We start from the raw sequence: 225887 nt of genomic DNA on the forward strand, positions 1-225887 counted from the left end.
TGCGCTGGTGGTGCGCGAGGTGCCGTGGCTCGGCAGCCAGGTGACGAGCGTCCTCGACTTCGCCGACCAGGGATCCGTGCCGCTGCTGGCGTTGATCACGCTCGTCAACGGCATCGCCGAGGAGCTGTTCTTCCGCGGTGCGGTGTACGCCGCCACCACCCGGCACCCGGTGGTGGTCACCACCATCGCCTACACGCTCGCCACGCTCGCCACCGGCAACGTGATGCTGACCTTCGCCGCCGTCCTGCTCGGTGCCGTCGTGGGGCTGCAGCGACGGGCCTCGGGGGGCATCCTCGCCCCGATCCTGACCCACTGCACCTGGTCGCTGGCGATGCTGTTCGCGCTCCCCCTGCTGTTCGGGTAGGGCTACTGCTCCTCCAGGGCACGGCGCACGGCCTCGTCGTAGGGCAGCGGGTCGCCGGGCACGATGTCGCGGATGGTGTGGTCGGTGACGGTGACCTCGGTGCCCATGGAGTCGATCAGGTTGCGGCCGGTGGTGACGTCGACGTCGGTCACCAGCGCCAGCCAGTACGACGACAGCCGCGGCGTCAGCACCGGCACCGGGGCGATCGGGACCCGGCGGCCGTTGGTGACCTCGGCCGCGACCTGGAGCATCTGCAGATAGGTCATCTGCTCCGGGCCGCCGATCTCGAACACCCGGCCGCGGGCCTCGGGCCGCCCGGTGACCCCGACCAGGTAGCGGATGACGTCGTCGATCGCGATGGGCTGGGTCGGCGTGGAGACCCAGCGGGGGACCACCATCGCCGGGAGGTTCTTGACCAGCTGCCGGGTGAGCTCCCAGGAGATGCCGCCGGCGCCGACGATGATCGCCGCCCGGAGCGCCGTCACGGGGACGCCGGTCGAGCCCAGCAGCTCCTCGACCTCGCGGCGTGAGCGCAGGTGGGGTGACAGGTCCTCGCCGTCGGCCCCCAGGCCACCGAGGTAGACGATCTGGCCGACCCCCGCCTCGGCCGCGGCTGCGGCGAAGGTGCGGGCCGCCTCGGCGTCCTTGCGCTCGAAGTCGGGGTGGTCGAGGGAGTGGACGAGGTAGACCGCGACGTCGACGCCGTCGAGCGGGTCGACGAGCGAGCCCGGGTCGAAGACGTCGCCGGCGACCGCCTTGCCCGGCCCGTCGTAGGACTCCGGGCGCCGGGTCATCGCCCGTACGTCGTGCCCTTCGTCGACCAGGGCGGGCACCAGTCGCCGGCCGATGAAACCCGTCGCGCCGGTCACCAGGACGGTCCGACGCTCAGCCATGCCACCACCCTAGATGGGCCACTGGCCTAGACCAGCGCCCAGCCACCTCCCGACCCGTCCTACCGTGGCAGGACCGGGGGCGCCCTCGAGGCTCGAGGTCCGGGCATCGCGGCGCTGCAGCCCGAGCGGTCCGGCGTTCTAGTCGGGGGAGGATGAGCGCGCCGTGGTCCGGGCTCGCGCCGCGATGCCCTCTCGCTTGGCCTCGTCCATGGCGGACTCGTAGGCCTGCACCAGTGACGCGATCGACAGGGGCTTGAGCCGCTCGACCACCTCGCGCAGCTTCTCCGGCGGGGCCCCCGACTCCTTGTAGAGCGGCCACACCATGGTCCGGAACAGGTCGTTGAGCTCCTTGGCGATCTGGCGGCCGTGGTCGGCGTACACGTCGGCGGCCGCGACCGCCGCCTCGGTCGGGAAGCCGAGGTCGAGCAGCCCGAGACCGACCGACAGGTGGGAGACCGCCACCTGGTAGCGGCCCCGCTTGGTGCGCAGCGCGATCCCGAGCGCGGCGAGGGTCGCGAGCTCGTCGTCCGAGAGCGAGCGGTTGGCCCGGCGGTCGAGGTCCGCGCGGCTCATCTCGAGCGGTGTCTCGGCCTGCCACGGCGCCAGCATCGCCCGGTGCAGCGCGATGTCCTCCGGGGAGGCGTCGTCGGGGATCCGCTTCAGGTAGCGCTCGATCGCGGCGAGGGTGAAGCCGTGGGACTGGAGCTCCTGGACCAGCTCCAGCCGGGCGACGTGGTCGGGTGTGTAGTAGCCCGACCGGCCCCGGCGGATCGGCGGCGGCACGAGCCCCTTGGTCGTGTAGAACCGGATGTTGCGGACGCTCAGGCCGACCCGGTTGGTCAGCTCCTCCAGGGTCAGCAGCTCCCGCAGCGACTCGACGGTCTCGTCCATCACGCTCTGGTCACCCTCCTCGGAGACGTGCGGTGACATGTCCCACGTTGACGACGTTGACAGTATCGGTGTCACAATCTCATGTGAAACCGCCGACGACAGGAACGGGCATGGCTGAAGCATTCGTGTACGACCACCTCCGGACTCCGCGGGGCAAGGGCAAGGCCGCGGGCTCGCTCCACGAGGTCAAGCCCGTCGACCTGGTCGTGGGGCTGCTCGGCGAGGTTCGGCAGCGCAACCCCGGCCTCGACCCGCATCGGGTGGACGACGTCGTGCTCGGCGTCGTCACGCCGATCGGCGACCAGGGCGGCGACATCGCCAAGACCGCCGCACTGGCGGCCGGCTACCCCGAGACGGTGGCGGGCGTGCAGCTCAACCGGTTCTGCGCCTCCGGCCTCGAGGCGGTCAACCAGGCGGCGATGCGGGTCCGCTCCGGCTTCGAGGACCTGATCCTCGCCGGCGGGGTGGAGTCGATGAGCCGGGTGCCGATGGGCACCGACGGCGGCGCCTGGGCGATGGACCCCGCGACCGCCCTCTCGACCGGGTTCGTCCCGCAGGGCATCGGCGCCGACCTGATCGCGACGCTCGAGGGCTGGACCCGCAGCGACGTGGACGCCTACGCCGCCGAGTCCCACCACCGCGCGGCGAAGGCCTGGGCCAACGGCTACTTCACGCGCTCGGTGGTCCCGGTCACGGACTTCAACGGGCTCGCCGTCCTCGACCACGACGAGCTGATCCGCCCCGACACCAGCCCCGAGGGCCTCGCCGGCCTCACGCCCAGCTTCGCCCAGATCGGCGCCGACGCGGGGTTCGACGACGTGGCGCTGGAGAAGTACCACTGGGTGCCGGCCATCGACCACGTCCACCACGCCGGCAACTCCTCCGGGATCGTCGACGGTGCCGCGATCATGGCCATCGGCACCGAGCAGGTCGGCCACGACCTCGGGCTCACCCCACGGGCGCGCGTCGTCGCCACCGCGGTCTCGGGTGCCGACCCGACGATCATGCTGACCGGCCCGGCGCCGGCCACGCGCAAGGCGTTGGCCAAGGCGGGGCTCGAGGTCGACGACATCGACCTGTGGGAGATGAACGAGGCCTTCGCGGCCGTCGCGATGCGCTTCATGAAGGACATGGGCATCAGCCACGAGGTCACCAACGTCAACGGCGGTGCGATCTCGATGGGCCACCCGCTCGGCGCCACCGGCGCGATGATCCTCGGCACCCTGATCGACGAGCTCGAGCGGCGCGACCTGCGCCGCGGCCTCGCCACGCTCTGCGTCGGCGGAGGCATGGGCATCGCGACGATCGTGGAGCTGGTGACCTGACCCACCCGGTTGAGTTGGGTGTGAGTGGCCACGGACCGGTCGCGAGGCCCAGCTCGACCCCCACTCACGCCCAACTCAACGAGCTTCTACATCCAGGAAAAGAGCAGTGACCATGCAGACCGAGGTGACGAAGCAGTCCACGGCGGTGCACTACGAGCGGGACGCCGACGGGATCGTCACCCTGACCATGGACGACCCGGGCGCCAGCGCCAACACCATGAACGAGGCCTACGTGGAGGCGATGGCCGCCGCCGTCGACCGGCTGTACGCCGAGGTCGCCCGCGACGAGCAGAGCGTGACCGGCGTCGTCGTCGCCAGCGCCAAGAAGACCTTCTTCGCCGGCGGCAACCTCACCCTGATGGTGCAGGCCACGCCCGACGACGCGCCCCGGATCTTCGAGACGTGCGAGCAGGTCAAGGCGGGCCTCCGGCGGCTGGAGACCTTCCCGCGCCCCGTGGTCGCGGCCATCAACGGCGCCGCGCTGGGTGGCGGCCTCGAGATCGCGCTCGCCGCCAACCACCGGGTGGCCGTCGAGGGCCGCTACGAGATCGGGCTTCCCGAGGCCACGCTGGGCCTGCTGCCCGGCGGCGGCGGGGTGACCCGCACCGTCCGCATGCTGGGGCTCCAGTCCGCCCTGATGGACGTGCTGCTCCAGGGGCCGCGCTTCAAGCCCGCCCAGGCGCTGGACAAGGGCCTGGTCGACGAGCTGGTCGGCACGCACGACGAGCTGCTCCCCGCGGCGAAGGCGTGGCTGAGGGCCAACCCGGACGCGGCCCAGAACCCGTGGGACGCGCCGGGCTACAAGATGCCCGGCGGCTCCCCGAGGTCGCCGTCGCTCGCGCAGTTCCTGCCGGCGTTCCCGGCGCTGCTCCGCAAGCAGCTCAAGGGGGCGGACTACCCGGCGCAGGAAGCGATCCTGTCCGCTGCCGTCGAGGGGGCCCAGGTCGACTTCGACACCGCCACCCGGATCGAGTCGCGCTACCTGACGAAGCTCGTCGTCCACCAGAACAGCAAGAACATGATCCAGGCCTTCTTCTTCGACCTGCAGGCGATCAACGCCGGCAAGCTCCGGCCCGCGGGGGTCGAGCCGTGGAAGGCCACCAAGGTCGGCGTCCTCGGCGCCGGGATGATGGGCGCCGGCATCGCCTACGCGTGCGCCCGCGCCGGGATGCAGGTGGTGCTCAAGGACGTCGCCCCGGAGAACGCCGAGAAGGGCAAGGCCTACTCCGCCACCCTCAACGCCAAGGCCGTCGACCGCGGCCGGCTCACCGAGGAGAAGTCCCAGGAGCTCCTCGACCGGATCCACCCGACCGCGGACCCGGCCGACCTGGCCGGGTGCGACCTGGTGATCGAGGCGGTCTTCGAGGACCCCTCGCTCAAGCACCGGGTGTTCGCCGAGGTCGCGCCGTACGTCGACGCCGATGCGCTGCTGTGCTCCAACACCTCGACGCTGCCGATCAGCGAGCTGGCCACCGGTGTCGACCGCCCGCAGGACTTCATCGGGCTGCACTTCTTCAGCCCCGTCGACAAGATGCCGCTGGTCGAGATCATCCGCGGCGAGGAGACCTCCGACCGGGCGCTCGCCAGGGCCTACGACGTGGTGCAGCAGATCCGGAAGACCCCGATCGTGGTCAACGACAGCCGCGGCTTCTACACCTCCCGGGTGATCGGGTTCATGGTCAACGAGGGACTCGCCATGCTGGCCGAGGGCGTCCACCCGGTCTCGCTGGAGCGCGCCGCCACCCAGGCCGGCTACCCGGTCGGGACGCTGCAGCTCTCCGACGAGCTCAACATGGAGTTGATGGCCAAGATCGCGAAGGCCACCCGCGACGCCGCCGAGCGGGACGGCACGCCGCTCGAGGACCACCCCGGCTCGGCCGTGGTCACGCGGATGATCGAGCTCGAGCGGCCCTCGCGGCTGAAGGGCGCCGGGTTCTACGAGTACGACGACGCCGGCAAGCGGCAGGGACTCTGGCCCGGGCTCGCCGGGGAGTTCCCCGTGGCCGACGAGCAGATCCCCTTCCGCGACGTGCAGGAGCGGATGCTGTTCGCCGAGGCGCTCGAGACCGCCAAGTGCTTCGACGAGGGAGTCGTCGAGTCCGCGGCCGCGGCCAACATCGGCTCGATCATGGGCATCGGGTTCCCGCCCGCCACCGGCGGCGCCGCCCAGTACATGACCGGCTACCAGGACCCCGACGACCGGACGGCCGAGATCGGGCTGGCGGCGTTCGTGCGCCGCGCCGACGAGCTGGCCGACCGCTACGGCGAGCGGTTCCGGCCGACGGCGTACCTGCGCGGGCTGGCCGAGCGCGGGGAGTCGTTCCCCGCCTGACGGGTCTCCCCGTTCGCCGGACGGGAGGCGGGATCTGGGGGAGGATTCCCCCATGACCCAGCACCCCCCGGCTGCGGCTGTCGACGTCCGCAGCCTCCATGTCCGCTTCGGCGACGTCGAGGCCGTCGCGGGCGTCGACCTGACGGCGTACGCCGGGCGGGCCACCGGTCTGCTCGGGCGCAACGGGGCCGGCAAGTCGACCACCATGCGGGTGCTCGCGGGCGCCGTCCCCCCGACCGCCGGGACCGCGTTCGTGGCGGGCCACGACGTCCGTCGCGACCCGGTCGCGGTGAAGCGTGCGACCGGCTACTGCCCAGACGTGGGCGGTCTGGTGCCGAGGGCCACCGCGTGGGAGCACCTCCAGCTCTCCGCCCGGCTGCGCCGGCTGACCGGCTGGGAGGAGCGCGGCCGCGACCTGCTCGAGCGGTTCGGCCTGGGCGACGCCGCCCACCGGGTGACCGGAGGGTTCTCCCACGGCATGGGCCGGCGGCTGTCCGTGGTGCTGGCCACGCTCCACCAGCCCGACGTGCTGCTCCTCGACGAGCCCTTCGACGGCGTCGACCCGGTGGGCGCCGAGGCGACCCTCGAGGCGATCGCCGACGCCCGCGCCCGCGGCGCCTGCGTGCTGCTCTCGACCCACCTGCGCGAGCTGGCCGTCGAGGCCTGCGGCGAGGTGCTGGTGCTCCGCGGCGGCGCCCAGGTCGCCACCGTGTCGGCGGACGAGATGGTCGGGGAGGAGGGGGCGCGCGCCTACCGCGCGCTCCTCGACTGACGTGACCGCGCCCGCTCTCCCGACGGTGGCCGAGGCCCGCTGGCTGCGCCCGGTCCGCGACGTCGGCCACCTGCTCCGCTTCCGCTCCGCCTCCGTACGCCGCAGGTCGGCGTTCTGGTGGACGGCCTCGGTGATGGTCGGCCTGACCCTGGCGGCGGCGACCGTCCCCGCCCTGGTCCCTGCCACCGACGACGAGCGGCTCAACGTCGGCGTCCTGCTCCCGACCGCCATGGCCGGGCTGCTGCTCATCGCGGTCGTCTCGGCCGTCGCGTCGGGTGGTGGCCGCGAGCTGATCTCCCGCGAGCAGGGGGTCGCCTACCCCGTGAGCCCCGCGACGGACCACCTCGGCGCCCTGGTGCTGGCCCCGCTCAACATCGCCTGGCTGATCCAGGCCTGGCTCCTGCTCGGCGCGGCGGCCTACACGGTCGGGTGGCAGTGGAGCCTGGTCACGCTGCAGGTCGTGCTGCTGCTGTGGCTGGCCCTCGCGACCGCGATCGGCCAGCTGGTGGCGTGGAGCGTGGAGATGGTGCGCCGCCGGCCCCGGGGCGTGGTCGCCGTCCGCATCGTGCTGTGCGCGCTCGCCGCGTCGGCCCTGATCGTCCAGCTGAGCGGCCGCACCCTCGACCTGCTCGACCGGGTGCCGACCCTGTGGATCGTGGCGGGCGGCCTCGGTGGCGTCCGGTGGCAGTGGGTCCTGACCCTCGGCGCCGAGCTCGGCCTGCTGGTGGTCGTGGTGGTCGCCGGAGTGGTGCCCGTGACCCTGGCCTCGAAGCTGATGCCGCACGACGAGCTCCGGATGGAGTCCGACACCCACACCCCGCGACGGATGCCCTGGACCGACCTGTCGGCGCTGCTCCGGCTGGACCGGGCCTCGGTCTGGCGATCGGTCCCCATGCGGCGCGGTCTCGCGGTGCTCGCGATCGGCCCCGGCCTGGTCGCGCTGCTCGGCAACCTGCCGTGGGAGCAGGCCACGGTGCTCCCCGGCCTGGTCGCCTCCGGCGGCGCCCTGCTGTTCGGGGTCAACGCGTGGTGCCTCGACGCCCGCGGCGCGCTGTGGCGGGAGAACCTGCCCGCCCTGCCCGGGACGGTCTTCTGGGCCCGGGTCATCGTGCTCGCCGAGTTCCTCGCCCTGGCGTCGCTCGCCACGATCGCGATCGCCGCGCTGCGGGCCGGCGTCCCGTCGGTGAGCGAGGGCACCGCGCTGGTGTGCACCGTGCTGGTGGTGACCCTCCAGGTGGTGGGCGCGTCGATGCGCTGGTCGGAGCAGCGGCCCTACCCGGTCGACCTGCGCAGCGCCCGCGCGACGCCCGCGCCCCCGATCATGATGGTGGCGTACTCCTCCCGGCTGGCCGTCTGCACCACGCTCACCGGCCTGTTCTTCTCGTTCCTGGGTCGGGTGCCCAACCCGGCGCCGTCGCTGTTCTTCGCGATCCTGTTCCTGACCTGGTCCGGGGCCCGGCTGGCCCGGACCGCGCACCGCTGGAACGACCCGGTGACCCGGGCCCGGGTCGTGGTCACCGTCGCCGCGTGACCCGGCGCTGAGGACCGGTCAGTCCTGCTCGGCGGCGCAGTCGGCCTGCGCGTTGCCGAGCCGGGTCACCGCGGGGTCGTCGTAGCGGCCGGCCATCGTCGCGACCAGCGCGTCCCTCTGGGCCTTCGGCGGGACCGCCTCGAGGAGGCAGTCGGCGTAGGCCCGGGGGTCGAGGTCACCCTTGCGCACCGACGTCACGGCCTGGGTCGACGCCTCGACCACGTCGATGCACGCGAGCGTCGCGTCCGCCGCCAGCCCGGCCAGCTCCTCCGGCAGCGTCGGCAGCTCCTGCACCGCCCCGCCGTCGTCGGCCACCAGCCCGCCCTCCTGCAGCTGCTCGGGCGTCGCCGAGGCCAGCAGCTCCTCGGCGAAGCACTCTCCGGCGGCGGTCTCCCTGGGCGTCGGGTCGCTTCCCGCGAAGGCCGCCGCGAGGCCCGCGCGCACCTCGGCCTCGTCGTACGCCGCCGTCGTGCCCGACGAGCCCTCGGCGGGCTCGTCGGAGGACCCGCCGGAGCACGCGGTGAGCAGGGCGACGAACAGGCAGACGACCGCGAGGCGCATGGGCCCTAGGGTGGCATGCCATGGACTTCTCCCCCTCGCCCCGGGCTGCCGACCTGCGCGAGCGGGTGGCGCGCTTCCTCGCGGAGCACGTCGAGCCGATCGAGGCCGACTACCACCGCGACCTGGCCGCGGCCCGGGCGGCCGGCACCCAGTGGACGCCGCTGCCGGTCATCGAGGAGCTCAAGGCCGAGGCCCGGCGGCAGGGCCTGTGGAACCTGTTCCTGCCGCGCGAGCACGCCGGCGACTACGCCGCCCGCTTCGGCACCGACGGCGGCGAGGGACTCAGCAACGTCGACTACGCGCCGCTGGCCGAGCTGACGGGGCGCTCGGCGATCGCGCCGCTGGTCCTCAACTGCAACGCGCCCGACACCGGCAACATGGAGGTGCTGCTGCGCTACGGCACCGACGCGCAACGCGAGCAGTGGCTCGAGCCGCTGCTCGACGGCCGGATCCGCTCGGCGTTCACGATGACCGAGCCCGGCGTCGCGAGCTCCGACGCGACCAACATGGAGGCCACGGCCGTCGTCGACGGCGACCAGGTCGTGATCAACGGCCGCAAGTGGTGGTCCACCGGCGTCGGCCACCCCGACTGCCGGATCTTCGTCTTCATGGGGCTCACCGACCTCCCTGAGAACCAGCAGGGTGCCGACCGGCACCACCGCCACACCATGGTGCTGGTCCCGCGTGACACCCCCGGAGTCCGGATCGAGCGCCTGCTGACCACCATGGGGTACGCCGACGAGCCGATCGGACACGGCGAGGTGTCGTTCACCGACGTCCGGGTCCCGGCGGCCAACATCCTGTCCGGGCCCGGTGAGGCGTTCGCGATCGCGCAGGGGCGACTGGGTCCGGGGCGGATCCACCACTGCATGCGCCTGGTCGGCGCCGCCGAGGTGGCCCTCGAGCACGCGGTCCGGCGCGGCCTGTCCCGGACCGCCTTCGGCAAGCCGCTGGTCGACCTCGGCGGCAACCGGGAACGCATCGCCGACGCCCGGATCGCGATCGAGCAGGCGCGGCTGCTGGTGCTCCACGCGGCCTGGAAGCTCGACCAGGGTGGGCCGAGGAACGCGATCTCCGAGGTCTCCCAGATCAAGGTCGCGGTGCCGCGCACCGCGCTCGCCGTCATCGACATGGCGATCCAGATGCACGGCGGCGCCGGGATGTCCGACGACCTCCCGCTCGCGATGTCGTGGGTGAACGCGCGGACGCTGCGGCTGGCCGACGGTCCCGACGAGGTGCACCAGGGCCTGGTCGCCCGCCTCGAGCTCGGCAAGTTCCGGTGAGGGTGCTGGTCACCGGTGCCGCCCGTGGTCTGGGCGCGGCCCTGGCCTCCGCGTTCCGGGCCCGCGGTGACGACGTGCTCGCCACGGACGTGGACGCCCCCGACGGCGCGAGCGCCGACCTGCGGCTCGACGTCACCAGCGACGACGACTGGGCCGCCGCCCGGCGCCACGTCGAGGACACGTGGGGTGGCCTCGACGTGCTGGTCAACAACGCGGGGGTGGCCGGAGGAGGCCGGCTCGACGTGGCCACCCTCGAGGAGTGGCACCGACTCACCGACGTGAACCTGCTCGGCGCGGTCCGCGGCACCCGCGCCTTCGTGCCCCTCTTCAAGGCACAGCGCTCCGGTCACGTCGTCAACGTCGCCTCGCTCGCGGGGCTGGTCCACCCGGCGGGCATGGCGTCGTACAACGCGACCAAGGCCGCCGTCGTCGCCCTGACCGAGACGACCGGCCACGAGCTCGCGGCGTACGGCGTCCGGGCCAGCGTGGTCTGCCCGTCCTACTTCCGGACCGGACTCGTCGAGCGGATGCACGGCGCGGACAGCGCGGTGGGTGCCGTGGTCGCGCAGCTGGTCGCGACCGCGCCGCTCGGCCCCGACGACATCGCGGCCGCCGTGCTGGCGGGGATCGACCGTGGCGACGAGCTGATCCTCCCCGACCCCGCCGCCCGCGCGGCGTACGACCTCAAGACGAGCGACCGGGCGGCGTACGACCGCCAGCTGCGGCACCAGGCCGCGCGACTCGAGGAGCTGACGTGAACGACGGCGCCACCAGGGTCCGTGACGAGGACTCCTTCGACGTGCCGGCCGTCGCGGAGTGGCTGCGCGGACACGCCGCCGAGGCCTGGCGCGGCCGGCTCGACGGGACGCCCGGGGTGCGGCAGTTCCCGGGCGGCGCCTCCAACCTGACCTACCGGCTCCACTGGCCCGGCGCGACGCTGATCCTGCGCCGCCCGCCCGCCGGCGTGAAGGCCAGGGGCGCCCACGACATGGGCCGCGAGCACCGGATCCAGGCCGCCCTCGGCCCGGTCTTCCCGCTGGTGCCGGAGATGGTCGCCCACTGCGACGACGAGTCGGTGATCGGGTCGCCGTTCTACGTGATGACTCAGGTCGAGGGCACCATCCCGCGACGCGAGCTCGGCGTCGAGCTCGACCGGGCCGGCACCTCCACCCTCTGCGGCAACTTCTGGGACGTGCTGGTGCAGCTGCACTCCGTCGACCTCGACGCCGCCGGGCTGCGTGACCTCGGCAAGGGCGAGGGGTACGTCGCGCGGCAGGTGTCGGGCTGGACGACCCGGCTGGACAACGCCCGCACCGACGACATGGGCGACTGGTCCGACATCACCGGGTGGCTCGACGCCGAGCAGCCGGCGGACGTGGCGTCCTGCCTGATCCACAACGACTTCCGGCTCGACAACGCGGTGCTCTCGCCGGCGGACCCGCTGCGCGTCGCCGCCGTCCTCGACTGGGAGATGGCCACCGTGGGCGACCCGCTGATGGACCTCGGCGGCGCGCTGTCCTACTGGGTGCAGGCCGACGACGACGAGTTCTTCCTCCAGTTCCGGCGCCAGCCCTCGACCGCCCCGGGGATGTGGACCCGGGCCCAGGTCGTCGACTACTACGCCGAGCGCACCGGTCTCTCCGTCACCCCGGACCAGTGGCGCTTCTACGAGGCGTTCGGCCTGTTCCGGCTCGCGGTGATCGCCCAGCAGATCTGGTACCGCTACCACCACCGGCAGACCACGAACGAGGCGTACGCCGTGTTCGGCCCGGCCGTCGGCCACCTCGAGCAGCGCTGCCGAGAGGTGGTCGGTCGCTGATGGGGCAGCTGCTCGTCGTCCGCCACGGGCAGGCGTCCTTTGGTGCCGACGACTACGACGTGCTGTCCCCGACCGGGGAGGAGCAGGCGCGGGTGCTGGGCGCCGCGCTCGCCGACCTCGCACCCGACCTGGTCGTGCACGGCTCGCTGGTCCGGCAGCGGCGCACCGCCGAGCTGCTGGCGGCGGCCGCGGGCTGGGACGTCCGGCTCCGGGAGGACCCGCGCTGGAACGAGCTCGAGGACCTGGCCCAGTTCGCCGCGGTCTCCGGGTCGCCCGACGGGCTGGACCGCGACGGGTTCCAGCAGTGGTACGACGCGGCGATGGCGCGCTGGACCGGCGGCGAGCACGACCACGACTACTCCGAGCCGTTCGTCGGGTTCCGCGACCGCGCGAACGCCGCGCTCGCCGACGTCGCCGACGAGGGCACCGTCGTCGCGGTGTCGTCCGGCGGACCGATCGCCGCGATCGCCTCGGTGCTGCTCGCGGGCGACGCGACGACGTACGGGCGGCTGCTGCCGGGGATCGTCAACGCCGGCATCACGCGGGTGATCTCGGGCAGGCGAGGGCTGACCCTGCTGTCCTTCAACGAGCACCAGCACCTGCCGCCGGAGCTGCGCACCTACCGCTGAGCCACCGGTCACCCGGTGACCGGAAGGGGGGCCAGACTGGGGCGCATGACCACCGAGGACCTCAGCCAGGAGCGCCGCGACCTGCTCGAGACGCTGCGCACCCACCGCCACTTCCTGCGGCACACCGTGCAGGGGCTCACCGAGGAACAGGCCCGCACGCGCAGCACCGTCAGCGAGCTCACCCTCGGTGGCCTGGTCAAGCACGTGGCCGCGACCGAGTCCGGGTGGCTGGACTTCGTCGAGAACGGCCCGGCCACCATGGCTCCGCCGGAGGACGGCGACTACTCCGTGTGGGAGGACGGCTTCCGGCTGACCGACGACGAGACCCTGGCCGGGGTGCTCGAGACGTACGACGCCGTCGCCTCGCGCTGCGACGCGCTGGTCGCGAGCGTCGACCTCGACCACGCCTGGCCGCTCCCTGCGGCGCCGTGGTTCGAGCCCGGCGCGACCCGGACCGCTCGCCGGGTGTTCACCCACATCGTCGCCGAGACCGCCCAGCACTCCGGCCACGCCGACATCATCCGCGAGGCCATCGACGGCCAGAGGACGATGGGCTGACGTCGGTAGTCCAGTGAGAAGTGGCCCCCCGACGCGCCGTGCCGAGGGGCCATTCGTCACTGGAGTACACCCGACGGGCCGGGTCTCGAGTCAGATCATCCGGCGGTAGACCGGCAGCGGTGCGTGCTTCATGACCACCGACAGCGGAGTCCACGGCAGTGCGGGCACACACGCGGAGTCCTTCTTCTTCTCGATCGCCGCGACCATGGCCGCGACGCCCTTCTCGGTCGGGACCATCATCCGGTTCTCGGCCGCGGCGACGCCCGCGTTCATCTCCGAGGCGATGTAGCCCGGATAGAGGACGGTGAAGTCGTAGCCCGACGTCCCGTAGAACTCGGCCCGGAGCCCTTCCACGAGGTGGGCCACGCCGGCCTTGGTGGCGCCGTACGTCGTCATGCTCTTCGGCATCCCGCGCATCGCCGACATCGACGACACCATGACCAGGTGGCCGCCGCCCTGGCCGCGGAACACCTCCATCGCCGCCTCCACCTGGGCCAGTGCCGCCACGAAGTTGGTCATCGCCGTGTCGCGGTTGGCGTCGAAGCGTCCGGTGCCGAGCGGGGCACCCTTCCCGAGGCCGGCGTTGACCACGACCCGGTCGATCCGGCCGAGGGTGTCCGCGAAGTCGCGGACGACGGCGAAGACCGCGTCGTGGTCGGTGACGTCGAGCGTCCGGACCTCGACGCGGCGGTCCGGGTGGGCGGCCAGCAGCTCGGCGCGCAGCTCCTCGAGCCGGTCGGCCCGCCGTGCGCACAGCGCGAGGTCCTCGCCGCGGGCGGCGAGCTGGCGGGCCATCTCGGCGCCGAGGCCGGAGGAGGCGCCGGTGATCAGGGTCGTCATGCCCGCCAGTCTGGCGGTGGGCGCGGTGCCGCCGGTCGGCGACCCCGGACGGCTAGCGTGCGGCGCACGGGGCCCGGGGCGGACCGTGCCCCCCGGAGGACGGAGCGTCCATGAGCGGTCAGCAGCCAGACCCCTACGCCCAGTCGTACGGCGGGCAACCCCCCTATGAGGCGGGCGGCGGGCAGCGTCCCTACGAGGCGGGCGGTGGTCAACCCCCCTATGAGGCGGGCGGTGGTCAACCCCCCTATGGGGCGGGCGGTGGTCAACCCCCCTATGGGGGCGGCGGGCAGCCTCCCTACGGGGCCGGCGGCGGGCAGCCGCCGGGCAAGGGCTTCTTCGGTGCGCTCTTCGACTTCTCCTTCGAGCACTTCGTGACGCCGATGCTGGTCAAGGCCGTCTACATCGTGGCGCTGGTCGCCCTCGGCCTCGGCTGGCTGTTCTGGCTGGTCGCGGGCTTCGCCCAGGACGCGGCGTTCGGGGTGGCGGTGCTGATCCTCGGACCGATCCTGCTGTTCCTCTACCTGTGCCTGATCCGGATGACGCTGGAGTTCTACCTCGCCATCGTCCGGATGAGCCAGGACATCCACCAGCGACTGCGCTGACCGGACGGCCCTCCCGGCCGGGATCCGACCTGCGAAGCGGCCCGGCCGGGTGATGGGCCAGAATCGGGCCATGGCGAGGGAGACGCGGCGCGCCTGGGTGCGGCCGCTCGTGGTGGTCCTGCTCTGGGTGCTGATCGGCTTTCCCATGATGCTGTTCCTCGGCAAGCTGGCCGAGGTCCAGGAGAACGACAACTCGGCCTTCCTGCCGCAGAGCGCCGAGTCCACTGAGGTGCTCGAGACCTTCATCGACTTCCAGGACGAGGAGACCTTCCCGGTCACCCTCGTCTTCGAGCGCGACGGCGGGCTGACCGCCGAGGACCAGCAGGCGATCGAGGACTACCGGCCCGAGCTGGCCGAGGTCGAGTTCGTGGCCGAGGACGGCGTGGGCCCGCCGATCCTCTCCGAGGACGGCGAGGCGGCCCAGGTCGTCGTCCAGGTGGCCGCCAGCGACGGCGACGACGTCACCGCCACCGTCGACGACCTGCGGGTCGTGGTCGACGACCCACCCGACGGGCTCACCGCGCTGGTCGGCGGCCAGGGCGGCGTGCTCGGCGACTTCGTCAAGGCGTTCGGGGCGATCGACGGCATCCTGCTCGCGGTCGCCCTCGCGGTGGTGTTCTTGATCCTGGTGGTCGTCTACCGGACTCCGATCCTGCCGGTGGTCGTGCTGGTCTCCGCGCTCCTGTCGCTGGGGGTGGCCGCGGCTGCGATCTACACCCTGGCCGACAACGACGTGCTGACCCTCAACGGCCAGTCGCAGGGCATCCTGTTCATCCTCGCGATCGGTGCGGCGACCGACTACTCGCTGCTGATCGTGGCGCGGTTCCGCGAGGAGCTGCGCGACCACGAGTCGAAGTACGACGCGATGCGGATCGCCTACCGCGGCGCCTTCGAGCCGATCGTGGCGTCCGGCGCGACGGTCATCCTCGGACTGCTGTGCCTGCTGCTGTCCGACCTGGCCTCGCTCAGCGGGCTCGGGCCGGTGGGCGCGATCGGCGTCGCCGGTGCGATGTTCAGCTCGCTGACCCTGTTGCCGGCGGCGCTGATGCTGCTCGGCCGCCGCGCGTACTGGCCGTTCCGGCCCGAGCACGGTTCGGAGCACCGCGACACCCGCGGTCTCTGGGGCCGGCTGGCCCGGCTGATCCAGGCGCGGGCACGGGTGGTGTGGGTCGTCACGTTCGTCGCCCTGGCGGCGTGCGCGACGGCGATCACCCAGCTCGACGAGGACCAGGTGCCGCAGACCGAGCTGTTCCTGACCGAGGTCGAGTCGGTCGAGGCGCAGGAGGTGCTCGACGCCCACTTCGCGGCCGACAACGCCTCGCCGGTGCAGATCGTCACGCCGGAGGAGGACGTCGCCGAGGTGGTGGAGCTGGTCACGAACCACCCCGGCATCGCGGCACCCGAGACGACGTCCGGGCAGGGTGGCCAGGAGACGCTCCCGCCGGTGTTCCCGCTCCCCTCGCCCGACGACCCGACCCAGCCGCAGGTGGTCGACGGTCAGGTGATCGTGCTCGCGACCCTCGACGGCCCCGCCGACTCCCAGGCCTCGAGCGACACGGTGCGCGACCTGCGCGAGGATCTCGACGAGGTCTCCACCGACGTGCTCGTCGGCGGGTCGACGGCGATCAACCTCGACACCCGCGACGTCACCGGCAGCGACCGGGCCAAGGTGATCCCGGCGATCCTGCTGGTGATCCTCGTCGTGCTGGCGCTGCTGCTGCGGGCCCTGGTCGCGCCGGTGATCCTGATCGTCGCCAACGTGCTGTCCTTCGGGGCGACGATGGGGATCTCGGCGCTGGTCTTCGAGCACGTCTTCGACTTCCCGGCCTCCGACCCGTCGACGTCGCTCATCGGCTTCGTGTTCCTCGTCGCGCTCGGCATCGACTACTCCATCTTCCTGATGACCCGCGTGCGGGAGGAGTCGATCCGGCAGGGCACGCACCCCGGCATCCTGAAGGGGCTCTCCGCGACCGGCGGCGTGATCACCTCGGCGGGCGTCGTGCTCGCCGCGACGTTCGCCGCGCTCGGCGTGATCCCGATCCTCTTCCTCGCCCAGATCGGCTTCATCGTGGCGTTCGGCGTGCTCCTCGACGCCATCGTGGTCCGGTCGCTGCTCGTGCCGGCCATCTCCTACGACGTCGGCCGCGCGATCTGGTGGCCCTCCCGGCTCTCCCGCGAGACCGACCACGCCGACGCCGAGACCGCCGAGATGCTCCGCGGCTGACCCGGTCGTCCGCGGCCCGTGGCTGCCGCCGCGACCGTGCGGCAGCCACGTCCCCGTGGACTGCCGGCGTCGACACAATGGGGGTACTCCAGTGGAGAGTGGCCCCCGACACGCCGCTGGGAGGGGCCACTCCTCACTGGAGTACCCCGGTGGGAACCAACAAACAGTCAGGTTTGACTGTTTGTTTGTACGGCGGCACGATGGCCTCGTGCCGACGACGACCCGGGTCCCGCAGGCGGACCGGACGCGGGCGATGCGACTGCGGCTGCTCGAGGCGACGGTCGAGCTGCTGGTCGAGCGCGGGTTCTCCGGGACGTCCACCACGCTGGTGTCCGAGCGGGCGGGGGTGTCGCGGGGTGCCCAGCTCCACCACTTCCCGACCAAGAACGACCTCGTCGTCGCGGCGGTCGAGCACCTCACCGAGCTGCGCGGCCTCGAGCTCGCGCAGGCCCTCGGCCGGGTGACGCGCGGCGCCGACCGGACCCGGGCGGTCGTCAGGGTGCTCGGTGACCACTTCAGCTCCCCGGTGTTCACGGCCGCCCTCGAGCTGTGGGTGGCCGCCCGCACCGACGAGCAGCTGCTGGCGGCCGTCGCCCCGCTCGAGCAACGGGTCGGCCGGGAGACCCACCGGCTGACCGTCGCCGCGCTCGGGGCCGACGAGACCCGCGCCGGCGTACGCGAGATGGTGCAGGCCACCCTCGACCTGGTCCGGGGGCTCGGCCTCGCCGACACGATCACCGACGACGCCCGCCGCCGCGGCCGGATCCTCGACCAGTGGGCCGCCGTGCTCGACCGGGAGCTGTGAGATGAGCGACCTCCTCGACCAGCTGCTCGCCGACCTCGCTGCCGAGGGCGAGCGGCTCGACGACCTCGTGGCCGGCCTCGACGACAGTGACGACGGGGGCTGGCGGACGCCGACACCCGCCGAAGGCTGGGACGTCGCCACCCAGGTCGCCCACCTCGCGTGGACCGACGAGGCCGCCGTGCTCGCGGCCACCGACCGAGAGGGCTGGGACGCGCTCGTGCTCGACGCGAGCGGTGACCCCGACAGGTACATCGACCGGAGGGCGCTCGAGGGCGGCCGGGTGGAGCCTGCCGAGCTCCTCGACCGCTGGCGGACGGCGCGCGGGTCGGTCGCCGACGCCCTGCGCAGCCACCCCGACGGCCGGCGGATGCCGTGGTTCGGTCCGCCGATGTCGGCCGCGTCCATGGCGACCGCGCGGTTCATGGAGACCTGGGCGCACTCGCTGGACGTCCACCACGCCCTCGACGCCGACCCGGAGGTCACCGACCGGATCCGCCACGTCGCCCACCTCGGCGTCCGCACCCGCGACTTCGCATTCTCCGTGCACGGCCTCGACGCGCCCGCCGAGGAGTTCCGGGTCGAGCTCACGGCGCCGAGCGGCGACCTGTGGTCGTGGGGACCCGAGAGCGCCTCCCAGTCGGTGCGCGGCTCCGGGCTCGACTTCTGCCGCCTGGTGACCCAGCGGGTCCACCGCGACGACACCGACCTGGTGGCCCGGGGCCGCGACGCCACCGCCTGGCTCGGCATCGCCCAGGCCTTCGCCGGCCCGCCGGGTGAGGGGAGGGCGCCCACCGATGGCTGAACCCCTCCTGGTCGGCAACTGCTCCGGCTTCTACGGCGACCGGCTGTCCGCGATGCGCGAGATGCTCGAGGGCGGACCGCTCGACGTCCTCACCGGCGACTACCTCGCCGAGCTGACGATGCTGATCCTCGGCAAGGACACGCTCAAGGACCCGAGCCTCGGCTACGCCCGGACCTTCGTCCGGCAGGCCGAGGACTGCCTCGGCCTCGCGCTGGAGCGCGGCGTACGCCTGGTCGCCAACGCCGGGGGCCTGAACCCGGCCGGGCTCGCCGACCGGCTCCGCGAGGTCGCGACCGGGCTCGGGCTCGATCCCGCGGTCGCCCACGTCGAGGGCGACGACCTCCGCGGCCTCGCCCGCGAGATCGGGCTGAGCGACGACGCACTGACCGCCAACGCCTACCTCGGCGGCTTCGGCGTCGCGGCTGCCCTGCAGGCCGGCGCCGACGTCGTGGTCACCGGCCGGGTCACCGACGCCTCGCTCGTCGTGGGCCCGGCCGCCGCCCACCACGACTGGAAGCCCGAGCAGTACGACGAGCTCGCGGGCGCCGTCGTCGCCGGACACGTGCTGGAGTGCGGGACCCAGGCCACCGGCGGCAACTTCTCCGGCTTCGCCTCGCTGCCCGAGGAGGCCCGGTCGCGGCCGCTCGGCTTCCCCCTCGCCGAGGTCGCCGCCGACGGGTCGAGCGTGGTCACCAAGCACGACGGCACGGGTGGCGCGGTCACCGTCGACACCGTCACCGCTCAGCTGATGTACGAGATCCAGTCGACCCGCTACCTCGGTCCCGACGTCACCGTCGACCTCGCGACGATCGAGCTGGCCCAGGCGGGGCCCGACCGGGTCGCGGTCCGCGGGGTCCGCGGCAGCCCGCCGCCCGACCGGCTCAAGGTCGGCGTCAACGAGCTCGGCGGTCACCGCAACGCCGTCGAGCTGGTGCTCACCGGGCTCGACGTCGAGGCGAAGGCCGACTGGGTCCGCCGGCAGCTCACCGCCGCCCTCGACCCGGTGCCGGCCACCGTCGCCTGGTCCACGGTCACCGCACCGGCCGCCGACGCCGACACCGAGGAGGCCGCGTCGACCCTGCTGCGCTGCTCCGTGCAGGACCCCTCCGCCGACGTGGTCGGCCGCAGGTTCACCGCAGCCGCCGTCGAGCTGGCGCTGGCGTCCTACCCCGGGTTCACGCTGACCGCGCCGCCGGGCCCGGCCACGCCGTTCGGCGTCCACCGCAGCGAGTACGTCGAGCGCGACGTCGTCACCCACACCGTCGTGCACGCCGACGGGCGGCACGAGGTGGTGCCCGACCCGCCGACCGCACTGCAGCCGGCGGACGACCGGACCGGCACCCGCCCCTCGCCGTACCCCCATCCCACCGACACCCTCACCCGGCGGGTGCCCCTCGGCACGTTCGTCCACGCCCGTTCGGGCGACAAGGGTGGCGACGCCAACCTCGGCCTCTGGGTGACCCACGACGACCCCGAGCGTCGGCCGGCGCGGGTGGCCTGGCTCTCCAAGCTGATCACGCCGAAGAAGGTGCGCGAGCTGGTCCCCGAGGCGGCCGACCTGGACGTCGATGTGTTCCTGCTCCCCAACCTCGGCGGCGTCAACGTCGTCCTCCACGGCCTGCTCGGTCGCGGCGTCGCTGCCTCCACCCGCTTCGACGCGCAGGCGAAGGGGCTCGGCGAGTGGGTCCGGTCGCGGCTGGTCTCGATCGAGGAGGGGTTGCTGTGAGCGAGCAGGAGACCGCGAGGGACGAGCGGGCTCCGTCGCGAGCGAAGATTGAGCAAGCCCCGCGACCGAGGGACGAGGTCGCGGAAGGCGCGTCGAAATCCGGTGACCACCGCGAGGCGCTGAAGCAGACGGCCGCGGAGTTCGTACGCCGCGAGGTGCTGCCCCACCTCGACGACTGGGAGGCGGCGGGCGAGGTGCCGCGCGACCTCCACCGGGCGGCGGCGAAGCAGGGGCTGCTCGGCGTGGCCTTCCCGGAGCACGTCGGCGGCCAGGGCGGTGACCTGCTGATGAGCATCGCGATGATGGAGGGCTGCTTCGAGGCCGGCGCCAGCAGCGGGCTGATGGCCGCGCTGTTCACGGGCGGGATCGCGCTGCCCCACATCGTCGCGTCCGGCGACGCCGGACTGGTCGACCGGTTCGTGCGGCCCACGCTGGCCGGCGAGCTGATCGGCAGCCTCGCGATCACCGAGCCGGGCGGCGGCTCCGACGTCGCGGCGCTCCGGACCACCGCGCGCCGTGAGGGGGACGTCTACGTCGTCGACGGCACCAAGACGTTCATCACCAGCGGGGTGCGCGCCGACCACGTGACCACCGCGGTCCGCACCGGGCCCCCCGACGCGCCCGGGCACGACGCCCTCTCGCTACTCGTCGTGGAGAAGGGAACGCCCGGGTTCACCGTCGACCGGGCGCTCGCGAAGACGGGGTGGCACTGCTCCGACACCGCGGAGCTCGGGTTCTCCGGCTGTCGGGTCCCCGCCGCCAACCTGGTCGGCGAGGAGGGCACCGGCTTCGCGCAGATAGCGGAGCAGTTCGTCGTCGAGCGGATCGCACTCGCGGTCCACGGGTACGGCATCGCCGCCCGCAGCCTGGCGCTGACCGCGGCGTACTGCCGCGAGCGGGGGACCTTCGGGCGGCCGCTGGTGGCCCGCCAGGTCGTCCGCCACACGCTCGTCGAGATGCGGCGGCAGGTGGAGGTCGCCCGCGCCTACACCCACGAGGTGGCACGTCGACACGTGGCGGGCGAGGACGTCGTCGCCGAGGCGTGCCTGGCCAAGCAGACCGCGGTCGAGGCGGCGGCCCTCGTCTGCGACCGGGCGGTGCAGCTGCACGGCGGCACCGGCTACCTGACCGGCACCGAGGTGGAGCGGCACTACCGCGACGCCCGGATCCTGCCGATCGGGGGAGGAGCGACCGAGGTCCTCACCGACCTGGCCGCACGACTGATGGGGTACACGACCGCGGAGCGGGCGTGAACGATGGTGGTTGAGCAGCGACCACGGCCGACGCAGGAGGCCGTGACGGTGTCGAACCCCGCACGACGAAGGAGAACCGCAACCATGATCACGAGCACCCTCGGCAAGCTCTTCCCGCCGCCCTCGGCCGAGGTGTCGGTGTGGATGGACGCGCCCCCGGCCGAGGTCTGGGACCTGGTCAGCGACGTGACCCGGATCGGGGAGTTCTCCCCGGAGACGTTCGAGGCCCGCTGGCGACGCGGGTACGACGGGCCCGAGGTGGGCGCGAAGTTCAAGGGTCACGTGAAGCGCAACGGCGTCGGGCCGACGTACTGGAGCGCCTGCACCGTCACCGCCTGCGAGCCGGAGCGGGTCTTCGAGTTCTCCGTCGGGACCGACGACGTGGCGGTGAACAACTGGGGCTACCGGATGGAGCCGAAGGACGGCGGCACCCTGGTGACGGAGTACTTCCGCCTCGAGACCAACCTCCCGCTCCGGGTGTACTGGACCGCCCTCGGCTTCCTGCGCCGCCGCACCAACGAGAAGGGCATGCGCACGACGCTGGAGCGGATGAAGGCGGTCGTGGAGGGCGGATCCCGTGAGTAACCGGGCCGCCATGCTCGAGAAGCTGGAGGCGCTCGACGCCGAGCACGCGAAGGCGGTCGCCGGCGGTGGTGAGAAGTACGTCGACCGCCACCACGCCCGCGGGAAGCTGCTCCCGCGGGAGCGGATCGAGCTGCTGGTCGACCCGGGCTCGGCGTTCCTCGAGCTCTCGCCACTGGCGGGCTGGGGCTCCGACTTCACCGTCGGCGCCAGCGTCGTCACCGGGATCGGGGTGATCGAGGGCGTGGAGTGCGTGATCACCGCCAACGACCCGACGGTGAAGGGCGGGGCGAGCAACCCGTGGACGGTGAGGAAGATCTTCCGGGCCAGCCAGATCGCCGAGGAGAACGGGCTGCCGACTGTGGCGCTCGTGGAGTCCGGCGGCGCCGACCTGCCGACCCAGAAGGAGATCTTCATCCCCGGCGGCAAGCTGTTCCGCGACATCACCCGCAGCTCGGCCGCCAAGCAGCCCACGATCGCGTTGGTCTTCGGCAACTCCACCGCCGGCGGCGCCTACGTGCCGGGCATGAGCGACTACACGGTGATGGTCCGGGAGCAGGCCAAGGTGTTCCTCGGCGGTCCGCCGCTGGTGAAGATGGCCACCGGCGAGGAGTCGGACGACGAGTCGCTGGGCGGCGCCGAGATGCACGCCCGGACCTCCGGCCTCGCCGACTACCTGGCCGAGGACGAGCACGACGCCCTCCGGATCGGGCGCCGGATCGTGGCCCGGCTCAACTGGAGGAAGGCTCGCCCGCAAGGCTCGCTCCAGGGTGACCCCAGGGGGGTTGACCCCGTGGCGCCCCCCGTTGCCGACGCCGAGGAGCTGCTCGACCTGGTGCCGAGCGACCTCAAGGAGCCCTTCGACCCGCGCGAGGTGATCGCCCGGATCTGCGACGGCGTCTCGGCCACGAACGGGCAGGTCTTCGACGAGTTCAAGCCGCTCTACGGGCCGTCCCTGGTCACGGGCTGGGCGCGCATCCACGGGCACCCCGTCGGCATCCTGGCCAACGCCCAGGGCGTGCTGTTCAGCGAGGAGGCGCAGAAGGCGACCCAGTTCATCCAGCTGGCCAACCAGGTCGACACCCCGCTGCTGTTCCTGCACAACACCACCGGCTACATGGTGGGCGCGGAGTACGAGCAGGGCGGGATCATCAAGCACGGCGCCCAGATGATCAACGCGGTCTCGAACTCGACCGTCCCCCACCTCAGCGTGGTCATGGGGGCGTCGTACGGCGCCGGGAACTACGGCATGAACGGTCGCGCCTACGACCCGCGCTTCCTGTTCACCTGGCCCTCGGCCAAGTCGGCCGTGATGGGTCCCGCGCAGCTCGCCGGGGTGCTGTCGATCGTCGCCCGGGCGGCCGCCGAGGCGAAGGGGCAGCCCTACGACGAGGAGGCCGACCGCGGGATGCGGGAGTACGTCGAGCAGTCGGTCGAGGAGCAGTCGCTGCCCTTCGCGCTGTCCGGGATGCTGTACGACGACGGGGTGATCGACCCGCGCGACACCCGCACCGTGCTCGGCATCTGCCTGTCGGTCATCGACAACGCGCCGTTCACCGGAGCCGGCGGCTACGGGGTGTTCCGGACATGAGTCGCGTGATCGGCAGGCTGCTCGTCGCCAACCGGGCCGAGATCGCGAGCCGGGTGTTCCGCACCTGCCGCCGGCTCGGCATCGAGACCGTCGCGGTCCACTCCGACGCGGACGCCGGGCTGCCCTACGTCCGCGAGGCCGACGCGGCCGTCCACCTGGCCGGCAACGCTCCCGCCGAGACCTACCTCGACCTCGACGCGCTGGTCCACGCCGCGAAGGCCACCGGTGCCGACGCCGTGCACCCGGGCTACGGCTTCCTCTCGGAGAACGCCGCCTTCGCGCGGGCCGTGGAGGCGGCCGGGCTCACCTGGGTCGGACCGGCCCCGGAGTCGATCGAGGCGATGGGTTCCAAGATCGAGGCCAAGCGGATCATGCGCGAGGCGGGGGTGCCGGTGTTGGAGGCGCCGGAGCAGCCGACCGAGGCCGACCTGCCCCTGATCGTGAAGGCGTCGGCGGGCGGCGGCGGTCGCGGCATGCGGGTCGTGCGTGACCTCGCCGACCTGTCGGGCGAGATCGCCGCGGCCGAGGCGGAGGCGGCGTCCGCGTTCGGCGACGGCACGGTCTTCGTCGAGCCGTACGTCGAGCGCGGCCGGCACGTCGAGGTGCAGGTCGTGGGCGACCGCCACGGCGACGTCCTCGTCCTCGGTGAGCGCGACTGCTCGATCCAGCGGCGGCACCAGAAGGTCGTCGAGGAGGCCCCGGCCCCCGACCTGGCCGACGAGGTCAGGACGGCGCTGCACGACGCCGCCCGCTCCGCCGCCGAGGCGATCGGCTACGTCGGTGCCGGCACGGTGGAGTTCCTCTACGACCCGGAGCGCGAGCGGTTCTGGTTCCTCGAGGTGAACACGCGACTGCAGGTCGAGCACCCGGTCACCGAGGAGGTGCACGGCGTCGACCTCGTCGCGCTGCAGCTGGCCGTCGCCGAGGGTGGCGCCGTGCCGGAGCCGACGCCGCCCGAGGGTCACGCGATCGAGGTCCGGCTGTACGCCGAGGACCCCGCGGCCGACTGGCAGCCGCAGAGCGGGGTGCTGACGACGTTCGAGATCCCGGAGACCGACGGGATCCGCGTCGACGCCGGCTTCGCGTCCGGCAGCGCGGTGTCGACCCACTACGACGCGATGCTCGCCAAGGTCGTCGCCCACGCACCGACCCGCAGACAGGCCGCCCGCGCGCTCGCGGGCGTCCTGTCCCGGGCCAGGATCCACGGGCTCGCGACCAACCGCGACCTGCTGGTCGGCATCCTCCGCGACACCGACTTCCTCGACGCCAGGATCGGGACCGACTTCCTGGGACGGACCTCCGTGGTGGCCGCCTCCCAGCAGGCCACACCCCACCGGCACCTGCTCGTCGCCGCCACGGTGGCGCTGGCCGAGGAGCGGCGGTCCCGGCGTACGGTCCAGCGCGGCATCCCCGTCGGCTGGCGCAACGTGCCCTCCCAGCCGCAGCGCACCACCTTCGCGCCGGACCTCGACGTCGACTGGCACGGCACCCGCGACGGCTACCGCGTCGACGGCGTGGAGGTCGTGGCTGCCGGTCCCGGCTCGGTGACCCTCGCCGAGGACGGAGTCTCGGCGACGTACGCCGTGCGCGTCGACGGCACTGCCGTCGAGGTCGACGGTCCCCTCGGCCATGCCCGGCTGGTGGAGCAGCCGCGGTTCACCGACCCGGCCGACGCGGTCGCCAGTGGCAGCCTGCTCGCGCCGATGCCGGGCACCGTGGTCAGCGTGGCCGTCTCGGTCGGCGCCGAGGTCCAGGCCGGCCAGCCGGTGCTCGTCCTCGAGGCGATGAAGATGCAGCACACCGTGTCCGCGCCGCACGCCGGCACGGTCACCGAGATCGACGTACGACCCGGCGCGCAGGTCGCCGCCGGTGAGGTTCTGGCCGTTGTCCGAGCAGTGGAGGAGAGCTGATGGCAGATCCCGTCAGGTTCAGCGAGACCGAGGAGCGACAGGAGCTGCGCAAGGCCGTGGCGAAGCTGGCGTCCAGGTACGGCCGCGAGTGGTTCACCGAGAAGGCTCGGTCGGGTGGCAAGACCACCGAGCTGTGGCTCGAGATCGGCAAGAACGGCTACCTCGGCATCAACATCCCGGAGGAGTACGGCGGCGGGGGTGGCGGGATCGGCGACATCGCGGCGGTCTGCGAGGAGCTCGCGGCGCAGGGCTGCCCGCTGCTGCTGATGGTCGTCAGCCCGGCGATCTGCGGCACCATCATCGCCCGCTACGGGACCGACGAGCAGAAGCAGCGCTGGCTCCCGGGCATCTGCGACGGCACGGGCACGATGGCGTTCGCGATCACCGAGCCGGACGCCGGCACCAACACCCACAACATCACCACCACCGCCCGCAGGGACGGCGACGGGTGGGTGCTCAACGGACGCAAGGTCTACATCTCCGGGGTCGACGAGGCCGACCACGTGCTGGTGGTCGCCCGGGCCGAGGACGCTCGCACCGGCAAGGTGAAGCCGGTCCTGTTCGTGGTGCCGACCGACGTCGAGGGCTTCGAGGCGCAGCCGATCCCGATGGAGATCGTCAGTCCCGAGCAGCAGTTCACGGTGTTCCTCGACGACGTCCGGCTGCCGTCCGACGCCGTCGTGGGAGACCCTGACAGTGCTGCCGGAGGGGGCCTTGCTCAATTGTTCGCGGGGCTCAACCCCGAGCGGATCATGGCGGCGTCGTTCTCCACCGGGCTCGCCCGCTACGCGCTCGGCCGCGCCGCGGCGTACGCGAAGGAGCGGGAGGTCTTCCAGGGGCCGATCGGCTCCCACCAGGCCGTCGCACACCCGCTCGCGCAGTCCCACATCGAGATCGAGATGGCCCGGCTGATGACCCAGAAGGCCGCTGCGCTCTACGACGCGGGGGACGACATGGGCGCCGGCGAGGCGGCCAACATGGCGAAGTACGCCGCAGCCGAGGCCGCCTGCGACGCCGTCGACCGCGCGGTGCAGACCCACGGCGGCAACGGCATCACCCAGGAGTACGGCATGGCCGGCCTGCTGGTCGCCACCCGCGCCGGCCGGATCGCCCCCGTCAGCCGCGAGATGATCCTCAACTTCATCGCCCTGCACTCCCTCGGCCTCCCCAAGTCGTACTGAGGACCTCGGGTACTCCAGTGACAAGTGGCCCCTCAGGGACCCCGAAAAAGGGGCCACTTGTCACTGAACTACCGCACCGGGCGTGTCACCATCAGCCGGTGACGCTGGACGACCTGACCCGCAAGAAGGAACGACGTGCCACCGACCGGGCGGGGCTCGACCGGCTGCTCGACGAGGAGCTGGTGGGGACGCTCGCCACGGTGACGACCGACGGCCGGCCGTGGGCGGTGCCGATGCTGTTCGCCCGCGACGGCGACCGGATCCTGCTGCACGGCTCGACCGGCGCGGGGGCGCTGCGGCACGTCGCCGACGGTGCCGAGGCGGTGCTGGAGGTGCACGCCGTCGACGGGCTGGTGCTGGCGTCGTCGATGTTCGACCACTCGGCAAACTACCGCTCCGCGGTGGTGCGCGGCCCGCTCGTGGCACTGCACGGCGACGCCGCCCGGTCGGCCCTCGACCTGGTCTCCGACGGGCTGCTGCCGGGCCGGCGTGCGGAGGTGCGCGACGTGCTGGCCAAGGAGCTGGCCGCGACCGTCGCGCTCGCCCTCGACATCACCGACGACAACTGGATCCTCAAGGTGCGCAGCGGCGGCACCGGTGAGGACGCCCCCGACCTCCCCGCCGGGACGTGGACCGGGGTGGTCCCGCTGCACACCGTCGCCGGCGAGCCCGAGCCCACGCCGGGCGTCGACACGGACGCGCCGGCGTCGGTGCGGGTGCTGCGGGAGCGCTTCAGCCCGCCTTCGCCACCACGCTGACCAGGTGCCCGCCCGGCTCCTTGACCCACGCGGCCCGGTTGCCCACGAAGTCGTGGGGCGCGGCGACGGGGGTGGCACCCGCCGCCAGCAACCGCTCGTACGCCGCGTCGACGTCGTCGCACCAGAGCGTGATGTCGCACTGCGGCAGCCCGGGGCTGGCACCTCCGAGCGCGTGCATCGACTCCGCTGCGGCGTGGTCGGCCACCCCCAGCGTGAAGTCGTCGAGCACCATCTCGACGTGGATCGGCGGACCGTCCTCGGGGGTGCGGAAGGTCTCCGCGAAGCCGCAGTGGTCGACGAAGAAGCGGGCCGACGCGCTGACGTCGTCGACGAACAGGTTGACCTGCGGCCGCGCGAAGTTCCCACCGGACATGGGTCCACCCTGACAGACGGGTCTGCCACGATCGACGGGTGACGCTGGACGACCTGACCCGGATGAAGGAGATGCGGCGGCGCGACCGCGCCGAGCTCGACCGACTGCTCGACGAGGAGCTCGCCGTGACCCTCGCCACGGTCACCGACGACGGTCGTCCCTGGGCGGTGCCGATGCTCCACGCCCGGGTCGGCGACCGGGTGCTGCTGCACGGCTCCACCGGTGCCGGCGCGCTCCGCAGGGTCGCCGACGGCGCCGAGGCCGTGCTCGCCGTCCACGCCATCGACGCGCTGGTGCTGGCGACCTCGCTGTTCGAGCACTCCGCCAACTACCGGTCGGCCGTCGTCCGCGGACCGCTGGTCCGGCTCACCGGTGACGACGCCGTCGCGGCCCTCGACGCGCTCTCCGACGTCCTGGTCCCGGGCCGTCGCGGCGAGCTGCGCGGACACCTCCCCAAGGAGCTCGCCGCGACCGTCGCGCTCGCGCTCGACATCACCGACGACAACTGGCTGCTCAAGGTGAGCGACGGCGACGTCGACGAGGAGCTCGACGTCGTCCCGGACGACGTGTGGACCGGCATCCTGCCGATCCACCGCAGCTACGGCGAGCCGGTGCGCTCCCCGTGGCTGCCCGCCGACCTCCCGGCGCCCCCGTCGGTCGACGCGCTGCGCGCGGCGGGACCCCAGCGAAGGGGTGGGCGGCGGGGTCAGCGCAGGGGCACGAACCGGTAGCCGCCGTGCGAGGTGACCCGGGCGCCGGGGTTGGTCACCCGCAGCATCGTGCCGGCCACGGGGATGACCATCACCCCGTCGCCGGCGAGCTGGTCGACCAGCTCCTGGGGCAGTGACGTCGGCTCCGCCGACACCAGCACCCGGTGGTACGGCGCCCCCGCCGGCCAGCCGAGGACACCCGGCTCGGCCTGGCGGATCGAGGCCCACACCTGGCCGGTCCGCGCCAGGTTCGCCGACCCGAACCGCACCAGCGACGGCTCCAGCTCGACGCCCACCACCTCGCCCTCGGGGCCGGTGAGGTGGGCCAGCAGGGCCGTGGTCCAGCCCGAGCCGGCGCCGACGTCGAGCACCCGTTGGCCGGGCCGCACGTCGAGCAGCCGCAGCATGTCGGCGACGGTCCGCGGCTGGGAGTTGGTCTGGCCCCTCCCGATCTGGATCGGCCCGTCGTGACCGGCGCGCGGCCGGGCCAGCCGGGGCAGGAACCCCTCCCGCGGCTGGGCCTCGAAGGCGGCTGCGACGGCGTCCATGACCCCGACTGTGCCACGTGGCCGAGGGGAGGTGACCGGTGTCGGCGGCCCGTGGCAGGCTCGCCCCGTGGCCCGCAAGATCGAGCGACCGCTCGTGCCCGAGGAGTGGGTGCTGCGCATCGGCGCCGTCCTGGGCGCCCTGCCGCGGGTCCACGAGGAGAACGCCTGGGTCGGCACCCGCTGGCGGGTCGGGCAGGCCACCATCGCCCACGTCTTCGGCGGCGAGGACCAGCTCTTCCGGATCACCTTCCGCGCCGAGGTCGACGAGGTGATCGCGTTCGAGCACCTCGGGACGCCGTACTTCAGGACCGAGTGGGGCACCAACGTGGTCGGGATGCTGCTCGACGACGACACCGACTGGGACGAGCTCACCGAGCTGCTCACCGACTCCTACTGCCTGCAGGCACCCGACCACCTCGCCGCGCAGGTCGACCGCCCGGCCTGACGGCGGGGCGGTCGACAGCGGGTGGTCGGGTCAGGAGCCGGCGTCCGCCTGCTCGGCGTAGGCGCGCTCGATCTCCTGGTCGGTGGCGCCGTTGAGCTGGCTGATCCGGATGTGGTTGCCGAACGGGTCGCGCAGCCCGAAGTCGGTGCCGTAGGGCTGCTCGACCGGCTCCTGGGTGATCTCGACGCCGGCGTCGCGGAGCGCGGCGTACGTCGCGTGGACGTCGTCGCTGGTGAGGAAGACGCCGCCGAGCGCGCCCTTGGTGAGCAGGTCGCGCAGCTGGGCGGCCGTCTCGGCGTCCTGCGTGGGGCCGCCCGGCAGCTCCAGCAGCAGCTGCGGGTGCTCCTGCCCGGGCAGTCCGATGGTGAGCCAGCGCATGAAGCCGAGGTCGGCGTCGTCGCGGACCTCGAAGCCGAGCTTGCCGCAGTAGAAGTCGATCGCCTCGTCCTGGTCGAGGACCTTGACGGCGGTGATCCGGAGTGAGGAGACGTGTGTGGTGGTCATGGGGAGGACGCTAGTGAGCGCCACCGCCCGGCTGCTTCTCCGAAACCGTCGTCCTGGGAGGCACCCCGGCGGGTGCCGCGTCGCGCGGCCGGGTCCAGGCCGCCACGAAGCACGTCGGCACGTGCACGACCTCCGCCTGCGCGCGGAACTCGCTGGGTGAGCAGCCGACGATCGCGCTGAAGGTCCGGCTGAAGGTGCCGAGGCTGGCGAAGCCGACGTCCCAGGCCACCTGTGTCACCGGCCGGTCGGTCTGGCGCAGCAGCGCCATCGCCCGCTCCACCCGACGCCGCTGCAGGTAGCGGTGCGGCGTCTCGCCGAACACCTCCCGGAAGACCCGCCCGAAGCGGGACGGCGAGAGGTGGGTGAGCGCGGCGAGGGCAGAGACGTCGAGCGGCTCGGCGTAGCGACGGTCCATCTCGTCGCGGGCGCGGAGCATCCGCCGGTTGGTGTCCTCCTGAGAGCTCAGCTCCACGCGGGCCTCAGCCCTCCTCTTCCTCCTCCTCGAGGAGACGCTCGTCGTCCTCGGGGGTGGCGGCCAGGCTGCCGTCGGGCCGGTAGCGGGACCCGGTCTCCTCGGAGGTGATCGTGTCGTCGGCCTCGTGCTCGCCGGCGGCTCCCTCGGGGCCCACGGGGTCGTCCACGGAGTGCTCGCTCATTTCGCCTCCCGGTGTCTCGACTCGGACTCTCCGAGCCTACGGGTCGCGGGTCGGGCCAGGGCACCGGGCAGACTGAGGGCATGGCCGTGACGGGGGTGGACCGCTTCCAGCGGAAGCACCGGGTCGTCGGCTTCCCCCTCGCCTCGTTCTACAAGTTCTTCGACGACCAGGGGAACATGCTCGCGGCGATGATGACGTTCTACGCGTTCGTCGCCATCTTCCCCCTACTGCTGCTCGCCACCACGATCTTCGGCTTCGTGCTGCAGGACCGTCCGGACCTCCAGGAGGCCGCCCTCGACTCCGCGCTGGCGCAGTTCCCGATCATCGGGGAGCAGCTCGGGCGGCCGGAGGGGCTCGAGGGGTCGCTCACGGCGGTCGTGGTCGGCGTCCTCGCGGCGGCGTACGGCGCGCTGGGCCTCGGCCAGGCGATCCAGAACGTCATGAACACCGCCTGGGCGGTGCCGCGGAACAGCCGGCCCAACCCGCTGCTGATGCGGCTGAAGAGCCTGCTGATCCTCGGTGTGGCGGGACTCTCGGTGCTCGGGATCTCGGTGCTGTCCGCGCTCGGCAGCAGCACCGAGGTGTTCGGGCCGGGTGTCAACGCGACGATCCGGCTGCTGATCGCCCTCGGCACCGTGGTGCTGGTGACCGTCGTGCTGACGGCGTTGTTCCGGCTGGCCGCTGCCCGCAGCCACGTCTGGTACCGCGCGGTGCCCGGGGCGCTGGTCACCGCGGTGGGGTGGCAGGTGCTGCAGATCGTCGGGGCGGTGTACGCGCAGCGGGTGCTGACCTCGACCAACACCGTCAACCAGACCTTCGGGCTGGTCCTGGGACTGATCGGGCTGATCTTCTTCGCGAGCCTCGTCGCCGTGTTCGGCATCGAGGTCAACGTGGTGCTCGCGCACGGGCTGTGGCCCCGGGCGCTGCTCACCCCGTTCACCGACGCGGTCGACCTCACCGACGCCGACCGCCGGGCCTACGCCCTGTACGCCCAGACGCAGCGGCACAAGGGCTTCGAGTCGGTCACGGTGCGCTTCGACGGCCGCGACGGCGACACCCACGAGATCGAGCAGGTGGGGCAGGAAGGGCGTGACTGACGGTGGGTCGCCCCTCCGCCGTCACCGAGCGCCCCGGCGCGGCGGGCGGGGGACGAACAGCGGCACCCGGGCGGCGTACTCGTTCCAGCCGGACCGCGCCGACATGGTCCGCTCGATCAGCTTCGCGCCCGTGACGTTGCGGAGGAAGTGGGTCATCATCGCCGGGGCGACCGCGGTGAGCAGTGCCGGCAACCAGCCGGCCGCGACCGCGCCGACCAGCCAGATCCCCCACCAGATGCAGGCGTCGCCGAAGTAGTTGGGGTGCCGGGTCCAGCCCCAGAGGCCGGTGTCGAGGACGGGCGGGCGCTCCTCGCGCGGGCGGGACCGGTACGTCGCCAGCTGGGCGTCGCCCACCACCTCGAAGAAAAGCCCGACACCCCACACCAGCACCCCGGCGCCCACGGCCCAGGCCCACGTCGGCGTCGTGACCGCGGCCGCCTGCAACGGCAGCGACACCAGCCACACCGCGGCTCCCTGGACGACGAACACCTTCCGGACGGCGACCCCGAACCCTCCGTCACCGAGCAGGGCGGCGTAGCGCGGGTCCTCGCCGGCACCACGTGACCGGACCTGCACGTGCCAGGACAGCCGGAGGCCCCAGACGGCGGTGAGGGCGACCAGCAGCCACGACTCCCACGTCGGCGACACCACGGCGCAGACCACGGCGACGGCGACCAGGGCCACGCCCCAGGTGACGTCGACGACGTTGAGCCGGCCGATCCGGTGAGCGACCACGGCGGTGATCGTCATGGCGAGCACGGCCGTCGCCAGCGAGGCCCCGGCGACGAGCAGGGCGTCGCCGGCCGCGACCTCGCTCACCAGTCGCGGACCGGGGGCAGCGCGTGGTCCGCCCCGGGCCTCACGCAGAGCATCTGGTCGACCCCCATCCGGCCGTCACGGAACGACAGCATCCCGCCGACGAGGTAGAGCCGCCACACCCGGGTGACCTCCTCGCCCACCAGGTCGACGAACGCCGGCAGGTCGGCCTCGAAGGTGTCGAGCCAGCCCTGGACGGTCCACACGTAGTGCTCCCGCATCGCGTGCACGTCGCGCACCTCGAGCCCACCGCGCTCGAGATGGGCGACGGTCTCGCCGACCGGCCGCATGTGCATGTCGGGTGCGATGAAGCTCTCGATGAACGGGCCACCGCCCGGCCACCGGCCGCTGCGCGACATCTGCTGGACCAGCACCCGGCCGCCGGGCCGCACCGAGCGACGCAGCACCTCGACGTACGTCGGGTAGTTGTCCTCGCCGACGTGCTCCCCCATCTCCAGCGAGCCGACCGCGTCGAAGTGGTCGCGCTCCGGGACGTCGCGGTAGTCCTGCAGCCGGATCTCGACCCGGTCCCCGAGGCCGCGCCCGGCGACGCGGGCGTCGATGAACCGCTTCTGCTCGGCAGCGATGGTGACACCGGTGACCTGCGCACCGAAGTGCTCCGCCGCGTGCAGCGAGAGCGACCCCCAGCCGCAGCCGACGTCGAGCATCCGCGTCCCCGGCTGCAGCCCGAGCTTGCGGCACACCAGGTCCAGCTTGTCGCGCTGCGCGTCGGCGACGGAGTAGGTGGGGGACGCAGGCCGGGTCCAGTAGCCGCACGAGTAGGCCATCGACGGGTCGAGGAGCCGCTCGTAGAACTCGTTGGAGAGGTCGTAGTGGTGGCTGATCGCCCGACGGTCGCGGAGTGCGGAGTGGAGCCGGCCGCGGATCCTCGCCTGCGACGCCGGCGGGGACGGCGGCCGCCCCAGCACCCCGAGCCCAGCCGCGGTCCGGACGGCGCCGACCAGCGCGGAGGGCGTCGGCCGGCTCGAGAGCCCGCGCTCACGCGCCACCGCGAAGGCGTGGGTGAGGGCGTCGCCGAGGTCGCCGTGCACCTCCAGCTCGCCGGTCACGTAGGCCTGGGCGGCGCCGAGCTCGCCCGGGTGCCAGAGCAGGCGCCGGAGCGCGTCGGGGGAGCGGAGCTCGACTTCGGGAAGGTCCTCGGGCCCGGCCACGGAACCGTCCCAGGCGCGCAGCCGCACCGGCAGGTCGCCCCCGACGAACGGGCGCAGCGCGTGCGCCAACCGGTGGGCGACACCCTCCGTGGTGGTGGGCCGGTTCCCGGTGAGGGTCATCGGCGCTCCTGCGGGCGGTCGAGGACGATCTGGTGGACGTCGAGGTAGCCGGAGGCGAAGCCCGCCCGCGAGTACTCGAGGTAGAGGTGCCACATCCTCTCGAAGACGTCGTCGAAGCCCAGTGCGGCCCGCTCCTCGCGCGCGGCGAGGAACCGGACGTCCCACTGCCGCAGCGTCTCGGCGTAGTGCTTCCCGAACGAGAGGATGTCGGCGACCCGGAGCCCGGTGTGGTCCCGGGCGACCTCCTCGATCGCCCGCACCGACGGCAGGAAGCCCCCGGGGAAGATGTACTTGTTGATCCAGGTGTAGCCGCCCCGGGTGGCCAGCATCCGGTCGTGGGGCATGGTGATCGCCTGGATGCCGACCAGGCCTCCGCGCGCCAGCACCTCGTCGAGGGTCGCGAAGTACGACGGCCAGTACTCCGCCCCCACGGCCTCGATCATCTCGACCGACAGCACCGCGTCGTAGTGTCGGCCCGGGTGGGCCGTCGGCACGTTCCGGTAGTCGCAGATCTCGATGTCGACCCGGTCGGACAGGCCGGCGGCGGCGACCCGCTCGCGGGCCAGCTCGAGCTGCTCGACCGAGAGCGTCACGGAGTGGACGTGGGCGCCCCGCCGGGCGGCCCGGATCGCCAGCTCGCCCCAGCCGGTGCCGATCTCGAGCACCCGCGACCCGGGGCCGACCCCGGTGGCGTCGAGCAGCCGCTCGACCTTGTGGACCTGGGCCTCCTCGAGGTCGCCGGCCGCGACCGGCCCGCTCGGCGGGGCGGCGGGGAAGAGCGCCGAGGAGTAGCTCATCGTCGGGTCGAGGAACAGCCGGAACAGCTCGTTGGACAGGTCGTAGTGGTGGGCGATCAGGTCGCGGGACCGGTGCTCGTCGGGGCGGTGCAGCCGGGGCCGCTTGGCGACCACGAACGCCCGGGCGCGCTGCAGGCGCGCGGGGACCAGGGTGGCGATCTCGGCGGCCAGCACGGTCAGGAAGTCGCCCAGGTCGCCCGGTCGGTCGGTGTCCCACGCGCCGGTCATGTAGGCCTCGCCGAAGCCGATCAGCCCGTCGCGCCCGATCCGCGCGTAGAACTCCTCGGGCCGGTGGACCCGCATCACGGGGCCGCCCCGGCCGAGCACCTCGCGGTGGCCGGGGCCGAGGGTGATCTCGACGGTGACGTCGAGCCGCCGTACCGCAGCCCGGAAGAGGGCGCGCGCGACCGGGGCGGCCACCGAGTTCCGGGCACCCGTGGGCACGTCGAGGAGACCGGGCCACAGCTCGGTGGTGGGGCGGGCAGGGCTCAGCGTCATGGGGGTGACACGCCTTCCTGGTGGTGGTCGGGCCGGGGCCGCACGGGCAGCCGGCGGGCCCACAGCCAGATGCCGTGGGCGCGGATGAGGAGCGAGGTCCGCAGCGCGGCGGGCGCGGTACGGAGCGGGGAGACCTCGGCGGGCTCGCCGTGGAGCCAGGCGGAGAACCGGGCGCCGTCGTCGGTGTGGAGCGTCACCGACACCTCGATCCGGGGGCGCGGGAACGGGACGACGAGCTCGTAGTGGCCGTCGGTGCCGTGGAAGGGCGAGACGTACAGCTGCTTGTCGGTGCGGGCCCGGCCCTGCTCGTCGGGGTGGACCAGGTAGGCGTGGCGGTCGCCGTAGGTGTTGTGCACCTCCACGACCACGGCGCGCTGCCCGCCGTCGGGGCCCAGGCACCAGAAGACGCTGATCGGGTTGAAGCAGTAGCCGAACGCGCGCGGCATCGCCGCCATCAGCACCCGGCCCCCGGCCAGGTCGACGTCGTGCCGGGCCAGGAAGGCGTCGAGGTTCTCCCGCAGGGTCAGGTCGGGGTCGCCGAGGTGGTCGCGCGCCTCGAACCGGGCCAGGACGCCGTGGTCGGGCAGGTCGTCGAGGTCGACCAGCCAGGTGTGGGAGCGGTGGGTGAACCGCCTCCGGAACGGCCGGTGCCGGGAGTGGCCGATGGTCGCGACGTACGGCCCCAGGCGTGGCGAGGCGCCAGAGGTGCCCCCGGCGGTCGAGGTACGCCGGCCCCCGGCGGTCGAGGTACGCCGGCCCCCGGAGGTCGAGGTACGCCGGCCCCCGGCGGTCGAGGTACGCCGGCCCTCGGAGGTTGAGGTGCGAAGGCCGGCAAGGCCTGAGCCTCGAAACCCCCGGACTGTGGGCAGGGCCTCCGCGCGCGGATCGCCGCCCTGCAGACCTCCCGGGGTTTCGAGGCTCGGCGTTGGGGCGCCTCGCACCTCAACCTCCGAGGGTGCGTACGGCCGTGACGCATCGCCGTCCGGCTCGTCCCACTCGAGGCCGAGGCGCTCGGCGGCGGCGAGGCCGGAGCGGGCGCCGTCCTCGTGGAAGCCCCAGCCGTGGTAGGCGCCGGCGAACGCGAGCCGGTCGGAGGAGATCTCCGGCAGCAGCGCCCGGGCGGCCACCGAGGTCGGCGTGTAGAGCGGGTGGGCGTACTCGCGCCGGGCGATGACGGTCGAGGGGTCCACCAGGTCGTCGCCGCCGAGGGTGACCAGGTAGTGGGTGTCGGTGGGCAGCCGCTGCAGCCGGGTCAGGTCGTAGGTGACGGTCACCTCGCCCTCCCGGTCGGCGACGCGGCGGAAGTTCCACGAGGCCCGGGCGCCCGGGGCCCGCGGCAGCAGCGAGGTGTCGGTGTGCAGCAGCGCGGAGTTCTCCGAGTAGGGCAGGTCGCCCAGCACCTCGCGCTGCATCGACGTGGGCTCGGCGAGCAGCGCCAGCGCCTGGTCGGGGTGGGTGGCGACCACGCACGCGTCGTACGCCGTCGTGGTGCCGTTGCCGTCGGTCACCTCGACGCCGTCGCCGGTCTCCAGCACGGAGGTGACCTTGGTGCCGGTGCGGACCTCGCCGAGCCCGGCGGCCAGTCGCTGCACGTAGTCGTGGGAGCCGCCGGTCACGGTGCGCCAGGTGGGCGAGCCGAAGACCCGCAGCATGCCGTGGTGGTCGAGGAAGGTGAACAGGTAGCGGGCGGGGTAGTCGAGCGCGACCGCCGGGTCGCACGACCACACGGCGGCGACGAGCGGCTCCATGAAGTGCCGCTCGAAGTACGCCGAGAAGCCGCCCTCGCGCAGGAACCGGCGCAGCGTGCGCGCGTCGTCGTCGGGCCCGGCGAGCAGCCGACGGGCGCGGCGGTGGAACCGGGGGATCTCACCGAGCATCCGGAGGTACGCCGGCCGCCGGAGGTGGGCGGAGGTGGGGAACAGCCCGCGGGGCCCGAGCGCGCCCGCCCACTCGACCCCGGTCTCGTCGTCGCTGACCGACAGCGACATCTCCGACTCCTGGGTCTGGACACCGAGCTCGGCGAAGAGCCGGAGCAGGGTCGGGTAGGTGCGCTCGTTGTGGACGATGAACCCGGTGTCGATCGCGTGCTCGCGCTCCCCCTCCACCACTCGATGGGTGTCGGCATGGCCACCGATCCGGTCGTCGGCCTCGTAGAGCGTGACGTGGGCGGAGCGGGCGGCCACGTGAGCGGCGACGAGCCCGGCGACGCCGGACCCGACCACGGCGACGCGGCGGGGCGAGGTCATCAGGCCTTCTCGAAGGTGAAGCTGACCATCGGCGCGGACGTGGGCTCCTCGGAGCCACCCTCGGGCTCGAGCGTGATCCCGGCCCCCAGCGCGGTGGCCGGGTCGCCCTCGAACATGACCTGGTGGTCCTCGCCCGACATCAGGCCGGCGGGCACCATGCCCTGCTCCTCGTGGTCGAGCCAGAGCTCGTAGACCTTGCCGTCCGGGGGAGCGGGCATCCCGTCCGCCGTCAGCACCGCTGCGTTGAGCGAGGGCGAGCGGACCACCGTCACCTCGGCGCCGTCGACGCGCTGGACGTACTCCTCGGCGTCCTCGGCGTCGAGCACGCGCTGCATGCGCTCGGCCTCGGTGACCGTGGGCGGCGCCTGCGAGGTGTCGTCGGTGACCTGCTGCCAGACGACGGGCGTGCCGACCCCCAGCACGACCACGGCAGCCGCGGCCGCGACCAGGGCGGCGGGCCGGAACCGGCGGCGCGTGGACGCCGTGGCCGGCGGCACCTCGGGCTCCACCTCGGGCGGCAGGGGCCGGATCGACCCGATGCCGGCGAGCACCTGCTCGCGCAACCGGTCGGGGGGCGTGAGCTGCTCACCCGCGGCGAGCGCGGCCGACGCCTCGCGGAGGCTGGCGAGCTCGAGCCGGCAGTCCTCGCACTCGGCGAGGTGGCGCTCGAAGGCGGCGCGTTCGAGGTCGTCGACGGCGTCGACGGCGTACGCGCCCACCAGGGCGTGGACGTCGCTCATGACGTGGTCACCCCCAAGGCGTCGCGCATCCGGATCAGTCCGTCACGGATACGGGTCTTGGCGGTGCCGACCGGCAGGTCCAGCATGCTCGCCACCTCCGTGTGTGTGTAGCCGCCGAAGTACGCCAGCTCGAGGGCCTCCCGCTGGACGGCGGTGAGCTCCTTGAGGGCCGTACGTACCCGACGGGCCTCCATCGAGGCCTCCGCGGCCTCGGCGGTCGCGTCGTGGGCGACCGACTGGTTGTCGTGCTCGTAGTGGGTGTCCCGGCGGCTGGCCGCCTCGGCCGACCGAACCCGGTCGACCGCCTTGCGGTGGACGATGGTCAGCAACCACCCGATGGCGCTGCCCCGGCCCGCGTCGAAGCGGGTCGAGGTCCGCCACACCTCGAGGAACGCCTCCTGGGCGACCTCCTCGGCCTGGGCCCGGTCGCGGACCACCCGGACGGCGAGCCCGAAGGCCCGGGCCGCGGTGGCGTCGTAGAACCTGGCGAACGCGTCGCCGTCCCCGCGCGAGGAGCGCTTCAGCAGCTCGGCCAGGGCGGACGCCCCTGGCGCCCCCTCCTCGGAGGGGGCGCCGGGAGGCACCGCGTGCAGGTGGTCCACGTGTGAATCCTTGCCTGTCCCTTCAAGCGACGGAAGTCAGGGCATCATCACCGTGTCGATGACGTAGACCGTCGCGTTGGCGGTCTGGATGCCGCCGCACAGGACCGTGGCCTTCTCGTCGCCGATCGTGGCCTGCTCGCCCTCGCCGTTGATGGTGAGCGTGTCCTTGTTGAGGGTCTCGAACTCGCCGGAGAGGTCCTCGGGCGCGATCTTCTGCGGCACCACGTGGTGGGTCAGCACCTGGGTGAGGGTCTCCTTGTCCTTCAGGAGGGCGTTGAGGTCCTTCTTCGGGATCGGCTCGAACGCCGGGTTGGCCGGCGCGAACACGGTCAACTCCGGAGCGGAGTTGAGGGGGTCGACCAGGTCGGCCGCTCCGACGGCCTTCACCAGCGTGGTCAGCAACGGGTTGGCGCTGGCGGCCGAGGCGACCGGCGCGGTGGCCATGCCCTCGACGGAGCCGTCACCGGACTGCGGCACGTCACTGCACGCCGGGCCGTAGAGGTTGGCCGCCGGGTCCATCTCGCCGGACGACTCCTCTTCCTCCATGGGCGTCTCCTCCTCGGTCTGCGACGAGTCGCTGCCGCTCGAGGCCTCGGCGGGCTCCTCCTCGGAACAGGCGGCGAGGCCGGTGGAGAGGGTCAGCGCGGCGAGGGCCAGCCCGCCGGCGCGGAGGGGGGTGGTGCGCATCATGTCTCGAACCTTCCGTCGTGTGTCGGTCACGGGGTGTTCGGAGCGGGGGCTCCGTCGGATGGGCGTGCGTCGGACTTTCGGCTCCCCGATCCGAGCCGACGCTCCTCAACCTCCTCGTCCTGAGTGACCTCGGGCTGCGCCCCGACGTCACTGGACTCGGACCACGATCTGCTGGTAGCCGCTGGAGCCGTCGGGGAAGGGCATCGCCCGCGCGGGGGACTGCACGTCGCCCTCCTGGGTCACGGCGCGGACGGTGAGCGTGTGCTCGCCAGGCTCCGCCTCCCACGGCAGGTACCACTGGCGCCAGTAGTCAACGCCCGCCGACGGGCCGAGCCGCGCCTCCTGCCACGCGCCTCCGTCGACCTGGACCTCGACCTTGCCGATGCCGCGGTCCTGGGCCCAGGAGACGCCGCCGACGAAGGTCCGGCCGGCGTCGACGTCCGCGAACGACTTCGGGGTGTCGATCCGGCTGGACACCTTGATGGGGGCGTCGGTGGCCCAGTCGCGCTCGGTCCAGTACGCCTGCTGCTCGTCGTACGTCGTGAGCGTCATGCGGGTGATCCACTTGCAGGCGCTCACGAAGCCGTAGAGACCGGGCACCACCATCCGCACCGGGAAGCCGTGCTCGCGGGGGAGCGCCTCGCCGTTCATGCCGATCGCCAGCATCGCGTCGCGGCCGTCGGTGGCGACCCCGAGCGGCGTGCTGATCGTCATGCCGTCGACGTCGGTCGACAGGATCTGGTCGGCCGTGCGGCCCACCTTCGCGCGGTCGAGCAGGTCGGTCAGCCGGACGCCGAGCCAGCGGGCCCCACCCACGTAGGGTCCGCCGACGTCGTTGGAGACGCAGGTCAGGGTGATGTCACGCTCGATGAGCTCCATCGACCGCAGGTCGTCGAAGGTGAGGGTGACCTCCTCCTCGACGTCGCCGTCGATGGTGAGCGTCCAGTCCTCGGTGTCGTCGACCGGCAGGCTGAGCCGGGTGTCGATCCGGTAGAAGTCGTCGTTCGGCGTCCGGAACGAGCTGATGCCCGGCACCTTCTCGTCGAGACCTGTCGGGAACGTCGGAGCGGGGTCGGCCGGGGACGGGAGGGTGACGTCGCTGGGGTCGGCCCGCAGCCCGGAGACGAAGCGGCCGATCCCTCCCATCGCCGCACCCGCCGCCGCGAGGGCCCCGGCGGCGACCAGGACACCGCGCCGGCTCGGACCCTGCCCGGACGACGCCTCGGTGCCGTCCGCGGCCGCCGCGGAGGCGGCACGGGTCAGCCACCACAGCGCGGCCACACCGGTCAGGGCGGTGGCGAGGGCGGGGAGCACGTCGAGGGGCCCCGCGCCGGGCCGCAGCACCGCGGCAGCGCCGGCGACGGCCACGAGCAGGACCAGGACGAGCGCGCCGGCGACGAACCGTCGGCGCGCGAGGATGCCCCCGATCGCGGCCAGCGCGACCGCGCCCATCATGACCGAGCCGACCAGGATCGGCTTGTCCGCGGTGCCGAAGGTCTGCACCGCCCACTCCTTGACGGGCGTGGGCGTGAGGTCGATGACCGTCGAGCCGACCGCCAGGACCGGGGAGGACGCCGGGTCGACGAGGGCCGCCACCAGGTGTCCGGCCGCCATCCCCACCAGCGTCGCGAGGATCCCGAACCCGGCGTACAGCAGACGTCGTCGCATGCGGGGTGTTCGGAGCGGGAGGGCCTCCGGGATGGGTGCGTCGAGACGGCTCACTCGGCCCGTCGCGAGCTCCGGTCCGAGTCGAGCCTCCTCAACCCCCTCACCGTGCCTGCCCCTTCGCGGGCTCAGGGCCAGGGTTCGGGCAGGATGCAGGCCATGAACGAGCTCGTGCACCTCGACGTGACCACGCTGGACGGCGGCAGCCTGGCGACGATCACGCTGGACTCCCCCCACAACCGCAACGCGCTCAGCCGGCAGCTGGTGTCGGAGCTGTTCGGCCACCTCCGCGCGGCCGCGGTCGACCCGGCGGTCAAGGTCCTCCTGGTGCGGTCCGCGGACCGGGTGTTCTGCTCCGGCGCCGACCTGTCCGAGGCCACCTCCGAGGGCATGGAGGAGGGTGCCCGGCGGATCGTCGAGCTGCAACGGCTGATCGCCACCATCCCCAAGCCGGTGGTCACGGAGGTGTCCGGCGCGGTCCGCGCCGGCGGCATCGGCATCGTGGCCGCGAGCGACGTCGCCCTCGTCGCCGAGGACGCGACGTTCGCGCTCACCGAGGTCAAGCTGGGCCTGGCCGCGGCGATCATCAGCCTGACCGTCCACCACCGGATGACCCCGCGGGCGGCGTCCCTCACGACCCTGGGCGGGGAGGTCTTCAGCGGCACCGAGGCGGCGGCGTACGGGCTGGTGACGCGGGCGGTGCCGGCCGCCGAGCTCGACGCCACCGTGGCAGCGGTCTGCGCGAGCCTCGCCACCGGTGCTGGCCAGGGGCTGCGCGAGTCGAAGGCGATCCTCAACCGGGACCTGGTCGCCGCCATCGACGCCCACGGCGCCGACATGGCGGCACTGTCGGCCCGGCTGTTCGCGAGCGAGGAGGCACGGGAGGCGATGACCGCCTTCCTCGAGCGCAGGAAGAAATAGCCGTACGCCGGGCAACCATCCCGTCCCGCCGACCGGTAGGGACGGGCATGACCACCATGACCATCTCGGGGAGGCCGCACGTGGGCAGTCCGGGCTTCGAGGAGTTCGTGGCCGCCCGCTCGGCGCGGCTGCTCCGGACGGCCTACCTGCTGACCCGCGACCACGGCCTCGCCGAGGACCTGCTGCAGACGGCGCTGACCAAGGCCTACCTGGCGTGGTCGCGCATCGACGGCGACCCCGAGCCCTACGTCCGCAAGGTCATCGTCAACACCTACGCCTCGTGGTGGCGCCGCAAGTGGAACGGCGAGCAGCCCACCGACGAGCTGCCCGACGCGGGCTCGGCCGTCCACTGGCACGACGACCGCGCCGGCGAGTCCGGCGACCTGTGGGACGCGCTGGGCCGGCTGCCCCGCCGGCAGCGCGCGGTCGTGGTGCTCCGCTACTTCGAGGACCTCACCGAGGCCCAGACCGCGGACCTGCTCGGGATCTCCGCCGGCACCGTCAAGAGCCAGACCAGCAAGGCTCTCGCCAAGCTCCGGATCGACCCGTCGCTGGTCGACGCCGAAGGGGGACAGACCCATGCCTGACCTGCACACCCTCCAGGACCTCCGCTCCACCCTCGCGCAGCACGCGCACGACGTCCCCGACGACACCTCTGTCGTCCGCGTCGCCGCCGTGCACGGCCGCGCCCGCCGGGCGCGCCAGCAGCGGGCGGGCGCGGTCGTCGTCGGCGCCGTGCTCGCCGTCGTCGGCGTCGTGCTGGTCCCCTCGCTCGGCGAGCGGGGACCGCAGCCGGCCGACGCGCCGGACACCATGACCTCGCTCGGCTGGAGCTACCGGCTGGCGTCCACCGAGTCGGGCGACGGTCGGGTCGTCGTCGAGCTCGGCGACTCCGACACCCCACGCCTGGTGAGCTGGGCGACGCCCGGCGGCGACCAGCGGGTCGCCGTCCGCGAGCAGGGTGTCCCCTCGCGCACCTCCGACGCCGCCGACTACGCCGACTTCACCTGGGTGGCGCCGGGCGGGGGCCGGGTCACCGTCGCCGCGGCGAGCGGCGGTGAGGTCGACGTCGCGGTCTACGAGCTCGACTCCTCGCAGGCGCCGCCCGGTGTGGGCGAGGGGGTGCTCACGTTCCGCGAGGACGTCGCCGGGAGGTCCCTGCTGGGCGCCGCCCTGGGGGAACCGGGCGAGGCGTCCCTCGAGGTGCCGGTCACGCCCACCGACGAGACGGTCTGGCTGGCCACCACCTGCGCCGACCTGCCCCGCGGCACCCGCGTCCACCTCGCGTGGGCCGACGAGCGCGGCAGCTTCAGCAGCGGCGCCTGCGACTCCGGCTCGTCCTTCGACCCCGGCGGCAGCGCCGGCACCGGCTTCCCGCCCGGTCGGCACGCCGGCCAGGAGTCGACGCTGCGGATGTGGCTCACCCGCGGCGGCCGGCCCGTCGTCGACGGCGAGCTGCCCGACGTCCGGATCGGGCTCGGCGCCTACACGCCGGTCTTCCCGCCGGTCGACCTCGCCGCCGTCGACGCCGAGAAGCGGATCGAGCACGACGGCCGTGAGTGGGTGCTCGAGAAAGCCACCGTCGCGCGCCGCGGCCAGGTGCCGTGGCTGGGTGTGCCGGAGGAGGGGCGGTTCGTGGTGGTCGACGGGGTCGAGGCCAGCGGCGTGCTGCGGTACGCCGTGACGGCGGACGGGCAGCGGGTCGGCTCCCAGACCACCTACCTCGGGAGCGGCGGAGGTGGCGGCGGACCGGTGGACGTGGCACCCGGGAGCAGGGTGTCGATCCGGGTCGCGACACCGACGTCGCGGCTCGACGCCGCCGGTCTGGCGCTCTACCGGCTCACCGGGTGAAACGGAGGGAAAGCACCGGTCCCGCGGGGGACGCCTTGTAGGCTTGAGGACTTGCCAGATCAGGCCAACGGGGACCGACGCCCCCTGGAAATCGGGGAACCACAGTGAGCGATGAACTCGCCGAGCGCGAAATCGCCGACGAGCAGGCGTTCGTCGACCGCGTCCACGTGCAGCTGCGCCACTCCACCGAGGCCGCCCAGGCGCTGGCCCGCGAAGGTCACGGCCGCGGCCGGCTGGAGCACGAGGGCGGGCTGGTCGAGCGTGACGCCATGGTCTTCCAGGCCGCGCGCCGGATCGCCCAGCTCGACGCCGCCCACGAGGGGCTGGTCTTCGGGCGGCTCGACCTCCGGCCGGAGCGGGACCCCGAGCCGCGCTACATCGGGCGGATCGGGCTCCGTGACGCCAACCGCGACTCGCTGCTGATCGACTGGCGGGCGCCGGCCGCCGCGGTGTTCTACCAGGCGACCGCCGCCACGCCCCACGGCGTCGTACGCCGCCGGGTGCTGCGCTGCAGCGGCGCCCGCGTGCTGGGGGTCGAGGACGAGCTGCTCGACGACTCCGTCGAGACCGACCTGCCGATCGTCGGCGAGGGTGCGCTGATGGCCCAGCTCTCGCGGGCCCGCGACCGCTCCATGCACTCCATCGTCGCCACCATCCAGGCCGAGCAGGACCGCGCCATCCGGGCGCCGAGCAAGGGAGTCGTCGCGATCTCCGGCGGCCCCGGCACCGGCAAGACCGTCGTCGCGCTGCACCGGGCCGCCTACCTGCTCTACACCGACCGGCGTCGCTACGAGGGCGGCGGCGTGCTCGTCGTCGGCCCCAGCGGGGTCTTCATGCGCTACATCGAGCGGGTGCTGCCGTCGCTCGGCGAGACCGCGGTCGCCCTGCGGTCGCTCGGCGAGGTCGTCGACGGCGTCCGCGCGACCCGCCACGACGAGCCCGCGGTCGCCGACCTCAAGGGGTCGGCCCGGATGGCGGAGGTGATGCGCCGCGCGTCCCGGCAGCAGGTGCCCGGCAGCGCGCAGGAGTTCAGGGTCTTCTGGCGCGACGACGTCGTCCAGCTCGACCGGGCGACGCTCGGCAAGCTGCGCCGCCAGCTGATGTCCCACGGCCAGCGCAACCGGCAGCTCCCCCGCGTCGCCAGCACCCTCCTCGACGCGATGTGGCGCCAGGTCCGCGGCGAGCGTGGTCGGGAGCGCGGCCGGGGGGCGTTCGAGGACGAGATGCTCGGCCGCCAGGACTTCGTCGACTTCGCCGTCGCCTGGTGGCCGCCGCTCGCCGCGACCGAGGTGTTCGGCTGGCTGCGCGACCCCGAGCTGCTCGCCCGGGTCTCCGACGGGGTGCTCAGCGAGGAGGAGCAGCGGCTGCTGAGCAAGTCCTGGGGCGACGCGCCCGGTCTCCCGCTGTCGGTCGAGGACGTGGCGCTGGTCGACGAGCTGCGCTACGCGCTCGGTGACGTCCCTGCGCGCCACGAGGACCACCACGAGCTCGACGACCACGTGGGTGGTGACCTCCAGGAGCTCACCACCGCCTCGGATCGCGAGTACGCACCGAGCGGGCGGGCCTGGGCGCCGCCCAGCCACCGGATCGAGGACGACGGGTACGCCCACGTCCTGGTCGACGAGGCGCAGGACCTCACCCCGATGCAGTGGCGGATGGTCGGCCGCCGCGGCCGCGCGGCGACCTGGACCATCGTCGGCGACCCGGCCCAGTCGTCGTGGCCGGTGCCCGAGGAGGCCGCGGACGCCCGGGCCGACGCCATCGACGGCAAGCAGGTCCACGAGTTCCACCTGTCGACCAACTACCGCAACAGCGCGGAGATCTACGCCCACGCCGCGGCGTACGCCGAGCGGGTCGGCCTCGACGCCGACCTGCCGACCGCGGTCCGCTCCACGGGCGTCGAGCCGCGGGTGATCACCGACGTCCCCGACCTCGAGCGGGCGACCCGGGAGGCGGTGGTCGGGGTCGCCGGCGAGGTGAGCGGGACGGTCGGCATCGTGGTGCCGGTCGCCCGGCGCTCCGAGGTGAACGCGTGGCTGGCCTCCTGGCCGGAGCTGGCCGACCAGGCGCCCGGCGCCCGCGCCGCGGTCGACTCGGCCGTGACGCCGTCCGCCGACGACCGGGTCGTGGTGCTGACCGGCCTCGACACGAAGGGCCTGGAGTTCGACGGCATCGTCGTCGTACGGCCGCAGGAGATCGAGGACGAGTCGGCCACCGGCCGGGCGACCCTCTACGTCGTGCTCACCCGCGCCACCCAGCTGCTGACGACGGTGGGCTGACGATCGGGCCCTCGGTGGTGGCCGGGCGCCCGAGGCCGGCGACACCAGCGAGCACCAGCACGACGCCCGCCGCGCCGACGACGCCGAGCGGCTCCTGCAGGACCAGGGTCGCCGCCACGGTCGCGGTCACCGGCTCGACGAGGGTGGCGGTGACCGCGGTGCTGGCGGGCGTCACCCGGAGCCCGGAGTAGAGCAGCACGTAGGCGACGGCCAGCGTGAGGCCGCCGAGGTAGAACAACCACGCCCAGGCCGCCGGGTCGTGGGTGACCACCGGGCCGTCGACGAAGGCCAGCGTCGGCGTCAGCACCAGGACGCCCACCAGGGCCATCCCGCCCGTGAGCGCGACCGGGGAGGCGCCGTGGCTGATCCGTCCCCCCGCTGCGGAGGTGGTCAGGGCGAAGGTCACCGCCGAGGCGGCCGCCAGGACCACGCCGGTGATCGGTCGCGGCCCGGTCTCCCCGCTGCCCGCCACCGTGCAGACCAGCACCAGCCCCACCAGGGCGGTGACCAGCACCCCGACGCGCCGCCGGGCGGGTGGCCGCCGCTCGCGGACGGCGTCCACGAGCGTGAGGAGCACGGGGGCCAGGCCCAGGCCGACGACGGTGGCCACCGCGACGCCCACCATCGTGACCGAGACGAAGAAGAACGCCTGCAGCGCCGCGGTGCCGGCACCGACGGCGAACAGCCGCCCCGGGTGCCGCCGTACGAGCGCCACGAGCTCGCCCGTCCGGCGCAGGACGACCAGGACCAGCAGCACGACGGCCGCACCGATCGCAGCGCGCCACACGATGACCGCCAGCGGCGAGATCGGGTCCTGCTCGCGGAGCAGCTGCATCGCCAGGCCGCCGGTGCCCCAGAGCACGCCGGCGCCGATGACCTCGGCGAGTCCCCGCAGGTGGGTCTGGTGGGAGTCGTGCACGTCGAGCTGCTCCGGGATCGGGGCCCTCTCCGGCCCGCTCACCGCGGATTGTGCCAGTCACCGCCCTCCTCCGCGGGACGCGTCCGCGCGACACCGGTGGACGACGAGGTGGCGCGGCTTCGGTGGTTGAGGAGGTTGCGCAGCAACCGTCTCGAAGCCACCTGTGCCGGATCGGGCACGGCGTACGCCGCCGGCGGCTGTCCTGGTGAGGGTGGTTTCGAGACGGGCCTTGGCGGCCCTCCTCAACCACCGAGGGTGGGGGCGGGGTCGGAGGTTGAGGTGCGAAGGCCCCCCGGGCCTGAGCCTCGAAACCCCGCACCGGCGCAGGGCAGCGCCCACCGTGTTCCAGCCCTGCCCACCTGTCACGGTTTCGAGGCTCGGCCGTGGACGGCCTCGCACCTCAACCTCCGAGGGGTCGGTGCTGGGACGCGTCGGGGGAGGCGTCGTACGGCGACTAGGGTGCACCGCATGCCCGAGACCGCCGTCTCCGCCCGGGACGCCATCGCGGCGCTGCGGGAGCACGAGGCGTGGGCGATCATCCGGCGCTCGACGCGCGCGGGCGACCGCGACACCGTCGGACTGGTCGGCGGCCGGCGCAGCGTCGTCGAGTCCCTGCTCGACGTACCGCTGGAGTCGGGCGTGCCCGAGGAGGGCCACATCGCCGACCGGCTGCTGGCGGTGCCGTTCCGGCAGGTCCGCGAGCGGGGCTTCCAGGCCCGCGACGACGGCACCCCGCTCGTCGTCGTCGAGGTCGAGTCCGAGCGTGAGTTCACCGTGGCCGAGGTGGTCGAGGCGATCGACGAGGTCGAGGTCGCGTTCGCCGACCCGGGCGGCTTCGAGACCGACGACGACGAGTACGGCGAGCTCGTCGAGGCGATCATCCGCGACGAGATCGGGCAGGGCGAGGGCGCCAACCTGGTCGTCGGGCGGCACTACCGCGCCACCGTCGCCGACTGGGACACCGACCGCGCCCTGACCGTGTTCCGGCGGCTGCTGGAGCGCGAGCGCGGGGCGTACTGGACCTACGTCTTCTTCACCGGCGACCGCTACCTGATCGGGGCCAGCCCCGAGCGGCACGTGTCGATGCACCCCGTCCGCGACCGAGACGAGCGAGGGACGAGCGAGCGACCGAGCGGACCGTCGGGTGTGGCCGACGTCCGGATGAACCCGATCAGCGGCACCTTCCGGATCCCGGGTCCTGAGGCTCGCTCCGCTCGCACCTCGACCTCCGGCCTCAAGGAGCAGCTGCTCGACTTCCTGCTCGACGAGAAGGAGATCTTCGAGCTCTTCATGGTGGTCGACGAGGAGCTGAAGATGATGTGCGACATCTGCACCGAGGGCGGCCAGGTGCTCGGGCCGTTCCTCAAGCCGATGAGCCGGCTGGTGCACACCGAGTACCTCCTCGCCGGACGCACCACCCGCGACCCGCGCGAGGTGCTCCGCGACACCATGTACGCCGCCACCGTGACCGGGTCGCCCGTGGAGAACGCGTGCCGCCTGATCAGCGAGTACGAGACCGAGGGACGCGGCTACTACGGCGCCGCGCTCGCCCTGCTCGGTCGCGACGCCGAGGGCGGGCACGTGGTCGACTCGCCGATCGTCATCCGCACCGCCGACGTCGGGCTCGACGGTCGGCTGACCGTCACCGCCGGCGCCACCCTGGTGCGCGACTCCGACGCGGCGTACGAGGTGGCCGAGACCCACGCCAAGGCCGGCGGGATCCTCAGCGCCTTCGGCCTGGTCCCGCCGGCGCCGGTGGCGTCGACCGACGTCGCCGAGCTGGTGAGCGACGAGGACGTGCTGCTGACCCTCAACGCCCGCAACCGGCGGCTCAGCCGGTTCTGGCTCACCGACCAGGCCGGTGCGCCGCCGGACCCGGCTCTCCGGGGCCGGCGGGTGGTGATCCTCGACGGCGAGGACGACTTCGTGAAGATGCTCCGCCACGTGCTGCGGGTGCAGGGCCTCGAGAGCGAGGTGGTGCGCCACGAGGACGTGCCCTCCGGGCGTGACGCCCTCGACGCGGTGCTGGACCGGGGGGACCTGGTGATCGTCGGCCCCGGGCCCGGCGACCCGCGCGACGGCGCGGACCCCAAGATGGCGACGCTGCGGTCGGCGGTGGCGCGGCTGCTCGAGCGACGCCAGCCGTTCCTCGCGGTCTGCCTCGGCCACCAGGCGCTCTGCCACGAGCTCGGGCTGCCCCTCGGGTTCAAGGACATCGTGTTCCAGGGCACTCAGTCGCCGGTCGCGATCGACGGCCGGACCGAGCGGGTCGGGTTCTACAACACCTTCGTGGCGCGGGCCGACGGCCCGCTGGCCGACGGCGTCGACGTGGCCGCACACCCCGACACCGGCGACGTCCACCTGGTGCGCGGCCCCCACTACCGCGGCATCCAGTTCCACGCGGAGTCGATCCTCACCGAGAACGGCTACGACCTGCTCCACGGCCTGGTCCGGGACCTGCTCGTCGAGTAGGGAGACGCCGGAAAGGCAACCAACCCGCCCCGCGAGGCGTCATCATGGTGACACTGACGCTCGTGACGAGGGGGAGCGATGCGGGCGGGATGGCGATCCGGGGTCGTCGCGGCGCTGCTGCCGGCGCTCGTGGCGGGGTGCGGCGTGCGCTCCGGGCCGCCGGCCGACGCGGAGGTGCCGGCCCCCCGGGAGGCGCCGCAGGAACGGCTCGCCGGCCACCCGATGGTCCCGGACCGGACGCCGAACATCGTGCTGGTCCTGATGGACGACCTCTCGACCGACCTCGTCCAGACCATGTCGCAGGCCCACGCGATGGCGCGCGAGGGCGCCTCGTGGGAGCACAGCTACGTCGTCGACTCGCTCTGCTGCGTCTCGCGGTCCAGCCTGCTCACCGGGCAGTACCCGCACCAGACCGGGGTGCTGACCAACACGGCGAACACGCCCAACGCGCTCGGCCCGCTCGGAGGGTGGGAGGCGTTCGCGGCGTACGGCAACGAGCAGCGCGCGGTCAACGTCCGGCTCCGGCAGGCCGGCTGGACCACCGGCTACGTCGGCAAGTTCCTCAACCAGTACGAGCCCCTGGACGGGGTCGCACCCCCGGTCCCGCCGGGGTGGTCGGAGTGGGTCCCGGTGTTCGGCAGCGCCTACGACGGCTGGGAGTTCGACCTCCTCGACGCCGGCCCCGACGGAGCGGTGCTCGAGCACGTCGAGGCCCCGCCCGCGTGGGCGTCCGAGGCGGAGAAGGACGCGGCGTACGCCGGGAACGTGATCGCCGACCGTGCGGTGGAGTTCGTGCGGCAGCACCGCGACGACGAGCGGCCCTACTTCCTGACGGTGGCGACCTACGGCACCCACTCCCGGATCGGTGACACCCCCCACTACCCGGGCGACCCCGGCTTCCCGCCCGCCCTGGCCGACCGGGCCGGACCCGGACGCGCCGGCAACTGCGGACCGGTGTCGTGCGGGGACCTGACGGCCGCGGACCTCCCCGGGTTCGGTGACGACCAGGCCGACAACGCGCCGCGGAGGCTCGACGGCTCGCTCGCGCCGCAGTGGCGGCCGCCGGGCGGGCCGGTCGACCCCGGTGCGGCCGCCTTCACGCTGCGCGCCCGCGCCCAGATGGCGCAGTCGATCGACCGGATGGTCGCCCGGCTGCGGGCGGAGGTGGGGCCTGACACCTACGTGGTGCTGACCTCCGACAACGGGTTCCACGTCGACCAGCACGGCCTCGGCCGGGGCAAGGGCACGCCGTTCGACTCCGACGTGCGGGTGCCGCTGCTGGTGACCGGACCGGGGGTCGCGCCCGGCCCGCGCCCCGCCGTGGTGTCCAACGTCGACCTGGCCCCGACCCTGGAGGAGCTGGCGGGCCTGCCCCCGGCCTCCTTCCGAGCGGGGACCTCGCTGGTGCCCTCGCTCCACGACCCGACCCTCGACCGCCGCGGCTACGCGTTCTTCGAGCACACGTGGGGGCCGTCCCTCGGCCTGGACCCCGATGCCGCGTACGCCGGCGGCACCATGGACCTGATCCCGTCGTACGTCGCGGTGCGCAGCCGCGACGCGCTGCTCGTCCGCTTCGACCTCGATCCGAGCTGGGACGGCGTCGACCACGCCTACGAGCTCTACGACTACCGCGACGACGGCTGGGAGCGGACCAACGTCGTCGCCGACCCCGCACGGCGTGGGCTGCGCGACGCGCTGCTGAGGCGGCTGGAGGCGTTCGTGGACTGCCGGACCGTCACGCGTGACGACACGGTGCCGGAGCGGTGCCGGCGGCTGACCTCACTCGGCCGGCTCGGTGGCCCGGCCGGGCATGGTGACGGTCAGGCGGGCCCCACCGCCTGGTGAGTGTCCGGCCGTCACCGTGCCGGCGTGACGCTCCACGACCCGGGCCACGATCGCCAACCCCAGGCCCGAGCCCGGCATCGCCCGGGACTCGCGGGAGCGCCAGAAGCGCTCGAACACGTGGGGCAGGTCCTCCTCGGAGATCCCCGGCCCCTGGTCGTCGACGGTCAGCACTCCCCGGGCGAGCGTCACGGTGATCGTGCCACCCTCGGGGCTCCACTTGGCGGCGTTGTCGAGCAGGTTGGTGACGGCACGCTCGAGGGCGGCCGCGTCGCCGGTCAGCCACCAGGGCTCCGTCGTCGCCTCGAACTCCACCCGCGGGGCACGGCGGCGTACCCGGGCCAGGGCGCGGTCGACGACGTCCTCGAGGTCGACGGTGCCGACCACGGCGGCCAGCGGCTCGTCGCGCGCCAGCTCGACCAGGTCGCCGATGAGCGTGGTCAGCTCGCCGATCTGGGCGCGGACGTCGTCGAGCAGCTCGGCACGCGCCTGGTCCGGGAGGTCGGCGCCGGCCTGGGCGAGCAGGTCCAGGTTGGTCCGCAGCGAGGTGAGCGGAGTCCGCAGCTCGTGGCCCGCGTCGGCGACCAGCCGCCGTTGCCGGTCCCGGGAGGCGGCGAGGGCCGCGAGCATGTGGTTGAACGCCGTCGCGAGGCGTGCGATCTCGTCGTCGCCCTCGACCGGCAACGGCCGCAGGTCCTCGGTGCGGGCGATCTCCTCGACGGAGCGGGTGAGCCGCCGGACGGGTCGGAGTCCGTTGCGGGCGACGGCCCAGCCGGCCGCGCCGGCGCCGATCACGCCGGCGAGGCCGAAGAGCAGCATCACGCCACCGAGCTTGGCGAGCGTCGTGCGCTGGGGCTCCAGGGACTGTGCGAGCACGAGCGCCTGGCCCTCGACGGGGGCCTGGACCGCTACGACGCGGTAGTGCTGGCCGTCCGCCGCGATGATCGTGCGGGCGCTCTCCTCGGAGTCCCCCCGCGCGACGGCCAGCTCGCTCTCCCCGAGCCGCAGCGTGGGCCCCTGGTCGGGGGACCGCCAGCTCCGCTCGGAGGTGATGTAGATGATCCGGACGTCGGCCGCGCCGAGCATCCACGACGGCACCCGCGTGTTGAGCTGGACGCCGGCGAGGGCCGCCTTGTGGGCGCGGTCGAGCAGCGACTCGTCGAGCGTGGACTGCATCTGCATCTTGGCCGTCCAGAACGCGCCGAACGCGACGAAGGCCACCGCGAGGCCGACCGCGATCGTCGTGAGCAGGATCAGCCGGCTCGCCAGGGACCGCCGGTAGTGCCACCGGGTGGGTGCGGGCGTCGGCGTGGCCGTCGCGGCGGGGGCCGGGTCGGGCCGCACGTCTCGCAGGGTCATGGGTTCTTCAGGACGTAGCCGACGCCGCGGACCGTGTGGATCAGCCGCGGCTCGCCCTCGGCCTCGGTCTTGCGGCGCAGGTAGCCCACGTAGACCTCCAGCGAGTTGGCGGTCGTCGGGAAGTCGTAGCCCCAGACCTCCTCGAGGATGAACGACCGCTCGAGGACCCGGCGCGGCCGGCGCAGGAACATCTCCAGCAGCGTGAACTCGGTGCGCGTCAGCTCGATCGACCGCTCACCGCGCCGGACCTCGCGGGTGGCGACGTCCATCGAGAGGTCGGCGAACGTGAGCACCTCCTCGGCGTCCTCGGACTGCACGGTGCGCCGCAGCAGGGCCCGCAGCCGGGCCAGCAGCTCGGCCAGCGCGAACGGCTTGGTGAGGTAGTCGTCGGCGCCGGCGTCGAGCCCCTCGACCCGGTCGCCGACCGCGTCCCGCGCGGTCAGCACGAGGATCGGGACGTCGTGCCCGGCGGTGCGCAGCGCCCGGGTGGCCTCGAGGCCGTCCAGGCGCGGCATCATCACGTCCATCACGACCGCGTCGGGCCGGATGCCGGAGATGCTGGCCAGGGCCTCCGCCCCGTCGCCGGCCAGCGACACGTCGTACCCGTTGAACTCCAGGGACCGCCGCAGCGACTCCCGCACCGCCCGGTCGTCGTCGACGACGAGCACACGGGGACGGGGACCGGGATTCACGCCCCTCACTGTGCCACCGGTCCCTGAGTCGTGTCTGAGAGCCGACGTCAGAGGTAGCGGCGTGCGGTGTCGGCCGCGCGGGAGGCGTAGCCGCCGCCGAACAGGCAGGCGTGGACCAGCAGCGGGAAGACCTGGTGCAGGCCCACCCGGTCGCGCCACCCGTCGGCGAGCGGGTGCTCGTCCTCGTAGGCGTCGGTGACGCGCTGCAGGTGGGGCAGCCCGAACAGCGCCAGCATTCCGAGGTCGACCTCGCGGTGCCCGCCGTACGCCGCGGGGTCGATCACGCGGCACGTCCCGTCGAGCCCCCACAGCACGTTGCCGTTCCAGAGGTCGCCGTGGAGCCGGGCCGGTGGCTCCTCGGGCAGGAGCTCGGCCAGCCGCCCGACCAGCGCCTCGACGGGCGCTGCGTCGTCGGCGCTCGCCGCGCCCCGGTCGCGGGCCAGCTTGAGGTAGGGGAGCACCCGGCGGGTGGCGTAGAACTCCGGCCAGGTCTGAGCAGCCCGGTTCGGCAGCGGCAGCCGCCCGATGAACCCGTCGTGCTCGGCGCCGAAGCCCTCGGCCCCCGCCCGATGGGTCCGCGCCAGCCGGCGCCCGAAGTCGACGGCGGCGTCGACGGTCGTCTTGCCGGCCTCGACCCACCGCAGGATCAGGCACTCGTGGTCGTGGGCCAGCACGTCGGGCACGCCGACCCCGTCGTCGACCTCGCCGAGCCAGCGCAGCCCCCGGACCTCGGCGTCGAAGAAGCCGTCGGGCGCGTGGTGGTGGGTCTTGATCAGGGCGGTGGTGCCGTCGTTGAGCCGCATCCGGGTCGCGGTGGAGATGTCACCTCCGGCCACCGGCGCGGTCGAGATCACCGACGCCCCGAGCAGCTCCTCGGCGCGCTTGGCGATCAGCGGCTGGCGGGTCACGTCCGGGCCAGCTCCTCGCCCAGCTCGTGGCGCAGGGTCGACACGATCGACGCGCTGGTGCGCTCGACCATGCGAAGCACCTCCTCGAAGCCGGAACGCCCACCGTAGTACGGGTCCGGGACGTCGTCCCCCGGATCGACCGGATCGAAGTCGCGGAACAGCCGGGTCCGCTCGTCGCGTCCGCCCACGTCGCGGAGGTTGGTGTGGTCCATGGCGAGCACCAGGTCGTGGTGGTCGTGCCAGGTGGCGTCGAAGGTCCGCGCCCGGTGGGCCCGGGGGTCGAGGCCGGCCGCGACCAGGGTGGCGGCGGCGCGCTCGTCCATCGGGTTGCCCTCGTGCCACCCGCCGGTTCCCGCGCTGGTCACCTCGACCGCGTCCCCCAGCCCTGCCTCCTCCAGCGCGTGCTCGAGCACCACGTGGGCCATGGGCGAGCGGCAGATGTTGCCGAGGCACACCAGGGCGATCCGGTAGCGGCCCGACGTCCGCGGCGACGGCAGCATCAGTCGACGATCGTGGCGACCGCCCAGTTGACGACGCTGATGACCAGGGCGCCGAGCAGCGCGCTCCAGAAGAAGTCGTCGACGCGGAAGCCGAGGTCGAACAGGCCGGCCAGCCACGCGGTGAGCTCGAGCATGGCCGCGTTGATGATCCACAGGAACAGGCCGAGGGTCACGATGATGAACGGGATCGACAGCAGCTGGACGACCGGCTTCACGAAGGCGGAGACCACGCCGAGGATCGCGCCGACGGCGATCAGCGCCGGCCAGTAGTCGGCCAGCCGGTCGCCGTCGGTGAACTCGATGCCGGGGACCAGCCAGGCGGCGACACCGACGGCGACGATGTTGATCGCCATCCAGATGAGCAGCTTCATGCGGGCCAGCCTAGAGCCGGCGCGGGAGGGGTACGGCGCCTCGCAGGTGGCCGGGCCGCGTCCTCAGTCGTCGTCGGGCAGGGTGGCCGGCTCGATCTCCGCCACCGTCGGGCGCCCCTGGTTGCAGAAGACCTCGACGTCGAAGGAGCGGTCGCGACTGCTGAACACCGCGTCGACGTCGTCGTCCGGGCCCTCCTCGAAGCTGACCACCCGCCAGCCGTCGGCCGGGGCGAAGTCCAGGCCGTAGGCCACGACGCCGCGGCACCCCACCCGGAACGACCCGAACTCGCCGTCCACCGTGTCGCGTCGCATCTGCACCCCGGGGTCCGGTCGGGGGACCTGCACCCCCTCGCGGGCGTCGGGCGGCGGCTCCTTGCCGAGGGGACCGCGGTCGCGGATGGACGCGCCGACCGTCGAGACCGCGGCGATGCCCACGACCACCGCGAGGGTGGCGGCGACCACCCACGCGACGACGTACCCCCATCTCCTGCTGCGCACGAGGCGATTGTGCCGAGCGGGACCACCGCGGAGCCCTAGCGGAACGCTAAGGCGGGGATAAGGTTCGGCGCTCGGCCCTCGCGCGGGTCCCTCCGACGTCGGACGCGACGGTAGTTTCGGCCCGTGGCGCACGTGCTGGTGATCGAGGACGACGAGCGGATCCGGACGCTGGTCGTGCGCTCGCTGCGCGAGCAGGAGCACGCGGTCGACTCCGCGCCCGACGGCATGACCGGTCTCTCGCTGGCGGTGGACACCCGTCCCGACGTGGTGGTGCTGGACCTCGGGCTGCCGGACGTCGACGGCACCCAGGTGCTGGCCATGCTGCGCGCCGTCAGCGAGGTGCCGGTGATCATCGCCAGTGCTCGCGACGACGACCCGAGCCTGGTCCGGGCGCTCGATGCCGGCGCGGACGACTACGTCGTCAAGCCGTTCACGACCGTCCAGCTCGAGGCCCGGATCCGCGCCGTGCTGCGCCGCAGCGCCTCCGGTCGACCTGCCGACCGGACGGTCGTGGTCGGCGAGCTCAGCATCGACCCGGCCTCCCGGCGGGCGGTCCTCGCCGGCGAGCCGCTGGACCTGACCCCGCGCGAGTTCGACCTGCTCGCCCACCTCGCCGGTCGGGCCGGCGAGGTCGTGACCAAGCGCGAGCTGCTGACGGAGGTCTGGCAGCAGGCGTGGGGCGGCTCCGACAAGACCGTGGACGTCCACCTCTCGTGGCTGCGCCGCAAGCTGGGGGAGACCGCCGCGGAACCCCGCTACCTCACCTCGGTCCGCGGCGTCGGCGTGCGGCTGGCCGCACCGGGGGAGTGACCCGGCCGTGCGGCGCAGCCTGATCGTCACCGTCGCGGCGACCGTCGCCATGGTGCTGGTCGCGATGCTGGTGCCGATGGGTGTCCTCGTGCAGAGCTACGCGCTCGAGGACCGGCTGGCGCAGGCCGCCCTGGAGGTCCAGGCGACCGAGAGCGTGGTGTCCCGCGCGGACCGGGGCGCGGTCTCGGTCTACCTCGACAGCGTCAACGGCGACGACAACGGCATCACCACCACCGTGCTCTACCCCGACGGACCCGCGGTGGGGCCGGGACCCCCGGGCGAGGCCCGACGGGTGGAGCAGGCCCGGTCCACCGGCCGGGCGCGGGTCGACGACGTCGACGGAGGAGCCCAGATCCTGGTCCCGGTCTCCCTCGGCGGCAGCAGCACGCTGCCGCAGCTCACTCCGGTCGTGCAGGTGGACGTGGCCGCGCCCGGGACCGGTTCGGGAGTGCTGCTCGCGTGGACGATCCTGCTGCTCCTCGGCCTGGTGCTCTGGGGCGGTGCGGTGCTGCTGGCGGACCGGCTCGGTCGCTCGTTCGTGGGTCCCATCGCGGCGCTGGCGTCCAGCGCCGAGGACCTCGGCACCGGTCGGCAGGCCGCGCCGGTGCCGATCGGCGGCCCGGTCGAGGTACAGGCGCTCGGCGTCGCGCTGCAGCGCCTGGTGGACCGGATCGAGGTGCTGCTCGAGCGCGAGCGCCGCGGGGTCTCCGACCTGTCCCACCGGTTGCGGACGCCCGTGACCGCGTTGCGGCTCCGGGCCGAGCGGCTGGCCGACCGCGACGAGGCCGAGCGGATCCAGAGCGACCTCGACGAGCTGGAGGCGATGGTCGACCACCTCGTCGTCCAGGCCCGACGGTCCGAGCGCGAGGGACTCGTGGCCATGGCCGACGCCGGCGCCGTCGTCCGGGACCGGGTGGACTTCTGGCTCGCCCTCGCCGAGGATCAGGGGCGGGACGTCGCCGTCGACCTGCCCCGGGACCCCCTGCCCGTGGGGGCGAGCGAGGACGACCTCGCGGCCCTCGTGGACGCGCTGCTGGACAACGTGTTCACGCACGCGCCGGAAGGGAGTCCCGTGGCCGTCACCCTCCAGGCCGCTCCCGCCGGTGGCGCGCTGCTCGTCGTCGAGGACGGCGGCCCCGGCTATCCGGAGGGGCTCGACGTCACCGACCGCGGCGTGAGCGGCGGCGGCTCCACGGGACTCGGCATGAGCATCGTCGCCACCACCGCCGAGGCGTCCGGAGGCAGCCTCGTGCTCGGCAGCTCCCGCTGGGGCGGGGCCCGCACCGAGGTGCGGCTCGGGCCGCCCGCCTGACCCTCCGCGAACCTTTGCCCACCGTTAGCGCAGCGCTGGTTCGGGCTTAGCGACCGCGTTGCGACTCTCCTCCCGTCACCACGGATCGACCGAGGAGGAGCACCATGAGGACCACCCGCACCGTCGTCACCCTGGCGGCCGCGGCCCTGATCGTCGTGGTCACCGCCGGCGTGGCCACCGCCGCCTGGCTGATGACCCGCGACGACGCGGCGACCGTCGACCGGGGCGACTGCGCCGGCGCCACCTACGAGCTCTCCGCCGAGCCCGACGACGGCGGGCACGAGGTCTCCTTCGAGCTCCGGTCGTCCGGTCCGGGCGAGACCTGGCAGGTGACCGTCGAGCAGGACGGCACCCCGTTGCTCGACGCCGAGCGGACCACCGACGACGAAGGCGAGATCGACGTCGACGTCATGGCCGCTCCGGAGGCCGACCCCGAGGTCACCGTCTCCGCCTCCCGAGGGGACCAGCTCTGCCGCGCCAGCACTCGCTGGTGACACCCACGAAACCCGACCGAGAAGAGGAACCCGACATGAACACCATCACCCGCACCGCTGCCGGCCTCGGCACCGCCCTGGCCCTCGCGGTCCCCACCGCCCTGGTCGCCGCTGCTCCCGCCCACGCCGACGTGGAGCGCCGCGGTGCCTGCGGCGCCGGCCAGTACGAGCTCTCCGTCGACCGCGAGGACGGCGGCTACGAGGTGTCGGCCGACATCGACCGGGTCGCCCCGGGCTCGCGGTGGCGCGTGGTGCTGCGCCACGACGGCCAGCGCATCGCCCGCGTCGTGCGGCGCGCCGACCACGAGGGTGACCTCGACGTCGACCGGCAGCGGCCGAACACCTCGGGTCGCGACGTCTTCAGGTTCCGGGCGAAGCGGCTCGGCCACTCCACCTCCTGCAGCGCCCGGGTCTCCGTCGGCTGACCCCCCTCGCCCACGGCCGCCGCTCCCCTCCGGGCGCGGCGGCCGTGGCGCGCCGTCGCGGGTCGATCCGTACGCTGCCCCAGCGGATAGCCTCGCCGCCGTGGACATCGGCGGCACGGAGAGCATGGTCGCGGGGGCGCTCCTGTCCGGGCTCGTCCTCGCGGCGATCGCGATGCTCGCCCAGCGCCGCGTCGGGTGGGTCGCCGCCTGGTCGTGGTGCGGGCTGCTGTGGTGGCTGGTGGTGATCGCGCTGGTGACCCTGGTGCCGCTCTACGGCATCGACCTGGCCGTCCCGGCCGAGACCCGCTCGGAGACCTGCTCGCTCGACTACGGCGGCCCGGCACCGGAGGGGTTCTGGATCCTGTCCGGCGGCCAGCGACTGCTCAACACCGCGTTGTTCGTGCCCGCGGGCGCCCTGCTCGTCGTCGCCGTGAGCCGGTGGCGGGTCGGCTGGATCGCGGCCCCGCTGGGGCTGATCGGGCTGGCGGCGTACTCCCTGATGATCGAGCTGGTGCAGCTCGAGCTGGCCCGCATCGACCGCGCGTGCGACGTCACCGACCTGGTGGACAACGTGACCGGCGCGGTGATCGGCTTCGGGCTCGGGCTGGTCGTCGCCCTCGTGCTGCGGCCCTGGAAACGGCGCTGACGCGGTGCCCGTCGGGTCCGGCTAGCCTCCGCAGCATGACCGCTCCGCAGCCCCGCCCCAACGTCGCCGCGATCCCGGCCTACGTCGCCGGCAAGCCGCCCCGGCCGCGCGAGGGGCTCACGGTCCACAAGCTGTCGTCGAACGAGAACCCGTACCCGCCGCTGCCCGGCGTGATCGAGGCCGCCATGGCGGCAGCGCAGCAGATGAACCGCTACCCCGACATGGGCAACGCCGAGCTCTACGACGCACTGTCGGCCCGGCTCGGGGTGCCTACGTCCGACCTGGCGCTCGCCACCGGCTCGGTCGCGCTGGTCTACCAGCTGATGCACGCGTTCTGCCATCCCGGCGACGAGGTGGTCTACGCGTGGCGCTCCTTCGAGGCCTACCCGATCGCGGTGGCCGCCGCGGCGGCGACGTCGGTCCGGGTGCCGGTGCTGCCCGACGGTCGCCACGACCTCGACGCGATGGCGGCGGCGGTCACCGACCGGACCCGCGTGGTGCTGGTCTGCACGCCGAACAACCCGACCGGCCCCGCGGTCACCCAGGCCGAGCTCGACCGGTTCCTCGCGCAGGTCCCGCCGCACGTCCTGGTGGTCGTCGACGAGGCGTACGTCGAGTTCGTGCGGTCCGAGGACCCGATCGACGGGGTGGCGACGTACCGCCGTCACCCCCACGTGCTGGTCACCCGCACCTTCTCCAAGGCCTACGGGCTGGCCGGCTTCCGGGTCGGGTACGCGGTCGGCCCGGAGCCGATCGCGGCCGCGCTGCGCGCGGTGTCGCTGCCCTTCGGCGTCTCGATCGTCGCCCAGGCGGCCGCCGTCGCCTCGCTCGCCGCCGAGGCCGAGCTGCTGGAACGGGTCGAGGCCCTGGTCGGCGAGCGCAGTCGCCTGGTCGCCGGCCTGCACGACGTGGGCTGGGACGTGCCCGAGCCGCAGGGCAACTTCGTCTGGTTCGAGCTGGGCGAGCGGACCCTCGACTTCGCCGCGGCCGCCGACGAGCTCGGGATCGTCGTGCGCCCGTTCGCGGGTGAGGGCGCGCGGGTCTCGATCGGCGAGCCGGAGGCCAACGACCGGGTGGTCGAGCTGGCGCGGCAGTTCCCCCGCTGACGCCCGGGGACCCGGGTCCCGACCCGGCTGCGGGTCAGGTTGAACGTGCAACGATGTGGTCATGCCCCCCTACGTCACCTCGGACGACTTCGAGCGGGACACCGACTACATCCCCGACCGGATCACCCGCGACTGCCAGGACGGCTGGCCGGTCGAGCCGGGCCGCTACCGGCTGGTCGCCGCCCGGGCCTGCCCGTGGGCGACCCGCGCGATCATCGTCCGGCAGCTGCTCGGCCTCGAGGACGTGATCTCGCTCGGCCTCGCCGCGCCCACCCACGACGAGGACAGCTGGACCTTCGACCTCGACCCCGACGGGCGTGACCCGGTGCTCGACATCCCGCGCCTCAAGGACGCCTTCGAGGCGCGTCAGCCCGGCTACGAGCGCGGGATCACCGTGCCCGCCATCGTCGACGTGCCGACCGGCAAGGTCGTCACGAACGACTTCCCGTGGATCACCCACGACCTCTACTTCGAGTGGGCCGCCCACCACCGCGACGACGCGCCCGACCTCTGGCCGGCCGACGTGCGCGAGGAGATGGGCGAGGTCATGGAGCGGGTGTACGCCGAGGTCAACAACGGCGTCTACCGGCTCGGCTTCGCCGGCACCCAGGCGGCCTACGACCGAGGCTACGAGCGGCTGTGGGCCGCGCTGGACTGGCTGGAGGGGCGGCTGGCCGACCGACGCTTCCTGATGGGGGACTCGATCACCGAGGCCGACGTCCGGCTGTTCACCACGCTGGCCCGCTTCGACGCGGTCTACCACGGCCACTTCAAGTGCAACCGCAACAAGCTCACCGAGATGCCGAACCTCTGGGGCTACGCCCGCGACCTGTTCCAGACCCCGGCCTTCGGCGACAACACCGACTTCGAGCAGATCAAGCAGCACTACTACGTGGTTCACGACGACATCAACCCGACCGGCATCGTCCCGCGCGGCCCGGATCCCGAGGTGTGGCTGACGCCCCACGGCCGGGGCTGACAGGACCGCGGCGTGCTCCGTGTGGGTGGACGAGGGGTGCAGCGGGTGCTGCTGGTCCCCACCACGGGTGGGGACGACGACCTGACCGCACCGCGGCACGCGCTCGTGCTCACCGCCCCCGACCCGGCGGCGCGTGCCCGGGCCGAGCAGCTCGGGCTGCCGGTGGTGGTCAGCCCGGAGCTGGGAACCGCCGAGCCCGACGAGGTGCCCGAGGACCGGGCGCACCGGCTGGACGCGGCGGTCCGGGGCCACGCCGCGGTCGATCGGTATCGCGACCTGGTCGTGGTGGCCGACGCCGACACCCTGCGCGGGGTCGCAGCCGGGCTGTGCGCGCTCCCCGAGGCGCCGACGAGGTGGAGCGAGCAGGGTGTGGTCACGATCGGCCTGCCGCGGGGCTCGCGCCCGGTCCGCCTGGTCCCGGTGCTGGTGGGGGGCGGGGTGGCCGCCCTGGTGACGCTGGTGAGCCTGGCCTGGTGGCACCCTCTGGTGGTCCCTGCAGCCGTCGCGGGTGTCGGCCTGGTGCTGCTGCCCTGGGCCGGCTCCCGCCACGCCGGCCGCACCCTCCTGGCCGTCGCGGGTCTCGCGGCGGTCCTGGTGTTCGTCCTCGTCGCGGGCGCCACCCGCTTCCCCGTGGAGTAGTCGGTCCACTGCAGGCCGGCCGCGGGCGGCGCGGCAGGATGAGTCCATGACGGTCGCCTGCTTCGACCTCGTCGACGCCCACGTGGTCGGCGGGCACGCCGACGAGGAGGCCCTCGTCGACGGGCCCACGCGCTGGTCCTACGCACGGCTGCTCGAGGAGGTTGCCGCCTTCGGCGGCGTGCTCGGGCACTGCGGGATCGTGCGCGGCGACCGGGTGGTCGTGGCGCTCCCGGAGTGCGTCGAGGCCGTGGTGGCCGTCCTCGCCGCGGCCCGGATCGGCGCCCAGCCTGCCCTGGGGGCGACGTCGGCGGGCGAGAAGGTGCTGGTCACGGCGAGCACCGAGCGGGACGTCCTGCGCGGGGCCTCGGCCGAGGTGGTGCTGGTCCGGCAGCGTCGCGGCGAGGAGTGGGACCTGCGTGAGGGTCGCGACTACGACTGGGACGTGGTGATGCGGGCGGGCCGGACCGACCCCGCCCCCTGCGCCGACGGCGCCACCCTGACGCCCACCGACCCCCGGGTCGAGGCGTGGGTCGACGCCCTGCTGAGCGGTGGCGCCGTACGGGTCCCGACGGAGGGATAGCTGGACGCCGAAATCATCGGTGCCGGGCTGCCGGTGATGATTTCGGCGGCCAGCTATCGGCGGGGGCGGGGCCGTCCGATTGGCGGGTGGGAGTTCCCCGCCGGTACGTTTGACGCACCACGTTGTGGTCCCCGTCACAAGCGGACGGCCACGGCGACCAGTGCGGCCAGCGCGGTGACCCCGCGAGCGCCGGTGAGCTGAGAAGGAGCGCAGGTGACCACTGCAGGATTCGGCCCCGACCTGGTGGAGGTCTTCGGACCCAGCCAGCAAGACGGTGGCCCCGAGCTGATCCAGTTGTTGACACCCGAGGGTGAACGCATCCACCACCCCGAGTTCGACCACGACTTCTCGGCCGAGGAGCTGCGCGGCTTCTACCGCGACATGGTCCTCACCCGGCGCATCGACACCGAGGCCACGGCGCTGCAGCGGCACGGCGAGCTCGGCATCTGGGCCCAGCTGCTCGGCCAGGAGGCCGCCCAGATCGGCGCCGGCCGCGCGCTCAGGCCCCAGGACTTCGTCTTCCCGACCTACCGCGAGCACGGCGTCGCCTACTGCAAGGGCATCGACCCGCTCAACCTGCTCGGCCTGTTCCGTGGCGTCGACCACGGAGGCTGGGACCCCGCCGACAACAACTTCGGCCTCTACACGATCGTGATCGGCGCCCAGGCGCTGCACGCCACCGGCTACGCGATGGGCATCCAGCGCGACGGTGCCGTCGGCACCGGCGACCCCGAGCGCGACGCCGCCGTGATCGCCCACTTCGGCGACGGCGCGTCCAGCCAGGGCGACGTCAACGAGGCGTTCATCTTCGCCGCCTCCTACAACGCGCCCGTCGTGTTCTTCTGCCAGAACAACCAGTGGGCGATCTCCGAGCCGATCGAGCGGCAGTCCCGGATCCCGCTCTACCAGCGCGCGCTCGGCTTCGGGTTCCCCGGCGTCCGGGTCGACGGCAACGACGTCCTCGCGACGTACGTCGTCACCCAGGCCGCGCTGCAGCGCGCCCGCGACGGTCAGGGCCCGACGCTCGTGGAGGCCTACACCTACCGGATGGGTGCCCACACCACCACCGACGACCCGACCCGCTACCGCCTCAACGACGACGTCGAGAACTGGAAGCTCAAGGACCCCATCGCCCGGCTCGAGGTCTACCTGCGCCGCAACGGCCTGGTCGACGACGACTTCATCGCCACCATCAAGCAGGAGGCCGACGACCTCGGTCACCACCTGCGCGAGGGCTGCAAGGCGCTGCCGGACCCGAAGCCGCTCGACATGTTCGCCCACGTCTACGCCGAGGAGACCGAGGAGCTGCGGGCGCAGCGTGAGGGCTTCGCCGCCTACCTCGAGACGTTCGAGGAGGGGCACGCATGAGCACCACGAGGATCACGCTCGCCAAGGGCCTCAACATGGGTCTGCGCAAGGCGATGGAGGACGACCCCAAGGTCCTGATGATGGGTGAGGACGTCGGCAAGCTCGGCGGCGTCTTCCGGATCACCGACGGTCTGCAGAAGGACTTCGGCGAGGACCGGGTCATCGACTCCCCGCTCGCCGAGTCCGGCATCGTCGGCACGGCCATCGGCATGGCGCTCCGCGGCTACCGCCCGGTCGTCGAGATCCAGTTCGACGGCTTCGTCTACCCGGCCTACGACCAGATCGTGTGCCAGGTCGCGAAGATGCACTACCGCTCCAAGGGCAACTACAAGATCCCGATGGTGATCCGGATCCCGTTCGGCGGCGGCATCGGCGCCGTCGAGCACCACTCCGAGAGCCCCGAGGCGCAGTTCGCGCACACGCCGGGCCTGAAGGTCGTCGCCTGCTCCAACCCGGTCGACGGCTACTGGATGATCCAGCAGGCCATCGCCTGCGACGACCCGGTGATCTTCCTCGAGCCCAAGCGGCAGTACCACGCGGACAAGGCCGAACTGGATGAGCGCGAGACCCTTCAGTCCGTCGAGGGGCTGTTCCGGAGCCGGGTCGTCCGGCAGGGCACCGACGTGACGGTCCTCGCCTACGGCCCGACCGTGAAGACCGCGATGTCGGCCGCCGAGGCCGCCGCGACCGAGGGGCGCAGCCTCGAGGTGATCGACCTGCGCACGCTGAGCCCGCTCGACATGGGGCCGGTCTACGAGTCGGTACGGCGTACCGGCCGCGCGGTCGTCACCCACGAGGCCCACGTCAACCTCGGTCTCGGGTCGGAGGTCGCGGCCCGGATCACCGAGGAGTGCTTCTACTCGCTGGAGGCGCCGGTGCTCCGCGTCGGCGGCTTCGACACCCCCTACCCGGCCTCGCGGATCGAGGAGGACTTCCTCCCCGACCTCGACCGGGTCCTCGACGCCGTGGACAGGAGTCTTGCGTTCTGATGGCCGAGTTCAAGCTGCCCGACGTCGGTGAGGGCCTCACCGAGGCCGAGATCGTCTCCTGGAAGGTCAAGGAGGGCGACACGGTCGAGATCAACGAGATCATCGTCGAGATCGAGACCGCCAAGTCGCTGGTCGAGCTCCCGTCGCCCTTCGCGGGCGTCGTCCAGAAGCTGATGGTCCCCGAGGGCGAGACCGTCCCGGTCGGCACGCCGATCATCGCGATCGGCGACGGCGCCGCCGCGGACGACGCGCCTGCTGAGAAGACGCCGGGCGAGGTGGCGGCGGAGATGGAGATCGACCTCTCCAACCCCGCCGCCAGCGGAGGCGGCGAGGGCGAGAGCCTGGTGGGCCGCAACAAGGCCGACCGGGGCCCGGTGCGCCGTGCCCGCAGGGGCGGCGCGGCGCCGTCCTCCGAGGCGGGCGCCGGAGCACAGGCGCAGCTGCAGGGGGCGTTCGCACCGGGTGGAGCCCGGTCCGAGGAGGTCGCCGACGTCGACGAGCCGGCGGTGCCGGCCACACCGGCCCGCCCCCACGACGAGCCCGCGCCCACCGCCCGTGCCCTCGCCAAGCCGCCGGTCCGCAAGCTGGCGCGGGACCTCGGCGTCGACCTCGCCACCCTCACCGGCTCCGGCGACGGTGGCGTGATCACGCGCGGCGACGTGGAGGCCGCGGCCTCGGAGGTCGAGGTGCGAGGCGCCCAGGCGTCGGGCCTCGAAACCCCCGGAGGTGCGCAGGGTCTCCGCCCCGGTGAGCGCGAGACGCGCGAGCCGATCAAGGGCGTGCGCAAGATGATGGCGCAGGCGATGAGCCAATCGGCCTTCACCGCACCCCACGTCACCGAGTGGGTCACCGTCGATGCGACCCGGACGATGGAGTTCGTCGAGCGGCTCAAGGGCCGTCGCGAGTTCCGGGACGTCAAGGTCAGCCCGCTGCTGGTGCTGGCCCGGGCGACGATGCTCGCGATGCGGCGTACGCCGGAGATCAACTCGACGTGGGACGAGGCGGCGCAGGAGGTCGTCTACAAGTCCTACGTCAACCTCGGCATCGCGGCCGCGACCCCGAGGGGGCTGGTCGTGCCCAACGTCAAGGAGGCGCAGGACCTCTCGCTGCTCGAGCTGGCGCAGGCGCTGGGCGAGCTGACCGCGACCGCGCGCGACGGGAAGACGCAGCCGGCCGAGATGAGCGGCGGCACCTTCACCATCACCAACGTCGGCGTCTTCGGCGTCGACGCCGGTACGCCGATCATCAACCCGGGCGAGTCCGCGATCCTGTGCTTCGGCGCGGTTCGGAACCAGCCGTGGGTCGTCTCGGAGGGGGGAGTCGACGAGATCGTCCCCCGCCAGATCACGACCCTCGCCCTGTCCTTCGACCACCGGCACATCGACGGCCAGAAGGGCTCCCGGTTCCTGGCCGACGTCGCCGGCATGCTCGAGGACCCCGCCGCCGCCCTGCTCTTCTGACGCGGCGTGTGCCTGAGCGTGCGCCCCGGCGCACCCCCAGGCACCACCGCAGGGTTTCAGGAGTAGCGGAGCGCCCGTTCCTCCGGCGACCCGGGGCCGGACGCCAGCAGCGCGGCCAGCTCGTGCTCGAGCACCGCACCCACCCGCTCGCAGAACGCCTCGGGCTCCTCGGCAGCGTCGGGCCGCTCGGCGACCACCCGGTCGACGACGCCGAGCCGGTGCAGGTCGATCGCCCGGACCTGCTGGGCGCGCGCCAGGTCCGGCGCGTGGTCGGTGTCGCGGTGGACGATCGCGCTCGCGCCCTCGGGCGGCAGGGGCGAGAGCCAGGCGTGCTGGGCGGCCACCACCCGGTCGGCCGGCAGCAGGGCGAGCGCACCGCCGCCGTTCCCCTCGCCCAGCATGAGGCACAGCGTGGGGGCGTCCAGGGTCACCAGGTCGGACAGGCAGTGGGCGATCTCGCCGGCGAGTCCGCCGTTCTCGGCGTCGGCCGACAACGCGGCGCCCTGGGTGTCGATGACCGTCACCAGCGGCAGGCCGAGCTCGCTCGCCAGCCGCATGCCACGGCGGGCCTGGCGCAGCGCCTCGGGTCCGAGCGGGTGGTCCGTGGTCTGGCCGCGCCGGTCCTGGCCGAGGAAGACGCAGGCCGCCTCGCCGAACCTGGCCAGCGCGATGAGCAGCCCGGGGTCGGCCTCGCCCTGGCCGGTGCCGTTGAGCGGGATGACGTCGGTGGCGGCGTACCGCAGCAGCCGGCGTACGCCGGGCCGGTCGGTGCGCCGCGACCGGGTGATGGCCTCCCAGGGGTCGACGTCGGCCAGCGAGTCGAGCGGGGGCTCCTCGCCCGGCTCCGGCACCGGGCCGATGCCGAGCCGCGGTGCGTGCAGCACCGCGAGCGCCCGGTCGAGGATGTCGGCGATCTCGTCGGGCGCCAGGACGGCGTCGATGATGCCGTGGGCGTAGAGGTTCTCGGCGGTCTGCACGCCGGCGGGGAAGGGCCGGCCGTAGAGCGCCTCGTAGACCCGGGGGCCGAGGAACCCGACCAGGGCCCCGGGCTCGGCGACGGTCACGTGGCCGAGCGATCCCCACGACGCCATCACGCCGCCGGTCGTCGGGTGCCGCAGGTAGACCAGGTAGGGCAGCCCGGCCGACTTGTGGGCCGCGACGGCCTGGCTGATCCGGACCATCTGGACGAATGCCGGCGTGCCCTCCTGCATCCGGGTGCCCCCGCTGACCGGTGCCGCGAGGAGGGGCAGGCCCTCGCGGGTGGACCGTTCGACGGCCGACACCAGCCGGTCGGCGGCGTCGCGCCCGATGGAACCGGCGAGGAAGGCGAACTCGCCGGCGACGACTGCGACCCGCCGGCCCCGCATCCGGCCCTCGCCGGTGATCACGGCCTCGTCGACGCCGCTCCGCTCGGTCGCCGCCGCCAGCTCGGCGGCGTACTCACCGGAGATCCCGGACCGCTCCGGAGGGACGTCCCACCCCGTCCAGGACCCCTCGTCGAGCACCAGGTCGATGAGCGCGTGGGCGCTGAGCCGGTCGGTCACGCCCCGCAGGCTACTGGCCGGTCCCTGGCGGGCCTCCCGCACGGCCGCGGGTGGTGCCACGCTGGGCGGGTGGAGCTCTGGTGCGTGCACGCGGGCGGTGTGGACCCGCACCCGGTGGAGGCCCTCGAGGGCCTGCTCGCCCGTCCGGACGGCTTCGTGTGGCTCGACGTGGCCACCTGGGACGACGCCGCGGAGGACGTGCTGACCCGGGTCTGCGGCGCGCACCCCCGCGTTGTGGCGGCCTGTCGGCAGCGCAACCACGTCCCCACCGGCCACGCCTATCCCTCGCACGTCTTCCTGGTGCTCCACACGCCGGTCGCCGGCGATGCCGGCCACGTCCACCTGCTCGAGCTCGACCAGCTGGTCGGGCGGCGCTGGCTGGTGAGCGTGCACGGGCCGGTGAACCCGGCCGTGGACCCGCAGCAGGCCCTGGTCGAGACGGAGTCGGTCCGCCGGCGCATCGAGGAGGGTCGGTTCGCGCCCGCGTCGCCCGCGGAGCTCTCGCACGCCCTGGGCTCCGCCGTCGTACGCCGCCAGCGCGAGCTGGTCGGCGAGGTCGCCGAGCGGCTGCCCGACCTGGAACAGGAGGCGATGGCCGGCGACTTCCGGCGGCCCGAGCTGCTGCTGGAGCGGCTGTTCCTGGTCCGCCACGAGCTGGTCACGGTCCGGACGATGGCTGCCCAGTCGCACGACGTGATGACCCGGATCGGATCGCTGGACCGGATGGTGCCGGAGACCGACCGCGCGCTGGCGCGGGACCTCGCGGACCAGTTCGAGGTGCTCCGCAGCTTCGCCGACGGCGAGCGCGAGTTCCTGCGGGGGGTGATCGAGCTCTACCAGACCCGGGTCACCACCACGATGACGCTGGCGATGGAGCGGCTGGCCGTGATCGCGGCGGTGACGTTGCCGGTCACGGCGCTCGCGAGCATCTACGGCATGAACGTCATCGTGAACGACAGCACCCGCATCCCCCAGCTGCTGCTGGTGCTGCTGGTGATGGCGTCGGTCAGCGGCCTGCTGCTGCGCTGGACCAAGAAGCAGGGGTGGTGGTGAGCCGCGGTCGGTCCGGCACGCGGCCCGGCGACCGGGCGGCCCGGGACGCGCCCTACCCTCGGTCGCCATGACGAGCTTCGTGCTGCGGCGTGCTCGGCTGGTGGACGTCGAGGGCACGGGCGCACCGGCCGATCCGGTCGACGTCCGGGTGACGGCCGGTGTGGTCACCGCGGTGGGTGCCGACGTCGCCGACCCCGGCCTGCCCGAGGTCGACGCCGACGGCCGCTGGCTGCTGCCGGGGCTGTGGGACCACCACGTCCACCTCGCCCAGTGGACGCTGACCAGCGCCCGGCTCGACCTGAGCCGCGCGCGGTCCGCCGACCAGGCGGTCGCGATGGTCCGCGAGCGGCTCGCCGAGTGGCCCGAGTGGCCCGTCATCGGCTGGGGGCACCGACCGACCGACTGGCCCGAGGACCCGGTCGTGTCGATGCTCGACGCGATCGACACCGATCAGCCCGTGATCCTGATCGCGGGCGACGGCCACCACGCCTGGCTCAACTCGATCGCGCTGATGATGCTGGCGATGCCGCTGCGCGAGGGCGTGGTGGCGGAGGCGGAGTGGTTCCGGGCCTACGGCCGGCTCGCGACCGTGCTGGGCGACGACGGCACCGGCCCCGACGCCTACCGGCGCACCATGGAGCAGGCCGCCGAGCTCGGCGTGGTGGGGCTGACCGACTTCGAGTTCAGCGGTGGCCACGAGGAGTGGGCCGACCGGTGGGTGCAGGGTGCGGGGCTGCTGCGGATCCGGATGGCGACGTACGCCGACGGCCTGGACGGCGTCGTCGCCGCGGGCCTCCGGACCGGTGACCTGCTGCCCGGCTGCGACGACCGGGCCCGGATGGGGCCGCTCAAGATCATCAGCGACGGCTCCCTCAACACCCGCACCGCCTGGTGCTGCGAGCCGTACGCCGGTCCGTCACCGCTCGGCTTCCCGCACGGCCAGCCCAACCAGACGCAGGCCGAGCTGCGCGACCTGCTGCGCCGGGCCACCGACCACGGCCTCACCGTCGCCGTCCACGCGATCGGCGACCGTGCGGTCGGCGACGCCCTCGACGCGTTCGCCGAGACCGGCGCCCGCGGGTCCATCGAGCACGCCCAGCTGGTGTGCCGTGACGACGTACGCCGGATGGCGGAGCTCGGCGTCACCGCCAGCGTGCAGCCCGCCCACCTGCTGGACGACCGCGACGTGAGCGAACGGCTCTGGCCGGGCCGCGGCGACCGCTCGTTCGCGCTGCGCTGGATGCTCGACGAGGGGGTCCGGCTGACGATGGGCTCCGACGCGCCGGTGGCCCGGCTCGACCCGTGGCTCGCCATGGCGGCCGCGGTCCACCGCACCGGCGACGCCCGCGACCCCTGGCACCCGGAGCAGGCGATCACGCCGCGGGAGGCGTTGGCCGCCTCGACCGACGGCTGGGGCACGGTGGCCGCCGGCCACCCGGCCGACCTGGCGCTGCTCGACACCGACCCGCTCGCGCACGCCACCGACGACCCCGCCAAGGCCGCCCACCACCTGCGCAGCACCACGGTCGCGGCCACGTGGGTGGCCGGCGAGCTGGTGCACGACGCGCTCTGAGCGGGCACGCTGGTCCTGTGGTCCGGGCGTACGTCGGCGTGAGCGGCTGGCGCTATCCGCGCTGGCGGGGTGACTTCTACCCCGAGGGCCTGGTGCAGCGACGCGAGCTCGAGTACGTCGCGGAGCAGATGACCTCGGTCGAGCTCAACGGCTCCTTCTACTCGCTGCAGCGGCCGACGACGTACCGCCGGATCGCGGAGCAGGTCCCGCGGGAGTTCCCGGTGGCGGTCAAGGGGGGCCGGTTCGTGACCCACATGAAGCGGCTGCGCGACGCCGACCAGGGCCTGGCCAACTTCTTCGCCTCGGGCGTGCTCACCCTGGGCGACCGGCTCGGTCCGTTCCTGTGGCAGCTGCCGGCCGACCTCGCCTTCGACGAGGAGGTCGTCGGCGGGTTCCTCCACCGGCTGCCCCGTGACCACGCCGCGGTGGCGGAGCTGGCGGCCCGCCACGACGACAAGCTGTCCGCCGATCGCACCGTGACCGAGCCAGTGGTGGACCGGCCCGTCCGCCACGCGCTCGAGCCCCGGCACCCGTCGTTCGGCGACCCGGCGGCGGTGCGGCTGCTGCGCGACCACGGCGTCGCGCTCGTCGCCTCCGACAGCCCGGGCCGCTGGCCCTGCTTCGACGAGGACACCGCCGACTTCCGCTACGTGCGGCTGCACGGCCACACCGAGCTCTACGCCAGCGGTTACGCCCCGAGGTCGCTGGACCGGTGGGCCGGGCGGCTCCGCTCCTGGCACGCCGCCGGCCAGGACGCCTACGTCTACTTCGACAACGACGCCCGCGGCCGGGCGCCGTACGACGCCGTCTCGCTGCTCGGGCGGCTGGCCCGCCGGTGAGGCAGCGGGATCAGGCGAGGGCGAGGGTCAGCGCCAGCACGGTCTGCGGGTCGTCGAGCCGGTCGCCGTACAGCTCGCGCAGCTGGCCCATCCGGTAGCGCACGGTCTGCGGGTGGATGAACAGCTCGGCGGCGACGTCCTCGCGCCGGCCCTGGTGCAGCAGCCACGAGCGCAGTGTCGCCTCGAGCTTCTCGGCGGTCGCGGGCCGGACATCGGCCAGCGGTGCCAGCGCGCGAGCCCGCAGGTCGGCCAGCGCCTCGGGGTCCGCACCGACCACCAGCGACGCGAGGTGGTGCTCGGTGTCGACCGGTTCCGCGGTACGCCGGAGCGCCAGGCCGCGGACCGCGCGGGCGTACGACGCCCGGGCCTCACGCCAGGGACGCGCCGGGCCGACCACCGCGTGCCGGTCGGCGAGCAGCCGCAGCAGCCGGGTGCGGGACCGTCCGCCCGCGTCGGGCACCAGCACCACGGCGAGTCCCTCGGGCAGCCCGTGGTCGCTCGGCGTGAGCGCGCCCGCGGGGACCAGCCCGAGCACCGGCCGCACCTGCGCCTCGGGCAGCAGCACCGCGGTCAGCGTGCGGGGCGGGGCCCAGTCGGCCCGCTCGGCCGCCTCGGCGAGCGCGTCGGCCGACTCGCCACGCAGCAGCGAGGCGCCGAGCCGGTCCAGGAGCCCCTGCCGGACCCGCCCGCTGGTCTCGAGCTCGTCGGTGTGGCCGGCCACCGACGCCGCCGAGAGCTCGTCGATGTAGGCGAACACGAGCTCGGCGAACCGGGCCACCGTGTCCGCCGAGACCCCGGCGGCCACCGCGGTCGCGGACAGCTCGCGCCACGAGACCCGGGCCCCCACCCGGTAGGCCGCCAGCAGGGCGTCGGCGGAGCGGCCGGCCCGCGCCTCACCGCGCCCCAGGGCGTAGGCCCCCTCGACGGTCGTGCTCAGCGGAGCGCCGGGGTCCTCGCTCCCGGCCACCCGGAGGAAGCCGGCGAGCGCCATCTGCACCGCCTGCTCGATGGTCGCCGCCAGCTGCTCGCCGAGGCCCTCGCTGTAGGCGGGCACCTCCTCGCGCACCGCGGTCACGGTGTGCACCGCCACGTCGGGCAGCGTGGTGCGCAGCAGCTCGATCAGGTCGGGTTCCAGCGAGTGGGGTGCGGTCACGGCGTCCTCTGTCCTCAGCGAACAATCTGCGGCCCGCGACGTCCGACAGACCGCGCAGATTTGAGCGTAGCGGTGGCGCCGGTTGGTCTGGAAGGGCGCGAGCTGCCGGTCCGGTGGGCGGCCGCGACCGACCGCCCTCCCCTTGCTCGACCGGTGTGCCCGCTGGCCACATCGGCCCCAGTCGCTCCATCCTTGGCATCTGCGAACAAAATGCATGGCCCGATTCACGTCTGGAGGCCATGAGTTGCGCCTGGGACTCAGACACACTGGAGGACATGTCGTTGCTGCGTTCCCACGGGCGCCGTCTCGCGGAGGCGGTGACCCACCCGCTGGTACCCGCAGACTTCCTCGACCTCTTCGCCCCGCTCCGAGCGGGCGCCGATCTGCGCGGCCGGATCGAGCAGGTGATCCCCGAGACGCGCGACGCCGCCACCCTGGTGATCCGCCCCGGCGCCGACTGGGCCGGGCACGTCCCGGGCCAGTACCTCCGGCTCGGCATCGACGTCGACGGCGTCCGCCAGTGGCGTGCGTACTCCCTCACCCACGGCCCCCGTCCCGACCGCCGGATCTCGATCACCGTGAAGGCCGTCCCCGACGGCCTGGTGAGCCACCACATCGTCCACCGCTCGCGACCGGGCACCCTGGTCCACCTCGAGCAGGCGGCCGGTGAGTTCGTGCTGCCGCCGGAGGGTGGCAAGTTCCTGTTCGTCACCGCCGGGTCCGGCATCACGCCGGTCATCGGGATGCTGCGCAACCTGTTCCCGTCGACCGACACCGGCGTGCTCCGGCCCGCGCGCAGCCGCCACCACGACATCACCGTGGTCCACGTCGCACCCAGCCGTCCCGACTCGATCTTCGCCGGCGACCTGCAGGCGCTGGCCGACGCGGGAGCGATCCGGCTGGTGTCCCGGTACGACGACGTCCACGGCGTCCTCGACGTCGAGGAGCTGCCGGCGCTGGTGCCCGACATCGCCGAGCGCCGGACCTTCGCCTGCGGCCCGGCCGGGCTGCTCGACGCCCTCCAGCGGTTCCACGACGACAAGGGGCTCGAGCTGTTCACCGAGCAGTTCCGCACCGCCCGGGTGGAGCCCGGCCAGGGCGGCAGCGTGACCTTCGCCGACGGACGCAGCGTGACGGCCGACGGCGCGACCCCGATCCTCGACGCGGCCGAGGACGCCGGCGTCCTGATGCCGAGCGGGTGCCGGATGGGCATCTGCTACGGCTGCGTGCTGCCGATGCGCGAGGGGAGCGTGCGCGACCTCCGCAACGGCGAGGTCACCAGCGCCGTCCCGGGCGAGAGCGGCACCGTGAAGATCCAGACCTGCATCAACGCACCCGCCGGCGAGTGCCACCTCGACCACGCCGGAGGTTGAGGTGCGAGCGGAGCGAATCTCGAAACCCGGTGACATGACAGACCACCGCAACCCCCAGGAGTGACACCCCCGTGACCGTCATCCAGAAGAAGGCCGACAACCCGATCGCCCACCTGACCCCGGAGGACATCGAGCAGATCGGCGTCGAGCTCGACGCGATCCGCCAGGAGGTCATCGACTCGCGCGGCGCGTCCGACGCGGCGTACATCCGGAAGATGATCAAGACCCAGCGCAGCCTCGAGCTCGGCAGCCGCGCGGTGCTGCTGTTCAGCGTGTTCCCGCCGGCCTGGCTGGTCGGCACCGCCGGCCTGAGCATCGCCAAGATCCTCGACAACATGGAGATCGGGCACAACATCCTGCACGGGCAGTGGGACTGGATGCGCGACCCCAAGATCCACTCCACGACGTGGGACTGGGACATGGCGAGCCCCGCCGAGCAGTGGAAGCACAGCCACAACGAGCTGCACCACACCTACACGAACGTGATCGGCAAGGACAACGACCTCGGCTACGGCATCATGCGCGTCGACGAGGACCAGCGCTGGTCGCCGATGCACCTCGGCCAGCCCGTCTGGTGCTTCATCAACGCCGTGTTCTTCGAGTACGGCATCGCCGCCTACGACCTCGACCTCGGGGCGGCGATCAAGAAGAAGCAGACCAAGGACCCCGAGTTCAAGCGCCGGGCCAGGGAGGTGCTGCACAAGATCCGCAAGCAGGCCACCAAGGACTACGTCGCCCATCCGCTGCTCTCGCTGCCGACAGGCTCGTTCCTGTCGACGCTCGCCGCCAACTTCACCGCCAACGTGGTGCGCAACCTGTGGTCGAACTCGGTGATCCTGTGCGGCCACTTCCCGGAGGGCGTCGAGACCTTCGAGAAGCGCTCGATCGAGGGCGAGACCAAGGGTGAGTGGTACGTCCGGCAGATGCTCGGCAGCGCCAACATCTCCGGGTCGAAGGCCCTGCACGTGATGACCGGCAACCTCTCCCACCAGGTCGAGCACCACCTGTTCCCCGACCTGCCGTCCAACCGGTACGCCGAGATCGCGCCGAAGGTCCGGGCCCTCTTCGAGAAGTACGACCTCAACTACTGCACCCGCCCGATGCCGCAGCAGGTCTACTCCGCGTGGCACAAGGTGGTGCGGCTCTCGCTGCCCAACGGCTGGCTCGCGACCACCAACGCGCGCAACCTGCCCGAGCAGCTGAAGACGCTGTGGGCGATGTCGACCAAGGGGCCGAGGGTACGCCGAGCCGCGCAGGCCCGGCTCACCCAGCTGGCCCGGCGCCAGGAGGAGCGGCGGCTCGAGCGCCGCGCCGCCTGACGCAGGGGCTTCGTCAGCAGGGCGTGCGTCAGCAGGGCGTGCGTCAGCAGGGCGTTCGACGAAGAGTTGCCGGGGCGAGCACGGATGCGCGAACGAGCGGCGGCGTTCCCGCCGGCGTCGTCACTCGCCGACGGGTTCCCACACGAGCTCGGCGACGTCCAGCACGAGGTCAGGGCTCTCCCGGTCGGGATCATCGGCGGCGCGGACCTCCCCTGCACACACGCAGACGACGTCGTTGAGCCTGCGGTAGCGAGCATCGTCGCTGAGGTGCATGACGGTGCCGACCACCTGCCTGCGGCCCGCAGGGTAGGAACGGCCGTAGCCGTGCGACGCGAACATGAGGGTGGCACCATCGTCGGTCTCGATCACCGCCCGCAGGTCCGGACAGAACGGCCCCTCGGTGGTTCGCCGGAGCGGGAAGTTCGCACCGCGGAATCGACCGCTGATCGTGCCCTCACACTGCCCATCCGCGATGTACAAGTGCTGCTCCCAGCCGCCCTCGAGCCCGACTGCCCATCCCTCGGGATAGGAGAAGCGAACCCGGTACAGGTGTTCGAGTCTCATGGTCCCCTCCCGGTCACCAGCCTGCGGGCAACGATCCCAGACCACCGCCCCGATCGCGGAGATGGACGTGGGTCGGCTGGTCGGTCGTCCTACGGGACGATCAGGAACTTCTCGCCGGTGGAGGTCCGGGCGGCACGCCGGAGGACGTCGAGGTCGAGGACCTGGTCGAGGGTGATCTCCTCGGTGAACGAGCTGGCGAAGGTGGTGGTCAGCTCGGAGGCGATGCGGGACCTGAGCCGCACCAGGTCGTCGACCGGGAGGGAGGCGAGGAAGGGCATGAGCAGCCAGCCGCCGACGCCCCAGCTGAAGCCGAAGCCGCGCCGCAGCTCGATCGGACGGCGGTCGAGGCTGCCGTACACGTAGACCTGCTTGGGGACGTCGGTGCCGTAGCGGCTGTACGGCGCGTCCGGGTCGGTGACCGCGACCTCCATCGCGTTGAGGATGTCGCTGGCGAGCCGGCCGCCGCCGACGGCGTCGAAGGCCATCGTGGCGCCGGTCGCGCGGATCGCCTCGACCAGGTCGGTCATGAAGGTGGCGGCGCTGGAGTCCACCACGTGGCGGGCGCCCAGGTCGCGCAGCAGGTCGGCCTGCTCGGGACGGCGTACGACGTTGACCAGGCCGATGTCGTCGGCGAGGCAGACCCGGGCGAGCATCTGGCCGAGGTTGGAGGCCGCGGCCGTGTGGACCAGGGCGGTGTGGCCCTCGCGGCGCATCGTCTCGACCATCCCGAGCGCCGTGAGCGGGTTGACGAACGACGCCGCGCCGTCGGCCGCAGTCGCCCCGTCGGGCAACGGCAGGCACGCCTGGGCGGTGGTCAGCGCGTGCTCGCCGTAGGCGCCGCCACCCGAGAACCCGACGCGCTTGCCGAGGAGGTCCTGCGCCTCGGGGGAGTCGCCCGCCGCGACGACGGTCCCCGCGCCCTCGTTGCCGACCGGCAGCGACTGGTCGAGCCGCGCCCGCATGCTCGGCATCGCCGCCTCGGGGACCGACGCGGTGACGACCGGGCCCTCAGGGGAGTCGTCGACCTCGGCGGCGCCCGGGTCGGCCAGGGCGAGCAGCAACCCGAGGTCGGACGGGTTGACCGGCGCGGCCTCGACCCGTACGACGACCTGGTGGGGCCGTGGCTGCGGGGTGTCCACGGTCGCCAGGGAGATCCGGACCTGCCCCTCGGGGGTGACGAGCGAGCGCAGCTGACGGGTGGTGGCGGGGACGGTCATACGCCGATCCTGTCAGCAGTGGGTTCACGCAGGCGGTGCGGTCGAGCCACGCACGACCAGGGTCAGCGGCAGCAGCACCGACCGCGCCGGGCGGTCCGGCTCGGCGATCGCGTCGAGGAGCAGCCGCGCCGCCTCGGCGCCGATCTGCTGGTGGGGGATCGAGACCGTGGTCAGGGGCGGCGCGAGCTTGTCGAGGAACGGCATGTCGTTGAAGCCGACCACGCTCAGGTCGTCGGGGCAGGTCATCCCCCGCTCGGCGAGGACGTCGTAGCAGCCCAGGGCGATCAGGTCGTTGCCGGCGACCACGGCCGTGAACTCCACCCCGGAGTCCAGCAGCGAGCGGAGTGCCGCCGCGCCTGCCTCCTCGTTCCAGTACTGGCAGTCCACCACGAGGGCGGGGTCGTCGGCGAGCCCGCGGTCGCGGACCGCGGCGCGGTAGGCGCGCGAGCGCGACACCCCCGTGGAGGTGGTGGCCGGACCCGCCAGGTGGGCGATCCGACGGTGGCCGAGCGAGGCGAGGTGTTCCACGGCCAGGTCGATGCCGGCCGCGTCGTCGGGGGTGATCGAGGGGACGTCGACCCCGTCGGGGCGGCGGTTGACCATCACCATCAGCACGCCCTCCCGGTGGAGCTGCTCGAGGAGGGGGTGGTCGACCATGGCGGTGGCGACGATCAGGCCCTCGACCTGGCGCGCCCGCAGGAGCTCGACCTGTGCCTGCTCGCGACGGGGGTCGTTGTCGGTGTTGACGATCAGGCCGCTGTAGCCGGCCGGCTCGAGGACGTCCTCGATGCCGCGGACGATCGGGGGGAAGAGGGGATTGGTGAGGTCGGGGATGACCAGGCCGACGGTGCCCGACTTGGCGGTCTTGAGGCCCCGCGCGATCGGGTTGGGGCGGTAGCCGAGGGACTCCGCGACGCGGATCACGCGCTTGGCGGTGTCGGCGTTGACCAGCCCCCGGGTGCCGGGGTTGAGGGCGCGCGAGGCGGTGGCGGCGTGCACACCGGCGGCTTCCGCCACGTCGCGCAGTGTCGGGGTCGACATGCGACTGAGCCTAGTCTTCCCCGGTCGGGGCGGGGGGCGCGCCGGGCGCGGGCCGGTGCCACCTCCAGCGGCCCCACGTGGCCGCGACCCCGAGGGGCATGGCCAGGGCGGCCCCGGCCAGGAAGATCAGGTCGTACTGACCGGCCTGCGCGGGCGCGGCGACGAGCGCCGCGGTCACGGCGCTCCCTGCGAAGAGGGCACCGGCGAACAGCGAGATCACGGTCGCCCGTGCCCCCGGCAGCACCTCGGTCGCCCAGGTCTGCAGCGTGGAGTGCATCGACACCCACGCCACGCCGATCAGCAGCACGGCGACGGCCGCGGCGACTGGTCCCTGCGAGAGCGCCAGCAGCAGCATCGCGACGAGCAGCACGAGGGACCCGCCCCCGAGCAGCCACGCCGGGTGCAGGCGTACCGACACGGTGCGGACCATGCGCGAGCTGAGGTAGACCGAGACGCCGTAGACACCGGTCAGCAGACCGGCGAGCGTGCTGGTCGCCCCCGCGGCCTCGCTGGCCGGGGGGAGGATCGTGAGCGCGCCGAGCAGCACCATGCCCTCGACGAAGGAGAGGGCCAGGACGAACAGCGTGACCCGGGAGCGGGCCACCGCTCCGAGCATCGCGAGCGGGGAGGCCCGGGTCGCCTCCGGCTGTGCCGGCTCGGGGAGCCGCCGCAGGACCACGACCAGCACGAGGGCCGCCCCGCCGGTCGCGACGAAGCCCAGCCGCCACGACGCCACGTCGGCCAGCACGCCGGCCGTCGCGGAGGCGACCGCGGCCCCGAGCGCCACCCCGACCATGAGCCGGGCGATGGCGGGCTGCCGCACCGGGAGCGCCACGGTGTCGCCGACGTAGATCAGGGTCGAGGGGTAGGCGGCGCCGAAGAACGCGCCCGCCGCGGCCCGGGTGACGCCGAGCAGCAGCGGGGTGGCGACGAAGGCGGACGCGATGCTGGCGAGACCGGCGAGCAGGAGCGTCGCCCGCAGCGTGCGCACCCTGCCGAGCCGGTCGGAGACCACGCCCCACACCGGCTGCATCAGGCCGTAGGCCAGGAAGTAGGCGCCCGCGGCCTGGACGGCCGCCGCCAGCGGGACGCCGAGGTCCAGGGCGATCGCCACCAGCATCGGGGGCATGACGAAGCGGTCGGTCGTGCTGACGAACGTCGTGACCTGCAGCAGCCCGATGTGGGACCCGTCGTCAGGCCGGCGCGCCACCCGTCACCCCTGCGAGGCGGTGGTGGCGACCAGTCCGCTCCCGGGCGCGAGGGCGCCCTCCCACGGGTCCGCGCCGTCCTCGGGGAGGTAGCGACGCCGCAGGTCGACCAGGGTGGCCAGGGCGTCGAGGTCGACGGCACCGGCGGTGAGTCCCTCGTCGGGGTCCTTCAGCTTCTGGGTGTAGCGGCGGCCGAGATCGCCGTCGAGCCCCAGGACGTGGCCGGCCTCCTCGCTCGTCACGTCGTCGAGCTCACCGGCCAGCACCCGGCGGGCGGTCGCGGCGAGGGCCTCGCCGAGCCGGGTCGCGCCGTCGAGGTGGGTGGGGCCGAGCACGGCGACGACGGTGCCGAGGTAGGGGGCGCAGTACGTCGACGCGGCGGCCAGCAGGCGGCATCCGGCCGCTTCGGCGCGGATCTCGTTGCCGGCGTTGAGCATCGTCGCGTCACAGCGACCGTCGAGCAACGCCTCCAGGCGGCGCGGCGTCGAGCCGAGGGTCTCGAGCCGGTAGTCCTCCCTGCCCACCCCGAGGGCGTCGGCGAGTGCGTAGAGAGCGAGCGCGAAGCCCGACACGGGGACGTCGACCCCCATCACCCCACCGCGCAGCTGGTCGAGGTGCTCGATCCCGGGCCGGGCATAGAGGCCGAGCCCGACGCCACGATCGACGCCGGACACGATCGACACGTCGAGCCGGGCTCCGAGCGGGTTGCCGGGGGAGAACCGGTAGGCCAGCACGTTGTCGGGGCTGGTGATCGCGACGTCGAGCTCCCCGTCCCTCAGTGCGGCGAACTGGCCGGGCGAGGAGGTCACCGGGCGCTCGTCGACCGCCAGGCCGGCAGCATCGAGCGCCCCGGTACGGCGCGCGACGGCGAGCAGCACCGAGGGCGTGAAGGTGCCCACGGTCAGGGTGGTCAGCGGCGCGTGCGTCGACTCCGCGGAGGTCATGGCGAGCCAGTGTAGTGCATTCGATTGCAGAGACGCGGCAGTCCCGTGCGCAGGCAGGATGGACCTACTTGACACGCCGGGGCGTTGTGGGCGAGGCTGCACTCGATTGCATCAAGAGTTGGTCACGCCTGCGCGAGGCAGGCGCGGGCGGTGGGAGGAGTGAGGATGCCGGCAGATGCCCGAGTCGCCTCGGCGGTCGCGCACTGGGGTCCGCGCTTCACGGTCAACGGGGTGACCGTCGCCGACTTCGAGCGGGTCACGTCCGGACTGGAGCGGTGGGAGGACTGGTGCGACGCCTGGAGCGCGGCCGGCGAGCGGCACGAGCAGCTCGGCCGGAACGCGCTCGCCGACGGCCGGTTCCGCTCCGCCGGTGGCCACCTCGCCCAGGCGGCCGTCTACCACCACTTCGCGAAGTTCGTCTTCGTCGTCGACCCCGACCGGATGCGTGAGGCGCACCGACGGGCGGTCGACTGCCTCGCCGAGGCGCTGCCGCACCTCGACCCGCCGGGCCGACGGGTGGAGATCCCCTTCGAGGGCGCCAGGCTGGTGGGCGTGCTCCGACTCCCCCGTGAGGAGGGTCCACGGCCCGTGGTCGTGCTGCTGCCCGGCCTCGACTCGACCAAGGAGGAGCTCGGCTCGACCGAGCAGACCTTCCTCGAGCGCGGCCTCGCGACGTTCTCCCTCGACGGGCCCGGCCAGGGCGAGGCGGAGTACGACCTGCCGATCCGCGGCGACTGGGCTCCGGTCGCCGAAGCGATCTGGGAGGTGCTCGGGACCATGCCCGAGCTCGACCGCAACCGGCTGGCCGTGTGGGGTGTCAGCCTGGGTGGCTACTACGCTCCGCGGGTGGCTGCAGCCTTGGGCGAGCGTGCCGCGGCGTGCGTGGCACTGGCGGGTCCGTTCAACTTCGGCGAGTGCTGGGACGGGCTGCCGCAGCTGACCCGCGACACGTTCCGGCACCGCTCGGGCGCCACCGACGACGACGAGGCCCGCCGGATCGCGTCCACCCTGGACCTGTCCGGCTGCGCCGAGGAGCTGGTCGCGCCGTTGCTCGTCGTGTTCGGCAGGCAGGACCGGCTGATCCCCTGGCCGCACGCGGAGCGGCTGCGCGACGCGACCGGCGGGCCGGCCGCGCTCCTGATGCTCGAGGACGGCAACCACGGGTGCGCCAACGTGGCCCCCCACCACCGGCCGCTGACCGCCGACTGGCTGGCGGCGCGCCTCCTCGACGCGCCCGAGCCGTCGTTCCCCGTCCCCTCCACCACGAAAGCAGGCTGACTCATGACCGCACACACCCCTGGCGCCGTGCGCATCGGCTGGATCGGTGCGGGGCGGATGGGCGCCGCAATGGCGTCGAGGCTCGCGAAGGCCGGCGAGGACGTGACCGTCTGGAACCGCACCCGCGCCAAGGCGGAGGCGCTGACCGACGTCGGCTGCGCGGTCGCCGACGAGATCGCCGACCTGCGCGCCCACGACGTGGTCTTCACGATGGTCTCGACGCCGGCCGATCTCGAGCAGGTGCTCACCGGCGAGGGCGGGCTGCTGGTCGACCCCGAGCAGGTTCCCGGCGCCGTGGTCGACTGCTCGACGGTGTCCTCGGAGTCCTCGGCGGCGATGCGGGCGGCGTGTTCCGAGCGCGGGGTCGCCTTCCTCGCCTCCCCGGTCAGCGGCAACGGCAAGGTGGTCCGGGCGGGTGGGCTGAGCCTCGTCGTCTCCGGGCCCGAGGAGACCTACCTCGAGGTCGCGCCGCTGCTCGACCACCTCGGCAAGGGGGCGACGTACGTCGGTGAGGGCGAGCTCGCCCGGCTGGCCAAGATCTGCCACAACGTGATGCTCGGCGTCGTGACCCAGAACCTCGCCGAGATCACGGTGCTCGCCGAGAAGGGGGGCATCCCGAGGGCGGCGTTCCTGGAGTTCCTCAACAAGTCGGTCATGGGGTCGGTCTTCACCCGCTACAAGAGCCCGGCCTTCGTGCACCTCGACTACACCCCGACGTTCACCCCGATCCTGCTGCGCAAGGACTTCGACCTCGGCTTCGAGGCGGCCCACGAGCTCGACGTCCCGATGCCGGTCGCCGCCGCCGCGGCCGCCGCGGTGCAGGGCACGGTGAGCAGCGGCCGGGTGGAGGAGGACTTCGCGATCCTGCTCGACCAGCAGGCGATGCTCTCGGGTGTGACCCTGAAGCCCGAGGACGCCGTCGTCGACGACGGCCTCTCCGCAGCGGACGAGGCGTGAGATGACGACCACCACCGGCCCATCGGGGAGGCTGGCCGCCCCCGGCCACATGGGGGTCGACTACGAGGAACGGGTCGACTTCGACCGCCTCCGGCGGTACCGCATCGAGCGGGCACGGGCCGCGCTGGACGCCAGCGAGTGCGGCGCCTTCCTGCTGTTCGACTTCTACAACATCCGCTACACGACCCACACCTGGATCGGTGGGGCGCTCGGCGACAAGATGATCCGCTACGCCCTGCTCGCCCGCGGCAAGGACCCGGTGCTGTGGGACTTCGGGTCGGCGGTCAAGCACCACAAGATCTACTCCCGGTGGGTCCCGGAGGAGAACTACCGGGCGGGGTTCCTCGGGTTCCGGGGGGCGGTGGCGCCGTCGGTCGGGCTGATGGCCGACGCCGTCTCGGAGATCCGGTCGCTGCTCGTGGAGGCGGGCGTGGCCGACCTGCCGGTCGGCGTCGACATCGCGGAGCCGCCGTTCCTGTTCGAGATGGAGCGGCAGGGGCTGCGGGTGGTCGACGCCCAGCAGTCGATGCTCGACGCGCGCTGCATCAAGAACGCCGACGAGGTGATGTTGCTCAACCAGGCAGCCGCGATGGTCGACGGTGTCTACCAGGACATCACCGAGGCGTTGAAGCCCGGCGTACGGGAGAACGAGATCGTGGCGCTGGCCAACCAGCGGCTCTACGAGATGGGCTCGGACCAGGTCGAGGCGATCAACGCCATCTCGGGGGAGCGGTGCAACCCCCACCCGCACAACTTCACCGACCGTCTGGTCCGGCCGGGGGACCAGGCGTTCTTCGACATCATCCACTCCTTCAACGGCTACCGGACCTGCTACTACCGCACCTTCACCGTCGGGTCGGCGACGCCGGCGCAGCGCGACGCCTACACGCGCGCACGGGAGTGGATGGACCGGGGCATCGAGGGCATCAAGGCCGGTGTCGGTACCGACGAGGTGGCGATGCTGCTGCCGAAGGCCGAGGAGTTCGGCTTCGACAGCGAGATGGAGGCGTTCGGGCTGCAGTTCGCCCACGGCCTGGGCCTCGGGCTGCACGAGCGGCCGATCATCTCGCGGCTGAACTCGATGAAGGAGCCGATCGAGCTGCAGGTCGGCATGGTCTTCGCGCTCGAGACCTACTGCCCGGCCTCCGACGGCGTCTCCGCCGCGCGGATCGAGGAGGAGATCGTGATCACCGACGACGGGCCCCAGGTGATGACCCTCTTCCCGGCGCAGGAGCTGTTCGTCGCCAACCCCTACTGACCCGGGCCCTGACTGAGAGGTGTGATCCGTGGGCGACTTCTCGCTCTCCGCGCTGGCCGACCTGCCGCTGGACCTGTGGATCGGGGGTCGGGCGGCGCCGGCCTCCGACGGCGGCCGGTTCGACGTGCTCGACCCGGCGACCGGCGACGTGCTGACCTCGGTGGCCGACGGCACCGTCGAGGACGCGCTGGCGTGCGTCGCGGCCGCCGAGGCGGCGGCACCGGCGTGGGCGGCCACGGCTCCCCGCGAGCGTGCCGAGGTCCTGCGCCGTGCCTTCGAGCTGATGACCGCACGTGCCGACGAGATCGCCCACCTGATCTCGCTCGAGAACGGCAAGGCGCTGCCGGACGCCCGGGGAGAGACGGCGTACGCCGCGGAGTTCTTCCGGTGGTACGCCGAGGAGGCGGTGCGGGCGGCGGGGACTGTGATGACGGCGCCCTCGGGGGCCAACCGGATCGTGGTGCTGCAGCAGCCGGTCGGGATCGCGGTGCTGGTGACGCCGTGGAACTTCCCGGCCGCGATGGCGACCCGCAAGATCGGCCCGGCTCTTGCGGCAGGGTGCCCGGTGATCCTGAAGCCGGCGTCCGACACCCCGTTGACGGCGCTGCTGATGGCCCGGATCCTCGCTGACGCCGGGGTGCCGGAGGGGGTGGTGAGCGTGCTGCCCTCCCGCAGCTCCGGGAAGGTGGTCTCGGCGATGCTGCACGACCCGCGGGTGCGCAAGCTGTCGTTCACGGGCTCGACCGAGGTGGGCCGGGTGCTGTTGAAGGAGGCGGCCGACCAGGTGGTGAACTGCTCGATGGAGCTGGGCGGCAACGCGCCGTTCCTGGTCTTCGAGGACGCCGACCTCGACGCGGCGGTCGAGGGCGCGATGGTGGCGAAGATGCGCAACGCAGGCGAGGCCTGCACCGCCGCCAACCGCTTCTACGTGCACGCCGACGTCGCCGAGGACTTCTCGCAGCGGCTGGCGGAGCGGATGTCGGCGCTGACGCTGGGCCCCGGCACCGACGACGACACGCAGGTCGGGCCGCTGGTCAACGAGGAGGCCGCGGTCAAGGTCGACGAGCTGGTGCAGGGGGCGGTCTCGGCGGGGGCCCGGGTGGTGACGGGCGGACGGCGCCCGGACCGGCCGGGCTGGTACTACGAGCCGACGGTGGTGACCGGCGTACCGCTGGGCTCGGAGATCCTGGGCGAGGAGATCTTCGGCCCGGTGGCCCCCGTGCTGACCTTCACCGACGAGGACGACGCGATCGCGATGGCCAACGACACCGAGTTCGGGCTGGTCTCCTACGTCTACACAGGCGACCTGGCCCGTGGTCTGCGGGTGAGCGAGCGGCTGGACGCCGGCATGGTGGGCCTCAACCGCGGCCTGGTGTCCGACCCGGCCGCCCCCTTCGGCGGCACGAAGCAGTCCGGCATCGGTCGCGAGGGCGGCCACGAGGGCATGCTCGACTACCTGGAGAGCAAGTACGTCGCCGTCACCTGGTGAGTCCGTCCTTCGCTCATGTGCGGAGGGGGACCGTCCCGCCTGCGTGGATCCGGCGGTGGTGGAAGCCGCACAGGGGGACCATGTCTCGCAGGTCGGTGGGGCCGCCCGGGGCCCAGGGTCGTCGGTGGTGGAGCTCGCACCAGGCGTAGGGCACCTGGCAGCCGTCGGCCGCGCAGCTGGTGTGGCGGGTGGCGCCGGCGAGGTGTTGCGCCTCGGTGAAGAGGCGCTTCTGGCGTCCGAGGTCGAGGGGAAGGCTGGGGCCGTCGAGGACGGCGGGCACCAGGCCGGCCTGGCAGGCGAGGCGGCGGGCCTCGGCGGCGGAGACGAGGTCGCCGGTGTCGAGGCGGGCGGCCTTGAGCTGGCCTCGGAGGACCTCGAGGTCGAGGGTGACCACGACGGTGGCGGCGACCTTGCCGTGGAGGTGGTCGACCGGGAGGTGCTCGAGGACCTGGCTGAACGCCTCCCCGCGGGCGTGAGCCCAGTCGGTGCCGGGGCCCCCACGGGTGGTCCGGCCGGGCGTGCGGCGGGGTGCGGTCATCGCGTCGAGGACCTTGCGCAGGATCGAGGCGGCGAGGGTGGGGACGGTGAAGTGTCCGGTGGTGGTGCCGTCGCCGTTGTCGTGGAGGGTGAGGCGGCTCCGGGCCCTGGCCTGCTCCTCCTCGTCGGTGACCTGGGCGTCCTCCTCGGCGTCGACCACCCTCGGGTCGGGCTCGACGGCGGCCAGGGCACGGCGGGCGGCGCGGCGCAGCTGGTGGGGGTCGAGCCGCTTGGCCTTCCCGACCAGGGAGGCCTCGACGGTGGCGACCTGGTCGGGGGTGAGGCCGGCGGGGAGTCGGCGGACGGCGTGGGCGATGACCTCGGCGTGCTCGCCGGAGATCTCCCCCTCGCCCAGCGCGTCCGCGGTGTCGGGCAGCCGGCTGTCGAGGTCACCGGCCAGCCGGGCGTCGCGGGCCCCGCGGGCCGACCCGGAGCGGGTCTGCCGGGCGACCCAGGCACCGGCGGAACGGGCGCCGGACTGCTGGGGCACCTGCGCCTTCTCCGCGGCGGCGACCAGCCGCAGCTTCAGCCCCTCGAGTCGCCGCACGGCCCGGTCGACGTCGGTGACCACCGCGGCGTACTCCCCCGGCTCCAGCTCCACCGGCCCGAGCCCGTCGAGCGCCTCGTGCACCCCCGCGACCACCACACCCGGGTGGCCCGGGTGCGGGTGAAGGTCGAGGACCGCTGTCATGGAGACAGTCTACTCGAACACATGTTCGAACACCAGTGTGGAATCCCGCGGGTTCTGACAGCCCCGCGACGGATTCCGTTGTCCCCGCAGCCGCGCCCACTCCGCCCAGAATGACTAACGCATCGAGTACGCCGTTGTGGCGTAAGCGCACGCAACGCCAAGGCATTCTGCTTCGACACGACGCAGCACGCTAGAGACCGAGTGCGGCTTTCAGAGCGCCAGCTGCCAAGGATGTCCCGATGGCGTTTGCGGTCTTCCAAGCCCATCCACCAGCGCGGGACAACGCTCGCTCGCAGTCGTCGGTGTCGCCGTTGCGCGCTGCAACCTCCGCGCGAGCAACCTCTGCCACCGCCATGTCCTCTTCCGGCGTGGTCGCAGCCTCCCGCATGGCTTCGCGTAGGCGCGAGAGTTCCGTAGTGAGTTCCATGAGTTGCGCAGCGTTCATCTGAGACACCACCTGATTGAACGTCGCCCCAGGCGCGGAGGCACCTCGCCCGACGGCGCCTGCCTGCCCCGCAACGTTATAAATGTCCTTACTCATAATAAGATCTCCGTTCACAGTGATTAGGGAAGGCATTGTGGTGTAGTCGTCAGAACATTCGATGGCATCATCGAAGGACTTCGAATCTTGCACGGTTGGCAGCCGCAGCAATTCATGGTCTACAGCTGAGGTAGCTGATCCGTCTTCGGGTAGGCGAACGAGATCGAAATCGAGCCCCGTTAGGGACTGAGGGAGTCTCGGGAAGTAGAAGGCAGGAAAGTTCTCCACCCCATGGGGGACCTCGTCCCAGACGGACAGCCATAGGGCCGGATCTGGGGACTGCGCCGGGCCCAATCTCGCGGAGACGCAAGTCTGGATCTCCGCCGCATAAATGTCGGGACGCCCGGCGCAGAGGGCGACCAGCGCACGGAGCCACGCCCCAGTTCGGTTCTGGCCGACGTCCTGCTGTGTGAGCAGTGTCGTAGCGCCGCCTGGATCGCCCGAGCACAAGAGCGAAAACGCGCTCTGCGCCACGACAGAGAGTGAGCGGCAGTTTCCGACGGCTGCCGAGACCTCGCTCCACCGGCCAGCGGACTGGAGCGTGAGGACGTCGCACAGAGTGACAAGGTCACTTTCGCGGCGATCTGTCAGGGCCTTCGCCCGAACACGTGCAAGACCATCCTGATCTCTAGTTGCTGCGGCGATGAATGCTGCTTCTTCTAAGAGTCGCCAGGCGTTCGGGTCTTGACCGCCAACATGTTCATGACCAACTAGCAAGACATCGACCGCCTCAGGTCGACGCCGATTGCGCGACAAGACGAAAGCTGCGGCAGTAAACAGTCCATACGACGAATCGCGGGGCACGCTATCCCGATGGCGATCGAGCCAATCCAGCGCCTGAGTGTCCAAGACAGGGTCATTGGCTCGGATTAGACCGGCAGCGTAGCCGAGCACTGGATAACGAGCGTTAGCTGGATTGAGTGCAGATAGCGCTTGCTCGGCAACCGCCCGGCCAGCAGTGTTGCCTTCAAACTTAAGCGTCAACTCGAGGCGGGCTTTCCAACAGTACGGATCCTTGGAGTCTCTTGACGCGAGCGTTAGTTGACGGAGTGCGAGGCGATCGCCGTCGTGCTGTCCTCGATCCAGTAGGAGCCGCGCGAGCAGAACCCGGAGCGCTGAGTACCCGTCATCTGAGGCTCCGAGCGCACCTTGGAGAGTCGATAGGAGATGTCTCCGAGAAGTTTCGTCGGCTGGCATTGCTGTAGGACTACGGTATTGGGCAAGGAGTTCACGCCTGTAGTCCGAGGCGAGGGCCTCGAAGTCGGAGTCTCGGCCAGCAGCGAGCAGGTGATACCGAGCCTCAACGAAGGTCTCACCCACAAGATGGAGTTTTGCGGGGCCCGTCGGACGCCTGAGGCTCCTCGAAAAGTGATCCGCTGCGGCACGGTGGGCATTCTGCTCTCGCTTCGGGTCTTCAGCTATCCGCTTTCGTGCCAGCCGTCTAATGATGGGATGGAGGGTGTAGTAGTTCCGATCAACATCGATCAGATATCTGCTTGCGAGACGACTTCTCGCCAATGAAACGTTTGCGACCACGTTCGACAGTCGCTCGATCGCCGCGCCGCGGAACGGCTTTCGATAAATGGACAGCATCTCGAGCAGGACGAGTGCGTTGCTATCCAACTGGTCCAATGTACGCGTCAAGAAATACGTCTCGAGCTTCTGGATCAACGCGGGAGAAACAACCTCGTCGCGCAACTCCCATGCGTCAGGCTCGAGTTCTATGAGCGACTCCAAGGGCTCCTCGCCAAGGCATGCCACGAGGGCTCGCAGCGCACGGGGATTGGCGCCGAGCCACCGGACGACGTCAGTGCGCTGCTGTGGCGGAATCTCGTGCTCTTTGCCGCGATCCCTCAGAAGTGCATCCAAGAGCCGCTGCGCGTCATCAGCACCTGGGGGCCGCAGAATCTTTCGGCGGCAACCCTCCAGCCACATGCCGTCCGCAGGCGCATGGTTCGTGAGGAGCAGGACGCGTCCAGCTCCACCTGCGAGGGCGCCCTCCACCACCTTGCGAAGACCTACCGAAGGCATCTGGGTGAGCGGATCTTGAAGACGCTCCGCGTTGTCGATGATCAGGAGAGAGGTCCCGCTCCGCATGACGTCTACGTAGCCCGACCAAAGGTCGAGATCCTCTCGAGCGGCCAGCCGATGTTCACCAACATCGTCGAAACGGGTCGCCATGTCGAGCAGCAGATCCTCCAGAGTCACGCCTCCGTCAGGGACGTCCACACGAGCGCATGGTCCGTGCCACGCCGACTGGAGTTGGCGACCAAGATGACTCTTTCCGAGCCCGGCAATTCCCTCAAGGTAGACGACGGCTGGACCATCGGCAGGCCACTGCCCTCGAAGCCAATCCAGGATTTCGTCGGCTGAGTCCGCGGCCACGCTGCCCCTTCCCCGTCGAGTAGCGTCCGCAGCCGATGCTAGACGGTGCTTCATGAGTCGGGCTGTGCTTCCAACGAGCCAACACGGAGGGACTCAGCGCGGAACCCTTCTAGTACATCGGCGCATGAGGCCGGCAGGCGGCAGACTGACGCGGCCCCTGACGCGCCTCGCTCGCGGTCGCTACCCTCGGACGCCGCTGGCCGTTCATCCCGCACGAGTTCGTCGTCTACCCGTCCCTCGCCAACCAGGTTCACAGTGGAGCAGACGCCCTGGAGATGGTCTGGTCGCGGGTCGCCGCGTAGCTTCGGCGGGAGCCGACGGCTACCGGCGTGCCCGTTTGGCGTGCAGCTTCTCGACCTCGTTGATGAGGTGAGTCGCGGTCAAAGTCATCATCACGATGCGCGACAAATCGTTGGTGAACTTCACCGACAGCACATCGGGGTTCGAGGTCGGGAAGGTCTCCCTCAACCCCCACGACAAGGCCGCCCACTGCCTACCGTGCGCGAACCCCGAGCACATCCGCCACATGAGGAGGACCTGGACGTCATTGCGTGTGTTCTGGTCGGCGTACTCAACCATCGCCGTGCTGGTTAACCCTTTGGATAGGACTCTCGCGCCGACTTCACTGTGCCGTGCGGCGACCTCAGCAAGCCGCCCCGCTGTGCCTCCTTCTTCGGCTCGGCCTCGGGATTGATCCCGGCCAGGGCGACGTACTCGTCGTGTGCATCCTTGGCTCGCCATTGAAGTGCCCTGGTCACCCGAACAGCGCGATCCTTTGGGTGAAGCATCCAGAAAGCTGCGGCGGCGTTCTCCAACGATCCGCGCACCAAAGATGCAGGTGCCGCGAGGTGCATTGCTCCAGCGTCGGCGACAAGAACCTTGCAGGCGTGCAGATGATCTACGGCCGCGACGAGGCACTGCTTCACCGCATGAGAGACCTGGAACGGGTCGGCCCACATATCGTCCTCGCCCAACCATGACTGGGGATGCACCTGAAACTCGTCGCGGTCGTCGACTCGTGCCATCAACTTCTCGATGTCTGGGCAGAGATTGCGCTCCCAGATCATCTTGAACTGCGAGTCGGTGGGACCAGTCTCTTCAGCCACAGCGACATTCAACTGGAAGGCACCTACTGAGACGCCGGCTTCGCCTCCTTGTGGTTTCCGCGAGGCCCGCCCCATAAATGGGGGACGGCCCCCATCGCTGAGATCTACGAGCGTCGGCCTCGCCGCAGGACGCGCTGGGCAGTTGCGTCGCGCGACCGCGTCAAACCGCCGCATAGGACGCGAGACAGGAGCCGGCAACAGCTGCCGCACCCACACCCATCCAATCGCTGAGCACGGAGAACCCGGGGCCGGGCCGGCGGGGGGCCGGCCCGGGACCCGGGCGGTGCTCAGCGCAGGTTCCGGTAGGGACCGGAGGACCACGAGACCTCGCCGCCGACGACCGTCAGCAACGGCCGGATCGAGCGGATGTCCTCGGCCGGGACCTGGAAGTAGTCCTGGTCGAGGACCAGCAGGTCGGCCAGTTTGCCGACCTCGAGCGACCCGACCTGGCCCTCCTGGTCGATCGTCCAGTCACACTCGACGGTCTGGTGGCGCAGCGCCTCGAGCCGGCTGAGCCGCTGGTCGGCGGGCACCCCCTCCACGCCGGGGAGCATGGTCTGGCCGGTGGTGACGTACCAGAGATTCTGGAACGGCTGCCACGGGGCGACGTTCATCGCGTCCGAGGCGAGGCAGAACTTGCCGTCCTGCTCGAGCACCGAGCGGTAGCGCGGCCCGTCGGCGCCGTTGCGCACCGAGGAGAAGGTGAGGATCCACCCGGCGTCGAGGGCCTTGGCGCGAGCGATCTGCTCGTCCGACGGCTGTCCGTCCGCGGGGTGGGCGATCCGCCACTCGAGGCCGTCCACGGGTGCGACGGAGGCGGCGGCCTCGAAGCCCGCCAGGATCGCCTCGATGTCGCCGACATGGGTCTCCAGGCTGAGCTGCTTGCGCGCAGCCATGGTCGTGAAGTCGGAGTAGCCGGCGTCGGTGGCCATCGTGTCCTCGCCCGGGCCGAGGTACTTGAACCAGTCGTCACCGAGGAAGCCGACCGCGTTGCGCAGGTCCTCCATGGCCGCGACCGGGCCGGCGTAGCGGGACATCTGGTGGTAGGCGATGCGGACCGGCAGCCCCTCGTTGCGGTAGAGGTACATGCCGGGCTCCTCGCCGTGGAGCCCGTCGCTGATCGCGCCGGTCGTGCCCCAGGGAGCGTTGTTGCCCCCGGCGTCCTTGATCGAGGTGAGCCCGCGGCTCGCGGCCTCGTCGAGGAAGTCGGAGAGGCACTGCGCCTCGCCCTCGATGCCCAGCTGGTCGAGCTGGGCCCGGATGGTCGCGCCTGCGGTGGTGTTGGCGGCGCCGGAGATCCCACCCGTGGGGTTGCCCGAGCCGTCGACCTCGACGCCCGGCGAGGACGCCGTCAGCCCGGCCGCGTCGAGCGCCGCCTGGTTGACGCGGGCTCCCGTGATCCCGGACCCGGTCACCCAGACCGGGTTGTCCGGCGCAGCTGCGCTGAGCTCGGCGAGCGTGAACGGAGCGGAGTCGTCGAGCTGGCCGATGTTCCAGCCGCCGGCGGTGGTCCAGATCCACGCACCGTCGGGAAGCTCGGCGGCCTTGTCGGCGTGCGCCTGGAGCGCCGCGGCCCGGGTGGTGACCTGGTCGAGCCGGACCGTCTGCGTCCAGCAGTGGTAGCCGGTGCGCAACGCGTGGAGGTGGCCCTCGATCAGTCCGGGGATGACGCGGCGGCCCTGGAGCTGGACGACCCGGGTGCCGGCGCCGGCGAGCTTGCGCACCTGCTTGTCCGTCCCGACCCGCACGATCCGACCGTCCTCGACCGCGAGCGCGGAGACGGTCCGGTTGCTCTCGTCGAGGGTGGAGATCTTGCCTCCGAGAAGCACCATGTCGACGGATCCGGGCGCCGCCGCCGGACGCGTGTTCTGAGCGGGACCTGCACTGGCGACGATGGTGGCCGTCGTGGCCAGCACCAGGGTCGAGGCGAGCACGACCGCCCCCCGCCACGGGGGAGTGAGAGTGGATTTCATGTCGGAACCGGGTGCTTTCTCCCCATGCATTGCCGGGGTGCAAACGTATGCACCATGAGTGACCTGTGATGCTAGTCACATGCTCACATGGGCGTCAACGAAGGGTTTCCGACGCACCCGACACGTGACAACCGATTGCGAGTCGGTGCCGATCTGTCACGCCTGGATGAGCACCGACAGCCCGCCCAGCTCGCCGCCGTCGACGTCGTACCGGCCGCTGGAGAGGCCGACGGGTGGGACCACCGAGCCGGTGATGACGACGTCACCGGCAGACAGGGCCTCGCCGCAGGCGGCGAGCGTTCCGGCGGTTGCGGCGAGCACCGAGCCCAGCTCGCCGGTGAGCTCCTCCGGCGCATCGGTGCCGGCGACCACCTCGCCGTCGTGCAGGACCGCGAAGGCCGACGACGACGGTCGCGACCCGACGAGCGGTCCGAGCACGAGGTGGCGATGGAAGATGTTGCCCGCCAGGATCCGCTCGACGTCGTCGGGGGTGTGGTCGATGTCGGCGAGCTCGATGGCCAGCGCCCACCCGTCGACCGCGGCGAGCGCGGCCTCGGGGGAGCTGCCGGGGCCCACGTCGTCGCGCAGGTGGACGGCGACCTCGGCCTCGAGCACGGCCCGGGTCCAGCCCGAGACCTCGACGGTGGCCCCGTCGGGCAGCAGCCGCTCGCGGGGGAGCACGCCGACCAGCGGGCGGTCGGTGCCGAGGGAGGCGAGCGCCGTCGGAGCGCCGAAGCCCAGCTTCCAGCCGACCAGCCCCGCGCGTGACGGTACGCCGGCCAGCAGTCCCGTCGTACCCCGCAGGATCCTCTGGTCGAGGTCGCTCACGACGGGTCGTCGAAGTCGTCGTCGGGGTCGGGGAGCCCGTAGCCGGCGGCAGCCAGCGACCCGGCCCCGCTCCAGCCCCAGATCAGCAGCACGTCCTCGTCACCGGTGTTGACGAAGCCGTGCCAGTTGCCGCGCGGGGTGAAGATCACGTCGCCGGCCCGGGACGGCTCGCGACCGGTGTTGGTGTGGACCTCACCCCGTCCGGACATCACCACCAGGAACTCGTCGGCGTCGGTGTGCAGGTGGCGGTCGTGGCGAGCGCCCGGTGGCAGCACGGTCCGGCCGACGGTGAGGCCGTCGGAGTCGCCGCGCTCGGAGTTGACGAGGTACTGCACCTGCATGTCGACCCAGCCCTCGTCCTCGCGCAGGTTCTGCTCGAGGGGGACGTCGTGGATCGTCGTGCGGAAGGGCGGGCGCGGGTCGGTCATCGGGTCACTCCTGCAGCTCGTCGGTAGACGTCGGCCACGCTCACCAGGAAGTCGCGGTCGGCCAGGTCGCTGCTGCGCGCCGCGCTGAGCATCTCGCTCGCGGCCGAGCAGGTCGGCACCATCGCCCCCAGCCTCCGGCCCAGGTCCTGGGCCAGCACCAGGTCCTTCTGCTGCAGCTCGACGTCGGCGTAGACCGTGTCGTCGTCGACCAGCAGCGGCGCCCGGTAGCCGATCACCGGCGAGGCGATGACGCTCTTCAGCGCCGCGTCGACCACGGCAGCCCGGTCGACGCCTGCCTTCTCGACCAGGGTGACCGCCTCCGCGAACGCCGTCACCGACACCACGAGCGAGAGGTTGATGGCGACCTTGGTGAGGATCGCGTGGCCGTTCGGGCCGATGTAGGTGACCTTCGGGCCGATCGCGTGCAGCAGCCCCTCGACCCGGTCGTACGCCGCCCGGTCGCCGCCGACCATCACCGACATCTGGCCGGCGGCCAGGGTGGCCGGGCTGCCCGACACGGGCGTGTCGAGGTAGCGCGCACCGGTCGCGGCGACCTCCTCGGAGAGCCGGACGCTGGCGTCGGGGGCGATGGTGCTGAGGTCGGCCCAGACCTTCCCCGGGCCGAGCCCGGCGAGCAGGCCGTCGTCGCCCCGGGCGGCACCCTCGATCGCCGCGGTGTTGGTCAGCATCGTGAAGACGACCTCGCAGCCGGCGGCCACCTCGCGGGGCGTGTCGGCCCAGCCGGCGCCGGCGGCGAGCAGGTCGTCGGCCCTGCTTCGGGTGCGGTTCCAGACGACGACGTCGTGGCCGGCGTCCATGATCCGGCGGGCGATGCCGCTGCCCATCGCGCCGAGGCCGACGAAGCCCACGCGTCCGATCGGACGGTCCATGCCGTGCTCCTCCATCAGGTGTTGTGCCGGTCGAGGAAGTCGACGACCACGGCGAGCGCCTCGCGCTGCACCTCGTCGACCTCGGGGGTCTCGTCGCCCTCCGGGTAGAGGTAGCCGTGCACGTCGTGCGACCACGAGCGCCACTCCGCGTCCTCACGGCGCTCGGCGAGCAGCTCGTAGGTGAGCCGGAAGATGCCCTGGAGCTCGTCCTCCTCGCGCCCGAGGACCAGCACCGGGATGTCAACCGCGTTGAGTCGCGCGGCCACCTCCTCGGGGTCCGCGACGCGGCTCCTGGCCCGGTCCACGCCACGGATCTCCATGCTCTCGATGTCCCGCAGCCCGCCGTCGCTGGTGACGGTCGGCTCGTCCTCGAGCCGCAACGTGAGCAGCTCGTGGCACGCCGGCTCCGCGGCGACCCCGGCGCGCAGCAGGCCCGGGTAGTGCGACAGCAGCTTGAACAGCATCTCGCCGGCATGGCTGACGCCGACGTGGAACAGCCGCTCCGCATCGATGTCGGGACGGGCGGCGGCGTCGCGGAGCACGGCGACCTCGTCCTCGTACTCCAGCGGGGCGCGGTTCATCAGGCCCATGCCCTGCCGCACGGTCGTGCGCAGGCGGCCGCCGTTCTGGTAGCCGAGCTCGACCTCGGTGCGGTAGCGGATCCAGGCGCAGGCGTAGCCGGCGTCGAGCAGCACGTCGGTGACGTGCCGGTAGCGGTGGACCCGGTCGCGCAACCAGGCGAGGCCGCCGCCGCCGTTGCCGTAGGCGACCACCACGAACGGGTGGGGCCCCGGGCCGTCGGGCAGGCGGAGCGCGTAGGGCACGTAGAGACCGTCGAGGGTCTCGGCCAGGAGGTACTGCGCCGGTCGGTCCGAGCCGGCCACTGGCTCGACCTGGAGCGGAGCCGGCGCCGTGGCGACGTCGGCGGTGGTCACCGCGCGACGCCCTCGGCCAGCCCGGCCGTCGAGTCGATCCCGTCCACGTCGTACTCCTGGTGGCCGATGCCGAGCAGCCGGATCCACGACTGCTGACCGAAGGTGAGAGCCACGAAGCAGCCCAGCTCGACCAGCTCGCGCTCGTCGAAGTGCTGGTGCAGCCGCGACCACAGGCCGTCGAGGTCCTGCTCGCCCCAGGCGATCGCCTGCGCGTAGGCCAGGGCCGCCTTCTGGCGGTCGTCGTACGACGCGGAGGACTCGAAGTTGAGCAGGTCGTCGTCGGCGTACTCCGGGAGACCGGCCGTCGACGAGCGCTGGTTGCCGCAGAACTGGCAGTTGGTCGTGCGGGTGATGTAGAGCCGGCACAGCTCCTTCACGGCGTGGTCGAGCTCGCCGGTGCGGAAGGTCGCGTGCCAGTATTCGGTGAAGGTCTTGAAGACCTCCGGGGCGTGTGCCCGTACCGCCGACGACTCGGGGCGCGGGGTGCCGTCACGGGCGCAGCGCTCCATCTCGGCGCGCATCACCTCGTCCATCTCCGACATCGGGACGTAGCTGATCCTGGGCATCCTTCTCTCCTCACTCGGACTGTTCGATGACACGGACGACGGCCTCGGCCGTCAGCGGCAGGTGGCGGACGCGCACGCCGAGCGCGCGGTGGACGGCGTTGGCGATCGCGGCGGACGTCGGTCCCTGGGCGGCCTCGCCGGCCCCCACGGCGGGGGCGTCGCTCTCGACCAGGTGGACCCGGACCTCCGGGACCTCGGTGAACCGCAGCAGGGGGTAGGCCTCCCAGTCCACCGAGAGCAGCCGACTGCGGTCGAAGCGCACCCGCTCGCGCACCGTCCAGCTCGTCGCCTGGACCGCGCCGCCCTCCAGCTGGTTGCGGACGCCGTCGGGGTTGATCACCTCTCCGACGTCGGCGACCACGGTGAGCCGGCGTACCCGGACCTCGGCGGTGGCCTCGACCTCGGCCAGCACGGCGCAGTAGGCGCCCCGGTCCTTGTAGCGGGCGAACCCGAGGCCGCGCCCCACGTCCCCGTCGGTGGTCCCGTCCCAGTGACCCAGCCGGGCGGCCGTCTCGACGACGTGCGCCGCCCGCGGGTCGGACAGGTGGGCGAGCCGGAAGGCGAGCGGGTCGACGCCGGCCGCGTCGGCCAGCTCGTCGACGAAGCTCTCGATCGCGAACACATTGAGGTGGGCCCCGAGCGCGCGCATCGCGGAGGTACGCAGCGGCGAGTCGGTCTTGCGGTGGCCGGTCACGGCTCGGGCGCCGACGTCGTACAGCGGGACGGCGTTGCGGGTGGTGCCGCCGCCGGCGGCCAGGGGTGGGTCGGTCGGCGGCGGGAGGGCCACTGGTGTGGCGAGGTGGGCGCCGGCCAGCAGTCCGGGCGCACCTCGGAACCCGGGCCGCGAGGAGTGTCCCGGGCCCCACACGTCGTAGCGCCAGCCGGTGATCCGGCCCTCGGTCACGGTCGCGGACGCCGTCGCGCTCATCGCCGGTGCGAGCGGGCCCCAGGCGAGCTCGTCGGGGCGGGTCCACCGCAGCAGCACCGGCCGGCCCGGAACGGTCCGCGCCAGCAGCGCGGCGTCCAGCGCGGCGTCGTCGGCAGCGTTGTGGCCGTAGCACCCGGCGTTCTCGACGTGCTCGACCTCGACCCGGTCGGGCTCGAGCCCCAGGGTCGCCGCGAGCGCGTCGCGCAGCGCGTGGATGCCCTGGCTGTGCGACCACACCCGGAGCCGGTCGCCGTCCCAGCGGGCGAGCGCGGCACTCGGCGCGATGGAGGCGTGCAGCAGGAACGGCCTGCCGTAGCGCGCGGAGAGGGTCGCGGTCGCGTGGTCCGGCGCACCCTCCTCGTCGAGGACCGGCACCTCCTCGTGCTGCCCCGACCGGAGCCAGCCGTCGAGCTCGTCCTCGTCGGGCAGCAGCTCCTGCTCGTCCCACGTCGCGGCGGCTCGCAGCTCCTCCAGCCCGCGGTCGACGTCGGCCTCGCGCTCGCCGACGACCCCGAGGAACGACCCGTCCCGCACCAGCGTCACCCCGGGGGCCTTCCAGCCCTCGGGGACCTCGCGCAGCGCGGCGCCGACCGACGGCGGCCGCAGCACCCGGGCGTGGAGCAGCCCCGGTGGCCGCAGGTCGGCGAGGTAGCGGGGTCGGCCCAGCACCTTGTCGGGGAGGTCGAGCCGCGACGCGCTGTAACCGACCGCCACCGGCTCGGCCGGTGCGGCGTCGGCGGCGTACGCGCGCAGGTCCAGGTCCGGGTCCAGCCCGGCGAGCCGGGCGAGGTAGGGGTCGAGCGGGTCCGTGGGCCCGGCCAGGCCACGGACCACAGCCCCCAGGTGTCGCAGCGCCGGCGTCGACTGGAGCACCGACAGGCTGCCGGCCGTCAGCCCCTGGTCGGGGCCGAGGGCGGTGTGGGCGGGCACCATCCGCACCCGCGCCAGGGGTACGCCGAGCGCGTCGGCGGCGACCTGGGCCAGTGCGGTCGTGATGCCCTGACCCAGCTCGACCTTGCCGATCCGCACCCGCACCTGGCCGTCGGCCACCGACAGCCAGCTGCCGAGCCTGGGGTTGGCCCGGACGTGCGCGGGGAGCTCGGTCACTCTGCCTCCTGCGCGGCGAGCACGGCGGCGACGATCCGGCCCTGGGCGCCGCACCGGCACAGGTTGCGGTCGAGCGCCTCGGCCACCCGCTCGGCGTCGGCGTCCGGCTCCTCCTCGAGCAGGGCGGCCGCGCGGACCACGATCCCGGAGATGCAGAAGCCGCACTGGGCGGCCTGCCGGTCGAGCAGGGCCTGCTGGACCGGGTGGGGCGACCCGTCGTGGGACAGTCCCTCGACCGTGGTCACCGACTGGCCCTCGGCCTGCCACACCGGCGTCTGGCACGACGGCACCACGGCGGCACCGAGCCGCACGAAGCAGGCGCCGCACAGTCCCTGGCCGCACCCGAACCGGGTGCCGACCAGGTCGAGGTCGTCGCGCAGCACGGTCAGCAGGGGGGTGTCCGGGTCGCCCTCGACGGTGACCGGGGCACCGTTGACGACGAGCCCGGTCACGTGAACACCTCGGGGTGCAGCCCGAGCTCGATCCGGGTGCGGCGGATGTGGCCACCGAGGAAGCGCTCGCCGTCGTCGGCGTCGCGGCGTACGACGGCGTCCAGGATCAGCCGGTGCTCGGAGTTGACCACCCACATCCGGCTGCGCCCCCCGAGCGCGACGAAGCTGCGGCGGTAGGGCTGCGTGGAGTTCCAGAGCCGGGTCACGTTGGACATCAGCGGGTCGATGGTGCAGCCGGAGTAGGTGAGCATGTGGAACTCGCGGTCGAGGTCGAGGAACTTCTCGAGGTCACCGTCCTGGAGGTCCTCGATCCGCTGCTGCACCTCGGCGAGCTGCTCGTGGTCGCCCTCGGTCAGCTGGGGCAGGCTCTCGGCGAGCGCCAGCGGCTCGAGCCGCTCGCGCATCCGGTAGATCACGTCGACCTCGTGCTGGGACAGACGCGGCACCCGCGCTCCCTTGTGCGGCGCGTGCTCGGTGAGGCCCTCGGCCTCGAGCATCCGCAGCGCCTCGCGCACCGGAAGCCGGCTGGCGCCGAGCCTCGCGGCGACCTCCTCCTGCCGGATCCGGTCGCCGGGCCGCAGCTCGCCGCCCAGGATCGCCTCCCGGAGGTACGCCGCCACGCGGGTGCTGCCGATGCCGGTGCTCTCGTCGGTGCTCATGACCGTGGATTCTCCCGGTCCCACTTCTTCCCGCCCGGCGCCGAGACCAGCTCCATCTGCAGGCCCCAGGGCGCCCGGAAGTAGATCCACCGGTTGCCCTCCGCCGGGCCGCGGCTGGCGGTCGGGCCGGCGAACACCTCGACGTCGTGCTCCCGCAGGTGGTCGATCGCGGCGTCGAGGTCGTCGACGTAGAGGGCGATGTGGTGACCGCCGACGTCGCTGTTGCGCGGCCGTACCACCTGTTGGTCGGGGGAGGAGTAGTGGAAGACCTCGAAGTGCTGCTCGCCCAGCCGGAACCAGCGGTTCTCGACCATCACCGCGCGGGGGTGGACGTCGAGGTGGGTGGCCATCCAGTCGTCGTCCCGGTCGGGGTGGGAGAACGGGCCCAGCGAGTAGAGGTAGTCGCAGCCGAGGACGTCCACGAGGAACCGGTGGGCCTGCTCGAGGTCGGGGACGGTGAGCCCGACGTGGTCGAGCCGCCGGAGGCCGGGCAGTCCCATCTGGCACCTTTCTGGATCCGAAATGCCGAGCCCGCTCAGCAAACCACGCGTCATCGTGTGGTGTCCATCACTCCCAACTCTGGATTTTGGATCCAACCCTGTGCCACAGTGCAGGCGCAGCCGAGCCGCAGTCGAGGGAGGGACCCATGCCCCAGCACCGCCCGCTCCAGCCCGCGGCCCCGTGGGTGGCGGTCGTCTCCGGCGACGACGACTGGGACGCGGCCGACCCTGCGCTGCTGCGTACGTTCCTGGCGCAGCTGGTCTGGATCCGCGCCTTCGAGCAGCACGTGCTCGACCTGGCGGGGGCGGGCCTGATCCACGGCCCCGCCCACTCGAGCATCGGCCAGGAGGGCGGCGCCGTCGGTTCGGTGCTGGCCCTCACCAGCGCCGACTCGGTCAACGGATCCCACCGGGGCCACCACCAGTTCCTCGCCAAGGCGCTCCACCACGTCGAGCCCAAGGGCATCGACCCGCTCGCGCCGCCCACCGAGGAGATGCGCGAGGTGCTGCTGCGGACGCTTGCGGAGATCGCCGGGCTCGACCGTGGCTGGAGCCACGGGCGCGGCGGCTCGATGCACCTCCAGTGGAAGGCCGCCGGCGCGATGGGCACCAACGCCATCGTCGGCGGTGGGGTCCCGCAGGCCGCCGGCTTCGCCTTCGCCCACCAGCGCTCCGGCACCGACGCGGTCGCGGTGACCTACTTCGGCGACGGGGCCGTCAACATCGGCTCCACGCTGGAGACGATGAACCTCGCGGGCGCCTGGTCCCTCCCGGTGTGCTTCTTCATCGAGAACAACCGGTACGCCGTCTCCACCTCGGTCGAGGAGGCGACGGCCGAGCCGCGGCTGTCGGCCCGCGGCCCGGGCTTCAACCTGGCCTCCTGGAAGGTCGACGGCCAGGACCCGCTGGCCGTCCACCTGGCGATGACCGAGGCGGTCCACCACATGCGCCGCGGCGGGGGTGCGACCGTCGTCGAGGTCGACACCTACCGCTACTTCCACCAGAACGGCGGGTTCGCCGGAAGCGCCTTCGGCTACCGCACCAAGGAGGAGGAGAAGGCCTGGCGGGAGCGCGACCCGATCACCGTCACCGCGGCGCAGCTGCAGCGGATCGGTCTGCTCGGCGAGGGTGGCGCCGAGGAGGCGCTCGCGCAGGCCCGGGCGGTCATGGAGGAGATCGGCAGCACCCTGCTGGAGCCGCTGCCCGGCGGCAAGCCCGGCCAGCGGCGGATCCGCGAGTCGGAGTGGCCCGACCCCGCGTGGGTCGACGTCGGCGTGCGCGGGGACCTCTCCGAGCTCGCCGACGCGCCCGTCGTCGCCCCCGAGGGGCACGCGGTCGCGGTGCAGGACGGCACGCTGGTCGAGTCGATCGCCGCCGTGCTCGGCCGCCGGATGGAGACCGACCCCGGGGTCGTCGTCCTGGGCGAGGACGTCCACCGCCTCAACGGCGGCACCAACGGCGCCACCCGCGGCCTGCGCGAGCGGTTCCCCGACCGGCTGCTCGGCACCCCGATCAGCGAGAACGCCTTCACCGGCCTCGCCCTCGGCATGGCCCTCGACGGCCGGTTCACCCCCGTCGTGGAGTTCATGTACGCCGACTTCATGTGGGTGGCCGCCGACCAGCTCTTCAACCAGGTCGCCAAGGCCCGCCACATGTACGGCGGGGGCGGCGCCGTACCGCTGGTGCTGCGCAGCAAGGTGGCCATGGGCACCGGGTACGGCTCCCAGCACTCCATGGACCCGGCCGGGATCTTCGCCACCTCGGCGGGGTGGCGGATCGTGGCGCCGAGCACGCCCTACGACTACGTCGGCCTGATGAACACCGCGCTCCGCTGCGAGGACCCCGTCGTCGTCCTCGAGCACGTCGACCTGTACAACGCCGTCGGTCCCGCGCCCGTCGACGACCTCGACTACTGCCTGCCCGTGGGCAAGGCGGCGGTGCGCCGGACGGGGGACGACGTCACGATCCTGAGCTACCTCGGCATGGTGCCGTTCGTGCTGGAGGCGGTCGAGGAGTTCGGGCAGGTCGACGCCGAGGTGATCGACCTGCGCTGGCTCGACCGGGCCAGCATCGACTGGGACACCGTCGAGGAGAGCCTCACCCGGACCAACCAGGTGCTGATCGCCGAGCAGGGGGCGGTCGGCACGTCGTACGGCGGCTGGCTGGCCGACGAGATCCACCGCCGCTTCTTCGACCTGCTCGACGCCCCCGTGCGCCGGGTCACCGGCGCCGAGGCCTCACCCAGCATCAGCAGGGTGCTCGAGCGTGCGGCGATCGCCCAGAGGGACGAGGTCATCGCCGAGCTCACCGAGATCGCGCGGTACTGACGTGACGCGGCTGCTGCGGATGCCGGGCCTGGCGGCCAGCGACACCTCGGGGGTGCTCGCCGAGTGGCTCGTGGCCGAGGAGGCGTCGTTCGCCGACGCCGACGCGCTGGCCACCGTCGAGACCGACAAGGCGCTCGTGGACATCGAGGCCGAGGGTGGCGGCGTCGTGCTCAAGACGCTGGTGCGGCCCGGCTCCCAGGTCGACGTCGGTGCCCCGATCGCGGTGCTCGCCGACCCGGGCGAGCAGGTGGCCGACCTCGACGCTCTGCTCCGTGAGCTCGGGGTGGCCGGCCCCGACCACCAGGCCACCGACCCCGTCGTCCCGCAGCGCCGGGACGTCCCCGACACCGACCCGGGCTCGGGATCCCCCGTGCCCGAGCCCGGGCCGGTCACCACGCCGACGCCGACCCCCGACGAGACACCGGCGCCCGCGCCGGCGACCTCCAACGGCCGGGTCTTCGCCAGCCCGCTGGCACGCCGGCTGGCCCGCGACGCCGGCATCCCGATCGAGGAGATCACCGGCACCGGCCCCCGCGGCCGGGTGCTGCGGCGCAACGTCGAGGCGGCCGTCGCCGCCCGTGCCGCGAGCCCCGCCCCGTCTCCGCCCGCCGCCGGGTCCCCTGAGGCGGCGGGCGGATTCCACGACGAGCCCCACAGCCGGATGCGTCGACTCACGGCCGAGCGGCTCGTCGCCAGCAAGCGGGAGGCGCCCCACTTCTACCTCCGGGCCACGGTCCGGGTGGAGCGGCTGCTCGCGTTGCGCGCCGACCTCAACGAGACGCTCGACGGAGTCGTCAAGGTCTCGGTCAACGACCTGGTCGTGAAGGCGGTCGCCGCCGCGCACCAGCGGGTCCCCGAGCTGAACGTCACCTGGACCGACGCCGCCGTACGCCGGTGGGCCGAGGCCGACATCGCCCTCGCGGTGGCCACCGACCGCGGGCTGGTGACGCCGGTCGTGCGCGACGTGGGCGGGCACACGATCTCCTCCCTCGCCGCGGCCGTCCGCGACCTCGCCGAGCGCGCCCGCGCCGGCCGGCTGCGACAGGGCGAGCTCGAGGGCGGGTCGATCACGGTCACCAACCTCGGCATGTACGGCGTCGAGGAGTTCGCCGCGATCATCAACCCCCCGCACGCCGCGATCCTCGCGGTCGGCGCGGTGCGTGAGGAGCCGGTCGTCGCCGACGGCGCGATCGTGCCCGGCTCGGTGATGACGCTGACCCTGTCGGTCGACCACCGTCCGGTCGACGGCGTCGTCGCCGCGCGCTGGCTCGCGGCGTTGACCGGGCTCCTGGAGCGACCCGTGGGGCTGCTCGCCTGAGCCCGTGGTCGTCGTCGACCCACAATCGATTCCGCGCCTGAGGTTAGACTCTGCGCCGTGGTCCGCCGCGGAGACAGCGACAGTCTCGCCCTCGAGGTCTACGACCGGCTGCGCTCGGACATCCTGGAGCGGCAGGTGCAGCCGGGCGAGCGGCTCAAGCAGCTGGAGATCGGCCGGAGGCTGGGGGTCAGCGCCGGCGTGATGCGCGAGGCCCTCAACCTGTTGTCCGCCCAGGGGTTGGTCCGGATCGAGCGGAACCGTGGCTTCTTCGTGGCCGACCTCTCCCCGGAGACCTTCGCCGAGGTGATCGAGGCCCGCTGCGTGATCGAGGGGGCCACGCTGCGGCTCTCGGTCAGCCGCGGTGACGTCGCCTGGGAGGCCGACGTGGTTGCCGCCCACCATCGCCTGGCGCGCGAGCCGCGCGCGCCGGAGGGCGCGGGAGGTGACCGCAACCCGGCGTGGGCGCGGGCGCACGCCGACTTCCACCGCACGCTGCTGCGGGCCTGTGGCAATGCTCCGATGCTCGCCGTCTGCGAGCGGTTCTGGGACGCCACCGAGCTGCACCGGGTGTGGGTGCCCGACCCCGACCCCGACCGGGACGTCGCAGGGGAGCACCGCGCCATCCTCGAGGCCGTCCTCTCGCGCGACGCCGAGCGTGCCGGGGCGCTGCTCGAGGCCCACATGGCGATGCCCGACGGGGCCGCGAGCGCGGAGCGGTCCCGCACGGGGGATGGCTCATAGAATCGATTCCTCTCTGGTAATCGACTCTTGCCCGAGACCGACTGCTGGTCCTACCCTCGTCACAATCGATTGCGGCGACTGCCGCGCCCGGGCTGGGGAGGCCACTGATGACCGAGACCGTCGACTTCGTGATCGCCGGGGGTGGGCACAACAGCCTGATCACCGCCGCGTACCTCGCCCGCGCGGGCTACTCGTGCGTGGTGCTCGACGCCCGCAGCATCCCGGGGGGAGGCGCCGCCAGCGAGGAGCTGCTCGACCCGGGCTACCGCTTCGACAGCTGCTCCACCGGGCACACCCTGATCCAGGCGAACCCGCTGCTCGCCGACGACGAGCTGCGGTTGCTCGCCGACTACGGCCTGGTCTACGACATGCCGGACCCGATCGCCCACGTCGTGCTGCCGGACGGCAGCCCGTTCACCAGCTGGCTCGACCTCGACCGCACCGTGGAGCAGTTCGCGCGCTACTCCCGCACCGACGCCGAGACCTACCGGCGGATGATCGAGGACTACGGCGCCATCTCGGGGCTGGTGCGCGACGCCAGCTTCACCCCGCCCGGCTACGGCACCCCGTTGCCGACCGCACTCGAGCAGCACCCCCGAGGTGGCCGGTGGTTGCGCCGGCGGTTGATGACCGCGGCCGACGTCATCGACCGCGAGTTCGAGAACGAGCACGTCAAGGCCTACCTCGCCTGGCAGGCCTTCCAGACCGCCCAGCCGATCGACGGCGGGGGCACCGGCATGCTGGCCATCTCGATCCAGGCGGGTCGCCAGAAGCGCAGCTGGACCATCCCGCGTGGCGGGTCCGGCGCGCTCACCGACGCGCTCGTCCGGTGCCTGGACGACCTCGGCGTCACGGTGGTCTGCGACACCACGGTGACCGAGCTGGTGCTCGAGGGCGGCAGCTGCGTCGGCGTACGGACCGCCGACGGCGAGACCTACTGCGCCCGGGAGGGTGTGGTCTCCACGATCCACGTGCGGCACCTGACCGAGATGGCGCCCCGGGAGGCGTGGGACGACGACTGGCTCTTCGGGATCTCGACCTACGACCTGGGCCTGTCGGCGTTCGCGATCTACCTCGAGACCGACGCCCCGCCGGTCTTCGAGACCGAGGGCGTCTCGCAGGCGGCCGTCTCGGCCGGCACCGTCGGCTGGCTCCGCGACGTCGTGCAGTACGGCCGCGACCTCAAGGACGGCCGGTTCGTGACCGAGGTCCCCTGGCTGCTGGTCGCGACCCCGACCCTGGTGGACCCGTCGAGGGCCCCCGAGGGACACCACACCGTGAAGCTGCTCAGCATGCAGCAGCCCGACCCGCCCGAGGGGACGTCGTGGGAGGAGGCCAAGGAGGAGCACGCCCAGCGGCAGCTGGCCCACATCCGCCGGATCGTGCCCAACCTCGCCGAGGAGCACGTGGTGGGCCGGCTGGTGAAGAGCCCGCGTGACATCGAGCGTGGCAACCGCCACATGGTCGACGGCTCCTTCCACGGAGGGGAGCGCGGGATCGCCCAGATCGGGGGGCTCCGCCCGGCGCCGCGGTGGGGTCAGCACCGGACGCCGATCCCGGGGCTCTACCAGACCGGTGCGACCACCCATCCCGGTGGTTCGATCACCGGAGCCCCCGGGCGCAACGCCGCCCGGGTCATCCTCGACGACCGGGGCTCCAGCCTCGCCGAGGTGATCGCATCGCGACCGCGAGCGGTGGCCCGATGACCGACGCCAGGGTCGCGGCGGCGATCGAGCACTGGGCGCCGCGGTTCGTCCAGAACGGCGTCGACCACAACGACTTCGTGGCCACCACGGCCCGGGTCGCGACGTGGGAGGACTGGCTGCCCGAGTGGAGCCGGACCGCGGAGCGCCACGAGCGCGAGGCGCAGGAGTGCGAGTCGCGCGAGCGCACCCTGAGCGCCGGGCACGCCTGGCTGCGCGCCGCGGTGTGCCACCACTTCGGGAAGTTCGTCTGGATGGTGGACCGGGACCTCAGCGCCGAGGCCGGCGAGCGCTCGGTGGCTGCCTTGCGGCGCGCACACGCCCACCTCGACCCCACCGCCGAGCGGGTCACCGTCCCGCTCGAGGGGGCCCGGGTCGTCGGCAACCTGCGCCGACCGCCCGGCGTGGACCGGCCGCCCCTGGTGGTCCTGGTGCCCGGGCTGGACTCCACCAAGGAGGAGTTCTTCTGGCTCGAGCAGTCCTTCCTGGACCGGGGGATGGCCACGGTGTCGCTCGACGGTCCCGGGCAGGGGGAGACCGCCGCGCTGCTGCCGGCCCGCCACGACTACGAGGTGGCGGTGACCGCCGTGCTCGACCTGCTGGAGGGGCGCGAGGACCTCGACCTGTCGCGTACCGGGCTCTACGGGGTCAGCCTCGGCGGCTACTACGCCCCACGAGTGACCGCGCACGAGCCACGGGTCCGGGCGATGGTGGCGATGGCCGGCCCCTACCGCTGGGGCGACCTGTGGGACTCCCTCCCGCCGATGACCCGGGAGACCTGGACGGTGAAGTCGCACGCGGGCTCCTCGGCGGAGGCTCGCGACCGGGCGGCGGCGCTCGACCTCACCGACGTCTGCGAGCAGATCGCGGTGCCGACCCTCTACGTGACCGGCAAGCTCGACCGGCTGGTGCCGTGGGAGCAGACGCGCCAGCAGGCCGAGTCCACTCCCGGGGCCGAGCTGATCGCCTACGACGACGGCAACCACGGGTGCTCCAACCTGTCGGTCTCCGTGCGGCCGATGATGGCCGACTGGATGAGCGAGCACCTGACCCCCCGCTGACGCGACGTGTCCACAACCGTTTGCATCAATCGAGGAAACCTGGCGGGCAAATCACCCCCTGACCCTTGACACGATGTGGCGGCGGTCACAACACTGAGGGTGCCGCAATCGATTGCGGCTTCACCGAGGAGGAAGTATGGCGAAGATCTCCCGGCGCCGCGGCCTGGTGGCCACGGCCCTGACGGGTGTGTTGGCCGTCGGCCTCGCCGCCTGTGGCGGCGACGACGGCGACGGCGACAGCGGCGGCGGTGACGGTGGGGAGGGTCCGATCCGGATCGGGACCTCGCTGCCCCTGACCGGCGAGTTCTCCCAGCCCGGCCAGGCGGCGGAGCAGGGGTACGAGGTCTGGCGGGAGATGATCAACGCCGAGGGCGGGCTGCTCGGCCGCGAGGTCGAGCTGGTCGTCAAGGACGACGCCTCCAACCAGAACACGATCGTGGCCGACTACAACGCCCTGATCAGCCAGGAAGAGGTGGACCTCCTCCTCGGGACCTTCTCCTCGCTGCTCAACCTGCCGGCGTCGGCCGTGGCGGAACGCAACCAGATGCTCTACGTCGAGCCGGCCGGCGGCTCCCCCGAGATGTTCAGCCGGGGCTTCAAGTACCTGTTCTTCACCCAGCAGGCCACCGCCGACCTGCAGGGCAAGCTCTTCGCGGAGTACCTCGTGGGGCTCCCGGAGGGTGAGCGGCCGGAGACGGCTGCCTACCCCACCATCGACGACCCCTTCGCCACGCCGGCGGTCGAGGGGATGCGCGAGATCATGGAGGCGGGCGGCATCGAGACCGTCTACACCGAGACCTACGCCATCGACACCAAGAACTTCGACTCCATCGTGACCTCCATGAAGGCTGCCGACCCCGACGTCGTCGTGCACGGCGCGGTCTTCGAGGACGGCGTCGGCCTGGTGCGCGCCATGCTCAAGGCCGACTTCCAGCCGCAGTGGCTCTACCAGACCACCGCGCCCTCGCTGGGTGAGCAGTACGCCGAGGCGATCGGCCCCGAGAACACCGAGGGCATCCTCTTCGGCATCAGCCACGCCCCGAGCGCCAACACGCCCGGCAACGAGGAGTTCGTCGCCAAGTACGAGGAGATGTTCGGTGGCGAGCCGCCCGAGGACGCCGCCGACGCCTTCGCGTCGGGCCAGGTGCTGGCGGCGGCGGTGGAGGCCGTCGGTGACGTCGAGGACCAGACCGCGATGGCGGACTGGCTGCGCGAGAACTCGGTCGAGACCATCCTCGGTGACCTGAGCTGGAACGAGGACGGCTCCCCGACCGGTGAGTTCCTGATCGGGCAGTGGCAGGGTGACACGGTGGAGTTCGTGCTTCCCGAGGACATCGCCACGACCGACGAGTTCGTGCAGGGCTGGAAGCCCGGCGGCAGCGGCTGATGACCGAGCTGCTCCAGACACTCGCCCTCGGCCTGCTGCTGGGCGGGGTCTACGCCCTGGCAGCGAGTGGGTTGACCCTGATCTTCGGGGTCATGAAGGTGATCAACATCGCGCACGGCGCGTTCGTGGTCCTGGCCGCCTTCATCACCTACTCGCTGTGGGACGCCTTCGACCTCGACCCGCTGCTGGCGATCGTCGTCACGACCCCGGTCGTGCTCGCGCTCGGCTGGATCACCTACAAGGTGGTCGTGTCGCCGATCCGGACCGCGCCGATGTCGTCGACGGTCCTGCTCACCTTCGGCCTGGCCCTGGTGCTGGAGGGTGCGATGGGCACGATCTGGGGCAACAACTCCACGGCGATCAGGCCGTCGTACGCCGACGAGTCGTTCACCTTCGCCGGGCTCTTCCTGCCCAAGGCGCAGGTCTACGGCGGCCTGATCGCGGTGCTCGTGCTGGTGCTGCTCTGGGTGGTGCTGACCAAGTCGTGGCTGGGGCGGGCCATCCGGGCGGCGGCCAGCAACCCGTCCTCGGCCGAGCTGGTCGGCATCAAGGTCGCGGCGGTCGCCGCGCTCGTGTTCGCGCTCGGCATCGCCGCGGCCGGTGCGGCCGGAGCGATCACCGGCGTGCTCTACCCGTTCGTCCCCGGCTCGCACTACCAGTGGATCGCCCGCCTGCTGGCGATCGTGGTGCTCGGCGGGCTCGGCAGCCTCAACGGGGCGGTGCTCGGGGCCGTGCTGTTCGGACTGGCCGAGACCTTCACGGCCGCCTACTGGTCGCCCTCCTGGGCGACCGCGGTCCCGTACGCCGTGGTCTTCGCCGTGCTGCTCGTCCGGCCGCAGGGCCTGATGGGCACCCGACTGAGAGAGGATGCGGTCACCACATGACCACCACCCCCGCCGAGGGAGTGACCCCCGAGCCGGCGGGCCCGACCGCCCGTCGCCTCGACCCCGTCCTGTGGAGCGGGCGCGCCGTCGGGCTCGTGGCCGCCTGCGCCCTGGTCGCCTTCCCGCTGGTGAGCGACGACCTCTACTACCAGAACATGATCATCCTCTCGCTGGTCTTCGCCATCGGCGCCAGCGGGCTGAACATCATCTCGGGCTTCGCCGGCTACATCTCGCTGGGCCAGGGAGCCTTCGTGGGGCTCGGCGGCTACACCATCGGCGTCCTGGCGACGCGGATGCCCGACACCAGCCCCTGGCTGTTCGTGCCCTTGGCGGGGCTCGTGGCGGCCGTCGTGGCGCTGGTGCTGGGCTTCGTCTCGCTGCGCTCCAGCGGACCTGCCTTCGTGATCATCACGGTCGCGTTCCTCTTCCTGGTCCAGGTCTTCGCGGTCAACTGGGACTTCCTGACCAACGGCACGGCCGGGCTCACCCTGCCGCTGCCCGACTGGGATCCCGATCTGGGCAACCTGCCGTTCTACTACGCGCTCGTCGCGATCCTCGCGCTGCAGCTGCTGATGACGTGGTGGATCCGGCGCTCCAAGCTCGGCATGGGCCTGATCGCCATCCGCGAGGACGAGAGCAAGGCCGCCACGATCGGCATCAACCTGCCGACCGAGAAGATCATCGCCTTCATGGCCAGCACCCTCTTCGTCGGGATGGCCGGTGCGGTCTACGGCTACTACCTGACCTTCATCGACCCCCGTGGCATGTTCAGCATCCTGGTCAGCGTGCAGCTGGTCCTCTCGATGCTGATCGGGGGGAAGGCCACGCTGTGGGGACCCGTGCTGGGCGCCTTCCTGGTCGAGTACCTCAACGAGACCGCCAACAACGACTGGGGTGGCGGCAACATCCGGCTCTTCCTCTTCGGTGGGTTGCTGGTGGCGGTCGTGATCTTCCTGCCCAAGGGCATCCTGCCCGCCATCGAGTCGGTCCTGTACTGGCTGCGCACCCGGGGCAAGGCCGGGCTGGTGGGCGCCCGCATCGGGACCGGCGGCAGCCTGGCCTCCCTCACCGACCGGGTCCGGCTCGTCGACCGCGACCAGCTCCCGGACCGCCCGCTGCTCGAGGTCAAGGACCTCAAGCGCCACTTCGGCGGGGTCAAGGCCGTCGACGGGGCCAGCCTGGTCGTGCCGGAGGGGTCGATCACCGGGCTGATCGGGCCCAACGGCTCGGGCAAGACCACCTTGTTCAACCTCATCGACGACACCATCCGTGCCGAGTCGGGGGAGATCTGGCTCGACGGCCAGCGCATCGACGGGAAGAAGTCGTGGGAGCGCGCGCACCTGGGGCTGGGCCGCACCTTCCAGATCACCCGGCTGTTCCGGGAGATGACCGTGCTCGAGAACGTCGTCGCCGTGCAGCGCTCCTTCTCCGTCTCCGGTCTCGGCCGGATCGCGGTCAGCGGCAAGGAGGCGCAGGCCGCCGAGGAGCTGCTGGAGTTCGTCGGCATGCGGGACTTCCGCGACCAGCGGGCGCACGCACTGTCCTACGGTCAGCAGAAGCTGGTCGAGCTCGCGCAGATCCTGATGCTCGATCCCAAGCTGATCATGCTCGACGAGCCGGCCGGTGGCATCAACCCCGTGCTCATCGAGCGGATGGGCGAGATGATCCGCGAGCTCAACTCGTACGGCAAGACCTTCCTCATCGTCGAGCACAACATGCCGTTCGTGCTCGGGCTGTGCGACCCGGTGCACGTCCTGGGGCGCGGTCGCACCATGGCGTCGGGGACGCCGGAGGAGATCAAGCGCGATCCCGCGGTGATCGACGCCTACCTGGGCGACGACTTCGTGGCCGAACCGAAGGTGGTGCAGGGATGAGCAGCGACGCGGACGCAGTGCCCATGCTCCGCATGCAGGGTGTGGTGGCCGGCTACGGCGGTGGCGACGTGCTCCAGGGGGTCGACATCACCGTCCCCCAGGGCGCGGTGGGGTGCATCGTCGGACCCAACGGCGCCGGCAAGTCCACGGTGCTGCGGACGGTCAGCGGGTTGCTGACGCCGCGGCTCGGTGAGGTGCACCTCCGGGGCGAGCCGATCCACACCTGCTCGGCGGCCACGATCCTCGAGAAGGGGATCTCGCAGGTCCCCCAGTCCAACGCGCTCTTCCCGTCGATGTCGGTGAGGGAGAACGTCCTGCTCGGGGCGTACATCATCCGGCGCGACAAGGCGCTCATCAAGGAGCGCTACGACCAGGTCGCCTCGCTCTTCCCGATCGTGGCCGACCGCAGCAACGAGAACGCCGGCAACCTCTCCGGTGGCCAGCGGCGGATGGTCGAGTTCGCGCGCTCGCTGATGCTCGACCCGGTGCTGCTGCTGCTCGACGAGCCGTCGCTCGGCCTGGACCCCAAGGCGCTGCAGGTCCTCTACGACTCGGTGCTGCTGCTCAGCCAGAGCGGCAAGACGATCCTGCTGGTCGAGCAGAACGTCCGCTTCGGCATGCGGATGGCCACCGACGGGATCGTGATGGAGAGCGGCAAGGTGATCACCCAGCGGCCGGCCGCCGACGTGCTCTCCGACCCGGACCTGGCGACGATGTACTTCGGCGGCACGGTGTCGGAGACCGCCGTCGAGGACACCGCCGTCCCCTCGACGACGACCTGAGGCACGTCGACGACGATGCCGGCCGGTGAGATGTGGGCAGCTGTCGTCCGGGAGGCCGGCCGGGTGCCCGAGCTCGCCCGGGTCGCGGTCCCGGACCCCGTGACCACGGTCCCTCCCGGCTTCCCGATCGAGCACGCGGACGCCCCTGCCCGGGTGCCGGGCGAGCGGGCGGCGTCGCTGGTCGCGGTCACCTGCGCGGCGCTCAACCCGATCGACCTGCACGTGGCGTCGGGCGGCTTCTTCCAGGGTCCGCCACAGGTGCCGTACGTCCCCGGCGTGGAGGGCGTGGGCCGCGTGGTCGAGTCGGCCGGCCACCCGGTCGGCACCCGGGTCCGCTTCGAGCTGGGTCACCCCGGGTACGGCGCCGACGGTGCGCTGGCCGACTACGTCGTCGTCGACGACGCCGGCCTGGTCGCCCTGCCCTCGACGGTCGACGACGAGGACGCGGCGGCCCTCGGGGTCCCGGGCATCACGGCCGCGCGGGCGCTCGACGCGGCCGACCTCGTCGAGGGCGAGACGGTGCTGGTCCTCGGCGCCACCGGCGCGGTCGGTGCGGTGGCGGTGCAGCTCGCCCGGCAGCGCGGTGCCGGCCGGGTCGTGGCGGCCGGACGGGACGCGGAACGGCTGGCCCGGGCAGAGGAGCTGGGCGCGGACGCCGCTGTCGTGCTCGACGACCGGCCCGCCGGCGAGCTGGCCGCGGAGCTGCGGGAGGCCTCCGGGGGAGGGGTCGACGTGGTGGTCGACCCGCTGTGGGGGACCCCGGCGGTCGCGGCCCTGCAGGCGGGACGCTTCGGCGTCCGGCTCGTCAACGTCGGACAGGCGGCGGCGACCAGCGTCGAGATGCCGTCGGTGCCGCTGCGCGGCCATCGCGCCACCGTGCGCGCGACCTCCACGGCGATGGACGACTTCGGCGTCCGCCGTGAGCGCTACCGCGAGGTGCTCGACCACCTCGCCGCGGGCCGGCTCCGGCTCGACCACGTGGCCCACCCGTCCACCGCGGTGGCCGAGGCGTGGGAGGCGCAGCGATCCTCACCCGGCGTACGGCGACTGGTGCGGTGGGGTGGGTGAGCCTCAGCGGCGGACCGCCTCACAGCACGGTGAAGCCGGCGGCGAGCCCGCCGCGACCGGTGAGGGCCCGCAGCACCGACCAGGCCCCTGAGGCCTCGGCCGCGAGGCCGGAGGCGAAGGTCGTCGCGACGGTCCGGGCGGCGACGTCGGCCGGTGGCTCGACCCCGATCGCCCGCGCCAGGTCGTCGCCGTGGACGACCAGCTCGAACACGCGGGTCGGCAGGTAGTCGGCGAGTCGCATCACGCCGGCCGGTGTGTCGACGGGGGCGTCGTCCGGGTGGCCGGCGACGGCGGCGAGGGCGGCATCCCGCCGGCGACGTACCTCCTCCACCGGGGCGTCGCCGAGCTCCCGTCCCGCCGCCCGGCCGCGTTCGGTGATGGCGGCGGGGTCGGCGTGCGCCATCGCGAAGACCGCCGCGTAGTCGAACGGGTGGCCCAGCTCGACAGTCCTTCCGGCACCGCTGACGAGGTAGTCGGTCACGGTGACGAACGAGCGCGTGGTGTGGCCGAGCAGGTCGCGGACCGTCCAGTCGCCCAGCGCGGGATCGTCCCACGCGTCGGCGGACACCTGCTCGGCCAGCACGACCAGGTCGTCCCCGGCCGCGGCGTACGCCTCGCGCACGCCGGTGGCGTCGAAGCCGACGGGGCGTGGGCCGGCCACGCGCTCAGGCTCCCGCGACGTTGGGGTCCCGCCAGCTGCGCTCGAACGGCAACCGCCAGGTGAACGGAGCGACCAGCTGGTGGATCTGGTTGGGCCCCCAGGAGCCGGGCGCGTAGGGGCGGACCACCGGCGGGTTCTCCAGCAGCGGGGTGGAGATGTCCCAGAGCCGCTCGATGCCCTGCGCCGAGGTGAACAGCGTGTGGTCGCCGCGGACGGCGTCGTGGATCAGCCGCTCGTACGCCTCGAGCACCGAGCCGGCCCAGCCGGTGTCGTGCATCGCGAACTGCATCGACAGCTTGTCCAGCTGCATCCCGGGCCCGGGACGCTTGCCGTAGAAGGACAGCGACATCCGCGACTCGTCGGCGAGGTCGAAGGTCAGGTGGTCGGGCCCGTGGTCACCGACGCCGGAACGGGCCGGGAACATCGAGCGCGGCGGCTCCTTGAAGGCGATGGAGATGATCCGCGCCCCCTCCGCCATCTTCTTGCCGGTGCGCAGGTAGAACGGCACCCCGGCCCAGCGCCAGTTGTCGATGAAGCACTTGAGCGCCACGAACGTCTCGGTCTCGGAGTCCGGGTCGACCCCGGCGAGGTCGCGGTAGCCGGTGTACTGGCCCCGGACGACGTCGTGGGGCTCGATCGGCAGGATCGAGCGGAAGACCTTGTTCTTCTCCTCCGAGATCGCCGCGGGCTCCAGCGCGGTGGGCGGCTCCATCGCGGTGAAGGCGAGCACCTGGAACAGGTGGGTGACGACCATGTCGCGGTAGGCGCCGGTCGCGTCGTAGAAGCTGGCCCGCTGCTCCAGACCGAGCGACTCGGGGACGTCGATCTGGACGTGGTCGATGTGGTGACGGTGCCAGATCGGCTCGAACAGCCCGTTGGCGAACCGGAAGGCGAGGATGTTCTGGGCCGCCTCCTTGCCGAGGAAGTGGTCGATCCGGAAGATCTGGTCCTCCTCGAACACCTCGTGCAGCTGCTGGTTGAGCTCGATCGCGGAGGCCAGGTCGGTGCCGAACGGCTTCTCCATGATGATCCGGCTGCGCTCCGCGAGCCCGGCGTCGCGGATCTGGTGCACCACGGACAGCGCGGCCTTCGGCGGGACGCTGAGGTAGTGGAGGCGCCGCGGGCTGGTGCCCTCCGGCCAGTCCGCCTCGACCTTCTCGACCGTCTTCCGCAGACCCGGGGCTTCCTCGGTGCCCGGGGCCCAGTGCAGCAGCGGGGCGAACTCGGGCCAGGCCTCGGTGTCGTCGTCGCTGCCGAACTCGTGGACGGCGTCCCGGGCGAGGTCACGGAAGCTGTCGGTCGTGTGCTCGTCGAGGGAGGTGCCGACGACCCGGATGTCGCGGAGCAGCCCGCTCTTGAACAGGTGGAGCAGGCCCGGCAGCAGCTTGCGTCGGCTCAGGTCTCCCGTGGCGCCGAAGAGGACGACGGTGGTCGGTTGCTCGGTGGGCACCGGACCAGACTAGGCGTGGTCGGTGCCGTTCAGCGACGCATCAGCCCCTGCAGGTCCTCGAGGGCCATCGTGTCGACGAGGGGGTCAGCGTGCCGGTGCACGAGCTGCCACTCCTCACCGACGCGACGGTGGACGTGGGTGATCCGCAGCGACAGGTCCTGGTCCGGGCGTCCCTCGACCCGACCGTGCTGCCGCTCGACCATGGCCACGACGAGGGTGTCGCCCCACGCGTGCGTCTCGACGTGGTCGAGACGGCTGGCGGGGCCGCCGTACGGCGCGAGCAGGGTGAACGGCTCGGAGTGCGGGACCAGCTCGGGGTCGCGCTCCATCTCGCGCGCGGCGCGATGTTCCGGCGGACCCAGGTCGGTCAGGAATCGAGAAGCCGGACGACGGCGCCGTGGCTAGCGTTGAGTCATGACCACGAAGAGCACGAAGTCAGGGTTCACCGATGCCGAGCGCGCCGCGATGAAGGAGCGGGCCGAGGAGCTGCGCGCCAGCGGCCGCGGCGGCAACAAGAAGGCCGAGGAGGCGCAGGCGCTGCTCGACAAGATCGCCGAGATGCCGCAGCCCGACCGCGGCTACGCGGAGCGGATCCACGCCATCGTCACCGAGGTCGCCCCGGAGCTCCACCACAAGACCTGGTACGGGATGCCGGCGTACTACCTCGACGGCAAGCCGGCGATCTTCTTCCAGCCCGCGTCCAAGTTCGACGCGCGCTACGCGACCCTCGGCTTCAACGACCCGGCGATGCTCGACGACGGCAACATGTGGCCGACCGCGTACGCCGTGGTCGGCATGAGCGAGGCGGAGGAGGAGCAGGTCCGCGCGCTGGTGAAGAAGGCCGTCTCGCGCTGAGCCCATCCGACTCCCTAGTCGAGTGCCTCCCAGATCGCTTCGCTGCGATCTTGGTCGCCCATGCCGCGGGTGACGTACGCCGCGGCGTACTCGTCCCGCAGCGACCACCACGCCACGCAGCCGCCGGCGCCGCCCATGCCGAGGTCGTCGTCGTCCCGCTGGAAGCCGAGGGTCCACGTCACCTCGCGGTCGAGGAGCAGGTCGCGGCCGTGCGCCTGGCCGGTGAGGTAGTCGGCGTGGAGGGCGGGGCCGAGCAGGGCGGCGACCGGACCGTCGGACGGGACCAGGTCGGCGTAGGAGCGGGCCAGGCCGCGGGCGCTCGCGTGCATCGCGATCGCGGGGAAGCTGGTGGTCCGGAACCGGTCGCTGTTGAGCACGGCCGGGTCGTACAGGCCGGGCGGACGGCCCAGCGCAGGCCCCCAGCGCGGGTCGGTGAGGTAGTCGCCGGGCCAGTCCGGCAGTGCCACGACGTCGGCGACCCGGCCGAGGTCCGCGTCGCTGACCCGGAGGTGGACGTCCCAGCCGTGGGCGTCCGCGATCCGGGCGAACCGGTCGGCGAGGTCCTCGCCGGTGGCGGCCCGCACCACCGCGTCGCACAGGTGGCCGTAGGTGATCGCGTGCTCGGCCACCGCAGCGCCGGGGACGTGCGCGGGCTCGGCCTCGGCCAGCAGGCGCGTCAGCGCCACCCGGTCGTCGAAGGCGAGGTCCGCGGCTGCCGGCGGGAACGACGGCAGCCCTGCCGCGTGGCTGAGCACCTGCCGGACGGTGGTCGCCTCCTTGCCGCGGACGCCGTACGCGGGCCACACCTCCGCGACCCGCTGGTCCAGCCCCAGCGCGCCGGCGGCCACCGCCTCCAGCACGGTGAGCGCCGCGAACGGCTTGGCCACCGACCACGTCATCACCAGGGTGTCGGGTGACCACGGTCGCTCGCCGTCGGCCGTCCCGACGCAGTGGTCGACCTCGACGCGACCCTCCCGGATCAGGCAGACCGCGCCGCCGGGCTCCCGCCCGGACCCGGCCCAGTCCTCGAGCAGCGCGACGACGGGGTGCACGGCCCCATCATCCACGGTGCGGCGTCGCCCACCCGCGGCAGAACATCGGGGCGGGGTGGTTTCGAGACGGTTGCTGCGCAACCTCCTCAACCACCGGGGGGACGCGGGGTGCCGGTTGCCGCGGAGGTCCGTCCGGCCGGGGGGGGGTTTCGAGACGGTTGCTGCGCAACCTCCTCAACCACCGGGAGGTGGCGGAAGGCGGGGTGCCGGTTGCCGCGGAGGTCCGTCCGGCCGGGGTGGTTTCGAGACGGTTGCTGCGCAACCTCCTCAACCACCGGGAGGTGGCGGAACGCGGGGTGCCGGTAGCCGCAGAGCCCCGTCCCGGACGAGGTGGTTTCGAGACTCAACCACCGGGAGTCGCCTCAGCCGAGGGCGGCCCCGACCACCTCGCGAGCCTCCTCCTGGACCTGGGCCAGGTGGTCGGGCCCGCGGAAGGACTCCGCATAGATCTTGTAGACGTCCTCGGTCCCGCTGGGCCGGGCTGCGAACCACGCGTTCTCTGTCGTCACCTTCAGGCCACCGATCTTCGCCCCGTTGCCGGGCGCCTCGGTGAGCCGGGCCGTGATCTCCTCGCCCGCGAGCACGGTCGCGGCGACGTCGTCCGGGGACAGCGCGGCGAGCCTGGCCTTCTGCTCACGGTCGGCCGGCGCGTCCACCCTCGCGTACGCCGGGTCGCCGTGCGCCGCCACCAGCTGCCGGTAGTGCTCGCCGGGCGACGAGCCGGTCACCGCGAGGATCTCCGAGGCCAGCAGCGCCAGCAGGATGCCGTCCTTGTCGGTGGTCCAGGTCGAGCCGTCGCGCCGCAGGAACGACGCGCCGGCCGACTCCTCGCCGCCGAAGCCGAACGAGCCGTCGAGCAGACCCGGCACGAACCACTTGAACCCGACCGGCACCTCCACCATCGGCTTCCCGAGCGAGGCGGCGACCCGGTCGATCATCGAGCTCGAGACCAGGGTCTTGCCGATCCGGGCCTCGTCGGACCAGCCGGGCCGGTGCCCGCCGAACAGGTAGCCGATGGCGACCGCCAGGAAGTGGTTGGGGTTCATCAGGCTGGCGTCGGGGGTGACGATGCCGTGGCGGTCGGCGTCGGCGTCGTTCCCGGTCGCGACCTGGTAGGAGTCACCCCCGCGGTCCATCTGGGCGATCAGCGACGCCATCGCGTAGGGGGAGGAGCAGTCCATCCGGATCTTCTCGTCCCAGTCCAGGGTCATGAAGCGCCACGTGGGGTCGACCTCGGGGTTGACCACGGTGAGGTCGAGGTGGTGCCGCTCGGCGATCGCCGCCCAGTAGGCCACGCTCGCCCCGCCCAGCGGGTCGGCGCCGATCCGGACGCCCGCCTCCCGGACGGCGTCGAGGTCCAGCACGGCCGGCAGGTCGTCGACGTACGACGCGAGGAAGTCGTAGCGCCCGGCCCCCGAGACGTCGGCGACCCGGCGCACGTCGCCGAGCCCGGCGCGGATCAGCCCGTTGGCCCGGTCGGCGATCACCGAGGTGGCGTCGGTGTCGGCCGGCCCACCGTGGGGCGGGTTGTACTTGAAGCCGCCGTCGCTCGGCGGGTTGTGGGAGGGCGTGACCACGATCCCGTCGGCGAGCCCCGAACCCGAGGTGCGGCCGCCGTTGGCGCGCAGGATCGCGTGGGACACCGCCGGGGTCGGGGTGTAGCCGTCGCGGCTGTCGACCATCACCTCGACGTCGTTGGCGAGCAGCACCTCGAGGGCCGTCCGGGTCGCCGGCTCCGAGAGCGCGTGGGTGTCGCGGCCGAGGAAGAGCGGCCCGTCGTACCCCTGCTCCTTGCGGTAGTCGCAGATCGCCTGGGTCGTGGCCAGGATGTGCTGCTCGTTGAAGGAGGTCCGGAGCGAGGTGCCGCGGTGCCCGCTGGTGCCGAACACGACCTGCTGGTCCGGGTCCTCCGGGTCGGGCGTCCTGTCCCCGTACGCCGCCAGCAGCGCGTCCACGTCGACGAGGTCGGACTCGGTCGCGGGCTGGCCGGCGCGGCTCTCGGGGGGCATGGCGCCATCATGGCGCGATGTGCCCTCGGTCACCACCGGGGTCGAGGGGCGGTACGGTGCGGGGACCCCCGTTCTCGGCAAGGGAGACCCCCATGGACACCTCGTCCGCCCTCTCGTCCACCGGAGCCCGGCCCAAGTGGTCGCTGGTCGGCCCGGGCCTCGTCGTCGCCGCGACCGGCGTCGGCGCCGCCGACCTGGTCGCCACCCTGATCGCCGGCAGCACCTACGGGTACGCCCTGTTCTGGGCGGTCGTGATCGGCTGCGTGATGAAGGTGGTGCTGGTCGAGGGGGCCGGCCGCTTCTCGCTGGCCACCGGCCACACGATCTACGAGGGCTGGTCGTCGCTGGGTGCCTGGACCGCGGTCTACTTCGGCCCCTACATCGTGGTCTGGGGCTTCGTCTACGGGGCGGCGGCGATGGCCGGCACCGGGCTCCCGCTCGCCAACCTGTTCCCGGTCTTCTCGATCACGACCTGGGGGATCATCTCCGGACTGGTCGGACTGGCGCTGGTGTGGATGGGGAAGTACGGCCTGTTCGAGAAGGTCTGCGCCCTCTTCGTCGGCGTGATGTTCGTGGCGATGGTGATGGCCGCGGCGCTGACGGTGCCGAACCTGCTCGACCTGTTCGCGGGGCTCGCCCCGATCGTGCCCGAGGGCGGCCTGTTCACGACCCTGGCGGTCGCCGGGGGCGTCGGCGGCACGATCACGCTGGCGGCGTACGGCTACTGGGTGCGGGAGAAGGGCTGGCACACCCCCGAGTACATGCGGGTGATGCGGCTCGACAACGGCGTGGCCTACCTGGTCACCGGCATCTTCGTCACCGCGACGCTCATCGTCGGCGCCGAGCTCCTCTACTCCGCCAACATCGCGATCGCCGAGGGCGAGCAGGGTCTGGTCGACCTCGGCACCGTGCTGGACGAGCGCTACGGCGCCGTCGCCGGCAAGATCTTCCTGGTCGGCTTCTGGGCGGCCGCGATGTCGTCGCTGGTCGGCGTCTGGAACGGCGTCTCCCTGATGTTCGCCGACTTCGCCGGCCACGTCCGCAAGCTGCCGGAGGACCACCCCGAGCGCGGCTCGAAGGGCAAGGCCTACAAGGCCTACATCCTGTGGCTGACCTTCCCGCCGATGCTGCTGTTCGCCTTCGGCGAGCCGTTCTGGCTGATCCAGGCCTACGGCGTGCTCGGCGCGTTCTTCATGCCGTTCCTCGCGATCACGCTGCTGCTGATCCTCAACAGCGACCGGGTGCCGCGGGAGTGGCGCAACAAGTGGCTCTCGAACGCGCTGATGGTGGTGACGGCCCTGGTCTTCATCGTGCTGACCTTCGACCAGGTACGGGGCATCATCACCGGGGAGTGACACGCCCTAGGCTGCCGGGATGACCCGGTTCGTCACGACCGTCGAGGGCGAGGCCGCCGTGGTGAGGGTCCCGGGCCTCGACGACGCCGCCGAGGTCCGGCTCTGGTCCGACCTCGACCTCGGCGACACGGCGTTCACCCGGGTCGACCCCGGCTGGGAGCTGCGGCTGGCGGGACTCCCCGTCGACCGGCTCGAGTACCTCGTCGACGTCGACGGCGCGACCCGCCCCGACCCCACCCACGACCGCGCCGTCGACGGACCGTTCGGGGCGCACTCGTGGCTGCCGCTCGCCGGGTACGCCGAGCCGGACTGGCTCGCACTGCCCCGGATCGCCTCCGAGCGGGCCGGCGTGGTGTTCGAGGACACCCCGGTCGGCGACGTCGAGGTCACGGTGTGGGCCCCGGCCGATGCCGACGGCGAGGAGCCCCTGCCGATGCTGTGCTGCCACGACGGGCCCGAGATGGCGGACTACGGCGGGATCCTCGACTGGGCCGGCGCCCTGGTCGGCGACGGCCGGCTGCCGCGGATGCGGGTCGCGCTGCTGTCGCCGGGTCCGCGCAACGAGCGGTACGCCGCGAACCCGGCGTACGCCGAGGCGCTCACGGGCCACGTGGTCCCGGGCCTGCGGGACGCCTGCCCGACCGACCACCGCCCGGTGCTGGTCGGCCAGAGCCTCGGCGCGGTGGCGGCGCTGCACGCGGCGTGGACCAGCCCCGGCTGCTTCGCAGGCCTGATGCTCCAGTCGGGGTCGTTCTTCACCCCGGAGCTCGATCCGCAGGAGAGCGACTTCGAGTACTGGGACGAGGTGACCGGCTTCGTCGCCAGCCTCTTGGCCGCCTCGACCGCGGCGCCGGACGCTCCCCTGGTCGCGATGACCTGCGGCACGGCCGAGGAGAACTACGCGAACAACCTGCGGATGCGCGACCACCTGGCCGCGACCGGCATGACGGTCGCCTGGGGCGAGGTCCGGCAGGGCCACACCTGGACCTGCTGGCGCGACAGCCTCGACCCGCACCTGACCGACCTCCTCAGGAAGGTCTGGGGCTGATGGAACGACAGCAGTGGGAGCTCGACGCCCCCGGCCTCGATCGGCCGGGGACCGTGATCCGGTACGGCCACTGGGGCCGGCCGGTGCTGGTGTTCCCGAGCGAGCAGGGTCGGGCCTGGGACTACGAGAACAACGGCATGGTGGGGGTGGTCTCGGACCTGGTCGACGCGGGCCGGGTGAAGCTCTACTGCGTCGACTCCTTCGACCACGTCACGTGGTCCGACCGGACGGTCCCGCTCGAGGAGCGGGCCGGGCGCCACCGGGCGTTCGAGTCCTGGGTCACCGACCGGGTGGTTCCGCTGATCGGCGAGGACGCACCGGGGTCGAGCGACGTGGTGGTGACCGGGTGCAGCCTCGGCGCCTACCACGCGCTGCAGCTCGCGCTGACCCGCGCCGACCTGTTCCCCGTCGCGATCTGCCAGTCCGGCAACTACGACCCCTCGGACTGGCACGCGTGGGGCGAGCGCGGCGACGCGGCGTACTTCACCAACCCCACCGACTACGTCGCCCACCTGCACGGCGACCACCTCGACTGGCTGCGCAGCCGGCTCCACGTCGTGCTGGTCGTGGGCGAGGGGCCGTGGGAGACCCACCCCACGGGCTCGCTGCCGAGCGCCCGCGCGATGGCCGGGCTGCTCGCCGAGAAGCAGATCCCCCACGAGCTCGACGTGTGGGGCCACGACTCCGCCCACGACTGGCCGTGGTGGCAGCGCCAGATCGCCCATCACCTGCCGCGCCACTGCTGAGGAGGACACCGGAATGACCGACCACCTGATCGGGTTGCTGCTCGGGGCCGAGGACGACTGGCCGCGTGCCTTCGAGGAGATCCTGCGGCGCGTCGGGCCGCTGGAGGTCGACGGCACCGAGCACCGGATCACCACCGAGCGGCTGACCATCGAGCCGTTCGACCTCACCGACCCGGTCCGCACCGACCTGGTGATCGACCGGCTCGCCCACTGGTACTACCACCCGCGCGAGTGGCTCAAGAAGGCCGCGCTGGTCAACGGCACCTACCTGCTCAACAGCCCGTTCACGTTCCAGTCCATGGAGAAGCACAGCGCCTACTGCGCGATGCTCCGGCTGGGGCTCAAGGTGCCGCCGACGATCCTGGTGCCCTACAAGAACCCCGTCGACAACGTCCGGTGGGCCTACACCAGCGAGCGCTACAACCGGCCCTTCGACCTCGACCGGCTCGCCGACCGGCTCGGCTACCCGCTCTACATGAAGCCGTTCGACGGCGGCGGCTGGCGCGGGGTGTCGCGGGTCGACGACCGGCGCGGCCTGCACCGGTCCTACGACGAGTCCGGCGAGATGCTGATGCACCTGCAGGCCACCGTGGACTACGAGCACTTCGCGCGGGCGCTCTCGATCGGGCCCGAGACCATGGTGATGGACTTCCGGCCGGAGCAGCCGATGCACAACCGGTACGCCGTCACCCACGGCTTCCTCTCGGAGTCCGCCGGCCACCAGACGGCCGCGATCAGCCGCATCGTCAACGCGTTCTTCGGCTGGGAGTTCAACTCCGCCGAGATGCTGGTGACCGGCGACGAGGTCTACCCGATCGACTACGCCAACGCCTGCCCCGACGTCGCGGTCACCAGCCTCCACTACTACTTCCCGTGGGCGATCACGGCGCTGGTGCGGTGGTCGGTGTTCTGCCTGGTCACCGGCCGGCGCGGCCGGATCGACCTGCAGACCGCGCGCTACTTCGAGGTGGCCGACTCCGACCGCTCCTACGACGAGAAGCTGGCCGCCTACCTCGAGCTGGCCGACGCCCACTTCGAGGCCCACCGCTACCGGGAGTTCTGCGACGAGCACCTGGCCCACCTGCCCGAGCAGGTGCACGACTGGGTGACCTCCGCCGACTTCGACCGGCTGCTGCGGGAGACCGTCGCGGCGACGTACCCCCCGCACGAGCAGGAGCAGTTCCTCGCCCACTTCCGCGGCCTCCTCGGCCTCTGGGCCGACGAGCACGCGCCCGTTTGACCGCGCGGGTGGGATAGCTGGACGCCGAAATCAGCGTCCAGGCTCCCGGGACGATGACGATGGCGTCCAGCTATCCGGGCCACCACGTCGGAGTCGTCGGCGTCGCGCTCCCGCCGCACCCCCCATCGGCCGCGGGTCCACGGCATGCTGACTCTGGTTCAGGGGTAGGTGATGCCGACGGCTCGTTCGCTGACCTCCCAGAGGGCACGCTGGTCGTGCTCGTCCCGGGCCTGGCGGCTGGTGCCGACGACGCGCGGCAGGCCGCGCATCTCGCCCGGCCCGCCGGGGCCGCAGTAGGTGCCGCCGGGCAGGTCGGCGGTCGTGGCCATCAGGACCGGCAGGGCCCCCATCGCCGGCGCCTGCCCGATCGCGCGGCTGGCCGCGTCCACGATGGAGGCGACCCCGCCCGACGAGCGACCGAAGCGGCCGTTGGCCACCAGGTGGGTGCCGGAGTAGCCGGGGTGAGCGGCGAGCGCTTTCACCGGCCGGTCGGCCACCCGCAGCCGACGCTCCAGCTCGAAGGTGAACAGCAGGTTGGCGAGCTTGGTGGCGGCGTACGCCGGCCAGCGGGAGTAGCGGCCCCCGGAGTGTCGCGGGTCGCCGAGCGGAGCCGCGCGGGCGACCCGGTGCATCTGCGACGACACGGTGACGACCCGGCCGTCGCCGCTCTCGACCAGCTGGGGGAGGAGCAGCCCGGTGAGCAGGAACGGTCCCAGGTGGTTGGTGGCGAGCTGCTGCTCGAAGCCGTCGACCGTGCGCGCGTACGGCGTGGCCATGACGCCGGCGTTGTTCACCAGGGCGTGGAGCGGGCCCAGACGGCCGGCCTCGGTGGCCGCGAGCCGGACCGAGGTGAGGTCGGCGAGGTCGACGACCAGGCGATCGACGGCCGCGTCGGGCAGCTCGTCGTGGATCGCGGCCTCGGCACCGGCGAGCCGGTCCACGGAACGGCCGGCCAGCACGACCCGTCCCCCGCGGCGGGCCAGCTCGAGGGCGACGTGGAAACCGAGCCCGCCCACCGTGCAGCCGGTGACGAGGGTGGTGCGGTCGGTCTGGTCGGGGAGCTCGGTGAGCCGCCAGCTCATGGGGTGACGGCCAGGGACGCCAGCACCTGCTCGGCGAGGGCGGCGTCGCCCTCGACCTGCACCGCACCGGGCCGCGCCTCGCGCCGGCCGGCGGCGAGCAGCACGAAGGTCTCACGGTCGGTCGTGAGCTGGACCGTCGGATCGGCCGGCGGCGCGACCGGTCGCCCGCGACCGTCGTCACCGACCTCGAAGCCGTACGCCGGGTGGCCGGCGAGCTGCAGCACGAGGGTCGTTCCGGCGGGGGCGCCGACCCGCTTGCCCAGCACGAAACCGAGGCTCTCCGCGAGGTAGTCGGCCGTGTGGATCGCTCCGGGGCCGTCGAGGTTGCCCGGCCGGCCGACGGCCCGGCGTACGTCCTGCTCGTGGAGCCACACGTCGAGCGGGCGGTTGCGGAGCAGCCGCTCCACCGTCCAGCCGATCGCGCCGAACACGCCCGCCGCCGGCGCGCTGCCGTCGGTCGGGGGATCGTCGAGCAGCTGGGTGTGGCGGGCGGTGGCGCAGGCCAGGATGTCCCGGAGCACCGTGTCGGGCGAGGTGCCGCGCCGCGCGACGACACCCTGCTCGGTGAACACCCCCATCATCCCGTGGACGTGGTCCGGCTCGCCGATCTCGACCTCCTCGTGGGGGTGACCGGCCTGCATCGACTCCAGGTGGGACACGTGGGCGGCGACGTCGAAGACGGTCCAGCCCGGGAGGTCGGTGGGGGTCGACCACTCCTCCTCGGGCACCTCCTCGAGCAGTCTGGTGAAGTCGTGGACGGCCTGCCACCAGATCTCGATGTAGCGCCCGAGGGAATCCGTCATGCGGGGCAGCGTACGGGCTCCAGGAATCCCGGTCGGCGGGCCCCAAGCCCTACCGTGGGGTGATGAACACCGAACCGACCGAGCCCTCGGCCGACACGTTCGCCGACCTGGGTCTCGGCACGGCGGTCCTGAAGTCCGTCCGGGAGGTCGGGTACGAGACCCCCTCGCAGATCCAGGCGCAGACCATCCCCCCGTTGCTCGCCGGGCACGACCTGGTCGGGCTCGCCCAGACCGGGACGGGCAAGACGGCGGCCTTCGCGCTGCCGATCCTCGAGCGGCTCGACGTACGCCAGAAGACCCCCCAGGCGTTGGTGCTGGCACCCACGAGGGAGCTGGCGCTGCAGGTCTGCGAGGCGTTCGAGCGGTACGCCGCCCACCTGCGCGGGGTCCACGTGCTCCCGGTCTACGGCGGGCAGGGCTACGGCGTACAGCTCTCGGCGCTGCGCCGCGGCGTGCACGTGGTGGTCGGGACCCCCGGCCGGATCATGGACCACCTCGACAAGGGAACCCTCGACCTGAGCGAGCTCCGGTACCTGGTGCTGGACGAGGCCGACGAGATGCTCAACATGGGGTTCGCCGAGGACGTCGAGCGGATCCTCGCCGACACCCCGGACACCAAGCAGGTGGCGCTGTTCTCGGCGACGATGCCGAAGACCATCCGGCGCCTCGCGTCGCAGTACCTGTCCGACCCGCTCGAGATCACCGTCAAGGGCAAGACGGCGACATCGGCCAACACCACCCAGCGCTACCTCATCGTCGGCTACCCGCAGAAGGTCGACGCGCTCACCCGGATCCTCGAGGTCGAGAACTTCGAGGGGATGATCGTCTTCGTCCGCACCAAGAACGAGACCGAGACGCTCGCCGAGAAGCTGCGGGCGCGGGGCTTCTCCGCGCAGGCGATCAACGGCGACGTCCCGCAGCAGGTGCGGGAGCGGACCGTGAGCCAGCTCCGGGACGCCAAGCTCGACATCCTGGTCGCGACCGACGTGGCCGCACGGGGCCTGGACGTCGAACGGATCAGTCACGTCGTCAACTACGACATCCCGACCGACACCGAGTCCTACGTCCACCGGATCGGCCGTACCGGACGGGCCGGCCGCACCGGCGACGCCATCTCCTTCGTGACCCCGCGGGAGCGCTATCTCCTCAAGCACATCGAGAAGGCGACGCGGCAGCCGTTGACCGAGATGCGACTGCCGACCGTCGAGGACGTCAACGTCACCCGGCTCGCGAGGTTCGACGACCAGATCACCGCGGCCCTCGGGTCCGCGCAGGTGGGCTTCTTCCGCGACGTCGTGGCCCACTACGTCCGCGAGCACGACGTCCCGGAGGTCGACGTGGCGGCCGCGCTCGCCGTCGCGCTGCAGGGCGACACCCCGCTGCTGCTCGAGGAGGAGCCGCAGCGTCCGGCCCGGCCCCGCAAGGAGCGCTCCGGCTGGGGCCGCCGCGGCCCCACCGGGCCGATGGCGACCTACCGGATCGCGGTGGGCCGGCGCCAGAAGGTCGAGCCCCGGCAGATCGTCGGCGCGATCGCCAACGAGGGCGGCCTGGACCGCGGCGACTTCGGCGCCATCGTGATCCGGCCCGACCACTCGCTGGTCGAGCTGCCTGCGCGGCTCTCCGAGGAGTCGTGGGAGGCGCTACGCCAGACCCGGATCAGCGGCAAGCCGATCGAGCTGACCCGCGACCAGGGTCCGCCCGCGCGCCGGGGTGGCCGTCCGTCGAAGGGCAAGCCGCGCGGCCAACGGCCCCGCGACTGACCCTCACGTCGTACCCGACATCCGGGTCGTCGCCGGCGGCCCCGAGCGACGCAGATGTCGGGTACGACGCAGACGGCTGCGCGGTGACCTAGTCGTTCAGCCGGCGCAGCACGACGGCGAGGTCGCTGAGGGCCGTCGCGTCCTCGGGTGAGAGGGCGGCGAGGTCGGTGCGCGAGAGCCGGTCGTAGACGGCGGCCACCCCGGCGAACAGCTCGCCGGACCCGCCTGCCGCGGCCTGGGTGGCGGCGATCTCCTCCATCTCGCCGACGAACCGGCCCGCCTTGCTCGCCGAGAGGGCGATCCGCCGGCCGACGCCCGGCACCTGGTCCGGGAAGGCCTCGCGCAGGTCGTCGAGGACGACGTCGAGCACGCCCTCGGCGTCGGCCGTCTGCAGGGCCTGGGCCCAGAGCGCGGTCGTGCCCTTGTAGACCGAGGCCGTGCACATCTTCACCGCCGACGCGGTGCCGACCTCGTCGCCGACGAGGCGGGTGCGGATGCCGTCGGCGGGCAGGGCGGCCACCTCGGCGGCCCGGGCACCCGAGAGGTACACCATGGTGCCCTCGTCGGCTCGTGGTGGCGGACCGCTGATCGATCCGTCGACCAGCTCGAACCCGGTCCTGCCGGCCCGGTCGGCCGCGCCGCGGACGGTGCCGGGCGAGACGGCGTTCAGGTCGACGATCAGCGGCCGGGCGTCGTCGGCGGCGTCCACGACGTCGTCGACCACCCGACCGGCCTCGGCCGGCGGGCACACGACGACGACGATGTCGGCCGTGCGGACGACGTCCGCCAGCGACGGCAGCAGCTCCAGTCCCTCGGCGAGCCGCCGGGTCCGTTCGGACCGGCCCGCCACGGTCGCGACCACCCGAGCCCCACCCGACACCCACGCCCGACCCAGTGCTGCGCCCATCGCACCCGGCGACACGATCCCGATGATGGTCACCGGGCAACCCTAGGGCCTGCCCCGGGTGTCACCCCGACGCGAGCACCACGGCGATGCCGAGCATGGTCAGGCCGATGAGGACGTCGAGCGCCCGCCAGGCCCGCGCGCTCGTCAACAGACCGGAGGCGCGACCTGCCCCCCAGCCCAGCCCCGAGAACCAGGCGAGGCTGCCGAGAGCCGCGCCCGCCCCGAACCACCACCGTCCCTCGGTGCCCTGCTGGTTCGCGATCGACCCGAGCATCAGCACGGTGTCGAGGTAGACGTGCGGGTTCAGCCAGGTGAGCGCGAGCGCCGTGATGACGGCGGTGCGCCGTCGCCGTGCTCCTCGGTCGGCGGCCTCCAGGGCCGCCGGATGCACCGCGCGCCACAGGGACGAGAGTCCGTACCACATGAGGAAGGCGACCCCGAGCCAGCGGACGACCAGCAGCGCGGTCGGCGCCTGCTCGACGAGGGTGCCGATGCCGGCCACCCCGGCCAGGATCAGCACGAGGTCCGACACCGCACAGATCGCCACCACCACGCCCACGTGGGAGCGCATCAGTCCCTGACGCAGCACGAAGGCGTTCTGCGCGCCGATGGCGACGATCAAGGTCAGGCCGGTGACGAATCCGGTCATGGAGTCCAGCAGCACCCCGGCAGCGTAGAAGGGGGACCGAGGTGAAGAACAGCGAAAGATTCTGATGATACATAAGCACTGATTCACTTAGCATCGGTCCGTGGAACTGCCTCCCTCCCACCTCAGCACCTTGCTCGCCATCGTCGAGCACGGGACCTTCGACGCGGCCGCCCGGGCGCTCGACCTCACGCCCTCCGCGGTCAGTCAGCGCGTTCGAGCGCTCGAGGTCGCCGTCGGTCGCGTCGTGGTGCAGCGGACGACTCCGTGCCTCCCGACGGCGGCCGGTGAGGTACTGCTCCGGCTGGCGCGGCAGCAGGCGCTCCTGGCCCGGGAGACGGCGCGTGAGCTGGGCGGATCCCAGGTCACGGTCGAGCTCGCCGTGGGGGTGAACGCCGACTCGTTGGCCACCTGGTTCGCCGACGTCCTCGCGGAGGCGGCGACGTGGGACGACGTGGCGCTGCGGGTCTCGGTGGAGGACCAGGCCTGGTCGTCGGACCTGCTCCGCCGGGGGGACGTGCTGGGCGTCGTCACCTCCGACCCCACCCCTGTCCAGGGCTGCCGCGTGACGCCCCTGGGGGCGATGCGCTACCGGCCCGCGGCAGCACCCGCCCTCGCCGAGCGCTGGCGACGAGGGCGAGGCCACGACTGGGAGAGGATGCCCGTCGTGGTCGTCAACGAGAAGGACGCGCTGCAGCACGACGTCCTGACGTCCCGCGGCGTGGCGCCGGCCCTTGTCCACCGGGTCCCGACCTCCCACGACTTCCTGGCCGCCGTCCGGGCCGGCCTGGGCTGGGGCATGCTGCCCGAGCAGCAGCTCTCGCCCGGCCTGGCCGACGGGTCGCTGGTCCGGCTGCCCGGGGGGCACGTCGACGTCCCGCTGCACTGGATGCGCTGGCGGCTGGCCTCGCCCGCCCTGGACCGGCTCGGTGACGCAGTGGCGACCGCAGCGACCGCGCTGCGGCGGGTGCGCCAAGGGTGAGCCGGCCGACCGGCTACTCGCTGTCGTAGGGGCAGTCCTGCTTGAACTGCTCCCACTCCTCGGACTGGGTGGCGTCCTCGCCGTCGCCGAGGTAGTTCGCCGGCTTGCCGACGAAGCCGTAGACCGGCCCCACGGCGATCGCCTGGTGCTGGTCGCCGCAGCGGGTCGACTCGTTGGTCGTGACCCCCTCGCCCTCGCACCCGGCCAGGGAGAGCTCCTCGGTGATCACCTCACCGTTGGCGAAGTCCGAGCACGGCGGAGGGCCGGACCCACTCTCGGGCGGGGTGGGCTCGTCCTCCGAGCAGCCGCCGAGGGCCAGCACCGTCACGACACCTGCCATGGCCACCAGCCGAGCCCGAGTCCCCATGGGCCGGACGCTATCAGCGGTCGCCGCCCTCACCGCAGCGTGACGCCCCTGTCGCTCGGATCCCTGCCGGAGTCGTCGTTCTTCCTCATGACGGCGGTCAGCAGCACTAGTTGTTCGAGGCGTACCCGTCCGTGTCGCTCATCGCCACCTTGACCGCCGAGACGATCGCCTGCTCCGCCTCCCCGATCCGCTCGAGGATCTCCTCGGCCCGGCGACGTGCTTCCCCGACCTGCTTCCTGGGCACGAACAGCTTGGGGTGCACGTCGACGAGCACCGCGATCAGCATCGCCGTCCGCCGGTCGGGGACCGACTCGCCGAGCAGGGCGCTGCGCAGCCGGGCCACCAGCTGTTCCCGGTGGGCGGAGGGGCCGGGCTGGTAGCGGCGCACCGTGAACATGCCCAGCCGGCGCTGGGACTCCTCGACGAGGATGCCGTCGGCCACGAGGCGCCGGACGAGCTGGTCGGTGTGGGGGACGCCGCCGACGAGGCGCGTCACCTTGTGCCCGAGCACCCCGGAGCCAACCACCGTCAGCGCGTCGTCGAGCTCCGGGTCGCCGAGCGGGGTGGCGTCACGCAGCGTGGCGCGGGCCTTCTTCCCGGTCCCCGACACCTCCAGGCGCCCCTCGTGCGCCAGCTCGACGAGCAGTGCGCCGGGGACCGCGAAGGCGGCGTTGTTCCAGATCTTGCCGTCGTCGGGGTTGAGCGCGGCAATCACGGCGTCAGTCGCGAGCGAGGGGGCGGCCCGGTCGGGGACGGACTCCCGCGCGGCCTCGGCCTCCGTCACGAAGCGCCGTGCCTTCCGCAGTCGTTCCACCATCCGAGCGCCCTCTCCCTCCGACCGACCCCCGGCCGGTCAGCTCACCGCCGTGTCGAATCCGGCGCTGATGCCACGACCGGCCGGACTCGAGACTCCCGTCGGGAGCGGCTTGGCCAGTCCGCCGCCGACAGCCTTGCCGCCGACCTTGCCGTAGTCAACGCCGTCCTGGTCGTCGGTGACCTGCTTGAGGAACTCGCCCCCGGCATCGACGGTGCCCTTGTAGGCACCCCGGACGGCGTGGTCGGTGACGTGGTTGCCGACCCAGGCCTCGGCGCGGGTGATCCCCCGGGCGATGAACGGCTTGTCATCGACGCCGGCGAGGATCCGCGTGGACACCGAGGACCCGGCGTGCTCCCCCAGGGGCTTGGCGAACTGGCCGAGGCCTCCCGTGAGCCCGCCGGCCGCGCCGCCACCGAAGGCCTGGCGCGACAGTGGGTCAGCGCCGCCGGCCACCTGGTAGCTGTAGCCCTCGGCCATGCCGATCCCGGCCTGGACCCCGACCTTGGCCCTCATCGACATCTGGGCTACCCGGGTCGAGCTGACGATGGCGCGACCGCCGATGGTCAGCCCCTTGCTGGCCACGAAGCCGGCGCCGCCGGCCAGTCCGGACACCGCGGCCTGGGCGTAGTTGACCTTGCCGGTCGTCGCCTTCTGGATCAGCACGTCCGCCCCCGCCGAGAGGGCCATCGCCCCCAGCGGACCGCCGACACCGGTGGCCATGAGGGCGATGCCGCCGACGACCAGCACACCGCCGATGATCCAGTCCTTCTGCTCCTTGACGAAGTCCCATGCCTGCTCGTACCAGGGCGCGTTGGCCGCCTTCAGCTCCGCCTCGGAGACCGGCTTGAGGCCGGTCGGGTCGAGGGCGTGGAGCGGGTCGTTGCCGGCGTAGGAGTAGGGGTTGCCGGCCCAGCCCGCCCCGGCGACCGGGTCGAGCGGGTCCACGGAGAGGAAGCCGCGGCTCGTGGCGTCGTAGACCCTGGCCCCGATCCACTCCAGGCCACCGATCGTCAGCTCGCCGGCCGGGCTGATCCCGATGCCCTCGGGCAGCCCCGGCACGGCCGGTGCGGCCGTGGCCCACACGTCGTCGCCGTGGGACCGCGAGGACCGCCAGCCGGGCGCGGTCCAGCTCTGGCCCACGCCCGTGAGGCCGCCCGCAGCCACCACCGGGGTGGCCCCGACCTGGACCAGGGCGGGCGCGTAGTCGTCGGGGCTGTCCCAGTGGATCGGCACGTCGTCGATGGAGGCGAGCCGTCCGGACGCGTCGACGTGCAACCGGGTGCGCACCGACCGGCCGCCCGCGTGGTCGACGATCGATGCGAGCCAGCCCGTGGGCGACCACTCCAGGTCGCGGGTGCGACCGTCGGGGTGGACCGTCCGGACGCGGCGGCCGGCGTCGTCGTAGGAGTGCCGGGTGGTGCCCTCGGGCCCTTCGACCGTCAGCAGCTGGCCCGCGGCGTCGTAGGTCAGGGTGTCGGTGCCCTCGGGCCGGGCCTCAGCGACCAGGCGGCCGGCCGCGTCGTAGCGCCAGCGGACGTGCTGGTCGCCGACCCGAGACCCCACGAGCTGGCAGGCGGCGTCGTGGTCGAACGTCGTCCGGGTGCCGCCACGTTCGACGGCGCGGATCCGGCCGTCGTCGTCGCGCTCGACGGTCGTGCGGTCGGCGCCGTCGGCGTCGGTGACGGTGTGGGCGACGACGAAGCCGTCGGCGTACTCCCAGGACTGGACGAGGTCACCGGCCGCCGCGGCGGTCAGGCGTCCGGCGGCGTCGTGCTCGAAGGTGGCGCGGCCCAGCAGCGGGTGGTCGACCGAGGCGAGGCGGCCGACGGCGTCGTGGTCGTAGGCGACGGTGCTGCCGTCGGGCAGGGTCATCGACGTACGACGCCCCGCGGCGTCGTGCGACCACGTCGTCGTCTCGTCGTCGCAGCTGCGTCGCACGACCTGGCCACGGCCGTTCCACGTGGTCGTGTGGGCGACCACCCGGCCGTCGGGCCGGGTGTGGTCGGTCGTCCGGACGGTCCGGCCGCGGAGATCCCACACCAGCGTGCTGACCGGGCTCCCGTCGACCGTCACCGCGACGACGCGTCCGGTGCCGTCGTAGGTCCACTCGGTGCGGCGACCCGAGGGGTCCTCCTGCCACACCTGGCGACCGAGTGCGTCGTACCCCGCCCGCGTGGTCCGACCAAGGGGGTCGGTCTCGACGGTGCAGCGGTCCAACGTGTCGAACTCGCGCCGCGTGATGTTGCCCAGCGGATCGGTGACGGTCGTGGCCCGCCCGAGCGCGTCGTAGTCGTAGCGGGTCACACCGCCGTTGCCGTCGGTCGCCGCGACCAGCTGACCGGCGGCGTCGTAGGTGAACCGGCGCAGCCCGGACGAGGAGTCACGGAGCTCCACGATCCGGCCCGCAGCGTCGTAGCGCAGCCGCATGCCACCGACGCCGGGGGTGAAGGTGGAGGTCACCCGGCCGCACGCGTCGTAGTCGCTCCAGCCCACCTCGCCGGTGGGGAACGTGCAGCGGACCGGCAGGCTGTCGGCGTTGTAGTCGATGGTCGTCCGCGCGCCGTCCGGACCGACCACGGCGCTGCGCCGCCCGCAGGCGTCGTACTCGTAGCGGGTGACCCGGCCCGTCGGGTCGGTCACCGCCACCGGCCGGCCGGCCGGGTCGCGCTCGATCCGGGTCAGCGCGCCCTCGCCGTCGAGCTGCTCGACGACGCGCCCGCACCGGTCGTAGGTCGCGACCGCGACGGAGCCGTCGGGCTGCTCGGAGGACACCAGGCGACCCAGCGGGTCGAACCGGTCGGTGAGGGTGCCCGTCGACGACGTCGTGTCGACCCTGCCCCGGCCCTCGTCCCCCGAGACCGAGACCCGGTGGCCGAGCGGGTCCTCGACGGTGACCAGGTCGGTGGCCGAGTCGTGGCTCTGCTGCCACGTGTGGCCGTCGGGAGAGGTGGTCGAGGTGAGGCGCGAGAGGGCGTCGTGGGTGAAGCGCCACGTGCTCCCGTCGGGCAGCTCGACCGAGGAGAGGTTGCCCAGGTCGTCGAGCCGGCGCTCCACGGCGCGGCCGAGCGGGTCGATGCGCCGGCGCTCCTCGCCGTCGTCGCCGTACTCGACCTCGGTGCGGCCGCCGGTCGGGTCGATGACGGCGGTCATGCGCCCACTGACCGAGTGCTCGTAGAGCCACACCGACCCGTCGGGGTCCTGACGGGTGGCCAGGCCGTGCGGTCCGTAGGTGAAGGCGGTGCGGTGGCCGCGCGGGGTGGTCGCGGCGACGATGCGTCCGCTGCCGTCGCGCTCGAGGCGCGCGGTGTCGCCCGCGGAGTTCGTCGTGGACACGAGGTCGCCGTGCTCGTCGTAGCCGAAGCGCAGCTCGACGCCCGTCGGGTCGACCAGGCGGTTCAGCAGACCCGCGTCCCACTCGAGCCGGGTCTCGCCACCCTCGGGGTCGACCATCAGCGACGGGTGGCGAGAGGTGCCCTCATAGGAGTAGCGGGTCTCCGCGCCCTCCTCGGCGACCACGCGGACGATCCGGTCGTGGTCGTCGTACGAGAACTGCAGGTCGGCGCCCGAGGGGCGGACCTCACGGAGCACGTGACCCCGGTCGTCGAACTCGCGCACCGTCGTCGAGCCGTCACGCGCGGTCAGCACGACAGGGTTGCCGTGCTGGTCGTAGACCGTCGACTGGCGCCGTCCCTCGGCGTCGACCAGTCCGATCAGCTGGCCGCGGTGGTCGTGGACCCAGGTGTTGGCCCGGGAGCCGTCGGGGTCGGAGACCTCGGTGACGTTGCCGGGGAGGTAGGAGTAGCGGCTGATCCGCCCGTAGGGCGAGCGCTGGCTGGTGACGCGCCCCTGGGCGTCGTAGGAGTTCTCGACCTCGACGACGCCGTCGGCGTCCACGACCGCGTCGACCAGCCCGGCGTCGTCCCAGCGGTACCTGCGGGTGCCGAGCGGGCCGGTGGCGGCGGTGAGCCGGAGGTCGCGGTCGTAGGCGTAGCGCACCGTGCGGCCGTCGGAGGCCGTGGCCGCCACGACGCGCTCGCCGTCCCAGGTGAGGGTCAGGTGGCGGCCGCGCTCGTGCTCGAGCCGGACCAGCCGGTCTCCCTCGTGGACGAAGGCCACCATGGTGCCCTCGCCGCGGTCGTGGGAGAGCGGGAAGCCGGACGGCGTGAAGCGCCAGGTGCCTCCGTCGTTGTCGCTCACCCGGAGCTCGCCGGCGGCCTCGTCGCGCTCCAGCCACTGGGACTCGCCGATCGCCCGGCCCCAGCCGTCACCGAGCCGCGGGAACTCGAGCGCCCGCCCGTCGGGCAGGGTCAGCCGGGCGGCCTCGCCGTCGATGGTGAGGCGTACGTCGGTCCAGCTCGACCAGCCCGGACCGAAGCCGCCGACCGCCTGCTGGAAGGAGTTGTAGGTCCGGGTCAGCGCCAGCGTCGCGCAGCCCCCGGGGAACGCGAGGTCGGTCTCGGGCTCCAGGAAGTTGCCGGTCGAGGCGTTGACCGGGTCGTCGGAGTAGCCGGTGGTCGGCTTGGCGCCGAGCAGCAGGGGCGAGGTGGGCGGGATGTCGTAGCGGGAGACGCTGACCCCGGCCGCCCGCAGCGAGGCGGCGAGGGCGGCGTTGGACAGCGTCACCATGCCGCCGGAGCCGCCCGCCTGCTCGAAGGCCGTGGCGATGGTGTTGACCCAGGTCTTGTCCTGGTGGTTGAGCTGGTTGTAGAGGCGCGCGGCCTGGTAGACCCCGGAGCCGTCGACCCCGGTCGGCTCCCCGGTGCCCCAGTCGAAGCCCGCGGTGAAGTCGGCGTTGAGCCCCTGCAGGCGTCCCGGCCTGCCGTCGAGCTGCTGGATCTTGGCGCTCACGCCGGACACGAAGCTCCGCAGCTCCTCGGGGCGTGCGGAGCTCGTGCCCGAGCTGGTGCTGCCCGAGCCGGGTCGGGGATCCTCGCGCTGGGCGGCCTCGGCGGAGAGCACCTGGGGGGCCGGCGGCGAGGTCGGGCCCTCGGGCGGGTCCTCGTCGCCGCCGAGGTCGCTGAGCGTGATCTCGCTCTTGTCCTTGTCGCGGCGGGCCTTCCACTCCCGCGCCTCGCGGCGGCGGGTGTTCTCGGCCGGCACGATCGAGACGATGTAGCGGACCTGGCGAGCCACGTCCTCCAGAGCGGTCGCGATGTTCTCGGCGTCGCTGTTGGCCGTCTGCTGGTTCTGCTGGAAGATCCGCGAGAAGCGACCCTCGAAGTCCTGCAGGGCGTTGGTCGTCAGGGTCCTGCGGCCGGAGACCTGCTCACGGATCAGCTGGGCTGCGTCCTCACATCCCGCAGCCAGCAGGTTCGCGGCGGCCTCGTCGATCTTGACGTCCGGCAGCCCGGCCCAGTTGCTCGTGTCGGTCACGGCCGGGCCCCTTCCGAGCTGCGAGCCCGCAAGAGCCGATTCGCTGTCCCCATGTTCGCGCTCACGCCCACTTCCCCCGTCTGTCGCTGTCGACCATCGTCGTCACGGGACAAGCTGGACCGGCCCCGAGAGAGAGACATTGTCACCCGTTGTCGTCGGTCCTCGACAACGCGGTGGCGCCAGTCTGCCGGTTTTGCCGACGACTGCGGGGTGTTTCGTCGAAGTCGGAGGCGTGGAGGGGCGACCCGCGCCGGCTCAGCGGTCCCGACGCTCGGTGTGGGTGGTGCGCGTGCGCTGCCGGTTCATCACCAGCACGAGCACGATCGACAGCACCCCGACGACCAGGCAGATCCAGCCGACCAGCTCGGCGTCCATCACGTCGGTGACGGTCTCGGGCAGGTCGATCGCGCCGGTCACGAGGATCAGCCCGATGACCAGCAGCAGGATCCCAACGCCGATTCCCATGGATACTCCTCGCTGAGTGGACGTGGTCGTGGACGAACATACGCGCCCCCGCCCCGAAGTGTGCCCCCCGCGGGACGGGAACGCGCACACGACCTCCACGGCCACTCTGCGTGGAGAGCGGGTGGAGGGCCATCCGGCGCTCCGGACCTGGAGGAGACGGAGGACAGCGTGGCCGACCGCGAGCCCGACGCCTTCGTGCGCTCGACGTGGCGGCAGCCGCGCCAGGCGGCGTACGCGCCCACCGGCGACATCGACGACGCGGAGGACCTGCTGCTGACGGTGCTGGCGGGGCGCCGGGTGACTGGTGCTGACGGGCGCGTCAGAACGCCGCCTCGTCGAGGTCCATCAGCGAGAGGTCGACGCCCTCGGCGATCTTCCGCTCGGCCCGGACCCGCGGCAGGTTGGTCTGGGCGAAGAACTGGGCGGCCGCGACCTTGCCCTCGTAGAAGGCCTGGTCCTTCTCGGAGACCTCGCCGGCGAGCTTCTCCAGCGCGACCTCCGCCTGGCGCAGCAGCAGCCACCCGCAGACGACGTCGCCGAGCACCATCAGCAGGCGGGTGGTGTTGAGCCCCACCTTGTAGATGTTGCGGAGGTCGCCGCCGTCGGCCGAGGCGTCGGCCGACATCAGGTCGTTGATCATGTGCCCGACGAGCGCGTTGGCGTCTTCCAGCGCGCCCGCGAGCAGGGCTCGCTCGTTCTTCAGCCGGCCCCCCGACTCGGCGGAGTCGGCCTCGGCGCTGACAAAGGCCTCGATCTGCTGGGCCAGGTGCCCCAGCGCACGGCCCTGGTCCTTGACGATCTTGCGGAAGAAGAAGTCCTGGCCCTGGATGGCGGTGGTGCCCTCGTAGAGGGTGTCGATCTTGGCGTCGCGGACGTACTGCTCGAGGGGGTACTCGGTGAGGAAGCCCGACCCGCCGAGGGTCTGCAGCGACTCGGTGCCGAGCAGCACCCAGGAGCGCTCCGAGCCGTAGCCCTTCACGATCGGCAGCAGCAGGTCGTTGACGGCGGCGGCGACGTCGTCCTGCTCACCCGCATGCTCGGCGAGCATCACCCGGTCCTGCCAGGACGCGGTGTAGAGGACCAGCGCCCGCATCGCCTCGGCGAAGGACTTCTGCGTCATCAGCGAGCGCCGTACGTCGGGGTGGTGGGTGATCGTGACCCGCGGCGCGGTCTTGTCGGCCGCCTGGGTCAGGTCGGCGCCCTGCACCCGCTCCCGGGCGTAGTCGAGCGCGGTGAGGTAGCCGGTGGAGAGCGTGGCGATGGCCTTGGTGCCGACCATCATCCGGGCGTTCTCGATCACCTGGAACATCTGGGCGATCCCGTGGTGGACCTCGCCGAGGAGCCAGCCGCGGGCGGGCTCGCCGCCGCCGACGGACGGGTCGCCGAAGGTCAGCTCGCAGGTGTTGGACACCTTGATGCCCATCTTGTGCTCGACGTTGGTGACGTAGACGCCGTTGCGCTCGCCGGTCAGCTCGCCGGTCTCGTGGTCGAAGTGGTGCTTGGGGACGACGAACAGCGAGAGTCCCTTCGTGCCGGGGCCGCCGACGCCGTCGACGCCCACCGGCCGCGCGAGCACCAGGTGGACGATGTTCTCGCTCATGTCGTGCTCGGCCGAGGTGATGAAGCGCTTGACGCCCTCGAGGTTCCACGAGCCGTCGTCGTTGGGGGTGGCCTTCGCCCGGCCGGCGCCGACGTCGGAGCCGGCGTCCGGCTCGGTGAGCACCATCGTCGCGCCCCAGCCGCGCTCGACCATGATCTCGGCGATCCGGTGGTCGCGCTCGTTGCCGTTGCGGTGGACGATCGAGGCGAAGCTGGGGCCGCAGGCGTACATCCACACCGGGGCGTTGGCGCCGAGCACCAGCTCGCCGATGGCCCAGTTGAGGGTCGACGGGGCGGGGGTGCCGCCGAGCGCCTCGGGGAGCGACAGCCGCCAGTACTCCGCGTCCATCCAGGCCTGGTAGCTCTTCCGGAACGACTCCGGCACGGGTGCGGTGTTGGTCTTCGGGTCGAACACGGGCGGGTTGCGGTCACTGTCCTCGTACGACGCCGCGAGGTCCTCGCGTGCGAGCCGGTCGACCTCGGAGAGGATCGCGCGGGCGGTCTCGCCGTCGACGTCGCCGAACGGGCCCTGGCCGAGGACCTCGTCGCGACCGAGCACCTCGAAGAGGTTGAACTCGATGTCGCGCAGGTTGCTCCGGTAGTGGCTCACAGCTTCCACCTGTTCGTTCTCGGGATGGGACGGGTGCGTCGCTACCCGTCGGTAACATCAGTATCTCCCGCGGCGCGACGGCGTGCAAGGAGTGCCGCGCGCCTCCGGCGCGGATGTGACGCACGGCACGTGCGCCGATCGCACGGGGCGGTCTGACAAAATGCGCCCATGCGCGTCTCCGCCAAGTCCGACTACGCCCTGAGGGCGCTGATCGAGATCGCCCGCCAGTCCGACGGCGGAGCCGTGAGCGCCGAGGAGCTCGGACGGCGCCAGGAGATCCCCCACGGGTTCCTCCAGGCGATCCTCGCCGACCTACGGCGCGCCGGGATCGTGCTCTCCCAGCGCGGTCAGTCCGGGGGCTGGCGGCTCGCGACCCCGGCGGACGCGGTTCCCGTCGCCGACGTGATCCGGGCGGTCGACGGGCCGCTGGTCTCGGTCTACGGGCTGCGGCCCGAGGCGGTCACCTACAACGAGCACGCCGACGTGCTGCAGCACGTGTGGATCGCTGCGCGGCGGTCGCTGCGCGACGTCTTCGAGCACGTCACCATCGCCGACCTCGCGGCCGGCGACCTGCCCGACGCCGTCACCTCGCGCACCGTCGACGAGGACGCCTGGCAGCCCCACTGAGGGCCTGCCCACCACTCCGGGGGTCTCGAGGCTCGGCGCCGGGGCGCCTCGCACCTCGACCTCCGACGTCGGGTCGCCGGAGGTTGAGGTGCGAAGGCCGCCAGGCCTGAGCCTCGAAACCCTCGCACCGGTGCGGGGTCTACTGGGCTCGGTCGCCGTGGTGGCCGACCCACTCGACGAGGGGGCGCAACGCCCGCCAGTCCTCGCGGACCCGGTCGAGCAGGGCGGGGCCGATGTCGTCGTCGTCGAAGCCGTAGCGCTTCCCGGCGAGCAGTGACTTGTGACGCAGCAGCCCGATCCGCGGATGGTCGGCGGCGTACCCACGGGGGCTGGTCTTGAGCTGCTCGCCGCCGATCTCGAAACCGCCGTCGACGAGGGTGGCGAGGATCTGCTCCAGCTCCGACCCGTGCAGGTCGTCGGCCATCGCCTCGCGGATCACCGCGAGCCGCGGCCCGGACGCCTCGTAGAACCCCGCCCCGCACCGGGTGCCGCGCGCGGAGATGTCGACGTACCAGCCGGTGCTCGGACCGGTCGCGACGAACGCGCCCTGGTGGGTCTTGTACGGCGTCTTGTCCTTGGCGAAGCGCACGTCGCGGTGGGGCCGGAACACCTTCGGTTCGCCGAACTCCGGCTCCAGGGCGGCGACCAGTGCGGTCATCGGCGCCCGGACCGACTCGGCGTACGTCGCCTTGTGGGCCGCCCAGAACGACTTGGTGTTGTCGACCTCGAGGTCGTCGTAGAAGTCGAGCGCGGCCACGGGGAAGCCGGTGAACTGCTCCATCCCACCGACCCTACGACGGCGTCAGCGGAGCCGGGTCGTGACCTGCTCGTCGCCGGCGGCGCTGAACGCGGTGACCGTGAGGTCGGTGCCGCCGCAGCGCGGGGCACCCAGGAACGCCTTGCCCCCACCCGGCGACTCGTAGACGACCGTTGCCTCGCCGTCGCGCACCCGGACCAGGCGCGCCGGCTCGTCGTCGCGCTGCGGGTCGCGGACGAAGTACGCCGCGTCGCCGCACCAGGTCAGCGTCCCGGACGTCCCGGGTCCGAGCTCGACCGGACCCGACCCGGTGTCGGCGAAGAACTCCGCGGCCTCGATCCGCTTCTCGTCCGGGATCTCCGACCAGACTGCGGCGGTCTCGGTCGTGGCGACGTCCCAGCCCTTGCACTCGGTGACGCCGGCCACCGGGCGGAACTTCGTCCCCTCGACCCGGTTGAGCGTGCGGCACGAGGGCCGGCCGTCGTCGAAGGTCATCGCCGAGGTGCCGGCGGGGGTGACGAGGGCGTTGCTGATGCCGTTGCGCGGCGGGACGCAGGGTCCCAGCCGGCCGCGGCCCGCCAGCAGGTCCACGGTGGCCAGGCAGTAGTCGCCGCCGTCGCGGGTGGCGTGGACGAGGAAGCCGGACCCGAGCGCCCACGACCCGCCGGTCGTCGTCGCGGGATCGCTGCGCCCGTCGATGCGGGTGACCGCACCGTTGGACAGGTCGACCACCTCGGCGACGTTCGGCTTCGTCTCCTGCTCGTGCTGGGCGACCACGACCGCGAACTGGCCGTCCATCAGCACGTCGCTGTAGGTGAAGCCGGCGGGCGGCCGGTACGTCGCACCCGCCGGGCCGCTCAGCTGGGCACGCGAGCCGTCGGCGGCCCGGGTGAGCCGCCACTTCCCGCTCACCGTGACCTCGTCGTCGACCGATCCCGGGACCGGCCGCCAGTCGAGGAGGTCCGCCTCGAGCTCGTCCTCCGGCGGCTTCGACGGTCGGGGCTTCCTGGTCGGCGAGGCGCTCGGGCTCTCGCTGGGCGACGCCGACTCCGAGGCGGACTCGGAGGGCTCGCTGGGATCCGGTGCGGACTGGGGGTCCTCGGAGCACCCGGCGAGCAGCGCGACCGTCAGGGCGACGGTGACGGCGAGGACGCGCACCTCAGACCCCCATGTTCTGGTGCGGGTGGGCCCGGTTGGCGCGGTAGCTGTTGTAGGCCCGCCGCCACTGGACCCGCTTGATGTAGGGCTCGGAGGGGTCGAACCGCTGCTGGTTCCACGGCTCGAAGTAGCTGATCTCACCGGGTCGGTCGCCGTTCTTGTCGTAGCCGCGGCCGACCTGGAAGTGGCCGGAGGCGTCGTCGTCGAGGTACGGGAAGAAGCGCTTCAGCAGGATCGGGTGCAGCACCAGCGGTGCGCGGTAGTCCTTGACGTGGCGCATCTGGAGCAGCATCCACTGCCGGTACCTCCAGTCGGAGATGTCGAGGACGATGTACTTGCCAGCGCGCGCCTCCCGGTCGTAGCCGGTGCTCTTGTTGACCACGCGCACGATCTCGCTGATCGAGCTGCCGCTGGTGGTGGTGCCGAGGCGGCGGGCCCAGTGTCGCTGGCTGCGCCGGTTGCCGCTCCAGCCCCACGCGATCATCTGCATGGTGGCCGGCCCGCACCAGTAGGTACGCACCTGCTGCGACGTCCGGCCGCGCCGGAGGACGGTCGCGCGCTTCGGGTAGTCGTCCATTCCCTTGGTCCGGGACGACGACATGCGGGCGGCTGTCAGCTCGCTGGCGCCGGCCCGGGCCTCGGGGTGCCGCTCGAGGAAGCCGTCCGGGAGCGGCTCGCCGAGGATCTGGTGGCGCAGCAGCACCACCTTGGCCACCGAACGTGCCGCCTCCTCCAGCTCCTGGCGCTCGGTGGCCTCGAGCTCGGCGGGCGAGAGGGCGGCGCGCTGCGCGAGCAGGTCGGCGTCGGTGAGGTCGCCGGTGGTCTCGGCCGGCAGGGCGCGGGACCGGGCGGCGGAGGCGGCCTCGGTCGTCAGGTCACCCTCGGGGGCGTCGGTCCAGCCGCGACCGAGGCAGTACTGCTGCTCCTCGAACTCGGCGCACCGCACCAGCTGCGTCGCCCGGCCGGCGGCCGTGGCGCGCGCCAGGGTGTGGCCGGGGGCGTCGTCCAGCACCCGTTGGATCTCGGCGCGTGCGGCGGGCGTGATCGTCCCCTTGCCCGGGACGCCGGTGGTCGCGGCGTACTGCTCGGTGACGGTCGTGATCGTCCCGTCGCGCTGGTCGCCGGCCTCGCGGTCGGGCAGCAGCACGGACAGCCCGACCACCAGGACCAGGGCGGCCGAGGCCGCGACGACGAGCCGGGCCGGCGTGAGGCGGGCGGAGAGCGGGGCAGGGTTCCGAGTCATGGGGAAGACCCTCGGTCGGGGAAGAATGACCACCCCACTGTCCCCATGAGTCACACGAGACGTCAAGTTTCACACTCGGTCTGCGGGCGGGTGGATGTCGAAGGGCCGTCGCAGACGATCGGAGGTTGAGGTGCGAAGGCCGTCAAGGCCTGAGCCTCGAAACCCCGTGACGTGGGCAGGGCCGGTGGTGAGGATGTCGACTCCCGTCTCACCGGGTTTCGACGCGCTTCGCGCCCTCGCGAGCTCGGACGCTGCGCTTGCTCTACCTTCGCGGGCCACGGGACCCCGCTCGTTCCTCGCGGGGTCCCTGCCCGCTCGAGCGGATGACGAGACTCGAACTCGCGACATCGACGGTGGGCAGAGTGTCGCGCTCGAGCGCTGTCGGCGGGGAGCGGATGACGAGACTCGAACTCGCGACATCGACCTTGGGAAGGTCGCGCTCTACCAACTGAGCTACATCCGCAGGGTGCGCGCAGATGCTACCCGACGTCGGCGCGGGGATCGTCGTCGGCGGGGCGGGTAGGTTCGGGGCGGGTAGGTTGTCGCCCGTGCTGCTGAGCGACCGCGACATCCTGGCCGAGATCGACGGCGGGAGGATCACCCTCGACCCCTGGGATCCGGGCATGATGCAGCCGTCGTCGATCGACGTGCGGCTCGACCGCTTCTTCCGGGTCTTCGAGAACCACAAGTACCCCCACATCGACCCGGCGGCCGACCAGTCCGACCTGACCCGGATGATCGAGCCCGACGGCGACGAGCCGTTCATCCTGCACCCCGGCGAGTTCGTGCTGGGCTCGACGTACGAGGGCGTCGGCCTGCCCGACGACATCGCCGCCCGCGTCGAGGGCAAGTCGTCCCTCGGCCGGCTGGGCCTGCTCACCCACGCCACCGCCGGGTTCGTCGACCCCGGCTTCACCGGCCACGTCACCCTCGAGCTGGCCAACGTGGCGACGCTGCCGATCAAGCTCTACCCCGGGATGAAGATCGGGCAGTTCTGCTTCTTCCGGCTCTCGTCGGCGTCCGAGCACCCCTACGGCTCGGAGAAGTACGGCAGCCGCTACCAGGGCCAGCGTGGCCCGACGCCGTCGCGGTCGTTCCAGAAGTTCCACCGCACGCCGATCTGAGCGGGCGTCCGGATCGGGGACCCGGGGTCGTCGTGGGACTCGAGTAAGGCTAGCCTTACCGAACAAAGCCCGCCTGATCCTAGGAGCATCGCATGTCGCAGCGCGCCCGCCGTACGGCGTTGACGCTGGTGCCCGTCCTCGCCGTCTCGGTCCTCGCTGCGTGCAGCACCGGGTCGACCACCGCCGAGGACGCCCCCGCGCCGAAGTCGGAGTCGGAGGTCGACGCCGACGCCTTCCCCGTCACCATCGAGACGTCGTTCGGCGAGACCACGATCGAGGAGGAGCCGGAGCGCGTCGTCGCCCTCACCTCCGACGCCGACGTCGCCCTGTCGCTGGGCGTGGTGCCGATCGCCATCGAGCGCAACGACTGGGCCGGCGGCGAGAACGGCACCACCGAGTGGTGGGACCAGGCGCTCGCCGACGTCGAGGGCGCCGAGGAGCCGCAGCTGCTCGACACCGCCGACGGCATCCCGGTGGACGAGATCGTCGCCCTCGAGCCCGACGTGGTGCTCGGCACCAACTCCGGCCTGACCAAGGACGACGTCCGGTCGCTGGAGAAGGCCGGCGTCCCGGTCGTCGGCTACCCCGGCCTCCAGTGGGGCACGACCTGGCAGGAGTCGCTCGACATGGTCGGGCAGGCGCTCGGCCGCAACGAGCTGGCCGACGAGGTCGAGGCCGACACCCAGCAGGTGTTCGCCGACGCGCGGGAGGAGTACCCCGAGCTGGAGGGCACCAGCTTCCTGTTCTCCTGGTTCGACGCCACCGACCTGTCGCAGATCGGCATCTACACCGAGATCGACAACCGGCCCCGGATCCTCAGCGAGCTCGGCATGGTGAATCCGCCGGTGGTCGAGGACGGGCCCGACGACACCTTCTACTTCAACGTCTCGCTGGAGAAGGCCAAGACGCTCGAGGCCGACGTGGTGCTGACGTACGCGACCAGCGAGAAGGAGGCCAAGAAGCTCGAGCAGGCGCCACTGGTCTCCGACATCCCCGCCGTCCAGGACGGCAACTTCCTGGCGTCGGTCGACCCGGCCGACACCGCCGGGCTGTCGGCCCCGTCCCCGATCGCGATCCCGTTCGTCCTCGACCGGTACCTGCCGCAGCTGGCCGAGACGATCGACGGGTAGCGGACCCGATCGGGCTCACGTGACCGCGAGCAGCACCGCGCCGGACCTCACGCCGGCCGCGCCCCCGTCGAGGGGTCGCGGCCGGCGGTTCGGTGCTGCCCGCAGCACGGTGCTGCTCGCGGCCGTCCTGGTCGTCGCGGTCGTGGCCTCCCTGTCGATCGGCGCCGTCCTGGTGTCGCCGTTCGCGCTGCTCGACCCCTCGCACGCCGACCACGCGATCGTGCGGGCCCGGCTGGACCGCACCGTCATCGGCCTGACCATGGGGGTGGCCTTCGGCCTGGCCGGCACCCTCATGCAGGGCATGACCCGCAACCCCCTGGCGGACCCGGGCCTGCTCGGCGTGAACGCCGGCGCCGCCTTCGCGATGGTGCTCGGCATCGGGTTCCTGGGCGCCTCCGGGCTCTCGGAGTACGTGTGGTTCGGCTTCGCCGGGGCGGCGGTCGCCACGCTGCTCGTGCACGTGCTCGCCGGTTTCGGCCGCGAGGGCGCCACCCCGGCCAAGCTCGCGATGGCGGGCGCGGCGGTGACGGCCGGCCTGACGTCGTGGACGACGGGCGTGCTGCTGGTGCAGCGCCAGACCGTCGAGCAGATCCGCGGCTGGCAGATCGGGTCGGTCGCGGGCCGCGAGCTCGACGTGCTGCTTCCCGCGCTCCCGTTCCTGGTGGTGGGCGTGGTGATCGCGCTCTCGTCCGGGCGGGTGCTCGACGCGCTGGCCCTGGGCGACGACCTCGCCCGCGGCCTGGGGCGCCGTACGACGCTCGACCGGGTCGTCGTCGGCACGGCGGTGGTGCTGCTCGCCGGCACCGGTACGGCGGTGGCCGGGCCGATCGCGTTCGTCGGTCTCGTCGTTCCCCACATGGTGCGGTCCATGGTGGGCTCGGACTACGTCCGGCTGCTGCCGCTCAGCGCCGGGTACGCCGCCGCGCTGCTCGTCGTGGCCGACACCGTCGGCCGCGTGGTGCTGCCCCCGCAGGAGGTCCAGGTCGGCGTGATGACCGCCGTCATCGGGGTGCCGGTGTTCGTGACCATGATCCGACGCGGCCGGACGGCGGCGTTGTGACGGCCATGGACACCCGCCGCCCGAGTGCCGACCACGACCACCGGTCGGACGCCGACGGGGTCGACCTCGTCCGCAGGGCACGGCGCGGCCCGCGTCGGCGGCTGTGGCTGGTCCTCGCCGGGCTCGCCCTCCTCGTGGTGGCGGCGTTCGCGGTCGAGGTGCTGCTCGGCGACTACACCTACACGATCCCCGACTTCTTCCGGATCCTGTTCGGCGAGCAGATGCCGGTCGCGACCTACATCCTGATGGAGTCCAAGCTGCCCCGGGCGCTGCTCGCCGTCCTGGTCGGCGTCGCCCTCGGTGCCGGCGGCGCCTGCTTCCAGGTCGTCCTCCGCAACCCGCTCGCGAGCCCCGACATCATCGGGATCAGCCAGGGGGCCAGCGTCGCCGCCCTGTTCGTGATCCTCGAGCTCGGCTGGCGCGGCAGCCTGGTCTCCGTCGCCGCCGTGGTGGGCGGGCTCGCCGCAGCGGTCGCGGTGGGCTGGGTCGCCGGCGGGCTGGGTGGTCTGCGGCTCGTGCTGGTCGGTGTCGGGCTCGCTGCCGGGAGCCTCGCGGTCATCCAGTACCTGCTCACCCGCGCCGACATCTGGGACGTGCAGCTCGCCCTGCGCTGGCTCGCCGGGAGCCTCAACAACACGCGCTGGCCGACCGTGCAGGTGGTTGCCGTGGTGATGGCGGTGGCGTTGCCGCTGCTCTGGGCCTTCGCGCGCGACCTGCGGATCACCGAGCTCGGCGACGACGCCGCGGCCGGGCTGGGCGTCCCCCGACGACAGGGGGTCGCGGTGCTGCTGGTCGCGACCCTGCTGGTCGCCGTGGGCGTCGCCGCGACCGGCCCGGTGGCCTTCGTGGCCTTCATGGCCGGGCCGATCGCCCGCGGGCTGAACGGCGGCCGCGCCACCGTGGTCGGGGCCGCGCTCACCGGCGCCGTGATCATGCTCGGCGCCGACTTCGTCGGGAACTACCTGCTGGGGCCGGTCAGCATGCCGGTCGGCATCGTCTCCGGCGCGCTGGGAGCGCCGTTCCTCCTCTGGCTGCTCGCCCGGGGAGCTGTCGGAAGGAGTGGGACATGAGTCGCCTGCAGGCCGAGCGCGTCAGCCTCGGGTACGCCGACCGGACCGTGGTCGACGGGCTGGACCTCGCCGTCCCCGACGGCCGGATCACGGCGGTCGTCGGGCCCAACGCGTGCGGCAAGTCCACGCTGCTGCGCGGCATGGCGCGGCTGCTGCGGCCGCGGTCGGGCTCGGTGCTGCTCGACGGCGCCGCGATCCACACCCGCTCCAGCAAGGACGTCGCCAAGGTGCTCGGCCTGCTCCCGCAGAGCCCGATCAGCCCCGAGGGCGTCACCGTCGTCGACCTGGTCGGCCGCGGCCGTCACCCGCACCAGGGCATGCTCCGGCTCTGGAGCAGCGACGACGAGCGCGCCGTGGCCGACGCGCTCGCGGCGACCCACACCACCGACCTCGCCGAGCGCTTCGTCGACGAGCTGTCCGGCGGTCAGCGGCAGCGCGTCTGGATCGCGATGGCGCTGGCCCAGGAGACCGACCTGCTGCTGCTCGACGAGCCCACGACGTTCCTGGACGTCGCCCACCAGGTCGAGCTGCTCGAGCTGCTCCGTGACCTCAACGCCTCGCGGGGCACCACGATCGTGATGGTGCTGCACGAGCTCAACCTCGCCGGAGGGTTCGCCGACCACCTCGTGGCGATGCGCGAGGGTCGCATCGTCGCCGAGGGCGACCCGACCGCCGTGCTCACCGCGGAGACGGTGCGCGCGGTCTTCGGCCTGCCGTGCCAGGTGATCCCGCACCCCGTCTCCGGAACCCCACTCGTCGTCCCGCTGGGGCGCTCGGACCAGAAGGAAGCGCGATGACCGTGACCACCCACTCGTTGCCCATGATCCTCGCGGAGGTCGAGGTCGTCCGCGTCCAGCGGCTCTCCCCGACCTTCGTGCGGGTCGAGCTCGGGAGCCCCGCCCTGGCCGACTTCGGGGTCGACGGCCACCTCTACGACCAGCGGATCAAGCTGGTCTTCCCCGGGGAGTCCGGACGGGTGCCGTCGTTCGAGGGTGCCGACGAGTCGTGGTACACCAGCTGGCTCGACATCCCGGCCGAGGAGCGGGGCCACATGCGGACCTACACCGTGCGCGACGTCGTCGGCGAGGGGACCGACACCCGGCTGGTCGTCGACCTGGTCCTGCACCTCGACGACGGCGCGACCGGACCCGGCTCGCGCTGGGCGGCGGCCGCGCGTCCCGGCGACCGGCTGGTGGTCGTCGCGCCCCGCCGCGGCGAGTTCTTCGGCGGCATCGAGTTCGTGCCCGGGGGTGCCCAGCGGCTGCTGCTGGTCGCCGACGAGACGGCGGTGCCGGCGGTCGCCGCGATCCTGGAGCAGCTGCCCGCCGGGGCGCGGGGGACGGCGTTCCTCGAGGTCCCGGTGACCGAGGACGTGCTCGACCTCGACGCCCCCGTCGGGATGGAGGTGGTGTGGCTGCCACGCGACGGCGCGCCCCTCGGGGAGCAGCTGCACGCTGCCGTCGTCGCCCACCTCGGCGCCCCGCCCGACCGGCCGGAGGTGGCCGACGACGAGATCGACCCGAACGTCTGGGAGACCCCGACGTTCTCCTCCTCGGGCGAGGGGATCGACGACGCGGACACGCCCCACGGCGACCTCTACGCGTGGATCGCGGGGGAGTCCGGCGTCGTGACCGGCCTCCGCCGGCACCTGGTGCGCGACCTCGGGATCGACCGCGGACAGGTCGCCTTCATGGGTTACTGGCGGCGCGGCGTGGCGATGCGCTCCTGACCGACCGTCCTCACTCCGACCGCAGGTCGGACGCCGGCTCCGCGGCCGCCGCCACGGCGGCCTCGACGTCGGCGAACGCCGCCTCGAGGTCCCGCCGGGTGGTGCGGCTGCGTGCGATCCCGACCGGAGGCGGGAGCGCGACCGGCGGGTCCGGCGCGGGTTCGCCCATCAGCCGGAACCACGAGCGGACGACCGCGGAGGGCTCGGCCTCGAAGGCCAGGCCCAGCAGGTTTTCGGCGCACTCCCTTGCCCCAGGGTCACGGCAGAGGCGCCAGCGTTCGAGGGCGATCTCGGCGGCCTCTCGCTCGTCGAGGTCCGGATCCTCGGCGAGGCGGTCGAGACCGGCCAGTGCGTGGTCACGAACCGACCTCGAGCGGCGCGTCGGATCGCGCGTGTCGGCCAGCAACTTGGCGAAGGTGGCACGTCGCACGACCGGAGCGGTTGGCCGGGCGAGCAGGTCCTCGGCCTCCGCGGCGGCGTCATGGGCCCGGGCCACGTCTCCGGTTCGCGACAGCGCCACCGCGAGGTCGGCCGAGGCTCCAGCCGCCTGGGCCAGGCGTCCCAGCCGTCGTTCGATCGCCACGAGGCGTCGCCAGACCCCCGGGTCCACGGCGAGGCCGGGCTTGGCGGTCACCCACGAGTGCAGGGCGTCGGCCGCTGTCGCCAGGTCGCCCAGCTCGAGGCTGCGCCGGACCGCAGCTGACGCGCACGGGGTGGCGTACGGATCGCCGAGGGCGGCGCGTAGCTGGGCCTCGTTGTCCAGGCTCAGCGCGAGGTGCCGGAGATAGCCGATCGCGTCCGCCAGCTGTCGGGCCTGCGCCAGCCGCTGCAGACTCTCCCTGAAGTCCCCCAGGAGATAGGCGCACCCGGCGAGGTCGCTGATCACGTGGACCTGCCGCACCGCGTCGTGTGCCTCCGTCGCTGCGACCAGGGCTGACCGGTAGTGGTCCGCGGCGGCCTCAGGGCTGCCCGCCAGTACCAATGCCACTGCGAGTGCCGACTGCGCGGTGGCCCGGGTCGTCGGATCCGGTGCATCGGCGGCACGTTCGGCAAGCTCCCGACCGTCGAGTAGGGCGTCGTCGAGCTCTCCCTGCTCACAGCGCGACAGCACCAGCAGCTCACCAGCCCGGTGGTAGCGGGGCTCGTCGACCCCGTCCACGAGCTGCATCACGCGGGCGGCTGTCTTCTCTGCTCGCCTGAACTTGCCACAGGCGTACTCCGCCTCCGCCAACACGTGGAGGCGCCGGGCGTTCGCGAGCCCATCGCCCAACGCCGGCGTTGACGGCGCCCTTCCGAGGCGCTCGACGACGTCGGTGGCCCGCCCGGCGACCAGCAGCACCTCGAGCAGTTCGATCTCCACGAGCGCGCGATCACCGTCCTCCACCAGGGGCAGCAGCCGCTCGAGCCACTGCTGGGCGCCGGCCAGGTCCCAGCTGTGACGGGCCGCCCGGGCCGCTCTGGGGAACCACCGCCGCGCGAGCCCCTGGTCGCCCAAGGGGTGGACGTGCAGGGCGATCTCGACCGGGTCCGCGCCGGGAACCGCCAGCCGCTCCACCAGGGCGCGGTGCAGACGCTCCCGCTGTACGTGGCTGGTCGACTCGTAGACCGCTCGGCGAAGGAGGTCGTGGCTGACTGCGTAGGTCTCCTCGGGATCGCCGTCCGACTGCGTCACGATGCGCTCGGCGACCAGATGCGAAGCCCGACGGCGGACCGACGACACGGTCCCACCGGCGGACAGCAGGTGGGTGAGCAGCCGCGGACCGCACGGCCGCTGCGCCACCGCCAGCACGGTGAGCAGCTCGCGGGCATCGGCCGGCAGCCGGTCGATCTGGGACGCCAGCAGACCGGCGACCGCACCGAACGTGGCGTCGGCGGCGGGCGGCGGTGGGTCGCCGGGGCGCCAGCGCGTCAGCAGGTCCTGTGCCGTCAGGCGCGCGGCGAGCGGGTTGCCACCGGCGCGAGAGCCGACGGTCCCGGCCAGCCACGCCGGAGGTGTCCCGCCGCCCGCCTGGCGCCAGGCCTCCTCGGCCAGCAGCCCGGTCCGGTCGTGGTCCAACGGCGCGAGGACGATCGTGTCGTCGTAAGGTGCCGCGGCGGCCTCGGTGCCGGCCGTCACGACGACCCCCGCCGCGCAGCCGGCCGCGGCGGTGGCCATCGCGTGCAGCAGGTCGGCGGAAGCCGCGTCGAGGCGGTCGGTGCCCTCGATCACCAGCAGGGTCGGGGCGTGGCGGGACCCGTTCCGGAGCAGCCGGCCGAGCGCCGTCTGAGCGAGCTCCGGCGCCAGCCGCCCGGTGTCGGGGTCGAGGGGCCGGCCGGTCGCTTCGCCCCCGAGCCCGAGCAACGGCCCGAGAACCTGCCCGGGATCCGGGACGTCCGGCAACGCAGCCGAGAGCGCATCCTGCCAGGCCCGGAGTGACGCGCGTGCCGATACCCCGATGAGGCCGCCGACGACGTCTCGCCAGACCTGCGGTCCCTGCCCTCGCAGGTGGTCCGCGACGTCGACGGAGACGGGGACGAACCCGCGGGTCCGCGCGCGGATCACAACCTCCTGGACGATCCGGGTCTTGCCGATGCCCGGGGGACCCTGGATCGCAAGCGCCCCGCCTCTTCCGGTTGCCACGGCGTCGAGCAGCCCCTCGATGCGCGCGACCTCTGCGTCGCGACCCACCAGCAGCGGTAGTGCGGCAGACGTGGGTCGCGCCCGGGCCCGGCGCCAGCCCGCGACCCGGTGCACGACAACGGGAGCACCACATCCCTTGAGGGAGTGTCGCGCCGGAGGGCCGGCCTGTCGCAGGTGGCGTGAGGCCTGCTGCCAGGTCCGGTCGTCGACAAGCATGCTCCCCGCGGCTGCGCGCTGGCTGAGCCTGGCGGCGACATTGACCGCGAGGCCTGTGTGGGTCGGGAACAGGCGGGAGCGCGAGCCCAGGACGGCGGCGAAGACCGGCCCGGTCGCGATGCCCACGGCGGCCTGCAGCTCGTGCCGCTGCAGGTCCGCCATCGCGTGTACGGCGCGGGCGGCGTCGTCCGGATGCGCGACGGGCGCACCGAGGACCACCATCGCCAGGATCCCCTTGTCGCCGCCGGAGACCTGGACGACCTCGCCCCCGGACGCGTGGACCAGGTCCATGAGCGTGGCCACCCGGCCCAGGAAGGGGAGCACGGCATCCGGGCGCACGGCGGGGTAGCGCACGAACACCACCGTGACGGTCCGGTGGCTCTCCCCGAGCGTCCGGTCGTGCCGCAGTCGGTCGAGGAGGGCAGCGGGGAGCAGCCGGTCGACGTCCACGGACGGCGCCGGTACGACGGGTCCCGACGGAACGGCCACCGGTCCTTTCGTGTCCCGGACCGACGTTGCGGAGGCATCCGCTGCGACCGACCCGACCGCCGCCTCCTCCTGTGCCGCGTGGGCGAGGTCCAGACCCGGACCCACCTGCACCGGGAGCAGTCGGCCCCCGGCGCGGGCGACGGCCGTCGCGACTGCTCCGCGCGCGACCCCCACCCGAACCCGCACCTCCAGCGGGCCGGTGGGGGTGTCGATCCCCTCGACGCCCGCGGTCAGGTCCTGGACCCTCGCGGCCGCAACGAGGGCGGCGTCGACTGTCGGCCCGGGTGGTCCGTCGAAGACCATCGAGAGACTGTCACCACCGAAGGCCACAGGGTCGCCGCCCGCCGCGACGACGACGTCGGTGACCCCGGCGAAGTATCTCCGGAGGACCCGGCTCAACCCCTCGGTGCCACGGCTCCCCCAGGGGGAGAGCCGGTCGGTCAGCGAGGTGAACCCGGCGAGGTCGACCGCCATTGTCGTGGCGTCCTGCACCAGCACCCGATCACTGCTGAACAGGTCGTGGGTGAAGCATCGCCTCGGCGCAAGAGCAGCTGCCTCCGTGGCTCCTCCTTCATCCTTGGGCGACGAGTGGACCCTGGTCGGCGGAGGTCAGTCCCGCGCATCCCACCACCGTGATCTGGCTACGCACCTGGAAACGCACCCGGTCGGTGGTCCGGCCCGTCACCTTGACGCCGTTGTCGTAGCACTGGATGTCTGTCGATCCCTGTGTGAAGACGTAGGTCCGGTCGGCGCGGCCGTCACCGTCGACGTCGCGTGGTGCACGCACCTCCACCGGCTCGGCCTCCCCGAGGTGGACCTCGTTGATGTGGCGGACCAGGAGACGCCGGCTTCCGAAGATCCGCACCGACACTCGGTCCGTGGTGTTGTGGGGTCTGACCACATTTGTCGGCGAGGCCGGCAACAGGTCGACTCGAGGTTCGAGGACCGGCAGGTCACAGTTGATCACGCGGAGGTTGACGAAATGCGCCCTGAGGTTGGGCTCGGGCGCGAGTCCGAGCCGGTCGCCGGCCTGGACGTCGGTCAACGGGATCGAGATCGGTGCCGAGGCGATGACGAAGAGCTGGTCGAGCTCTCCCGGGTCCAGTCCCCACGGCTCGGCGGGATCGAGGTCACTGCGCAATGCCGTGGTCGCCGTTCCAACGCGGGTAGCAGGGTGGATGCTGCCGTCCAGGGCGTGGAAGACGACCTGACCGGAGTCCTCGGTGACAGCGCGTTGGAAGTTGAGGAAACCTTCAGGGGCTTTCCAGACCTCGTACGTCACGCTCGTCGTTGCCTCGGGCGGAAGGGGTTCCTGGCTGCTCTCGAAGACCCCGGAGTACCCGGTCCTCCCGCGCACCCGATCCGCACAGGTGTCCGCTCGCGTGCCGCCGGGGGGCGCGAACATCGCCTCGCCCACGCTTGGGTCGTGGAAGCGCCAGCGTGCTTGTGCGGGTGCTGTAGTGGCCGCCAGGAGGGCGGCGAGCGCAGCGAGCGCAGCTCCGGTCGCGATGGTCTTGGTGCGGAGTGTCATGACCCGTTCTCCCCGTATTGCGCGTCACACCGCCGACTTCCGACGGTAGGCCGGTCGGTCCGCGGGGTCAACGCCACCTGTGATGGACGGCTCGACGCTGCCACGAGGGATCGCCGACCTCTGTCGGCATGCCGACATCCCCAACGTCGGCCTGCCGACATCCCGGACCAGGTCGGTCGGTACCGGCCTCAGCGGCCGGCGCGGCGCTCCAGCACCGCGCGATCCAAGACCTCGAGCTGTCCGCGTCCGAGTGACACTGCGCCCTGGTGGGAGAGTCGGCCAAGGATCTCGTTGACCGTCGGTCGGGATCCGCCGGCGAGTTCGGCGATCTCTCGCTGCGCGAGCGGGATCCGCACAGGGGCGCCGGTCCCGTCGCCGTAGACCTCGACCAGGTCGAGAAGGCGTCTGGCCACGCGGCGCTCGACGCTCACGTAGAGCGCCTCGAGCAGCCGGTGGCTGAGCCGGTCGACGTGGTCGGCCAGCATCCGGACCATCAGCCGGTCCACCGAGGCGTCCGCGCGACGGAGCGCATCGAAGCTTGAGTACGCCAGGGCCCGCGTCTCGGTTGGTTCGACGGCCATGGCCGTCGCCGTGCGGGTGCGGTGCGTGACGAGCAAGCCGAGCTCCCCGAAGGTCTCGCCGGGACCGAGCACGTCGAGCATGCACAGGTCGCCGCTCTGGGTCGTCACCCTGATCGCCACCGCGCCGCTGCGAATTTGATGGATGGAGTCGGCAGCATCCCCCTCGTGGAACAGCACCTCGCCCCGCGCAAACGTCCGCCGGCGCGTGGCCTCGGCGAGACTCTGTCGCTGCGCGTCCGATAGCCCTTCGAACAGCCGCCACTCCACCTCGACAAGTCAACCACCGCGCGTCCTTGCGTCAAGGGCAGCACCGGTCGGCTGGGGCTTGTGTCGGGAGTCGGACACCCAGTGGGTCGGCGAGCGGACATCGCCCACGCCCGTGTGGTCACAGCATCGACGTACCGAAGCCCGGTCGGGCACCGCCGCCGTCGAAGGCCGGTGACGACACGAGACGAGGAGCCCACCATGACAAGTGCAGCAGCAGCCACCGCCGAGCTCGCGACCCAGCCGCAGGGCGGCTCGGACGTGGCCCGCGGGGAGCGTCCCATGTCAGCGACGGCTCGTCGCTTCGTCGGGATCGGTAACATCGCGGCCGGGGGAATCGGACTGGTGGTCCTGATCGCCGCCTACGGACTGGCCGAACAGATGGTCGTCGCGCAGGAGGGCGCACCGGCGGGCGCGCTCGCGAAGGGTCCCCTGCTGCCCTGGGGTCCGGAACTCCAGATGAGCCTCAACATGAGCCTCCTCCTGCTCGGAGCTGCTGCTGGTCTGGTGGGGAGCGTCATCCAGCAGAGCATCGTCTTCGCCTTGCGAGCCGGTCACGAGTCCCTGGAGCGTGGCTACGTCTGGTGGTACCTGCTTCGGCCCGTGTGGTCGATGCTGCTGGGTGCCGTCAGCGTCATCGCGGTGAACGCCGGGTTCGTCAGCATCGGTGACGCCACGACGTCCGCGGCGGGCGTCACCGTCTTGGCAACCGCCGGAGCCCTCGCCGGACTTAGCACCGACCAAGCCCTGCAGAAGGTCCAGAGGCTGCTCGGAGCCACCCCACCGGCCGCGCCCGCGAGCGAAGCAACGCCAGGCCCGACCTGAACCAGACTCGGTCGACCGCCTCATGCGGCGCTGGACGAAGGCCAGCGGGCGACCGGCCATCTCGCCATCTCTAGTCATCCCGTGACCGTCCGGTCACTCATCGAAAGGAAACGCCATGTCGATCGCCGAAACATCGCTCGACTCATGGTCCACCAGGCGGCCTGTCCGTCTGATCGCCACGTCACTCATCGTGGCGCTCCTCGCGGCGCTCGCTGCAACGTTCACCGCCACGCTCAGTGCCGCCCCGGCGCAGGCACTGTGTGCCGGCCCCAGTCCGCTCAGCGGCAGCTGGCGCAACATCGACGCGAACACCACGTCGACCACCCGGGTAGAGCTGAATTGGGGATGCGCCGACCAAGCGCTGTGCGACGAAAACGGGAGCTGCGCCTATCCCGCGGGCTGGGTGCGTGTCTTCGGTCGCTGCCATCCGTCCGACTGCGACTGGGGGAGTCGCACCATCTACGTGAAAGAGGATGGCTGGCGGAAGGCGACCTACAGCCTGAGCTGGGCGACCAAGCACGTGTGGGTCAGGCCCTATCAGTACTACGGCCGGACCTACCTCCGAGTCTGGGTCCAAACCGACTTCACTGCAGCCGACGGACGTCAGGACTACACCACCGACGTGTGGATGCTGAAGTCGTGACCGGCGCGGAGGCCCTCCGCGCCCAGCGGCTTGAGCGCCCGCCAAGAGTGGAAGTGAGCGGCGTGGGTGCCCACGATCCGCGCGGTATGTAGCCACGACCTCCAATCAAGTGTGTTCATCGCACCCACACTCGGTGCCGGCCGACGCGACGGGAGCCCACCGCGAGAACCCTGGCGAGCTCGTCACCCCAGGCGTAGTCGATGACGGTGCGGCCTGGTCGCTCAACGCCGACGCATGCGATGACGTCGAGCCAGTTGAGGTCGTGGCCGGGTGCGGCCCAGCTGTTTGAGAGCCCGGCAGCCGACGTGCCGTTGTGGATGTTGGCGCCCGCGGTCATCGCCCCCTCCTCGTGGTGCGCCAGGAAGGTGAAGTGCGGATGCTCGCGTCTGAAGGCAGCAGCACCCCCGTCGTCTCGTGTTGCACGTTCCACCCGGTCAACGCGCGGGGGTCGTCAACGTTCGACCATCCGGCGGGAAAGGACGCCCGGGGACTCCTATCCGGGGGACGAGAGACCCACGTGGCGTCGATCAGCAGCTCGAAGCCGCACGGGGCGAGGTTGACGTCGCCGAACGGGTCGGCCGCTGATCCGTGCTCGTGCGGCTCCATGGCCTCGAGCACGGAGCCGGCGTCGACGCCGGGCTCGACTGTCTTCACGACCGAGTGCCAGGCCGGCGCCGGGTCGGCCGAGATCCAAAGCCCGCCGGAACTCGAGGCTGCAATGCCGTGCGCCGCGAACACGTTCGTCGTACCACGAGACGCTGGCCGACACGGCGTCCTCGCGGACGTGGATCCATCACGCCATACTGCGCCAGCACAAGGGGGACGGGGGACTGGCTGCCCTTCTGGGGAGCAAGCGACACGCGCACACCGGCGGAGCCGGATGTTCCGACCACACGTCGGTGGGCCAGGCGAGCATCGCTTGACACGTGGGCGCGAGGCGGACCACGGAGACCCTCAGCCTTGCGCTCGGCGGTCGATCCCTCGGACCGCACGCTTCCGAGCCGCGCCTTGAACTGCTCGTCATCCGTGGCCGAGGGGCGTCATCTGCAGGGCCGGTGTGTCGGTCATCGGACACCCGCGGGGTCGGCCATCGAACACCGCTGATGCCGCTCCGGTCGCAGCATCGAAGTGCCGATCGGGCGGCAACCGACCAGAGACGCGAACGGAGCTGAGTCAGATGGACACGCTCATCCAGGACATCGCACAGCAGGTGCGCATCCACCTCCGTACCGAGCTGCTCCGGCTCGCCAGGGACGAGGAGAACGCCGCGGCAGACGCAGCTGCGCGGGTCCACTACTGGGAGGCACTCCCTCCCGTGGTCTCGGGCCATCGCGAGTGTGCCCTCGTTCTCCGGCGCGCGGCCGACGCCATCGACACTCCGCGTGGTCCGACCCACCGCAATGCCCCCGAGCCGACGCCGAGCCATGTCTAGCTTGCGCGCCGGCCGGGGTCGGGATCCCCCTGTGACATCCGGGTGCCGGTACACCCGGCGCCCCAACACAAGCCACCAACCGCACTGCACCACTGCCGCACCTAGCGGCGATCACCAACACCCGAGAAGGAGAAGCACCATGTCCCGAATTCGATTCCGCGCCGTGACCGCCCCGATCCTGGCCGCCGGTCTGCTCGGCGGTCTGGCCACCACCCCGGCCGAGGCGGTCGCGCCGCCGCCGAACGACCTGTTCAGCCGTGCTGAGGTCCTGACCGCCGGAGGCTGTAACGCCTTTGCCGAGGGGGACATCTTCGGTGCCACCGGTCAGACCGGGGAGCTGGCGCACTACAGCTCCGCCTCCAGGCCGAAGCAGTCGGCGTGGTCGACGTGGCGGTCCCCGGTGACCGACACCGTCGTCATCGACACCGTCGGCAGCGACTACGACACGATCCTCGCGGTCTACCGGGGTTCCCGCCTGGCCCAGCTGTCGCGCATCGCGGCCAACGACGACGCCGGTGGCAACCTCACGAGCCGCGTCACCTTCGATGCCCAGGCTGGCGTCACGTACCGCATCGCCGTGGACTCGTTCGGTGGCGCGGAGGGCAACTACCTGCTCAACGTCACCTGCTAGTCACCGGGTGAGCACTCGGCCGGCCACGGGGGAGCCGACCGTCTCGCAGCCGGGTCCGCACCGCGGTCCCGGCTGCGCGCCTGCCCGCAGCCACCCGAGGCGAAGCCTGCCTGGGCGGTCAGGGCGTGAGCCTGCGGCTCACCGCGTCGGCAGCGTCACCGTCGACGGGTGCCCGGGCGAGGTGTGGATGGTCATCGGCACCAGCGTCGAGGGCAGGTCGGGCACCGGCGGCACCAGGTGGGGGACGTCGAACGCCTGGACGCTCACCCGCAACCGGTGGCCGGGGCGGATCGCCGCGCCGGTCGGGAACACCTCGACGTCGACCGGCCGCACCTCGCCCTGCGGGAGGGGTGCGCGCGCCTCGCGGGTGAAGGGGTGCCACGGCTGGACGAGCTCACCGTCGAGGAAGGTGCTGCGACGCCGGTCGAGGGCGCGGTGGGAGACGACCTGCCAGCCTCCGGTGAGCCGGTCGACCGTGCCGTCGGGAGCGACGTCCTCGACGGTCACCGACCACATCCCGTCACCGCCGGGGGTGGAGGTGTGCAGCCGGGCGTTGATCGGTCCCTGGATCCGCAGGGTGTCGGTCATCGGGGCGGTCTCGAACACCACACCGGTGAGGTCGTTGAGCCGGTGGTCGCGCAGGCACGGGTTGTCGGCCCAGACCTGCTGCAGGATCCCGGCGGTCCACTGGTTGGCCGACCTGGTGCACAGGCCGCTCACCGGCACCGGGGGCACGGCCGACTCGCCGGCCTGAGCCTCTCCCGCTGCGACCAGGGCGCCGGGAGCCGCCGCAGGCGTCGCCGTGCCGGAGAGCTCGAAGGTGGTGGGCTCGAGGTCGCGGGCCAGCCACTGGCTGCGGCGCACCCAGCGGTCGGTGCCCTGCTCGTAGTAGGTCAGCGGCGCGATGTCGCTGTCGAGAGAGGGATCCGCCTTCCCCCGGACGTAGCGGTCGAACCACCGCAGCTGGAGCTCCTCCAGCTCGCCGTACCCCGCCCGGCCGACCTCGGCGCCCGAGGACCCCTGGAGGTGGTCCCACGGCCCGACGATCATCTTCGTCGGCACGCCCCGCTCGCGGAGCGCGTCGAAGACCAGGGGAGTGCCGCGCTGGAACAGGTCGTCCTGGCCGGCGACCAGGAAGGTGGGGACGTCGACCCGGTCGATCACCTCGAGGGGCGAGCGCTCGCGGTAGAAGGGGCCGTCGTACGCCGGCTCGTCGCCGAGCACGGCCGAGGCGAGCAGCGGAGCTGTGAAGGTGGTGGCGGTCGTGAGCCGGTCGACCAGGACGCCCATGCCCGAGACGGGGTCATCGGCGCCGTAGGCCGGCGGGACCAGGCCGGTGCCGGTGACCAGGCCCAGCCACAGCGGGATGAAGCCGGCGTCGATCTGGCCACCGGAGGCGACCACGTCGCGGTAGACGTCGGCGGCGGGGACCTGCGGGAAGATCGCCTTCAGACCGGCCGGCCGCCGGGACGCCGCGAAGAGCTGGGAGATCCCCATGTAGGAGGGGCCGGTCATGCCGATCCGGCCGTTGCTCCACGGCCGCCGGCGACTGTGCGCCCACTCGACGACCGCGCCGGCGTCGCGGGCCTCGCGGCGGCTGAAGGCGCCCCAGACCCCGTCGGACGAGCCGGTGCCCCGCGCGTCGACCGTGAGCTGGGCGTAGCCGCGCTTCACCAGGTAGTCGCCGGCGGCGCCGGCGAGGTCGGTGGCCCCGCCCGCCGACTTGTTGTAGGCGGTGATGGTGACCACGACCGGCAGGCGGCGGTCGACCGCGGTGCCGTCGGAGTGGGCGGGGAGGGTGAGGTCGCCGCGGAGCACCACGCCGTCGTCCATCGGGATGCGCAGGTCGGTGCGGGTGACGGTGGCCGGGTGGTCCGCCCCGCGCGGCGTCCAGCCCGACGCGAGGTCGGAGGTCGCGGTGGTGGCCGGAGCGCGATCCGCGGCGGCGGCCGGAGCCGCGGGGAGCAATCCGCCGAGGGCCAGGGCGACGGCGAGCAGTGGGACCAGACGTGAGGACATGGGCAACCCCTCCTGCCGGCCTCAACGAGCCGGGGCAGGAGGGGCTACGTGACGTCGGTCACTGCTCCAGTCGGTCGGCGACGCGGCGCAGGCCGGCGGCGACGCGGGTGCGGGTGGGCACGTGCGGCGCCGCAGGGTGGCGCGGGCGGGGGTGGCGGGCGGCCTCGTGGTGACGGCGGACCTGCTCCTCGGCCTCGACGAGGTAGATGTTCACGATGGCTCCTCCTCTCGGATGGTGTGTGCGGGTCAGCGCTGGCTGAGGACGACGTCGCCGCTGACGGTGCTGGCGCGCAGCTCCACGTGGGCGGCGCCCTCGGCGGGCTCGCCGGCGCCCTCGACGTCCGACTGGATGCGGCCGGACAAGGTGGTGATGTCGGTCCAGACCGGAGTCCCGGCCGGGATGCCGACGTGGATCGAGCCCGACGCACCCTTGGCGTGGAACCGCCCCTCGCGAGCGGTGTCGATCACCAGGTCGCCGCTGCCGGTCATCACCGACACCTCGGTCGACGCCTCGCGGAACCGGACGTCGCCCGAGCCGGTCTTGACGACGGCGGGCCCGTGGTTGCGCCCGATCTCGACGTCGCCGGACCCGGTCGACACGGCGGCGGCGGACTGGGCCTCACCGACGGTCACGTCACCGGAGCCGCACTTGATCTGCAGGTCCTCGCAGACCTGCTCCAGGTCGACGTCGCCGGACCCGGTCTTGACCTGGACCACGCCGACCGGCCCCGCGGCGGACACGTCCGCGCTGCCGGTCCGGATCGCGAGGTCGCTGCCGACGGGCAGCGAGACGTCGATGTCCAGGCTGTCGTCACCGCCGAAGAAGCCGCTGCGCCGCCGCGGCGGGATCACCCGGATCTCGCGGCCGTGCTGGCTGACCTCGACCTCGTCGGCGTGGCGTCCGGTGACGACGACCCGGGTCTCGGTCGACTCGGTCGCCGTGATGCGGACCAGGCCGGAGCCGTTCTCGGCATTCAGCTGGACGGGGTCCGGGGTGTGGAAGTGGTGCTCGGTCATGGTTCCTCCAGGGTGTGCAGGACCAGGGGGCCGACCCTCTGCCGGTCCCGTGAAGGTGGGTGGGTGTGTGGGTCTAGAGCCAGCCGCTCATCCGGCGGTTGCTCCTGCGGAAGGGGTCGAACGCGTCCAGCGGGATGCTGGTCAGGTCGCGCACGTCGGCGGCGGCGTCGAGGGTCGCCGCGCGGACGACCTTGACCAGCCAGGTGTTGAGGCTGTCTCCGGCGCGGGCCGCCTTCTCCTCGGCCCGGGCCTTGACCGACTCGGGGATCCGGAGCGTGACCCGCGCGAGACCGCCCTCGTCGGCCTCCTCGGCGGCCGGGGGCGGCGGGGGAGCCGGGGGCGCCGGCGGGCCGGCGACGTGGACCACGAAGTCGAGCTCGCGGCCGTCGAGCCGGACGTCGACGCCGCCGTCGGGCAGCTCGGCGGTGATCTCGGCGGCGGCCTGCGAGATCGCCTCCATCAGGGCGAGCCGGGCCGCCGGCGCCAGCGCGACGACGAGCCGCTCCGCGGCCTGCCTGATGTCGTCGCCCCCGGCCTCGGCGGCGGCCACCAGGTCGCTGCGGAGGCTGTCGACGTACGGGGTGATGTCCATGCGCACCACTATGACATCATCATGACGTCAATGCAACCCCGAAGTGATGTCATGTCGCCATCGCCGCGGGGGTCCCGGGTGGTCTACGGTGGGTCGCGGCCCCCGAGGGGGCAGTTGGGTCAACCGCTCGCTCGGAGGTGTCGACGACCGTGTCCGCAGTACCTGCACCGCAGCTGACGGTGATGGCCGAGACCCTGATCGACGCCAACGCGATCGACTACGGGATCCTGGTCATCTACTTCGCGTTCGTCCTCGGCATCGGCCTGCTGGCGCGGCGCCACGTGTCCGACTCGGTCGACTTCTTCCTCTCCGGCCGGTCGCTGCCCGCGTGGGTCACCGGGCTGGCGTTCATCTCCGCCAACCTCGGCGCCGTCGAGATCATGGGCATGTCGGCGTCGGGCGCGGAGTTCGGGCTGCCGACGGTGCACTACTTCTGGGTCGGCGCGATCCCGGCGATGCTGTTCCTCGGCGTCGTGATGATGCCCTTCTACTACGGCTCCAAGGTCCGGTCGGTCCCGGAGTTCATGCTCCGCCGCTTCGGACCCGGCGCCCACCTGGTCAACTCGATCTCCTTCGCCCTCGCCCAGCTGCTCATCGCCGGCGTCAACCTCTACCTGCTGGGCACCATCGTCCAGGCGCTGCTCGGGTGGTCGCTCTGGGTCGCGCTGCTGGTGGCGGCGATCATCGTGCTCTCCTACATCACCCTGGGCGGGCTCTCCGCGGCGATCTACAACGAGGTGCTGCAGTTCTTCGTGATCGTCGCCGCACTGCTCCCGCTGACGCTGTTGGGCCTCCACCGGGTCGGAGGGTGGGACGGCCTCACCCAGCGGATCACCGACGCCGCGGCGAACGCGCCGGCCAGCGCGGAGGTGCCGCCCGCCAGCGAGCAGCTCAACTCCTGGCCCGGCCAGGCGCTCTCCGGCTTCGACTCGCCGCTGCTGTCGGTGATCGGCATCGTGTTCGGCCTCGGGTTCGTGCTCTCCTTCGGCTACTGGACGACCAACTTCGTCGAGGTGCAGCGGGCGATGGCCTCCGACTCGATCAGCGCCGCGCGCCGTACGCCGATCATCGGTGCGTTCCCCAAGATGTTCGTCCCGTTCATCACCATCGTCCCCGGCATGATCGCGGCAGTGCTGGTCACCCAGCTCGCGGACTACAAGGACGGGGGGACACCGTCGGCGCCGGGACTCGGGCCGGTCGACTACAACGACTCGCTGCTGCTGCTGATGGAGGAGCTGCTGCCCAACGGCCTGCTCGGCCTGGCCATCACCGGCCTGCTGGCGGCGTTCATGGCCGGCATGGCGGCCAACGTGTCGGCGTTCAACACGGTCTTCAGCTACGACCTGTGGCAGGACTACGTGGTCAAGGACCGCAGCGACGACTACTACCTGCGCGTCGGCCGGATCGCGACCGTGGGGGCCACCGTCGTCGCCATCGGGACCGCGACGTTCGCGGCGAGCTTCCCGAACATCATGCAGTACCTCCAGACGCTGTTCAGCTTCTTCAACGCGCCGCTCTTCGCGACGTTCATCCTCGGCATGTTCTGGAAGCGGATGACCGCGACCGCCGGCTGGGTGGGCCTGGTGTCCGGCACGCTGTCGGCCGTGCTCGTCGCCTGGCTCAGCGAGGACGGCTTCGGGTCGCTCAGCCTCGGCGTGATCCCGATCTCCGGGCAGGGCGCGGCGTTCCTCGCGGCGTCGACGGCGTTCGTGGTCGACATCGCGATCAGTGTGGCGGTGTCGGTGGCGACCCGCCCGAAGCCGGTGGAGCAGCTCGTCGGGCTCGTCTACTCGGAGACGCCCAAGGAGATGCGCACCGACCCGAACGAGGCGTCGTACCCCTGGTACCGGCGCACCATCCCCATGGCCTCGCTCGCGCTGGTCATGGTCATCGCCCTGAACGTGGCGTTCTGAGGAGGCCCGGATGAACGAGACCACACCCTCGACCGGCAGGAAGACCGCGGGCGCCTTCGACGTCCGGGTGATCATCGGCGCGCTGCTGGGGATCTACGGCGCGATCCTGCTGCTGATGGGGCTGTTCGGCGACCCCGAGACCGACAAGACCGGCGGGCCCAACGCCAACCTCTGGGCCGGCCTGGCCCTGGTCGTGACCAGCGCGATCTTCCTCGCCTGGTGGCGGCTGCGCCCGATCGTCGTGCCCGATTCGGACGACCACGACCAGCTCGCCCGGCCGCCCGAGCACTGACCGGTCAACCGCGCAGCCCGGCGTCGATCTCGGCGAGGGCCCCGTCGAGGCTGACGGCGGGCTTCCAGCCCCACGCGTGCGCGCGGTCGGCGACGACCTGGCCGGTCCACGCCGGGCCGTCCTCCCACACCGGACGTACGCCGAGCGCGGCGGTGACGGTCCCGAGGTAGTCGCGCCAGGTGGCGGGCCCGGCCGCGACGTTGACCGGCGTGCAGCCGCCCGCGACCGGGCCGGCGTCCGGGTCGGGTGACGTCGGGACCGCGCCGGTGGCGACGGCGGCGGCGAGGTCGGCGAGGTCGGTGACGTGGACCCACGCCCACGTCCGGTCCGGGACCGTGTGCCGCTGCCGCTCGTCGGCGCGGACGTCGGCGGGCCGGAGCGTGTTCCAGATCGAGCTGTCGCCGGGGCCGAGGATGGCCGGTGGCCGCAGCAGCACCCGGGTGGGTCCGTCGACCCCCGCGAGGGCGGCGTCGGCGTCGCGCTTGGTCACTGGGTAGTCGCCCGCGTCGTCGGCCACGAGCGCGGACCGCTCGTCGACGTCGCCGACGCCCGGCGAGCGGTCGTAGACGGCGGCGGTCGAGACGTGGACGAAGCGGTCGACCCCTGCGTCGGCAGCCGCCCGGGCGACGGCTGTCGTCCCCTCGACCCCGATCCGCCGCTGGGTCTCCCGGTCGCTCCCCATCGGGTGGACGGTGGTGACGACGGCGTCGGCGCCCCGTGTCACGTCGCTCGCGAGGGCGGGGTCGTGGAAGTCGCCGACCCGCTCGTCGACGCCGTCGAGCCGCGGCGCGGTCCCAGCGCGGCGTACGACGGCGCGCACCGCGGCGCCGCGCTCGACGAGGGCCGCGCAGACGTGGACGCCGACGAGGCCGTTGGCACCGGTCACCACCACCGTGGGCTGGCTGTCGCTCATGCCGCCAGCCTGTCACGCGGTCCGTGACGGGTGTTTCGAGACGGCTCACTCGGCCCGTCGCGCGCTCCGGTCCGAGCCGAGCTTCCTCAACCCCATCACCCTGCCTGTCCCTTCGCAGGCTCAGGGCCAGGGGCTCGGGCAGGATGGGGTCATGACCCCTGACTCCCGGGCCGTCCTCGTCACCGGGGCCTCGCGTGGCATCGGTGCCGCGATCGCCCGAGGCTTCGCCGACCGCGGAGACCGGGTCGCGGTCCACCACGGCTCGTCCGGTGACCGCGCCCGGTCGGTCCGAGACGCGCTGCCGGGAGGCGGGCACGTCGTCGTCCAGGCGGACCTCGCCGACCCCGAGGCGGTCCGCGCCTGCGTCGACTCCGCCGCCGACCAGCTCGGCGGGCTCGACGTGCTGGTCAACAACGCCGGCGTCTTCCTGGCGCACCCGCCCCTCGAGACGTCCTGGGAGGACTGGCAGGCCGCGTGGGCGCGCACGCTCGCGACGAACCTGGTCGGCGCGGCCAGCGCGACGTACGCCGCGATCCCGCACCTGCGGGCTGCCGGTGGCGGCGCGGTCGTCAACGTGTCGAGCCGGGGGGCGTTCCGCGGCGAGCCGAACAACCCTGCCTACGCCGCCTCGAAGGCCGGCCTCAACGCGTTCGGCCAGTCGATGGCGCTGGTCCTGGCGCCGCACGGGATCTCGGTCGGCACGGTGGCACCCGGGTTCGTGCAGACCGAGATGGCCCGTCCGGTGCTGGAGGGTGCGAGCGGCGACGCCGTCCGCGCCCAGTCGCCGTACGGCCGGATCGCGCGGCCGGAGGAGGTCGCCGCCGCAGTGCTGTGGCTGGCCTCACCCGAGGCTGCGTTCTCGACCGGCACGATCATCGACGTCAACGGGGCGTCGTACCTGCGGAGCTGAGTCCCGCCTCCGACCGCACCGACCTCCGCGCTGTTGCTCGCGCGAGCGGAATGCCCAGAGCCGCGACGAGGCCGAGGCCGACGATGCTCTGCCACGTCCCGTCGACGACCGTCAGCGAACCACTGGAGTTGAAGGAGGCGTGCATCACCGCGACGGCGAGCACGCTGCCGCCGGTCCGGACCAGGAGCAGGCCCGCCAAGAGCCGGAAGACGACGGCCACCACGAACAGCACTGCGACGTTGACGGCGACGACCGTCACGGACGGGTGGTCGACGAACGCCAGTGGCAGGTGGATGGCCGCGAACGGCAACGCGGTGAGCGCAGCCCCCTTCAGCCAGCCGTGCCGCTGCGCGAGCCGGGTCTGGACGAATCCGGCCCAGGCAGTCTCCTCCCACAGGTTGAACAGCAGGGTGCCCGTCAACAACGTCGCCACCAGGTAGCCGACGACCATCGCGCCCCGACTTTCGCCGGGGAGGACGGCGGTGCCGGTCACCGCCGCCACCGCCAGCGTCCCCGCGGGGAGCGCCAGCAGCGCTGCGGCCGCTACGCCCCAGCCGATCCGCCACCGGAACGCGGCCGACAGCAGGCTGCGGACGCCAGCCCGGCCGTCGACGAAGGCGGTGACGAGCAGGGCCGACCCGAGGAGACCTCCGAAGTCGGCCGCCAGCAGGAAGGGCTCCATCGGCAGTTCCAGGGCGACCGCGGTGCCCAGCACTCCCCACCCGATGCTCAGCGCGAGGGTCAGAAAACACGCCACCGGGTGTCGCGCGAGCGTGCGGTCGCGGGGGGTCGTGGGACGTGGGCTGCGTGCCGGGTGAGTTCTCGGGGTGCCGTCGCGCATCCGAAGGGCAGCCACGAGCCCGGCCATCAGCCACAGCGCAGCGGCGATCCCCCACACCAGCTCACGGTCACGTGTGGGGAAGAGCTGGACCGCAGCGGCGGTGGTGGTGTTGACCACGGCATGGAACACGACGGCCAGGAGAAGGCTGCCCTCGGTGCGCAGGTACACCCACGTCATCACGAACGTCATCCCCACCACGGCCAGCGCCCAGGGTGCGCCGTACTGGTCGGGCTTGTGGAAGATCCAGGGCAGGTGGAACGCCATCCACATCGGGGCGAGGAGCAGGCTGGCCACGATCGGGCCGTGACGGCGCAGCAGCGTGGGCAGGACGAACCCGCGCCAACCGAGCTCCTCTCCCAGCGGTCCACCCACCACCAGGAGCAAAGGGAGGGTGACGAGGGCAACGGCGCCCGCCGACGCGACATCCTCCCACTCCGGGACGGGCGCACCCGCGACGATGGCGGCCGTCGCTGCGGTCACCCCGATCAGGACGGGCAGCAGCAGGACCAGCCACCAGCGGCCGAGGCGTACGTGCGCCAGTGAGCGGAGCAGCTGTCCGGCGGCGCCACGTCCGAGCAGCCAGAGCACGAGGAGCACGGCCGCGATGGACGGTCCGACCGGGACCATCAGCGCGGCGTCCGGCTGGGTCGCGAGGTCGCTGATCGGCCACGGCCACCAGGAGAGGCCGTAGGCCAGGACCAGGAAGAGCAGGAGCTGGCCTGTGGTCGAACGAGGACGCCGTCGGGCCGGCGTGGACTGAATCGAGGGCGGCAGGATGGTTGCCGTGGCCGGGTGGACGGTCAGGTCGTGGTGGATCATCGCAAGGTGCTCCTTCAATGACGTGGTGGTGGGCGCCGTCGGCTGGTGCTGCACAGCGGTGTCACCTCCTGGCCTGTCGCGGAGGGCCGCCAGCAGGGCGGCCGCGCGTCGCATCAGGGCTACGATCGGCTGACACCACGGTCACCCCTCCGCCTCGTTCTGCACCACGGACAGCGGCCCACACACCACCCACACACCGCCCGGCGCACGTGTCCACGGAGGTGGTGGGAGCGAGGGGCGACCCGGTGAGCACGGGAGGGAAGGGACCCATGTCCTTTGGCGAGCTGCTCAGGCAGCTGCGTCTCGCCGCGGGGCTCACCCAGGAGGTGCTCGCCGAGCGCTCCGGGCTCAGTGTCAACGGGATCAGTTCGCTCGAGCGCGGCATTCGGACCAGTCCCCATCCGCACACCGTCCGGGCACTGGCGGGCGGCCTCGGCCTGGACGACGAGCAACTAGCGCAGCTCGTCGCGGCCAGCACTGCGTCCGCCTCTGTCGGCCGCGCCGACGACACGGCCCGCGCGTTGCCCACGCTACGCAGGACCCTCGTCGGCCGGACAGCCGACCTCGTCGCGCTGGACGAGCTGCTGAAGAACCCGGACCGTCGACTGGTCACCCTGACCGGACCGCCCGGCGTCGGAAAGACCCGGCTGGCGGTCGAGGCTGCTCGCCAGGCCGCACCGCAGTTCGACGGGGGTATCACGTTCGTCGACCTCACACTGATCGACGACCCGCGGGTGCTGCGGCCGGTGATCACGGCGGCGCTCGACGCGGAGCGCCGTACCGGTCGTCGCCTTGCCGTGCTCGACAACTTCGAGCACCTGTTGGACCAGACGATGGTGGTCACCGACGTACTGGCCGCGGAAGGCGGACTCACGGTGCTGGCGACCAGCCGAGCCCGGCTACGGTTGCGGGACGAGCTGGAGTACCAGGTCGCCCCCCTGACCGTGCCGAGGCCGGAGAACGCCGCGACAGTGGAGCAGCTGGAGTCATCGCCCGCTGCCCGGCTGTTCCTGCAACGTTCGAGCGTGGCCCGTCCGGCGTTCCGGATCACGCCAGCAGACGTCGCCGACGTGGCGGAGATCTGCCGACGGCTGGGTGGGCTACCACTTGCGGTCGAGCTGGCGGCGGCCAAGGTCCGGCTGCTGGAGCCCGCGGAGTTGCTACGCCATCTCGACGAGGCCCTCGATGCCGAAGGACCGCGTGACCTGCCGGATCGCCAGCACTCCCTGACGTCCACGCTCGATTGGAGCCTGCGCCTGGTGGAGACCGAGGCGCAGGACCTGCTCGCCCGGCTGTCGGTCTGTGCTGGTGGCTTCACCCTGGACGCGGCGATCGCACTCCGGCCCACCGGTATCGATCAGGGCCGCGTGCTTCGGCCTGTCGAGGCGCTGGTCGAGCACTCGTTGGTCACCGTCGTCGAGGACCCTTCGCGGCCGCTCCACTACCGACTCCTCGAACCGGTGCGCCAGTACGCCGGCGGCCTGCTGGCCGAGTGCGGCGGTGTCGACGAGGCGCGCGAGGCGCACGCTGCGTACTTTCTCGTCTACGCCGAGAGTGGTGCGCCGGAGCTGAACGGACCGGACCGGGTGCAGTGGCTCGAGCGCGCCGAATGGGAGACGGCCAACTTCCGTGCCGCGATCCGCTGGCTGCTCGGCACGCACGACGGCGAACGGGCTGCGCGCCTGGCCTGGGCCCTGTGGCAGCCGTGGTGGAACCTCGGACAGTACGACGAGGGCAGACGAACCATCGAGGCGGTCCTGGCGCTGGACGTGCCGTCGACCTGGCGCGGCCGGGCGCTCGTGGTGCACGCCTCGCTCTGCGACGCCCTGGGGGATCGCGAGCAGGCCCTGGCCTCCTGGACAGAAGCGCTCGAGCTCGCCCGCGCCGAGGAAGATCCCGTCGGGCAGGCCTACGGGCTGGCGGGCCTGGCACTGGTGGCCATGCCTCGGGACCCGCGGCGGGCCACGCACCTGCTCGAGGCCGCGATCCCGCTCGCCGAGTCCGTCGGGGAGCGGTGGCTGCACGCACTGTGCCTGATCTGGCTCGGGTCGTTGACCAGCTTGGCGGGATCGACGCGGGAGGCGCGGCGGCTGCTGGAACGGGCGCTGCAGTCCACCCGAGCACGGGACGACCGGATGATCACGTGCGTGGCGTTGATCAACCTCGCGCAGGTGTCACTGGCGGAGGGCAACGTCGACGAGTGTGAGGCCCACCTGGTCGAGTGCGTCGACATCACGGTCGGAATGCACACGCACGTGAACATGGAGATCTGCTTGGCACTCCTCGCCGTGACCGCTGCGGAACGGCACGAGTGGCGTACGTCGGCCACCCTGCTCGGCGCCGCGGAGCGGATGCGCGAGCTGCTCGGTGCGCCGATCCACGACTCCTACCTCGTCGACCTTGGCCTGTTGGACCGCGCGGCGACCAGGGTCCGGCAGGCGCTCGGGGCCGAGAGCTACGAGGAAGCCCGACGACGGGGCGCGCTGGTGGACCTTGACGCTGCCGCTGAACTCGTTGCAGCGTCAGTTGAGCATCAGGAGGGCACCGCCCGCACAGGCGTCGCGGAGAACGTCGTACCTGAGTAACCGGCCGGCGCAGGCACTCGTCGTACGTGGAGGAGTCAGTCGTGAGCGTTGCGCGGGTCGAGCAGCAGGCGCAGCGCGAGGAACGTGGCGAGCATGGCCGCGAAGGCGACGACGTAGCCCCACGTGTCGGCGCTCTCCCCCCACGGCAGCGGCAGCAGCACCAGACTCTGGCAGCTCGTCGCACCGTCCTCGGAGCTCGAGCAGACCACCGGCAGCAGCGCGACCAGCACCGCGATCGCTCCCAGCCACGGCACCACCCTGCGCATGGGAGGAGGGTACGGCGAGCGATCCCTGGCCCTAGTCTCGGTCCATGACGTTCGCGAACGCCGGAACCCTGGGCAGCGCACCGGGCCAGAGGGACGCGCTGGTGGCTCACCTGACCCAGCGAAGTGACGTGCTGCAGGAGCTGGGCTGCCTCGCCTACGAGGTCGGCGTCAACGACGAGCAGCCGGACACGGTCTTCGTGGTCGAGCTGTGGACGAGCTCGGAGGCCCATCAGGCGTCGCTGCAGCGACCCGAGGTGCAGAGCTCCATCGCCGCAGCCCGTCCCCTCCTGTCCGGAGAGTTCGGTGGCTTCTCGTTCGACGTCGTCGGCTCCCCACTGCGCGACTGAGGCCTGCCTGGCGCGTGCTGTCGATCCTCCGGGCCGGAACGGGCTAGGACGACGGCTGCCACTCCCGCCTGAGCAGGCCGTGGACCCACGAGCTGGAGACGTCGCCGTTCACCACGCAGTCCTCCCGCAATGTTCCCTCACGCACGAACCCGAGCTTCTCCAGCACGCGAGCAGACGACACGTTGCGGGTGTCGGTCTCGGCCTGGACCCGGTTCAGGTCCAGCGTGGCGAAGGCCCACCGCAGCACGACGCGCGCGGCCTCCGTCGCGTAGCCCTGGCCCCACGCCGCCTCCGTGAAGCAGTACCCCAGGGACGCGCTGCGGTGGTCCGGACTCCACTCGCTCAGGTGGCACCAGCCGATGAACGCCCCGTCAGAGACCCGATCCACGGCCAGCCGCGCCCCGGTGCCCTGCTCGGCCATCCGCCGGCAGGCCGTGATGAACCTCTCGGCCCGGGCGGACTCCTCCCACGGGGCCGAGTCCCAGTAACGCAGCACGTCGGCACTGCTCTGCAGTGCGAAGAGGTCGTCTGCGTCCGCGTCGACGAAGGGGCGCAACCGGAGCCGATCGGTGTGCAGAGTGGGGGTGGGCAGCGCCGTGGGCGTCATGGTCTCTCCCGCGATTCGGTGGTGGGCCCACCCCAGCTCCGATGCCGGCCGCGCGCAACGGGTTTCCGTCGCGCGAACCCCGCGTGGCTGGTCAGGAGAGACCAGGGTCGCGCCGTTGCCGGGAGCGCACGATCACGAACCTCACTCCGCAGCGCGGGCAGGTACGGACGTCGCCGTCGTCCATCGCCTGCCCGCACCAGCAGCTCCGACGCCGATCCACGCACGCCAGCGTCCGGCCCTGGCCCGGTGTTGTGGTGGCGGTGACCATCGTGCTGCTCCTTCGTCGCTGTCCGGTGCTGTGCTCCGCCAGCCTGGCCGCGACACCCGCACGGCACATGGGCCGGCTACCTCAGATGTGGGGCGGCGGGCCTCAGATGAGGTGCGGTCGGCAGGGACACTCCGCAGTGCTGGGCCTTCGGCTACACCTCGACCGCTCTCGCCACAGGTCCTGGTCCCTCCTCGGCAACCGACACCTCCTGCTGTGCGCGCGAACGAGTGGCCGAAGGAGTGCGGGCAGCGCGCCCTCCTGAGCGTCCAGTCCGTGGCCGTGAGGCGTCGGAAGGGACTTCTGAGGCCGCCTCCCGATGTGCGGCGCCGCCACGCACACCGAGGATCCGGTCCCTCGGATGTCGGACACCAGGTCCGGATCCATGGACGAGGAGCACACGATGTTCGCACTCAAGAAGCTCATCCCGGCCGTGCTCGGCGCCGTCGGCACGGCGGGACTGGTCGCCGTCTCGCTCGCGCCGGCGGGGACGGCCACGGCCTCGGCGGGTCCCACCTGTCAGCTCACCGTCCACTCCAACAAGGTCCTCAACCTCGAGGACAACGGAGTGGACGACGAGATCTTCTTCAAGCTCGGGACCAGCCGGACGCCGGTGCGGCAGTACGCGCAGAACCAGCGACGCAACAACATCGGCTCGGAGACCTTCCAGGGAACGATCGACCTGAAGGTCTTCGAGCGGGACGCCGGGAACCTCACCCGGGTGGACACCCTGAACAACATCCCGTGCGCCAACACGCCCCTCGAGGTCGACGACCTCACCGACGGGGACGGGATCTACCGGGTGCGGTGGAGCGTGTCCTGAGGCTGCCGTCCGGGCACCGCGCGTTGATCGGCGTCGACGACCTGGAATCCCTTGTGGACAAAGGGTTTTCGCGTCCCTCGGTGTCAGTGGCAGGTGCTTGGATCAGGTCATGGCGATCACCCCGTTCCCGCAGCCGACACCGGCCGGTGTCGTGGGCGGGGCGTGCGTGGAGATCGGTGGACTGCAGGAGGCGCTGTGGTCGGCGCGGCCCGACGAGGAGCTGGTGGCGGGCGTGGAGGAGCTGCAGCGGCTCCGGGCCGCCTCGGCCGCGTTGGAGGCCTCCCTCCTCGCCGAGCTCGACGCCCGGGAGGTCCCGCGGCGCCGGCTGGGGTGGGGGTCGACGTCCGACTGGTACACCCACGTGGCCGGCACCACCCGGCGTCAGGGGAAGCGGACCGTCGAGCACGCCCGGGCCCTCGTGTCCGAGCGCACGCAGACGTGGCAGGCCCTGCGCGACGGCGAGGTGTCCCCGGACCAGGCGGACGTGATCGTGGCGGCCGTCGAGCGCCTCCCCCTCGCCCCTCACGTCCGGCGCCGTGGTGAGGTGGCGCTGCTCGAGGAGGCCGGGCGGCTCAACGCCACCGACCTGCACCGCGCCGGTCGTCACCTGGCCACGGTGGTCGACCCCGACCGCGACGAGCGCGAGGCCGAGAAGGCACTGGACCGGGAGGACCGCGCCGCCCACCTCGGCCGGTTCCTGACCATCAGCGACGATGGCTGTGGCGGCATCCGGCTGCGCGGCCACGGCACGGTCGAGGACGGCGCCACCCTGCGCGCCGCGCTGCTGCCCCTCACCAAGCCGGTGCCCACCGTTGATCCGGAGACCTGCGCGGAGATGCCCGACGCCCGCGACCACGGTGCCCGGACCTGGGACGCCCTGGTCGGCATCGCCCAGCACGCCCTCGACTCCGGGCTGCCGCCCTCCAGTCACGGCACCCGGCCGCGGCTCGCGGTCACCGTCGACCACGCCACCCTGCACGGCGGCACCGGGGGCGTCGGCACCACCGACGACGGCCTCGAGCTGGCCGGCTCCGCGGTCCGCCGCCTGGCCTGTGACTGCGACCTGGTGCGGGTGCTGCTCGACGCCGAGGGCTGCGTGCTCGACGTCGGCCGTGACCACCGCCTGGTCACCCCCGCCATCTGGTCCGCCCTGGTCGCCCGCGACCACCACTGCGCCTTCCCCGGCTGCACCCGTCCACCGCTGATGTGCCACGCCCACCACATCCGCCACTGGATCGAGGGCGGGGTGACCGCTCTCGACAACCTGGTCCTGCTGTGCGGCCACCACCACCGCACTCTCCACAACACGCCGTGGCAGGTCCGACTCGCCACCGACCGCCGACCCGAGTTCCTCCCACCACCCAAGGCCGGTCGTCCCGCCCCGCACTGGACCCGGTCTCGGCCGCGCCAGGAGTAGGGGCTGAGCGTCGTCCGCTCAGATGTCGAAGAGCGAGCCCTTCTCGTTGACGTCCACGTCCGTCTTCGGCGTGTGGGCATCGCCCGTGGACGAGGCTGGGGGCTCCTGCTCGTCCTGCTCTGCCTGCTCGTTCTCGGCAGCCTGCTCGACCTCGTCGCCCACCTCGTCCTCCTGGGGCGCGGCGGCCTCGGGTGAGGCCTCGCTCGGCGAGTCCGCGTCGGACGTCGCCTCCGCCTCCTCGTCCGACGCCGCGGCGGTCGCTGCTGCGCTGACCGCTGCTGGATCGGGCCGGCCGGAGCCGGAGGCGGCGGGCGATTCCTCCGTGTCCTCTGCAGCGGGCTCTGGGTCCTGCTCGACCTCGGGCTCTCGCGGCGCCTCCGCAGATGCGGTGGTCTCCGGGGCGGGCGTCCCCACCGCCTCGGGCGCCGCGATGTCGAACAGCGAACCGCCCTCCGGGATGGCCGAGGTGGGTGCTGCGGGGGACTCCGTCTCCGGGGTGGTTTCGAGACGGGCCTGGCGGCCCTCCTCGACCACCGGTTCGTCGGTCTGGTCCGGCTTCTCGTCCGTGGCAGAAGGCTCGGCTTCGGGTTCGGCGGGTGCGGAGATGTCGAAGAGGGACCCGCCCTCGGGGATGCTCGAGGTGGGTGCTGCGGGGGACTCCGTCTCCGGGGTGGTTTCGAGACGGGCCTGGCGGCCCTCCTCGACCACCGGTTCGTCGGTCTGGTCCGGCTTCTCGTCCGTGGCAGAAGGCTCGGCTTCGGGTTCGGCGGGTGCGGAGATGTCGAAGAGGGACCCGCCCTCGGGGATGCTCGAGGTGGGTGCTGCGGGGGGCTCCGTCTCCGGGGTGGTTTCGAGACGGGCCTGGCGGCCCTCCTCGACCACCGACCCATCTTCGGCGTCTGCCGTCTCCGGGGTCGGCTCGTCGCCGCCGAGGTCGAACAGGGAACCTCCGCTGCCCAGGTCGGGCTCCTCGGCCTTCGTCGCAGCAGGCTCGGTCTCGGTTTCGGCCTCGGTCGGCCCGGCGTCGGCACTCGGCTCGTCGCCGCCGAGGTCGAAGAGCGAACCGCCGGACGACGCGGGCTCGGCCGCCTTCGCCTCCTCCGGCACCGACTTCTCCGGCGAGGCGGTCTCGGGCTCGTCGCCGCCGACGTCGAACAACGACGAGCCACCGCTGGCCTTGGCGGCGGGACCGGCGTCCGCGGTGTCGGTGACCGTCCCCTCGGTCTGGGTCACGTCGCCGGCCTCCGGCTCGGCCTTCGTCGCGTCGTCCTCACGGGTGAGGGTCGCGGTCGCCGTACCTGCGGCAGCCGCCCCCTCACCGGACGAGGAAGCCTTGGCGGAGGCGCCGGCGGCAGCCTTCTTCTGCCGGGTCGCGGGCTCGCCCTTCACCGAGGCCAGCAGCATCTGGGCGACGTCGAGGACCTCGACCTCCTCGCGGGCGTCGCCGGAGTCCTGCATCGCCGTCAGCCCGTCGGAGAGCATCACCCGGCAGAACGGGCAGCCCACCGCGATCTGGTCGGCGCCGGTGCCGACCGCCTCGGTGGTGCGGTTGAGGTTGATCCGCTCGCCGATCGTCTCCTCCATCCACATCCGGGCACCGCCGGCGCCGCAGCAGAAGGACCGCTCGGAGTTGCGCTCCATCTCGACGAACTCGGCGCCGGGCATGACCTGGAGCAGCTCGCGCGGCGGCTCGTAGACCTGGTTGTGGCGGCCGATGTAGCACGGGTCGTGGTAGGTGATCGAGCGCTTCGCCGCGCCCGCGCCGTCCTTGACCGGCGTCAGCTTCCCCTCGCGCACGAGGCGGTTCAGCAGCTGGGTGTGGTGGACGACCTCGAGCTCGATGCCGAGCTCCTTGTACTCGTTCTTGAGCGTGTTGAAGCAGTGGGCGCAGGTCGAGACGACCTTCTTGACCTTGAACTCCTGGAACGTCTCGACGTTCTGCTGCGCGAGGCCCTGGAACACGAACTCGTTGCCCGCACGACGGGCGGAGTCACCGGTGCAGGTCTCGCCCTTGCCGAGGACACCGAACGAGACGCCGGCGATGTTCAGCAGCTCCGCGACCGCGCGGGTGGTCTTCTTGGCGCGGTCCTCGTACGCCCCGGCGCAGCCGACCCAGAAGAGCCAGTCGACCGACTCCAGCGACTCGAGGTCCTCGCCGACGACGGGCACGTCGAAGTCGAGGCCCTGCGCCCAGTCCATCCGCATGTTCGGGGAGAGGTTCCACGGGTTGCCCTTGGACTCCATGCCCTTGAACAGCTGGTTGAGCTCGGCGGGGAACGTCGACTCGACGAGCACCTGGTAGCGGCGCATGTCGACGATGTGGTCGACGTGCTCGATGTCGACGGGGCACTGCTGGACGCAGGCGCCGCAGGTGACGCACGACCACAGCACGTCGGGGTCGATCACCCCGCCGCCGGTCGGGTGCCACGCCTCGCCCTCGGTCGCGCCGACCAGCGCCCGCTCGACCTCTGCCGCGAGCTCGGGGTCGGCCTCGAGCATCGTGTCCCGCTGGGCCTGGTCGGCCTGGAGGTAGGAACCGATGTGGAACGCGTGGTCCCGCATGTTCATGATCAGCATCTTCGGCGAGAGCGGCTTCTCGGTGTTCCAAGCCGGGCACTGGTCCTGGCAGCGGCCGCACTCGGTGCAGGTGGCGAAGTCGAGCATCCCCTTCCAGGAGAAGTCCTCGATCGAGCCGATGCCGAGCCGGGTGTCCTCGTCCATGTCCTCGAGGTCGTCGAGCGTGACCGCCTTGCCGCCCGACGTGAGCGGCCTGGCGGCGCCGAGCGCGACCGGCTGGCGCTTGAAGAGCACGTTGAACGGCGCCACGAAGATGTGCAGGTGCTTGCTGTTGAGCACGATCACCAGGAACACCAGCATCACGCCGATGTGGAGCAGCAGGCCGACCCCCTCGAGCACGTGCAGCGTGTCCTCGGACAGGCCGTCGAGGAGGTTGCCGACGCCCACCGAGACGAAGGCGCCGCTGTCGTAGGGCAGGTTGCCCAGCGCGGAGGCGGCCCCGCGGAACAGGAACATCGTCCAGATGACGTTGAAGATCATGAACAGGACCAGCCACGCACCACCGAGGTGCGACCCGGAGAACCGGGACCGCCGGCCCAGCCGCTCCGGCGCGTTCCTCAGCCGGATCTGCGCGAACACGACGAGCCCGACCAGCGCGAGCACGGCGATCAGGTCCTGGGCGAAGCCGAGGACCTCCCAGCGGCCGATCAGCGGGATGGCGAAGTCGTCGGGGCCGAGCAGCACGCCGTACGCCTCGAGGTAGACGCTCCCGAGGATGATGAAGGCCCACATCACGAACGCGTGGGCGGTGCCCGGGACGGTCCACTTGAGCAGCTTGCGCTGCCCGAACACCTCGACCAGCTGGGTCTTCACCGCCTGGCCCACGCGACCGGTCACGCCCTCGACCCGCCCGGGGTCGGGCTGGCCGCTCCTGATCAAGCGGTAGAGCCACGCCACCCGGAGCGCCGCGACGGGCAGCAGCGCCAGGTTGAGCATGAGGCCGACGATCAGGACCCAGTTCACAACGTCTCCTCGGGGGCAGGCGGTGACGGCGAGTGCGTCGCGCCGAGACTACGACCCGCAGGCGGTCGCGGTCAGCGGCGGTGACGTGTGAGAAACGCTACTCCCGGGTAATAAGTCGCTCCGCGACGGGTCGCGTCACGCCCGGCGTACGTCGGCCACCCGGCCGGACGCGGTCAGCCCGACGACCATCCGCACCTCGGGGTCCTCGGCCGCCCGGGCGCAGTAGGTGTAGCTCAGGTCCCGGCGCAGGTAGGGCTGGCCGACCGCCGCCATCACCGCGCGGCCGCCCATCCTGCGCCGGACGAGCGAGCGGAACCGGGTGGGGGTGACCCGCAGGTCCGGGTTGCGGCACGGGTCGGGGGCGATGCCCTGGGCCCGCTCCCAGGTCTGGAGGTAGGCCTCGGCCCCGCGCGCCATGTCGGTCGCGATCGCGGAGCCCTCACCCGACTGCTGCTCGGCGACCAGCCGGAGGTCCTCGATCCAGTCGGGGTAGAGGCCGTACTGCGCGACGCCGTCGACGTTGAGGTCGTAGACCCGCCGGCCGGCGTGCTGCTGGTGGACGGTCACCCCGCCGAGTCCCTCGAACGGGTAGGTCACGGGGTTGGGGACGTCGGCGCCGCGGGGGTCGCCCTGGGCGCCGAGCCCGTTCATGTCGGCGCCGTAGCCGATGCCGAAGTAGTAGCGCGGGTCGGCCCACTCCACGTGCCGCCTCCACTTCTCGACGAACCCGGTCGAGTCGCCGGCGTACGGCGCCACGAAGCCGCCCAGCTCGTAGATCCGCGGGTAGGCGTCGGGCGTCGACCACGAGTGGCTCGACAGCACTCCCGAGTAGCCCATCTCCTCGACCTGGTCGAGGGCGGCGTCGCGGGCGGCCACGCTCATGTGGTCGGGGTCGAAGAGCATCTTCCGCCGGGCGAGCCCGTCGATGACGTGCTCGCCGAGCGTGGTGAGGCCGCGCTGGTTGCAGTGCGCGGGACGCGGGTAGACCGGGAGGTCGGTGCCGAGCGTGCCGAACACCTTCCCGATCGCGCCGAACAGCGCGTCCTGCTGGTCGGCGGAGATCTCCGGCGCCGCGAGCTGCTCGCGGTCGTGGGCGCCGGGGGTCCCGGGCTCGCAGTGCTCCATGTCCCAGTAGCTGCCGGTCTCGAGGAAGTTGGCGCTGTTGACGACCACGCCGGTCTCGCCGGTGTCGCCGGCCACCCCGGAGAGCGCGTTGTCGAACTTGTTGACCAGCTCCATCTGGCGCACCCCGAGGGCGTGCACCTCGTCGAGCTGGCGGTCGATCTCGGCGGCGTCGCAGGCGGCCCGGTCGCCCGTGGGGCCGGCGCGGAAGGTGCAGCCGAAGGGCACGCTCGTCTCGATGCCCATGACGACCGCGAGCTTGCCCTGGTTGATCACCCGTCGGGCCTGCCACGGGTCGGTGACGATCCGGTACCAGCCCTCACCGGGCCCGCCCCACTGCGCGTCGACGTAGTCCTGCAGCTCGTACATCCGCTGCGCCTGCAGCCTCACCGAGTCCATGTCGTCGCAGGAGTTCTTCGAGACGGGGGTGCCGTCGGGACCGAAGGGGTAGAGCCGGCACAGCTGGTTGTTCTCGACGAGCAGGTTGACGAAGAGCCGCTGCCCTCCGCGCCAGGAACGCTCCATCCACCTGTAGTAGGTGCCCTCGTGGGTCAGCGAGTCCGGCGCGGGCCAGTCCGTGAACGTCGGCCAGCCGACCGGGTCGTGGATGGGCCGACCCGAGAGCGCGGCCTCGAGCGGGTTGGTGCCGGCCTGGTGGTCCTCGCAGTCGACGAGCGCGTACGGCGCCCCGAACCGGTCCCACGGCTTGCCGCAGTGGGCGCCACCGCCCAGGAACTCGAAGGCCATGCCGTGGGTGTGCGCGTCGACGTACCCGCGCACCTCCTGGTACGGCGAGACGCCGGCGAACGGGTCGCCGGAGACGTTGACCTGCGACTCGGGGTAGCGGGAGCAGCCGTCGGCACGGGTCGGCCGGAAGGAGGTCCGCCCGCCGACCCGGAGCGTCGTGCCGTCGTGGTCGAAGGCGATCCGGGCGCCCTGGTCGCGGGCCGCCCAGACGGTGTCGTCGCCGGGCTCCGCGGCCCGGTCGCCCGACGCGCTCACGAGGCGCCGGTCGGTGTCGTGGAGCAGGTACCGGCCGAGGTCGGTCGCCTGGAAGAAGAGGGGCTCGCCGCCGTCGACGAGGGTGTAGCAGCCGCCGGCCAGGTCGTAGCGGTCCGCCGGGTGGAGCGCGCGGGGCTCGCGCAGGGGCACGGTCGTCAGCTCCGGCTCCGGCGTCCGCCGCCCGGCCGCGACCGAGGCCGCGTGGGTCGCCTTCTCCGCGGCGCTGGTCGGGTCCCCGGCCCCGGCGTCCCCGCTGCGGGAGAGGGCGTTCTTGGTCGTGGGGTCGGAGTGGTCGTGCCCGTGACCATCGGCGCTCCGGGCGGCACCGGCGTGCCGGTGCGGACGTCGCTCCGCGTCGGCGGCCTCGGCGGCCGAGCGGCGGGCGTCCGCCGTGTAGCCGGACACCAGGTCGCCCTCCCGCGCCCCCGCGGAGGTCGAGACCAGGGCGCCGGCGACGAGGGTGCCGGCCACGGCCACGGTCGCGACGAGACGGCGGACGGGACGCGGGGCGTCGGTGTCCGTCACGGTGACCTCCCGGTAGCTGACGCGAGGCCCAACGAGCGAGTCGGCTCCGGGTCACCGTGGGGGGCGGTGGCCTCCCAGGCGACGGGTCAGCAGCGCGGCGGTACGCCGCACCGCGTCGGCGTACGGCTCGGGACCGGTCTCGCGGACCTCGACCGTGACCGCGACCCCGGCGACGGGGAAGCCCGTGTGGTCGAGGACGGCGGCCGCGACACTGGCGAAGCCGGGGGTGACGTCGCCGTCCTCGGTCGCGAAGCCGCGCTGCCGGGTCTCGGCGAGCACGGCCCGCAGGGCGCTCGGCGAGGCGGGACCGGTGCCGTGGCGCAACGTGAACGCCTCCCGGCCGGGGTAGAGCGCCCGGACCTGCGCCGCGGGCAGGGCGGCGAGCACCGCCCGCCCCGTCGCGGTCAGGTGGGCCGGCAGCCGGACGCCGACGTCGGTCACCAGGCTCGGGCGGCCGGGTGCACGCTCCTCGATCAGGTAGAGCACGTCGCTGCCGTGCAGCACGGCGAGGTGGGCGTTCTGCCCGGACTCGTCGCACAGGTCGGCGAGCGGGCGGCGCGCGATCCTGGCCAGCGGCGCCTGCCGCGCGTAGCCGCCACCGACCTCGTGGGCCGCCGGCCCCAGCCCGTAGCGCGCCTCGCCGGCGAGGTGGACCACGAAGCCCTCGTCGACCATCACCCGCAGCAGGTGGTACGCCGTGCTCCGCGGCAGGTCGCACGCGCGCATGATCATCTCGAGCGGTGCGGCCTCGGGGCGGCTCGCCAGGAACCGGAGCACCCGCAGCGTGCGGGTGGCCGCCGGCACCTGGCTCATGGCCGCATGCTCCCACTCACCGCCTTCCGGCCGTGGTCGTGGTGACCGACGCAGGGCCGGCGGCAGTTGCGGTGACCGACGCCGGGCCGGCGGCAGTTGCGGTGACCGACGCCGGAGGTCGGCAGTTGCGGTGACCGACGCCGGACCGGCGGCAGTTGCGGTGACCGACGCCGGGCCGGCGGCAGTTGCGGTGACCGACGCCGGGCCGGCGGCAGTTGCGGTGACCGACGCCGGGCCGGCAGCAGTTGCGGTGACCGACGCCGGAGGTCGAGGTGCGAGGAGCGCCAGCGACGAGCCTCGAGACCCGCCGAGCGTGACAGGGCGGGAACCACCCTGTCTGCTCGCGGGACGTCAGGCGCGGTGGGTGCCGCCGCTCCCCGGCTGCTCCCGGGTGGTCTCCGTGGGCTCGCGGCTCTCGGCGGGAGGCGGGACCTCGCCCGCCTCGGTCGCCTCGGGCTGGTAGTCCGGCGACCGGTGGTCGACGTCGGGGTCGAGCCGGTCGGCCTCGCGCACCCGGTCCTCGACCTGTGCCCGCTCCTGCACGTGTCCCTGCCGGGCCTGGGCGGCCTCCCGCTCGGCGCGCTCGGCCTCGGCGCGCTTGCGGGCAGCCTCCGCCTCGGCCTCCCGCGCCCGTAGGTCGCTCTCCTGCAGTCCGCCCGCGTGGGCCTGGGCGTCGTCCCGCAGGCCGGCGGCGGCGCGGCGACGCTGCTCCACCCGCCGCTTGCGCATCACGGCGAGCAGTCCTGCGACAGCCAGCACGACGACGACGATGACGAGGATCCAGACCAGCGTTCCGGTCTCCATGCGCTCCACCTCCGTGGGTCTCGACCGCCCAACGTAGGGCGGTGACTGCCCGGTGGCGCTCACCCGCAGGGGTGGCGCCACGATCGGAGGCGCGGCTACCGTCGAAGGTCGGGGGGAGGGGGCCATGGTCGATCTGGTGCTCGGCGACGCCGACCAGCGGGCGCTCCGGTCGCTCCTCCAGGTGGAGCCAGCCCGCGGCGTACCGGTTCCGCCCGCGTCGGTGCTGCGGTCCGTGCTGACCCTGGTCCGCGGCGACGCCATCGAGGTGACGGTGCTCGACCGGTCCGGCGAGGTCGTCGACGAGAGCGGGGTGCCTCCCCTCGACGGCCACGGTCATCCCGAGGCCCTCGACTCGATGGAGCTCGGCTGGAACGTCGGGGGCGGCTACGCCGCCCGGCTGCACGTGGACCGGACGCACGGCCGGTTCGGTGAGCGGGACGCCGCGATGCTGCGCCTGGTGACTCCGGTGCTCGTCCGCCTGCTCCGGGGCGGTGCCGCCCCCGTCCCGGACAGCCTCACGGCGCAGGAGCGTCGCGTGCTCGGCCTGGTGGCCGAGGGGCGTTCCAACGACGAGATCGCGGTGGTGCTGGGCGTCTCGTGCAGCACCGTCCGCAAGCACCTGGAGCACGCCTACCGCAAGCTCGGCGTCCACAGCCGGCTGGCCGCCGTGATGGTCCTCGAGGAGGAGGCGAACGGCGACCGGTCCGAAGAATTCGCCTGATGGCGAATGGCCCGCGGGACCCCGCCGTGCGAACACTGGGAGGAACAGCTCAGGGGGAGGGGTTGCCATGCGCCCACGCCACGTCCGTCTCGTTCTCGGCACCGTCCTGGTGGCCACCCCGGCCGCCCTGCTGGTCAGTCCCGGCGTGGCGACCGGCAGAGCGGCGGCCACCGACGACGCGTCGGTGATCCTGGACTGGGAGCGCACGGCGTTCCTCACGGTCTACGGAGATCCGCCTCCTCCGCTGCCGGAGCCGCAGCCGGCGCCCCGCACACCGATCCCGGTGGGCGTCCTCTACCTGGCCTTCACGTCGTTGGCGATGAACGACGCGGTCGAGATGACCAGGCACGAGCACGCGTCGCCGACCGCTGCCGCGGCCACCGCCGCGCACGACGTCCTCGTGGAGTACTACCCCGACTCGGCTCCCGACCTCGACGCGCGGCTCGACGAGAGCCTGGAGGGGGTCCAGGACGGCCGGGCCGAGGACAGGGGCGTCGTGATCGGGGCACGGGCCGCCGCAGAGATGATCGACAGCCGGGCCGACGACGGCCGCGGCGACACGTCGATCGTGTACTCCAAGCCGATGGAGCCAGGCTATTGGCAGCCGCCCGCGACCCCGCCTCCCGGGAACATGCTGGCGCCCTGGCTCGGCTCGGTCGAGCCGGTGGTGCTGAAGAGGCTCGTGCGGCTCGACGGCCCGGACCGCCTCCGGAGCAAGGCCTACGCACGTGACTACAACGAGGTGCTCGAGCTGGGATCCGCGGACTCGACGGAGCGGACGCCCTTCCAGACGGAGACGGCCGTGTTCTACAACTCCAACTCCGCGATCATGGTCGGTGAGGCCGTCGTCGACCTGCTCGAGCAGGACCCGATGAGCCTGCGCAGCACGGCGCTGCTGTTCGCACGGATGCACGGTTCGATGGCCGACTCGGTCATCAAGGCGTGGCAGCTCAAGCGCGACGTCGGGTTCTGGCGTCCGTTCCAGGCGATCGCGGGGTGGGACACCGACGGCAACCCGGGCACGGGGCCATGGCCCACGCCCTGGGTGCCGCTGATCGCGAACCCGCCGTACTCCGACTACGTGAGCGGCCACGCCAGCCTCACCGCTCCCGCCGTCCAGACGGTGCGGATGATGCTGGGTGAGGACACTGCGCTGACGCTGCACTCCTACAGCCTGGACACGAACCGTTCCTACGACGACCTGTCGACGATCGAGCACGAGGCGTTCCACGCGCGGATCTGGGGCGGCCTGCACTTCCGGGACGCCATGGAGGACGGGTACGCGCTGGGTCACCGGACGGCCCGGAAGGTCGGGAACAGGATCCGCTGACTCGTCTGGGATCCGAGACGGGGGCAGGGTCGGGGCCCTGTTCGGCCGTGCCCACCCGGGGGTTGGATGGGCCGCATGGAGCGAGCGCACGTGACCGTCGGGACGGGTCCGGTCTCCTTTGCCGACGTGGTCGACGTGGCCCGCGGGGGAGCGACCGTCGGGCTGGGGCAGGACGCCGAGGAGGCCCTCGCGCGGTCGCGCGCCGTGGTCGAGGAGCTGGCCGCCGGGGCGACGCCGGCGTACGGCATCTCGACGGGGTTCGGCGCGCTCGCCACCCGCCACATCCCGGCCGACCGTCGGGCCCAGCTCCAGCGGTCGCTGGTGCGGTCGCACGCCGCCGGCTCGGGGCCCGAGGTGGAGCGCGAGGTGGTCCGGGCCCTGATGCTGCTCCGGCTCTCGACCCTGGCCACCGGCCACACCGGGATCCGGCCCGAGACCGCGCGCCTCATCGCCGGGCTCCTCAGCGCCGGGATCACGCCGGTCGTCCACGAGCACGGGTCGCTCGGCTGCTCCGGTGACCTGGCGCCGCTGTCGCACTGCGCGCTGACGCTGATGGGCGAGGGCGACGTCCGTGACGCCAGCGGTGCGCTGGTGTCGGCGTCCGAGGCGCTGGCGGCCGCCGGGCTGGCGCCCGTCGAGCTCGCCGCCAAGGAGGGGCTCGCGCTGATCAACGGCACCGACGGCATGCTCGGGATGCTGGTGCTCGCCATCGAGGACCTGCGCCGGCTGCTCCGGACCGCGGACGTCGCCGCCGCGATGAGCGTCGAGGCCCAGCTCGGCACCGACCGAGTCTTCGCCGCCGAGCTCCAGGCGATCCGGCCCCACCCGGGGCAGGCGCGGTCGGCCGCCAACCTGGTCGCGCTGATGGCCGACTCGGCGATCGTCGCCTCCCACCGCGGCCCCGACTGCAACCGGGTCCAGGACGCCTACTCCCTACGCTGCTCGCCGCAGGTCCACGGTGCCGCCCGGGACACCGTCGAGCACGCCGCGACCGTCGCCGGTCGCGAGCTCGCCAGCGCGGTGGACAACCCGGTCGTGCTGCCCGAGGAGCACCGGGTCGAGTCCAACGGGAACTTCCACGGGGCGCCGGTCGCCTACGTGCTCGACTTCCTCGCGATCGTCGCCGCCGACGTGGCCTCGATCAGCGAGCGGCGTACCGACCGGTTCCTCGACAAGGCCCGCAACCACGGCCTGCCGCCGTTCCTCGCCGACGACCCGGGGGTCGACAGCGGCCACATGATCGCGCAGTACACCCAGGCCGCGATCGTCTCCGAGCTCAAGCGGCTCGCCAACCCGGCGTCCGTCGACTCCATCCCCTCCAGCGCCATGCAGGAGGACCACGTCTCGATGGGCTGGTCGGCAGCCCGCAAGCTGCGCCGGTCCGTCGACGGCCTCACCCGGGTGGTCGCGGTCGAGGTGCTGACCGCCGCCCGCGCCCTCGACCTGCGGGAGCCATTGGAGCCGTCGCCGGCGACCGGGGCCGTCGTACGCCTGCTCCGGGAGGCCGGCGTCGAGGGCCCGGGCCCCGACCGCCACCTCTCGCCCGAGATCGAGACGTGTGTCCAGCTCGTCCAGTCCGGCGCCGTGCCCGCGGCCGCCGCCGACGTCATCGGAGGACTCCAGTGAACAACCCCCGCCTGCCCATCCACGCCCCGACCGGGACCGAGCTGTCCTGCCGCTCCTGGCAGACCGAGGCGCCGCTGCGGATGCTGATGAACAACCTCGACCCCGCCAACGCCGAGGCACCAGCGGACCTCGTCGTGTACGGCGGCACGGGGCGGGCCGCCCGGAGCTGGGAGGCGTACGACGCCCTGCTGCGCACGCTGCGCACCCTCGAGGACGACGAGACCATGCTGGTGCAGTCCGGCAAGCCGGTCGGCGTGATGAAGACCCATGCGTGGGCGCCCCGGGTGCTGATCGCGAACTCCAACCTGGTCGGCGACTGGGCGAACTGGGAGGAGTTCCGCCGGCTGGAGGACCTCGGGCTCACCATGTACGGCCAGATGACGGCCGGCTCGTGGATCTACATCGGCACCCAGGGGATCCTGCAGGGCACCTTCGAGACCTTCGCCGCCGTCGCCGACAAGCGGTTCGGCGGGACCCTCGCGGGCACGATCACGCTGACCGCCGGTCTCGGCGGCATGGGCGGGGCCCAGCCGCTGGCCGTCACCATGAACGACGGCGTCGCGATCTGCATCGAGGTCGACCAGCACCGGATCGACCGGCGGCTCGAGACCCGCTACCTCGACGAGCAGGCCGACGGCCTCGACGACGCGGTCGCCCGCGCGCTGGCCGCCAAGGAGGAGCGGCGCGCGGTGTCGATCGGCGTGCGCGGCAACGCGGCCGAGCTGGTCCCGGCGCTGCTCGAGCGGCACCTCGACCGGCTCGAGGCCGGCCACGGGCCGCTGGTCGACATCGTCACCGACCAGACCTCGGCCCACGACCCCCTCTTCTACCTCCCGGTCGGCACCCCGTTCGACGACTGGGACCGCGAGCGCGACGAGGACCCGCGCGGGCTCACCAAGCGGGCGCAGGAGTCGATGGCCGTGCACGTCCGGGCGATGGTGGAGTTCCAGGACTCGGGGGCCGAGGTGTTCGACTACGGCAACTCGATCCGCGACGAGGCCCGCAAGGGTGGCTACGACCGGGCGTTCTCGTTCCCCGGCTTCGTGCCGGCGTACATCCGGCCGCTGTTCTGCGAGGGCAAGGGGCCGTTCCGGTGGGCCGCGCTGTCGGGCGACCCCGCCGACATCGCCGCGACCGACCGCGCGATCCTCGAGCTGTTCCCCGACGACGAGAAGCTGCGCAAGTGGATCACCATGGCGGGGGAGCGCGTGGAGTTCCAGGGGCTCCCGGCGCGGATCTGCTGGCTGGGCTACGGCGAGCGCCACCTCGCCGGGCTGAAGTTCAACGAGATGGTGCGCGCAGGGGACCTGCGCGCACCTGTGGTCATCGGAAGGGACCACCTCGACTGCGGCTCGGTCGCCTCGCCGTACCGGGAGACCGAGGGGATGCTCGACGGCTCCGACGCGATCGCCGACTGGGCGCTGCTCAACGCGATGGTCAACACCGCGTCGGGGGCGACCTGGGTCTCCTTCCACCACGGCGGCGGCGTCGGCATGGGTCGCTCGCTGCACGCCGGCCAGGTGTGCGTCGCCGACGGCACCGACCTCGCCGCCCAGAAGATCGAGCGGGTCCTCACCAACGACCCCGGCATGGGCGTGATCCGTCACGTCGACGCGGGCTACGAGAAGGCCGACGAGGTCGCCCGGGAGCGCAACGTCCGGATCCCGATGTCGGAGTAGTGGATAGTTGGACGCCGAAATCACCCCGGGAGCCCCCGGGACGATGATTTCGGCGGCCAGCTATCCCACCGGGCGGGCGGCGGCCACGGCGTCCGGCAGCCGGCGCAGCAGCCACGCCACGACGCCGCCGAGCTCGTACGCCGACGCCGCCTCGGTGGCGCGGGCGATCCGGTCGAAGGTGTCGGCCTGGAACACCAGGTCCGCGACGGGCGCGAGGCGCCGCGCCCGGTCGAGGTCGGCCTCCGGGTAGGCCTCGCGCCAGGGGAGCAGGAACGCGGCGACGAGGTCGTCGTCAGACGGGCCGCGGTCCTCGAACGCGGCCAGGTGGGACGCGTCGAGCAACGGGTGGCTGATGCAGACGTCGGTGAGGTCGAACACCCGCAGCTCGGATCCGTCGTAGGCCACGTTGCCGAGGTGGAGGTCGCCGTGGCTCAGGGTGTCCGGCAGGCCGCAGGCCCACAGCTCCCGGACCATCGCCTCGACCTCCTCCCGGAGTTCCCGGACGGCTGCGAGCTCGTCCGGCGTCAGCAGCGCGAGCTCGGGGCTGGCGGCGAGCACCCCGCGGAAGGCCTCGATCGTCGCGTCCACGCCGCGCACCGGGCACCCGGCCGCGCGGAGCTCGTCCAGCAGGTCGAGCGACGCCAGCTGCACCTGTGCCCAGCGCGGCGCGAGCGCCGCGCCCGCGCCGGCCGCCCGGTCGGCCTCGGCGGACCCGGCCAGCGGCTCCATCAGCAGCCACGCCCGCGCGTCGTCCGCGGCGAGGAGCACCGGTACGTCGTCGGGGAAGTGCGCGGCCAGGACCCGGTGGATCGCCGCCTCGGCGCGGAACACCTCGGCGGCGGCCTTGAACCACACGTCGCCGGAGTCGGTCGGGATCCGCAGGACGCCGGAGATGCTCCACATCTTCTCGGGCCGCATCGGTCCGGTCCGTCGCCGGCCGGCCCGGGCGAGCGAGGCGTCGACCCACGTCTCCACCTCGTCGTACCAGCCGGGCCGGAACCACGCGGGCCGCTTCGCGGGCGGCACCTCGAGCTCGCGCGCGGTCCGGGAGACGAGGGCGGCGAGCACCTGGTCGGCGAGCACCTCCGGCCGGACCCAGCGGTCGGTCGGCGCCGGGACTGCCCGGCACCCGACCACGTCGAGGTAGCGGTCGTCGGCGACCTTGAGGATCGGAGCCAGATAGGTGTCGGCGCCGACCCGGTCAAGCACCGCCGCGAACCTGCTGTCGTCGTCCTCGTCCGGCAGCGTGACCGTCGGCAGGGCGTCGTCGTCCCTGACCAGCACCAGGCCGTCGTGGAGCAGCGCGACGTGGACGACGACGGACGACATGCGCCGAGGGTTCCATGGATCGTGAATGTCTACTGATACGGTGCACTAATGCCTTCCCCACGGACCGACTGCCACCAGCACGTGTGGCCGCCTGTCCTCGTGGAGGCGTTGCGCCGCCGGGACCGGTCGCCTCGCCTCGACGGCTGGGAGCTGTACCTCGACGGGGAGCCGCCGTACGCCGTGGACCCCGCCGACCACGATGCGGCGGGCCGGCGCGAGGTCGTGGCCGCCGACGACATCGGCCTCACCCTGCTCTCGCTGTCGAGCCCGCTCGGGATCGAGCTGCTCGCGCCGGAGGAGTCGGCACCCCTGCTCGCCGCCTGGCACGCGAGTGCCGACGACGGGGCCGACGACACCCTCCTCTGGGCCGCGCCCCGGCTCGTGGAGCCGGATCCGACGGAGCTCGCGCAGCTGCTCGCGCACCCGGGGGTCTGCGGACTCCAGGTGCCGGCGACCGTGCTGGCGACCCCGGCTGCCCTCGAGCGCGCGGCACCCGTGCTCCGGGTGGCGGAGCTGGCCGACCGGCCGGTGCTCGTCCACCCCGGCCCGGTGGCCCACCACGCCCCCGGAGCCCCGGCGTGGTGGCCCGCGCTCATCGACTACCCGGCCCAGCTGGCGGCCGCGTGGTTCGCCTGGCACGCTGCCGGCCGCGCGCTGCTGCCCCGGCTCCGGATCGGCTTCGTGGCGCTCGCCGGCCTGGCGCCGCTCCACCACGAGCGGCTCGCCCAGCGCGGCGGTCGGCTCGGGCCGCTCGACCCCGACGTGTTCTACGAGACCTCGTGCTACGGGCGGCAGGCCGTCGACGCCATGACCAGGGTGGTGGGCGCCGACGCCCTCGTGCACGGCACCGACCGCCCGTACGCCGTCCCGACCGACCTGGCACTGGGCCCGGCGTTCGACCACGCCGTCCACGTCGCCAACCCGCACCGGTTCCTGGACGGAGGCCCCCGATGACGCTGACCGCACCCCTCTCCGACGGGTCGTCCGGCCACGACCGCTCCGGCGGCGTGGACCGCGAGCGGCTGCCCGCCCTGCCCGGCCGCGTGATGTCGGCCGACGAGCTGCTCGCCTGGGTGCGCGAGCTCGCCGCCCGGCCCGACGTCTGGGAGCGGCACGTCGCCCCACGGGACGGCGGAGCCTCCGGCGCCCGGTACTTCGTCTCGCTCCACCGCGACGCCGACGTCGACGTCTGGCTGCTGTGCTGGAACCTCGAGGACGACACCGGGTGGCACGACCACGACCTCTCCTCCGGCGCGGTCGCGGTGACCCGCGGTGCGGTGCGCGAGAGCCGCCCCCGGCTCGGAGGCGACCCCGCGGAACGCGTGGTGACCGCGGGACGGGCGTTCGGGTTCGGCCCCGACCACATCCACCGGATGGGCGGTAGTGTCGACGGCTCGGTGTCGATCCACGCCTACTCCCCGCCGCTGTGGCGGATGGGGCAGTACGCGATCGACGCCGGCGGCGAGATGCGTCGGGTGTCGGTGTCCTACGCCGAGGAGCTCCGGCCGCTCGACGCCTGAGCACTGCCCGAGCCGTCCCGCAAGGAGCACTCGTTGTCCGACCAGCTCTGGCTGCGCTTCGTCTCCGGGCCCGACGTCGACGCACTGGGGCTGACCCCGGACGACGTCGTGGCGGCCGCCGGGGACGTGGTGGCGGCCCACGGCCGTGGCGAGACGGTCTTCGAGCCGCGCACCCACCTGGTGCCCGACAACGGCGGCCGCGGCCACTTCAACGTGCTGCGCGGCCACGTCTCCTCGCTGGGGGAACGTGGCGTCAGCGGCGTGAAGGTCGTCGGCGACTTCGTCCCCAACTACGAGGTCGGCCTGCCGAGCGAGCTGGCGCTGCTGACCCTCTACGACCCGTGGACCGGGGTCCCACGGGCGATCGTCGACGCGACCCTCATCACCGAGGTCCGCACCGGCGCGATGACCGCGGTCGGCGCCCGCCACCTCGCCCGACCCGGTGCCCGGGTGCTCGGCCACGTCGGCGCGCGCGGCACCGCCCACGCCAACGTGGTGATGCTCGATGCGATGTTCGACCTCGCCGAGATCCGGGTGACCAGCCGCCGGCCCGAGTCGCGGGAGGCCTTCGCCGCCCGGCTGCGCGAGGAGCTCGACACCCCCGTCGTCGTCACCGGGAGCGTGGCCGAGACCATCGACGGCGCCGACATCGCGGTCGAGGCGACCCGGCTGACCGAGCCGGCCCCGCTGGTGACGCCCGACCTGCTGGCGCCCGGGTCGCTGCTCGTGCCCTACGGGACCGTCAGCGCCCTCGATCCCGGCCTGCTCGACGTCGTCGACAAGGTGGTCGTCGACGACTGGCGCGAGGCCCAGGCAGGGGAGTTCGGCGCGCTCCGCCCGCACCTGCGGTCGGGGGCGCTCACCCGCGACACGCTGCACGCCGAGATCGGCGAGGTCGTCACCGGGAAGCGGCCCGGCCGGGAGGACGACGACGAGCGGATCCTGTTCTGGCACCGGGGCCTGTCGATCCTCGACGTGGCCGTGGGCCAGCTGATCCTCGACCGGGCCGAGCAGGCCGACCTCGGCACCATGGTCCGCTTCCGGTGACGACCGTCGCCGTCGCGAGGCCCGAGGACCTCGGCCCGGCCGAGCTGCTCGCGTGTGCCGGCGGGGCTGCGCCCGTCCTGGCGCCGCCGCTCGTCGAGGCGGTGGGACGCCGTCGCCGCGAGGTCCTCGACGCGCTGCTCGGTGACCACCCCGTGTACGGCGTCACGACCGGCATGGGTGCCCTCACCGGCGTCCGCCTCGACGCTGCGGCCCAGGCCGAGCAGTCCCGCCGCCTGCTGGTGGGCCGCGCCGTCGGTGGCCCGCCCTGGCTGGACCGCGCGGAGGCCCGGGCCGTGGTCGGCTGCCGGCTGCGGACCTTCCTGTCCGGCGACGCCGGGGTGTCGCCGGAGCTGTGCGCGTGGCTGGTGACCCTGCTCGAGGACGACGTGGTGCCGGCCGTCCCCCGGTCCGGGTCGGGCGCCGCGGGCGAGATCATCCCGCTCGCCCACGCCTGGGGCCACCTCGCCGGCGGCGGTCGGCTGCTCGACGGCCGCGGCCACGCGCGTCCGGCGGCCGAGGTGCTCGCCGGTCGTACGCCGCCCGCCCTGGGCGCCAAGGAGGGGGTGGCCCTGCTCCAGGGCGTCCCCGTCGCCACCGCCCTGGCGCTGCTCCGGGCGGCCGAGGCCGACCGCCTGCTCGGGCAGTGGGTCCGGGTGGCCGCTGCCGAGATCCTGCTCGTCGGTGCCACGCGGGACCCCTACCTCGCGGCAGCGGCCCGCGCGGACGAGGTGCTCGGCTCGGTGCTGGACCGGTTGCGCGAGATGCTGGGCGAGGAGACGCAGCCGCCGCTCCACCTGCAGGCTCCGGTGTCCTTCCGTGTGATCGGGCCGGTGCTGGCCCAGCTCGCACGCAGCCTCCAGGCCCTGCGGGACGCCGTGGACCGGGCGCTGGCCGGGGTGACCGACTCGCCGGCGTGGCTCGAGGACGACGCCGGCGCCCGGTTCGTCGGGACCGCTGGCTTCCACGGGCTGGAGCTGGCCGCCGCCTGCGACGGCGTCCGGTTCGCGCTCCTGCACGCCGCGGAGGTGGGCGCGGCGCGCCTGCACCGGCTGCTCGACCCGGCCTTCACCGGGCTGCCCGCCCAGCTGAGCGCCGACCCCGGCCCCCAGGCGGGGCTGGTGGCGGTGCACAAGGCTGCGGTCGGGAGCCTGCACGCGGTCTCGCCGGCCACGTTCACCGCGGTCGGCACCCGGGAGACCTCCCGGGGCCAGGAGGACGTGCAGTCCTACGCCCTCACCGCGGCCGAGCGACTGCGGACGACGCTCGGTGCGGCCCGGCGCGTGGTCGCCTCGGAGCTGCTGGCGGTCCACCAGGGCCGGCTGCTGGCGCCCCAGCGGCAGCGCGGTCCGGCCGCGCTGCGCGAGGCGCTCGACCTGGTCGCGACGGTGCTGCCCGAGGGCGTGGAGGACCGGGCGTGGGGAGAGGACCTGGAGGTGCTCGACGGCCTGCTGGTGGTGGGCTGGCCGGGTAGCGAGGGCTCCGGGACGACGTTCCCCCCGTCGGGTGATTCGCGGGGCAGGTAGGTGCACCTGTCGGTGGGGGCTGCAAGAGTGGTGCTCGCACGCCCGTCTACGATTCGTATGTCAATCAAGCAAGTGGACAATAATCGCGTTGCTCCCGTCCGGCCGCCGGGCGGTCCGCGAGGGAGGTTCCCCAGGTGATCGAGTTCGACGGCGTGACCAAGGTCTACCCCGACGGGACGACCGCGGTCGACGGCCTGGACCTCCGGATCCCCGACAACGCGATCACGGTGTTCGTGGGTCCCTCGGGGTGCGGGAAGACCACCTCGCTGCGAATGATCAACCGGATGGTCGACGCCACCTCCGGCACGATCCGGATCGACGGCGACGACATCACCAGCCTCGACGTGGTCAAGCTGCGTCGCGGCATCGGCTACGTCATCCAGGCGGCCGGACTGTTCCGCCACCGGACCGTGATCGACAACGTCGCGACCGTCCCGGTGCTCTCCGGCACCAGCCGGCGCGAGGCCCGCGACCGGGCTCGTGAGCTGCTCGATCGGGTCGGGCTCGACCCCCACCTGGGAGACCGCTACCCGGCCCAGCTGTCCGGAGGCCAGCAGCAGCGCGTCGGCGTCGCCCGCGCCCTGGCCGCCGACCCGCCGGTGATGCTGATGGACGAACCGTTCTCGGCCGTCGACGCCGTGGTGCGCCACAGCCTCCAGCAGGAGTTCCTGCGGCTCCAGCAGGACCTCGGCAAGACCATCGTCCTGGTGACCCACGACATCGACGAGGCGATCAAGCTGGGCGACCAGGTGGCCGTGTTCGCCGAGGGCGGCCGTCTCGCCCAGGTCGCGGCGCCCGACGAGCTGCTCGCCGCCCCCGCCGACGACTTCGTGGCCCAGCTCGTGGGCCGCGACCGCGGGTTCCGCGGGCTCTCCTTCGAGCCGGCGTCCGACGTCGAGGTCGAGCCGGTCGACACCTCCGTGGACGGGATGACCCTCGAGCTCGACGGCGCGGGCCGCCCGCTCGGCTGGAAGAACGGGCCGGCCACGCTGCCGACCGAGGGGACCTGGACGGAGTCCGACACGCTGCGCACGGTCACCGACCTGGTGATCCTCTCGCCCGCCGGCGCCGCCGTACGCGTCGACGACGACGGTCGGGCCGACGGGCTGGTCCGCCACCGGGTCCTGGCCGAGCACATCCGGCAGCGGCAGCTGGTGCGTGCGGGTGACGTGGGGCGCGGGGACGCCTGAGATGACCTTCTTCTCCGAGGTGTGGGACTACCTCGTGACCAACGGCGAGGCCGTGTGGGAGGCCCTGGTCCAGCACATCTGGCTGGCCCTCGTGCCGGTCGCCATCGCCTTCGTGCTCTCGCTCCCCCTGGGCTGGCTGGTGGTCCGGTTCGGCTGGGCGCGTCACCCGCTGCTGACCGCGTCGAGCATCCTCTACACGGTCCCGTCGCTGGCGCTGTTCCTGCTGCTGCCGGGTCTCCTCGGCACCGGCATCCTCGACCGGGTCAACGTCGTCATCGCGCTCTCCCTCTACAGCCTGGCGCTGCTCGTCCGCACCACCTCCGACGGCCTGGCCTCCGTGGAGCCGCAGGCGGTGCAGTCGGCGGTGGCGATGGGCTACACGCCGCTGCGTCGCTGGTTCTCGGTCGAGCTGCCGCTGTCGCTCCCCGTCGTGCTGGCCGGGCTCCGGGTCGCCACGGTCGCCAACATCAGCATGGTGTCGGTGTCGGCCCTGCTCGGCATCGTGAGCCTGGGCTCCCTGTTCACCCGCGGCTTCCAGCTCAACTTCTACGTCCCGCCGATCTTCATCGGGCTGGTGCTCTCGGTGCTGCTCGCGGTGGTGGCCGACTTCCTGATCGTGATGGCCCAGCGGGCGATGACGCCCTGGGCCCGGGTGGAGGCGTCGCGATGAACGACGGCACGTTCAGCTTCCTCCTCGACCCCGCCAACTGGGCGCTCGGCAACAGCGACGGCTTTCCCCAGCGGATCCTCGAGCACCTCACCTACACCGGCCTCGCCGTCGGCATCGCACTCCTGATCGCATTCCCGGTGGGGGTGCTGATCGGCCACACCGGCAGGGGCGCCTTCCTCGCGATCAACGCCGGCAACGCAGGTCGGGCGCTGCCCACGCTCGGCGTGCTGATGCTGGTCGTGGCGCTGGCCGGCACCGGGCTGATCCCGGCCACGGTCGCCCTGACGATCCTGGCGATCCCGCCGATCCTCACCTCGACGTACGCCGGCGTCAGCTCGGTCGACCCCGCGACCGTCGACGCCTCGCGCGGGGTCGGCATGACCGGCTACCAGGTCGCCGCCCAGGTCGAGGTGCCCGACGCGCTCCCGATCATCTTCGGCGGCATCCGCAACGCCACGCTCCAGGTCGTGTCGACCGCGACCATCGCGGCCTACGTCGGGCTGGGCGGACTCGGGCGCTACCTCTTCGACGGCCTGGCGCTGCGCGACTACCCGCGGGTGGTCGCGGGCGCGATCCTGGTCGCCGCCCTCGCCGTCGTCCTCGACCTCCTGCTCGCCGCGATCCAGCGCTCCCTCGTCTCGCCCGGCGTCGACGGCCGGGCCGAACGAGGCCCCCGACGCTCCGCCCCGCGTCAGGCCCGACCCGTCGCAGCCCACACCAACGAAAGGTGACTCCGATGTCCACACCCACCCGACGCGTGCGGTCGCTCGCCGCCGTCGCCGTGCTCGCCGTCCTGGCGCTGAGCGCGTGCGGCGGCGACGACTCCGCCGACGACCCGTTCTCGGAGGGGGAGGGCGGCGGCGACACCATCGTCGTCGGCTCGGCCAACTTCCCCGAGAACGAGCTGCTGATGCAGATGTACGCCCAGGCCCTCGAGGCCGCCGACGTGAGCGTCGAGACCCAGCCCAACATCGGCGCCCGCGAGGTCTACATGAAGGCGTTCGAGGACGGCGACATCGACCTGCTGCCCGAGTACAACGGCGCCCTGCTGGCCTACCTGGTCGGCGAGGAGGGCGTCCCCGAGGACGTCACCTCGCCGGAGGAGGTCTACGACGCCCTCCAGGACGAGCTGCCCGAGGGGAGCGAGACCCTGCCGCAGTCGGCGGCCGAGGACAAGGACACGCTCACCGTCACCAGCGAGACCGCGGAGAAGTACGACCTCGCGGCGATCCCCGACCTCGAGCCGGTCGCCGGCGAGCTGGTCGTGGGTGCCGGGCCGGAGTTCCGGGAGCGGTTCCAGGGCCTCGTGGGACTCGAGGAGGTCTACGGCGTGGAGTTCGAGGAGTTCAAGCCGCTCGACCCCGGCGGGCCGCTGACCGTGGCGGCGCTCAAGGACGGCACGGTCGACGTGGCCAACATCTTCTCCACCGACTCCGCGATCGAGGTCAACGACTGGGTGGTCCTCGACGACCCCGAGAACCTCTACCTCTCCCAGAACATCGTGCCGCTGATCCAGTCCGACGCGGTGACGCCGGAGGTCGAGGAGGCCCTGAACGGCGTCTCCGAGGCGCTCACCACCGACAACCTCACCGAGGCGCTGGCCCGGGTGCAGGTCGACAAGGAGGACCCGGTCGTCGTGGCCGAGGACTTCCTCGAGGAGAACGGGCTGCTCTGACCGGTCAGGTCGTGGGGGTGGTGCCGCTCGTCGGCGCCACCCCCGCGCCGGGCTCGGGGACCGACGGGTCGGTGGACGTGGTCCCCATGCCGTTGACGGCCGGGGTGATCCGGCGTTCGACCGCGAGGGCGAGCGCCGCCATGGCCGCGCAGCTGGCGACGAGGGCGCCGACGAAGCCGACGTCCCAGCCGGCGTCGAGCATGACTCCGGCGACCACGGGCCCGGCGATCGTGCCGGCCTGGAACGCCCCGGCGCTCACGGCGTTGTAGCGGCCCCGGAGGTGGTCGGGCGCCATGTCGTTGGTGATCGCGGGGATGGTGGGCTGCAGCATCGTCTCGCCGAGCGCGAAGAGCGCGTGGAACACCAGCACGCCCGCCACCGCCGCGGCGGAGGCAGGGACCAGTCCGGTCGCACCGAGCAGCACCCATGCGGCGGCCCAGAGCGCCGACATCACCACGAGCACGCGGGTCCGGCGGTGGCCGCTGATGAGCGTGAGCACCAGGAACTGCAGGGCGACGATCACCGCGGTGTTGACCGCGAACGCGAACCCGATCACCTCGGTCGGGACCTCGCTGACCTGGCGGGCGTACGCCGGGAAGCCGGCCTCCATCTGCCCGTAGCCGACGAACGTGGCGAGGAACGTGAGCGCGGTCAGCCACAGCACCGCTGGCTGGCGCACGATCGCGAGGTAGGAGCCCGGTGCCTCCTCGTCGTCCGGCCGCTCCGCCCGGCCGTGGAGGTGGCGCAGCGGCCCCAGCAGCAGGGCGATCGGGACCAGCATGCAGGCGCCGTCGACCAGGAAGATCGTCGTGAAGGTCCCGGGCCGCGTCACGTCGACGTAGAGGCCGCCGACCACGCCGCCGAGACCGATCCCGAGGTTGACCAGCGCGAAGTTGATCCCGAAGTACTGCACCCGGGTCGGACCTGTCGTGACCGCAGCGACCAGCGCGTTGAAGGCGGGCCAGGAGACCCCGAAGTTGAAGCCGAGCAGCGCGAACGAGACCGCGACCACGAGGGGTGTGGTCGCGAGGGCGAGGACCACGCAGCCGACGAGCTGGGCGGTGGTCGCCCACAGCAGCATCCGGCGGGCCCCGATCCGGTCGGTGAGCGCACCGCCCGGGCCGGTGACGGCCAGCGCGACCACGGCGATGAACGCCATCAGGGAGCCGGCGAGGTCGAGGGAGATCCCGCGCACCTCGTGGAGGTAGATGATCGTGAAGGGCAGCGTCAGCCCGCGGCCCAGCGTCTGGATCGCCACCGTCGACAGCAGCCAGCGGCCCTCCGTCGGCAGCACCGCCCAGAAGTGCCGCAGCCCCGTCCGCTCGTCCCGAGTCGTCGTCACCCCCCGATTCTCGCCGTCCCCACCGACACCCCGCACGCGGGTTTCGGTCGGGAAGGTGGGGTAGTCCAGCGACAAGTGGCCCCTCTGCTCGGCGTGGCGAGGGCCACTTGCCACTGGAGTACCCCGATGAGGGCTCAGGTCACGCCGGCGGCGGCCTCCCGGGCGCGCTCGGTACGGAGGCCGAGGGCGGTGGTGGGCACGTCCTTGGTCTCCCGGGCGGTGAGTGCCGAGACGGCCGCGATGGCGCAGATCACGGCGGTGAACAGCGAGGTGACGACCCAGCCGCCCTCGGAGACGCCGCCCAGCGCGGTCACGATGCTCGGGGCGAAGCCGGCCATCATGAAGCCGATCTGGGTCCCGATCGCCATGCCCGAGAACCGGACCCGGGTGCTGAACATCTCGCCGTAGAACGACGGCCACACCGCGTTGGCGGCCGCGTAGCCGAACGAGAACGTCGCTACGGCGAGCGCGAAGGTGAGCAGCTCGCTGTCCTGTCCCATCGACAGCAGGTAGAAGGGCATCAGGGCCGCGCTGGAGACCGCGCCGTACACGAAGACGGGCTTGCGGCCGATCCGGTCCGCGAGGTTGCCGAAGAACGGCTGGGTGAACAGCGCGAACACGTTGGCCACCACGACCAGCCACAGCGTGATCGACTCGTTGACCCCGACCTCGGTGCCGTAGGCGATGGCCAGGTTCCCGAAGACCGTCGACACGGCGGCGATGAACGCACAGCAGATCACACGCACCACGTCGACCCAGTGGTCGCGCATCAGCACGCCCAGCGGCAGCTTCGCGATCTCGTCGTTGGCCCTGGCCTCCTCGAACTCGGGGGTCTCGTGGAGGCCGCGACGGATCATGTACGCGACCAGCACGACCACCGCGGAGACCCAGAACGGGATCCGCCAGCCGATGCCGTACTTGATGTCGTCGGGCAGGGCCACCACCGGGATGAAGACCAGGGCCGCGAGGATCTGGCCGCCCTGGGTGCCGGTCAGCGTCCAGGAGGTGAAGAACGAGCGGCGGTCGTCGGGTGCGTGCTCGAGGGTCAGCGAGCTGGCGCCGGCCTGCTCGCCGGCCGCGGACAGCCCCTGGAGCACCCGGCACAGCACGAGCAGCGCGGGCGCCGCCCAGCCGATGGCGTCGTACGACGGGAGGCAGCCGATCAGGAACGTCGAGGCCCCCATCAGCAGCAGCGTGAAGAGCAGCACCTTGCGCCGGCCGATCCGGTCGCCGAAGTGGCCGACGAAGACGGCGCCGATCGGGCGGGCCACGTAGGCGAAGCCGAACGTCGCGAACGACATCACGAGTGCCGAGGTGTCGTCGTCGGGGAAGAACACCGTGGGGAAGATCAGGGCCGCCGCCGACCCGAAGATGAAGAAGTCGTAGTACTCCACGGCGCTGCCCATGAAGCTGGCGAGCGCCGCCTTCCTCGGTGTCTTCTCGGGGGTGGTCACGGGATCCTGCATGGGTACTCCTCGGGGTGGGGGTGCTGCTCGTGCGGTCGGGTCAGTCGTGGGTGGCCAGCTCGCGCAGGTGGGCGAGCATCCGGTCGGCGTCCGGTTCGAGCCCGGTGATCAGCCGGAACGCGTCGGCGGCCTGGTGGACCGCCATGTGGCCGCCGTGGAGCGTGGGGCAGCCGGCCGTGCGCGCTGCCTGCACCAGGGGCGTGTCCAGTGGGCGGTAGACGATGTCGGCCACCCACAGGCCGGGGTGGAGCAGTCCGGCGTCGAGCGGCAGGCCGGGGTGCGCGGCCATGCCGGTCGGCGTGCAGTGGACCAGGCCGTCGACCTCGCGGGTCAGCGCCGGGAGCTTGTCGGGGTGCGCGGTCTCCACGCGGGCGTCCGGGAACCGGCCCGCCAGCTCGCGGGCGAGCGCCTCGCTGCGGTGCGGGTCGACGTCGACGACGACCAGCCGGTCGGTGCCGTCGGTCAGCAGCGCGTCGGCCACGGCCGCACCCGCACCGCCTGCACCCAGCTGCACGACCTCGCCCGTCCCGACGTCGGGCAGGCCGGTGACCAGGGCGGTCGCGAAGCCGGTGGTGTCGGTGTTGTGCCCGGTCGCGCCGCCGTCCTCGCCGAACACCACGGTGTTGACGGCGCCGAGCCGGGCGGCCCGCTCCTCGAGGTGGTCGAGGTGGGGGAGGACCAGCTGCTTGCACGGGTGCGTGACGTTGAGGGCGTCGTACCCCAGCCGGTGCGCCCAGTCGAGCAGCTCGCCGACCTGCTCGGGCACCAGCCCGAGGTCGTCGAGGTCGAGCGTCCGGTAGACGTAGTCGAGGCCGTGGTGCGCGGCCTCGCGCATGTGGAGCGCGGGGGAGAGCGAGGGGCCGACACCGGTGCCGACGAGGCCGACGAGGAAGAGTCGCATCCGCGGGCTCCTAATGTACTAAACGGTACGTACATGTGAACGACACCACAGCCCGACCCGGGGCGTCAAGGGGTACGTCGAGCCCGCCGGGGCCTGGCCCGGCGGCGCCCGGCGCAAGCGGGGGCCGGGTTCAGGGGAGCGCGGTGAGCCAGGCGACGACGACGTCACCGAGGATCCTGCGGTTCCGCCTGCGGGTGCGGGCCTCGGTCATGTCGCGACCGAACAGGAAGCCGAACGTGGCGTTGTTGGCGACCTGGAAGACGCAGTAGGAGCTGATCAGCATGTGCACGTCGATCGCGTCGACGTCGGTGCGGAAGACGCCGTCGGCCTTGCCGCGGGCGAGCACGGCGTCGAGCAGGGAGGCGGCCGGCGCGCCGAGCTCGCGCAGCGAGTCGACCTGCCGGAGGTGCTCGCCGTGGTGGATGTTCTCGATGGACACCAGCCGGATGAACGCCGGGTGGGCGTGGTGGTGGTCGAAGGTCAGCTCGGCGATCCGGCGTACGGCGTCGACGGGCGCGAGGTCGGCTGCGTGGATGTCCTGCTCCGCCCTGCGGATGCCCCGGTAGGCCTCCTCGAGCACCGCGAGGTAGAGCCCCTGCTTGTTGCCGAAGTAGTAGTAGATCATCCGCTTCGTGGTGCGGGTGCGCTCGGCGATGACGTCGACCCGGGCCCCGGAGTAGCCCTGCTCGCTGAAAACCTGGGTGGCCACCTCGAGCAGCTCGGCGCGGGTGCGGACGGCGTCGCGCAGCCGCTCGGTGCCAGCCATGGCCCGAGCCTATCCGCGGGGCTGGCGGTCCTGCGGGAGGGTTATGTACCGTCTGGTTCATTATGAGGACGTCGATCGCCACCGTGTGCCTGAGCGGCTCGCTGACCCGCAAGCTGCACGCCTGCGCGGAGGCGGGCTTCGACGGGGTCGAGGTGTTCGAGCCCGACCTGGTCGCCGCGCCCGAGAGCCCGGAGGAGATCCGGGCCCGGGCGGAGCGGCTCGGGCTCACCCTCGACCTGTACCAGCCGTTCCGCGACGCGGAGGGGGTCTGCGAGGCCGAGTTCGCGCGGGTGCTGCACCGGGCCGGGGCGAAGCTCGCGCTGATGCAGCGGCTCGGCATCGACACCCTGCTCGTCTGCAGCAACGTGGCCACCGCCACCGTCGACGACGACGGGGTGGCGGCCGACCAGCTGCGCCGGCTCGGCGACCTCGCCCAGCAGCACGGCGTCCGGATCGCGTACGAGGCACTGGCCTGGGGTCGGTTCGTCGACGACTACCGGCGTGCGTGGCGGATCGTGCAGCTGGCCGACCACCCGGCCGTCGGCACCTGTCTCGACAGCTTCCACATCCTGTCGAAGGGCCACGACCCCGCGGCGATCGAGCAGATCCCCGGGGACAGGATCTTCTTCCTCCAGCTCGCCGACGCACCCGCCCTGTCGATGGACCTGCTGTCGTGGAGCCGCCACCACCGGTTGTTCCCGGGTGAGGGCAGCTTCGACCTCGCCGGCTTCCTGCGGCACGTGCTCGCCACCGGGTACAGCGGGCCGCTGTCGCTGGAGGTCTTCAACGACACCTTCCGGCAGACCGACCCCAGCCGCACCGCCCGGCAGGCGCTGCGGTCGCTGCGCTGGCTCGCCGACGGTGCGGGAGTCGAGGAGCCGCCGCTGCCCCCGGCCGGCCAGCCCGCCGGATACGACTTCGTCGAGGTCAGGGCCGCGGACACCGAGCCGGTCGAGGTGCTCCTCGAGCAGCTCGGCTTCGGCTTCGGCGGCCGGCACCGCAGCAAGGGCGTCCGGCTGTGGACCAGGGGCGACGCCCGGATCGTCTGCAACCAGCAACCGGGTGCCGGCGAGGCCAGGCTCGCGGCGGTCGGCTACCAGGTGGGCGACCCCGACGCCGCCGCAGCGCGGGCCGAGCGGCTGCTCGCGCCGCGCGTCCACCGCACGACGTACGCCGGGGAGGAGGAGCTGCGGGCCGTCGCGGCCCCCGACGGCACCGAGGTCTTCCTCGGCCGCAGCGCCGGGTGGGTCGGGGAGTTCGACGGCGGTCGCGCGCCGCAGGACGACCTCGGCGCGAGCACCATCGACCACGTCAACCTGGTGCAGCCCTGGCAGCACTACGACGAGGCGGTGCTGTTCCACGCCTCCCTGCTGTCGCTGGAGACCCAGTCGTCGACCGAGGTGGCCGGGCCTGCCGGCCTGGTCCGCAGCCAGGTGATGCGCTCGTCGGACGGCCGGGTCCGGATGCCGCTCAACCTGCTTCCGGTCGGCCACCCCGGCCTGGCCCAGCACGTCGCCCTGGCGTGCGACGACGTCCTCGGGCTGGCGCGTGAGGCCGTCGGGCGCGGGCTGCGGCCGCTCCCCGTGCCCGGCAACTACTACGACGACCTCCTCGCCCGGTTCGACCTCGACCCGGACCTCGTCGAGCAGATGCGCGGGCTCGGCGTCCTCTACGACCGCGACGACGACGGGGAGTTCCTCCACCTCTACACCCGCACCGTGGGCGAGGTGTTCCTCGAGGTGGTCGAGCGCCGCGGCCGCTACGACGGCTACGGCGCCCCCAACGCCCCCGTCCGCCTCGCGGCCCAGCTCGCCTGAGACGGGTAGTCCAGTGACAAGTGGCCCCTCGGAGCGGCGAGTCGGGGGCCATTCGTCGCTGGAGTACCGCCGGCGGGCACCTCACCCCAGCGAGCGGCTGATGCCCTGGGCGGCGACCTGGAGGGCGGTCACCAGCCGGTCGCGGCCCCGCTTCAGGCTGGGGACCACGATGCCGAGGGCGGCGACGACGGGGCCCTGGCTGCCGCCGGCGCGGATCGGCACCGCCACCGAGCAGGCACCGAGGGTCATCTCCTCGACGGTGGTCGCGTAGCCGTCGCGGCGGACCGCGGCGAGCTGCTCCTGCAGCCGTCCCGGCGAGGTGACGCTGTACGGCGTGACGCGGGTCAGGTTGGCCAGCACCTGCTCGACGACGTCGTCGGGCGCGTGGGCCAGCATCACCTTCCCGACGCCGGTGGTGTGCATCGGCAGCCGGGTGCCGACGGTGCTGACCACCGGCACCGACGTCCGGCCCGAGAGCCGCTCGAGGTAGAGCACCTCGTGCCGGTCGCGCACCGCGAGGTGGAGCGTGGCCCGGGTCGCGGCGTGCAGGTCGTTGAGGAACGGCGCCGCCACCTCGCGCAGCCCGGTCTCCGCCGGCGCGAGCAGGCCGACCCGCCACAGCCGCCGCCCGACGACGTAGTCGCCGTCGGGCCGCTTGACCAGGGCCCCGCCGGCGACCAGCTCCCCGACCAGCCGGTGGGCGGTCGGCAGCGGCAGCCCGGCGCGTTCGGCCACCTGGGTCAGCGTGAGCCGGGGGTGCCGCTCGTCGAAGGCGAACAGCAGGGACAGCGCCCGCGAGACCACGGTGGCGCCCGGGGTCGAGGTGTTGCCGGCCATGGGGCCTCCCTTCCGCTCAGTGGAAGGGTAGCCTCGGCGCTGCCTCGGGCCACCCCCTAGCGTGGGCCCGTGACCACCGTGGCCAAGGAGGCGGCGAGCGCACTGGAGAGCCAGTCCGTCGTCAGCGACGAGATCGCGCAGGTGCAGGCGGCGACGACCGCCGACGCGCCGCAGCCGCTCACCGACTTCCCGCCGTACCGCAGCTCGCTGCTGCGGCACCCGACCAAGGCCCTGCGCGACGTCGACCCCGAGGGCGTCGAGCTGGTGGCCCCGGTCTTCGGCCACTCCGACATCGATCCCGTCGAGGCCGACCTGACGATCCAGCACCGCGGCGAGCCGATCGGCGAGCGGCTGGTCGTGACCGGGCAGGTGCTCGACGGCGAGGGCCGGCCGGTCCGCCACCAGCTGGTCGAGGTCTGGCAGGCGAACGCCGGGGGCCGCTACGTCCACAAGCTGGACCAGCACCCGGCGCCGATCGACCCGCACTTCACCGGCGTCGGGCGCTGCCTCACCGACGGCGAGGGGCGCTACCGCTTCATCACGATCAAGCCCGGCCCCTACCCGTGGCGCAACCACCACAACGCGTGGCGGCCCGCTCACATCCACTTCTCGCTGTTCGGCACCGAGTTCACCCAGCGCCTGGTCACCCAGGTGTACTTCCCCGGCGACCCGCTGCTGGCGCTGGACCCGATCTACCAGTCGATCACCGACCCGGCCGCCCGCGAGCGGCTGGTGGCGACCTACGACCACGACCTCACCAGCCACGAGTGGGCCACCGGCTACCGCTGGGACGTCGTGCTCACCGGCAGCCACGCGACGCCGCTCGAGCGGGAGGAGCACGATGGGTGACGTGCAGCCGACGCCCGGGCAGACCGTCGGGCCGTTCTTCCACGACGCCCTCCGGTACGCCGGCGGCCCCGAGCTCGTCGCCCCCGGTACGCCGGGGGCGGTCCGGCTCCACGGCACCGTCCGCGACGGCCACGGCGACCCGCTGCCCGACGCCCTGCTCGAGCTGCGGCAGGCCGACCCCGCGGGTGGGGTACCGCGCAGCGAGGGCTCGCTGCGCCGCGACGGCCGGTTCACCGGGTGGGGCCGGGCGGCGACCGACGCGTCCGGACGCTTCCACTTCACGACCGTCGAGCCGGGCGGCGTCGACGGCGGGGCGGCGTACTTCGCGCTGACCGTGTTCGCACGCGGCCTGCTCGACCGGCTGTTCACGCGCGCCTACCTCCCCGGCGAGCACGACGCCTTCCTGGACGGACTGCCCGACGACGAGCGCCGGACCCTGCAGGCGGTGCGTGACGACGACGGCTCGCTGCGGTTCGACGTCCGGTTGCAGGGTGACGGCGAGACAGTCTTCCTGCGGTTCCCGGGGCACCCCCGGTGAGCCGGCTGCTCGCGCCCGGCTCCCACCGGGCGGCCGGGGTGGCCGACGACGCCGCCCTGGTGGCCGCGCTGCTCCGCGTCGAGGTGGCGTGGTCGAGGGCCCTGGTCGTCGCCGGACTGGCCGACGCGGCCGCCGCCGAGGCGGTGGAGCGCGCCGCCGCCGGCCTGCGGCCCGACCTCGCCGGCCTGCTGGTCGACACCGAGGCGGCGGCCAACCCGGTCGTGCCGCTGGTGGTGCTGCTGCGGAAGGCGGTGGGCGACGGGGCACCTATCCACCGCGGCCTCACCAGCCAGGACGTGCTCGACACCGCCCTCGTGCTGCTCGCTCGCGACGCGCTCGGCCGGGTCGGCGACGACCTGGCCGCCACCGCCGGCCGCCTGGCCGGGCTGGCGCGCACCCACCGCGACACGGTCATGGCCGGCCGCACGCTGACCCAGCACGCCGTCGCGACCACGTTCGGCCTCAAGGTCGCGCAGCGGATGGCCGCCGTCGACGACGCGGCCGACGCCGTCGGCGAGGTCCGGGGCGCGCTGCCCGTCCAGTACGGCGGCGCCGCCGGCACCCGCGCCCTGCTGGTCCACCTGGCGCCCGACGCCGACCCCGACGCCGTCCCGTCCACGTTCGCCGACGCCCTCGGCCTCCGGCCGGACCTCCCCTGGCACACCCGGCGCGGGGTCGTCACCGGGACCGGCGACGTGCTCGTCACCGCGACCGACGCGCTGGGTGCCCTCGCCAACGACGTGCTGCTGCTCGGGCGGCCCGAGATCGGGGAGGTGAGCGAGGGCGCGGCCCCGGGCCGGGGCGGCTCGTCGACGATGCCCCACAAGCGCAACCCGGTGCTCGCGGTACTCGTCCGGGCGGCCGCGCTCCAGGCGCCCCAGCTGGCCGCCCAGCTCCACCTCGCCGCCGCGAGCGGCGTCGACGAGCGGCCCGACGGCGCATGGCACGCGGAGTGGCCGGCGTTCGCGCGACTGCTCGAGCTCACGGTGACCGCCGCGTCGCAGGCGCGGGAGCTGGTCGACGGCCTCGAGGTCGACGCCGCCGCCATGGCTGCCCGCGCCGACGCGTCCGCCGAGGCGCTGCTGGCCGAGAGTGGCGGCCACGGCGACGTGCGCGACCACCTCGGTGAGGCCGGGGCCGTGGTCGACGCGCTGGTCGCACGACACGACGCGCAGGCGGCCGCCCGTGGTTGACCTCACCCTGACCCGGCTCGCCGGCGACGCCTCGTCGCCGCGGCTGCTGCTGGTCGGTCCCTCGCTCGGCACCGACGTCGAGACCCTCTGGGGATCGACGGTCGCCCTCCTCGACGGCGTCGAGGTGGTCGGCTGGGACCTGCCCGGCCACGGTCGGAGCCCGGCGGCGACCGGCCCGTTCTCGGTGGCCGACCTCGCCGACGTCGTCCGCGCGCGGGCCGGGGAACTGGCCGCCGGCCGCCCGACGTCGTACGCCGGGGTGTCGGTCGGCGGCGCCGTCGGCTTCCTGCTCGCGGCCGACCCCGGCCCGGTCACCCGCGTCGCCACCGTCGCCTCCGCGCCGCGGCTCGGCACGCCGGACTCCTGGGCCGAGCGGGCGGCCCGGGTGCGCGGCGCCGGCACGTCGGCGATCGTCGAGGGGTCCGCCCAGCGCTGGTTCGCCGACGGGTTCCTGGAGCGGGACCCCGGCACCGGCAACGACCTGCTGCTGCGGCTGCGCGAGGTCGACGACGAGTCCTACGCGCTGACCTGCGAGGCCCTGGCGGAGTACGACGCCCGACCGCTGCTCGGCACGATCGGGGTGCCGCTGCTGGTCGTGGCCGGCGAGCACGACCCGGTCGTCGGTCCCGACGAGACGGCTGCGGCCGCCGAGGCGGTGACCGGTGCCCGGGCCGAGGTGATCGCCGGCACCGCGCACCTGCCGCCGGCGGAGGACCCCGCGGCCGCGGCCGAGCTGCTCATCCCCCACCTGCTCGAGGAGACGCGATGAACACCCACGACGACGGCATGGCGGTCCGCCGGGAGGTGCTCGGTGACGACCACGTCGACCGGGCCGCCGCGGCCACGACGCCGTTCACCCGGGACTTCCAGGACCTGATCACCCGCTACGCGTGGGGCGAGGTCTGGACCCGCCCGGGCCTGGACCGGCGTTCCCGCTCGGTCGCCGTGCTGACCGCGCTGATCGCGCGCGGCCACTGGGAGGAGCTCGCGATGCACGTCCGCGCCGCCCGCACCAACGGGCTCACCGCAGACGAGATCGGCGAGGTGATCCTGCAGTCGGCCGTCTACTGCGGCGTCCCGGCGGCCAACCACGCGTTCGCGATCGCCCAGGAGGTGCTCGATGCCTGACGTCTTCGTGTACGACGCCGTGCGGACGCCGTTCGGACGGTTCGGCGGCGCGCTCGCCGGAGTGCGCCCCGACGACCTGGCCGCTCTGGTCGTCGGCGGCCTGCTGGAGCGCCACCCCGAACTCGAGCCCGACCGGATCGGCGAGGTGGTGCTCGGCTGCGCCAACGGCGCCGGCGAGGACAACCGCAACGTCGCCCGGATGGCGGTGCTCCTGGCCGGGCTGCCCGTCGAGGTACCGGCCTCGACGGTCAACCGGCTGTGCGGCTCCTCCCTCGACGCGACCATCTCCGGGGCCCGGCAGGTCGCCCTCGGCGAGACCGACGTGGTGCTCGTCGGCGGGGTGGAGTCGATGTCGCGGGCGCCGTGGGTGCTGCCCAAGCCCGAGAAGCCGTTCCCGGCCGGCAACGCCGAGCTGGTCTCGACGGCCCTCGGCTGGCGCCTGGTCAACCCGGAGATGCCCGGCGCCTGGACGGTCTCCCTCGGCGAGGCCACCGAGCAGCTGCGCGAGCGCGAGAAGGTGTCCCGCGAGGACCAGGACGCCTTCGCGCTGCGCTCGCACCGGCTCGCGGCCGAGGCGTGGGACGGCGGCTTCTACGACGACCAGGTGGTCGCCGTACCGGGGGTCGAGCTGGCCCGCGACGAGTCGATCCGCGACACCACGCCCGACAAGCTCGCGGGCCTGAAGCCGGTCTTCCGCGACGACGGCACGGTCACCGCCGGCAACGCCTCCCCGCTCAACGACGGCGCCTCGGCCGCGCTGCTCGGCTCGGCCGACGCCGGCCTGGGCGACCCGCTCGCCCGCGTCGCCGGCTGGGGGGCGGCCGCCAACGAGCCGCAGTTCTTCGGCTTCGCCCCCGTCGAGGCCGCGAACCGGGCGCTCGCCCGGGCCGGGATCGGCTGGGGGGACGTCGGCGCCGTCGAGCTCAACGAGGCCTTCGCCGCCCAGTCGCTCGTCTGCGTCCGTGCCTGGGGCATCGACCCGGACCTCGTCAACGCGCACGGCGGCGCGATCGCCATCGGGCACCCGCTCGGTGCGTCCGGCACCCGGATCCTCGGCACCCTCGCCCGCTCGCTCGCCGCCTCGGGAGAGCGCTGGGGCGTCGCCGCGATCTGCATCGGTGTCGGGCAGGGCCTCGCCGTCGTCCTCGAGAACCAGGCGGCGCGCTGATGGTCAGCTTCGTCGACAGCGCCGCCGAGGCCGTCTCGGTGGTCGGCGACGGCGCGACGGTGATGATCGGCGGCTTCGGCAGCGCGGGCCAGCCGGTCGAGCTGATCGAGGCGCTGCTCGAGGGCGGCGCCCGCGACCTCACCGTCGTCAACAACAACGCCGGCAACGGCGACCGCGGCCTCGCCGCGCTGATCCGGGAGCGGCGGGTGCGCAAGATCGTGTGCTCCTTCCCCCGGCAGCACGACTCCCACCACTTCGACGCCGAGTACCGTGCCGGCCGGATCGAGCTGGAGCTGGTCGCCCAGGGCAACCTCGCCGAGCGGATCCGGGCGGCCGGCGCCGGCATCGGCGGCTTCTTCACCCCCACCGGCTACGGCACCCGGCTCGCCGAGGGCAAGGAGGTGCGCGAGATCGGCGGCCGCCACTACGTCCTGGAGCACCCGCTGCGCGCCGACGTCGCGCTGGTGTCGGCGCTGGCGGCCGACCCGGTCGGCAACCTCGTCTACCGGAAGACCGCGCGCAACTTCGGACCGATCATGGCCGCGGCCGCGACCACGAGCGTGGTGCAGGTCCGTGAGCTGCGACCGCTGGGTGGCATCGACCCCGAGCACGTCGTGACCCCCGGCCTGTACGTCGACCGGGTGGTGCACCAGCCCGGGGGCCGGACGGGTGAGCAGGAGGAGGGCCAGTGATCCGCGAGGAACGCCTGGACACCGACGGCCTGGCCGCCCTGGTTGCCCGCGACATCCCGCCGGGGTCGGTCGTCAACCTCGGGATCGGCCAGCCGACCCGGGTCGCCAACCACCTCGACCCCGACGCCGGGGTCGTGCTGCACACCGAGAACGGCATGCTCGGCATGGGTCCGGAGGCCCACGGCGACGAGATCGACCCCGACCTGGTCAACGCCGGCAAGGTCCCGGTGACCGAGCTGCCGGGGGCGTCGTACTTCCACCACGCCGACTCCTTCGCGATGATGCGCGGCGGCCACCTCGACTACTGCGTGCTCGGAGCGTTCCAGGTCTCCGCCGCCGGCGACCTCGCCAACTGGCACACCGGCGCCCCGGACGCGATCCCGGCCGTGGGTGGCGCGATGGACCTCGCGATCGGCGCCCGGCAGACCTTCGTGATGATGACCCTGCTCGCCCGCGACGGCAGCCCCAAGCTGGTGCCCGAGTGCACCTACCCGCTCACCGGCGTCGGCTGCGTCAGCCGGGTCTACACCGACCGGGCCGTGCTCGACCTCACCGACGACGGGGTCGAGGTGCGCGACCTGTTCGGGACGACGTACGACGAGCTCGCCGGCCTCCTCGACGTCCCGCTGCTCGACCGGAGCGGGTCGTGAGCCCCGAGCGCACCACGACGGACGTCGCGATCGTCGGCGCCGGACCGGCCGGCCTGATGCTCGCCCACCTGCTCCACCGGGCCGGCCTCGAGTCGGTCGCGATCGACCTGCGCAGCCGGAAGGAGATCGAGGAGACGCACCGGGCCGGCATCCTGGAGCGCGACAGCGTCGGGCTGCTCGTCGACTCCGGCGTCTCCGACCGGGTGCTGCGCGACGGCGACGAGCACGGGGGGATCGAGCTCGGCTTCGGGGGCAGCACCCACCGGGTCGACTTCCACGACCTGGTCGGCGCGTCGGTGCAGCTCTACCCGCAGACCGACGTGTTCATCGACCTCGCCGACGCCCGTGAGCGCGACGGCGGCGACGTCCGGTTCGGGGTCGACGACGTCGCGGTCGACGACCTCACCACCGACCGTCCGGGCCTGTGCTTCACCGACGCCGACGGCGCCCGCCACGAGGTGCGGGCGCGGGTCCTGGTCGGGGCCGACGGGTCGCGCAGCCTGTGCCGCCACCAGTTCCCCGAGGAACAGCGCCGCCAGTTCTTCCGGGAGTACCCCTTCGCCTGGTTCGGCATCCTCGCGGAGGCGCCCCCGAGCGCGCCGGAGCTGATCTACAACCACTCCGAGCGCGGCTTCGCCCTGATCAGCCAGCGCACCCCGACCCTGCAGCGGATGTACTTCCAGTGCGACCCCGACGAGGACGCCGAGGACTGGTCCGACGACCGGATCTGGAGCGAGCTGCAGGCGCGGGTCGGTGCCAACGGCGTCGAGCTCCAGGAGGGCCCGATCACCTCGCGCAGCGTGCTGCCGTTCCGCTCCTTCGTCCAGGAGCCGATGCGGCACGGCCGCCTGGTGCTCGCGGGCGACGCCGCGCACACCGTGCCTCCGACGGGCGCCAAGGGGCTCAACCTCGCGCTGGCCGACGTCCGGGTCCTCGCCGAGAACCTGGAGCGGATGCTGCACGGCGGCGTCGACGACGCGCTCGACGACTACGCGACGCGCGCGCTGGAGCGGGTGTGGAAGGCGCAGCACTTCTCGTACTGGATGACCACGATGCTGCACCGGCTGCCCGACGCGTCCGACTTCGACGTACGCCGGCAGATCGGCGAGCTCACCACCCTGGTCGGGTCGCGGGCCGGGTCGACGTACCTCGCGGAGTGCTACACGGGCTGGCCCGACCCCGCCGGATGAGCTGCGCCTGCCTTCCGCTCAGTGAAATGTGAGGGTGGTCACCGGTCGCCGGCGGAGGACACAGTGTGACGACCCCCTGCCCGAGAGGAACCGCCATGACCGCCACCCCCGCCGCCGGGTCCACAGCAGGGAACCGGCCGACCTCCGGCTTCTGGCCGGTGCTCCTGGCCTGGCTCGCCGTCGCCCTCGACGGCTACGACCTCGTCGTGCTCGGCGCGGTCATCCCGACCCTCGACTCGACCGGGGCGCTGGGGTTCACGACCGCCTCGCTGACGACCGCCGCCACCCTCGGGCTGGTCGGCGTCGGGATCGGCGCGGTCGGCGTCGGCCCGGTCACCGACCGGATCGGGCGCCGCACGACCCTGATCTCCTGCATCGCGATGTTCTCCGTGCTGACCCTGGCCACGGCGTTCGCGCCCAGCGCCACCGCCTTCATCGTGCTGCGCTTCCTCGCCGGCCTCGGCCTCGGGGCGTGCCTCCCGACCGCGCTCACCTTCATCAGCGAGTACGCCGGCGACCGGTCGTCCAGCTCGGCGATGACCCGCACCATGACCGGCTACCACGTCGGCGCGGTGCTCACCGCCCTGCTCGCCCTCGGCGTGATCCCCGCCTTCGGCTGGGAGGCGATGTTCGTGATCGGCGGCGTGGTCGGCCTGCTCGTGGTCCCGGTCATGTGGGCCAAGCTGCCGGAGTCGCAGGCGTTCCTCGCCGCGAGCGAGGGGACCGCCGAGCGGGTGAAGCCGGTCGAGGTGGTCCGCGGGAAGCTGCTCCTGGTCAGCATCGGGCTCTGGGTGGCGTCGTTCATGGGGCTGCTGCTGGTGTACGGCCTCAACACGTGGCTGCCGAGCATCATGGAGGCGGCCGGCTACTCCCTCAGCGCCGGCCTCGCGCTGCTGCTGACCCTCAACATCGGCGCGGTGCTCGGGCTGGTCGTCTCCGGCCAGATCGCCGACCGCCGCGGCAACAAGGTCACCGTCCTCGCGTGGTTCGGCCTCGCCGCGGTCGCGCTGGCCCTGATGGCGATCAAGATGGACACCTCGTTCCTCGTCTACGCCGCGGTGCTCGTCGCCGGCTTCTTCGTGTTCAGCGCCCAGGTGCTGGTCTACGCCTACGTCGGCCACCTCTACCCGGCGGCGATCCGCGGCACCGCGCTCGGCATGGCGGCCGGTGTCGGTCGCGTCGGCGCCATCGTCGGCCCGTTCCTCGGCGGCGCCCTCGTCGCCAGCGGGGCGGCGTACCCCTGGGGCTTCTTCGTCTTCGCCGCCGCCGCGGTCGTCGCGGTGCTCGCCCTCCTCACCGTCCCCGCCCACCTCGACCACGAGTCCGAGCCCGTCCGCGTCTGACCACCACTTCGGATAGTTGGCCGCCGAAATCATCGATCCCCGGCGCCAGATGATGACTTTGGCGTCCAGCTATCCGGTCGGGAGTCTCCACAGGCCCCTGACCGAACCGGTTGTCCACAGCCGGTCCGTCTGCGCCGGGCATCCCGCAACGCGCCGACCGACGCTGGCGCCATGGACGAGTACGACGGCTGGGACCCTCGGTGCGAGCTACCCCGCGACCTCGTGCGCCCCTCGCGCATCGACCCGTCCGGCACCAACGGTCCGACCCGGGGGCAGGCACAGGGCGGCCGCTGGCGCGCCGTCGCACACGGGTGGCACCTGCCCACGGACGTCGACTCATCGCGTGTCGAGCAGCGCATCCTCGAGCAGGCGATGCGGGTGCGGACCACGGGCGCCGTGACCGCGTGGGCGTCCCTGCGGTGGCAGGGCGCGGCGTACTTCGACGGAACAGTCGACGCCCGCGGCGGGCAGCTCGCGGTGCCGCTGCTCCGGCGCTCCGGGGGCCGCCGCCTGCGGGACCAACGCGCTGCGGTGAGCCGGCGGCAGCTCCCGCCGTACGACCGCGTCTTCGTGCGCGGGGTCTGGTGTGCGACCCCCGAGCGAGCCGTCTTCGACGAGGTCCACCGGCTCCGCACCCTCCGTCCCGCCGTCACGGCCCTGTGCATGACCTTGGCCGCCGGGCTCACCACGCTGCCGGAGGTGAAGCAGTACAGCCGGTGCCGCACCGCGTGGGAGGCGATCCCGCTCTTCCGCGAGGTGCTCACCTACGGCAACGAGTGCTTCCGGTCGCCGCAAGAGGTGCGGATGCACCTCGCCTGGCGGCTCGACGCCGACCTGCCCGAGCCGCTCGTCAATCCGCCCGTCTTCGACCTCGACGGCCACTTCGTCGGCATCCCGGACCTCCTGGACCCGGTTGCCGGGGTGGTGGGTGAGTACGCCGGCGCCGCGCACCGCAGCCAGGAGCGCCACCGGAGCGACGTCCGGCGCGAGGAGAGGTTCCGCGATGTCGGCCTGGAGCCGTTCACCGTGGTGGCGGGAGACCTTGCAGACCGCGCGCTCGTGGTCGCGAGGATGCGTACGACCCGTGGCCGCGCCCGGTTCCTCCCGCCCGAGGAGCGCCGGTGGACCCTCGTGCCGCCACCGTGGTGGCGTCCCCCACCCTGGCTGGCCGCTCGATACCTGGACGCCAGGATCCTGGGTCCGGCCGCGTGAACCGTGAGTTTCGCGTCCAGCTATCCCCTCAGCCGAGCTCCCGGACCGCCTCGTGGATCGCGAGGGTACGGCGGGAGGACTCGACGTGGAGGTTCTCGACCATCCGGCCCCGGTAGGTGACCACGCCCGAGCTGCGTGACTCCCAGGCCTCGAGGATGCCGCGGGCGTCCTCGACGGCCTGCTCGCTGGGGGCGAAGGCCCGGTTGGCGCCGTCGACCTGCCCGGGGTGGATCAGCGTCTTGCCGTCGAAGCCCAGCTGCCGGCCCTGCTCGCACTCGGCGAGGAAGCCCTCGGCGTCCTTCACGTCGTTGTAGACGCCGTCGAGGATCGCCTTGCCCGTTGCCCGGGCGGCGAGGAGTGCGAGGCCGAGCCCGCTCATCAGGGGGGCCCGGCCGGGGACGTGCTCGGCGTACAGCTCCTTGACCAGGTCGTTGGTGCCCATCACCAGCACGGTCAGCCGCTCGGACGCCGAGGCGATCTCCTCGGCGTGGAGCATCGCGGCGGGCGTCTCGACCATCGCCCAGAGCTTCGTGTGCTCGGGGGCGTCGTGGCCGGCCATCGCCTCCACCAGCTCCAGGACGGCGTCGGCGCTGCCGACCTTGGGGACGACGATCGCGTCGGGCCCTGCCGCGCAGGCGGCGGCCAGGTCGTCGGTGTGCCACTCGGTGTCGGCGCCGTTGACCCGGATCGTCACCTCGCGCCGGCCGTAGTCGCCGGACACCGCGGCGGCGCAGGCCGCCTCGCGCGCCGCCGGCTTGTCGTCCGGGGCCACCGCGTCCTCGAGGTCGAGGATCAGCCCGTCGCACGGGATCGACTGCGCCTTCTCCAGCGCCCGCGCGTTGGACGCCGGCATGTAGAGCACGCTGCGCCGCGGCCGCAGCGCCTGGTCGGCGCTCACGTGTCGATCCCCTCGTAGAGCTTCTTCAGGTCCGGGTCGATCTCCGCGAGCTGCTCGGCGAGCTCGACCATCACCAGGCACTGCTTGAGGGAGGCGTCGTCCTCCATCTTCCCGTCGAGCATCACCGCGCCGGTGCCGTCGCCCATGGCGGCGACCACCCGCCGCGCGTGCCGGACGTCGTCGGCGCTGGGCGAGAAGACCCGGTTCGCGATCGCGATCTGCTTCGGGTGCAGGCTCCAGGCGCCGACGCAACCGAGCAGGAAGGCGTTGCGGAACTGGTCCTCGCACGCGCGCTCGTCGGCGATGTCACCGAAGGGGCCGTAGTAGGGGTAGATCCCGTGCATCGCGCACGCGTCGACCATCCGGGCGATCGTGTAGTGCCAGAGGTCCTGCTGGTAGGACTGCCGGACCTTGTCGGGCTGCTGCGGCTCGGGGTCCTCGCGCACCAGGTACCCGGGGTGCCCGCCGCCGACCCGGGTCGTCTTCATCCGGCGGTCGGAGGCCAGGTCGGCCGGCCCGAGCGAAAGCCCCTGCATCCGCGGAGAGGCGCCGCAGATCTCCTCGACGTTGGCCACGCCCCTGGCCGTCTCCAGGATCGCGTGGACGAGCAGCGGCTCCTCCAGGCCGGCGCGCGCCTCGAGCTGGGCGAGCAGCCGGTCGACGTAGTGGATGTCCTCGGCGCCCTGCACCTTCGGCACCATGACCACGTCGAGCCGGTCGCCGATCTCGGTGACCAGGGTGGTCAGGTCGTCCAGCACCCACGGGCTGTCCAGGGCGTTGACCCGGGTCCACAGCTGGGTCGGCCCGCTCTTCCCACCGAGGCCGGCCGTCCCCTTCGCGATGTCGACCAGCCCGGCCCGGGCGGCCTCCTTGCGGTCGGCCTTGACGGCGTCCTCCAGGTTGCCGAGCAGGACGTCGACCGTCCCGACCATGTCGGGCACCTTCGCCGCCATCTTCTCGTTGCTCGGGTCGAAGAAGTGGATGGCGCGGCTCGGCCGGGCCGGGATCGACTGCGGCGGCTCGGGCGCGCCGACGGCGAGCGGTCGGAAGAAGTCCTTGGCGGAGCGCATGCGGCGGAACCTAGCAGCGCCCGTCCGGCCGTCGGTATGACGAAGGTGACACCGCCGCCGCGGCCGTCTCAGCGCCGGCGACGGCGCCGACCCCGGGTCGGCGGGGGTGCCGCCGGCGCCCCCCGGTCGGCGAACCGCGCCCGGCGCCGTTCCCGCCACTGCTCGACCTCGGCGTCGACGTCGCGGGTGGGCGTGATCACCGGCGGGCCGCCCTGCAGCTGCCGGCGGGCCTCCACGACGCGGCGGTTGAAGCCAGCGAGCTCGTCGCGCACCTGGCGCTCGGAGGTGAGGCGGTCGAGGGCGGCGTCGAGCTCGGCGTCGTCCTTGCGCAGCTGGAGGGCGGGCGGCAGCACGCCGGTGACCCGTTCGCGCTCGATGAGCTGCTTGACCCACCAGTCGGGGTCGTGGCTGGTCCCGAGGTCGTCGATCGGCTTCCCGGCACCGGGCAGGTCGTCGAAGTCGCCGCGCTCCATCGCCTGACGGACCTGCAGGTCGACCCAGGTCTGCTGCTGCTCCATCCGCGCCCGCGCGGCGGCCCGACCGGTACGCCGGTCACGCTCCTCCGCGACCCGGTCGGCGGCCGCCCGCGACTCCGGGCGGCCACCGGGACGTTGCTCGTCGTCCGGCACCGTCGCCTCCTCGACGTCGACTGGTGCCCAGTCTAGGAGGGGGTCACGACTCCGTCGTCGGGCCGCTCCCCCTGACCGAACCACTCCGCGCCACCTCGTCGCCGGCGCCCGGGGTGTCCTGCTCGACGGCGAGCCGGAAGTCGTCACCGTGCTCGGTCACGCCCTGGACGACCGCGTCGCTGACCGCCGTCTCGGCGTAGCTCGCCCGGACCACGAGCGGGTCGCGGGACAGCTCGCGAGCCAGGGAGACGCAGAGCCCGACCATCACGATCACGAACGGAACGGCGGACACGATCGTGATGTTCTTCAAGCCGTTGAGCGCGTTGGCGCCCCCGACCAGCAGCATCACCGCGGCCACACCACCGGTCGCCACACCCCAGAAGATGACCACCGCGCGTCGCGGCTCGATGGCGCCGTTCTGGGACAGCGTGCCCATCACGATCGAGGCGGCATCGGCACCTGACACGAAGAAGATCGCGACCAGCACCATCACCAGGATGCTCATCACCGTCGACAGCGGGAACTGCTCGAGCAGCGAGAAGAGCTGCGCCTCGGGCGCTCCGGCCCCGTAGATGTCGGTCCCGTCCATCTGCAGCTTGATCGCGGACCCGCCGAAGACGGCGAACCACACCAGGCTCACCGCGCTGGGCACCAGCAGCACCCCGGTCACGAACTGGCGGATGGTGCGGCCCTTGGAGATCCGGGCGATGAACATGCCGACGAACGGCGTCCAGGAGATCCACCACGCCCAGTAGAAGACCGTGTAGTAGGACAGCCACGTGGCGACCTGACCACCCTCGGCGTTCGTCCGGCCCGCCATCTGGGGCAGGTCGCCGAAGTAGCTGGCCACCGACGCGGGGACGATGTCGAGGACGAAGAGGGTGGGGCCGGCGACGAACACGAAGAGCGCCAACACCAGCGCCAGCACCATGTTGGTGTTGGACAGCCACTGGATGCCCTTCTCCACGCCCGAGACGGCCGAGGCCACGAAGCACGCGGTCAGCACCGCGATGATGGCGATCAGGACGGCGTTGCCGACCTCCCCGATACCGGCGACGAGCTGCAGACCGCTCTGGATCTGCAGCGCCCCCAGGCCGAGCGACGCGGCCGACCCGAACAGCGTGGCGAAGATCGCCAGCATGTCGATCACCTTGCCGACCGTGCCCTCCGCGCGGCGGCGACCGATCAGCGGGATGAACACCGAGCTGATCAGCTGGCGCCGGCCCTTCCGGAAGGTGCCGTAGGCGATCGCCAGCCCCACCACCGCGTAGATCGCCCACGGGTGCAGCGTCCAGTGGAACATCGTCTGCGCCATCGCGGTCTCGGCCAGCTCGGCCTCGGTGAGGCCGCCCGTGCCCGGGATCGCGAGCTCACCGCCGTCGGCGAAGAAGGTCAGCGGCTCGTTCACGCCGTAGAACATCAGGCCGATGCCCATCCCGGCGGAGAACATCATCGCGATCCACGAGACGGTGCGGAACTCGGGCACGTCGGTGTCGCGGCCGAGCGGGATGTCGCCGTACCTGCTCGCTGCCAGCCAGATCGCGAAGACCACGAAGCCGGAGGCGACCAGCACGAAGAACCAGCCGAGGCCGCTCATCGTCCACTCGAGGGCGGTGCCCGAGGCGGACGCGAGGGACGAGGTGCTGAGGAAGCCCCAGAGCAGGAAGCCCACCGCGATCACCGAGGTGATGCCGAAGACGATCTTGTCGACGGGGAGGTCCTTGGTGGCCTCGTCGCGGAACTGGAAGTCCAGGGCCGGGTGACGGCTCCTGCGGTACCGGGGGTCCGGTGGCTGCTGCTCGGACTGGGGATGGAGGGTCGTGGCCACGGAAGTGAGCGCCCCTTTCTGGGTCTCGACGCCCTGTCACGCTGCGCCCTCGGCCCGGCCGTGTGCAAGTCGAGGCCCCGTGAAACACTGGCGTGCTCGGGCGCGCGTGGGGGAGGCGAGATGGAGTTCCGCGACGTGGTGCGGCGGCGGCGGATGGTGCGTCGGTACGCCGACCGGCCGGTCGACCCGGACGTGCTCGACCGGGCGCTCGACCACGCCTCCCGCGCGCCGAGCGCCGGCTTCACCCAGGGCCTCGAGCTGCTGGTGCTCGACGAGCCCGGCGACGTGGCGCGGTTCTGGGAGGCGACCGCCGACGCGGGCGCGGACAACGCCTGGATCAGCGGGATGCGGACCGCGCCGGCGGTCGTCGTACCGCTCACCAGCCGCGAGGCCTACCTCGACCGCTACGCCGAGCCCGACAAGGGCTGGACCGACCGCGACCCCGGCCGGTGGCCGGTTCCCTACTGGTACGTCGACGCCGGCATGGCGGCGCTGCTGGTGCTGCAGACGGCGGTCGACGAGGGGCTGGGCGCTTGCTTCTTCGGCATCCCGCCGGAGCGGGTGGCGCCGTTCCGGGAGGCCTTCGGTGTGCCGGACGACCGGCTGCCGGTGGGGGCGGTCACCCTCGGCCACCGGGCGGACACTCCCGGTGCCGCCGGCTCGCCGTCCCGTCGCCGCCGGCGGCCGGTGGCGGAGCTGGTGCACCGCGGACGCTGGCAGGCCTGATCGTTCTCGGATCCGAGACGAGCCGGCGGCGGGCCGTGTTGCCGGGGAGCCGTGCCGGGCGGTGGACTGGCGCCATGGGCTTCGAGGAGATGTGGCACGAGCTCGAGCCGGTGGGGCGCTCGTCGGCGTCCGGTGGCTACTTCCGGCAGCCGTGGACCGGTGCCGAGGGAGAGCTGCGGTCGTGGTTCGCCGAGGCCGCCGCTGCCCGCGGCCTGCGGGTCGAGACCGACGGGCTCGGCAACCAGGTGGCGTGGTGGGACGCCGGCTCCGGTGACGCCGTCCTGACCGGCTCCCACCTCGACAGCGTCCTCGACGGCGGGGCGTACGACGGCCCGCTCGGCGTCGTCTCCGGGCTGGCGGCGATCGACGTCCTCCGGGAGCGCGGCGTCCAGCCGTCCCGACCACTCGGCGTCTCGGTGTTCGTCGAGGAGGAGGGCTCCCGGTTCGGGATCGCCTGCCTGGGCTCGCGCCTGGCGACCGGGACGCTGGACTGGTCGACCGCCCGTGAGCTGCGCGACCGCGACGGCGTGTTCCTGTCCGACGCGCTGAGCGCCGCTGGGCTGGGTGAGGGTGGCCGGTGGTCCGAGCTGGACGGCGTCGGCTGCTTCGTCGAGCTCCACGTCGAGCAGGGCCGCGACCTCGTCGACCGGGGCGCCGCGGTCGGCGTCGGCAGTGGGATCTGGCCGCACGGCCGCTACCGGTTCGAGTTCGCGGGCGAGGCCAACCACGCCGGGACCACCCGGATGGAGGACCGGCACGACCCGATGCTGACCTACGCGATGACCGCGCTCGCCGCCCACAAGCAGGCGCGGCTGGCGGGGGAGCGCGCCACCTTCGGCCGGGTGGCCGTCGAGCCCAACGGCACCAACGCCGTCCCGTCGCGGGTCACCGCGTGGCTCGACGCCCGGGCGTCCTCGGAGGGGTCGCTGTCCGAGCTCGTCGACGTGGTGATCCGCCAGGCCGGGGAGCGCGCGGGTCGCGACGGGACCACCCTGGACGTGACGCCCGAGTCGGTGTCGGGCGAGGTCGCGTTCGACGCCGACCTCGCCGCCCGGATCGCGGCCGACCACGCGGAGGGCGACTGGCCGATCATCCCCACCGCGGCGGGCCACGACGCCGGCATCCTCGCCGCGGCCGGCGTACCGACCGCGATGCTGTTCGTCCGCAACCCCACCGGGGTGTCGCACTCGCCCGCCGAGCACGCCGAGGTCGCCGACTGCCTGGTCGGCGTCTCCGCGCTCGCCAACACCCTCGAGCGGCTGGTCTCGTGACCGCCGCGCCGACGTCGTACCTCCTGGAGCGCGCCTGGGTGGACGGCGCGGTGCGCGACGACGTGCTGGTCGACATCGAGGACGGTCGCTTCACCCGGGTCGAACCTGGTGGGCGAGTCGTGCGCCTGGAGGGGGAAGTTTCCTCCGCCAGCCGCGGGTTTCCCCGCCTGAGCGGGGAAACCGACGGTCCGACGCGCCTCCCCGGCCTCACCCTCCCCGGTCTCGCCAACACCCACAGCCACGCGTTCCACCGGGCGCTGCGGGGGCGGACCCAGCGGGAGCGGGGGACGTTCTGGACCTGGCGGGAGCAGATGTACGCCGTGGCCGAGCGCCTGGACCCCGACTCCTACCGCACCCTGGCGACCGCGGTCTTCCGCGAGATGCTGGCGGCCGGGATGACGGGCGTGGGGGAGTTCCACTACCTCCACCACCAGCCCGGCGGGACACCGTACGACGACCCGAACGCGATGTCTCACGCCCTCGTCGAGGCGGCCCGCGAGGCCGGTATCCGGCTCACGCTCCTGGACACCTGTTACCTCTCCAGCGGGTTCGGCGAGCCGCCGCAGGGCGTGCAGCGCCGGTTCTCCGACGGTGACGTCGACGCCTGGCGCGCGCGGGTCGACGACCTCCGGCCGGTGGAGGGGGTCCGCCACGGCGCCGCCCTCCACTCCGTCCGGGCGGTGCCGGCCGAGGCGATGCCGACCGTCGCCGAGTGGGCGCACGGCCGCCCGCTCCACGCCCACGTCTCCGAGCAGGTCGCCGAGAACGAGGCGTGCGTCGCCGCCTACGCCCGCACCCCGGTCGAGCTGCTCGCCGACCACGACGTGCTCGGCCCGCTCACCACCGCCGTCCACGCCACCCACCTCACCGACGACGACGTCCGGCTGCTGGCGCGGACCCGGACCTACGCCGGGTTCTGCCCGACCACCGAGCGCGACCTCGGCGACGGCATCGGCCCGGGTCGCCGGCTCCACGAGGCCGGCGTAGCGCTGACCCTCGGCAGCGACAGCCACGCGGTGGTCGACCCGTTCGAGGAGATGCGGGCGCTGGAGCTCGACGAGCGGCTGGCGACCCGGGAGCGGGGTCACTGGACGGCGGCCGACCTGCTGGCCGCCGCCACGACGGCCGGCCACGGCAGCCTCGGGTGGGACGACGCCGGCGAGATCGCCGTGGGGCAGCGCGCCGACCTGGTCACCCTCGACACCGAGAGTGCCCGGACCGCGGGAACCGGTGCCGACGAGCACACCGCCGTCTTCGCCGCCTCCGCCGCCGACGTCCACCACGTCGTCGTCGACGGCCGCGTCGTGCACACCCGCGACGACCGGGAGCAGGTCGGTCGCGCCCTCGACGAGGCCATCGGGAGGATCTGGACATGACCAGCACCGTCATCACCGGCATCGGCGAGCTCACGACCAACGCCCACGACCGGCCACTCACCGACGCGGCCGTCGTCGTCGACGGACAACGTCTCGCCTGGGTGGGCGCGGCCTCCGAAGCGCCCGCGGCCGACCAGCACGTCGACGCCGGTGGCCGGGCCGTGATCCCCGGGTTCGTCGACAGCCACAGCCACCTGGTCTTCGCCGGGGACCGCGCCGAGGAGTTCGCGGCCCGGATGGCCGGCCGGCCCTACGCGGCCGGCGGGATCCGCACCACCGTCGCCGCCACCCGCGCCGCCACCGACGAGCAGCTCACCGGCCGGGTCGCGCGGCTGGTCGACGAGATGCTGCGGCAGGGCACCACCACCCTCGAGATCAAGAGCGGCTACGGCCTCACCGTCCACGACGAGGCCCGCAGCCTGGCGGTGGCCCGCCAGTTCACCGACGAGACGACGTTCCTCGGAGCCCACGTGGTCCCGGCGGACACCGACGTGGCGGCGTACGTCGACCTGGTCACCGGCCCGATGCTCGAGGCCTGCGCTCCTCACGCCCGCTGGGTGGACGCGTTCTGCGAGGAGGGCGCCTTCGACGTCGACCAGGCCCGGGCCGTGCTGTCGGCCGGCGCCGCCGCGGGTCTGAGGGGCCGGCTGCACGCCAACCAGCTGACGTACGGCGGCGGCGTGCGGCTCGCCGCCGAGCTCGGCCTGGCGGCGGTCGACCACTGCACCTTCCTCACCGACGAGGACGTGGCCGCGCTCGCCGACAGCGGCACCGTCGCCACGCTGCTGCCGGGCGTCGAGTTCTCGACCCGGCAGCCCTGGCCCGACGCCCGCCGGCTGCTCGACGCGGGGGTGACCGTCGCCCTGGCCAGCGACTGCAACCCCGGATCCAGCTACACCAGCTCGGTCCCGTTCTGCATCGCCCTGGCGGTGCGCGACATGGGGATGACCCCGACCGAGGCGCTGTGGGCCGCCACCGCCGGCGGCGCCCGGGCCCTCGGCCGCGACGACGTCGGTGTCCTCGCGCCGGGCAAACGGGCCGACCTGGTCCTGCTCGACGCGCCCTCCGCGCTCCACCTGGCCTACCGGCCGGGGGTCCCGCTGGTGTCCGGGGTCTGGCGGGCCGGCCGGCCGATCTGAGCACCGCGGCCACGCGATGTGAGCCGTCTGAGGTAGTCATCCCGCGCAGATAAGGCACTCGCCCGATGTTCGCCCCTACCTCAGGGGACGAGTCTCGACCTCACCACGAGAACCGAGGAGCGAGACATGTTCGAGATCGACCACACCTACCTGGACTACGAGCTGGCCTACCGTGCCGAGCGGATGCGCGGCGAGCGTCCTGACCAGCACCACGAGGGCCACCGGACCACGCGTCCCGTACGGCGCCGCCGGAGCGGCCGGATCGTGAGCCGTCGTGCCGCCTGATGTCGGCGGTACCCGCCATGATGGACGTCGTGGCGACCCAGACCAGCAAGACCCTCGTCGGTCGTGACACCGAGCTGACGGACCTCGAGTCCTGGCTCCGGGAAGCGGCCGACGAGGGTCGATCCGTCTCCGGGGTGCTGCTGGGCGGCGACGCCGGCGTCGGCAAGACCCGACTGCTGGCCGAGGCCCGCGACCGGCTGGCCGCCGAGGGGTGGCGGATCGTCGTCGGCCACTGCCTCGACCTCGGCGACACCGCACCTTCCTACCTCCCGTTCTCCGAGGTGCTCGACCAGCTCGCCACCGAGCTCCCCGACACCGTCTCCGCCGTCGCCGGCCACCATCCCGCGCTCACCCGTCTCCAGCCCGGCCGCCGGATGCTCGCCGCCGAGCGCGCCGAGACGGCGGGTGTCGAGCGCTCCGACCTGTTCGCCGCGGTGCACGCGCTGCTCGAGGAGGCCGCCACCACGGCTCCGCTCGTGCTCGTCGTGGAGGACACCCACTGGGCCGACCGCTCCACCCGCGAGCTGCTGACCTTCCTCCTCACCCGCCGCTTCGCCGGGCCGGTCGTCGTGATCGTGAGCTACCGGGCCGACGACCTCCACCGTCGTCACCCGCTCCGTGGCCAGGTCGCCGAGTGGTCGCGACTGCCCGGGATCCGCCGGCTCACGCTGGGGCCGCTCGCCGACCCGGCAGTGCGGGAGCTGATCGCCGAGCTGGCGCCCGAGGGCCTCGACATGGCGGAGACCGTCGACATCGTCGACCGCGCCGAGGGCAACGCGTTCTTCGTCGAGGAGCTCACCAGCGCCGCCGCCGGGCCCGGACGCTGGGTGCCGGCCGACCTCGCCGACGTCCTGCTGGTGCGGCTCGACCGGCTGGGCGACGACGCGCGGGCGGTGGTGCGCACCGCCAGCGTCGCCGGCCGTCGGGTCTCCCACGAGCTCCTCGCGGCGGCCTCGGGCCTGCCCGAGGCGGCGCTCGACGAGGGGCTGCGGCAGGCCGTCGAGATGAACGTCCTGGTGCCCGACCGCGACCGCTACGCCTTCCGCCACGCCCTGCTCGGCGAGGCGGTCTACGACGACCTGCTGCCCGGCGAGCGGGTCCGCCTCCACGACCGCTTCGCGGCGGCGCTGCGCGGGCCCGACGTCGCCGGGACCGCCGCCGAGCTGGCCCGGCACGCCCGGCTCGCCCACGACCTCGACACCGCGTTGCTCGCCTCGATCCGGGCCGGCCACGACGCGCTGGCCGTGGGCGGCCCCGACGAGGCGGCGTTCCACTACCAGCAGGCGCTCGAGCTGGTCGCCGACCCGAAGCGGGCCGGAGCGGCCGACGTCGACCGGGCCGCGCTGGTCGTCGGCCTCGCCGACGCGCTGACGGCCTCCGGGCGGCCCCACAAGGCGGTCGCCGTCCTCACCGACGAGATCTCCCGGTTGCCGGCCGACGCCCCGGCGGCGTGGCGCTCCCGGATGCTCTCGTCGCAGGCCTACCTGATGCTGATCACCGAGTCCGAGGTCGAGCCGGTCGACGTCTCGACCGAGGCCGTCCGGCTGGCGCCGGCCGACGACGTCGCGGTCCGGGCGCGGGTGCTCGCCACCCACGCCAAGGTGCTGGCCGGCTACCGGCGCCTCGACGAGGCGCAGGCGGTGGGGCTCGAGGCGCTCTCGTTGGCGGAGCGGCTCAACCTCACCGACGTCGCGACCGACCTGGTGCTCACGCTCAGCCAGGCCCGGCACACCGGACCCCGTGCCGGGTTGCGCGAGGCCCTCGCCGACGCGGTCGACACCGCCCGCAGCTCCGGGGTCGTCGAGGCCGAGCTGCGCGGCCACTTCCTGCTGGGTCGCTCCTACGAGGACCACGCCGAGTGGGACGACGCGGCCGTCGCGTTCCGGAGGGCGGTCGACCGCGCGGCCGAGGCCGGACTGCCGCTGGCGCCCTACGCGTTCGAGTCGCGGTGGCACCTCGTCTTCCAGCTGCTCGTGCGCGGCGGGTGGGACGACGCGCTGGCCCTGGCCCGACCCGCCGACCGGTTGCCCCCGATCTTCCGGGCGATGCTCGACGTGCTCGCCCTCCAGATCGAGCACGCGCGTGGCCACGACGTCGCCGACCGGCTTCCGCCCCTGCGGCCGCTCTGGACCGAGGAGGGCCTGATCGCCATCCACGCGGCTCCGCTCCAGATGCGCGTCGCCGCGCTGCGCCACGACACCGACGCGGTGCTGGCGTCCTACGACGACGCGGTGGCGGTGCTGTCCCGGCTCTGGACCCCGTGGTTCTCCGCCCGGATCCGGCTCGGAGCCGTCGCGATCGGCGCGCTCGCCGACTCCGCACCCTCGCTGCCCTCCGACCGGCACCCGGTCCTGCTCGAGCGGGCCGAGAAGCTCCACGCCGACGGGCTGGTCGTCCTCGCCCGCCAGCAGGGGCCGGCCCAGACCTGGGGACCCGAGGGTCACGCCTGGGTGGCCCGCAACGACGCCGAGCTGCTGCGACTGCGCTGGCTGGTCGGCGAACCCCCGTCCCACGAGTCCCTCGTCGAGGCCTGGCGCGAGGCCGAGCGGCTCACCGACGAGTTCGGTGACGTCCACGAGCTGGCCCGGGTGCGCGCCGTGCTCGCCGGGGTGCTGCGGGCGGCCGGCGAGACCGCGGCGGCGCGGGAGGCGGCCGACCTCGCGCGCGAGACGGCGTCCGCACTGGGTGCCGAGCCGCTGCTCGAGCAGCTCCGGGGGCTCGGCGCCACCGTCCCCCGACAGCGTGCCGGCAGCACCCAGCTCACGCCGCGCGAGCAGGAGATCCTCACCCTCGTGGCGGCGGGGCGCACCAACGGCGAGATCGGCAAGCAGCTGTTCATCGCGACCAAGACCGTCTCCGTCCACGTCTCCAACATCCTCGGCAAGCTCGGCGCCGCCGGCCGCACCGAAGCCGCGGCGATCGCCCGGCGCGACGGCCTGCTCGACTGACGCCTCACCCGGTGGTGGGTGACACGCGGTAGGGGCCGGGCGCTAGGTTGCGAGCAGGGGCGGGACCTGCCGCCCGCGAGCCAGGAGGACCAGATGTCGAACAGCACCGAGGAACCCCAGGACGCACCCCTCTCCGACGACGAGATGACCACCGGCGCGGCGCCGCAGGCCTCCTCGATGCCCTCCGACGCCGACGGCACCGACGGTGACGCCGACGGCACCGACGGGGACAGCAGCGACGCCTCGGACGGTGACGCCGACGGCACCGACGGTGACGCCGACGGTACCGACGGGGACAGCAGCGACGCCTCCGACGGCGACGCCGACGGCACCGACGGTGACGCGGACGGCACCGACGGTGACGCGGACGGCACCGACGGTGACGCGGACGGCACGGACGGTGACAGCAGCGACGCCTCCGACGGCGACGCCGACGGCACGGACGGTGCCGCACTCTGAACGCGCTCGACCTCCTCAGCGGTGACGCCCAGACCTTCCTCGCGAAGGTCTGGGCGACCCGCGTCCACCTCCACCACACCGAGCCCTCCCGGCTGGTGGGGCTGCTGTCGCTCGACGACGTCGACCACCTGCTGACCGAGACCGCGATCCGGACGCCGTCGGTACGGCTCGCCCGCGACGGCTCGGTGCTGCCCGAGTCGCGCTACACCCGCAGTGGTGCGTCGCTCGCCGGCAAGCCGCTGACCGGGCTGGTCGACAGCCGTCGGCTGCTCCGCGAGTTCGACGACGGCGCCACCGTGGTCCTGCAGGGCCTCCACCGCTCCTGGCCGCCGCTGCGTGACCTGGTGGCCCAGCTCGAGCTCGACCTCGGGCACCCGTGCCAGGCCAACGCCTACCTCACCCCGCCCGGTGCGCAGGGGTTCGCCGTCCACTCCGACACCCACGACGTCTTCGTGTTCCAGACCCACGGGCACAAGCAGTGGGAGGTCCACACCGAGGGTCGGGTGGACGACATCGTGCTCGAGCCGGGGCTCTCGCTGTACCTCCCGACCGGCACGCCCCACGCGGCCCGTGCCCAGGACGTCGCCTCGCTGCACGTCACGCTCGGCATCAACCAGCTCACCTGGCGCCGCGTCGTCGAGCGCACCGTGCTCGA

At 72.8% G+C, this 225887-nt stretch carries 206 protein-coding genes and 1 tRNA gene (2 of these 207 cut by a window edge); 118 read left to right on the forward strand and 89 right to left on the reverse strand.

The window, feature by feature from the left end; genetic code table 11:
• Positions 1 to 364: the 3' portion of a CPBP family intramembrane glutamic endopeptidase gene (locus tag ACQ1X7_RS10280; RefSeq protein WP_432478089.1), read on the forward strand. It extends 323 nt beyond the left edge of the window; the window shows 364 of its 687 coding nt (coding positions 324-687); its start codon lies off the left edge, out of view; the stop codon is at positions 362 to 364.
• A 2-nt stretch (positions 365 to 366) separates the two neighbouring features.
• Here the strand turns inward: ACQ1X7_RS10280 and ACQ1X7_RS10285 are convergent, their stop codons facing one another.
• Together ACQ1X7_RS10285 and ACQ1X7_RS10290 are read right to left on the reverse strand one after the other, a co-directional pair.
• Positions 367 to 1257 (reverse strand): NAD(P)H-binding protein, encoded by an 891-nt coding sequence (locus ACQ1X7_RS10285; RefSeq protein ID WP_432478090.1) that lies wholly within the window; start codon positions 1255 to 1257, stop codon positions 367 to 369.
• A 138-nt stretch (positions 1258 to 1395) separates the two neighbouring features.
• Positions 1396 to 2187, reverse strand: coding sequence for a MerR family transcriptional regulator (locus tag ACQ1X7_RS10290; protein ID WP_432478091.1), 792 nt, complete (start codon positions 2185 to 2187; stop codon positions 1396 to 1398).
• A gap of 71 nt (positions 2188 to 2258) precedes the next feature.
• On the opposite strand from ACQ1X7_RS10290, the gene ACQ1X7_RS10295 reads away from it, so the two are divergent.
• The 4 genes from ACQ1X7_RS10295 to ACQ1X7_RS10310 all read left to right on the forward strand — a co-directional run bounded on the left by ACQ1X7_RS10295 (position 2259) and on the right by ACQ1X7_RS10310 (position 8108).
• Entirely contained in the window at positions 2259 to 3473 is a 1215-nt protein-coding gene (locus tag ACQ1X7_RS10295) for an acetyl-CoA C-acetyltransferase (protein ID WP_432478092.1), read from the forward strand.
• A 112-nt stretch (positions 3474 to 3585) separates the two neighbouring features.
• Complete coding sequence (locus ACQ1X7_RS10300) at positions 3586 to 5805, forward strand: 3-hydroxyacyl-CoA dehydrogenase NAD-binding domain-containing protein (protein ID WP_432478340.1); 2220 nt, start codon at positions 3586 to 3588, stop codon at positions 5803 to 5805.
• 52 nt (positions 5806 to 5857) lie between these two features.
• The gene (locus ACQ1X7_RS10305; RefSeq protein ID WP_432478093.1) at positions 5858 to 6577 is read left to right on the forward strand and encodes an ABC transporter ATP-binding protein; all 720 of its coding nucleotides are present in this window, start codon (positions 5858 to 5860) and stop codon (positions 6575 to 6577) included.
• A gap of 1 nt (position 6578) precedes the next feature.
• Entirely contained in the window at positions 6579 to 8108 is a 1530-nt protein-coding gene (locus tag ACQ1X7_RS10310; protein ID WP_432478094.1) for a hypothetical protein, read from the forward strand.
• Positions 8109 to 8126: 18 nt separating this feature from the next.
• Here the strand turns inward: ACQ1X7_RS10310 and ACQ1X7_RS10315 are convergent, their stop codons facing one another.
• A complete protein-coding gene (locus ACQ1X7_RS10315) occupies positions 8127 to 8669 on the reverse strand; it encodes a hypothetical protein (RefSeq protein WP_432478095.1) in 543 nt (180 codons plus the stop codon).
• A gap of 20 nt (positions 8670 to 8689) precedes the next feature.
• Here ACQ1X7_RS10315 and ACQ1X7_RS10320 point away from each other — a divergent pair, with 20 nt between their 5' ends.
• Genes ACQ1X7_RS10320 through ACQ1X7_RS10340 form a run of 5 tightly spaced genes read left to right on the forward strand, consistent with a single transcriptional unit; the run spans position 8690 to position 12958 of the window.
• Entirely contained in the window at positions 8690 to 9952 is a 1263-nt protein-coding gene (locus tag ACQ1X7_RS10320) for an acyl-CoA dehydrogenase family protein (protein ID WP_432478096.1), read from the forward strand.
• Positions 9949 to 10710 carry an SDR family NAD(P)-dependent oxidoreductase gene (locus tag ACQ1X7_RS10325; RefSeq protein ID WP_432478097.1) on the forward strand — a complete coding sequence of 254 codons (762 nt, stop codon included), beginning with the start codon at positions 9949 to 9951 and terminating at the stop codon, positions 10708 to 10710. Before ACQ1X7_RS10320 ends, ACQ1X7_RS10325 begins: the two co-directional genes overlap by 4 nt.
• Positions 10707 to 11771 (forward strand): phosphotransferase family protein, encoded by a 1065-nt coding sequence (locus ACQ1X7_RS10330; protein ID WP_432478098.1) that lies wholly within the window; start codon positions 10707 to 10709, stop codon positions 11769 to 11771. The genes ACQ1X7_RS10325 and ACQ1X7_RS10330 overlap by 4 nt, the downstream gene beginning before the upstream one ends.
• Entirely contained in the window at positions 11771 to 12400 is a 630-nt protein-coding gene (locus ACQ1X7_RS10335) for a histidine phosphatase family protein (RefSeq protein WP_432478099.1), read from the forward strand. The genes ACQ1X7_RS10330 and ACQ1X7_RS10335 overlap by 1 nt, the downstream gene beginning before the upstream one ends.
• A 45-nt stretch (positions 12401 to 12445) precedes the next feature.
• Positions 12446 to 12958, forward strand: a complete 513-nt coding sequence (locus ACQ1X7_RS10340) for a DinB family protein (protein WP_432478100.1) — start codon at positions 12446 to 12448, stop codon at positions 12956 to 12958.
• A gap of 90 nt (positions 12959 to 13048) precedes the next feature.
• On the opposite strand, the gene ACQ1X7_RS10345 is transcribed toward ACQ1X7_RS10340, so the two are convergent.
• Entirely contained in the window at positions 13049 to 13798 is a 750-nt protein-coding gene (locus ACQ1X7_RS10345) for an SDR family oxidoreductase (protein ID WP_432478101.1), read from the reverse strand.
• Positions 13799 to 13908: 110 nt separating this feature from the next.
• On the opposite strand from ACQ1X7_RS10345, the gene ACQ1X7_RS10350 reads away from it, so the two are divergent.
• From ACQ1X7_RS10350 to ACQ1X7_RS10400, 11 genes are all read left to right on the forward strand, one after another.
• Complete coding sequence (locus ACQ1X7_RS10350) at positions 13909 to 14400, forward strand: DUF4282 domain-containing protein (protein WP_432478102.1); 492 nt, start codon at positions 13909 to 13911, stop codon at positions 14398 to 14400.
• A gap of 70 nt (positions 14401 to 14470) precedes the next feature.
• The gene (locus ACQ1X7_RS10355) at positions 14471 to 16624 is read left to right on the forward strand and encodes an MMPL family transporter (protein ID WP_432478103.1); all 2154 of its coding nucleotides are present in this window, start codon (positions 14471 to 14473) and stop codon (positions 16622 to 16624) included.
• A gap of 208 nt (positions 16625 to 16832) precedes the next feature.
• A complete protein-coding gene (locus ACQ1X7_RS10360) occupies positions 16833 to 17429 on the forward strand; it encodes a TetR/AcrR family transcriptional regulator (RefSeq protein ID WP_432478104.1) in 597 nt (198 codons plus the stop codon).
• Between the two features lies 1 nt (position 17430).
• Entirely contained in the window at positions 17431 to 18231 is an 801-nt protein-coding gene (locus ACQ1X7_RS10365; protein ID WP_432478105.1) for a TIGR03084 family metal-binding protein, read from the forward strand.
• Positions 18224 to 19957 (forward strand): acyclic terpene utilization AtuA family protein, encoded by a 1734-nt coding sequence (locus ACQ1X7_RS10370; protein WP_432478106.1) that lies wholly within the window; start codon positions 18224 to 18226, stop codon positions 19955 to 19957. The genes ACQ1X7_RS10365 and ACQ1X7_RS10370 overlap by 8 nt, the downstream gene beginning before the upstream one ends.
• Entirely contained in the window at positions 19954 to 21210 is a 1257-nt protein-coding gene (locus ACQ1X7_RS10375) for an acyl-CoA dehydrogenase family protein (RefSeq protein ID WP_432478107.1), read from the forward strand. The genes ACQ1X7_RS10370 and ACQ1X7_RS10375 overlap by 4 nt, the downstream gene beginning before the upstream one ends.
• A gap of 84 nt (positions 21211 to 21294) precedes the next feature.
• The gene (locus tag ACQ1X7_RS10380; protein WP_432478108.1) at positions 21295 to 21795 is read left to right on the forward strand and encodes an SRPBCC family protein; all 501 of its coding nucleotides are present in this window, start codon (positions 21295 to 21297) and stop codon (positions 21793 to 21795) included.
• Positions 21796 to 21805: 10 nt separating this feature from the next.
• Positions 21806 to 23383: an acyl-CoA carboxylase subunit beta gene (locus ACQ1X7_RS10385; protein WP_432478341.1), complete on the forward strand. Its 1578-nt coding sequence runs from the start codon at positions 21806 to 21808 to the stop codon at positions 23381 to 23383.
• Positions 23380 to 25293, forward strand: a complete 1914-nt coding sequence (locus tag ACQ1X7_RS10390; RefSeq protein WP_432478109.1) for a biotin carboxylase N-terminal domain-containing protein — start codon at positions 23380 to 23382, stop codon at positions 25291 to 25293. The genes ACQ1X7_RS10385 and ACQ1X7_RS10390 overlap by 4 nt, the downstream gene beginning before the upstream one ends.
• Positions 25293 to 26474 carry an acyl-CoA dehydrogenase family protein gene (locus tag ACQ1X7_RS10395; RefSeq protein ID WP_432478110.1) on the forward strand — a complete coding sequence of 394 codons (1182 nt, stop codon included), beginning with the start codon at positions 25293 to 25295 and terminating at the stop codon, positions 26472 to 26474. The genes ACQ1X7_RS10390 and ACQ1X7_RS10395 overlap by 1 nt, the downstream gene beginning before the upstream one ends.
• Before the next feature lie 98 nt (positions 26475 to 26572).
• Positions 26573 to 27232 carry a pyridoxamine 5'-phosphate oxidase family protein gene (locus tag ACQ1X7_RS10400; protein ID WP_432478111.1) on the forward strand — a complete coding sequence of 220 codons (660 nt, stop codon included), beginning with the start codon at positions 26573 to 26575 and terminating at the stop codon, positions 27230 to 27232.
• On the opposite strand, the gene ACQ1X7_RS10405 is transcribed toward ACQ1X7_RS10400, so the two are convergent.
• A complete protein-coding gene (locus ACQ1X7_RS10405; protein WP_432478112.1) occupies positions 27207 to 27605 on the reverse strand; it encodes a VOC family protein in 399 nt (132 codons plus the stop codon). The two genes, ACQ1X7_RS10400 and ACQ1X7_RS10405, sit on opposite strands and share 26 nt — an antisense overlap.
• 38 nt (positions 27606 to 27643) lie before the next feature.
• Here ACQ1X7_RS10405 and ACQ1X7_RS10410 point away from each other — a divergent pair, with 38 nt between their 5' ends.
• The gene (locus ACQ1X7_RS10410; protein WP_432478113.1) at positions 27644 to 28336 is read left to right on the forward strand and encodes a pyridoxamine 5'-phosphate oxidase family protein; all 693 of its coding nucleotides are present in this window, start codon (positions 27644 to 27646) and stop codon (positions 28334 to 28336) included.
• Here the strand turns inward: ACQ1X7_RS10410 and ACQ1X7_RS10415 are convergent.
• Positions 28312 to 28863, reverse strand: a complete 552-nt coding sequence (locus ACQ1X7_RS10415; protein ID WP_432478114.1) for a protein-L-isoaspartate O-methyltransferase family protein — start codon at positions 28861 to 28863, stop codon at positions 28312 to 28314. The two genes, ACQ1X7_RS10410 and ACQ1X7_RS10415, sit on opposite strands and share 25 nt — an antisense overlap.
• Before the next feature lie 67 nt (positions 28864 to 28930).
• Here ACQ1X7_RS10415 and ACQ1X7_RS10420 point away from each other — a divergent pair, with 67 nt between their 5' ends.
• A complete protein-coding gene (locus ACQ1X7_RS10420) occupies positions 28931 to 29308 on the forward strand; it encodes an MmcQ/YjbR family DNA-binding protein (RefSeq protein ID WP_432478115.1) in 378 nt (125 codons plus the stop codon).
• 30 nt (positions 29309 to 29338) lie between these two features.
• On the opposite strand, the gene ACQ1X7_RS10425 is transcribed toward ACQ1X7_RS10420, so the two are convergent.
• Genes ACQ1X7_RS10425 through ACQ1X7_RS10435 form a run of 3 tightly spaced genes read right to left on the reverse strand, consistent with a single transcriptional unit; the run spans position 29339 to position 30468 of the window.
• Complete coding sequence (locus tag ACQ1X7_RS10425; RefSeq protein ID WP_432478116.1) at positions 29339 to 29812, reverse strand: VOC family protein; 474 nt, start codon at positions 29810 to 29812, stop codon at positions 29339 to 29341.
• Positions 29813 to 29822: 10 nt separating this feature from the next.
• Positions 29823 to 30284 (reverse strand): helix-turn-helix domain-containing protein, encoded by a 462-nt coding sequence (locus ACQ1X7_RS10430; protein ID WP_432478117.1) that lies wholly within the window; start codon positions 30282 to 30284, stop codon positions 29823 to 29825.
• A gap of 7 nt (positions 30285 to 30291) precedes the next feature.
• Positions 30292 to 30468 carry a hypothetical protein gene (locus ACQ1X7_RS10435; RefSeq protein WP_432478118.1) on the reverse strand — a complete coding sequence of 59 codons (177 nt, stop codon included), beginning with the start codon at positions 30466 to 30468 and terminating at the stop codon, positions 30292 to 30294.
• An 80-nt stretch (positions 30469 to 30548) separates the two neighbouring features.
• Here ACQ1X7_RS10435 and ACQ1X7_RS10440 point away from each other — a divergent pair, with 80 nt between their 5' ends.
• Positions 30549 to 31565: a YihY/virulence factor BrkB family protein gene (locus ACQ1X7_RS10440; protein ID WP_432478119.1), complete on the forward strand. Its 1017-nt coding sequence runs from the start codon at positions 30549 to 30551 to the stop codon at positions 31563 to 31565.
• Positions 31566 to 31586: 21 nt separating this feature from the next.
• Here ACQ1X7_RS10440 and ACQ1X7_RS10445 read toward each other — a convergent pair whose 3' ends face one another.
• The 8 genes from ACQ1X7_RS10445 to ACQ1X7_RS10480 all read right to left on the reverse strand — a co-directional run bounded on the left by ACQ1X7_RS10445 (position 31587) and on the right by ACQ1X7_RS10480 (position 40914).
• Positions 31587 to 32384: a DUF1295 domain-containing protein gene (locus ACQ1X7_RS10445; RefSeq protein ID WP_432478120.1), complete on the reverse strand. Its 798-nt coding sequence runs from the start codon at positions 32382 to 32384 to the stop codon at positions 31587 to 31589.
• A complete protein-coding gene (locus ACQ1X7_RS10450) occupies positions 32381 to 33673 on the reverse strand; it encodes a class I SAM-dependent methyltransferase (protein ID WP_432478121.1) in 1293 nt (430 codons plus the stop codon). The genes ACQ1X7_RS10445 and ACQ1X7_RS10450 overlap by 4 nt, the downstream gene beginning before the upstream one ends.
• Complete coding sequence (locus tag ACQ1X7_RS10455) at positions 33670 to 34968, reverse strand: class I SAM-dependent methyltransferase (RefSeq protein ID WP_432478122.1); 1299 nt, start codon at positions 34966 to 34968, stop codon at positions 33670 to 33672. The genes ACQ1X7_RS10450 and ACQ1X7_RS10455 overlap by 4 nt, the downstream gene beginning before the upstream one ends.
• A complete protein-coding gene (locus ACQ1X7_RS10460) occupies positions 34965 to 37214 on the reverse strand; it encodes an FAD-dependent oxidoreductase (RefSeq protein ID WP_432478123.1) in 2250 nt (749 codons plus the stop codon). The genes ACQ1X7_RS10455 and ACQ1X7_RS10460 overlap by 4 nt, the downstream gene beginning before the upstream one ends.
• Entirely contained in the window at positions 37214 to 37954 is a 741-nt protein-coding gene (locus tag ACQ1X7_RS10465) for an anti-sigma factor (protein ID WP_432478124.1), read from the reverse strand. Before ACQ1X7_RS10465 ends, ACQ1X7_RS10460 begins: the two co-directional genes overlap by 1 nt.
• The gene (sigK, locus tag ACQ1X7_RS10470) at positions 37951 to 38556 is read right to left on the reverse strand and encodes an ECF RNA polymerase sigma factor SigK (RefSeq protein ID WP_432478125.1); all 606 of its coding nucleotides are present in this window, start codon (positions 38554 to 38556) and stop codon (positions 37951 to 37953) included. Before sigK ends, ACQ1X7_RS10465 begins: the two co-directional genes overlap by 4 nt.
• A gap of 36 nt (positions 38557 to 38592) precedes the next feature.
• Positions 38593 to 39246: a fasciclin domain-containing protein gene (locus ACQ1X7_RS10475; RefSeq protein WP_432478126.1), complete on the reverse strand. Its 654-nt coding sequence runs from the start codon at positions 39244 to 39246 to the stop codon at positions 38593 to 38595.
• Between the two features lie 147 nt (positions 39247 to 39393).
• Positions 39394 to 40914 (reverse strand): molybdopterin-dependent oxidoreductase, encoded by a 1521-nt coding sequence (locus ACQ1X7_RS10480; RefSeq protein ID WP_432478127.1) that lies wholly within the window; start codon positions 40912 to 40914, stop codon positions 39394 to 39396.
• 156 nt (positions 40915 to 41070) lie between these two features.
• Between ACQ1X7_RS10480 and ACQ1X7_RS10485 the strand changes: the two genes are divergently transcribed.
• The 4 genes from ACQ1X7_RS10485 to ACQ1X7_RS10500 all read left to right on the forward strand — a co-directional run bounded on the left by ACQ1X7_RS10485 (position 41071) and on the right by ACQ1X7_RS10500 (position 45962).
• Positions 41071 to 41832: an enoyl-CoA hydratase-related protein gene (locus ACQ1X7_RS10485; protein ID WP_432478128.1), complete on the forward strand. Its 762-nt coding sequence runs from the start codon at positions 41071 to 41073 to the stop codon at positions 41830 to 41832.
• 47 nt (positions 41833 to 41879) lie between these two features.
• Positions 41880 to 42419 (forward strand): SigE family RNA polymerase sigma factor, encoded by a 540-nt coding sequence (locus ACQ1X7_RS10490; RefSeq protein ID WP_432478129.1) that lies wholly within the window; start codon positions 41880 to 41882, stop codon positions 42417 to 42419.
• A complete protein-coding gene (locus ACQ1X7_RS10495; protein ID WP_432478130.1) occupies positions 42412 to 43683 on the forward strand; it encodes a hypothetical protein in 1272 nt (423 codons plus the stop codon). Before ACQ1X7_RS10490 ends, ACQ1X7_RS10495 begins: the two co-directional genes overlap by 8 nt.
• A gap of 104 nt (positions 43684 to 43787) precedes the next feature.
• Positions 43788 to 45962 (forward strand): HelD family protein, encoded by a 2175-nt coding sequence (locus tag ACQ1X7_RS10500; RefSeq protein ID WP_432478131.1) that lies wholly within the window; start codon positions 43788 to 43790, stop codon positions 45960 to 45962.
• On the opposite strand, the gene ACQ1X7_RS10505 is transcribed toward ACQ1X7_RS10500, so the two are convergent.
• Positions 45925 to 46923 (reverse strand): DMT family transporter, encoded by a 999-nt coding sequence (locus tag ACQ1X7_RS10505; protein WP_432478132.1) that lies wholly within the window; start codon positions 46921 to 46923, stop codon positions 45925 to 45927. The two genes, ACQ1X7_RS10500 and ACQ1X7_RS10505, sit on opposite strands and share 38 nt — an antisense overlap.
• Before the next feature lie 426 nt (positions 46924 to 47349).
• Between ACQ1X7_RS10505 and ACQ1X7_RS10510 the strand changes: the two genes are divergently transcribed.
• Together ACQ1X7_RS10510 and ACQ1X7_RS10515 are read left to right on the forward strand one after the other, a co-directional pair.
• Positions 47350 to 49353 (forward strand): anthranilate synthase family protein, encoded by a 2004-nt coding sequence (locus ACQ1X7_RS10510; protein ID WP_432478133.1) that lies wholly within the window; start codon positions 47350 to 47352, stop codon positions 49351 to 49353.
• Positions 49354 to 49431: 78 nt separating this feature from the next.
• Positions 49432 to 51198 (forward strand): sulfatase-like hydrolase/transferase, encoded by a 1767-nt coding sequence (locus ACQ1X7_RS10515; RefSeq protein WP_432478134.1) that lies wholly within the window; start codon positions 49432 to 49434, stop codon positions 51196 to 51198.
• On the opposite strand, the gene ACQ1X7_RS10520 is transcribed toward ACQ1X7_RS10515, so the two are convergent.
• The 6 genes from ACQ1X7_RS10520 to ACQ1X7_RS10545 all read right to left on the reverse strand — a co-directional run bounded on the left by ACQ1X7_RS10520 (position 51133) and on the right by ACQ1X7_RS10545 (position 55523).
• A complete protein-coding gene (locus ACQ1X7_RS10520) occupies positions 51133 to 52554 on the reverse strand; it encodes a sensor histidine kinase (protein ID WP_432478135.1) in 1422 nt (473 codons plus the stop codon). The two genes, ACQ1X7_RS10515 and ACQ1X7_RS10520, sit on opposite strands and share 66 nt — an antisense overlap.
• Positions 52551 to 53246 carry a response regulator transcription factor gene (locus ACQ1X7_RS10525; RefSeq protein ID WP_432478136.1) on the reverse strand — a complete coding sequence of 232 codons (696 nt, stop codon included), beginning with the start codon at positions 53244 to 53246 and terminating at the stop codon, positions 52551 to 52553. Before ACQ1X7_RS10525 ends, ACQ1X7_RS10520 begins: the two co-directional genes overlap by 4 nt.
• A gap of 47 nt (positions 53247 to 53293) precedes the next feature.
• Positions 53294 to 54154 carry a fructosamine kinase family protein gene (locus tag ACQ1X7_RS10530; RefSeq protein WP_432478137.1) on the reverse strand — a complete coding sequence of 287 codons (861 nt, stop codon included), beginning with the start codon at positions 54152 to 54154 and terminating at the stop codon, positions 53294 to 53296.
• Positions 54151 to 54654: a low molecular weight protein-tyrosine-phosphatase gene (locus tag ACQ1X7_RS10535; protein WP_432478138.1), complete on the reverse strand. Its 504-nt coding sequence runs from the start codon at positions 54652 to 54654 to the stop codon at positions 54151 to 54153. The genes ACQ1X7_RS10530 and ACQ1X7_RS10535 overlap by 4 nt, the downstream gene beginning before the upstream one ends.
• Positions 54654 to 55025, reverse strand: coding sequence for a phage holin family protein (locus ACQ1X7_RS10540; RefSeq protein WP_432478139.1), 372 nt, complete (start codon positions 55023 to 55025; stop codon positions 54654 to 54656). Before ACQ1X7_RS10540 ends, ACQ1X7_RS10535 begins: the two co-directional genes overlap by 1 nt.
• Positions 55026 to 55088: 63 nt before the next feature.
• A complete protein-coding gene (locus ACQ1X7_RS10545; protein ID WP_432478140.1) occupies positions 55089 to 55523 on the reverse strand; it encodes a hypothetical protein in 435 nt (144 codons plus the stop codon).
• Between the two features lie 123 nt (positions 55524 to 55646).
• Between ACQ1X7_RS10545 and ACQ1X7_RS10550 the strand changes: the two genes are divergently transcribed.
• The 12 genes from ACQ1X7_RS10550 (at position 55647) to ACQ1X7_RS10605 (ending at position 66331) form a co-directional block, all read left to right on the forward strand.
• A complete protein-coding gene (locus ACQ1X7_RS10550) occupies positions 55647 to 56333 on the forward strand; it encodes a response regulator transcription factor (protein ID WP_432478141.1) in 687 nt (228 codons plus the stop codon).
• Positions 56334 to 56340: 7 nt separating this feature from the next.
• Positions 56341 to 57645: an ATP-binding protein gene (locus tag ACQ1X7_RS10555; protein WP_432478142.1), complete on the forward strand. Its 1305-nt coding sequence runs from the start codon at positions 56341 to 56343 to the stop codon at positions 57643 to 57645.
• Between the two features lie 104 nt (positions 57646 to 57749).
• Positions 57750 to 58139, forward strand: coding sequence for a hypothetical protein (locus tag ACQ1X7_RS10560; RefSeq protein ID WP_432478143.1), 390 nt, complete (start codon positions 57750 to 57752; stop codon positions 58137 to 58139).
• 35 nt (positions 58140 to 58174) lie between these two features.
• Entirely contained in the window at positions 58175 to 58564 is a 390-nt protein-coding gene (locus ACQ1X7_RS10565; protein WP_432478144.1) for a hypothetical protein, read from the forward strand.
• A 100-nt stretch (positions 58565 to 58664) separates the two neighbouring features.
• Positions 58665 to 59210 (forward strand): VanZ family protein, encoded by a 546-nt coding sequence (locus ACQ1X7_RS10570; RefSeq protein ID WP_432478145.1) that lies wholly within the window; start codon positions 58665 to 58667, stop codon positions 59208 to 59210.
• 35 nt (positions 59211 to 59245) lie between these two features.
• Positions 59246 to 60316, forward strand: a complete 1071-nt coding sequence (hisC, locus tag ACQ1X7_RS10575; protein ID WP_432478146.1) for a histidinol-phosphate transaminase — start codon at positions 59246 to 59248, stop codon at positions 60314 to 60316.
• 61 nt (positions 60317 to 60377) lie between these two features.
• Entirely contained in the window at positions 60378 to 61295 is a 918-nt protein-coding gene (locus ACQ1X7_RS10580; RefSeq protein WP_432478147.1) for a glutathione S-transferase family protein, read from the forward strand.
• 45 nt (positions 61296 to 61340) lie between these two features.
• Positions 61341 to 61934: a hypothetical protein gene (locus ACQ1X7_RS10585; protein WP_432478148.1), complete on the forward strand. Its 594-nt coding sequence runs from the start codon at positions 61341 to 61343 to the stop codon at positions 61932 to 61934.
• Between the two features lie 46 nt (positions 61935 to 61980).
• A complete protein-coding gene (locus ACQ1X7_RS10590; protein WP_432478149.1) occupies positions 61981 to 62514 on the forward strand; it encodes an AMP-binding protein in 534 nt (177 codons plus the stop codon).
• Between the two features lie 213 nt (positions 62515 to 62727).
• On the forward strand, positions 62728 to 63882 hold the full coding sequence (pdhA, locus tag ACQ1X7_RS10595; RefSeq protein ID WP_432478150.1) for a pyruvate dehydrogenase (acetyl-transferring) E1 component subunit alpha: 1155 nt from the start codon (positions 62728 to 62730) through the stop codon (positions 63880 to 63882).
• A complete protein-coding gene (locus tag ACQ1X7_RS10600; protein WP_432478151.1) occupies positions 63879 to 64871 on the forward strand; it encodes an alpha-ketoacid dehydrogenase subunit beta in 993 nt (330 codons plus the stop codon). Before pdhA ends, ACQ1X7_RS10600 begins: the two co-directional genes overlap by 4 nt.
• Entirely contained in the window at positions 64871 to 66331 is a 1461-nt protein-coding gene (locus tag ACQ1X7_RS10605) for a dihydrolipoamide acetyltransferase family protein (protein WP_432478152.1), read from the forward strand. Before ACQ1X7_RS10600 ends, ACQ1X7_RS10605 begins: the two co-directional genes overlap by 1 nt.
• Before the next feature lie 56 nt (positions 66332 to 66387).
• On the opposite strand, the gene ACQ1X7_RS10610 is transcribed toward ACQ1X7_RS10605, so the two are convergent.
• On the reverse strand, positions 66388 to 67875 hold the full coding sequence (locus ACQ1X7_RS10610; protein ID WP_432478153.1) for a carboxyl transferase domain-containing protein: 1488 nt from the start codon (positions 67873 to 67875) through the stop codon (positions 66388 to 66390).
• Between the two features lie 69 nt (positions 67876 to 67944).
• Between ACQ1X7_RS10610 and ACQ1X7_RS10615 the strand changes: the two genes are divergently transcribed.
• The 3 genes from ACQ1X7_RS10615 to ACQ1X7_RS10625 all read left to right on the forward strand — a co-directional run bounded on the left by ACQ1X7_RS10615 (position 67945) and on the right by ACQ1X7_RS10625 (position 71340).
• Positions 67945 to 68928 (forward strand): magnesium transporter CorA family protein, encoded by a 984-nt coding sequence (locus ACQ1X7_RS10615; protein WP_432478154.1) that lies wholly within the window; start codon positions 67945 to 67947, stop codon positions 68926 to 68928.
• Between the two features lie 67 nt (positions 68929 to 68995).
• Positions 68996 to 70501 (forward strand): amidohydrolase, encoded by a 1506-nt coding sequence (locus tag ACQ1X7_RS10620; RefSeq protein WP_432478155.1) that lies wholly within the window; start codon positions 68996 to 68998, stop codon positions 70499 to 70501.
• 17 nt (positions 70502 to 70518) lie between these two features.
• Positions 70519 to 71340 carry a DUF72 domain-containing protein gene (locus tag ACQ1X7_RS10625; protein ID WP_432478156.1) on the forward strand — a complete coding sequence of 274 codons (822 nt, stop codon included), beginning with the start codon at positions 70519 to 70521 and terminating at the stop codon, positions 71338 to 71340.
• A 10-nt stretch (positions 71341 to 71350) separates the two neighbouring features.
• Here ACQ1X7_RS10625 and ACQ1X7_RS10630 read toward each other — a convergent pair whose 3' ends face one another.
• Entirely contained in the window at positions 71351 to 72493 is a 1143-nt protein-coding gene (locus tag ACQ1X7_RS10630; protein WP_432478157.1) for a PucR family transcriptional regulator, read from the reverse strand.
• A gap of 275 nt (positions 72494 to 72768) precedes the next feature.
• Here ACQ1X7_RS10630 and ACQ1X7_RS10635 point away from each other — a divergent pair, with 275 nt between their 5' ends.
• Positions 72769 to 73866: a ferredoxin reductase gene (locus ACQ1X7_RS10635; RefSeq protein ID WP_432478158.1), complete on the forward strand. Its 1098-nt coding sequence runs from the start codon at positions 72769 to 72771 to the stop codon at positions 73864 to 73866.
• A 71-nt stretch (positions 73867 to 73937) separates the two neighbouring features.
• Positions 73938 to 75185, forward strand: coding sequence for a fatty acid desaturase family protein (locus ACQ1X7_RS10640; RefSeq protein ID WP_432478159.1), 1248 nt, complete (start codon positions 73938 to 73940; stop codon positions 75183 to 75185).
• Positions 75186 to 75305: 120 nt separating this feature from the next.
• Here the strand turns inward: ACQ1X7_RS10640 and ACQ1X7_RS10645 are convergent, their stop codons facing one another.
• Genes ACQ1X7_RS10645 through ACQ1X7_RS10665 form a run of 5 tightly spaced genes read right to left on the reverse strand, consistent with a single transcriptional unit; the run spans position 75306 to position 80159 of the window.
• Positions 75306 to 75794, reverse strand: a complete 489-nt coding sequence (locus ACQ1X7_RS10645) for a DUF3237 family protein (RefSeq protein WP_432478160.1) — start codon at positions 75792 to 75794, stop codon at positions 75306 to 75308.
• A gap of 44 nt (positions 75795 to 75838) precedes the next feature.
• On the reverse strand, positions 75839 to 76966 hold the full coding sequence (locus tag ACQ1X7_RS10650; protein ID WP_432478161.1) for a zinc-binding dehydrogenase: 1128 nt from the start codon (positions 76964 to 76966) through the stop codon (positions 75839 to 75841).
• Positions 76967 to 76990: 24 nt separating this feature from the next.
• Positions 76991 to 78007 carry a LacI family DNA-binding transcriptional regulator gene (locus ACQ1X7_RS10655; protein WP_432478162.1) on the reverse strand — a complete coding sequence of 339 codons (1017 nt, stop codon included), beginning with the start codon at positions 78005 to 78007 and terminating at the stop codon, positions 76991 to 76993.
• Between the two features lie 10 nt (positions 78008 to 78017).
• Entirely contained in the window at positions 78018 to 79217 is a 1200-nt protein-coding gene (locus ACQ1X7_RS10660) for an MFS transporter (protein ID WP_432478163.1), read from the reverse strand.
• A gap of 3 nt (positions 79218 to 79220) precedes the next feature.
• On the reverse strand, positions 79221 to 80159 hold the full coding sequence (locus tag ACQ1X7_RS10665) for an ABC transporter substrate-binding protein (protein WP_432478164.1): 939 nt from the start codon (positions 80157 to 80159) through the stop codon (positions 79221 to 79223).
• Positions 80160 to 80324: 165 nt separating this feature from the next.
• On the opposite strand from ACQ1X7_RS10665, the gene ACQ1X7_RS10670 reads away from it, so the two are divergent.
• Genes ACQ1X7_RS10670 through ACQ1X7_RS10685 form a run of 4 tightly spaced genes read left to right on the forward strand, consistent with a single transcriptional unit; the run spans position 80325 to position 85141 of the window.
• Positions 80325 to 81437, forward strand: coding sequence for an alpha/beta hydrolase family protein (locus ACQ1X7_RS10670; protein WP_432478165.1), 1113 nt, complete (start codon positions 80325 to 80327; stop codon positions 81435 to 81437).
• Between the two features lie 3 nt (positions 81438 to 81440).
• A complete protein-coding gene (locus ACQ1X7_RS10675) occupies positions 81441 to 82394 on the forward strand; it encodes an NAD(P)-dependent oxidoreductase (protein ID WP_432478166.1) in 954 nt (317 codons plus the stop codon).
• Between the two features lies 1 nt (position 82395).
• Positions 82396 to 83652 (forward strand): M24 family metallopeptidase, encoded by a 1257-nt coding sequence (locus ACQ1X7_RS10680; protein ID WP_432478167.1) that lies wholly within the window; start codon positions 82396 to 82398, stop codon positions 83650 to 83652.
• Positions 83653 to 83680: 28 nt separating this feature from the next.
• Complete coding sequence (locus ACQ1X7_RS10685; protein WP_432478168.1) at positions 83681 to 85141, forward strand: NAD-dependent succinate-semialdehyde dehydrogenase; 1461 nt, start codon at positions 83681 to 83683, stop codon at positions 85139 to 85141.
• Positions 85142 to 85154: 13 nt separating this feature from the next.
• Here the strand turns inward: ACQ1X7_RS10685 and ACQ1X7_RS10690 are convergent, their stop codons facing one another.
• The 14 genes from ACQ1X7_RS10690 to ACQ1X7_RS10755 form a co-directional block, all read right to left on the reverse strand.
• The gene (locus tag ACQ1X7_RS10690; RefSeq protein ID WP_432478169.1) at positions 85155 to 86369 is read right to left on the reverse strand and encodes a DUF222 domain-containing protein; all 1215 of its coding nucleotides are present in this window, start codon (positions 86367 to 86369) and stop codon (positions 85155 to 85157) included.
• Positions 86370 to 86559: 190 nt separating this feature from the next.
• Positions 86560 to 89349 carry an ATP-binding protein gene (locus ACQ1X7_RS10695; protein ID WP_432478170.1) on the reverse strand — a complete coding sequence of 930 codons (2790 nt, stop codon included), beginning with the start codon at positions 89347 to 89349 and terminating at the stop codon, positions 86560 to 86562.
• A 267-nt stretch (positions 89350 to 89616) separates the two neighbouring features.
• Positions 89617 to 89874: a hypothetical protein gene (locus ACQ1X7_RS10700; RefSeq protein WP_432478171.1), complete on the reverse strand. Its 258-nt coding sequence runs from the start codon at positions 89872 to 89874 to the stop codon at positions 89617 to 89619.
• An 11-nt stretch (positions 89875 to 89885) separates the two neighbouring features.
• Complete coding sequence (locus ACQ1X7_RS10705) at positions 89886 to 90401, reverse strand: hypothetical protein (RefSeq protein ID WP_432478172.1); 516 nt, start codon at positions 90399 to 90401, stop codon at positions 89886 to 89888.
• A gap of 287 nt (positions 90402 to 90688) precedes the next feature.
• Positions 90689 to 92374, reverse strand: coding sequence for an amidohydrolase (locus tag ACQ1X7_RS10710; protein WP_432478173.1), 1686 nt, complete (start codon positions 92372 to 92374; stop codon positions 90689 to 90691).
• A gap of 156 nt (positions 92375 to 92530) precedes the next feature.
• Entirely contained in the window at positions 92531 to 93202 is a 672-nt protein-coding gene (locus ACQ1X7_RS10715) for a fumarylacetoacetate hydrolase family protein (RefSeq protein WP_432478174.1), read from the reverse strand.
• Positions 93199 to 93630 (reverse strand): cupin domain-containing protein, encoded by a 432-nt coding sequence (locus ACQ1X7_RS10720; protein WP_432478175.1) that lies wholly within the window; start codon positions 93628 to 93630, stop codon positions 93199 to 93201. The genes ACQ1X7_RS10715 and ACQ1X7_RS10720 overlap by 4 nt, the downstream gene beginning before the upstream one ends.
• Positions 93627 to 94520 (reverse strand): NAD(P)-dependent oxidoreductase, encoded by an 894-nt coding sequence (locus ACQ1X7_RS10725; protein ID WP_432478176.1) that lies wholly within the window; start codon positions 94518 to 94520, stop codon positions 93627 to 93629. The genes ACQ1X7_RS10720 and ACQ1X7_RS10725 overlap by 4 nt, the downstream gene beginning before the upstream one ends.
• 14 nt (positions 94521 to 94534) lie before the next feature.
• Positions 94535 to 95455 carry an alpha/beta hydrolase family protein gene (locus ACQ1X7_RS10730; protein WP_432478177.1) on the reverse strand — a complete coding sequence of 307 codons (921 nt, stop codon included), beginning with the start codon at positions 95453 to 95455 and terminating at the stop codon, positions 94535 to 94537.
• The gene (locus ACQ1X7_RS10735; protein ID WP_432478178.1) at positions 95452 to 96021 is read right to left on the reverse strand and encodes a carboxymuconolactone decarboxylase; all 570 of its coding nucleotides are present in this window, start codon (positions 96019 to 96021) and stop codon (positions 95452 to 95454) included. The genes ACQ1X7_RS10730 and ACQ1X7_RS10735 overlap by 4 nt, the downstream gene beginning before the upstream one ends.
• 10 nt (positions 96022 to 96031) lie before the next feature.
• Positions 96032 to 98056 carry a molybdopterin cofactor-binding domain-containing protein gene (locus ACQ1X7_RS10740; RefSeq protein WP_432478179.1) on the reverse strand — a complete coding sequence of 675 codons (2025 nt, stop codon included), beginning with the start codon at positions 98054 to 98056 and terminating at the stop codon, positions 96032 to 96034.
• Positions 98053 to 98508 (reverse strand): (2Fe-2S)-binding protein, encoded by a 456-nt coding sequence (locus ACQ1X7_RS10745; RefSeq protein WP_432478180.1) that lies wholly within the window; start codon positions 98506 to 98508, stop codon positions 98053 to 98055. Before ACQ1X7_RS10745 ends, ACQ1X7_RS10740 begins: the two co-directional genes overlap by 4 nt.
• Positions 98505 to 99167: a GntR family transcriptional regulator gene (locus ACQ1X7_RS10750; protein ID WP_432478181.1), complete on the reverse strand. Its 663-nt coding sequence runs from the start codon at positions 99165 to 99167 to the stop codon at positions 98505 to 98507. The genes ACQ1X7_RS10745 and ACQ1X7_RS10750 overlap by 4 nt, the downstream gene beginning before the upstream one ends.
• Positions 99164 to 99667 (reverse strand): VOC family protein, encoded by a 504-nt coding sequence (locus tag ACQ1X7_RS10755; RefSeq protein WP_432478182.1) that lies wholly within the window; start codon positions 99665 to 99667, stop codon positions 99164 to 99166. The genes ACQ1X7_RS10750 and ACQ1X7_RS10755 overlap by 4 nt, the downstream gene beginning before the upstream one ends.
• 146 nt (positions 99668 to 99813) lie before the next feature.
• On the opposite strand from ACQ1X7_RS10755, the gene ACQ1X7_RS10760 reads away from it, so the two are divergent.
• The 10 genes from ACQ1X7_RS10760 (at position 99814) to ACQ1X7_RS10805 (ending at position 112812) form a co-directional block, all read left to right on the forward strand.
• Positions 99814 to 101994 carry an alpha-ketoacid dehydrogenase subunit alpha/beta gene (locus tag ACQ1X7_RS10760; protein ID WP_432478183.1) on the forward strand — a complete coding sequence of 727 codons (2181 nt, stop codon included), beginning with the start codon at positions 99814 to 99816 and terminating at the stop codon, positions 101992 to 101994.
• A 1-nt stretch (position 101995) separates the two neighbouring features.
• Positions 101996 to 103312, forward strand: a complete 1317-nt coding sequence (locus tag ACQ1X7_RS10765; protein WP_432478184.1) for a 2-oxo acid dehydrogenase subunit E2 — start codon at positions 101996 to 101998, stop codon at positions 103310 to 103312.
• Between the two features lie 57 nt (positions 103313 to 103369).
• Positions 103370 to 104053, forward strand: a complete 684-nt coding sequence (locus tag ACQ1X7_RS10770; RefSeq protein ID WP_432478185.1) for a GntR family transcriptional regulator — start codon at positions 103370 to 103372, stop codon at positions 104051 to 104053.
• A 107-nt stretch (positions 104054 to 104160) separates the two neighbouring features.
• The gene (locus ACQ1X7_RS10775) at positions 104161 to 105759 is read left to right on the forward strand and encodes a phytoene desaturase family protein (protein ID WP_432478186.1); all 1599 of its coding nucleotides are present in this window, start codon (positions 104161 to 104163) and stop codon (positions 105757 to 105759) included.
• On the forward strand, positions 105756 to 106817 hold the full coding sequence (locus tag ACQ1X7_RS10780) for an alpha/beta hydrolase family protein (protein WP_432478187.1): 1062 nt from the start codon (positions 105756 to 105758) through the stop codon (positions 106815 to 106817). The genes ACQ1X7_RS10775 and ACQ1X7_RS10780 overlap by 4 nt, the downstream gene beginning before the upstream one ends.
• Positions 106818 to 106953: 136 nt before the next feature.
• Positions 106954 to 108204 (forward strand): amino acid ABC transporter substrate-binding protein, encoded by a 1251-nt coding sequence (locus ACQ1X7_RS10785; RefSeq protein WP_432478188.1) that lies wholly within the window; start codon positions 106954 to 106956, stop codon positions 108202 to 108204.
• Complete coding sequence (locus ACQ1X7_RS10790) at positions 108204 to 109088, forward strand: branched-chain amino acid ABC transporter permease (RefSeq protein ID WP_432478189.1); 885 nt, start codon at positions 108204 to 108206, stop codon at positions 109086 to 109088. The genes ACQ1X7_RS10785 and ACQ1X7_RS10790 overlap by 1 nt, the downstream gene beginning before the upstream one ends.
• A complete protein-coding gene (locus ACQ1X7_RS10795) occupies positions 109085 to 110962 on the forward strand; it encodes a branched-chain amino acid ABC transporter ATP-binding protein/permease (RefSeq protein WP_432478190.1) in 1878 nt (625 codons plus the stop codon). The genes ACQ1X7_RS10790 and ACQ1X7_RS10795 overlap by 4 nt, the downstream gene beginning before the upstream one ends.
• Positions 110959 to 111744: an ABC transporter ATP-binding protein gene (locus ACQ1X7_RS10800; RefSeq protein WP_432478191.1), complete on the forward strand. Its 786-nt coding sequence runs from the start codon at positions 110959 to 110961 to the stop codon at positions 111742 to 111744. The genes ACQ1X7_RS10795 and ACQ1X7_RS10800 overlap by 4 nt, the downstream gene beginning before the upstream one ends.
• Positions 111745 to 111774: 30 nt before the next feature.
• Entirely contained in the window at positions 111775 to 112812 is a 1038-nt protein-coding gene (locus ACQ1X7_RS10805; RefSeq protein ID WP_432478192.1) for a quinone oxidoreductase family protein, read from the forward strand.
• Between the two features lie 19 nt (positions 112813 to 112831).
• Here the strand turns inward: ACQ1X7_RS10805 and ACQ1X7_RS10810 are convergent, their stop codons facing one another.
• The 3 genes from ACQ1X7_RS10810 to ACQ1X7_RS10820 are packed head-to-tail and all read right to left on the reverse strand — an operon-like array spanning position 112832 to position 115252.
• On the reverse strand, positions 112832 to 113473 hold the full coding sequence (locus ACQ1X7_RS10810; RefSeq protein ID WP_432478193.1) for a maleylpyruvate isomerase family mycothiol-dependent enzyme: 642 nt from the start codon (positions 113471 to 113473) through the stop codon (positions 112832 to 112834).
• A 4-nt stretch (positions 113474 to 113477) separates the two neighbouring features.
• The gene (gene zwf, locus ACQ1X7_RS10815) at positions 113478 to 114923 is read right to left on the reverse strand and encodes a glucose-6-phosphate dehydrogenase (protein WP_432478194.1); all 1446 of its coding nucleotides are present in this window, start codon (positions 114921 to 114923) and stop codon (positions 113478 to 113480) included.
• A 29-nt stretch (positions 114924 to 114952) separates the two neighbouring features.
• Positions 114953 to 115252, reverse strand: coding sequence for a hypothetical protein (locus tag ACQ1X7_RS10820; RefSeq protein ID WP_432478195.1), 300 nt, complete (start codon positions 115250 to 115252; stop codon positions 114953 to 114955).
• Between the two features lie 85 nt (positions 115253 to 115337).
• On the opposite strand from ACQ1X7_RS10820, the gene ACQ1X7_RS10825 reads away from it, so the two are divergent.
• Positions 115338 to 115778, forward strand: a complete 441-nt coding sequence (locus ACQ1X7_RS10825) for an iron chaperone (RefSeq protein ID WP_432478196.1) — start codon at positions 115338 to 115340, stop codon at positions 115776 to 115778.
• 14 nt (positions 115779 to 115792) lie between these two features.
• Here the strand turns inward: ACQ1X7_RS10825 and ACQ1X7_RS10830 are convergent, their stop codons facing one another.
• Both ACQ1X7_RS10830 and pgm read right to left on the reverse strand, forming a co-directional pair.
• A complete protein-coding gene (locus tag ACQ1X7_RS10830; RefSeq protein WP_432478197.1) occupies positions 115793 to 116830 on the reverse strand; it encodes a serine hydrolase domain-containing protein in 1038 nt (345 codons plus the stop codon).
• A 362-nt stretch (positions 116831 to 117192) separates the two neighbouring features.
• On the reverse strand, positions 117193 to 118839 hold the full coding sequence (gene pgm / locus ACQ1X7_RS10835; protein WP_432478198.1) for a phosphoglucomutase (alpha-D-glucose-1,6-bisphosphate-dependent): 1647 nt from the start codon (positions 118837 to 118839) through the stop codon (positions 117193 to 117195).
• 92 nt (positions 118840 to 118931) lie between these two features.
• Here pgm and ACQ1X7_RS10840 point away from each other — a divergent pair, with 92 nt between their 5' ends.
• From ACQ1X7_RS10840 to ACQ1X7_RS10855, 4 genes are read left to right on the forward strand one after another with little or no spacing between them, the layout of a single operon-like run.
• Complete coding sequence (locus ACQ1X7_RS10840) at positions 118932 to 120194, forward strand: Nramp family divalent metal transporter (RefSeq protein WP_432478199.1); 1263 nt, start codon at positions 118932 to 118934, stop codon at positions 120192 to 120194.
• A gap of 19 nt (positions 120195 to 120213) precedes the next feature.
• Positions 120214 to 121242: an alpha/beta hydrolase gene (locus tag ACQ1X7_RS10845; protein ID WP_432478200.1), complete on the forward strand. Its 1029-nt coding sequence runs from the start codon at positions 120214 to 120216 to the stop codon at positions 121240 to 121242.
• Positions 121242 to 121988: an esterase family protein gene (locus ACQ1X7_RS10850; RefSeq protein WP_432478201.1), complete on the forward strand. Its 747-nt coding sequence runs from the start codon at positions 121242 to 121244 to the stop codon at positions 121986 to 121988. Before ACQ1X7_RS10845 ends, ACQ1X7_RS10850 begins: the two co-directional genes overlap by 1 nt.
• A 13-nt stretch (positions 121989 to 122001) precedes the next feature.
• A complete protein-coding gene (locus tag ACQ1X7_RS10855) occupies positions 122002 to 123228 on the forward strand; it encodes an ATP-grasp domain-containing protein (RefSeq protein WP_432478202.1) in 1227 nt (408 codons plus the stop codon).
• 158 nt (positions 123229 to 123386) lie between these two features.
• Here ACQ1X7_RS10855 and ACQ1X7_RS10860 read toward each other — a convergent pair whose 3' ends face one another.
• Both ACQ1X7_RS10860 and ACQ1X7_RS10865 read right to left on the reverse strand, forming a co-directional pair.
• Positions 123387 to 124310, reverse strand: coding sequence for an oxidoreductase (locus ACQ1X7_RS10860; RefSeq protein ID WP_432478203.1), 924 nt, complete (start codon positions 124308 to 124310; stop codon positions 123387 to 123389).
• Positions 124307 to 125113 (reverse strand): maleylpyruvate isomerase family mycothiol-dependent enzyme, encoded by an 807-nt coding sequence (locus ACQ1X7_RS10865; protein ID WP_432478204.1) that lies wholly within the window; start codon positions 125111 to 125113, stop codon positions 124307 to 124309. The genes ACQ1X7_RS10860 and ACQ1X7_RS10865 overlap by 4 nt, the downstream gene beginning before the upstream one ends.
• Before the next feature lie 62 nt (positions 125114 to 125175).
• Here ACQ1X7_RS10865 and ACQ1X7_RS10870 point away from each other — a divergent pair, with 62 nt between their 5' ends.
• Entirely contained in the window at positions 125176 to 126873 is a 1698-nt protein-coding gene (locus ACQ1X7_RS10870) for a DEAD/DEAH box helicase (protein WP_432478205.1), read from the forward strand.
• Positions 126874 to 126961: 88 nt separating this feature from the next.
• On the opposite strand, the gene ACQ1X7_RS10875 is transcribed toward ACQ1X7_RS10870, so the two are convergent.
• A complete protein-coding gene (locus ACQ1X7_RS10875) occupies positions 126962 to 127813 on the reverse strand; it encodes a DUF1932 domain-containing protein (protein ID WP_432478206.1) in 852 nt (283 codons plus the stop codon).
• A gap of 28 nt (positions 127814 to 127841) precedes the next feature.
• Positions 127842 to 128444, reverse strand: coding sequence for a LysE/ArgO family amino acid transporter (locus tag ACQ1X7_RS10880; protein WP_432478207.1), 603 nt, complete (start codon positions 128442 to 128444; stop codon positions 127842 to 127844).
• Positions 128445 to 128529: 85 nt separating this feature from the next.
• Here ACQ1X7_RS10880 and ACQ1X7_RS10885 point away from each other — a divergent pair, with 85 nt between their 5' ends.
• Complete coding sequence (locus tag ACQ1X7_RS10885; protein ID WP_432478208.1) at positions 128530 to 129408, forward strand: LysR family transcriptional regulator ArgP; 879 nt, start codon at positions 128530 to 128532, stop codon at positions 129406 to 129408.
• A 13-nt stretch (positions 129409 to 129421) separates the two neighbouring features.
• Here ACQ1X7_RS10885 and ACQ1X7_RS10890 read toward each other — a convergent pair whose 3' ends face one another.
• The 5 genes from ACQ1X7_RS10890 to ACQ1X7_RS10910 all read right to left on the reverse strand — a co-directional run bounded on the left by ACQ1X7_RS10890 (position 129422) and on the right by ACQ1X7_RS10910 (position 138639).
• Positions 129422 to 129775, reverse strand: coding sequence for a hypothetical protein (locus ACQ1X7_RS10890; RefSeq protein ID WP_432478209.1), 354 nt, complete (start codon positions 129773 to 129775; stop codon positions 129422 to 129424).
• Positions 129776 to 129881: 106 nt separating this feature from the next.
• Positions 129882 to 130592 carry a GOLPH3/VPS74 family protein gene (locus ACQ1X7_RS10895; protein WP_432478210.1) on the reverse strand — a complete coding sequence of 237 codons (711 nt, stop codon included), beginning with the start codon at positions 130590 to 130592 and terminating at the stop codon, positions 129882 to 129884.
• 36 nt (positions 130593 to 130628) lie between these two features.
• On the reverse strand, positions 130629 to 135965 hold the full coding sequence (locus tag ACQ1X7_RS10900; protein ID WP_432478211.1) for a DUF6531 domain-containing protein: 5337 nt from the start codon (positions 135963 to 135965) through the stop codon (positions 130629 to 130631).
• A gap of 255 nt (positions 135966 to 136220) precedes the next feature.
• Positions 136221 to 136430, reverse strand: a complete 210-nt coding sequence (locus ACQ1X7_RS10905) for a DUF6458 family protein (RefSeq protein WP_432478212.1) — start codon at positions 136428 to 136430, stop codon at positions 136221 to 136223.
• Positions 136431 to 136749: 319 nt separating this feature from the next.
• Positions 136750 to 138639, reverse strand: a complete 1890-nt coding sequence (locus tag ACQ1X7_RS10910) for an acyl-CoA dehydrogenase (protein WP_432478213.1) — start codon at positions 138637 to 138639, stop codon at positions 136750 to 136752.
• A gap of 168 nt (positions 138640 to 138807) precedes the next feature.
• Here ACQ1X7_RS10910 and ACQ1X7_RS10915 point away from each other — a divergent pair, with 168 nt between their 5' ends.
• Positions 138808 to 139266: an RrF2 family transcriptional regulator gene (locus ACQ1X7_RS10915; RefSeq protein ID WP_432478214.1), complete on the forward strand. Its 459-nt coding sequence runs from the start codon at positions 138808 to 138810 to the stop codon at positions 139264 to 139266.
• A gap of 139 nt (positions 139267 to 139405) precedes the next feature.
• Here ACQ1X7_RS10915 and ACQ1X7_RS10920 read toward each other — a convergent pair whose 3' ends face one another.
• The 4 genes from ACQ1X7_RS10920 to ACQ1X7_RS10935 form a co-directional block, all read right to left on the reverse strand.
• Complete coding sequence (locus ACQ1X7_RS10920; protein ID WP_432478215.1) at positions 139406 to 140047, reverse strand: DUF2461 domain-containing protein; 642 nt, start codon at positions 140045 to 140047, stop codon at positions 139406 to 139408.
• Positions 140048 to 140068: 21 nt separating this feature from the next.
• On the reverse strand, positions 140069 to 141181 hold the full coding sequence (locus ACQ1X7_RS10925; RefSeq protein ID WP_432478216.1) for a hypothetical protein: 1113 nt from the start codon (positions 141179 to 141181) through the stop codon (positions 140069 to 140071).
• A gap of 1 nt (position 141182) precedes the next feature.
• The gene (locus tag ACQ1X7_RS10930) at positions 141183 to 142424 is read right to left on the reverse strand and encodes a C39 family peptidase (protein WP_432478217.1); all 1242 of its coding nucleotides are present in this window, start codon (positions 142422 to 142424) and stop codon (positions 141183 to 141185) included.
• A 390-nt stretch (positions 142425 to 142814) separates the two neighbouring features.
• Positions 142815 to 142887, reverse strand: a tRNA-Gly gene (locus ACQ1X7_RS10935).
• Between the two features lie 85 nt (positions 142888 to 142972).
• On the opposite strand from ACQ1X7_RS10935, the gene dcd reads away from it, so the two are divergent.
• From dcd to ACQ1X7_RS10965, 6 genes are all read left to right on the forward strand, one after another.
• On the forward strand, positions 142973 to 143548 hold the full coding sequence (dcd, locus tag ACQ1X7_RS10940; protein ID WP_432478218.1) for a dCTP deaminase: 576 nt from the start codon (positions 142973 to 142975) through the stop codon (positions 143546 to 143548).
• 92 nt (positions 143549 to 143640) lie between these two features.
• The gene (locus ACQ1X7_RS10945; RefSeq protein WP_432478219.1) at positions 143641 to 144678 is read left to right on the forward strand and encodes an ABC transporter substrate-binding protein; all 1038 of its coding nucleotides are present in this window, start codon (positions 143641 to 143643) and stop codon (positions 144676 to 144678) included.
• 19 nt (positions 144679 to 144697) lie between these two features.
• Positions 144698 to 145738: a FecCD family ABC transporter permease gene (locus tag ACQ1X7_RS10950; RefSeq protein WP_432478220.1), complete on the forward strand. Its 1041-nt coding sequence runs from the start codon at positions 144698 to 144700 to the stop codon at positions 145736 to 145738.
• Positions 145739 to 145743: 5 nt separating this feature from the next.
• Positions 145744 to 146808, forward strand: coding sequence for a FecCD family ABC transporter permease (locus tag ACQ1X7_RS10955; RefSeq protein ID WP_432478221.1), 1065 nt, complete (start codon positions 145744 to 145746; stop codon positions 146806 to 146808).
• Positions 146805 to 147605, forward strand: a complete 801-nt coding sequence (locus ACQ1X7_RS10960) for an ABC transporter ATP-binding protein (protein WP_432478222.1) — start codon at positions 146805 to 146807, stop codon at positions 147603 to 147605. Before ACQ1X7_RS10955 ends, ACQ1X7_RS10960 begins: the two co-directional genes overlap by 4 nt.
• Positions 147602 to 148537: a siderophore-interacting protein gene (locus tag ACQ1X7_RS10965; RefSeq protein ID WP_432478223.1), complete on the forward strand. Its 936-nt coding sequence runs from the start codon at positions 147602 to 147604 to the stop codon at positions 148535 to 148537. The genes ACQ1X7_RS10960 and ACQ1X7_RS10965 overlap by 4 nt, the downstream gene beginning before the upstream one ends.
• 10 nt (positions 148538 to 148547) lie before the next feature.
• On the opposite strand, the gene ACQ1X7_RS10970 is transcribed toward ACQ1X7_RS10965, so the two are convergent.
• From ACQ1X7_RS10970 to ACQ1X7_RS10980, 3 genes are all read right to left on the reverse strand, one after another.
• A complete protein-coding gene (locus ACQ1X7_RS10970; protein WP_432478224.1) occupies positions 148548 to 152360 on the reverse strand; it encodes a BREX system ATP-binding domain-containing protein in 3813 nt (1270 codons plus the stop codon).
• A 73-nt stretch (positions 152361 to 152433) separates the two neighbouring features.
• Positions 152434 to 153393, reverse strand: a complete 960-nt coding sequence (locus ACQ1X7_RS10975; protein WP_432478225.1) for a hypothetical protein — start codon at positions 153391 to 153393, stop codon at positions 152434 to 152436.
• 188 nt (positions 153394 to 153581) lie between these two features.
• Positions 153582 to 154241 carry a Crp/Fnr family transcriptional regulator gene (locus ACQ1X7_RS10980; RefSeq protein ID WP_432478226.1) on the reverse strand — a complete coding sequence of 220 codons (660 nt, stop codon included), beginning with the start codon at positions 154239 to 154241 and terminating at the stop codon, positions 153582 to 153584.
• Positions 154242 to 154520: 279 nt separating this feature from the next.
• Here ACQ1X7_RS10980 and ACQ1X7_RS10985 point away from each other — a divergent pair, with 279 nt between their 5' ends.
• On the forward strand, positions 154521 to 155063 hold the full coding sequence (locus ACQ1X7_RS10985) for a hypothetical protein (protein ID WP_432478227.1): 543 nt from the start codon (positions 154521 to 154523) through the stop codon (positions 155061 to 155063).
• A 115-nt stretch (positions 155064 to 155178) separates the two neighbouring features.
• A complete protein-coding gene (locus ACQ1X7_RS10990) occupies positions 155179 to 155706 on the forward strand; it encodes a hypothetical protein (RefSeq protein ID WP_432478228.1) in 528 nt (175 codons plus the stop codon).
• Between the two features lie 115 nt (positions 155707 to 155821).
• Here the strand turns inward: ACQ1X7_RS10990 and ACQ1X7_RS10995 are convergent, their stop codons facing one another.
• Positions 155822 to 156043 (reverse strand): hypothetical protein, encoded by a 222-nt coding sequence (locus ACQ1X7_RS10995; protein WP_432478229.1) that lies wholly within the window; start codon positions 156041 to 156043, stop codon positions 155822 to 155824.
• 840 nt (positions 156044 to 156883) lie between these two features.
• Here ACQ1X7_RS10995 and ACQ1X7_RS11000 point away from each other — a divergent pair.
• Both ACQ1X7_RS11000 and ACQ1X7_RS11005 read left to right on the forward strand, forming a co-directional pair.
• Positions 156884 to 157138, forward strand: coding sequence for a hypothetical protein (locus tag ACQ1X7_RS11000; RefSeq protein ID WP_432478230.1), 255 nt, complete (start codon positions 156884 to 156886; stop codon positions 157136 to 157138).
• A gap of 163 nt (positions 157139 to 157301) precedes the next feature.
• The gene (locus tag ACQ1X7_RS11005) at positions 157302 to 157769 is read left to right on the forward strand and encodes a hypothetical protein (protein ID WP_432478231.1); all 468 of its coding nucleotides are present in this window, start codon (positions 157302 to 157304) and stop codon (positions 157767 to 157769) included.
• Positions 157770 to 157907: 138 nt separating this feature from the next.
• Here ACQ1X7_RS11005 and ACQ1X7_RS11010 read toward each other — a convergent pair whose 3' ends face one another.
• From ACQ1X7_RS11010 to ACQ1X7_RS11025, 4 genes are all read right to left on the reverse strand, one after another.
• Positions 157908 to 159788 carry a CocE/NonD family hydrolase gene (locus ACQ1X7_RS11010; RefSeq protein ID WP_432478232.1) on the reverse strand — a complete coding sequence of 627 codons (1881 nt, stop codon included), beginning with the start codon at positions 159786 to 159788 and terminating at the stop codon, positions 157908 to 157910.
• A 58-nt stretch (positions 159789 to 159846) separates the two neighbouring features.
• Complete coding sequence (locus ACQ1X7_RS11015; protein WP_432478233.1) at positions 159847 to 160002, reverse strand: hypothetical protein; 156 nt, start codon at positions 160000 to 160002, stop codon at positions 159847 to 159849.
• A 32-nt stretch (positions 160003 to 160034) separates the two neighbouring features.
• Positions 160035 to 160805 carry a DUF4097 family beta strand repeat-containing protein gene (locus ACQ1X7_RS11020; RefSeq protein ID WP_432478234.1) on the reverse strand — a complete coding sequence of 257 codons (771 nt, stop codon included), beginning with the start codon at positions 160803 to 160805 and terminating at the stop codon, positions 160035 to 160037.
• 73 nt (positions 160806 to 160878) lie between these two features.
• Positions 160879 to 161397 carry a toxin-antitoxin system HicB family antitoxin gene (locus ACQ1X7_RS11025; RefSeq protein WP_432478235.1) on the reverse strand — a complete coding sequence of 173 codons (519 nt, stop codon included), beginning with the start codon at positions 161395 to 161397 and terminating at the stop codon, positions 160879 to 160881.
• A gap of 179 nt (positions 161398 to 161576) precedes the next feature.
• On the opposite strand from ACQ1X7_RS11025, the gene ACQ1X7_RS11030 reads away from it, so the two are divergent.
• Positions 161577 to 163310: a sodium:solute symporter family protein gene (locus tag ACQ1X7_RS11030; RefSeq protein ID WP_432478342.1), complete on the forward strand. Its 1734-nt coding sequence runs from the start codon at positions 161577 to 161579 to the stop codon at positions 163308 to 163310.
• A gap of 10 nt (positions 163311 to 163320) precedes the next feature.
• Positions 163321 to 163602 (forward strand): hypothetical protein, encoded by a 282-nt coding sequence (locus tag ACQ1X7_RS11035; protein ID WP_432478236.1) that lies wholly within the window; start codon positions 163321 to 163323, stop codon positions 163600 to 163602.
• A 4-nt stretch (positions 163603 to 163606) separates the two neighbouring features.
• On the opposite strand, the gene ACQ1X7_RS11040 is transcribed toward ACQ1X7_RS11035, so the two are convergent.
• Positions 163607 to 164515, reverse strand: coding sequence for an NAD-dependent epimerase/dehydratase family protein (locus tag ACQ1X7_RS11040; protein ID WP_432478237.1), 909 nt, complete (start codon positions 164513 to 164515; stop codon positions 163607 to 163609).
• 151 nt (positions 164516 to 164666) lie between these two features.
• On the opposite strand from ACQ1X7_RS11040, the gene ACQ1X7_RS11045 reads away from it, so the two are divergent.
• Positions 164667 to 165425 (forward strand): SDR family NAD(P)-dependent oxidoreductase, encoded by a 759-nt coding sequence (locus tag ACQ1X7_RS11045; protein WP_432478238.1) that lies wholly within the window; start codon positions 164667 to 164669, stop codon positions 165423 to 165425.
• Here ACQ1X7_RS11045 and ACQ1X7_RS11050 read toward each other — a convergent pair.
• Entirely contained in the window at positions 165397 to 167085 is a 1689-nt protein-coding gene (locus ACQ1X7_RS11050) for a type II CAAX endopeptidase family protein (RefSeq protein WP_432478239.1), read from the reverse strand. The genes ACQ1X7_RS11045 and ACQ1X7_RS11050 overlap by 29 nt on opposite strands.
• Positions 167086 to 167354: 269 nt before the next feature.
• Between ACQ1X7_RS11050 and ACQ1X7_RS11055 the strand changes: the two genes are divergently transcribed.
• The gene (locus tag ACQ1X7_RS11055) at positions 167355 to 169670 is read left to right on the forward strand and encodes an ATP-binding protein (protein WP_432478240.1); all 2316 of its coding nucleotides are present in this window, start codon (positions 167355 to 167357) and stop codon (positions 169668 to 169670) included.
• Between the two features lie 35 nt (positions 169671 to 169705).
• On the opposite strand, the gene ACQ1X7_RS11060 is transcribed toward ACQ1X7_RS11055, so the two are convergent.
• Positions 169706 to 169936, reverse strand: a complete 231-nt coding sequence (locus ACQ1X7_RS11060) for a hypothetical protein (RefSeq protein WP_432478241.1) — start codon at positions 169934 to 169936, stop codon at positions 169706 to 169708.
• 44 nt (positions 169937 to 169980) lie between these two features.
• On the opposite strand from ACQ1X7_RS11060, the gene ACQ1X7_RS11065 reads away from it, so the two are divergent.
• On the forward strand, positions 169981 to 170283 hold the full coding sequence (locus ACQ1X7_RS11065) for a putative quinol monooxygenase (RefSeq protein ID WP_432478242.1): 303 nt from the start codon (positions 169981 to 169983) through the stop codon (positions 170281 to 170283).
• Positions 170284 to 170326: 43 nt separating this feature from the next.
• Here ACQ1X7_RS11065 and ACQ1X7_RS11070 read toward each other — a convergent pair whose 3' ends face one another.
• Positions 170327 to 170890, reverse strand: coding sequence for a GNAT family N-acetyltransferase (locus ACQ1X7_RS11070; protein WP_432478243.1), 564 nt, complete (start codon positions 170888 to 170890; stop codon positions 170327 to 170329).
• 650 nt (positions 170891 to 171540) lie between these two features.
• Between ACQ1X7_RS11070 and ACQ1X7_RS11075 the strand changes: the two genes are divergently transcribed.
• Positions 171541 to 171978, forward strand: a complete 438-nt coding sequence (locus tag ACQ1X7_RS11075; RefSeq protein ID WP_432478244.1) for a hypothetical protein — start codon at positions 171541 to 171543, stop codon at positions 171976 to 171978.
• Positions 171979 to 172087: 109 nt separating this feature from the next.
• Positions 172088 to 173395 (forward strand): DUF222 domain-containing protein, encoded by a 1308-nt coding sequence (locus ACQ1X7_RS11080; RefSeq protein ID WP_432478245.1) that lies wholly within the window; start codon positions 172088 to 172090, stop codon positions 173393 to 173395.
• 18 nt (positions 173396 to 173413) lie between these two features.
• Here ACQ1X7_RS11080 and ACQ1X7_RS11085 read toward each other — a convergent pair whose 3' ends face one another.
• The 4 genes from ACQ1X7_RS11085 to ACQ1X7_RS11100 form a co-directional block, all read right to left on the reverse strand.
• Positions 173414 to 176935, reverse strand: coding sequence for a heterodisulfide reductase-related iron-sulfur binding cluster (locus ACQ1X7_RS11085; protein WP_432478246.1), 3522 nt, complete (start codon positions 176933 to 176935; stop codon positions 173414 to 173416).
• 135 nt (positions 176936 to 177070) lie between these two features.
• On the reverse strand, positions 177071 to 179584 hold the full coding sequence (locus tag ACQ1X7_RS11090; RefSeq protein ID WP_432478247.1) for a hypothetical protein: 2514 nt from the start codon (positions 179582 to 179584) through the stop codon (positions 177071 to 177073).
• A 51-nt stretch (positions 179585 to 179635) separates the two neighbouring features.
• Entirely contained in the window at positions 179636 to 180397 is a 762-nt protein-coding gene (locus ACQ1X7_RS11095) for an IclR family transcriptional regulator (protein ID WP_432478248.1), read from the reverse strand.
• A 351-nt stretch (positions 180398 to 180748) separates the two neighbouring features.
• Positions 180749 to 181201 carry a hypothetical protein gene (locus ACQ1X7_RS11100; protein ID WP_432478249.1) on the reverse strand — a complete coding sequence of 151 codons (453 nt, stop codon included), beginning with the start codon at positions 181199 to 181201 and terminating at the stop codon, positions 180749 to 180751.
• 124 nt (positions 181202 to 181325) lie between these two features.
• On the opposite strand from ACQ1X7_RS11100, the gene ACQ1X7_RS11105 reads away from it, so the two are divergent.
• From ACQ1X7_RS11105 to hutU, 4 genes are all read left to right on the forward strand, one after another.
• Entirely contained in the window at positions 181326 to 181922 is a 597-nt protein-coding gene (locus ACQ1X7_RS11105) for a LuxR C-terminal-related transcriptional regulator (protein WP_432478250.1), read from the forward strand.
• A 67-nt stretch (positions 181923 to 181989) separates the two neighbouring features.
• On the forward strand, positions 181990 to 183252 hold the full coding sequence (locus ACQ1X7_RS11110; protein WP_432478251.1) for a vanadium-dependent haloperoxidase: 1263 nt from the start codon (positions 181990 to 181992) through the stop codon (positions 183250 to 183252).
• Between the two features lie 75 nt (positions 183253 to 183327).
• Complete coding sequence (gene hutH / locus ACQ1X7_RS11115; protein ID WP_432478252.1) at positions 183328 to 184878, forward strand: histidine ammonia-lyase; 1551 nt, start codon at positions 183328 to 183330, stop codon at positions 184876 to 184878.
• The gene (gene hutU, locus ACQ1X7_RS11120; protein ID WP_432478253.1) at positions 184875 to 186557 is read left to right on the forward strand and encodes a urocanate hydratase; all 1683 of its coding nucleotides are present in this window, start codon (positions 184875 to 184877) and stop codon (positions 186555 to 186557) included. Before hutH ends, hutU begins: the two co-directional genes overlap by 4 nt.
• A gap of 60 nt (positions 186558 to 186617) precedes the next feature.
• Here hutU and ACQ1X7_RS11125 read toward each other — a convergent pair whose 3' ends face one another.
• Positions 186618 to 187886: an aminoglycoside phosphotransferase family protein gene (locus tag ACQ1X7_RS11125; protein WP_432478254.1), complete on the reverse strand. Its 1269-nt coding sequence runs from the start codon at positions 187884 to 187886 to the stop codon at positions 186618 to 186620.
• A 48-nt stretch (positions 187887 to 187934) separates the two neighbouring features.
• On the opposite strand from ACQ1X7_RS11125, the gene ACQ1X7_RS11130 reads away from it, so the two are divergent.
• The 8 genes from ACQ1X7_RS11130 (at position 187935) to ACQ1X7_RS11165 (ending at position 195511) form a co-directional block, all read left to right on the forward strand.
• Positions 187935 to 188840 carry an amidohydrolase gene (locus tag ACQ1X7_RS11130; RefSeq protein WP_432478255.1) on the forward strand — a complete coding sequence of 302 codons (906 nt, stop codon included), beginning with the start codon at positions 187935 to 187937 and terminating at the stop codon, positions 188838 to 188840.
• Complete coding sequence (locus tag ACQ1X7_RS11135) at positions 188837 to 189406, forward strand: cysteine dioxygenase (protein ID WP_432478256.1); 570 nt, start codon at positions 188837 to 188839, stop codon at positions 189404 to 189406. Before ACQ1X7_RS11130 ends, ACQ1X7_RS11135 begins: the two co-directional genes overlap by 4 nt.
• 33 nt (positions 189407 to 189439) lie before the next feature.
• Positions 189440 to 190453, forward strand: coding sequence for an ornithine cyclodeaminase family protein (locus tag ACQ1X7_RS11140; RefSeq protein ID WP_432478257.1), 1014 nt, complete (start codon positions 189440 to 189442; stop codon positions 190451 to 190453).
• On the forward strand, positions 190450 to 191976 hold the full coding sequence (locus tag ACQ1X7_RS11145; RefSeq protein WP_432478258.1) for an aromatic amino acid lyase: 1527 nt from the start codon (positions 190450 to 190452) through the stop codon (positions 191974 to 191976). The genes ACQ1X7_RS11140 and ACQ1X7_RS11145 overlap by 4 nt, the downstream gene beginning before the upstream one ends.
• Before the next feature lie 134 nt (positions 191977 to 192110).
• A complete protein-coding gene (locus ACQ1X7_RS11150) occupies positions 192111 to 193166 on the forward strand; it encodes an ABC transporter ATP-binding protein (RefSeq protein WP_432478259.1) in 1056 nt (351 codons plus the stop codon).
• A gap of 1 nt (position 193167) precedes the next feature.
• Positions 193168 to 193836 (forward strand): ABC transporter permease, encoded by a 669-nt coding sequence (locus tag ACQ1X7_RS11155; RefSeq protein WP_432478260.1) that lies wholly within the window; start codon positions 193168 to 193170, stop codon positions 193834 to 193836.
• Positions 193833 to 194567, forward strand: a complete 735-nt coding sequence (locus ACQ1X7_RS11160; protein WP_432478261.1) for an ABC transporter permease — start codon at positions 193833 to 193835, stop codon at positions 194565 to 194567. Before ACQ1X7_RS11155 ends, ACQ1X7_RS11160 begins: the two co-directional genes overlap by 4 nt.
• 5 nt (positions 194568 to 194572) lie before the next feature.
• Entirely contained in the window at positions 194573 to 195511 is a 939-nt protein-coding gene (locus ACQ1X7_RS11165) for an ABC transporter substrate-binding protein (protein ID WP_432478262.1), read from the forward strand.
• 4 nt (positions 195512 to 195515) lie between these two features.
• Here the strand turns inward: ACQ1X7_RS11165 and ACQ1X7_RS11170 are convergent, their stop codons facing one another.
• The 4 genes from ACQ1X7_RS11170 to ACQ1X7_RS11185 form a co-directional block, all read right to left on the reverse strand.
• Positions 195516 to 196853 carry an MFS transporter gene (locus ACQ1X7_RS11170; RefSeq protein WP_432478263.1) on the reverse strand — a complete coding sequence of 446 codons (1338 nt, stop codon included), beginning with the start codon at positions 196851 to 196853 and terminating at the stop codon, positions 195516 to 195518.
• A gap of 134 nt (positions 196854 to 196987) precedes the next feature.
• On the reverse strand, positions 196988 to 198319 hold the full coding sequence (locus ACQ1X7_RS11175; RefSeq protein WP_432478264.1) for an MFS transporter: 1332 nt from the start codon (positions 198317 to 198319) through the stop codon (positions 196988 to 196990).
• Positions 198320 to 198359: 40 nt separating this feature from the next.
• Complete coding sequence (locus ACQ1X7_RS11180; protein ID WP_432478265.1) at positions 198360 to 199220, reverse strand: shikimate dehydrogenase; 861 nt, start codon at positions 199218 to 199220, stop codon at positions 198360 to 198362.
• Positions 199221 to 199350: 130 nt separating this feature from the next.
• On the reverse strand, positions 199351 to 199986 hold the full coding sequence (locus ACQ1X7_RS11185; RefSeq protein WP_432478266.1) for a TetR family transcriptional regulator: 636 nt from the start codon (positions 199984 to 199986) through the stop codon (positions 199351 to 199353).
• A 62-nt stretch (positions 199987 to 200048) separates the two neighbouring features.
• Here ACQ1X7_RS11185 and ACQ1X7_RS11190 point away from each other — a divergent pair, with 62 nt between their 5' ends.
• On the forward strand, positions 200049 to 201803 hold the full coding sequence (locus ACQ1X7_RS11190; RefSeq protein ID WP_432478267.1) for a TIM barrel protein: 1755 nt from the start codon (positions 200049 to 200051) through the stop codon (positions 201801 to 201803).
• A gap of 81 nt (positions 201804 to 201884) precedes the next feature.
• Here the strand turns inward: ACQ1X7_RS11190 and ACQ1X7_RS11195 are convergent, their stop codons facing one another.
• Positions 201885 to 202640, reverse strand: coding sequence for an IclR family transcriptional regulator (locus ACQ1X7_RS11195; protein WP_432478268.1), 756 nt, complete (start codon positions 202638 to 202640; stop codon positions 201885 to 201887).
• Between the two features lie 69 nt (positions 202641 to 202709).
• Here ACQ1X7_RS11195 and pcaH point away from each other — a divergent pair, with 69 nt between their 5' ends.
• The 11 genes from pcaH to ACQ1X7_RS11250 all read left to right on the forward strand — a co-directional run bounded on the left by pcaH (position 202710) and on the right by ACQ1X7_RS11250 (position 212603).
• Positions 202710 to 203489, forward strand: a complete 780-nt coding sequence (gene pcaH / locus ACQ1X7_RS11200; protein WP_432478269.1) for a protocatechuate 3,4-dioxygenase subunit beta — start codon at positions 202710 to 202712, stop codon at positions 203487 to 203489.
• Positions 203482 to 204027, forward strand: a complete 546-nt coding sequence (gene pcaG, locus ACQ1X7_RS11205; RefSeq protein WP_432478270.1) for a protocatechuate 3,4-dioxygenase subunit alpha — start codon at positions 203482 to 203484, stop codon at positions 204025 to 204027. The genes pcaH and pcaG overlap by 8 nt, the downstream gene beginning before the upstream one ends.
• Positions 204024 to 205220 (forward strand): lyase family protein, encoded by a 1197-nt coding sequence (locus tag ACQ1X7_RS11210; RefSeq protein ID WP_432478271.1) that lies wholly within the window; start codon positions 204024 to 204026, stop codon positions 205218 to 205220. Before pcaG ends, ACQ1X7_RS11210 begins: the two co-directional genes overlap by 4 nt.
• A complete protein-coding gene (locus tag ACQ1X7_RS11215) occupies positions 205213 to 205989 on the forward strand; it encodes an alpha/beta fold hydrolase (protein WP_432478272.1) in 777 nt (258 codons plus the stop codon). The genes ACQ1X7_RS11210 and ACQ1X7_RS11215 overlap by 8 nt, the downstream gene beginning before the upstream one ends.
• Entirely contained in the window at positions 205986 to 206348 is a 363-nt protein-coding gene (gene pcaC / locus ACQ1X7_RS11220) for a 4-carboxymuconolactone decarboxylase (RefSeq protein ID WP_432478273.1), read from the forward strand. Before ACQ1X7_RS11215 ends, pcaC begins: the two co-directional genes overlap by 4 nt.
• Positions 206341 to 207516 carry a thiolase family protein gene (locus ACQ1X7_RS11225; RefSeq protein ID WP_432478274.1) on the forward strand — a complete coding sequence of 392 codons (1176 nt, stop codon included), beginning with the start codon at positions 206341 to 206343 and terminating at the stop codon, positions 207514 to 207516. The genes pcaC and ACQ1X7_RS11225 overlap by 8 nt, the downstream gene beginning before the upstream one ends.
• Entirely contained in the window at positions 207516 to 208208 is a 693-nt protein-coding gene (locus ACQ1X7_RS11230) for a 3-oxoacid CoA-transferase subunit A (RefSeq protein WP_432478275.1), read from the forward strand. Before ACQ1X7_RS11225 ends, ACQ1X7_RS11230 begins: the two co-directional genes overlap by 1 nt.
• A complete protein-coding gene (locus ACQ1X7_RS11235) occupies positions 208205 to 208858 on the forward strand; it encodes a 3-oxoacid CoA-transferase subunit B (protein WP_432478276.1) in 654 nt (217 codons plus the stop codon). Before ACQ1X7_RS11230 ends, ACQ1X7_RS11235 begins: the two co-directional genes overlap by 4 nt.
• A complete protein-coding gene (locus tag ACQ1X7_RS11240) occupies positions 208855 to 210048 on the forward strand; it encodes a 4-hydroxybenzoate 3-monooxygenase (RefSeq protein WP_432478277.1) in 1194 nt (397 codons plus the stop codon). The genes ACQ1X7_RS11235 and ACQ1X7_RS11240 overlap by 4 nt, the downstream gene beginning before the upstream one ends.
• 95 nt (positions 210049 to 210143) lie before the next feature.
• Entirely contained in the window at positions 210144 to 211391 is a 1248-nt protein-coding gene (locus ACQ1X7_RS11245; protein WP_432478278.1) for an MFS transporter, read from the forward strand.
• Positions 211392 to 211562: 171 nt separating this feature from the next.
• Positions 211563 to 212603: a hypothetical protein gene (locus ACQ1X7_RS11250; RefSeq protein WP_432478279.1), complete on the forward strand. Its 1041-nt coding sequence runs from the start codon at positions 211563 to 211565 to the stop codon at positions 212601 to 212603.
• A gap of 28 nt (positions 212604 to 212631) precedes the next feature.
• Here the strand turns inward: ACQ1X7_RS11250 and ACQ1X7_RS11255 are convergent, their stop codons facing one another.
• From ACQ1X7_RS11255 to ACQ1X7_RS11270, 4 genes are all read right to left on the reverse strand, one after another.
• Positions 212632 to 213501 carry an HpcH/HpaI aldolase/citrate lyase family protein gene (locus tag ACQ1X7_RS11255; protein ID WP_432478280.1) on the reverse strand — a complete coding sequence of 290 codons (870 nt, stop codon included), beginning with the start codon at positions 213499 to 213501 and terminating at the stop codon, positions 212632 to 212634.
• The gene (locus tag ACQ1X7_RS11260) at positions 213498 to 214571 is read right to left on the reverse strand and encodes an HpcH/HpaI aldolase/citrate lyase family protein (protein WP_432478281.1); all 1074 of its coding nucleotides are present in this window, start codon (positions 214569 to 214571) and stop codon (positions 213498 to 213500) included. Before ACQ1X7_RS11260 ends, ACQ1X7_RS11255 begins: the two co-directional genes overlap by 4 nt.
• 68 nt (positions 214572 to 214639) lie before the next feature.
• Positions 214640 to 215200 (reverse strand): DUF1992 domain-containing protein, encoded by a 561-nt coding sequence (locus tag ACQ1X7_RS11265; protein WP_432478282.1) that lies wholly within the window; start codon positions 215198 to 215200, stop codon positions 214640 to 214642.
• Between the two features lie 43 nt (positions 215201 to 215243).
• Complete coding sequence (locus ACQ1X7_RS11270; RefSeq protein ID WP_432478283.1) at positions 215244 to 217028, reverse strand: BCCT family transporter; 1785 nt, start codon at positions 217026 to 217028, stop codon at positions 215244 to 215246.
• 120 nt (positions 217029 to 217148) lie between these two features.
• On the opposite strand from ACQ1X7_RS11270, the gene ACQ1X7_RS11275 reads away from it, so the two are divergent.
• The 8 genes from ACQ1X7_RS11275 to ACQ1X7_RS11310 all read left to right on the forward strand — a co-directional run.
• A complete protein-coding gene (locus tag ACQ1X7_RS11275) occupies positions 217149 to 217754 on the forward strand; it encodes a nitroreductase family protein (RefSeq protein ID WP_432478284.1) in 606 nt (201 codons plus the stop codon).
• Positions 217755 to 217828: 74 nt separating this feature from the next.
• The gene (locus ACQ1X7_RS11280) at positions 217829 to 219025 is read left to right on the forward strand and encodes an allantoate amidohydrolase (protein ID WP_432478285.1); all 1197 of its coding nucleotides are present in this window, start codon (positions 217829 to 217831) and stop codon (positions 219023 to 219025) included.
• Positions 219022 to 220401 (forward strand): formimidoylglutamate deiminase, encoded by a 1380-nt coding sequence (locus ACQ1X7_RS11285; RefSeq protein WP_432478286.1) that lies wholly within the window; start codon positions 219022 to 219024, stop codon positions 220399 to 220401. Before ACQ1X7_RS11280 ends, ACQ1X7_RS11285 begins: the two co-directional genes overlap by 4 nt.
• Positions 220398 to 221540, forward strand: a complete 1143-nt coding sequence (gene hutI, locus ACQ1X7_RS11290) for an imidazolonepropionase (RefSeq protein ID WP_432478287.1) — start codon at positions 220398 to 220400, stop codon at positions 221538 to 221540. Before ACQ1X7_RS11285 ends, hutI begins: the two co-directional genes overlap by 4 nt.
• 126 nt (positions 221541 to 221666) lie before the next feature.
• Entirely contained in the window at positions 221667 to 221825 is a 159-nt protein-coding gene (locus ACQ1X7_RS11295; RefSeq protein WP_432478288.1) for a hypothetical protein, read from the forward strand.
• A 29-nt stretch (positions 221826 to 221854) separates the two neighbouring features.
• Positions 221855 to 224773 (forward strand): ATP-binding protein, encoded by a 2919-nt coding sequence (locus tag ACQ1X7_RS11300; RefSeq protein ID WP_432478289.1) that lies wholly within the window; start codon positions 221855 to 221857, stop codon positions 224771 to 224773.
• 93 nt (positions 224774 to 224866) lie between these two features.
• A complete protein-coding gene (locus ACQ1X7_RS11305; RefSeq protein ID WP_432478290.1) occupies positions 224867 to 225232 on the forward strand; it encodes a hypothetical protein in 366 nt (121 codons plus the stop codon).
• Between the two features lie 95 nt (positions 225233 to 225327).
• Positions 225328 to 225887, forward strand: the 5' portion of a protein-coding gene (locus tag ACQ1X7_RS11310; RefSeq protein ID WP_432478291.1) for a cupin domain-containing protein. Its footprint extends 481 nt past the window's final position; only the first 560 of its 1041 coding nucleotides appear in the window; its start codon is at positions 225328 to 225330; the stop codon falls past the right edge of the window.

This window comes from Nocardioides sp. GXQ0305, assembly GCF_050880345.1.
In the GTDB taxonomy this organism is placed as follows: domain Bacteria; phylum Actinomycetota; class Actinomycetes; order Propionibacteriales; family Nocardioidaceae; genus Nocardioides.

Excerpts from the sequence above, each read along its gene's own strand:
- ACQ1X7_RS10725 (WP_432478176.1), bottom strand. The coding sequence starts at position 94,520 with ATGGACCGTCCGATCGGACGCGTGGGCTTCGTCGGCCTCGGCGCGATG.
- ACQ1X7_RS11075 (WP_432478244.1), top strand. The coding sequence starts at position 171,541 with ATGGACGAGGAGCACACGATGTTCGCACTCAAGAAGCTCATCCCGGCC.
- ACQ1X7_RS10960 (WP_432478222.1), top strand. The coding sequence starts at position 146,805 with ATGAGTCGCCTGCAGGCCGAGCGCGTCAGCCTCGGGTACGCCGACCGG.
- ACQ1X7_RS10440 (WP_432478119.1), top strand. The coding sequence starts at position 30,549 with ATGGCCGTGACGGGGGTGGACCGCTTCCAGCGGAAGCACCGGGTCGTC.
- ACQ1X7_RS10590 (WP_432478149.1), top strand. The coding sequence starts at position 61,981 with ATGACGGTCGCCTGCTTCGACCTCGTCGACGCCCACGTGGTCGGCGGG.
- hutH (WP_432478252.1), top strand. The coding sequence starts at position 183,328 with ATGGAGCGAGCGCACGTGACCGTCGGGACGGGTCCGGTCTCCTTTGCC.
- ACQ1X7_RS11165 (WP_432478262.1), top strand. The coding sequence starts at position 194,573 with ATGTCCACACCCACCCGACGCGTGCGGTCGCTCGCCGCCGTCGCCGTG.
- ACQ1X7_RS10365 (WP_432478105.1), top strand. The coding sequence starts at position 17,431 with ATGAGCGACCTCCTCGACCAGCTGCTCGCCGACCTCGCTGCCGAGGGC.
- ACQ1X7_RS10390 (WP_432478109.1), top strand. The coding sequence starts at position 23,380 with ATGAGTCGCGTGATCGGCAGGCTGCTCGTCGCCAACCGGGCCGAGATC.
- ACQ1X7_RS10680 (WP_432478167.1), top strand. The coding sequence starts at position 82,396 with ATGACGACCACCACCGGCCCATCGGGGAGGCTGGCCGCCCCCGGCCAC.
- ACQ1X7_RS11025 (WP_432478235.1), bottom strand. The coding sequence starts at position 161,397 with ATGGACATCACCCCGTACGTCGACAGCCTCCGCAGCGACCTGGTGGCC.
- ACQ1X7_RS10450 (WP_432478121.1), bottom strand. The coding sequence starts at position 33,673 with ATGACCCTCACCGGGAACCGGCCCACCACCACGGAGGGTGTCGCCCAC.
- ACQ1X7_RS10820 (WP_432478195.1), bottom strand. The coding sequence starts at position 115,252 with ATGGAGCGCGACCCCGAGCTGGTCCCGCACTCCGAGCCGTTCACCCTG.
- ACQ1X7_RS10860 (WP_432478203.1), bottom strand. The coding sequence starts at position 124,310 with ATGAGCTGGCGGCTCACCGAGCTCCCCGACCAGACCGACCGCACCACC.
- ACQ1X7_RS10985 (WP_432478227.1), top strand. The coding sequence starts at position 154,521 with ATGTCAGCGACGGCTCGTCGCTTCGTCGGGATCGGTAACATCGCGGCC.
- ACQ1X7_RS11275 (WP_432478284.1), top strand. The coding sequence starts at position 217,149 with ATGGAGTTCCGCGACGTGGTGCGGCGGCGGCGGATGGTGCGTCGGTAC.
- ACQ1X7_RS10485 (WP_432478128.1), top strand. The coding sequence starts at position 41,071 with ATGAACGAGCTCGTGCACCTCGACGTGACCACGCTGGACGGCGGCAGC.
- ACQ1X7_RS10320 (WP_432478096.1), top strand. The coding sequence starts at position 8,690 with ATGGACTTCTCCCCCTCGCCCCGGGCTGCCGACCTGCGCGAGCGGGTG.
- ACQ1X7_RS10520 (WP_432478135.1), bottom strand. The coding sequence starts at position 52,554 with ATGACCCTGCGAGACGTGCGGCCCGACCCGGCCCCCGCCGCGACGGCC.
- ACQ1X7_RS10795 (WP_432478190.1), top strand. The coding sequence starts at position 109,085 with ATGACCACCACCCCCGCCGAGGGAGTGACCCCCGAGCCGGCGGGCCCG.
- ACQ1X7_RS10490 (WP_432478129.1), top strand. The coding sequence starts at position 41,880 with ATGACCACCATGACCATCTCGGGGAGGCCGCACGTGGGCAGTCCGGGC.
- ACQ1X7_RS10370 (WP_432478106.1), top strand. The coding sequence starts at position 18,224 with ATGGCTGAACCCCTCCTGGTCGGCAACTGCTCCGGCTTCTACGGCGAC.
- ACQ1X7_RS10535 (WP_432478138.1), bottom strand. The coding sequence starts at position 54,654 with ATGCTGCCGTCGCCGCGGACGTCGGGCCGCTACCGGATCGCCCTGGTG.
- ACQ1X7_RS11155 (WP_432478260.1), top strand. The coding sequence starts at position 193,168 with ATGACCTTCTTCTCCGAGGTGTGGGACTACCTCGTGACCAACGGCGAG.
- ACQ1X7_RS10805 (WP_432478192.1), top strand. The coding sequence starts at position 111,775 with ATGTGGGCAGCTGTCGTCCGGGAGGCCGGCCGGGTGCCCGAGCTCGCC.
- ACQ1X7_RS11045 (WP_432478238.1), top strand. The coding sequence starts at position 164,667 with ATGACCCCTGACTCCCGGGCCGTCCTCGTCACCGGGGCCTCGCGTGGC.
- ACQ1X7_RS11105 (WP_432478250.1), top strand. The coding sequence starts at position 181,326 with ATGGTCGATCTGGTGCTCGGCGACGCCGACCAGCGGGCGCTCCGGTCG.
- ACQ1X7_RS11035 (WP_432478236.1), top strand. The coding sequence starts at position 163,321 with ATGAACGAGACCACACCCTCGACCGGCAGGAAGACCGCGGGCGCCTTC.
- ACQ1X7_RS10655 (WP_432478162.1), bottom strand. The coding sequence starts at position 78,007 with ATGTCGACCCCGACACTGCGCGACGTGGCGGAAGCCGCCGGTGTGCAC.
- ACQ1X7_RS11250 (WP_432478279.1), top strand. The coding sequence starts at position 211,563 with ATGGACGAGTACGACGGCTGGGACCCTCGGTGCGAGCTACCCCGCGAC.
- ACQ1X7_RS11135 (WP_432478256.1), top strand. The coding sequence starts at position 188,837 with ATGACGCTGACCGCACCCCTCTCCGACGGGTCGTCCGGCCACGACCGC.
- ACQ1X7_RS11190 (WP_432478267.1), top strand. The coding sequence starts at position 200,049 with ATGAGGACGTCGATCGCCACCGTGTGCCTGAGCGGCTCGCTGACCCGC.
- ACQ1X7_RS10930 (WP_432478217.1), bottom strand. The coding sequence starts at position 142,424 with ATGACTCGGAACCCTGCCCCGCTCTCCGCCCGCCTCACGCCGGCCCGG.
- ACQ1X7_RS11180 (WP_432478265.1), bottom strand. The coding sequence starts at position 199,220 with ATGCGACTCTTCCTCGTCGGCCTCGTCGGCACCGGTGTCGGCCCCTCG.
- ACQ1X7_RS10465 (WP_432478124.1), bottom strand. The coding sequence starts at position 37,954 with ATGAGCGACGTCCACGCCCTGGTGGGCGCGTACGCCGTCGACGCCGTC.
- ACQ1X7_RS10480 (WP_432478127.1), bottom strand. The coding sequence starts at position 40,914 with ATGCGACGACGTCTGCTGTACGCCGGGTTCGGGATCCTCGCGACGCTG.
- ACQ1X7_RS10560 (WP_432478143.1), top strand. The coding sequence starts at position 57,750 with ATGAGGACCACCCGCACCGTCGTCACCCTGGCGGCCGCGGCCCTGATC.
- ACQ1X7_RS10665 (WP_432478164.1), bottom strand. The coding sequence starts at position 80,159 with ATGACCTCCGCGGAGTCGACGCACGCGCCGCTGACCACCCTGACCGTG.
- ACQ1X7_RS10735 (WP_432478178.1), bottom strand. The coding sequence starts at position 96,021 with ATGCCCAGGATCAGCTACGTCCCGATGTCGGAGATGGACGAGGTGATG.
- ACQ1X7_RS10945 (WP_432478219.1), top strand. The coding sequence starts at position 143,641 with ATGTCGCAGCGCGCCCGCCGTACGGCGTTGACGCTGGTGCCCGTCCTC.
- ACQ1X7_RS10790 (WP_432478189.1), top strand. The coding sequence starts at position 108,204 with ATGACCGAGCTGCTCCAGACACTCGCCCTCGGCCTGCTGCTGGGCGGG.
- ACQ1X7_RS10350 (WP_432478102.1), top strand. The coding sequence starts at position 13,909 with ATGAGCGGTCAGCAGCCAGACCCCTACGCCCAGTCGTACGGCGGGCAA.
- ACQ1X7_RS11060 (WP_432478241.1), bottom strand. The coding sequence starts at position 169,936 with ATGCGCAGGGTGGTGCCGTGGCTGGGAGCGATCGCGGTGCTGGTCGCG.
- ACQ1X7_RS10380 (WP_432478108.1), top strand. The coding sequence starts at position 21,295 with ATGATCACGAGCACCCTCGGCAAGCTCTTCCCGCCGCCCTCGGCCGAG.
- ACQ1X7_RS10385 (WP_432478341.1), top strand. The coding sequence starts at position 21,806 with ATGCTCGAGAAGCTGGAGGCGCTCGACGCCGAGCACGCGAAGGCGGTC.
- pgm (WP_432478198.1), bottom strand. The coding sequence starts at position 118,839 with ATGCCCCCCGAGAGCCGCGCCGGCCAGCCCGCGACCGAGTCCGACCTC.
- ACQ1X7_RS10855 (WP_432478202.1), top strand. The coding sequence starts at position 122,002 with ATGACCGACCACCTGATCGGGTTGCTGCTCGGGGCCGAGGACGACTGG.
- ACQ1X7_RS10700 (WP_432478171.1), bottom strand. The coding sequence starts at position 89,874 with ATGGTTGAGTACGCCGACCAGAACACACGCAATGACGTCCAGGTCCTC.
- ACQ1X7_RS10670 (WP_432478165.1), top strand. The coding sequence starts at position 80,325 with ATGCCGGCAGATGCCCGAGTCGCCTCGGCGGTCGCGCACTGGGGTCCG.
- ACQ1X7_RS10565 (WP_432478144.1), top strand. The coding sequence starts at position 58,175 with ATGAACACCATCACCCGCACCGCTGCCGGCCTCGGCACCGCCCTGGCC.
- ACQ1X7_RS11280 (WP_432478285.1), top strand. The coding sequence starts at position 217,829 with ATGGGCTTCGAGGAGATGTGGCACGAGCTCGAGCCGGTGGGGCGCTCG.
- ACQ1X7_RS10755 (WP_432478182.1), bottom strand. The coding sequence starts at position 99,667 with ATGGGACTGCCCGGCCTCCGGCGGCTCGACCACGTCGGGCTCACCGTC.
- hutI (WP_432478287.1), top strand. The coding sequence starts at position 220,398 with ATGACCAGCACCGTCATCACCGGCATCGGCGAGCTCACGACCAACGCC.
- ACQ1X7_RS11095 (WP_432478248.1), bottom strand. The coding sequence starts at position 180,397 with ATGAGCCAGGTGCCGGCGGCCACCCGCACGCTGCGGGTGCTCCGGTTC.
- ACQ1X7_RS10415 (WP_432478114.1), bottom strand. The coding sequence starts at position 28,863 with ATGGACGCCGTCGCAGCCGCCTTCGAGGCCCAGCCGCGGGAGGGGTTC.
- ACQ1X7_RS10425 (WP_432478116.1), bottom strand. The coding sequence starts at position 29,812 with ATGACCACCACACACGTCTCCTCACTCCGGATCACCGCCGTCAAGGTC.
- ACQ1X7_RS10540 (WP_432478139.1), bottom strand. The coding sequence starts at position 55,025 with ATGAAGCTGCTCATCTGGATGGCGATCAACATCGTCGCCGTCGGTGTC.
- ACQ1X7_RS11225 (WP_432478274.1), top strand. The coding sequence starts at position 206,341 with ATGCCTGACGTCTTCGTGTACGACGCCGTGCGGACGCCGTTCGGACGG.
- ACQ1X7_RS10495 (WP_432478130.1), top strand. The coding sequence starts at position 42,412 with ATGCCTGACCTGCACACCCTCCAGGACCTCCGCTCCACCCTCGCGCAG.
- ACQ1X7_RS10870 (WP_432478205.1), top strand. The coding sequence starts at position 125,176 with ATGAACACCGAACCGACCGAGCCCTCGGCCGACACGTTCGCCGACCTG.
- ACQ1X7_RS11125 (WP_432478254.1), bottom strand. The coding sequence starts at position 187,886 with ATGTCGTCCGTCGTCGTCCACGTCGCGCTGCTCCACGACGGCCTGGTG.
- ACQ1X7_RS10750 (WP_432478181.1), bottom strand. The coding sequence starts at position 99,167 with ATGAGCACCGACGAGAGCACCGGCATCGGCAGCACCCGCGTGGCGGCG.
- ACQ1X7_RS10300 (WP_432478340.1), top strand. The coding sequence starts at position 3,586 with ATGCAGACCGAGGTGACGAAGCAGTCCACGGCGGTGCACTACGAGCGG.
- ACQ1X7_RS11245 (WP_432478278.1), top strand. The coding sequence starts at position 210,144 with ATGACCGCCACCCCCGCCGCCGGGTCCACAGCAGGGAACCGGCCGACC.
- ACQ1X7_RS11040 (WP_432478237.1), bottom strand. The coding sequence starts at position 164,515 with ATGAGCGACAGCCAGCCCACGGTGGTGGTGACCGGTGCCAACGGCCTC.
- ACQ1X7_RS10650 (WP_432478161.1), bottom strand. The coding sequence starts at position 76,966 with ATGACCGTCCCCGCCACCACCCGTCAGCTGCGCTCGCTCGTCACCCCC.
- ACQ1X7_RS10865 (WP_432478204.1), bottom strand. The coding sequence starts at position 125,113 with ATGACGGATTCCCTCGGGCGCTACATCGAGATCTGGTGGCAGGCCGTC.
- ACQ1X7_RS11055 (WP_432478240.1), top strand. The coding sequence starts at position 167,355 with ATGTCCTTTGGCGAGCTGCTCAGGCAGCTGCGTCTCGCCGCGGGGCTC.
- ACQ1X7_RS11020 (WP_432478234.1), bottom strand. The coding sequence starts at position 160,805 with ATGACCGAGCACCACTTCCACACCCCGGACCCCGTCCAGCTGAATGCC.
- ACQ1X7_RS10695 (WP_432478170.1), bottom strand. The coding sequence starts at position 89,349 with ATGAAGCACCGTCTAGCATCGGCTGCGGACGCTACTCGACGGGGAAGG.
- ACQ1X7_RS10780 (WP_432478187.1), top strand. The coding sequence starts at position 105,756 with ATGACCGACGCCAGGGTCGCGGCGGCGATCGAGCACTGGGCGCCGCGG.
- ACQ1X7_RS10305 (WP_432478093.1), top strand. The coding sequence starts at position 5,858 with ATGACCCAGCACCCCCCGGCTGCGGCTGTCGACGTCCGCAGCCTCCAT.
- ACQ1X7_RS10850 (WP_432478201.1), top strand. The coding sequence starts at position 121,242 with ATGGAACGACAGCAGTGGGAGCTCGACGCCCCCGGCCTCGATCGGCCG.
- ACQ1X7_RS11260 (WP_432478281.1), bottom strand. The coding sequence starts at position 214,571 with ATGCGCTCCGCCAAGGACTTCTTCCGACCGCTCGCCGTCGGCGCGCCC.
- ACQ1X7_RS10710 (WP_432478173.1), bottom strand. The coding sequence starts at position 92,374 with ATGAAATCCACTCTCACTCCCCCGTGGCGGGGGGCGGTCGTGCTCGCC.
- ACQ1X7_RS10405 (WP_432478112.1), bottom strand. The coding sequence starts at position 27,605 with ATGTCCGGTGGGAACTTCGCGCGGCCGCAGGTCAACCTGTTCGTCGAC.
- ACQ1X7_RS10455 (WP_432478122.1), bottom strand. The coding sequence starts at position 34,968 with ATGACGCTGAGCCCTGCCCGCCCCACCACCGAGCTGTGGCCCGGTCTC.
- ACQ1X7_RS10800 (WP_432478191.1), top strand. The coding sequence starts at position 110,959 with ATGAGCAGCGACGCGGACGCAGTGCCCATGCTCCGCATGCAGGGTGTG.
- ACQ1X7_RS10995 (WP_432478229.1), bottom strand. The coding sequence starts at position 156,043 with ATGACCGCGGGCGCCAACATCCACAACGGCACGTCGGCTGCCGGGCTC.
- ACQ1X7_RS10475 (WP_432478126.1), bottom strand. The coding sequence starts at position 39,246 with ATGATGCGCACCACCCCCCTCCGCGCCGGCGGGCTGGCCCTCGCCGCG.
- ACQ1X7_RS10355 (WP_432478103.1), top strand. The coding sequence starts at position 14,471 with ATGGCGAGGGAGACGCGGCGCGCCTGGGTGCGGCCGCTCGTGGTGGTC.
- ACQ1X7_RS10915 (WP_432478214.1), top strand. The coding sequence starts at position 138,808 with ATGCGCGTCTCCGCCAAGTCCGACTACGCCCTGAGGGCGCTGATCGAG.
- ACQ1X7_RS11010 (WP_432478232.1), bottom strand. The coding sequence starts at position 159,788 with ATGTCCTCACGTCTGGTCCCACTGCTCGCCGTCGCCCTGGCCCTCGGC.
- ACQ1X7_RS10720 (WP_432478175.1), bottom strand. The coding sequence starts at position 93,630 with ATGACCGACCCGCGCCCGCCCTTCCGCACGACGATCCACGACGTCCCC.
- ACQ1X7_RS11175 (WP_432478264.1), bottom strand. The coding sequence starts at position 198,319 with ATGCAGGATCCCGTGACCACCCCCGAGAAGACACCGAGGAAGGCGGCG.
- ACQ1X7_RS11110 (WP_432478251.1), top strand. The coding sequence starts at position 181,990 with ATGCGCCCACGCCACGTCCGTCTCGTTCTCGGCACCGTCCTGGTGGCC.
- pcaG (WP_432478270.1), top strand. The coding sequence starts at position 203,482 with ATGGGTGACGTGCAGCCGACGCCCGGGCAGACCGTCGGGCCGTTCTTC.
- ACQ1X7_RS10605 (WP_432478152.1), top strand. The coding sequence starts at position 64,871 with ATGGCCGAGTTCAAGCTGCCCGACGTCGGTGAGGGCCTCACCGAGGCC.
- ACQ1X7_RS11130 (WP_432478255.1), top strand. The coding sequence starts at position 187,935 with ATGCCTTCCCCACGGACCGACTGCCACCAGCACGTGTGGCCGCCTGTC.
- ACQ1X7_RS10955 (WP_432478221.1), top strand. The coding sequence starts at position 145,744 with ATGGACACCCGCCGCCCGAGTGCCGACCACGACCACCGGTCGGACGCC.
- pcaC (WP_432478273.1), top strand. The coding sequence starts at position 205,986 with ATGAACACCCACGACGACGGCATGGCGGTCCGCCGGGAGGTGCTCGGT.
- ACQ1X7_RS11070 (WP_432478243.1), bottom strand. The coding sequence starts at position 170,890 with ATGACGCCCACGGCGCTGCCCACCCCCACTCTGCACACCGATCGGCTC.
- ACQ1X7_RS10990 (WP_432478228.1), top strand. The coding sequence starts at position 155,179 with ATGTCGATCGCCGAAACATCGCTCGACTCATGGTCCACCAGGCGGCCT.
- ACQ1X7_RS10785 (WP_432478188.1), top strand. The coding sequence starts at position 106,954 with ATGGCGAAGATCTCCCGGCGCCGCGGCCTGGTGGCCACGGCCCTGACG.
- ACQ1X7_RS11185 (WP_432478266.1), bottom strand. The coding sequence starts at position 199,986 with ATGGCTGGCACCGAGCGGCTGCGCGACGCCGTCCGCACCCGCGCCGAG.
- ACQ1X7_RS10435 (WP_432478118.1), bottom strand. The coding sequence starts at position 30,468 with ATGAGCGAGCACTCCGTGGACGACCCCGTGGGCCCCGAGGGAGCCGCC.
- ACQ1X7_RS11080 (WP_432478245.1), top strand. The coding sequence starts at position 172,088 with ATGGCGATCACCCCGTTCCCGCAGCCGACACCGGCCGGTGTCGTGGGC.
- ACQ1X7_RS10395 (WP_432478110.1), top strand. The coding sequence starts at position 25,293 with ATGGCAGATCCCGTCAGGTTCAGCGAGACCGAGGAGCGACAGGAGCTG.
- ACQ1X7_RS11195 (WP_432478268.1), bottom strand. The coding sequence starts at position 202,640 with ATGGCCGGCAACACCTCGACCCCGGGCGCCACCGTGGTCTCGCGGGCG.
- ACQ1X7_RS10345 (WP_432478101.1), bottom strand. The coding sequence starts at position 13,798 with ATGACGACCCTGATCACCGGCGCCTCCTCCGGCCTCGGCGCCGAGATG.
- ACQ1X7_RS10635 (WP_432478158.1), top strand. The coding sequence starts at position 72,769 with ATGTCGTTGCTGCGTTCCCACGGGCGCCGTCTCGCGGAGGCGGTGACC.
- ACQ1X7_RS10845 (WP_432478200.1), top strand. The coding sequence starts at position 120,214 with ATGACCCGGTTCGTCACGACCGTCGAGGGCGAGGCCGCCGTGGTGAGG.
- ACQ1X7_RS11100 (WP_432478249.1), bottom strand. The coding sequence starts at position 181,201 with ATGGAGACCGGAACGCTGGTCTGGATCCTCGTCATCGTCGTCGTCGTG.
- ACQ1X7_RS10675 (WP_432478166.1), top strand. The coding sequence starts at position 81,441 with ATGACCGCACACACCCCTGGCGCCGTGCGCATCGGCTGGATCGGTGCG.
- hisC (WP_432478146.1), top strand. The coding sequence starts at position 59,246 with ATGACCGCTCCGCAGCCCCGCCCCAACGTCGCCGCGATCCCGGCCTAC.
- ACQ1X7_RS10825 (WP_432478196.1), top strand. The coding sequence starts at position 115,338 with ATGACCACGAAGAGCACGAAGTCAGGGTTCACCGATGCCGAGCGCGCC.
- ACQ1X7_RS10335 (WP_432478099.1), top strand. The coding sequence starts at position 11,771 with ATGGGGCAGCTGCTCGTCGTCCGCCACGGGCAGGCGTCCTTTGGTGCC.
- ACQ1X7_RS10580 (WP_432478147.1), top strand. The coding sequence starts at position 60,378 with ATGCCCCCCTACGTCACCTCGGACGACTTCGAGCGGGACACCGACTAC.
- ACQ1X7_RS11050 (WP_432478239.1), bottom strand. The coding sequence starts at position 167,085 with ATGATCCACCACGACCTGACCGTCCACCCGGCCACGGCAACCATCCTG.
- ACQ1X7_RS10760 (WP_432478183.1), top strand. The coding sequence starts at position 99,814 with ATGCCCCAGCACCGCCCGCTCCAGCCCGCGGCCCCGTGGGTGGCGGTC.
- ACQ1X7_RS10895 (WP_432478210.1), bottom strand. The coding sequence starts at position 130,592 with ATGGTGGAACGACTGCGGAAGGCACGGCGCTTCGTGACGGAGGCCGAG.
- ACQ1X7_RS11160 (WP_432478261.1), top strand. The coding sequence starts at position 193,833 with ATGAACGACGGCACGTTCAGCTTCCTCCTCGACCCCGCCAACTGGGCG.
- ACQ1X7_RS11230 (WP_432478275.1), top strand. The coding sequence starts at position 207,516 with ATGGTCAGCTTCGTCGACAGCGCCGCCGAGGCCGTCTCGGTGGTCGGC.
- ACQ1X7_RS10920 (WP_432478215.1), bottom strand. The coding sequence starts at position 140,047 with ATGGAGCAGTTCACCGGCTTCCCCGTGGCCGCGCTCGACTTCTACGAC.
- ACQ1X7_RS10775 (WP_432478186.1), top strand. The coding sequence starts at position 104,161 with ATGACCGAGACCGTCGACTTCGTGATCGCCGGGGGTGGGCACAACAGC.
- ACQ1X7_RS10285 (WP_432478090.1), bottom strand. The coding sequence starts at position 1,257 with ATGGCTGAGCGTCGGACCGTCCTGGTGACCGGCGCGACGGGTTTCATC.
- ACQ1X7_RS10460 (WP_432478123.1), bottom strand. The coding sequence starts at position 37,214 with ATGACCTCGCCCCGCCGCGTCGCCGTGGTCGGGTCCGGCGTCGCCGGG.
- ACQ1X7_RS10340 (WP_432478100.1), top strand. The coding sequence starts at position 12,446 with ATGACCACCGAGGACCTCAGCCAGGAGCGCCGCGACCTGCTCGAGACG.
- ACQ1X7_RS10975 (WP_432478225.1), bottom strand. The coding sequence starts at position 153,393 with ATGACACTCCGCACCAAGACCATCGCGACCGGAGCTGCGCTCGCTGCG.
- ACQ1X7_RS10290 (WP_432478091.1), bottom strand. The coding sequence starts at position 2,187 with ATGTCACCGCACGTCTCCGAGGAGGGTGACCAGAGCGTGATGGACGAG.
- ACQ1X7_RS10315 (WP_432478095.1), bottom strand. The coding sequence starts at position 8,669 with ATGCGCCTCGCGGTCGTCTGCCTGTTCGTCGCCCTGCTCACCGCGTGC.
- ACQ1X7_RS11305 (WP_432478290.1), top strand. The coding sequence starts at position 224,867 with ATGTCGAACAGCACCGAGGAACCCCAGGACGCACCCCTCTCCGACGAC.
- ACQ1X7_RS10620 (WP_432478155.1), top strand. The coding sequence starts at position 68,996 with ATGACGAGCTTCGTGCTGCGGCGTGCTCGGCTGGTGGACGTCGAGGGC.
- ACQ1X7_RS10905 (WP_432478212.1), bottom strand. The coding sequence starts at position 136,430 with ATGGGAATCGGCGTTGGGATCCTGCTGCTGGTCATCGGGCTGATCCTC.
- ACQ1X7_RS10690 (WP_432478169.1), bottom strand. The coding sequence starts at position 86,369 with ATGACAGCGGTCCTCGACCTTCACCCGCACCCGGGCCACCCGGGTGTG.
- ACQ1X7_RS11000 (WP_432478230.1), top strand. The coding sequence starts at position 156,884 with ATGGACACGCTCATCCAGGACATCGCACAGCAGGTGCGCATCCACCTC.
- ACQ1X7_RS11065 (WP_432478242.1), top strand. The coding sequence starts at position 169,981 with ATGACGTTCGCGAACGCCGGAACCCTGGGCAGCGCACCGGGCCAGAGG.
- ACQ1X7_RS10965 (WP_432478223.1), top strand. The coding sequence starts at position 147,602 with ATGACCGTGACCACCCACTCGTTGCCCATGATCCTCGCGGAGGTCGAG.
- ACQ1X7_RS10840 (WP_432478199.1), top strand. The coding sequence starts at position 118,932 with ATGGACACCTCGTCCGCCCTCTCGTCCACCGGAGCCCGGCCCAAGTGG.
- ACQ1X7_RS10600 (WP_432478151.1), top strand. The coding sequence starts at position 63,879 with ATGAGCACCACGAGGATCACGCTCGCCAAGGGCCTCAACATGGGTCTG.
- ACQ1X7_RS10295 (WP_432478092.1), top strand. The coding sequence starts at position 2,259 with ATGGCTGAAGCATTCGTGTACGACCACCTCCGGACTCCGCGGGGCAAG.
- ACQ1X7_RS10510 (WP_432478133.1), top strand. The coding sequence starts at position 47,350 with ATGCCCGAGACCGCCGTCTCCGCCCGGGACGCCATCGCGGCGCTGCGG.
- ACQ1X7_RS10890 (WP_432478209.1), bottom strand. The coding sequence starts at position 129,775 with ATGGGGACTCGGGCTCGGCTGGTGGCCATGGCAGGTGTCGTGACGGTG.
- ACQ1X7_RS11295 (WP_432478288.1), top strand. The coding sequence starts at position 221,667 with ATGTTCGAGATCGACCACACCTACCTGGACTACGAGCTGGCCTACCGT.
- ACQ1X7_RS10515 (WP_432478134.1), top strand. The coding sequence starts at position 49,432 with ATGCGGGCGGGATGGCGATCCGGGGTCGTCGCGGCGCTGCTGCCGGCG.